Below are 163,148 nucleotides of genomic sequence, written 5' to 3' on the forward strand. Positions count from 1 at the left end.
CGAACAGGACCGTGAAACGACTCCACGCCGATGATAGTGCGGATTGCCCGTGTGAAAGTAGGTAATCGTCAGGCTCCCCCAAAAGCCAGAAACCCCACCGCCCAGCGGTGGGGTTTTTGCGTTTACGGAAAGCTAACAGCCAATCACTATATAAGTGAGAGCGTTGGGATCGGAACGGTCAAGCAGGTCTTGACAAAAGGATGTTGTTCCCCCATAATCGTCAGTTCTCTGCGGAGGGGTGCCCGAGTGGCTAAAGGGGGCAGACTGTAAATCTGTTGGCTTACGCCTACGTTGGTTCGAATCCAACCTCCTCCACCAGAATGCAAGTTGCAGCAGTTGTTGGGAATCCATGATCCTTGCGGGTGTAGCTCAATGGTAGAGCAGAAGCCTTCCAAGCTTACGACGAGGGTTCGATTCCCTTCACCCGCTCCAGCAGCACAGATGTAGCGCCCATGTGGCTCAGTGGTAGAGCACTCCCTTGGTAAGGGAGAGGTCGGCAGTTCGATCCTGCCCATGGGCACCACAAGTAATCGGTGATTGTTTGCGCCCGGCGCAACGTACGGAAAATCCTCTTAGGAGTCGAAAATGGCCAAGGGTAAGTTTGAGCGGACCAAGCCGCACGTGAACGTGGGCACGATCGGTCACGTTGACCACGGCAAGACCACGCTGACGGCAGCGATCACGACGGTTCTGACGCAGAAGTTTGGCGGCGAAGCGAAGGCGTACGACCAGATCGACGCGGCGCCGGAAGAAAAGGCGCGCGGCATTACCATCAACACCGCGCACGTCGAGTACGAAACGGCTAACCGCCACTACGCACACGTTGACTGCCCGGGCCATGCTGACTACGTGAAGAACATGATCACGGGTGCGGCGCAGATGGACGGCGCGATCCTGGTGTGCTCGGCTGCTGACGGCCCGATGCCGCAAACGCGTGAGCACATCCTGCTGGCGCGTCAGGTTGGCGTTCCGTACATCATCGTGTTCCTGAACAAGTGCGACATGGTGGACGACGCTGAGCTGCTGGAGCTCGTCGAGATGGAGGTTCGCGAACTTCTGTCGAAGTACGACTTCCCGGGCGACGACACGCCGATCATCAAGGGTTCGGCCAAGCTGGCGCTGGAAGGCGACAAGGGCGAGCTGGGCGAAGTGGCGATCATGAACCTGGCCGACGCGCTGGACACGTACATCCCGACGCCGGAGCGCGCGGTTGACGGTTCGTTCCTGATGCCGGTGGAAGACGTGTTCTCGATCTCGGGTCGTGGCACGGTGGTGACGGGCCGCGTCGAGCGTGGCGTGATCAAGGTCGGCGAGGAAATTGAGATCGTCGGTATCCGCGCAACGGCCAAGACGACCTGCACCGGCGTGGAAATGTTCCGCAAGCTGCTCGATCAGGGGCAGGCCGGCGACAACGTTGGTATCCTGCTGCGCGGCACGAAGCGTGAAGACGTGGAGCGTGGTCAGGTTCTGGCCAAGCCGGGTTCGATCAACCCGCACACGCACTTCACGGCTGAAGTGTACGTGCTGAGCAAGGACGAAGGCGGCCGTCACACGCCGTTCTTCAACAACTACCGTCCGCAGTTCTACTTCCGTACGACGGACGTGACGGGCTCGATCGAGTTGCCGAAGGACAAGGAAATGGTGATGCCGGGCGACAACGTGTCGATCACGGTGAAGCTGATCAACCCGATCGCGATGGAAGAAGGCCTCCGCTTCGCAATCCGCGAAGGTGGCCGTACGGTCGGCGCTGGTGTCGTCGCAAAGATCATCGAGTAACGCCAGACAGTTCTCGATAATCGGTTGTCTCGGGGTTGGCGGTGTCGTCAACCCCAAATGGTTTAGGGGTATAGCTCAACTGGCAGAGCGTCGGTCTCCAAAACCGAAGGTTGGGGGTTCGATTCCCTCTGCCCCTGCCAACTATCGCGTCGTAGTGGCGCTTCGTTAAGGTGTTATGGCGAATCCTTCCGTCGAAACTGTAAATACATCCGGCGACAAGATGATGTTAATCGCCGGTGTGTTGCTGGTCTTGGCCGGGTTCGTGGGGTTCTTCTGGCTTAGTGGCCAGGAATGGTACATCCGCGGAGCTGCCTTGGCTGTTGGTGCGATCGCGGGTGTCGCAGTCGGGCTTCTCTCGGCGCCGGGCAAGGGTTTCATCGCTTTCGCCAAAGACTCGTATAAAGAAGTCCGTAAGGTCGTTTGGCCGACTCGCAAAGAAGCCACGCAAACGACGCTTGTAGTGTTCGGCTTCGTAGTCGTGATGGCCATCTTTCTCTGGGTTTGTGATAAATCCATCGAGTGGGCGATTTTCTCGGCGATTCTGGGTTGGAAATGATATGAGTGATACTCCGGCATCCCCGAGTGGCAAGCGTTGGTACGTGGTGCACGCATACTCAGGTATGGAGAAGAGTGTGCAGCGAGCGCTTCAGGAGCGCATCGAGCGGGCTGGCATGCAGGATCAGTTCGGGCAGATCCTCGTTCCCACAGAAGAAGTTGTTGAGGTAAAGGGTGGTCACAAATCAGTGACGGAACGTCGTTTTTTCCCCGGCTACGTTTTAGTCGAGATGGAAATGACAGATGAAACGTGGCACCTCGTGAAGAACACGGCGAAGGTGACCGGTTTTGTAGGCGGGGCGCGCAACCGCCCGAGTCCGATTTCCCCTCGGGAAGTTGAAAAAATCATGTCGCAGATGCAGGAGGGCGTAGAGAAACCGCGTCCGAAGACCCTGTTCGAAGTAGGCGAGATGGTGCGGGTAAAAGAAGGCCCGTTCACAGATTTCAACGGCAGCGTCGAAGAAGTGAACTACGAAAAGTCGCGAGTCCGTGTTTCCGTTACGATCTTCGGCCGGGCAACGCCGGTCGAGTTGGAATTCGGTCAGGTCGAAAAGTTGTAGTCCAAGTTTTACGGAACGCATCGCTAGGTGCGTTCCGTATTTCGCGCTTACGGTCCGCGTAATGGCCGTTGAGGAGCGTAATTAGCCAACTGTCGGCGAACACGCGCTACTACTCACTGAGCGTCCGCACGTAGGTCGGCGTTCCAAAGAGGTTCTCGAAATGGCAAAGAAAATTATCGGCTTTATCAAGCTGCAGATTCCTGCAGGTAAAGCCAACCCGTCGCCGCCGGTTGGTCCGGCACTGGGTCAGCGCGGCCTGAACATCATGGAGTTCTGCAAGGCGTTCAACGCGCAGACTCAAGCAATGGAGCCGGGTCTGCCGATTCCTGTCGTGATTACGGCATTCGCAGACAAGAGCTTCACGTTCGTTCTGAAGACGCCGCCGGCAACGGTTCTGATCAAGAAGGCAGCGAAGCTCGACAAGGGTTCGAGCAAGCCGCATACCGACAAGGTCGGCAAGATCACCCGTGCTCAAGCCGAAGATATCGCCAAGACCAAGATGCCCGATCTGACAGCTGCTGATCTGGATGCAGCGGTTCGTACAATCGCTGGTAGCGCCCGCTCGATGGGCATCACCGTGGAGGGCGTGTAAATGGCTAAGCTTTCGAAGCGTCTGCAAGCATTTGCAGCCAAAGTGGATCGTCAGAAGCTGTATCCGATTGAGGATGCTCTGTCGCTCGTGAAGGAATGTGCAAGCGCGAAGTTTGACGAGTCGATCGACGTCGCCGTGCAACTCGGCATCGACGCAAAGAAGTCGGATCAAGTGGTTCGTGGGTCGGTCGTGTTGCCGGCTGGCACCGGTAAGTCGGTGCGCGTCGCTGTGTTCGCGCAGGGGGACAAGGCTGAGCAGGCTCGTGCCGCTGGTGCTGACGTCGTCGGTATGGAAGATCTGGCTGAACAGGTCAAGGCCGGCAACCTGAACTTCGACATCGTAATCGCTTCGCCGGACACGATGCGTATTGTCGGTACGCTCGGTCAGATCCTGGGGCCACGCGGCCTGATGCCGAACCCGAAGGTTGGCACGGTCACCCCGGACGTCGCGACTGCGGTCAAGAACGCCAAGGCGGGTCAGGTGCAATTCCGTGTCGACAAGGCCGGTATCATCCACGCAACGATCGGCCGTGCTTCGTTCGAACCGGTAGCCCTGCGCAACAACCTGAACGCGCTGATCGAAGCGCTGCAAAAGGCGAAGCCGGCAACGAGCAAGGGCGTGTACCTCCGCAAGGTCGCGCTGTCGAGCACGATGGGTGTGGGCGTTCGCGTCGACCAGACGTCGATCGCTGCACAGTAATGAATTTGGCCGCTCTGGTGCGAATCGGGGCGGTTTTTAAGGGCTTTGGGCGGTTGCGAGGTGGCAGTCTGCATTGCGCAACCGGTTGTCAAAGACCGTTGGCGGGCACGCAGCAGGTAGGCGGGTCCTTAATGTAAGGCCAACGCAGATGGCGAACCCGAAAAGGTTTTGTAGTGATGAAGCCGTCCGATGTCCGTAGGAATGCGGGCTTAGGACGGTCGAAATACTCCTGACTGGTCGGACGCCGTTATTGAACGCGGTACACAAGGCGCACGCTGCGTGTATCGAATCTGGAGGTTAACCGTGCCACTCAACAAAGAAAGCAAGCAGGCCGTCGTCGCTGAGGTTGCCGCGCAAGTCGCGAAAGCTCAGACCGTGGTTCTGGCTGAGTATCGTGGAATCGCGGTTGGCGATCTGACCAAGCTACGCGCGAAAGCGCGCGAGCAACAGGTTTACCTTCGCGTGTTGAAGAACACGCTGGCGCGTCGCGCCGTTGAGGGTACCCCGTTTGCTCCGCTGGCAGAGCAGATGACTGGCCCCCTGATCTACGGCATCTCGGAAGATGCAATTGCTGCTGCTAAGGTCGTCAATGACTTCAGCAAGGGCAATGACAAGTTGGTCATCAAGGCTGGTTCCTACGAAGGCAAGGTGATGGACAAGGCTGGCGTGCAAGCGCTGGCAAACATCCCGAGCCGCGAGGAACTGCTCTCCAAGCTGTTGTTCGTTATGCAGGCACCTGTTTCGGGCTTTGCGCGCGCCTTGGCCGCGCTGGCAGAAAAGAAACAAGGCGAAGAAACCGCTGCGTAATGCACTTCAGTCGAGCGTAATTGATCGCTGGCTGTATCCGAATTCAATTTAGGAGTATTTCAAATGGCAATCGCAAAAGAAGACATCCTCGAAGCCGTAGGCTCGATGTCGGTTCTGGAACTGAACGAGCTCGTCAAGGCGTTCGAAGAAAAGTTTGGCGTGTCGGCAGCTGCTGTTGCAGTGGCAGGCCCGGCAGGTGCGGCCGGCGGCGCAGCTGCTGCTGAAGAGCAGACCGAATTCACGGTCATCTTGGCTGAAACCGGTGCAAACAAGGTTTCGGTAATTAAGGCTGTTCGCGAACTGACGGGTCTCGGCCTGAAGGAAGCGAAGGATCTGGTCGATGGTGCACCGAAGCCCGTTAAGGAAGCGGTGCCCAAGGCTGCTGCTGAAGAAGCCAAGAAGAAGCTGGAAGAAGCCGGCGCGAAGGTTGAGATCAAGTAAACTTCAACGCGCTGTGCGAAGGCTGGCGGTTTTTCACCGCCGGCCTTTTTGTGCTTTGTGGAGGACGCGTTTTTGCAGGTGTACGCCAGCAGAAATGTGATTTCCAGAAGCCAAAGAAAAACGCCTTCCGTAATATTGACCGGTGTTTCTCTTTGTCTTCTGAAGCGACTGCAGAAGGCAAGTTTGGTCGGGTAGCGGGCAACACAGGCATCCGCTGCCGTCAGCCAGCGGTTGGTAGCGGCCAACCACCAAGCTTCTAGGCTCGTTCAAGCCATCGGACGGCCATCGGGTCTCAGTCGGTGAACACTCGGGTTGTCTCATCAAGGTATCCTGCCTCGACAACTATGCCCGCCGTGATTCGGAGATCGTATGCAATATTCCTTCACCGAGAAGAAGCGTATTCGCAAGAGTTTTGCGAAGCGCCCCATCGTTCACCAAGTACCTTTCCTGCTGGCTACCCAGCTTGAATCATTCAGCACGTTTCTGCAAGCAGATACGTCGTCTACGCAACGCAAGCCGGAAGGCCTGCAGGCCGCGTTTACTTCTGTTTTCCCGATCGTTTCGCACAACGGCTTCGCGCGTCTCGAGTTCGTCAGCTACATGCTGTCGCCGCCAGCATTCAACATCAAGGAATGCCAGCAGCGCGGTCTGACGTACTGCTCGGCGCTGCGCGCCAAGGTACGTCTGGTGCTGCTCGACAAGGAATCGCCGAGCAAGCCGGTCGTCAAGGAAGTGAAGGAACAGGAAGTGTACATGGGCGAAATCCCGCTCATGACACCGACCGGTTCGTTCGTCATCAACGGCACGGAACGTGTGATCGTTTCGCAGCTGCACCGTTCGCCGGGTGTGTTCTTCGAGCACGACAAGGGCAAGACGCACAGCTCGGGCAAGTTGTTGTTTTCGGCACGTATCATTCCTTACCGTGGCTCGTGGCTCGACTTCGAGTTCGACCCGAAGGACGTGCTTTACTTCCGCGTCGACCGCCGCCGTAAGATGCCGGTCACGATCCTGCTGAAGGCAATCGGCCTGACGCCGGAACAGATCCTCGCAAACTTCTTCGTGTTCGACAATTTCACGCTGATGCCGGAAGGCGCGCAGATGGAATTCGTGCCGGAGCGTCTGCGCGGTGAAGTCGCGCGCTTCGATATCACGGACCGCGACGGCAACGTGATCGTCCAGAAGGACAAGCGGATCAACGCCAAGCACATTCGCGATCTCGACAACGCGAAGACCAAGTTCATCTCGGTACCGGAAGATTATCTGCTCGGCCGCGTGCTCGCGAAGAACGTAATCGACGGCGATACGGGCGAAGTCATCGCGAACGCGAATGACGAAATCACGGAATCCGTGCTCGAGAAGCTGCGCGAAGCGAAGATCAAGGACATCCAGACGCTCTACACGAACGATCTGGACCAGGGGCCGTATATCTCGTCGACGCTGCGTATCGACGAAACGGCCGACAAGATGGCCGCGCGCATTGCAATCTATCGCATGATGCGTCCGGGCGAGCCGCCGACCGAAGAAGCGGTCGAGGCGTTGTTCAACCGCCTATTCTACAGCGAAGAAGCGTACGACCTGTCGAAGGTGGGTCGTATGAAGTTCAACCGCCGCGTCGGCCGTGACGAAATCGTCGGCCCGATGACGCTGCAGGACGACGACATCCTCGCGACGATCAAGATCCTCGTGGAACTGCGCAACGGCAAGGGCGAAGTGGACGACATCGACCACCTCGGCAACCGTCGTGTGCGTTGCGTCGGCGAACTCGCAGAGAACCAGTTCCGTGCTGGCCTCGTGCGTGTCGAACGTGCTGTGAAGGAACGCCTCGGCCAGGCCGAAAGCGAAAACCTGATGCCGCACGACCTGATCAACTCCAAGCCGATCTCGTCGGCGATTCGCGAGTTCTTCGGTTCGTCGCAGCTGTCGCAGTTCATGGACCAGACCAACCCGCTGTCGGAAATCACGCACAAGCGTCGTGTTTCCGCGCTGGGCCCGGGCGGTCTGACGCGTGAGCGCGCCGGCTTCGAAGTCCGCGACGTGCATCCGACCCACTACGGCCGCGTGTGCCCGATCGAAACGCCGGAAGGTCCCAACATCGGTCTGATCAACTCGCTCGCTCTGTATGCGCACCTGAACGAATACGGCTTCCTCGAAACGCCGTATCGCAAGGTCGCGGACGGCAAGGTGACCGACCAGATCGACTACCTGTCGGCGATCGAAGAAGGCCGTTACGTGATCGCTCAGGCGAACGCGGCGGTGGCCGACGACGGCACGCTGACCGACGAACTCGTGTCGTCGCGTGAAGCGGGCGAAACGCTGATGGTGACGCCGGACCGCATCCAGTACATGGACGTGGCACCGTCGCAGATCGTGTCGGTCGCTGCTTCGCTGATTCCGTTCCTCGAGCACGACGACGCGAACCGCGCATTGATGGGCTCGAACATGCAGCGTCAGGCTGTGCCGTGTCTGCGTCCGGAAAAGCCGGTCGTCGGTACGGGCATCGAGCGCACCGTGGCGGTCGACTCGGGCACGACGGTTCAGGCACTGCGTGGCGGTGTGGTCGATTACGTCGACGCGGGCCGTATCGTGATTCGCGTGAACGACGACGAAGCGGTCGCAGGTGAAGTCGGTGTCGACATTTACAACCTGATCAAGTACACGCGTTCGAACCAGAACACGAACATAAACCAGCGTCCCATCGTGAAGATGGGCGACAAGGTCGCGCGCGGTGACGTGCTGGCTGACGGTGCATCAACCGATCTGGGCGAGCTCGCGCTCGGCCAGAACATGCTGATCGCGTTCATGCCGTGGAACGGCTACAACTTCGAAGACTCGATCCTGATCTCGGAGAAGGTGGTGGCGGACGACCGTTACACGTCGATCCACATCGAAGAACTGAATGTCGTTGCTCGGGACACGAAGCTCGGACCGGAAGAAATCACGCGCGACATCTCGAACCTCGCGGAAGTGCAGCTTGGCCGTCTCGACGAGTCGGGCATCGTGTACATCGGCGCGGAAGTCGAAGCGGGCGACGTGCTGGTCGGCAAGGTCACGCCGAAGGGCGAAACCCAGCTGACGCCGGAAGAAAAGCTGCTGCGTGCGATCTTCGGTGAGAAGGCATCTGACGTGAAGGACACGTCGCTGCGTGTGCCGTCGGGCATGAGCGGTACCGTGATCGACGTTCAGGTGTTCACGCGTGAAGGCATCCAGCGCGACAAGCGCGCCCAACAGATCATCGACGATGAACTGAAGCGCTATCGTCTCGACCTGAACGACCAGCTGCGTATCGTGGAAGGCGATGCGTTCCAGCGTCTCGCGCGAATGCTCGAAGGCAAGGTTGCGAACGGCGGTCCGAAGAAGCTCGCGAAGGGCACGAAGATCGAGCGCGCTTACCTCGAAGATCTGGACCACTACCACTGGTTCGACATCCGCCTCGCGGATGAAGAAGCAGCGGCCCAGCTCGAAGCGATCAAGAACTCGATCGAAGAGAAGCGTCACCAGTTCGACCTCGCGTTCGAAGAGAAGCGCAAGAAGCTCACCCAGGGCGACGAACTGCCGCCGGGCGTGCTGAAGATGGTCAAGGTGTATCTGGCAGTGAAGCGCCGTCTGCAGCCTGGCGACAAGATGGCAGGCCGTCACGGTAACAAGGGTGTCGTGTCGAAGATCGTGCCGATCGAAGACATGCCGTACATGGCCGACGGCCGTCCGGCTGACGTCGTTCTGAACCCGCTCGGCGTGCCGTCGCGGATGAACGTGGGTCAGGTTCTCGAAGTGCATCTGGGTTGGGCCGCGAAGGGTCTCGGCTGGCGTATCGGCGAAATGCTGCAGCGTCAGGCGAAGATCGCTGAACTGCGCGAATTCCTGATCAAGATCTACAACGAATCGGGCCGCGCCGAAGAGCTGGACAGCTTTAGCGACGACGAAATCCTCGAACTGGCGAAGAATTTGCGCGAAGGTGTGCCGTTTGCAACGCCGGTGTTCGACGGTGCGACGGAAGAAGAAATGTCGCGCGCGCTGGATCTGGCGTTCCCGGACGAGATCGCTGAGAACCTCGGCATGACGCCGTCGAAGAACCAGGTGCGTCTGTTTGACGGCCGCACGGGCGAGATGTTCGAACGTACGGTGACGGTCGGCTACATGCACTACCTCAAGCTGCACCACCTGGTCGACGACAAGATGCACGCGCGCTCCACGGGTCCGTACTCGCTCGTGACGCAACAGCCGTTGGGCGGTAAGGCGCAGTTCGGTGGCCAGCGTTTCGGTGAAATGGAAGTGTGGGCGCTCGAAGCGTACGGCGCATCGTACGTGCTGCAGGAAATGCTGACGGTGAAGTCGGACGACGTGACGGGCCGGACCAAGGTTTACGAGAACCTGGTCAAGGGCGATCACGTGATCGATGCCGGCATGCCTGAGTCGTTCAACGTGTTGGTGAAGGAAATCCGGTCGCTGGGTATCGACATCGACCTGGACCGGAACTAATCGGACTACTGGAGAGAAGCGATGAAAGCTTTGCTCGATCTATTCAAGCAAGTCCAACAACCTGAAGTTTTTGACGCGATCAAGATCGGTCTGGCCTCGCCGGACAAGATCCGTTCGTGGTCGTTCGGTGAAGTCAAAAAGCCGGAAACCATCAACTACCGCACTTTCAAGCCGGAGCGCGATGGTCTGTTCTGCGCGAAGATTTTCGGTCCGATCAAGGACTACGAATGCCTTTGCGGCAAGTACAAGCGCCTGAAGCACCGCGGCGTGATCTGCGAGAAGTGCGGCGTCGAAGTGACGCTCGCGAAGGTGCGCCGCGAGCGCATGGGCCACATTGAACTGGCCTCGCCGGTTGCGCACATCTGGTTTCTGAAGTCGCTGCCGTCGCGTCTGGGCATGGTGCTCGACATGACGCTGCGCGACATCGAGCGCGTGCTGTACTTCGAAGCATACGTGGTGATCGATCCGGGCATGACGCCGCTCAAAGCGCGGCAGATCATGACCGAAGAGGATTACTACAACAAGGTCGAGGAATACGGCGACGAATTCCGTGCCGAAATGGGCGCGGAAGGTATTCGCGAGCTGCTGCGCGCGATCAACATCGACGAGCAGGTCGAAATGCTGCGCACGGAGCTGCGCAACACCGGCTCGGAAGCGAAGATCAAGAAGTACGCGAAGCGCCTGAAGGTGCTCGAGGCATTCCAGCGTTCGGGCATCAAGCCGGACTGGATGGTCCTCGAAGTGCTGCCGGTGCTGCCACCGGAACTGCGTCCGCTGGTGCCGCTCGACGGCGGCCGTTTCGCGACGTCGGACCTGAATGACCTGTATCGCCGCGTGATCAACCGTAACAACCGGTTGAAGCGTCTGCTCGAGCTGAAGGCGCCTGAGATCATCGTCCGCAACGAAAAGCGGATGCTGCAGGAAGCCGTCGACTCGCTGCTCGACAACGGCCGTCGCGGCAAGGCGATGACCGGCGCGAACAAGCGTCCGTTGAAGTCGCTCGCAGACATGATCAAGGGTAAGGGCGGTCGCTTCCGTCAAAACCTGCTCGGTAAGCGCGTCGACTACTCGGGCCGTTCGGTGATCGTGGTCGGCCCGACGCTGAAGCTGCATCAGTGCGGTCTGCCGAAGCTGATGGCGCTCGAACTGTTCAAGCCGTTCATCTTCAACAAGCTCGAAGTGATGGGTGTCGCCACCACCATCAAGGCTGCGAAGAAAGAAGTCGAGAACCAGACGCCGGTGGTGTGGGACATCCTCGAAGAGGTGATCCGCGAACATCCGGTCATGCTGAACCGCGCGCCGACGCTGCACCGTCTCGGCATCCAGGCTTTCGAGCCGGTGCTGATCGAAGGTAAGGCAATCCAGCTGCACCCGCTCGTCTGCGCGGCGTTCAACGCCGACTTCGACGGTGACCAGATGGCCGTTCACGTGCCGCTGTCGCTCGAAGCGCAGATGGAAGCGCGCACGCTGATGCTCGCGTCGAACAACGTGCTGTTCCCGGCCAACGGCGATCCGTCGATCGTGCCGTCGCAGGACATCGTGCTCGGCCTGTACTACGCGACGCGCGAAGCGGTGAACGGCAAGGGCGAAGGCCTGACGTTCACGGGCGTATCGGAAGTGCTGCGCGCGTACGAGAACAAGGAAGTCGAGCTTGCATCGCGCGTCAACGTGCGGATCACCGAAATGGTCCACAACGAAGACAAGTCGGAAGGCGCGCCGGCGTTCGTGCCGAAGATCACGCTCTACGCGACCACGGTTGGCCGCTCGATCCTGTCGGAAATCCTGCCGCCGGGTCTGCCGTTCTCGGTGCTGAACAAGCCGCTGAAGAAGAAGGAAATCTCGCGTCTGATCAACACCGCGTTCCGCAAGTGCGGTCTGCGTGAGACGGTGATTTTCGCCGACCAGCTGATGCAGTCGGGCTTCCGCCTGGCAACGCGCGCTGGTATTTCGATCTGCGTCGACGACATGCTCGTGCCGCCGCAGAAAGAAACCATCGTCGGCGATGCCGCGAAGAAGGTGAAGGAATACGACCGTCAGTACATGTCGGGTCTCGTCACCGCGCAGGAACGCTATAACAACGTGGTCGACATCTGGTCGGCAACGTCGGAAGCGGTCGGCAAGGCGATGATGGAGCAACTGTCGACGGAACCGGTCACCGACCGCGACGGCAACCAGACGCGTCAGGAGTCGTTCAACTCCATCTACATGATGGCGGACTCGGGCGCTCGTGGTTCCGCGGTTCAGATCCGTCAGCTGGCTGGTATGCGCGGCCTGATGGCGAAGCCGGACGGCTCGATCATCGAGACGCCGATTACGGCGAACTTCCGCGAAGGTCTGAACGTGTTGCAGTACTTCATCTCGACCCACGGCGCACGTAAGGGTCTGGCTGATACGGCACTGAAGACTGCGAACTCGGGTTACCTGACGCGTCGTCTCGTCGACGTGACGCAGGATCTGGTCGTCGTCGAAGAAGATTGCGGCACGTCGAACGGCGTGGCGATGAAGGCGCTCGTGGAAGGCGGTGAAGTGGTCGAAGCACTGCGTGACCGTATTCTCGGTCGCGTGGCGGTGGCTGACATCGTCAACCCGGAATCGCAGGAAACGCTGTTCGAAGCGGGCACGCTGCTCGACGAAGACGCGGTCGAAGATATCGAACGCCTCGGCATCGACGAAGTGCGCGTGCGCACGCCGCTCACCTGCGAAACCCGTTATGGTCTGTGCGCCGCCTGCTATGGTCGCGACCTTGGCCGCGGCTCGCTGGTGAACGTCGGCGAAGCGGTCGGCGTTATCGCAGCGCAGTCGATCGGTGAACCGGGCACGCAGCTCACGATGCGTACGTTCCACATCGGTGGCGCGGCGTCGCGTGCGGCGGTGGCTTCGTCGGTCGAAGCGAAGTCGAACGGTACGGTGCGTTTCACGTCGACGATGCGTTACGTTACGAATGCGAAGGGCGAGCAGATCGTCATCTCGCGTTCGGGCGAAGCGATGATCACCGACGATCACGGCCGCGAGCGCGAGCGTCACAAGGTGCCGTACGGCGCCACGCTGCTGCAGCTCGACGGCGCGCAGATCAAGGCCGGCACGCAACTGGCCACCTGGGATCCGATGACGCGTCCGATCATCACCGAGTACGGTGGTACGGTGAAGTTCGAGAACGTCGAGGAAGGCGTGACGGTCGCGAAGCAGATCGACGATGTGACGGGTCTGTCAACGCTCGTCGTGATCGACGTGAAGCGTCGTGGTTCGCAGGCGTCCAAGACGGTGCGTCCGCAGGTCAAACTGCTCGATGCGAACGGCGAGGAAGTGAAGATCCCGAACACCGAGCACTCGGTGCAGATCGGCTTCCAGGTCGGCGCGCTGATCACCGTGAAGGACGGTCAGCAGGTGCAGGTCGGTGAAGTGCTTGCACGTATCCCGACCGAATCGCAGAAGACGCGCGACATTACCGGTGGTCTGCCGCGCGTGGCGGAACTGTTCGAAGCACGTTCGCCGAAGGATGCAGGTATCCTGGCGGAAGTCACGGGTACGACGTCGTTCGGTAAGGACACGAAGGGCAAGCAGCGTCTCGTTATCACGGACCTCGAGGGCAACCAGCACGAGTTCCTGATCGCGAAGGAAAAGCAGGTTCTGGTGCACGATGGTCAGGTCGTCAACAAGGGCGAAATGATCGTCGACGGACCGGCGGATCCGCACGACATCCTGCGTCTGCAGGGCGTCGAGGCGCTGTCGCGCTACATCGTGGACGAAGTGCAGGACGTGTACCGTTTGCAAGGCGTGAAGATCAACGACAAGCACATTGAAGTGATCGTGCGTCAGATGCTGCGCCGCGTCCAGATCACGGACAACGGCGATACGCGTTTCATCCCGGGCGAACAGGTCGAGCGGTCGGACATGCTCGATGAGAACGACCGTATGATCGCGGAAGACAAGCGTCCGGCAACGTACGAAAACGTGCTGCTCGGTATCACGAAGGCGTCGCTGTCGACCGATTCGTTCATCTCCGCGGCGTCGTTCCAGGAAACGACCCGCGTGCTGACCGAAGCGGCGATCATGGGCAAGCGCGACGACCTGCGTGGCCTGAAGGAAAACGTGATCGTCGGCCGTCTGATTCCGGCCGGTACCGGTCTCGCGTTCCACAAGGCGCGCAAGAGCAAGGAACTGGCCGACCGCGAGCGTTTCGATCAGATCGCAGCGGAAGAGTCGTTCGAATTCGGTACGCCGGAAACCCCGGCTGCCGAACAGCAGCACTCGGGCGAGTAAGCGCTGGCGGCGCAAGCCGCCTTGCCTGACGAGCCACGAAAGCCGCTCAGTTTCGACTGAGCGGCTTTTTTTTGCTCATTTTTTGCGCGTGCATCGGTGCCATGCGCCGGCGCATCCCTAGGCCGGATGGCCAAGGTTGTCGCAAAGCGCGGGCGCGGCGCGAATGCGTTGGTAAAATTCGTCTCACCGCCTGCGTGCCGTTCCCTTCGCCGTCTCTGTCAAATACATGTCCCGTCCGCTCGAAATCCTCAACGAAGTCTTTGGTTATCCCGCGTTCAGAGGGCAGCAGGGCGAAATTGTCGAGCACGTCGCCGATGGCGGCGACTGCCTCGTGCTGATGCCGACGGGCGGCGGCAAATCGCTGTGCTATCAGATTCCGTCGCTGGTGCGGCGCGAACGCGGCTTTGGCACCGGCATCGTGGTGTCGCCGCTGATCGCGTTGATGCAGGATCAGGTGGCCGCGTTGACCGAAGTCGGCGTGCGGGCCGCGTACCTGAACTCGACGCTGTCGAGCGCGGAGGCGATGGCCACCGAGCGGGCGCTTCGCGACGGCGACATCGATCTGCTCTACGTCGCACCGGAGCGGCTGATGACGTCGCGCTTCCAGGAACTGCTCGAGCGCACGCGCATCGGTCTTTTCGCGATCGACGAAGCGCACTGTGTGTCGCAATGGGGACACGATTTCCGGCCCGAATATATCCAGCTGTCGGTGCTGCACGAGCGCTTTCCGAATGTGCCGCGCATTGCACTGACGGCGACCGCCGACGCGATCACGCGCGACGAAATCATCCACCGTCTCGCGCTCGAGAATGCGCGCGTGTTCGTGTCGAGTTTCGATCGACCGAACATTCGCTATCGCATTGCCGAAAAAGACAACGCACGTACGCAGCTGCTCGACTTCATCCGCGCAGAGCATACGAAGGCCGACGGCACGACCGACGCGGGCGTCGTCTATTGCCTGTCGCGCCGCAAGGTCGAGGAGACCGCCGAGTGGCTGAAGGAAAAGGGCATGCGCGCGCTGCCATACCACGCCGGCATGGAATTCGAAGTGCGCCAGAAGCATCAGGAAATGTTCCAGCGCGAGGAAGGCATCGTGATGTGCGCGACGATCGCGTTTGGCATGGGCATCGACAAACCCGACGTGCGGTTCGTCGCCCATCTGGATTTGCCGAAGAGCGTCGAAGGGTACTACCAGGAGACCGGCCGCGCGGGCCGGGACGGGCTGCCGTCGAATGCGTGGATGGCCTACGGGCTCGGTGACGTCGTGCAGCAGCGCAAGATGATCGACGAATCCGAAGCCGATGACGCCCACAAGCGCGTCCAGACCGGCAAGCTCGATGCGCTGCTCGGTTTGTGCGAAACCGCGACCTGCCGACGCGTGCGCCTGCTCGCGTACTTCGGCGAAACGAGCCAACCGTGCGGCAACTGCGACAACTGCCTCGAGCCGCCCCCGACCTGGGATGCGACGCGCGAGGCTCAGATGGCGCTGTCGTGCGTGTTTCGCGCGCAGCGCGCGAGCGGCTTTCATTTTGGCGCCGGACACCTGATCGATATTTTGCGCGGCAACCGCAGCGAGAAAATTTTGCAGCGCGGGCACGAGAAGCTGACCACGTTTGGTATCGGCGCAGCGCTCGGTGAGCCGGAATGGCGTGCGATCTTCCGTCAGCTAGTTGCATTCGGCTACCTGACGGTCGACCACGAGGGCTTCGGTTCGCTCGTGCTCACGGAGGCGAGCAAGCCGGTGCTAAAGGGCGAGCAGAAGGTGACGATGCGGCGCTACGTCAAGCCCACACGCACGCGTCAATCGGCGGGGCGTACGAGCGAACGCGCCGATCCGACCATCGGCATGGGCCCTCGCGAGCGCGCCCGCTGGGAGCGTCTACGCATGTGGCGCACCGATACCGCGAAGAGCGACGGCGTGCCGGCTTATGTGATTTTCCATGACGCGACGCTTGCGGAAATCGCCCGTCTCGGCCCGGATTCGATCGAGGATCTGCGTGGGATTCCTGGCATGGGCGCCCGTAAACTTGACCGTTTCGGTTACGAATTGCTAAACGTCGTAGCGGCCGACTGACTCATCTGGCTGTTTCGCCGGATTGACAGGGATGCGAAACATCGCAACCTGTTGACTCCCTTAGTATTTTCGGAATATTATGCTAGGTTCTGGTTCTTGGCATGCGTGCGCGCGGCTTCAGTTCGTGCGTAGGTAGGCCAACCGGAAGTTCGATGCGCAGGCGTTTCCGCTTTGCCCGGAAACAGATGCGTCGATTTTGTTCAATTTCAGGAATAAACAATGCCAACCATCAATCAACTGGTTCGCAAAGGCCGCACGTCGGAAACGACGAAGAGCAAGAGCCCGGCCTTGCAGGACTGCCCCCAGCGTCGCGGCGTGTGCACCCGTGTGTACACCACGACGCCGAAGAAGCCGAACTCGGCACTCCGTAAGGTCGCCAAAGTTCGCCTGACGAATGGCTTCGAAGTCATTTCGTATATCGGTGGTGAAGGCCACAACCTGCAGGAACACTCGGTCGTGCTGATTCGCGGCGGCCGTGTGAAGGACTTGCCGGGTGTGCGTTACCACATGGTTCGCGGCTCGCTGGATACCCAGGGCGTCAAGGATCGTAAGCAGGCTCGCTCGAAGTACGGTGCGAAGCGTGCCAAGGCTGGCAAGTAATTAGCCCGTCAATCGTAGTTTCAGGTCGCCTGCAAAGGCGGTAATAGCGATGGTGCCGGAATCGCCGGTGCTATCGAGTAAGTGGTCACCCGACCAGGCTGGTTAGTCTTACGGATGAATCGGGTTAGTTGGTGGCCGCGGGGCTGCAATCAGCTCCAACTGAAAAGGTAAAGGAAGAAACATGCCGCGTCGTCGCGAAGTCCCCAAGCGGGAAGTGTTGCCGGATCCGAAGTTCGGCAACGTTGATGTAGCAAAATTCATGAACGTCCTGATGCTCTCCGGCAAGAAGTCGGTTGCCGAGCGTATCGTGTACGGCGCTTTCGAACAGATCCAGACCAAGGGTGGCAAGGACCCGCTGGAGGTGTTCACGGTGGCGCTCAACAACGTCAAGCCGGTGGTCGAAGTGAAGAGCCGCCGCGTTGGTGGTGCGAACTATCAGGTTCCGGTCGAAGTGCGCCCGTCGCGTCGTATGGCATTGGCGATGCGTTGGCTGCGTGAAGCCGCGAAGAAGCGCAGCGAGAAGTCGATGGCCCTGCGTCTGGCAGGTGAACTCTCCGAAGCGGCCGAAGGCCGTGGCGGCGCGATGAAGAAGCGCGACGAAGTTCACCGGATGGCAGAAGCCAACAAGGCGTTCTCGCACTTCCGTTTCTAAGCTTTCCCGACCCCGGGTTTAGCGGAAACGGAAAGAAATTCCGGGCGGGTGCGCTTCAAGGGCGCCTCGCCCGTTTGTGTTACAGCGCGATGGGTATCTCTCGCATCGCGCCATCCCAATAGAGGATCAAAGTGGCTCGCAAGACTCCTATCGAGCGCTACCGTAACATCGGTATTAGCGCTCACATCGACGCCGGCAAAACGACGACGACCGAGCGCATTCTGTTCTACACGGGCGTGAACCACAAGATTGGTGAAGTTCACGACGGCGCTGCCACCATGGACTGGATGGAGCAGGAACAGGAACGCGGCATCACGATTACTTCCGCTGCTACCACGGCATTCTGGAAGGGCATGGCGGGCGACCGCGCCGAGCATCGCATCAACATCATCGACACCCCGGGTCACGTCGACTTCACGATCGAAGTCGAGCGCTCGATGCGCGTGCTCGATGGCGCGTGTATGGTGTACTGCGCTGTGGGCGGTGTGCAGCCCCAGTCGGAAACCGTGTGGCGTCAAGCTAACAAGTACAAGGTTCCCCGTCTCGCGTTCATCAACAAGATGGACCGTACCGGCGCGAATTTCTTCAAGGTCTACGACCAGCTCAAGCTGCGTCTTAAGGCGAACCCGGTTCCGGTCGTCGTGCCTATTGGCGCGGAAGAGAACTTCACGGGCGTCGTCGATCTGATGAAGATGAAGGCGATCATTTGGGACGACGCGTCCCAAGGTACCAAGTTCTCGTACGAAGACATCCCGGCAGAACTCGTCGACACGTGCAACGAATGGCGTGAAAAGATGGTCGAAGCCGCGGCTGAAGCGAACGAAGACATGATGAACAAGTACCTCGAGTCGGGCGAACTGACCGAAGAGGAAATCATCAAGGGTCTGCGCGACCGTACGATCGCTTGCGAAATCCAGCCGATGCTGTGCGGCACCGCGTTCAAGAACAAGGGTGTGCAGCGCATGCTGGACGCCGTGCTCGACTTCCTGCCGTCGCCGATCGACATTCCGCCGGTTACTGGCGAACTGGAAAACGGTGAAAAGGCGGAGCGCCGCGCGGCCGATGACGAAAAGTTCTCGGCACTGGCATTCAAGATCATGACCGACCCGTTCGTCGGCCAGCTGATCTTCTTCCGTGTGTACTCGGGCGTCGTCAATTCGGGCGACACGGTGCTGAACGCGACCAAAGACAAGAAGGAACGTCTGGGTCGTATTCTGCAGATGCACGCGAACCAGCGCGAAGAAATCAAGGAAGTGCGCGCGGGCGACATCGCTGCCGCGGTCGGCCTGAAAGAGGCGACCACGGGCGACACGCTGTGCGATCCGCAGAACCCGATCGTGCTCGAACGCATGATTTTCCCGGAGCCGGTGATTTCGCAGGCTGTCGAGCCGAAGACCAAGGCTGACCAGGAAAAGATGGGTCTGGCACTGAACCGCCTGGCCCAGGAAGATCCGTCGTTCCGCGTTCAGACGGACGAAGAATCGGGTCAAACGATCATTTCGGGTATGGGCGAACTGCACCTCGAAATTCTGGTCGACCGGATGAAGCGTGAATTCGGCGTGGAAGCGACCGTCGGCAAACCGCAGGTGGCTTACCGCGAAACGATCCGCAGCACGGCGGCTGACGTTGACGGCAAGTTCGTCAAGCAGTCGGGCGGCCGCGGTCAGTACGGTCACGCAGTCATCACGCTCGAGCCGAACGAACAAGGCAAGGGTTACGAGTTCCTCGACGAGATCAAGGGCGGCGTGATTCCGCGTGAATACATTCCGGCAGTCGACAAGGGTATCCAGGAAACGCTGAAGGCTGGTGTGCTGGCAGGCTTCCCGGTCGTTGACGTGAAGGTTCGCCTGACGTTCGGTTCGTACCACGACGTTGACTCGAACGAAAATGCGTTCCGCATGGCCGGTTCGATGGCGTTCAAGGAAGCAATGCGTAAGGCAAGCCCGGTCATCCTCGAACCGATGATGGCTGTGGAAGTCGAAACGCCGGAAGATTACATGGGCAACGTGATGGGCGACCTGTCGGGCCGTCGCGGTATCGTCCAGGGCATGGAAGACATGGTTGGTGGCGGCAAGATCGTTCGCGCCGAAGTACCGCTGTCGGAAATGTTCGGCTACTCGACGTCGCTGCGTTCGCTGACGCAGGGTCGTGCAACGTACACGATGGAGTTCAAGCACTACGCTGAAGCTCCGCGCAACGTGTCGGAAGCGATCATCAACGCGAAGTCGAAGTAATCGCGCGGCAAAGTCATTCAACGATTAACTTACTGAAAGAAGAGAAACATGGCTAAAGGTAAATTCGAACGGACCAAGCCGCACGTGAACGTGGGCACGATCGGTCACGTTGACCACGGCAAGACCACGCTGACGGCAGCGATCACGACGGTTCTGACGCAGAAGTTTGGCGGCGAAGCGAAGGCGTACGACCAGATCGACGCGGCGCCGGAAGAAAAGGCGCGCGGCATTACCATCAACACCGCGCACGTCGAGTACGAAACGGCTAACCGCCACTACGCACACGTTGACTGCCCGGGCCATGCTGACTACGTGAAGAACATGATCACGGGTGCGGCGCAGATGGACGGCGCGATCCTGGTGTGCTCGGCTGCTGACGGCCCGATGCCGCAAACGCGTGAGCACATCCTGCTGGCGCGTCAGGTTGGCGTTCCGTACATCATCGTGTTCCTGAACAAGTGCGACATGGTGGACGACGCTGAGCTGCTGGAGCTCGTCGAGATGGAGGTTCGCGAACTTCTGTCGAAGTACGACTTCCCGGGCGACGACACGCCGATCATCAAGGGTTCGGCCAAGCTGGCGCTGGAAGGCGACAAGGGCGAGCTGGGCGAAGTGGCGATCATGAACCTGGCCGACGCGCTGGACACGTACATCCCGACGCCGGAGCGCGCGGTTGACGGTTCGTTCCTGATGCCGGTGGAAGACGTGTTCTCGATCTCGGGTCGTGGCACGGTGGTGACGGGCCGCGTCGAGCGTGGCGTGATCAAGGTCGGCGAGGAAATCGAGATCGTCGGTATCCGCGCAACGGCCAAGACGACCTGCACCGGCGTGGAAATGTTCCGCAAGCTGCTCGATCAGGGGCAGGCCGGCGACAACGTTGGTATCCTGCTGCGCGGCACGAAGCGTGAAGACGTGGAGCGTGGTCAGGTTCTGGCCAAGCCGGGTTCGATCAACCCGCACACGCACTTCACGGCTGAAGTGTACGTGCTGAGCAAGGACGAAGGCGGCCGTCACACGCCGTTCTTCAACAACTACCGTCCGCAGTTCTACTTCCGTACGACGGACGTGACGGGCTCGATCGAGTTGCCGAAGGACAAGGAAATGGTGATGCCGGGCGACAACGTGTCGATCACGGTGAAGCTGATCAACCCGATCGCGATGGAAGAAGGCCTCCGCTTCGCAATCCGCGAAGGTGGCCGTACGGTCGGCGCTGGTGTCGTCGCAAAGATCATCGAGTAAAATCGCAGATTGGTTTAGCAGTATGTAGCGCCCGGGCTCGGGCGCTCGCTCTCCGCAAGCGCCCGAGCCTACGTTCTTTTTCTACTCGGCGGTGCAATATCGCCTCGCTCTTTCCAAGGAATTTGTCATGCAGAACCAGAAAATCCGCATCCGCCTGAAGGCTTTCGACTATCGCCTGATCGATCAATCGGCAGCTGAAATCGTCGACACGGCGAAGCGGACTGGCGCAATCGTTCGTGGCCCGGTGCCCCTGCCGACCCGCATTCAACGCTTCGACATTTTGCGTTCGCCGCACGTCAACAAGACGTCGCGCGATCAGCTCGAAATCCGCACGCACCAGCGTCTGATGGACATCGTCGACCCGACGGACAAGACCGTTGATGCGCTCATGAAGCTCGATTTGCCGGCTGGCGTCGACGTTGAAATCAAGCTGCAATAAGGCTTCAGCCCTTGTCCGGCGATCCGGGCAGCGCTAAGTCTTTGATTGCTTGCGGAAAACGAAAAGGCTCGCTATACTAGTGAGCTTTTCGCGCATTTGCGTAAAAAGTCGGTGTGCTGCAGCATGGTCTCATGCTCGAAACGGCGCCGACATTTTGTAAATTAGCCCCGACCAATCGCAGTCGGGAATGGAGAAAACGATGAGCCTTGGACTCGTAGGTCGCAAGGTTGGCATGACCCGTATCTTCACGGCTGAGGGGGATTCGATTCCCGTCACCGTGCTGGACGTGTCCGACAACCGCGTGACGCAGATCAAGACTGTTGAAACCGACGGCTACACGGCCGTGCAGGTTACCTTCGGTACGCGCCGCGCATCGCGCGTGACGAAGCCGTTGGCAGGTCATCTCGCCAAAGCCGGCGTTCAAGCCGGTGAAATCCTCAAAGAATTTCAGATCGACCCCGCTAAGGCTGCCGAGTTGTCGAACGGCACCGTAGTGGGTCCCGAGTTGTTCGAAGTGGGCCAGAAGGTCGACGTGCAAGGCGTGTCGATCGGTAAGGGCTACGCCGGTACCATCAAGCGTTACAACTTCTCGTCGGGACGTGCCTCGCACGGTAACTCGCGCTCGCACAACGTGCCGGGCTCGATCGGTATGGCGCAGGATCCGGGTCGTGTTTTCCCGGGTAAGCGCATGACTGGTCACATGGGTGACGAGAAGGTAACGGTGCAAAACCTCGAAATCGCTCGTATCGACGCTGACCGCAAGCTGCTGCTGGTCAAGGGCGCCGTTCCTGGTGCGAAGGGTGGCAAGGTATTCGTTACGCCGGCCGTGAAGACGCGTGCCGTGAAAGGAGCGAAATAATGGAACTTAAGCTCCTGAATGCCAATGGTCAGGAAGGTGCAGGCGTTAGCGCGTCGGACGTCGTGTTCGGCCGCGATTATAACGAAGCCCTGATTCACCAGGTGGTGGTTGCGTACCAAGCGAACGCCCGTAGCGGCAACCGCGCGCAGAAGGATCGTGAGCAGGTCAAGCACACGACCAAGAAGCCGTGGCGCCAGAAGGGTACAGGCCGCGCCCGCGCCGGTATGTCGTCGAGCCCGCTGTGGCGCGGCGGTGGCCGCATCTTCCCGAATTCGCCGGAAGAAAACTTTTCGCACAAGGTCAACAAGAAGATGCATCGCGCAGGTCTCTGCTCGATCTTCTCGCAGCTGGCCCGCGAAGGCCGCATCTCGGTGGTCGACGAGCTGACGCTCGAGGCGCCGAAGACGAAGCTGCTGGCCGAAAAATTCAAGGCGATGGGTCTCGACTCCGTGCTGGTGATTACCGACACGGTTGACGAAAACCTGTACCTCGCGTCGCGCAATCTCGCCCACGTGGCGGTTGTCGAGCCGCGTTACGCCGACCCGCTGTCGCTGATCTACTTCAAGAAAGTCCTGATCACGAAGGCTGCGGTCGCCCAGATCGAGGAGTTGCTGTCATGAGCGAGATTCGCAAGAACGATCATCGTTTGATGCAGGTCCTGCTCGCGCCGGTGGTCTCCGAAAAGGCGACGCTGGTTGCCGACAAGAACGAGCAGGTTGTGTTCGAAGTCGCGCCGGATGCTACGAAGCAGGAAGTGAAAGCTGCAGTCGAGCTGCTGTTCAAGGTGGAAGTCGACTCCGTCAACGTGCTGGTCGCGAAGGGCAAAGCCAAGCGCTTTGGCCGCTTCATGGGCAAGCGCAAAGACGTGAAGAAGGCGTACGTCTGCCTGAAGCCCGGCCAGGAAATCAACTTTGAAGCGGAGGCCAAGTAATCATGGCAATCGTGAAAGTTAAGCCGACTTCGCCGGGCCGCCGCGCGATGGTCAAGGTGGTCAACAAAGAACTGCACAAGGGCAAGCCGTTTGCGGCACTGCTCGACACGCAGTCGTCGACCGCCGGCCGTAACAACAACGGTCACATCACTACGCGTCACAAGGGCGGTGGTCACAAGCATCACTATCGTGTCGTCGACTTCCGTCGCACGAAGGACGGTATTCCGGCAAAGGTCGAACGTCTTGAGTACGACCCGAACCGTAGCGCGAACATCGCGCTGGTTCTGTACGCAGACGGCGAGCGCCGCTACATCATCGCTCCAAAGGGTGTCACCGTCGGTCAGCAACTGATGTCGGGTTCGGAAGCGCCGATCCGCGCAGGTAACACGCTGCCGATCCGCAACATTCCGGTCGGTACGACGATTCACTGCATCGAAATGCTGCCGGGCAAGGGCGCGCAAATGGCGCGTTCGGCTGGCACGTCGGCGATGCTGCTCGCTCGCGAAGGCGTCTACGCGCAGGTTCGTCTGCGTTCGGGCGAAATCCGCCGCGTGCACGTTGAATGTCGCGCGACGATCGGAGAAGTGGGCAACGAAGAGCACAGCCTCCGTCAAATCGGTAAGGCGGGCGCGAACCGCTGGCGCGGCATCCGCCCGACGGTGCGTGGCGTTGCAATGAACCCGGTCGACCACCCGCACGGTGGTGGCGAAGGCAAGACTGCGGCAGGCCGCGATCCGGTGAGCCCGTGGGGCACGCCGACGAAGGGCTATCGTACCCGCAGCAACAAGCGCACGACGAGCATGATCGTCCAGCGCCGTCACAAGCGTTAAGGAGTAGGCAATGGCACGTTCTATTAAGAAAGGTCCGTTCTGCGACGCCCATTTGCTGAAGAAGGTTGAGGCGGCTGCAGCATCGCGTGACAAGAAACCGATCAAGACCTGGTCGCGTCGCTCGACGATCCTGCCGGACTTCATCGGTCTGACGATCGCCGTTCACAACGGCCGTCAACACGTTCCGGTGTATGTCACGGAAAACATGGTCGGCCACAAGCTTGGCGAGTTCGCACTGACCCGTACGTTCAAGGGTCACGCGGCCGACAAGAAGGCCAAGAAATAAGGGGCAATCAAGATGGAAGTGAAAGCAATTCATCGCGGTGCCCGCATCTCGGCGCAAAAAACGCGCCTTGTGGCTGACCAGATCCGCGGTTTGCCGGTCGACAAGGCGCTGAACGTTCTGACGTTCTCGCCGAAGAAGGCTGCGGGAATCGTGAAAAAGGTCGTGCTGTCGGCGATCGCGAATGCGGAGCACAACGAAGGCGCCGATATCGACGAGCTCAAGATCACGAGCATCTACGTCGATAAGGCAGCGTCGCTGAAGCGTTTTACCGCGCGCGCCAAGGGCCGTGGTAACCGCATCGAGAAGCAATCCTGTCACATCACTGTGACGGTCGGGAATTAAGGGGTCATACGATGGGACAGAAAATTCATCCGACTGGCTTCCGTTTGGCCGTCAGCCGTAATTGGGCTTCGCGTTGGTACGCGAACAACAACAATTTCGCGGCGATGTTGCAGGAAGACATCGGTGTTCGTGAATACCTGAAGAAGAAGCTGAAGAACGCGTCCGTCGGCCGCGTCGTGATCGAGCGTCCTGCAAAGAACGCACGTATCACGATTTTCAGCTCGCGTCCGGGTGTCGTGATCGGTAAGAAGGGTGAAGACATCGAACTGCTGAAGTCCGAGCTGCAAAAGCGCATGGGCGTTCCGGTTCACGTCAACATCGAAGAAATTCGCAAGCCGGAAACCGACGCGCAACTGATCGCTGATTCGATCACGCAGCAGCTCGAGCGGCGGATCATGTTCCGTCGCGCGATGAAGCGTGCGATGCAGAACGCGATGCGTCTGGGTGCTCAAGGCATCAAGATCATGAGCGCAGGCCGTCTGAACGGTATCGAAATCGCTCGCACGGAATGGTACCGCGAAGGCCGCGTGCCGCTTCACACGCTGCGTGCAGATATCGACTACGCAACGTCGGAAGCAAAGACGACGTACGGCATCATCGGCGTGAAGGTGTGGGTCTATAAGGGCGATACGCTCGGCCGCAATGACGCACCGGTGGTCGAAGAAGTCGCCGAAGAAAAGCGTCCGCGCCGCAACGCACGTCCGGGTGGCGATCGCCGTCCGCGTCGTGATGGTGAAGGTGGTGGCCCGGCAGGTGCACGCCGTGGCGCTCCTCGTCGTGCTGGCGGTACCGGCGGCGACGGGAAGACTGGAGAATAACGATGCTGCAACCGAAACGCAGAAAGTATCGCAAAGAGCAGAAAGGTCGTAACACCGGCGTTGCTACCCGCGGCAACGCGGTGTCGTTCGGTGAGTTCGGCCTGAAGGCTGTCGGTCGTGGCCGTCTGACCGCGCGCCAGATTGAAGCGGCGCGTCGTGCAATGACGCGTCACATCAAGCGCGGTGGCCGCATCTGGATCCGGATCTTCCCGGACAAGCCGATCTCGACCAAGCCGGCGGAAGTTCGTATGGGTAACGGTAAAGGTAACCCAGAGTACTACGTCGCTGAGATTCAACCGGGCAAGATGCTGTACGAAATGGACGGCGTAACCGAAGAACTGGCGCGCGAAGCGTTCCGTCTGGCTGCAGCGAAGCTGCCGCTGAAGACGACGTTTATCGTGCGTCAGCTCGGCGCCTAAGGAGCAAATGATGAAGGCTTCCGAACTTCACCAGAAAGATCAGGCCGCGCTCAACAAGGAGCTGTCGGACCTGTTGAAGGCGCAATTCGGCCTGCGCATGCAACTCGCGACCCAGCAGCTCACGAACACGAGCCAGCTGAAGAAGGTTCGTCGCGACATCGCACGTGTGCGGACCGTCCTGACTGAGAAGGCGAACCAGAAATGAACGATAGCGTAAAAACCTCGCTCAAGCGGACGCTGGTCGGCAAGGTCGTCAGCAACAAGATGGACAAGACGGTTACCGTGCTGGTCGAGCACCGCGTGAAGCACCCGATCTACGGCAAGTACGTCGTGCGTTCGAAGAAGTACCACGCGCATGACGACGCGAACACGTACAACGAGGGCGACCTCGTTGAGATCCAGGAAACTCGTCCGATTTCGAAGACGAAGGCTTGGGTTGTGGCTCGCCTGGTCGAGGCTGCTCGCGTCATCTGATGTCGCAAAGCAGTAGAAGTAGTTGAAATCGCAGTAAGTTTCGCTTGCAAGACCGGGATTATTTGATATAATCTCGGTCTTCCCTCTTTATGGGAGCCCCGTCGCGGGCGAAGTTGGTGGGGGAAGCGGTCCGGGCGCCAGCCTGTGCCGAAGGATTCACCGGATTGCGATGGCGGGTTTCGTTTGCCGTCGCTGCTGTTCTAACCCAAGCAGCCGATCGGCTGACGGGACCAAGACTGACCGGGGAGCACCATGGTGGTGTGACCGGATTAAGTTGGGAAAGATAAACCATGATCCAGACCGAAACTCGGCTTGAAGTGGCCGACAACACGGGTGCACGTGAAGTCATGTGCATCAAGGTGCTCGGCGGCTCGAAGCGTCGTTATGCCAGCATTGGCGACATCATCAAGGTGACCGTCAAAGAGGCAACGCCGCGCGGGCGCGTGAAGAAAGGCGAAATCTACAACGCCGTGGTGGTTCGCACCGCCAAGGGCGTGCGCCGCCAGGACGGCTCGCTGATCAAGTTCGACGGCAACGCAGCTGTGTTGCTCAACACCAAGCTCGAACCGATCGGCACCCGTATTTTCGGGCCAGTCACGCGCGAGTTGCGTAGCGAACGATTCATGAAGATCGTTTCGCTGGCGCCTGAAGTGCTGTAAGGAGTCGCGATGAACAAGATTCGCAAGGGTGACGAAGTTATCGTCATCACCGGCAAAGATAAGGGCAAGCGTGGCGTTGTGCTGGCCGTCCACGGCGAGACCGTAACCGTCGAGGGCATCAATCTCGTCAAGAAGCACGTCAAGCCGAACCCGATGAAGGGTACGACGGGCGGCGTGGAAGCCAAGACGATGCCGCTGCAAATTTCGAACGTCGCATTGGTCGACGCGAATGGCAAGCCATCGCGTGTAGGCATCAAGGTCGAAGGAGACAAGAAGGTCCGTTTCCTGAAGACGACCGGTGCCGTGCTGAGCGCCTGACGCTGCGGAGTAAAAAATGGCTCGTTTGCAAGAGTTTTACAAAGAAAAGGTTGTACCCGGCCTCATCGAAAAGTTCGGTTACAAGTCCGTGATGGAAGTGCCGCGCATCACCAAGATCACCCTGAATATGGGTCTTGGCGAAGCCGTCGCTGACAAGAAGATCATCGAAAACGCGGTTGGCGATCTGACGAAGATCGCAGGTCAGAAGCCGGTGATCACGAAGGCGCGCAAGGCAATTGCTGGCTTCAAGATCCGTCAGGGCTATCCGATCGGCGCCATGGTCACGCTGCGTGGCCAGGCAATGTACGAATTCCTCGACCGTTTCGTGACGGTTGCGCTCCCCCGTGTGCGCGACTTCCGTGGCGTGTCGGGTAAGGCGTTTGATGGTCGCGGCAACTACAACATCGGTGTGAAAGAGCAGATCATTTTCCCCGAAATCGATTACGACAAGATCGACGCACTGCGTGGGCTGAACATCAGCATCACGACGACTGCGAAGACTGACGACGAAGCAAAGGCTCTGCTCGCCGGCTTCAAGTTCCCGTTCAGAAACTGAGGTTACCGTGGCTAAACTGGCACTGATCGAACGTGAAAAGAAGCGTGCTCGCCTCGCCGCCAAGTACGCTCCCAAGCGTGCTGCACTGAAGGCAATCATTGGCGACACGAGCAAGTCGGAAGAAGAGCATTACGCAGCACGTCTGGAACTGCAGCAACTGCCGCGCAACTCTAATCCGACCCGTAAGCGCAACCGTTGCGCAATTACCGGTCGTCCGCGCGGGACGTTCCGTAAATTCGGCCTGGCGCGTAACAAGATTCGTGAAATCGCGTTCCGCGGCGAGATCCCTGGCCTGACCAAGGCGAGCTGGTAATAGGAGAAACATAAATGAGCATGAGTGATCCTATCGCCGATATGCTGACTCGCATCCGCAATGCGCAGATGGTCGAGAAGGTTTCGGTGACTATGCCCTCGTCGAAAGTCAAGGTTGCGATTGCGCAGGTCCTGAAGGACGAAGGTTATATCGACGATTTCGCAGTGAAGTCCGAAGGTGCGAAGTCGGAATTGAACATCGTGTTGAAGTATTACGCTGGCCGCCCGGTCATCGAGCGCATCGAACGCGTCTCGAAGCCTGGTCTGCGTGTGTACCGCGGCCGTAACGACATCCCCGTGGTCATGAATGGCCTCGGCGTGGCAATCGTGTCGACGCCCAAGGGCGTGATGACGGACCGCAAGGCGCGTGCAACGGGCGTTGGCGGCGAAGTCATCTGCTACGTCGCTTAAGGCCGAAAGGAGAGAAACATGTCTCGAGTAGGTAAGAGCCCGATCGCGCTGCAAGGCGCGGAAGTGGCCCTGAGCGCCGACAGCATTACTGTCAAGGGTCCGCTGGGTACGATTTCGCAGGCTGCCAACAGTCTCGTGAAGGTGGTTAACGACAATGGCACGCTGAAGTTCGAGCCGGTCGACGGAAGCCGCGAAGCGAATGCGATGTCGGGCACCATGCGCGCACTGGTTGCGAATATGGTGTATGGCGTGACGAAGGGTTTCGAGCGCAAGCTGACGCTGGTTGGCGTCGGTTATCGCGCACAGGCGCAAGGCGACAAGCTGAACTTGTCGTTGGGTTTCTCGCACCCGGTGGTGCACCAGATGCCGGCTGGCGTCAAGGCAGAAACCCCGTCGCAAACCGAAATCGTGATCAAGGGGATCAACAAGCAACAAGTCGGTCAAGTCGCTGCAGAAGTGCGCGGCTACCGTCCGCCGGAGCCCTATAAGGGCAAGGGCGTGCGTTACGCCGATGAGGTTGTGATCCTCAAAGAAACGAAGAAGAAGTAAGGGTGCGCAATCATGGATAAGACTCAATCTCGCCTGCGCCGCGCTCGTCAGACGCGTATCAAGATCGCTGAGCTGCAGGTCGCGCGTCTCGCCGTGCATCGCACGAACACGCACATCTATGCGCAAGTGTTCTCGCCGTGCGGCACCAAGGTGCTCGCCAGCGCGTCGACGCTCGAAGCCGAAGTGCGTGCGCAACTGGCCGATCAATCGGGCAAGGGCGGCAACGTTGCTGCTGCAACCCTGATCGGCAAGCGCATCGCAGAAAAGGCTAAGGCTGCCGGCATCGAATCCGTCGCCTTCGACCGTTCGGGTTTCCGTTACCACGGCCGCGTGAAAGCGTTGGCTGATGCGGCGCGCGAAGCCGGACTCAAGTTCTAAGGGAAGAATTCGTCATGGCAAAGATGCAAGCTAAAGTTCAGGCTGACGAACGCGACGACGGCCTTCGTGAAAAGATGATCTCGGTCAACCGCGTGACCAAGGTCGTGAAGGGTGGCCGTATTCTCGGCTTCGCTGCACTGACCGTGGTTGGCGACGGTGATGGCCGCGTCGGTATGGGCAAGGGCAAGGCGAAGGAAGTGCCGGTCGCTGTCCAGAAGGCGATGGAACAGGCTCGCCGCAACATGTTCAAGGTGCCGCTGAAGAACGGTACCCTGCAACACGAAGTGCATGGTAAGCACGGCGCATCAACGGTTCTCCTCGCTCCGGCGAAGGACGGTACCGGCGTGATCGCTGGCGGTCCGATGCGCGCAGTGTTCGACGTGATGGGCGTGCAGAACGTCGTGGCCAAGAGCCACGGTTCGACGAACCCGTATAACCTCGTTCGTGCGACGCTCGACGGCCTGCGCAAGCAGTCCACGCCGGCCGACATCGCTGCGAAGCGCGGCAAGTCCGTCGAAGAAATTCTGGGCTAAAGGTGGACACCATGTCTGATAAAACTGTCAAGGTCCAGCTCGTCAAGAGCCTGATCGGCACCCGTGAATCGCACCGCGCAACGGTGCGTGGCTTGGGCCTGCGCCGACTCAACTCGGTTAGCGAGTTGCAGGATACGCCGGCTGTGCGCGGCATGATCAACAAGGTTTCGTACCTCGTTAAGGTCATCAGCTAAGCGGCTGATCAGGACTCAAGGAGTTGATAATGGAATTGAATAACCTGAAGCCGGCTGAAGGCGCGAAGCACGCAAAGCGTCGCGTTGGTCGCGGCATCGGCTCCGGCCTCGGCAAGACCGCTGGCCGTGGTCACAAGGGTCAGAAGTCGCGTTCGGGCGGCTTTCACAAGGTTGGCTTCGAAGGCGGTCAAATGCCGCTGCAACGTCGCCTGCCGAAGCGTGGCTTCACCTCGCTGACGAAGGAATTCGTCGGTGAAGTGCGTCTCTCCGATCTGGAGAAGCTGCCGGTTGACGAAATCGATCTGCTGGCTCTCAAACAAGCCGGCCTGGTCGGCGAGCTGATCCGTAGCGCCAAGATCATCGCGACCGGCGAGCTCAAGCGCAAGGTCGTTGTGAAGGGTCTGGGTGCGACGAAGAGCGCACGTGCTGCTATTGAAGCAGCCGGTGGCTCGTTTGCCGAGTAACGCGCAAGCTATTTGCCGTCACTAGCATTTGCATCGGAGAAGGTACTTGGCTAACAGCCCGAGTCTCGTAAAACCCGGTCGCAGCGCGGCGAAGTTTGGCGATCTGCGTCGGCGAGCAGTATTCCTGCTGCTGGCGCTGGTCGTCTACCGCATCGGCGCGCATATCCCGGTGCCGGGTATCGACCCGGACCAACTGGCGAAGTTGTTCCAAAGCCAGTCGGGCGGCATCCTTGGCATGTTTAACATGTTCTCGGGTGGCGCACTTTCGCGGTTCACCATTTTCGCGTTGGGGATCATGCCGTACATTTCGGCGTCGATCATCATGCAGTTGCTGGCGATTGTCTCGCCGCAACTCGAAGCGCTGAAAAAGGAAGGGCAGGCAGGTCAGCGGAAGATTACGCAGTACACGCGGATCTTTACGGTCGTGCTGGCGACATTTCAGGCGTTCGGCATTGCCGTGGCGCTCGAAAATCAGCCTGGCCTCGTGATTGATCCGGGGATGGTTTTCCGGTTGACGACGGTCGTGACGCTTGTGACCGGCACGATGTTCCTGATGTGGCTGGGGGAGCAAATCACGGAGCGCGGGCTCGGCAATGGTATCTCGATCATCATTTTCGGCGGTATTGCGGCGGGCTTCCCGAACGCAATCGGTGGTCTCTTTGAACTGGTGCGAACCGGCTCGATGAGTATCATCTCGGCGATTATCGTCGTCGCGCTGATTGCCGCTGTGACGTATCTGGTGGTGTTCATCGAACGCGGCCAGCGCAAGATTCTTGTGAACTACGCAAAGCGGCAGGTGGGCAACAAGATTTACGGCGGCCAGTCTTCGCATTTGCCGCTGAAGCTGAACATGTCGGGCGTGATTCCGCCGATCTTCGCATCGTCGATCATTCTCTTCCCGGCAACCATCCTGAACTGGTTCAGTTCGGGTTCGCGTACCAGCTGGTTCGCAGACACGTTGCACAACGTGGCCGAAGCCCTGAAGCCCGGTCAACCCGTGTACGTGTTGCTGTACGCGTTGGCGATCGTCTTCTTCTGCTTTTTCTACACCGCACTGGTGTTCAACAGCAGGGAAACGGCCGACAACCTGAAAAAGAGCGGCGCTTTCGTCCCAGGCATTCGCCCGGGCGATCAGACGGCGCGATATATCGACCGCATCCTCACGCGTTTGACGCTGGCCGGTGCGATCTACATCGTGTTCGTTTGCCTGCTGCCCGAATTTCTGGTGCTGCGCTGGAACGTGCCGTTTTATTTTGGTGGAACGTCGCTGCTGATCATTGTCGTCGTCACAATGGATTTCATGGCGCAGGTGCAGTCGTACGTTATGTCGCAACAGTATGAATCGCTGCTGAAGAAAGCTAATTTCAAAGGCGGCGGCGTCCCGATGCGTTGAAAGGACTTATGGCCAAAGACGATGTTATCCAGATGCAGGGCGAAGTAATCGAGAACCTGCCTAACGCTACCTTCAGGGTGAAGCTGGAAAACGGCCATGTCGTGTTGGGACACATATCCGGCAAGATGCGGATGCACTACATCCGGATTCTGCCGGGCGACAAGGTGACGGTTGAATTGACGCCTTACGATCTGTCGCGTGCGCGGATCGTGTTCCGGGCGAAGTGATTTGAAAAAAGGGTAATATCATGAAAGTGATGGCATCGGTTAAGCGCATTTGCCGCAATTGCAAGATCATCAAGCGCAAAGGCGTTGTGCGCGTGATTTGCAGCTCTGATCCGCGCCACAAACAGCGTCAAGGCTGAACGCCGCGCTTTTGCTTGCGCTTTTTGTTTGAGGAAAAACAATGGCTCGTATCGCAGGGGTTAACATCCCGAATCACCAGCATACTGAAATCGGCCTGACGGCTATTTACGGTATCGGTCGCACGCGCTCGCGCGACATTTGCGTCGCTGCTGGTGTGGCATTTTCGAAGAAGGTCAAAGACCTGACTGACGCAGACCTCGAAAAGCTGCGTGAAGAAGTCGGCAAGTTCATCGTTGAAGGCGATTTGCGCCGTGAAACGACGATGAACATTAAGCGCCTGATGGATCTCGGCTGCTATCGTGGCGTGCGGCATCGTAAGGGTCTGCCCCTGCGCGGCCAGCGTACGCGTACGAATGCCCGTACGCGCAAGGGTCCGCGTCGTGCAGCGCAATCGCTGAAGAAGTAAGCGGAACTGACAGTTACAGGAAAACGTAATGGCTAAGGCTTCGAACAACTCCGCGGCGCAACGCGTTCGCAAGAAGGTCAAGAAGAACGTCGCCGAGGGCGTGGTTCACGTTCACGCGTCGTTCAACAACACCATCATCACGATCACCGACCGTCAAGGCAACGCGCTTGCTTGGGCAACGTCGGGTGGTCAGGGCTTCAAGGGTTCGCGTAAGTCGACCCCGTTTGCAGCTCAGGTCGCAGCTGAATCGGCTGGTCGAGTGGCGATGGAATACGGCGTGAAGAACCTCGAAGTGCGGATCAAGGGCCCCGGTCCTGGCCGCGAATCGGCGGTGCGCGCGTTGCATGGTCTTGGCATCAAGATTACCGCGATCTCCGACGTGACGCCGGTCCCGCATAACGGCTGCCGTCCGCCGAAGCGTCGTCGTATCTAAGACGCTGGTTTTGCGAGCGCCTGTTGCCGCCTTGCGCGGCGGCGGGCTGCGCGCGTTATTGAATAGACTAAGCCCACCGTTCGACCCAAAGGGTTCGGACTAGCGCGAGTGGAAGCATTCGCGTGATTAATCACAGAAGGAATCAACGTGGCACGTTATATCGGCCCCAAGGCCAAGCTGTCCCGCCGTGAAGGCACTGACCTCTTCCTGAAGAGCGCGCGCCGCTCGCTCGCTGACAAGTGCAAGCTGGACAGCAAGCCCGGCCAGCACGGCCGTACTTCGGGCGCGCGTACGTCCGACTATGGCACGCAGTTGCGCGAGAAGCAAAAAGTAAAGCGTATCTACGGTGTCCTCGAGCGCCAGTTCCGTCGCTACTTCGCTGAAGCAGACCGCCTGAAGGGCAACACGGGTGAAAACCTGCTGCAACTGCTCGAATCGCGTCTGGACAACGTCGTGTATCGGATGGGCTTCGGCTCGACGCGTGCTGAAGCACGTCAGCTGGTTGGCCACAAGGCGATCACGGTGAACGGCGTCGTGACGAACATCCCGTCGATGCAAGTGAAGGCTGGCGACGTCGTTGCCGTGCGCGAACAGAAGCGCAAGCAGGCTCGCATCATCGAGGCGTTGTCGCTCGCCGAACAAGGCGGCATGCCGAGCTGGGTCGCGGTCGACGCGAAGAAGTTCGAAGGTACCTTCAAGCAGAAGCCGGAACGCAGCGACATCGCTGGCGACATCAACGAAAGCCTGATCGTCGAATTGTATTCGCGGTAATCGGATTGACGGCCGGGGCGTCCTGATTGCGTTGCGCAAAGGGGGGCGTCTCGGCTGTTTATTTTCAGGTTGTTACCGGTCAGCCTTATCGGTGTAACGAGCCGAGGGTATTGAAAAGGAAAACCTATGCAAACCAGTTTGTTGAAGCCCAAGATCATTGCAGTTGAATCGCTTGGCGAGAGCCACGCGAAAGTGGTCATGGAACCGTTTGAACGCGGTTACGGCCACACCTTGGGTAACGCGCTTCGGCGCGTGCTGTTGTCGTCGATGGTCGGCTATGCACCGACCGAGGTGACGATTGCAGGCGTCGTGCATGAGTATTCGACGCTCGACGGTGTGCAAGAGGACGTGGTCAACCTGTTGTTGAACCTGAAGGGCGTCGTCTTCAAGCTGCATAACCGTGACGAAGTGACGGTTACGCTGCGCAAGGAAGGCGAAGGCGTGGTCACAGCGGGCGATATCGAACTCGCACATGACTGCGAAGTCATCAATCCGGATCACGTGATTGCGCATCTGTCGAAGGGTGGCAAGCTCGACGTGCAGATCAAGGTGGAAAAGGGCCGCGGCTATGTGCCGGGCAATGTGCGTCGTTACGGGGAAGAGTCGGCCAAGATCATCGGCCGAATCGTGCTGGACGCGTCGTTTTCGCCGGTTCGTCGCGTGAGCTACGCGGTCGAAAGCGCCCGCGTCGAGCAGCGCACCGACCTCGACAAGCTCGTGATGAACATCGAAACCAACGGTGTGATTTCGCCGGAAGAAGCGATCCGCCAATCGGCGCGCATTCTGGTCGATCAGCTGTCGGTGTTCGCGGCGCTGGAAGGTACCGAAGCAGCGGCGGAAGCGCCGTCGCGCGCACCGCAGATCGATCCGATCCTGCTGCGCCCGGTCGACGATCTCGAACTGACGGTTCGTTCCGCGAACTGCCTGAAGGCCGAAAACATCTACTACATCGGCGACCTGATCCAACGTACCGAGAACGAGCTGCTCAAGACTCCGAATCTCGGTCGCAAGTCGCTGAACGAGATCAAGGAAGTTCTGGCATCGCGCGGTCTGACGCTCGGCATGAAGCTTGAGAACTGGCCGCCGGCTGGTCTCGACAAGTAAGCGGACAACTCGGTCGGGGGTAACCCGCGATTGCACTGCTGCACTAGCCTGGCAAGGACGCGGATTTTCCTTTAAAATCCGCGTCTTGTCTTTTTTAACTACCGGCCCGTGCGCTCACTGTTTGCTGCCGACGCTGCAGAACGAGTGCGATAGAAGAGCTGGACCAAAACTTTGAACTGAAGGAATTAACATGCGTCACCGTCATGGTCTGCGGAAACTGAACCGCACGAGCAGCCACCGTCTGGCAATGCTCCGTAACATGTCCAACTCGCTGATCGAGCACGAAGTCATCAAGACCACGCTGCCGAAGGCGAAGGAACTCCGTAAAGTCGTCGAGCCGCTGATCACGCTCGGCAAGAAGCCGTCGCTGGCAAACCGTCGTCTGGCGTTCAACCGCCTGCGCGACCGTGACTCGGTCACGAAGCTGTTCGACGTGCTCGGCCCGCGCTACGCAAACCGTCCAGGCGGCTACCTGCGCGTGCTGAAGTTCGGCTTCCGCGTTGGCGATAACGCGCCGATGGCACTGGTCGAACTCCTCGACCGTCCGGAAGTTGAAGAAACGGAAGTGCAAGAAGCTGAGTAAGCTTTTTGGTTTGAACGAAAAGCCAGGCGCATCGCCTGGCTTTTTTGTTTGTGCGCCCAGCAGGGGCGCACTCTTGCGGGTATAAGTCCCGCCATAAGCTGGTCATAGCGAATGAAGTGAAGCGCAACTGCATGAAGGCGACCGGGTGTGGGGAAGAAGCGAGGAGCGTAAATGGCGAGCCGATGAACAAGAACCGTATAGAAGGCGCTGTGGAGCAGGGCGAGTGGGCAAACAACCACAAAGCGCTCGTGACTAAGGCGAAGCGGCGTAGATACGGCGGTTGTGCGATGAAGGAATGCGTTCTTACCTGGGGAGATCTCGCCTCATGCCTGAAAGGGCGACGGCGTCGAGTCGGAGCGAGAAGTCAGCAGAGGCCGTAGTTGTCACAGGACAGGTCGATGAGACCGAAGCTGGTGACGAAGGGCCGAATGGGAAGGAGTGTCCAGCGACATGTCGATGCGACAGGAATTGCGTCAGATGCCCGCGCAAGCGGGGCGAGCGGGAGGCACACGCGGTGAAGCTGCGCCTATGCCCGCGAGCGACGAAGCTTGTTGCCCGCGCCATGAATCCAGGGAGACAGGGTCATCGCTGCTGAGGGCGGCGCTGACGAGAGCGAACCTAAAGCAGGCGTTCAAACGGGTACGGGCCAACAGGGGAGCCGCTGGCGTGGACGGTCTGGACATCGACCAGACGACGCGCCATCTTGTGACGGCATGGCCAGCGATCCGTAAACAGTTGCTGAAGGGGACGTACCGGCCCCAGTCCGCTACGGCGGGTGACGATCCCGAAACCGGACGGAGGCGAGCGGGGGCCTGGCATCACGACGGTCACGGACCGGCTGATCCAGCAGACGCTGCTGCAGGTGCTGCAAGCGGTTCCGGACCCCACGTTCAGCGAGCACAGCTATGGCTTCCGGCCCGGACGGCGTGCGCACGATGCGGTGTTGGCCGCGCAGTCGTACGTGCAGTCGGGCCGGCGAATCGTGGTGGATGTCGATCTGGAGAAGTTCTTCGACCGGGTCAACCACGACATCCTGATCGACCGTCTACAGAAACGTATCGGGGACGCCGGGTGATTCGGCTGATCCGGGCGTATCTGAACAGCGGCATCATGGATGGCGCCGTGGTTCAGCAGCGCGATCAGGGCACGCCGCAGGGCGGCCCGCTATCGCCGTTGCTGGCCAACGTGCTGCTCGATGAGGTGGACAAGGAGCTGGAACGGCGAGGCCACTGCTTCGTGCGTTATGCCGACGATGCGAATGTCTACGTTCGCAGCCGCCATACAGGCGAGCGGGTAATGGCGCTGCTGCGTCGTCTGTATGGGCGACTGCGGTTGAAGGTCAACGAGACCAAAAGCGCGGTGGCCAGTGTGTTCGGTCGCAAGTTCCTGGGCTACAGCCTGTGGGTAGCGTCCGGCGGTGTCATCAAGCGCAAGGTGGCGACCAAACCGCTGCTGGCGTTCAAACGCCGCATTCATGAACTGACCGGCCGTAACGGCGGGCGCAGCATGAAGGACGTGTTGGAACGGTTACGGCCCTATGTGCTGGGCTGGAAGGCGTACTTCCGGTTGGCGCAAACGCCACGAATCTGGCTGGATCTGGACAAGTGGATGCGTCACCGGTTGCGTGTCATCCAGCTTAAGCAATGGCGCCGCGGCCCGACCATCTACCGGGAACTGCGTGCGCTGGGGGCACCGCCCGCTGTGGCGCAACAGGTCGCGGCGAACAGTCGCCGCTGGTGGCGCAACAGCGACAAGCTCCTGAATAGCGTGCTGACTCTCGGATACTTCGATCGGCTGGCTGTGCCACGCCTCTCATAACCTCAACTTCCCGAACCGCCCGGCGCGGACGCGCACGCCGGGTAGTGTGGCAGTGGTACGGCCTCATGGCCGTCCCCTATGCCGATTTGGCGGCGAATTTTTCATCGATGCGGCAAGCCGTGCCGCGGTGACCAAATGCCGCGGCCGCGCTGCGGGGCGCTCTGCGAGGCGACATGGCCAGGTGATACGATATCGGCATCGAAATCCTGCGTCGCCGGAGCCTGTGTGAGTGTGAAAGTGACCTTGGTACTGACGACGGTGCCGGATGCGGCCGTCGCTGAAAAACTCGCCGCCAGCGCGCTCGCCGCGCGCCTTTGTGCATGCGTCACGCAGTTAGGCAGCGTGCATTCGAGCTATCACTGGCAGGGCGCGATCGAAACCGTGCAGGAAATCCAGCTGTTGTTCAAGACCAGCGCCGCTCGCGCGCTCGAACTTGAACAACACATTCAGGCTCACCATCCCTACGACACGCCGGAAATCCTCTCATGGCAAGCGACGGCCTCGGCCGCCTACGGCCAGTGGATCACTGCTGAAACCCAACGCCCTCTTCATGTTTAACGGTCTCGACCGGCGCGCGCTCGCTACGCTGCGCACCGCATTCTTTCTGCTCGGCTGCGTGTTCCTCGCGCAACTCGCCACCCTCGCGCGCGCCGCGGACGACTTCCTCGACCCGTCGGTCGCGTTCCGGTTCAGTGCGACCGAGCAGCCCGGGCAAGTCGTCGTCACCTACAAGATTGCGGATGGTTACTACATGTACCGCGAGCGCTTCGCTTTCGCGACCCGCAACGGCATAGCGACGCTTGGCGAGCCTCAACTGCCCGACGGTCACGTGAAGTTCGATCAGACATTCAACAAGAATGTCGAGACGTATCGCAACGAGGTGACGATTCATATTCCGGTGAAGCAGGCAGCCGGACCGTTCGATCTCGCGGTGACGTCGCAGGGCTGCGCCGACGCTGGCATCTGCTACCCCCCGATGGAGCGCGTTTATCACGTGAGCGGCGAGGCGCTGCAGCCGGCTGGCCCCGCAGCAGCGGGTCCAATTGCGCACCAATTCGCGCCCACTGATGACGAACCTTGGTACGAACGCGCAACCAGCGCCGACTACGCGCAGACGCTGCTACAGCGAGGCGGTTTCTTTGCGATCGTAGGGCTTTATTTTGTTGCGGGCGCAATTCTGAGCCTGCTGCCGTGCTCGTATCCGATGATTCCGATCCTGTCTGCGATCATCATCGGTGAGGGGGCGCGCGTCACGCGTGGGCGTGGTTTCGCGCTGTCGGTCGCGTATGTAATCGGGATGGCGCTCGTCTACACGGTGCTGGGCGTCGCGGCGGCACTCGTCGGGCAGAGTCTCGGCGCATGGCTGCAGAATCCGTGGGTGCTGGGCGCGTTCGGCGGCCTTCTGACGATTTTCGCGCTGTTGCTGATCGCCGGTGTGGATCTCGAACTGCCGCCGCGCTGGCGCGATCGCATGTCGAGCGTGTCAGCGGGACGCTCGGGCGGCAAATTTACCGCGGTCGCCGTGATGGGCGCGCTGTCGGCGCTGGTTGTCGGCGCGTGCATGACCGCACCGCTTTTTGCGGTGCTCGCGTTCATCGCGCACACCGGCAACGCCGTGCTCGGTGGCGCGGCGCTCTTCTCGATGGGTATCGGGCTCGGGCTGCCGCTGCTAATTATTGGCCTCGGCGCGGGCACGCTGCTGCCGCGCGCGGGCAAGTGGATGGACAGCGTAAAAGTGTTTTTCGGCGTGGTTCTGCTCGCCGCGGCGCTGTGGATCGTTTGGCCGGTGCTCGGCGGCCCGGCGACGATGCTATTGAGTGCGCTCTGGCTGCTGATCGCGGCGGTCACCCTTGGCCTGTTTTCAAGGTCGGTCGCAGGCGGCTCGATATGGCACCGGTTCGGGCGGGCGGTCGGAGTCGTGATGGCCGTCTGGGCGGCCGCGCTTCTAATTGGCCTCGCCGCGGGATCGTCGGACCCGCTGCGCCCGCTGGCGGTGCTCGCGGCTCGCGCCGGCAATCAGGCGGGCATCGCGAAAGATGGCTCCAGCGCGGTCGCAACGGCGTCGCAAAGCGATTTGAGGTTCGCACCGGTTCGTTCATCGGAGCAGCTTGACCAGGCCGTCAAAACGGCCGCACAGCCTGCCATGCTCGATTTTTACGCGGACTGGTGCGTGAGCTGCAGGGAAATGGAGAAATTCACCTTCAGCGACCCGCGCGTTCAGGCGAAGCTGAAGCAGATGAATCTGCTGCGCGCCGACGTCACTGCGAACAGTACCGACGATCAGGCGCTGCTCAAGCGCTTCAACCTGTTCGGGCCGCCGGGGATTATTTTCTTCGATCAGGAGGGCAAGGAAGTGCTGCGGGTGGTCGGCTACGAATCGGCGGATAAATTCCTGCGCACACTGGATCGGGCGAGTGCGTCGGGGGTGTAATCGAACGCCGCGGGGTGTCGAAAGGCCGCTCCGGCGCAAACGAGCAGCAAAAAAAGGAGGCGAAACCCAAGGTTCGTCTCCTTTTTGTTGTCTCGACAGTCGCGTGCTAAACCGCGCGTTGATTTACTTTTGCGATCGCAGGATCTTCGCGGCATCCAGCGCGAAATACGTCAGCACGCCGTCCGCGCCGGCACGCTTGAATGCCAGCAGCGATTCCATCATGACCTTGTCGTGATCGAGCCAGCCGTTCTGCGCGGCGGCCTTCAGCATCGCGTATTCGCCGCTCACCTGGTACACGTAGGTAGGAAACTGGAACTCGTCCTTCACGCGACGCACGATGTCCAGATACGGCATGCCCGGCTTGACCATCACCATGTCCGCGCCTTCGTTGATGTCTGCCTGCACTTCGCGCAGCGCCTCGTTCGAATTGGCCGGGTCCATCTGGTAGGTCATCTTGTTGCTCTTGCCGAGGTTCGTCGCGGAACCGACGGCATCGCGAAACGGGCCGTAGAACGCCGAAGCGTACTTCGCCGCGTACGCCATGATGCGGGTGTGGATGTGTTCCTCGCTCTCGAGCATTTCGCGGATCGCGCCGATGCGGCCGTCCATCATGTCTGACGGCGCGACGATGTCGACGCCGGCTTCCGCCTGCGCACGAGCCTGCTCGACGAGGATTTCGACGGTCTCGTCGTTCATCACGTAGCCGGCTTCGTCGAGCACGCCGTCCTGACCGTGGCTCGTGTACGGATCGAGCGCGACATCAGTGAGCACGCCGAGCTCCGGAAAATTCTTCTTCAATTCACGCACCGCGCGCGGGATCAGACCCGCTGGGTTGGCCGCTTCGCGGCCTTCGGGCGTCTTCAGCGAGGGCTCGATCGCGGGAAACAGCGACAGCACCGGCACGCCCAGTTCGACGCACTGCTCCGCGACGCCCATCAGCAGATCGACCGACACGCGCTCGACGCCCGGCATCGATGGCACCGCTTGTCGAACGTTGGTGCCCTCGACGATAAATACCGGGTAAATCAGGTCGTTCGTGGTGAGGATGTTTTCGCGCATCAAGCGGCGCGAGAAGTCGTCACGGCGCATGCGGCGCGGACGGTAGTGCGGGTAGAAGCTCATATCGAATCGAAGATCGTGGATAGGTGGAGTGGACAGATGGCACCTGGCTCCGCTCCCGGAAACTTTTCGAGACAATGGTATATCATACCGATCGAGCAAGGCGCCTAGCGCTGACCTCCCCGCTTCTCCTCCCTGAGCGGGTGCCTGTCGTTTTTCGATTAGGCTGTTTGACCCGCCGTTCAAGCGGCGGGTTTTTTTATGGGTGGCCGGAAATGCGCCCTCATACGGGTATTCAAGGCATATCACGCGTCACGCGCGCTGAGGGATTCCGGCATCGATAGTGATTCAGCCCGCAGCCGGCTTTTCACCTGCTTCGTCCACCGCGCCGGGGATCAGCCAGCTCTCGATCAGCTCATGCGCTTCGTCGAGGCCCGTTCGCTTGAGCGCCGAAAAGAGCTGTGCGGTCAACTCGCCGCGATAGCCGGCGGCTCGATATTCGGCCAATCCCTTCTGCGCGGTGCGCAACGCGTTCGTGCTTTCCTGGCGCGTCAATTTGTCGCATTTGGTGAGCAGCGTGTGGATCGGCTTGCCGGTCGGCGCGAACCACTCGATCATGCGTCGATCGAGCTCCGTCAGCGGGCGGCGCGAATCCATCATCAGGATCATGCCGCGCAGTTGCGAGCGCGATTGCAGGTACGTGGACAGCAGCGCTTCCCAGTGTGCCTTCGCCGCTCCCGGTACTTCCGCATAACCGTAGCCCGGCAGGTCGACCAGATAGGCGGTCGGCTCATCTGCCTTGCCAACCGAAAAATAATTGATGTGCTGCGTGCGGCCAGGCGTCTTACTCGCGAACGCAAGTCGCTTCTGATTGCAGAGCACGTTGATCGCCGTCGACTTGCCTGCGTTCGAGCGTCCTGCGAAAGCGATCTCGGGCTGCGCGGTGGCCGGCAGGTCACGCAGATGATTGACGGTGGTATAGAAGCGGGATTCGTGGAGCAGGAAGGGCATGGTGGAAGCCAGATTGGAGACGCCGCGGAGCCCGCAGCGGGAACGGGGTCAAGCCCGACTGGCGTCTAAGCGATTAGCGAGTTATTGTACAATACGATGGTTTACTGAAAACCTTGGGAGCCCGCCCCACGTGCCTTGGCGGCTCCTGGCGGTCACTCGGTCGCCGTCGTCGTACTTTGCAGAACCTCTAAAATCCCACAAGACGAGACAGGGTGTGCGAATGAATCGACTGTGCAAGACTCTGATGGTGCTTCATGTAACGGCAGGTCTTTCAGGTTTGGCAATTCAGGCACGAGCAGCAGATCCGGCAAAGCCGGACATCAATCGGGGGCAGGCAATCGCGGTACAAGTGTGCGCGTCTTGTCACGGGGCAGACGGCAACAGTGCCGGCGGTGCATATCCGAAGCTGGCGGGCCAGCATCCTGAGTATCTCGTCAAGCAGCTCCGAGATTTCAAGACGCAACCGGGCGCCAAACAGGCCGCGCGCAATAATGCGATCATGGCAGGCATGGCCGCCGCGCTCTCCGATCAGGACATGATCAACGTTGCGGCTTACTTCTCGACGCAGACGCCCAAGCCGGGCTATGCGCACAATAAGAACACGGTCGCGGTGGGGCAGCAGATCTATCGCGGTGGGATTGCCGACCGCGGCGTGCCGGCCTGCGCGGCCTGCCACGGCCCCACGGGACAGGGCATTCCGATCCAGTATCCGCGCCTGTCGGGACAGTGGGCCGAGTACTCGGTGACGCAGCTGACCGCGTTCACGCAAGGTCCGGGCGCTCGTAACAACAGCGACGCGATGCATGCGATAGCATCGCGTTTGTCGGACAACGAGATCAAGGCGGTTGCCGACTACATCGCGGGTCTGCATTAAGCGGTTCGCCCGCGCGAATCCAACCGGCCCGGCGAGGCCGGTGAAAAACAAGAAAAGGGTGAGGGTGTCGTAGCTACGACAGCCCTTCACCCTTTTTTGCTGTTCAGTCGGAGTTTGAATGAGCGTCACCACCTCGGGTCTGCAGTCGAAGTCGGGCAATCGCGTCATGCGCAGCTCCATCGAGCTCCTGAGCTCGATGCGTTTCGCCATTGCGCTGCTCGTGATTCTGTCGATCGCCAGCATCATCGGTACCGTCCTCACGCAGGACGATCCGTATCCCAACTACGTCAACCAGTTCGGTCCGTTCTGGGCGGACATATTCCGCGCGCTGAGCCTCTACACGGTGTACAGCTCGTGGTGGTTCATGCTGATTCTCGGCTTCCTGATGGTGTCGGTGTCGCTCTGCGTGATCCGCAATGCGCCGAAGATGCTCGCCGATGCGAAGAGCTGGAAGGACAAGGTTCGCGAAGGCAGCCTGCGTGCGTTCCATCACAAGGGCGAGTTCGCCGTGCACGGCACGCGCGCGCAGACCGCGGCAGTGCTCGCGAAACTGTCGGCGAAGCTCGGCTACAAGTTCGTCACGCGTGAGTCGGACGGCGCGACGCTGATCGCCGCAAAGCGTGGCGCGCTGACGAAGTTCGGCTACATCTCCGCGCACCTCGCGATCGTCGTGATCTGCCTCGGCGGCCTGCTCGACAGCAATCTGCCGATCAAGCTGCAAATGTGGCTGTTCGACAAGTCGCCGATCAACTCGAACACCGTTATCAGCGAGATTTCGCCCGAGCATCGGCTGTCGCAGTCGAACCCGACGTTCCGCGGCTACGCGTGGGTGCCCGAGGGGCAGCACGTGTCGACCGCGATCCTGAATCAGCCCAACGGTTCGCTGATCCAAGACCTGCCGTTTTCGATCGAACTGAACAAGTTCATCGTCGATTACTACACGACCGGCATGCCGAAGCTGTTCGCGAGCGACATCGTCGTGGTCGATCACAAGACCGGCGCGCGCGTGCCGGCGCGCGTCGAGGTCAACAAGCCGTTCGAATACGACGGCGTGTCGATTTATCAGTCGAGTTTCCAGGACGGCGGCTCGCAGATGCACATGACCGCCTTCCCGATGTCCGGCCCGAGCGCGAAGCCCGCGCCGTTTGGCGGCACGATCGGCGGCAGCGCGCCGTTGAGCTCGGCCGCGCCGCTCGCCGACGGCCAGACCGTCGAATTCACCGACTTCCGCGCGATCAATGTCGAAAACATCTCCAACGCCAATGGCCAGAACGATGCGCGCGGGGTCGCTGCGCAGCACTCGCTGAAGGAAGCGTTCGACGAACGTCTCGGCTCCGGCGCGAAATCCTCGAAGCCGCTCGACCTGCACAACGTCGGCCCGTCGGTGCAGTACAAGATTCGCGGCAAGGATGGACAGGCGCGCGAGTACAACAACTACATGCTGCCCGTCGACGTGAACGGCGAGAAGATGTTCCTCGCCGGCATGCGCCTGAATCCCGACGATCCGTTCCGCTACCTGCGCATTCCCGCCGACAGCGGCGGCACGCTCAAGGAATGGATGAACCTGCGCGCCACGCTCGAAGACCCGAACCAACGCGCCATCGCCGCTCATCAGTTTGCGCAGCGCTCGGTGCCGGGCTTGAATGCGGAGCTGCAGCAGCATCTGGAGGAAAGCGCATTGCGCGTGCTGACCCTTTTTGCGGGCGCCGACGCCAGCATGAAGATGCCGAACGGCGAAACGCTCGGCGGCTTCCAGGCAGTCGCTGGGTTTATCGACCGCTCGGTACCGAAAGGCGAGCAGGAAAAGGCCGCGGGCCTGCTGCTTCGGATGCTCGAAGGTGTCACGTGGGATCTATGGCAACTGTCGCGCCAGCGGCTCGGCGAGCCCGCCGCGCCGGCCAATGCGGACACGAGCCGCTTCATCCAGAGCTCGCTTAATGCGATATCCGACAGCTTTCTGTATGGATCGCCGGTCTATTTGCAGCTTGACTCGTTCAAGCAGGTGCAAGCTTCGGTATTTCAGTTGACGCGCGCGCCCGGCAAAAAAGTCGTGTATCTTGGCAGCCTGCTTCTCGTATTGGGCATCTTCTCGATGTTCTACGTTCGCGAACGGCGTCTGTGGTTCTGGCTCAAGGATACGGACCACGGCACGAACGTCGTGATGGCGATGTCGAGCGCGCGTAAGACGCTAGACTTCGAGAAGGAGTTCGTCCAGACGCGCGACGCCGTGAGCGCCGCACTGGGCGTGAAACTCATCGAAGCAGCCGATGCCCGTCCGGCCGCTCAGGCCGCCGGCCCGTCGGCAAGTTCACAGGATTCGACCCGGTAAGATCATGGACTTGACTCAGGTTTCCTCCTCTTCTTCTGCTTCACGCGCCGACAAGGCGTTTGCGAGCAGCACGCCCGAACTCCAGCAATTCGACGAACGGCCGTTCCTGAAACGCCTGGGCATCTTTGACTGGCTGTTCGCGCTGGCGCTGGTCGGGGGCGCCGGCTTTGCGCTGTCGCGCTACTACCCGTTCATGAACTACTACGACAAACTGGTGCTGGTGTGCTCGGTGCCGGTTTTCGTGGCGCTCGGCTGGCGCTGGAGGCCGGTGCGTCCGCTGATGGTGGGAATCGCCGCTCTTTCGCTGCTTGCGATCCAGATCTACCAAGGTGATCTGAGCCGCGCCGACAACGCGTTCTTCCTCAAGTATTTCCTGTCCAGCCAGTCCGCGATCCTGTGGATGAGCGCGCTGTTCGTCTTCGCAACCGTGTTCTACTGGATCGCGCTGCTGTCACGCTCGCCGACCGGCGCCGCGATCGGCTCAAAGATGACGTGGGTGGCGGTGCTGATGGGTTTCGTCGGCATGATGGTGCGCTGGTACGAGTCGTACCTGATCGGCTCGGACGTCGGCCATATTCCAATTTCGAATCTGTATGAAGTGTTCGTGCTGTTCAGCCTGATCACCGCGCTTTTCTATCTGTACTACGAGCAGCACTACAACACGCGCGCGCTCGGCGCGTTTGTGCTGCTCGTGATCAGCGCAGCCGTCGGCTTCCTGATGTGGTACTCGGTCTCGCGCGATGCGCAGCAGATCCAGCCGCTCGTGCCGGCGCTGCAAAGCTGGTGGATGAAGATTCACGTGCCGGCGAACTTTATCGGCTATGGCAGCTTCGCGCTGTCGGCGATGGTCGGCGTCGCATATCTGGCGAAGGAACGCGGCGTCCTTGCGGATCGTCTGCCGGCGCTCGACGTGCTCGACGACGTGATGTACAAGTCGATCGCGGTCGGCTTCGCGTTCTTCACGATCGCGACGATTCTCGGCGCGCTGTGGGCCGCCGAAGCGTGGGGCGGCTACTGGAGCTGGGACCCGAAGGAGACGTGGGCGCTGATCGTCTGGCTGAACTACGCGGCCTGGCTGCACATGCGTCTGATGAAGGGCCTACGCGGCGCTATCGCCGCATGGTGGGCGCTGACGGGCCTGCTGGTCACGAGCTTCGCGTTCCTTGGCGTGAACATGTTTCTGTCGGGCTTGCATAGCTACGGCAAGCTGTAAGATCCGCCGCGCTGAGCCGACTAAGAACCGCCGCGTGCTTTTGCACCGGCGGTTTTTTCATGGTGGACGGAATATTCGTCGCGCCCCGGTGTTTGCTAATCAAGCACCTGAGCAGGTACCCGTGGATGACAGGCGCCCCCAAACGGGCGATCATCAATATGGCACCGCAACGCGCATGACGCGGCGGGCCGGCAAGGAGCAGCACGATGTGGATCAAGCGAAGCGACAGAATTCAACTGGCCGGCGATGACATCGCGCGCAGCGAAATCGCGCCGCGGCACGTGTTCGAGAACCGCCGACGCATCCTGCAGGCAGCGGGCGCGATGGCGCTCGGCAGCCTGGTCGGCGTGAGCGGCGAGGCGCTCGCGACATACTCGTCGCCCGATCCGAAGGCGCAGAAGCTCGCGGCGAAAACCAACACCAGGTTCGTCGCGCTCGACAAGATCACGCCGTACAAGGACATCACCACCTACAACAATTTCTACGAGTTCGGCACCGACAAATCCGACCCCTCGCAGCACGCGGGCACGTTGCGGCCGCATCCGTGGAAGGTGAGCGTAGAGGGCGAGATCAAGAATTCGAAGGTCTACGACATCGACGACCTGCTGAAGCTCGCGCCGCTCGAGGAACGTGTGTACCGGCATCGCTGCGTCGAAGGCTGGTCGATCGTGGTGCCGTGGATCGGCGTCTCGCTTTCTGAGTTAATTAAACGCGTCGAGCCGACCGGCAATGCGAAGTACGTGCAATTCATCACGCTCGCCGATCCGTCGCAGATGCCCGGGCTGTCGCAGCCCATACTCGAGTGGCCGTACTCGGAAGGCCTGCGGATGGACGAAGCGATGCATCCACTGACGCTGCTGACGATGGGCCTCTACGGCCAGGTGCTGCCGAATCAGAACGGCGCGCCGGTGCGCGTGGTGGTGCCGTGGAAGTACGGCTTCAAGAGCGCGAAGTCGCTCGTGAAAATCCGTTTCGTCGAGAAGCAGCCGCCGACCAGCTGGAACACGTACGCATCGAACGAATATGGGTTTTATTCGAATGTGAATCCTAATGTCGATCATCCGCGCTGGAGCCAGGCTACGGAACGGCGTATCGGCGAAGACGGCTTTTTTACGCCGAAGCGCAAGACACTGATGTTCAACGGTTACGGCGATCAGGTCGCATCGCTCTATCAAGGCATGGACCTGAAGAAGAACTTCTAAGGCGAGCGCGATGGCAACCGACACGCAAACTGTCACGCGCAGCGAGCCTGCGACACGGCGCACGGCACCGATGTCGGCGGCCAAGCCGCGGGCCGCGGGCGGCGCGCGCTGGGTTGTCCCGGCGAAAGTCGCGGTCTTCGTCGCGGCGCTCTATCCGCTCGCACGCCTCGTGCTGTTTGGCCTGACCGACCGGCTCGGTTCGAATCCGATCGAATTCATCACCCGCTCGACGGGCCTGTGGACGCTCGTGTTCCTGTGCATCACGCTAGCGGTGACGCCGCTGCGCCGTCTGACCGGCGTCGCCGCGCTCGTGCGTTTCCGTCGGATGCTCGGACTCTATACGTTCTTCTATGCGACGCTGCATTTCACCACGTACCTGTGGTTCGACAAGTGGTTCGATGTGGCGGAGATACTGAAGGACATCGGCAAGCGGCCCTTCATCACGGTGGGCTTCGCCGCCTTCGTGCTGCTGATCGCGCTTGCGGTCACGTCGCCGCGCGCGATGGTGCGCAAGCTCGGACGTCGCTGGCAGACGCTGCATCGTACGATCTACGTGATCGGCGCGCTCGCCATCCTGCATTTCTGGTGGATGAAGGCGGGCAAGCACGATCTGCTGCTGCCGAAGATTTACGGCGCGGTGATGATCGCGCTGCTGGGATGGCGGCTGGTGGTGTGGATACGTGAGCGAAGGATGACAACGCGCCGACGGTGATTGCGCGAACCTTTCGCGTCACGCACGCTGCTGCAAGGAAAAATGGCGATGCCGAGGAGGCATCGCCATTTTTTGTTGCTGCGCTTCATTTAGCGTTGGCTCTGCAGCCAGCCCCGACGTTTACGCCGGCAGAATCGTTTCGCCCACAAACAGCTGGCTGATCTCTTCGCGCGCGCGAACTATGTGCGCTTGTGTACCATCCACCATCACTTCGGCGGCGCGCGCACGGGTGTTGTAGTTCGAGCTCATCACGAAGCCATACGCGCCGGCCGAACGGATCGCGAGCAGATCGCCGCGCTCGACCGCGAGCAGCCGTTCGCGGCCGAGCCAGTCGCCGCTTTCGCAGACCGGGCCGACCACGTCATAGACGTGCGCAGGGACGTCGCGCTTCACGACCGGCTCGATTGCGTGATACGCGTCGTACATCGCGGGGCGTGCGAGATCGGTCATCGCCGCGTCGACGATCGCGAAGTTCTTGTCCTCGCCCGGCTTCAGATACTCGAGACGCGTGAGCAGCACACCCGCGTTGCCGACCAGCGAGCGGCCAGGTTCGAAATAGACTTCGCGGTGACCGTGGCCGCGCGCTTCGATGCGGTCGAGCACCGTGCGCACGAACTCGCCGATTTCCGGCGGCGTTTCGTCGTCGTATGTGATGCCGAGGCCGCCGCCGACGTCGATATGGCGAATCGTCACGCCGTCCTGCTCGATCTGTTCGACCAGTTCCAGCACCTTGTCGATTGCGTCGAGGTAAGGCGCGACTTCGGTGATTTGCGAGCCGATATGGCAGTCGATGCCGACCACCTCGAGATTCGCCATCGCCGCGGCCGCCTGATAAGTGGCGCGTGCATCCTCGAACGCGACGCCGAACTTGTTCGTCTTCAGGCCGGTGGAAATGTACGGATGCGTTTTCGCGTCGACGTCGGGATTCACGCGCAGCGACACCGGCGCCTTCTTGCCCATCTCGCCCGCCACCGCGTTGAGTCGATCGAGCTCGGGAATCGATTCGACGTTGAAGCATTTGACGCCCGCCGCGAGCGCGTCGCGCATTTCGCTCGCCTGCTTGCCGACGCCCGAAAACACGGTGTTTTCCGCTTTGCCGCCGGCCGCGAGCACGCGCGCGAGTTCGCCGCCCGACACGATGTCGAAGCCCGCGCCGAGGCGCGCGAATACGTTCAGCACCGCCAGATTGCTATTGGCCTTGACGGCCACGTGTACGCTCGCGCGACGCCCGGCGCAGGCGCCGGCATAGGCGTTCCACGCCGCGGTGAGCGCGGCGCGCGAATAGACGTACAGCGGCGTGCCGAACTGCTCGGCGAGGGAAACGGCGGACACGCCTTCGGCGTGCAATACGCCGTCGACGTAGTCAAATGCGGATCGAGTCATGCGAAAGTCTTATTGAGCGGAAGGGACGGCAGAGGCGGGCAGCGGCACTGCGGGAGCCGATGCCGCCGAAGCGGGCGGCGTCTTGAGTTGGTCTTCGGGGGCGAGCGTGAGCGGCGTGCCCGAGGTGTCCGGGATCGAATCCGTGTCGGCCGTGTTGCCGTTAGCCGGCTGCGTTTGATCGGTCGACGGTGTTTGCGTGCGATGAGCCGGCGGGGCAGGCAGCGGCGGTACGGTTGGCAGATAGAGCGAGCCGCGTTGGCCGCAGCCGGTGAGCGCACAACCTGCGAGAATGGCTAAAACCGCTACAATCGCGCGGCCGGGCGCTGCCGCGCGCATCCGAGTTACGACTCGCATGACTGTCCCTGAATGAATAATCGATGGAGTTTAGCATGTCCGATAGTGATTACCTGACCCGTGCGGAAGCCGTACTGGCCGCCATCGAGAGCGCGCTCGACGACATCGACGCCGACATCGAGCTCGAGCGCAGCGGCAACGTTCTGACGCTCGAATTCGAGAACCGCACGAAGATCATCGTCAATCTTCAGCCGCCGATGAGCGAGATCTGGATCGCGGCGAAGGCCGGTGGTTTTCACTTCCGTTTCGTCGACGGCGAATGGCGCGACACGCGCAGCGGCTCGGAGTTTTTCGCGGCGCTGTCGCAGTATGCGACCGAACAGGCTGGCGAGCCGGTGCAGTTCGCCGCGCAATGAGCGTGGCGCAATTAGCGCGAAGCACGAGACGCTCTCAAAACAAAACCGCCGCGTAACGAACGCGGCGGTTTTTTCTGTCTAACGGGACGTCGACGCGGCCTCAGTGTCCGCGGAACAGATTCATGATGTCCTGCTTCTCCTGCTCGCCGACCTGTTCCGGCGCGGCTGCTGCGGCGCTCGCCTGGGCGTCGAGCGTCGCCTGACTGACGCCGACCGTTGCGATGAAACCGTGGCCCGGCGTGAAATCGTCGAAATAAAGCTCCGAGCCGATTTCGCTGACGTCGTCGGGGCGTGCCATCTTGTACTCGGGCACGCCCTTCAGCGCGCGTCCCATGTACTCGATCCACACCGGCAGCGCGAGGCCGCCGCCGGTTTCCTTGTCGCCGAGGCTGCGCGGATTGTCGTAGCCGATCCACGCGATCGCGGTGAGCGTGTGCTGATAGCCGGCGAACCACGCGTCGCGGGAATCGTTGGTCGTGCCGGTCTTGCCGGCGAGATCGGTGCGCTTGAGCACGTTGCTCTTCGCGCCGGTGCCGTGCTGCGCGACGCTTTGCAGCAGGCTGTTCATCACATAGGCGTTGCGCGGTTGGATCGCATACGGCGCGTTTCGGCCGGCCACGAGCGGCTGCGCTTGCGCGACGACGCCGCCGCGCTGATCGGTGACTTCCGCGATCAGGTAAGGATTGATCCGGTAGCCGCCGTTGGCGAACACCGAGAACGCGCCCGCCATCTGCAGCGGCGTCACGAGGCCCGCGCCGAGCGCCATCGGCAGATAGGCGGGATGGCGATCCGCGTCGAAGCCGAAGCGCGTGATGTATTGCTGCGCGTACTTCGGGCCGATCTGGTTCAGGATGCGGATCGACACGAGATTCTTCGACTTCTGCAGCGCGGTGCGCATCGTCATCGGACCGTCGAAGCCGCCGCCGTAGTTTTTCGGCTCCCACGCCTGGCCGCCGGTTTCGGCGGCGCTGAAAAAGAGCGGCGCGTCGTTGACGATCGTCGCGGGCCCGAGGCCTTTTTCGAGCGACGCCGAATAGATGAACGGCTTGAAGCTCGAGCCCGGCTGACGCCACGCCTGCGTCACGTGATTGAACTTGTTCTTGTTGAAGTCGAAGCCGCCGACCAGCGAACGGATCGCCCCGTCCTGCGGCACCACCGAGATGAACGCGCCTTCCACCTGCGGCAATTGCGTGATCGACCAGTCGCCCTCGTCATTCTTCACGAGCCGCACGATCGCGCCAGGCCGGATGCGCTGATTCGGCTGCGCGCGCGGGCCGAGCGCGAACTGCGCATAGCGCAGACCGTCGCCCTGAATCGTCGCGACGTTGCCGTCGATGAAGGCCGCCTGCACCTCCTTCGGGCTCGCCGCCGTGACGACGGCGGCGATGATTTCGCCGTTGTCCGGATGCTCGAGCAGCGCATCGTCGATGGCCTGCTCGCGCTCGTCGGCGTCGGCCGGCAGATCGATGAACGCCTCCGGGCCGCGATAGCCGTGACGGCGCTCGTAGTCCATCAAGCCTTTGCGCACCGCGTGATAGGCGACGTCCTGATCGGCCGAGTCGATCGTGGTTACGACGTTCAGGCCGCGCGTGTAGGCTTCCTCGCGATACTGCGCGTACATCATCTGCCGCACCATTTCCGCGACGTATTCCGCGTGCACGCTGTACTCCTTGCCCATGCCCTTCACGACGAGCCGCTGGCGGCTCGCCTCGTCGTACTGTTCCGGGGTGATGTAATGCAGTTCGTACATGCGCTGCAGGATGTATTCCTGGCGCACCTTCGCGCGCTTCGGATTGACGACCGGGTTATACGCGGACGGCGCCTTCGGCAGACCGGCGAGCATCGCCGATTCGGCGAGCGTCAGGTCCTTCAGATCCTTGCCGAAGTACACGCGCGCCGCACTCGCGAATCCGTACGCGCGCTGACCGAGATAGATCTGATTCATGTACACCTCGAGAATCTGATCCTTGCTCAGCTTCGACTCGATCTTGTACGCAAGCAGCATCTCGTAGATCTTGCGCGTGTAGGTTTTCTCGCTGGACAGAAAGAAGTTGCGCGCGACCTGCATCGTGATCGTGCTCGCGCCTTGAGTCGCATGGCCGTTGGTCAGCGCGACGATGCCGGCTCGCGCGATGCCGGTCAGGTCGACGCCGCCGTGTTCGTAGAAGCGCGCGTCCTCGATCGCGAGGATCGCTTTCTTCAGGCTGTCGGGCACGTCCTGGATGTGCACGATGTCGCGCCGCTCCTCGCCGAATTCGCCGATCAACACGTGGTCGGCCGTATAGATTCGCAGCGGCACCTTGGGTTGATAGTCGGTCAGCGCATCGAGTGACGGCAGGTTCGGCGTCGCGACGACGAGCGCATAGCCGAGCACCAGCGCCACGGACACGATGCCCGCCACGATCAACCCGACAAAGCCGAGGATCAGCTTCAGCCATAGCGGGCGTTTGTGCTTTTTCGGCGCGGGCGGCGGAGACGTAGGAGATGTGGCTTGCATAGGAGTACCGGAAAAACAGTCCCGCGATTATAGCCGTCAGGGTTTTTCTGCTTTCGGAAGGCTTACGAATGGCGTGCAATCGGCACTCGCCAGGCGGCGCGGGAACGACTTCGCTGTAGCCCCAACTGTAGTCGCTTTGATGCCGCTCGGGGCGGCTTCGCAGCCGCGTTAGCCATTCGGCTGAATGTCGTTAGGACGCGCGTCTGCCGACAATGATCCCTCGTTATTCGCGTTCAGAGGGAGGGCGGTATGGCTTATAGAAATTCATGGCTTCAGGCGGTGAGGGAGGGCCGGCAGCGTTTCGCCGCCGGCATCGACGTCGGCTCGCAAAACGTGCGTCTCGTGGTGGTGAGTCAACGCGCACGGGGCGCGCTGCATCTCGAACATATCAGCACGGTGCCGCTCGCGGCCGGCGTGATGGCGGGCGCCGAGATCGTCGATCGGCAGGCCGTTTCGCGGGCATTGCGCGATGCGTTCGCCGGCTTGCCGCGCGTATGCGCGACGCACGCGCTGCGCTGCGCGATGGCCGTGCCTGCGTCGGCCACGCTGACGACGACAGTGCCGCTCGCGCGGCTCGCCGCGCAGAGCGACTGCGAGGCGGAGGACGGCGGCGTCGCGCTCGCCGGACTCGCGCCCGGGGTGATGGGCGAAGCCGAGCGCATCGCCGGGCTCGAGCGTCATGCACTCGCGGTCGACTGGTACGTCGACGAGACGCCGTCTCCGCAGCGCTCGGTGAAGATCGCCGCGACCTCGCGTCAGCATCTGGAAACGCGGATCGAATGCGCGGCGACCGCGGGCATTTCACTGTCCGCTATCGATGGCGAACCGCACGCCGCATTGCGCGCACTGCGCCATGCGGCGAGTCGCGAACTCGACCCGAACGAACCGTACGCGGCGGTGTGGGTCGGTACGGACGGCGTGTACGGCTGGAGTGTCGTCGATGGCGCGAGCGTGGGCGAGATGCGCTATCCGGCGCCCGAGCATGCCGATCTCGCCGACGCGTTGCGCGATCTCACGCACGGGCCGGAGTTCGACTGCGCGCTGATCGGCGGCGAAATCGAACTGCTCGACGGCGTCGGCTTTTCGCTCGCCGATATCGGCGACGTGCTCGGCTGCTCGGCGCTGCCGTTCGAGTGTGCGCTGCTCGGCAGCCATGCACGGCCGCTCGACGACGCGTTGCTGCACGAGCCGGCTGGCGCGGTCGCGTTTGGGCTCGCGTTGCGTGGGGTGTTGGAATGAGGGGCGCTCTGTCGTTTTCATCTGGCGTGGCCGCGAATCCCGATCGGTGTGACCAGCGTGCCGCTGTGCCGTGGCTAGGCGGCTTCAATCTGCTGCCGTACCGCCAACGCAACGCGCGACTCGCACGGCGCCGCTGCATGCGCGACTGGGCCGTGGCGGCGTGCGTCGGTGCCGCGGGCGTGCTGCCCGTCGCCGCTTGGCAGAGCTTTGCCGCGGCGCGGTTGGATGCGCGGCGCGCAGCTGTCGAGCAGGCGCTGACCCCGCTCGCCGCGCCGCTCGCGGAGCACGCGAAGTTGTCGCGGGCCGAACAGGCGCAACGCGAAGCCGCGGGGCGCGCCGCGAGTCTCGCGAGGCCGCTCGCGCATCTGCGCGATCTGCTCGACGCGCTGAGCTTCGAGCCGGGCGAGCGCATCGTGTTGCGGCAGTTTCGACAGCGCGAGTACGAGACCGAATTGCTGGCGACTTCGAGCGGCCATATCGCGTCGGCTGAGTGGCTCAAGCGGCTCGGCGCGATTCACGGCGTGCAGGGCGCGGAGATGCGCGATTTACGTCGGCCGACGGGGAAGGGCGGCGCATCGACGGAACCGGCGATTGGCGGACCGGTGGAATTCGATGCGCGCCTGCGCTGGGGCGAACCGCCGCTCCAAGCGACGCACGCGTCGCGGGCCGCACGAAAGGGAGGTGCACGATGAGCACGACATTTTTCGAGCCGGGCGGTGCACCGCACGGCGCCTCGTTAGTTTCACGCTGGGTCAAGCGGGCGCGTATGCCGCTCGAGGCTTGGAGCTCGCACCGTCGCTGGCTCGTCGCGACGGCAATCGCCGCGCTGGTGTTCGCCTTCGGCGCGTACCGTTGGAACATGGCCGATCTCGCCGGACTGGAAGCGAGCCGCGCGGCGCTCGCGCTCGGCACGCAGCGTCTCGCGCAGGCGCGCCACGCGCTAGCGCAGCTGCCGTCGTTGCGCCGTGCAGCCGCGGCGATGCCGGCCACGGTGTCGAGCGCCGTGCCGTGGAATTCCGCCGACGACGTGCGAATCGTCTCCGAGCTGGCCACGCAGAGCGGCGTCCTGTTGCTCGCGGTCGAACCGGGCGCGGCGAGCGGTGAGGGCGTCGAGCGCAAGCGCGAGCTGCAGCTCACCGCGCGCACGGACTTCGTCCACCTGATGGCGTTTTTCCACGGGCTCGCGCAACTGCCGGTGCTGATCACTCCCGTCGATGTGACCGTCAAGCAGGACGGCAAAGGTCTCGCGGTGGCCGCGACGCTGCAGGTGTATGACGCGCTGCGACCGCCGTCCGCGACCCCGGCCGCGAGCGCCGGCGCAAGCGCTGACCCCGACGAGGCCGCCGACGATGACGACGAAGGTCTCGTATTCTTCGATCCGTTCGCGAAGCCGCAGATCTCCGCGAGCGGCGAGCCGGGCGATGTTTCCGAGTTGCGGCTTATCGGTTTGCTGCGCGATCGTACCCGCGGGCTTGCCCTGCTCGACACGCCAGACGGCACGACGACTGTCGCGGCCGGGCAGCAACTGGGCGTCGAGCGGGTCACGCAGCTCGACGCGCTCGGCATTACGCTCGCGAACGGCGGCGCGACGCGCACGCTGACGCTGATGCAGACGGAGGCGTCATGACGCGCACACTCAAGCGATTGAGAGTGGCGATGTTGCGGGGCGAACGCGAGGTCCGTGTCGTCTGCGGGCTGTGTTTCGGGCTCTACGTCGCTGCGACGCTGGGCGGTGGGGTCGCACAGGCAGCGACGTCACCGCTGCTACCGCCGTTGCCGACTTACGCCGCGCTCGACGACCCAGCCTTAACGGCCAATACCGCCCACGAGACAGCGCCGCTGCCGAGCGGCGGCATCGGCCAGGCGGCGAATCCGTTCGCCTATGTTTCTGCGCCAGGCGCGGCCCTGGACCCGGACACCGTCGAGCCGGCCCCGCGTGCCGCGATAGCGGCCGACGCTTCCCCGGACGACGCCGCCAACGGCCAGATCCTGCCACCGTCGCCAAAACAACCCGCCGTTACCGCCAGCGACGACGGCGCCGGCACGCCCAGTCTCGAGGGCCCGCCGGTTCCGCTGCCGCCGCGGCCGCGCCTCGCCGACGCAGCGGCCGGTGCCGACTCGGGTCTTCCCGCGGGCAACAAGCCGATTTCGCTGAACTTCCAGCATGCGCAGCTCGGCGCGGTCCTGAAAGCGTTCGCCGAGTTCACCGGCCTGAACATCGTCGCCAGCGACAAAGTGCGCGGCGCCGTGTCGATACGGCTCGATCAGGTGCCGTGGCGCACCGCGTTCGACACGCTGCTCGACGTCAACAATCTGGCGATGGAGCGCCACGGCAACGTCATCTGGGTCGCGCCCGCCGCCGAACTCGCCGCGCGCGAACGTCAGCGCTTCGAAGCTCACGCGCGCGCCGCGGACCTCGAACCGCTCGCGAGCCGCACGTTCGAGCTGCACTACGCGCACGCCGAGGACGTGCGGCGCCTGCTGACCGGTTCCGGCACCCAGCGCGTGCTGTCCAAACGCGGCGCCGTCACCGCCGATCCGCGCACCAACCTGCTGTTCGTCACCGATCTCGCTGGGCGGCTCGAACAGATCGCGGCGCTGATCGCCTCCGTCGACCGGCCGACTCGCCAGGTGCTGATCGAGGCGCAGATCGTCGAAGGCGACCAAGGCTTCTCGCGCAATCTCGGGGTGCGGCTGTCGCTGGCCGGCACGAGCGCGGATGGTACGTCGAGGGGGCTGACGGGAGGATCGGACGGCACCGTGTACGATCTGTCGGCCCGTCCGATTTCCGGATTCGATGCCGCGACCGCCGGCCTCACGCTATTCGCGGCGCACGCTACACGGCTGCTCAATATCGAACTCTCGGCGCTCGAATCAGAGGGACATGGGAAAATCGTGTCGAGCCCGCGGGTCGTGACGGCGGACCGGATGAAGGCGATCGTCGAGCAGGGCACCGAGCTGCCATATCAGGCGAAGGTCGGCCAGGGCGTATCTGGCGTGCAGTTTCGCCGCGCGACGCTCAAACTGGAGGTCGAGCCGCAGATCATGCCGGATGGCCGCGTGGTGCTCGATCTAGACGTCGCGAAGGACAGCGTCGGCGAGCAGACCGACGCCGGGCCCGCGATCAACACCAAGCACGTGCAAACGCGCGTCGAGGTCGAGGATGGTGGTACGGTGTCGATCGGCGGAATTTACGAGACTGACGACCGCGACGACGTCGAGCGGGTGCCCATCCTTGGCAAAATACCGGTTCTGGGCGCGTTGTTCCGCCATCGGACTCATCGCGACACGCGCAGTGAACTGGCGGTTTTCATCACGCCGCGTGTGGTGCGGGAAAATTAGGGCATATAGGGCACGCTTGCGCCGCCGTCCGTCGGCGGCGCGCAGGCTCGACAAGGCAGCCGCTTTGCCAGTAAGCTGCGGCACGAACTACACCGGATTAGCCAGAGGACACCGTTGCAAGCGCGGGACGCACACGCCAATGTTTTTTTCGTAGGGCTCATGGGGGCAGGAAAGACCACTGTGGGTCGGGCGGTTGCGCGCCGTCTCGAGCGCCCGTTCTTCGATTCCGACCATGAAATCGAGGCGCGCACGGGCGCGCGCATTCCCGTGATCTTCGAGCTCGAGGGCGAAGCGGGCTTTCGCGATCGCGAAGCCAGCGTGATCTCGGAGCTGACCGCGCGCGACAATATCGTGCTCGCGACCGGCGGCGGCGCGGTGCTGCGGCCGGAAAACCGCGAAGCGCTGAAAAGCCGCGGCCTCGTGATCTATCTGCGCGCCAATCCGCATGACCTGTGGCTGCGCACGCGGCGCGACAAGAATCGTCCGCTGCTGCAAACGGAAGACCCCAAGGCTCGCCTCGAAGCGCTCTATGAAGTGCGCGACCCGCTGTACCGCGAATGCGCGCACTTCGTGATCGAAACCGGCCGGCCCTCGGTCAACGGACTCGTCAACATGGTTCTGATGCAGCTCGAGATGGCCGGCGTCGCCAAACATCCTGCGTCATAATGGACCGTATGATTACCGTCAACGTCGAACTGGGCGAGCGCGCCTACCCCATTCATATCGGTGCCGACCTGATCGGCCAGACCGAGCTGTTCAAGCCGCATATCGCCGGCAACTCAGTCACGATCGTCACCAACAGCACCGTCGATCCGCTTTACGGCGACAAGCTGCGCGCGGCGCTCGCGCCGCTGAACAAGCAGGTGTCCACGGTCGTTCTGCCGGACGGCGAAGCGCACAAGAATCTGCAGACGCTGAACCTGATCTTCGACGCGCTGCTCGGCTCGCGCGCGGACCGTAAGACCACGCTAATCGCGCTCGGCGGCGGTGTGATCGGCGACATGACCGGGTTTGCCGCCGCCTGCTACATGCGCGGCGTGCCGTTCATCCAGGTGCCGACCACCTTGCTGTCGCAGGTGGATTCATCGGTCGGCGGCAAGACCGGCATCAATCATCCGCTCGGCAAGAACATGATCGGCGCGTTCTACCAGCCGCAGGCGGTGATCGCCGACATCGGCGTATTGCGGTCGCTGCCCGAGCGCGAACTCGCGGCGGGCATCGCCGAAGTCATCAAGACCGGCGCGATCGCCGATGCCGGTTTCTTCACCTGGATCGAGGCCAATATCGAGGCTTTGAACCGCTGCGAACCGGCGGCGTTGACCGAGGCGGTCAAACGTTCCTGCGAGATCAAGGCGTCGGTGGTGGCGCAGGACGAGCGCGAAGGCGGTCTGCGCGCGATCCTGAACTTCGGCCATACGTTCGGCCACGCGATCGAAGCCGGGCTCGGTTATGGCGAGTGGCTGCACGGCGAGGCGGTCGGCTGCGGAATGGTGATGGCGGCGGATCTGTCCGTGCGCCTCGGCCATCTGGACGAAGCGTCGCGCAAGCGACTCGTCGACGTGGTGCTTGCCGCGCATCTGCCCACGCGTGCTCCCGCTCTCGGCACGGATCGCTACATCGAGCTGATGCAGATCGACAAGAAAGCGGAAGGCGGCGCGATCAAGTTCATTCTGCTGAAGCGTTTCGGTGAGACGCTGATTACCCGCGCGCCCGACGCCGAAGTGCATGCGACGCTGGCCGCCGCCGTCTAGATTCAACACGGCCCTGCAGCCACGCTTCACGCACCCGCGTCACGAGGCGCCGCCCATGTTTCGGAGAACCCGGTGACTGACAGGCGCAGCGACGATATCCAGCATGACTCGACAAGCGCGCGCGCAGGCGCGGGGAACGGCGCGATCGGCGCCACGGCCATCGCCGCGAATGCCGCCGCCGCGGTCGCCGCACCCGCCGTCCCCGCGCCGACCCAGCAGGCGCTCGAAGCGCATCTCGCGCCGTACGCGGCGCATTCGAGCCAGTCGCGCGGGCGCCGCTATGCGGAAACCGCGCCGAGCGCGCGCACCGAGTTTCAGCGCGACCGCGACCGCATCGTCCACTCCACCGCGTTCCGGCGACTCGAGTACAAGACTCAGGTATTCGTCAATCACGAGGGCGACCTGTTTCGCACGCGCCTCACCCATAGCCTCGAAGTTGCGCAGATCGCGCGCTCGGTTGCGCGGAATTTACGCGTCAATGAAGATCTGGTCGAAGCGATTTCGCTGGCGCACGATCTCGGCCATACACCGTTCGGCCATGCCGGCCAGGACGCATTGAACGAATGCATGCGCGAGCACGGCGGCTTCGAGCACAACCTGCAGAGTCTCGCGGTCGTCGACGAACTTGAGGAGCACTACGGAGCATTCAACGGTCTGAACCTGTGCTTTGAGACGCGCGAGGGCATCCTCAAGCATTGCTCGCGCGACAACGCGCGCCGGCTCGGCGAATTGGGCGAGCGCTTTCTCGAAGGACGTCAACCGTCGCTCGAAGCGCAGATCGCCAACGTCGCCGATGAAATCGCGTACAACAATCACGACGTCGACGACGGCTTGCGCTCCGGTCTGCTGTCGCTCGAGCAGCTCGCCGAAGTGGAGCTCTGGCAGACGCATTGTGAGGCGGCGCGCGGCGACTACCCGCAGATCGAAGGACGTCGGCTGATTCACGAGACGGTGCGGCGCGTGATCAATACGCTGATCGTCGATCTGATCGAGACCACGCGGGCCAATCTCGCTCGCTACGCACCGGCGTCACTCGACGACGTGCGCGCGGCGCCCCCGCTCGTCGCGCACAGCGATGCAATCGCGGCTCAGGCCGCGGCGCTCAAACGCTTTCTGTTCAGAAACATGTACCGCCACTATCGCGTGATGCGCATGGCCAACAAGGCACGCCGCGTCGTGGTCGGCCTGTTCGACGCGTTCACCGACGATCCGCGGCTGCTGCCGCCGGACTATCAATCGAGCGATGCGACGCGCCAGCCGCGTCTGATCGCGCATTACATCGCGGGGATGACCGATCGCTACGCGCTGAAGGAGTATCGGCGGCTGTTCGTGATCGACGATAACTAGTCGTTAGCGGCGAGGCGCGGCAAGGGGGCAACGTTCGGCCTTGCCGCATCGAAGCGGCCGTCGCGTCTCCTTGCCAGCACCCTCAAGCCGCGCAAGCCAGCGTCATCGCGAACGCGACGCGAACAGCGCCCCCGCCACCAGTGCAAGCCCGCCGACGATCGCAATCGTCTGCCACGGATTTTCACGCACATAGTGATCGGCGTCCGAGATCGCGACGCCCGCGCGGTCGCGCATTGCATCGCGCGTGTCGTTCAGCCGCTCGCGCGCGGCGTCCAGCTGTTTGCGCAGCCTGCCGCGCAAGGCCACGGCGTCGGCCTGCGTGCCGTCGGCCAAGGTCGATTCGAGTTCCGACAGCAGGGTGCGCAACTCGACCGCGATATCTTCGGCCGCATGGCGGCTATGGCGAGCGATGCGCCGCGCACGGCGACTCGCGCTGGTCCAGGATTCGCCGAGGGCGTCTCGCGTATTTGGAAGTGCTGTCATGGTCGCTCCGTCGATGAGTTGAAAGGCCCCGCGCATCGTCGCGCGGACACGCTATGCGCAGACGCAGTATCACGTTGCAGCGTAGGAAACGCCATTTAACGCAACTTCGATGCCAAGCGTCGCATCGCCCGTAACGTGACAGCGCGCGGCTCGCGACACGCTGCGCGTGGCCGTAACATTGCCAGATATTGCACGCAGGTGCGCCGCATTCGCGTCAAATTTACAAACGCCGATGCGGGATGACACTGCCATGCCGATACGACCGGGACGCCAAACAAAAACGCCGTCATCTGCTCGATGACGGCGTTCCCCAGGGCGCGAAAATTCGACTACCCTAATTCAAGCCACCTGCTGTCGCGATGCGTTAGAAACGGTAACCGATGTTGACGTAGGTGACGATCGGGTTCAGCTTGATCTTGGTCTGCGATTGCACGGTCAGCGTGCCGACCGGCGTGGTGGCCGCCGAACTGAGCTTCGCGGTCGTGCTGAGCGGCAGGTACGAGATCGACACGCCGGCGAACCAGTGCTGATTGAAGGAGTAATGGAAGCCCGCATTAAACACGGGTTCCCACGAACTATCCGTCGAGACACTGGTCGGACCATGCAGAACGTTGGCTTGGAATGAACTGTTGGTGATGTGCTCGTCGGTGAACCAGATGCGGCTCACACCGACACCGAGATACGGCCGGAACGCAGCGGTCGGCGCGTTGAAGTAGTACTTGAACAGCAGAGTCGGGCTCCACTGTTTGGCCTGCCCGATCTTGCCGAACTGCGCGAGGCTACCCGTGCCCGACAGGTCGAAAGTAGGCGGGACGCCAATGACGAATTCGGTGGCGATGTGGTCAGTGACGAAGTATCCGGCGGTGAAGCCGATGGTGTCGGCCGAACCCAGCGAAGCGCCGGTGTTGGCTTCGGTGATGTTGGTTGGGCTACCGCCAATGCTGGTTACGGTCAGCGGGTCGCTGCTCGATTGGGGCGCCAGATGGAACCAGCCCGTCGTGACGTAAAAGCTGCCGGCCGATTGTGCGTGCGCCGCCGTGCTCATGCAGGCAAGCACTGCCATCCCCGTTACGGCCTGTTTTAATTTCATATGTGCTCCTCCAAAAAAGGCCCGCTCATTATGACTACAACGTTTGAAACAAACCATACGCGGCGGTTAGAGTTTTCTCCCTAAGCACCGCATGGTTTCTGGCTTGGCCGCATGGCGCCGAACCTTGCGCGCATGCGGATCTTCGGACCTTCGGGTATATACCAACGCGACTATTGGACACTCCAGCATGGCACGGCTTGCACGTCTTTATGTCCCCGACCAGCCGCAGCACGTCATCCTCCGCGGGCTCGATCAGCAGCCCGCCTTCGTCGACGACCAGGACTACGAGCTTTTCATCGACTGTCTGAAGGCGGCTTCCCGGGACCATCACCTTTCCATCCACGCTTATGCCTTGATGCCGGGCGCCGTGCAACTGCTCGTCACGCCCACCGAGGAGTCGAGTCTGCCCAAGGCGATGCAGGCTGTCGGGCGGCGCTACGTCGCGCACTTCAACCGGCGCTATGCGCGTCGCGGCACCTTGTGGGAGGGCCGTTACCGGGCCACGGTGATCGAAGGCGAGCGCTACTTCCTGCTGGCGAGCAGGGTGGTCGAGATGTGTCCGGTGCGCTTGCAACTGGTCAACGCGGCGGAGGATTATCGTTGGTCGAGCTATCGTCATCACATCGGCCTTACCCTCGACAGCCTGATCACGGATCACCCTCTCTACTGGTCTCTCGGCAATACGCCGTTCGAGCGACAGCGTGCTTATCGCGAACTGTGCGAGCAGCCGCTCGACGAGCGCGAAGCAAGTCAGCTCCAGCAAGCCACGTTGAAGGGTTGGGTACTCGGCAGCGACACTTACCGCGAATGGGCGGCGCGCGCCGCGAACCGACGTGTGTCCCCGCTACCGCGTGGCCGGCCCCGCAAGGTGCGCGAGACGCCGCATACGCAGTGACGCGGCGACACCCGCTACCCCAGCACCGCCGATAGAGTGGCTTTAAATTCGAATAAAGCGTTTTGCATCAAAGGACTGCATGAAGACGGCATTTCGTATGCCGTTTTCTTTTGCGTCGAATTGATGTGACACCAATAAAAGCTAGCCGCAGCGCACCAATTTGATAATCGGGGGCGGATCACTATGTTTTATTTGCTATTTCCTTGATTCGTCGCGTATATTCCGATTTCCGACGCTTTTCGTCCCGCGCAGTCTGGCTGCGAGAAGAGCGCCGTCGTGGTTGCGAAGCGCACTGCGGCAAAAAAACAATGGTTTAACGGCCTGTCCGGCCTCCTCACAGACGGTGTCCCCATGAACGACCACCAGCAACCGATTCACCCGGTTCCCGCCGCCCAAGGTCTGTACGACCCGCAAAACGAGCACGACGCTTGCGGCGTCGGCTTCGTCGCCCATATCAAGGGCCACAAGAGTCACGAAATCATCCAGCAGGGCTTGAAGATTCTCGAGAACCTCGACCACCGGGGCGCCGTCGGCGCCGATCCGCTGATGGGCGACGGCGCGGGCATCCTGATCCAGATTCCGGACGGCTTCTATCGCGAAGAGATGGCCCGCCAGGGCGTGACGCTGCCGCCGGCTGGCGAATACGGCGTCGGCATGATCTTCCTGCCGAAGGAGCATGCGTCGCGCATCGCCTGCGAGCAGGAGCTCGAGCGCACGGTGAAGGCCGAAGGTCAGGTCGTGCTCGGCTGGCGCGACGTGCCGGTCGACCACGCGATGCCGATCTCGCCGACCGTGAAGGCGAGCGAGCCGCTGATCCGCCAGATCTTCATCGGTCGCGGCAAGGACATCATGGTGACCGACGCGCTCGAGCGGAAGCTGTACATCATCCGCAAGACTGCGAGCCACCGCATCCAGGCGCTGAAGCTCAAGCACGGCAAGGAGTACTTCGTGCCGTCGTGCTCGGCGCGCACGGTCGTCTACAAGGGTCTGCTGCTCGCGGGTCAGGTCGGCGTCTACTACCGCGACCTGCAGGACGAGCGTGTCGTGTCGGCGCTCGCCCTTGTGCACCAGCGCTTCTCGACCAACACGTTCCCGGCGTGGGAACTGGCACACCCGTACCGCATGATCGCCCACAACGGCGAAATCAACACGGTGAAAGGCAACGTCAACTGGCTGAACGCGCGCACCGGCGCGATCGCCTCGCACGTCCTCGGCGACGATCTGCCGAAGCTGTGGCCGCTGATCTATCCGGGCCAATCGGACACCGCATCGTTCGACAACTGTCTCGAACTGCTGGTGATGGCCGGCTATCCGCTCGTCCACGCGATGATGATGATGATCCCGGAAGCCTGGGAACAGCACACGCTGATGGACGAAAACCGCAAGGCGTTCTACGAATACCACGCCGCGATGATGGAGCCGTGGGACGGCCCCGCCGCGATCGCGTTCACCGACGGCCGCCAGATCGGCGCGACGCTCGACCGTAACGGTCTGCGTCCGGCGCGCTACATCGTCACCGACGACGACCTCGTCATCATGGCGTCGGAAGCCGGCACGCTGCCTATTCCCGAATCGAAGATCGTCAAGAAGTGGCGTCTGCAGCCGGGCAAGATGTTCCTGATCGACATGGAGCACGGCCGCATCATCGACGACAAGGAACTGAAGGACAACCTCGCCAACGCCAAGCCGTACAAGAGCTGGATCGACGCCGTGCGCATCAAGCTCGACGAGATCGAGGCGAAGGCCGAAGACGTCGTCACGGAACGCCGCGAAGCTGCTGCGCTGCTGGATCGCCAGCAGGCGTTCGGCTACACCCAGGAAGACCTGAAGTTCCTGATGGCGCCGATGGCGCAAGCGGGTGAGGAAGCCGTCGGCTCGATGGGCAACGACTCGCCGCTGGCGGTCATGTCCAACAAGAACAAGACGCTCTACCACTACTTCAAGCAGCTATTCGCGCAGGTCACGAACCCGCCGATCGACCCGATCCGTGAAAACATGGTGATGTCGCTCGTGTCGTTCATCGGCCCGAAGCCGAACCTGCTAGACACGAACAACATCAACCCGCCGATGCGTCTAGAAGTGTCGCAGCCGGTGCTCGACTTCAAGGACATCGCGAAGATCCGCGCGATCGATCAGTACACCGGCGGCAAGTTCAGTTCCTACGAACTGAACATCTGCTATCCGGTCGCCTGGGGCAAGGAAGGCATCGAAGCGCGCCTCGCATCGCTGTGCGCGGAAGCAGTCGATGCGGTCAAGTCCGGCTACAACATGCTGATCGTGTCGGACCGCAAGACCGACCGCGACAACGTCGCGATTCCGGCACTGCTTGCCACCGCCGCGATCCACACGCACCTCGTGCAGCAAGGTCTGCGCACGAGCACGGGTCTCGTCGTCGAAACCGGTTCGGCGCGTGAAACGCACCACTTCGCGCTGCTCGCGGGCTATGGCGCGGAAGCCGTGCACCCGTACCTCGCGATGGAAACGCTGAGCCAGCTCGCGGCCGGCCTGAAGGGCGACCTGTCGGCGGAGAAGGCGGTCTACAACTTCACGAAGGCGGTCGGCAAGGGCCTGCAGAAGGTCATGTCGAAGATGGGCATTTCGACCTATATGTCGTACACCGGCGCGCAGATTTTCGAAGCGGTCGGTCTTGCGTCGGATCTGGTGGCGAAGTACTTCCACGGCACGTCGTCGAAGGTCGGCGGCATTGGTCTGTTCGACGTCGCGGAAGAAGCGATCCGTCTGCATCGCGAAGCCTTCGGCGACAACCCGGTCCTCGCGAACATGCTCGACGCGGGCGGCGAGTACGCATATCGCGTGCGCGGCGAAGAACACATGTGGACGCCGGATGCGATCGCCAAGCTGCAGCACTCGGCGCGCAGCAACTCGTACCAGACGTACAAGGAATACGCGCATCTGATCAACGATCAGACCAAGCGCCACATGACCTTCCGCGGCCTGTTCGAGTTCAAGTTCGATCCGACCAAGGCGATCCCCCTCGACGAAGTCGAACCGGCGAAGGAAATCGTCAAGCGTTTCGCGACCGGCGCAATGTCGATGGGCTCGATCAGCACAGAAGCGCACGCTACGCTCGCCGTCGCGATGAACCGCATAGGCGGCAAGTCGAACACTGGTGAAGGCGGTGAAGACGCGAACCGTTACCGCAACGAACTGCGCGGCATTCCGATCAAGAACGGCGACACGATGAAGTCCGTGATCGGCGACGAAGTGATCGTCGACATTCCGTTGAAGGAAGGCGATTCGCTGCGCTCGCGCATCAAGCAGGTCGCATCGGGCCGCTTTGGCGTGACGGCGGAGTATCTGGCGTCGGCCGACCAGATCCAGATCAAGATGGCGCAGGGCGCGAAGCCGGGCGAAGGCGGTCAGTTGCCGGGCCACAAGGTGTCGGACTACATCGGCAAGCTGCGTTACTCCGTGCCGGGCGTCGGCCTCATTTCGCCGCCGCCGCACCACGACATCTACTCGATCGAAGACCTGGCACAGCTGATTCACGATCTGAAGAACGTCAACGCGTCGTCGAGCATCTCGGTGAAGCTCGTGTCGGAGTCGGGCGTCGGTACGGTTGCCGCCGGTGTCGCCAAGGCGAAGGCCGATCACGTCGTGATCGCCGGTCATGACGGTGGGACGGGTGCGTCGCCGCTGTCGTCGATCAAGCATGCGGGCACACCGTGGGAACTGGGTCTCGCGGAAACGCAGCAGACGCTGGTGCTGAACCGGCTGCGCGGCCGTATCCGCGTGCAGGCCGACGGTCAGATGAAGACCGGCCGCGACGTCGTGATCGGCGCGCTGCTCGGCGCGGACGAATTCGGCTTCGCGACGGCGCCGCTCGTCGTCGAAGGCTGCATCATGATGCGCAAGTGCCATCTGAACACGTGCCCGGTCGGCGTCGCCACGCAAGATCCGGTACTACGTGCGAAGTTCCAAGGCCAGCCGGAACACGTCGTGAACTTCTTCTTCTTCGTTGCGGAAGAAGCGCGCGAAATCATGGCGCAACTCGGTATCCGCAAGTTCGACGACCTGATCGGCCGCGCGGAACTGCTCGACACGAAGAAGGGCATCGAGCACTGGAAGGCGAAGGGCCTCGACTTCTCGCGCGTGTTCTATCAGCCGCAAGTGCCGGCCGAAGTCGCGCGCAAGCACGTCGACGTGCAGGATCACGACCTCGACCGCGCACTCGACCACACGCTGATCGAGAAGGCGAAGGCCGCGATCGAGAAGGGCGAGCACGTGTCGTTCATCCAGCCGGTGCGCAACGTGAACCGCACGGTCGGCGCGATGCTGTCGGGCACGATCGCGAAGAAGTACGGCCACGAAGGCCTCGCGGACGACGCGATCCACATCCAGCTGAAGGGTACGGCGGGTCAGAGCTTCGGCGCGTTCCTCGCGAAGGGCATCACGCTGGATCTGGTCGGCGACGGCAACGACTACGTCGGCAAGGGCCTGTCGGGCGGCCGCATCATCATCCGTCCGACCAACGATTTCCGCGGCAAGTCGGAAGAGAACATCATCTGCGGTAACACGGTGATGTACGGCGCGATCGAAGGTGAAGCCTTCTTCCGCGGCGTCGCGGGCGAGCGTTTCTGCGTGCGTAATTCGGGCGCGACGGCGGTCGTCGAAGGCACGGGCGATCACGGCTGCGAATACATGACGGGCGGCACGGTGGTCGTGCTCGGCGAGACGGGCCGTAACTTCGCGGCCGGCATGTCGGGCGGTATCGCGTATGTGTTCGATCCGGACGGCACGTTCGCGAGCAAGTGCAACAAGTCGATGGTTTCGCTCGACCCGGTGCTGCAACAGGCCGAACAGGAGCGCACGGTCGACAAGGGCGTATGGCACCGCGACACGACCGACGAAGCGCTGCTCAAGGGGCTCATCGAGCGTCACTTCCAGTTCACGGGCTCCCCGCGCGCGAAGGCGCTGCTCGAAAACTGGGACGCGGCACGCCGTCAGTTCGTGAAGGTGTTCCCGACCGAATACAAGCGCGCTCTCGGCGAACTCGCCGCGAAGAAGGCGAACAGCGAAGTGCTCGCCGCCTGAGCTGCCGTCCGAAGTCACATTTAGACGTACCCGCCGCGTTCCGATCGATCGACGCGCGGCGGGTCCAGATTACCCCTAGATACAGATAGAGAAGAGAACCACATGGGCAAGGCAACCGGTTTTCTCGAGTTCGAACGTCGCCACGAGACGTACGAGGCTCCGCTCACGCGTGTGAAGCACTACAAGGAATTCGTCGCGGCACTGACCGACGACGAAGCGAAGATTCAAGGCGCGCGTTGCATGGACTGCGGCATTCCGTTCTGCAACAACGGCTGTCCGGTCAACAACATCATCCCGGACTTCAACGACCTGGTGTTCCGTCAGGACTGGAAGAACGCGATTGAAGTGCTGCATTCGACCAACAACTTCCCCGAGTTCACGGGCCGCATCTGCCCGGCGCCGTGCGAAGCGGCGTGCACGCTCGGCATCAACGACGACCCGGTCGGCATCAAGTCGATCGAGCACGCGATCATCGACAAGGCGTGGGCCGAAGGCTGGGTCGCGCCGCAAACGCCGAAGCACAAGACCGGCAAGAAGGTCGCCGTGGTCGGCTCGGGCCCCGCGGGTCTCGCGGCTGCGCAGCAGCTCGCGCGCGCCGGTCATGACGTGACCGTGTTCGAGAAGAACGACCGGATCGGCGGCCTGCTGCGCTATGGCATCCCCGACTTCAAGCTGGAGAAGTGGCAGATCGACCGCCGCATGCGCCAGATGGAAGCCGAAGGCGTGACATTCCGCACCAACGTGTTCATCGGCAAACCGGACTCGTTGCCGGCGCACATCGGCAACACCGCGAAGGAAACCATCACGCCGGCCGAGCTGAACGAGCAGTTCGACGCGGTCGTGATCGCCGGTGGTTCGGAAACGCCGCGCGATCTGCCGGTGCCGGGCCGCGAGCTCGAAGGCGTGTACTACGCGATGGAGTTCCTGCCGCAGCAGAACAAGGTCAATGCCGGCGACAAGGTGCCGAACCAGCTGGTCGCGAAGGGCAAACACGTCGTCGTGATCGGCGGTGGCGATACCGGTTCGGACTGCGTGGGTACGTCGAACCGTCATGGCGCGAAGAGCGTCACGCAGTTCGAACTGCTGCCGCAGCCGCCGGAAGAAGAGAACAAGCCGCTCGTGTGGCCGTACTGGCCGATCAAGCTGCGCACGTCGTCGTCGCACGAGGAAGGCTGCGAGCGCGATTGGGCGGTTGCGACCAAGCGCCTCGAAGGTAAGAACGGCAAGGTCGAGAAGCTGATCGCCGCGCGCGTCGAATGGAAGGACGGCAAGATGGTCGAAGTGCCGAACTCCGAATTCGAAATGAAGGCCGACCTCGTGCTGCTCGCGATGGGCTTTACGCAGCCGGTCTCGCCGGTGCTCGAAGCATTCGGCGTCGACAAGGATGCGCGCGGCAATGTGCGCGCCACGACCGAGGGCGACAAGGCGTACTACACGTCGGTGAACAAGGTGTTCACGGCGGGCGACATGCGTCGCGGCCAGTCGCTCGTGGTATGGGCGATCCGCGAAGGCCGTCAGTGCGCACGTTCGGTCGATGCGTTCCTGATGGGGCATACGGAACTGCCGCGTTAAGCGTCTTCAATTTGCAGGAAGACGTGGAGACGACAAGGTGCCCCATGAAGGACACCGGTAGCGGTAAAGCGATGCAGTAACAAAGAAACCGGGCTCGCCTGAAAGGGGGAGCCCGGTTTTCTTTTGCCTCGTCGCGGTGCGTTATGTCCGCCTCGTTTGCGACAGCGCGCAAGCGTCACGCGGCATTTATTGGCGCGCACCCGGCCCTCTTTTTTTCTTACTAACCCCTACGATGTAACGCAAAACTTATTGGTCAACGTTAAACTGCGTCTGCAGCCCGGCTGCCCACTCGATCCTCCTATAACCCGTCGCCTCCGATGCCCGTCACCGCGAAAAACCGTTCGCCTTTCCGCGCCCTTACGAGCACGACCGTGCCCGTGGAGCGCGGCATGCCGGGCGAAACGTCGGCGGCGCGGCGACGCTTTCTGAGGGGCTCGGCCGGGGCGATGCTGGCCGCGGGTTTCGGCAGCACGCTGCTATCCGCGTGCGGCGGCAGTCTCGAAGCCGAGCAGCCGGCCACGCCGCGACTCGTGTCGGTCAGCAATTTCCGCGATGTCGGCGGCGCGGGTGCCGGCTATCTGACCGTCGACGGCAAGCAGATGCGGCGCGGAGTGTTCTTTCGCGCGAATGCGCTGACGCTGAGCGGCATGGACGCGGCGACGCTCGACAAGCTCGGCATCGTGTCGGTCTACGACCTGCGCACGCCCGCGGAAATCGCGCGCACCGCCGACGTGCTGCCGGGCGGCGCGACATCCGCCGCGCTGAATGTGCTCGGTACGAACGACTTCGCCACACCCCCGGTCGATTCGCCCGTCGACGCCGTCGCGTTCATGCAGGCTCAGGCGCGCGCGTATGTGACGGGCGGCCCGCAGCGAGCCGCCTATGGCGCGTTGCTCGGCGCGCTCGCCAACGGCACGGGCGCGCAGCTATTCCATTCGAACGCGGGCAAGGATCGCGCGGGCTGGGTCGCGGCGCTGCTGCTCAGCATCGCCAACGTTCCGCTCGACGTGATCATGCAAGACTACCTGCTCAGCAACGTCTATCTCGCGCCATCGATCGCTGCCCAAACCACCGCGCTGCGCGCGCAGGAAGGCGCGGCCATCGCCGCGGCGAGAGCGCCGTTGTTCGACGTCGACGAGAATTATCTGCAGGCGGGCTTCGACCAGGTCCAGGCGAGCTACGGCACGATGGCGAGCTACCTGACGCAAGGCCTCGGTCTTTCAACGGCGACGGTCGACGCGCTGCGCAATCGGCTCGTGCATTGACGCACTTCGGCCGTCCGATAGCGAAAAAAAAGTCCGCCCCAGAGGAGCGGGCGGACGGAGAAGGGCGGCATCGAGGTTGCCGGGGGCGACTATAAGGCCGCGACCCGCGCGACGGCCGATGCGGTAAGGGCAGGTAAGTGCCCCGGTCCGCGTCCCCTTACCTGCGAGCATCCTCACGTCAGCGCCGGGTCCACCGGCAATTCGATCCGTACGTCGAGCCCGCCCCGCGCATGATTGCGCACGAGGCAGCGTCCGCCGCGATGGTGCGCGAGCCGCGCGACGATCGCGAGACCGAGCCCGCAATGGCCTTCGCCGCCGCGCGCGGCGTCGAGCCGCACGAACGGCTTCATCGCCGCGGCGATGCGGTCGTCGGGAATGCCAGGGCCGTGGTCGCGCACGCTGATGATCCAATGACCGTCGTTGCACGCGGTTGAGATTTCCACCGGCGGCATGCCGTGTTCGAGCGCGTTGTCGACGAGGTTCGTCACGAGCCGGTCGAGCAGCGTGCGCGGCAGCTTGAACGAGGGGCCAGCGCGCAAGTCGAGTGCGAAAAGCTGGGTTTCGGCGGGGTCCGCCGCTTCGGCGGTTTCAGCGGCCTCCGCGTAATCGCCCGAGGAAAACTGCTCGCGCAAGAACTCGTCGACTTCGACCGGCGGTCCGGCGTCCGCCGATTGGCCCGCGAATTCGAGGAACTGCTGGACGATGTTGGTCAGCGAATCGACGTCGCGGATCAGGCCGACACGCTCGTTTTCGTCGACCAGCACGCTCGCGCGCAGCTTCAGGCGCGTGAGCGGCGCCTTCAGATCATGCGCGACGCCGGCGAGCATCACCGCCTGGTCGTCGCCGGCTTCGTTCAGGCGGCGCATCATGTCGTTGAACGAGCCGATCAGATCGCGCAGTTCGCGCGGACCCTGCACCGGCACGGGTTCAGGGCGGCCGCCCGAGCCGAATGCGCGCGACGCATCGGCGACGCGCAGCAACGGCCGTTGCATCTGCCAAACCGCGAACAAGGACAGGATCAACCCGGCGGCCAGCATCGAGACCGATTCGATCAGAAAGCGCGGCGGCGGCGGGACATCGACCGGCACGACGACCCAGTTCGACTTGCCCGGAACCAGCACCCACAGTTGCGGCGGACGCAGATCGTCGACGGCGATCTGCGTGCCGGCCGGCAGGTTCTCGCGCAGATGCCGGCTCAACTCGACCAGCACATGCTCGTGCGGCTCGCGCAGATGCACGCTGGTCGGCATGTTCCAGGTGGGTACCAGATGCACGCGCATCGCCGGCGCGAGCGCGGCGCCCTTGATCGGCTCGCCGTTGATTGCCTGCAGCACCAGCAGAATGCCGCGCGCGAAGCCGTCGATTTCATGGCGCGGCGGCTGCATCGTCACCAGCACGAACCAGCTCGCCTGAATCGCGAACAGCACCGCCGCCGACAGCAACGCCATTCTGCCGAACAGCGTGTTCAGCGGATTTCTCATGCGCCCGGGGCCGCCCCGTCCTCGAAGGGGGTGCCATTGGCGTCGGGCACGAACACATAGCCCTTGCCGCGCACCGTTTGCACATAGCACGGGTTCGACGGGTCGTCCTCGATCACGCGGCGCAGGCGCCAGATCGGCACGTCGAGGCTGCGGTCGCGGAACGCGAGGTCGTCGCGATGCACGAGATCGTGAATCAGCACGCGCGACAGCACCTTGTACGGATTGTTGACGAAGATTTTCAGCAGCGCGAATTCGCTGTCGCGCAGCGGCAGCTTGGCGTCGTCGCGGGTCAGCGAGCGCGTCGCGAAGTCCAGTTCGAACGGACCGAAGCGATAGCGCTTGCGTGCTTCCGGCGCGCTCGTGGTGGACGGCCCGCGCCGGCGCAGCACGGTCTGGATGCGCACCAGCAGTTCGCGCGGATCGAACGGCTTGGTCAGATAGTCGTCCGCGCCGAGCGACAGACCGACGATGCGATCGGCCACCGTGCCGCGCGCGGTCACGAAGATCACCGGGATGTCGTCGCCGGCGGCGCGCAACGCGGTGAGCGCGCGCAGGCCGTCGGTGTTCGGCATCATGATGTCGAGCACGACGACCGACGGCCGCTCACGCTCGAGGCGACGCTGCAAATGAGTGCCGTCATGCAGCACGGACGCATCGAAGCCGTTCGACTGCAGAAACTTGCAAAGCAGATCGCGTACGACCGGATCGTCGTCGACGATAAGGACCTGTGGATTCATGGCGAAATTCTAGACTGGCGCGCCCGACGCGCGACCGCGCATTTCCTTACCAACGCTTACTGTGCGCCACGTGGCGCTGGCGGGCTTGCGCCGGGGCGGATCAGCGAAGGTTCTGCGCCTACTTTAGCACTGCCTGATCCTGCTCTCCGCAACGACCGCCACGCGATGACAACGCCTGGCAAGCACTCGAAAGCCCTCGCAAGACCACGGAACGCATCGTAACAACCGCGCGAAAGCATGCTTTGCTTCGCCCATCGTCGGCGCCTGCGCGGCGCGATGATTCGTTCCGCAGCAAGTCGCGCCGCACGCCGAACGAGGCCAGCTGCCTCGGATGACGGCTCGCGGCGCTCAACCGACACCCGCGCGCAATGCGCGCCTTTGCGAGGTCCATCATGACGATCCACAACACCCTCAGTTCCACGCCGTTCTCCACGCTGGCGAAGACGCCAGCCACGGAGAAGTCCGCCAGTTCCAGCACCACTGGTGCAGCGGCGAAATCGCAGCAAAGCAGCGCGCTCGCGCAGCCTGCACTGCCTGCGCCGGGGACGGGGCTCATCGGCCATCTGGTCAACACGACCGCGTGAACCGGCGAGGTCCGCGTGCCGTTATCCAGAACTACTGAGCATCGGCGTCGCATCGTGGCGTGGCTCGTTGCCGGCGCGCTGCTGTTGCCGCTCGGCGGCTGCGGCGCCGCGGCGCTGCCATGCCGGGTCACGGCGGCGACCTTGAAAGTGCTGCCGGTCGTCGGCCATGCGGCGGCGACGCCTTTCGACATGTGTGCTTCCGCGATCGATTGAATCATGATGCTCACCAGGATGGTTGGTGCATTGATGCTGCTCGGCGGTGTGCTGTCGTGCGCCGCGCATGCGCAGCCTGTCGCGCGCAGTCCGAAGGCGGCCAGCGCGGCATCGAATAGCGTCGTCACCGACACGCGGCGGCGCTCGCCGGATGCGCCGTTTTCATTTCGCGGCGTCGCGCTCGGCATCACGATCGACGAATTCCGCGCGGGCTCGGCCGTGCGCGCGACGCCGGTCGGGAGCGTGCCGATCTGCGAGACCGACGTGCAGGCAGGTGCGCTCGGCATGCGGCTGAAATCGCACGATAGCCTGAGCGTCGCGTGCCGCTGGGCGCATCGCGATGATCAGCGCTGGGCGGTCTCGCAGGCGGTGGTCGATGGCGCGCCGGCGCTCGAACACGTGATGCGCTTCACGCGCATCGACGGGCAAGGCGCATTGCGTCTCTACGAGATGTCGTTCGTGCTCGACGAGCTGACCGCGGAGGATCTGCGCGACGCGCTCGAGGATCGTTATGGGCCGCCGCGTCTCGCGACGCGCAACGCGGCGGCGCCGGCCGCGATGCCGATGTACGTATGGGAGAACGCGGTCAGTTCGATCACGCTGTGCTTTCTGCCGGGCAGCCGCAACGGTACGCTCACGTATCTGCTGAAGGGCTCGGATGCGTGGATGAAAGCGGTCGTGCGGCAGTGGCAGGCGAGCGGCGCCGACGCGGGCTGATGATTGCCTGCCAAGCCTGATTATCGGTGCGAACCCAACGCCGAAAGCGGATGGCGTCTGGCTAGCGCTGCCACGCTTTAACTCCTTTTCATCTTTCTCGCCACGGAGCCAGCATGACCGCACTACGACTCATCCTGGTGCTCGGCGCCGCGAGCTGTCTCGCGGCCTGTTCGAATACGCAGACCAGGTCGATCGTCGAAACGCCGATGGCGCCGCCGCTTGCGTCCGCGCCGTTGAACGTCAACACGCAAGGCGCGATCTATCAGGCCGGCGCGCCGCTGCTGCTGTATGAGACGCCGCGCGCGCAGCATATCGGCGACGTGCTGACGATCCGGCTGTCCGAATCGTATAGCGGCAACAACAGCGCGAGCGCATCGGCGAACCGCGCGAGCAGCATCACCGCGACCGCCGCGGACCAATCGACGAACGCCGCCGCGCGGCTCGCGAAACTGTTCAATATCGGCTCGGCCAGCACCGACTACAAGGGGCAAGGCAATCTGCGCGACATCAGCGATATGACGGGCACGCTCGCCGTGACTGTGATCGGCACGGTGTCGGGCGGCAATCTGGTCGTGTCGGGCGAGAAGGTGATCGCGATGAGCGGTACCCGCGACCGTCTTCGGTTGTCGGGCATCGTCAATCCCAAGGATATCGAAGCAGGCAATTACGTTGCGTCGAGCAAGGTCGCGAACGCGCGCATCGAACAGGCGGGCCTCGGCATGGTCAACGACGCGACGACGATGGGTTGGCTGCAGCGGATGTTTCTGAGTGTGCTGACGTTTTGACCGTCAGCCGCGTCAGCGCGCTGCGCGTTGTGCGCGACACGCAGGTCACATCAACCGGCTCGGATCAGATCGACTCGCGCCGCTAGCCGAGCGTCGGCGCGAGCCCGCGTTCGGCCGCGCCGAGCTCGCCATCCGGCACGAACACATAGCCGCGTCCCCACACCGTCTGCACGTAGCGCGGTTCCGATGGGTCCACTTCGATCAGCCGACGCAAGCGCCAGATCGATACGTCGAGACTGCGATTGCGATGCGCTTCGCTATTGCCGTGCAGTTTCTCGAGCAACTGCGCACGTGTGAGCACGGTCATCGCGTGCGTGACGAACACCTTCAGCATCGCGAATTCGCTCGAACGCAGCGTGATGCGTTCGCCGTCGCGGCGCAGTTCGCGCGCGGGGAAGTTCACTTCGAAGCGGCCGAAATGATAGGGCGCGCGGTGCTCGGGCGCGCCCGGCGCGATCGAGCCGCGACGACGCAGCACGGTGCGAATACGCGCGACGAGCTCGCTCGGTTCGAACGGCTTGCCGAGATAGTCGTCAGCGCCAAGTTCGAGGCCGATCACGCGATCGATCGGATCGGCGCGCGCGGTCAGCAGAATCACGGGAATGTCGTCGCCGGCGACGCGCAACGCGCGCAGCGCGCTGATGCCATCGAGCTCCGGCATCATGATGTCGAGCACGACGAGCGCGGGACGCTCCTGCTGCAATCTGCGCTGCAACGCCAAGCCATTTTCGAGCGTGGAGACGTTGAAGCCGCGCCCGTGCAGATATTCGCTGACGAGCTCGCGTACGATGGGATCGTCATCGACGATCAGGATGGTCTGGTTCATTCAGGTCATCTTAGTGATGCGCACGGGCCGCGCAAAGCGCATACCGCTTTCCAATCCTTTCCCGTGTAAGGCGCTGCAAGCGAACGCACAGCCGCGGGTCTTCAGCGGGTCGGCGGGAAGGCCTGCGAGGTTTGCAGGGTCTGCTGTTGATGCTCCTGGCGCGCGAAATCGGTCCGATCGACGACCATCCGCTCGATCAACCCGCCGAGCTTCACCGAGGCCGACGAGAAGCGGTCGGTGTTCAGGCCGCCGGTCTGATAGCGCGCGGTGACCAGAATGCGGCCGCTCTGGATCAGCGTCAGATCGATGATCGACAGGTACTGGATGGATTCGTCGCTGAACGAGCGGCGCCCATAGTCGATCGCGGCGTTGTAGACGAGCCGCGCTTCGCAGCCGGCCGGCGAGGTCCCCGGATTGTAGACGTCCGAACGAATGCCGCGCCGCTCGAGCGCGAGCTGCAGCGCCGGCACGAAATCGCCGACCGACACCGTCGGATTCACTTCGATGCACACGTGCTGCACATCGGCGGGCCGGCCGTTGACGAAGGTCGGCGACGAGTAGTTCGACGCGATCGCGTAGCCGGCCTGGATCACGGAACCGGTGGCGTCGGCGGCCTGGATCAGCGTCCATGCGCAGCCGTCGAGCGTGAGCGTCAGCGTCGCGGCGAAGGCGGCGAGGGCGCAGCGACGCCGGGATATCAGCGAGGCGATCGGACCGAGGCGCGAAGGCTTGGTTGCGGCTGGCGCGCGCACGGTTGGCGGCGAGGTCATGAGGCAGCGCCCGATCCCGGTCACGAGATTCGCTGGGTCATCGAAAGCAGCGACGGCCGCGCGCTCAGCGCGTCACGCGCACTCGCAGTTCGTTCTGGCCTTGCACGCTCGCGGTGACGTTCACGCGGCGCGCGTCGATGGTCACGACGAAATGCTGGCGCACCGGTGTGTTGACGTCGTGCACGACGCGCGGAAAGCAGGCGGCGATGTCGGCGCCGAGTTCTTCGAGCGGATCGTTGATGACGCCGTCGGCTTGCCAGTGCGCGCGCCAGTGGCAGTCGTACGCGTGCGCGGTAGCGCGGCAATCGTCGGAATGGGAGACGCCCGGCAGTTGCGCGGCGGTCTCGTTCGGCAGTTGCCGGAAATCGCTCGCATCGACGATGTGCGTGAGCGCCGCGCAGATATCCGCGGGCTGGTTCGGCTCGGCGGTTTGCGCGGCGTCGACGGCGTTCGTGAAGAGCAGCGCCGCGCCGCAGGCGAGCGCGAGGCGCGGGAGCAAAGTCGGGAGCAGAGGTGAAACACGGCGAGCGAATGACATGGGCGAGAAGTCCGGAGAGCGGTTGCGATCAAAGACGTGACTGACGTCAACGAAGGCCGACGCATGGCGCGGCCCGTACGACTATCGTCGCTGCTCGCGGGCATTTTCAAAGCGCGGAACAGCTTGCGCGCTTCGCAAATGCTTCCGAACTCTTCTCGTGTCTTTCCGGATGTTGCGCACGACGCGCGGGGGCGGCGTCGTGCGCTTAATTGAAGTGAGCGCTGTGCGCGTCGCTCACGCCGCTATCGCTTCGGCCGAACGCTCGACGTCGAGCGTTTCGTCATGGAACGCAGCAAGCGATTCGCGATGCGCGACGCTGACGATCGCCGCCTTCGGCAGCCGCTCGGTGAACAGTCGATAGAGCCGCGCCTCGTTTTCCGCGTCGAGCGCGCTGGTCGCTTCGTCGAGGAACAGGTAGTCGGGCTTGTGCAGCAGCACGCGCGCGGCGGCAAAGCGCTGCTGCTCACCCGGCGACAGCACGCGGGTCCAGTGCCCCGTTTCCTGCAGACGGTCCGCGTATTCCGACAGATGGCAGGTGATGAGCGCGTCGCGGCATTCGTCGTCCCCATAGGTGTCCGCCGCCGACGGATACGCGAGCGCCGCCTTCAGCGTGCCGATCGGCATGTAGCTGACCTGCGGAATGAACATCATGCGCGCGTTGACCGGCGCGTCGATCGAGCCGTCGCCGAACGGCCACAGGCCCGCGAGCGCGCGCATCAGCGTGCTCTTGCCGGCGCCCGACGGACCGCGCACGAGCCAGCGCGAGCCCGGCCGGATCGCGATATCGCGGATGCGCGACAGCGGGTTGCCATTGGGCAGCGCGAGCGTGAGGCTGTCGGTGGAAAGCGAGTTGCTGTCGACGAAATGCAGATTGATGCCGCCGTGTTCCGTGGCCGGCGACACCGATTCCTTCAGACGCGGCGAATGCACGACGCGCTTGAATTCGCGCAACCGGTTCACGGTCGCGCGCCATTCGACGAGGCTCGTATAACTGTTGATGAACCACGAGAACGAATCGCTGACGGTGCCGAACGCGCTCGAAATCTGCATCAGCACGCCGAACGTGAATGCGCCCGCGAAGTAGCGCGGCGCGGCGACGACGATCGGGAAAATGATCGCGATCTGGCCGTAGAAGCTCAGCACGAAGGTCAGGCGCTTCGTGTACTTCATCACCTGCCACCAGTTGTCGCGGATGCGGCCGAACAACGTGCGCGCGTTCGTCTTCTCGGTTTCCATGCCGTTGTAGAACGCGATCTGCTCGGCGTTCTCACGCAGCCGGATCAGACCGAAACGGAAATCCGCCTCGACTTTCTGCGCCTGATAGTTGATCGACACGAGCGGATGGCCGACCTTCTGCATAACGAGCGAACCGACCACCGCATACAGCGCGGCGGCCCAAACCATGTAGCCGGGGATATGCAGCGGCGTGCCGCCGAGCGAAATACTCAGCGCGCCCGCGAGCGTCCACAGGATTGTGATGAACGACACCAGCGTGACGACGGTCGACAGCAGATCGAGCGTCAGCGACAGCGTGGTGGTCGCGAACGACTGCAGGTCGTCGCTGATCCGCTGGTCGGGGTTGTCGGCGAGGCGGTCGCGCTCGATGCGGTAGAACGCGCTGTCGTTGAGCCACTCGTTCAGGTAGCGGGTGGTCAGCCACTGGCGCCAGCGGAAGCCGAGCATCTGACGCAGATAGCGTCCATACACGGCGAGGATGATGAAGCCGAACGCGAGTCCGGTAAAAATCATCAGCAGATGCGGGAAGTCGTGGACGTTCTTCTCCTGCAGCGCGTTGTAGAAGTCCCTGCTCCAGCTATTCAGGCGCACGTTGATCCAGACGACGAGCAGGTTCATCACGATGATCGTAATGAGCAGTCCCCATGCGATGCCTCGTTCCTCGGAAACCCAGTAAGGCTTGATCAGGCTCCAGGCGGAGACCTTTTCGTCGGACGGCAGCGCGGGGCTGGCGGAAGTATGTGGTGTCATGAGCGTCCTGATGAAGTGCTGACCCGAAGTGCATTCCGGCGGCGTACGGGTCCGATCTGGTTGACCCATGTCGGGCGATCCCGCTGACAGCCGGCCCTTTGCGAGGCCGTGGCTGAGGCGGGTCTGCGATACCTGGCCGGGCATCGCGCCCTCGCGCTCGATGCACGCGAGTCCGGACGGGCGCCCGATTCTGGCGTGACGCCCTTAAGCGAAAATTAATTTTTCGGGGCCGGCGTCCGCCGGGATGCCACTGCCACGCATGCGGCCACGAGGGTCGCGCGCGCCGCGTTTTTTCGGCACCGGTCACGGCATTGTGCCAGAGCGCCGGGCCGATTCGCATCGGCATCTCGCTAGACGGTGCCAGATCAAAATCGCGGCAGCGACGGCGGACCGCTGGTTTGCGGGCGCCGCGCCTTTTATGGTCTAATGACCTGCGACGAAACAGGGGTGCTTCGCCCACAGGCGGCATGATTTTCATGCCGGGGCGGCGAGGCTGAGAGAGACCCTTTGCACCCGATCCGGGTAATACCGGCGCGGGAAGTTTCCGGAAGCAACCGTCTTCCATTCCCCGCCGGGCGGCGAGCGCAGCTCACATGCACACGCCGTGACCGGCCGGCTTCACCCGCCGGTTTCGTCCTGGGTACGTGCGTTTTTGGCCGTACGGAAAGGACTCGATGACCGCCTATTCTTCAGACATGCATCTTTCTCTTCGTCACGCCGGCTCCGGCGTGCCGTGCCGCTTTGGTTTCGCCCGCGGCTGTCAAACGGAGCGGGTGCGATGAGCCATTCCGCTCGACCGGATTTCGCCGTGCTCGGCGGCGGTTTGTGCGGCCGGCTGGTCGCGTGGCACCTCGCGGGCGACGGACATCGCGTGTCGCTCTATGAGCGCGGCGATGCCGCCGGCTCGCAGGCTGCCGCGTGGGTCGCCGCGGCGATGCTCGCGCCGCTGGCAGAAGCCGCCAGCGCCGAGCTGCTGATCACACGGCTCGGTGCGAGTTCGCTCGAAAGCTGGCCGCGGGTGCTCGCCGAACTGCCGGAGCCGGTGTTTTTCCAGCGCAACGGCACGCTCGTCGTCTGGCATTACGCGGATCGCACGGAGGCGCCGCTGTTCGAGCGCCGCGTGCGCGCGAACGCGCCGGCCGAGTTGCTCGACGGCGGCTTCGTCGCGCTTTCCGGCGCGCAGCTCGGCGCCGCCGAACCCGCGTTGGCCGGCCGCTTCAATCAGGGCTGGCTACTGCCGCGCGAGGGCCAGCTCGACAACCGCCAGGTGCTGTCCGCGCTCGCCGCGGGGCTTGCCGAGCGCGGCGTCGACACGCACTGGAACACGCCGATCGACGACGCGTCGCTGCCCGACGCCGGTATCACGATCGATTGCCGCGGGCTCGGCGCAAAGCCTGTGCTGCCGACGCTGCGCGGCATCCGCGGTGAAGTTGCGCGCGTGCATGCACCTCACCTGCAGCTGACTCGCCCGGTGCGGCTGCTGCATCCGCGCTACCCGCTGTATATCGCGCCGAAGCAGAACGGCCTCTACGTGATCGGCGCGACCGAGGTGGAGGGCGAGGACATGTCGCCCGTCAGCGTGCGTTCGGCGCTCGAGTTGCTGAGCGCGGCGTTCTCGGTGCATCCGGGCTTCGGCGAGGCGCGCATCCTCGAGCTGAATTCGCAGTGCCGGCCGACCTTGCCCGATCACCGTCCCGCGCTGCTGTGGGACGGCGCGCGCACGTTGCGCGTGAACGGCCTGTATCGGCACGGCTTTATGATCGCGCCGGAAGTCGCCGACGAAGCCGTACGCTTCGCGAGCGCGCTGCTCGACGGCCGTGTCCGGGACGCCGACGCATTCGCCGGCTGGCGGCGCGACGCACGCTGGAGCGAGCTGTTCCAACAGCATTTCGCGCGTGAGCCGGCCTGAGCGTAGCGGCAAACGTGCCGCACGCGATGCCGCTTGCGCCATCGATTGAACCGTATTCGAACACCATGGACATTCATATCAATCAGAAGCCGTTGTCGCTGCCCGAGGGCGCGACTGTCGCCGATGCGCTTGCCGCCTTTGGCGCGCGTCCGCCGTTCGCGGTCGCGCTCAACGGCGATTTCGTCGCGCGTGCGCAGCATGCGGCGCGCGCGCTGCAAACGGGCGATCGGCTCGACGTCGTGCAGCCGGTCGCGGGCGGCTGAGCGCGCTCGCGCCAGCCTGCTGCTTACCGAATGCAACAACCGTCGCCGAAAACCCATTGCCGTCACGCGGTCGGTTCTAGCCGCGACGGCAAACCAGGATGATGCAAATGACTTCACACGAGAGCGCCGACGCGCTGACCCTATACGGTCAAACTTTCGCAAGCCGCGTGCTGCTCGGCACGTCGCGCTACCCGTCGCTGCAATCGCTGTCAGATTCGATCGACGCCGCGCGCCCCGGCATGGTCACCGTCGCGCTGCGCCGTCAGATGAACGAGGGCAACGCGGAAGCCGGCTTCTTCGATCTGCTCAAGCGCCACGGCGTGCCGCTGCTGCCGAATACGGCGGGCTGCCTGAGCGTCGGTGAAGCGGTGACGACCGCGCACATGGCGCGCGAAATCTTCGAGACCGAGTGGATCAAGCTCGAACTGATCGGCGACGACTACACGTTGCAGCCCGACCCGGTCGGGCTGATCGAGGCCGCCGCGCGGCTCGTCAAGGATGGCTTCAAGGTGCTGCCGTACTGCACCGAAGATCTGGTGATCGGCCGCCGTCTGCTCGACGCCGGCTGCGAGGCGCTGATGCCGTGGGGCGCGCCGATCGGCACCGGCAAGGGCGTGGTCAATCCGTACGGGCTGCGCGTATTGCGCGAGCGGTTGCCGGACGTGCCGCTGATCGTCGATGCCGGGCTCGGCGTGCCGTCGCATGCGGCCCAGGTGATGGAGTGGGGCTTCGACGGCGTGCTGCTGAATACGGCGGTGTCGCAGGCGACGCACCCCGACGCGATGGCGCGCGCGTTCGCGCTGGGCGTCGAGGCGGGCCGGCAGGCGTATCTCGCGGGCCCGATGGCCGAGCGCGAGAGTGCGCACGCGAGCACGCCGGTGGTCGGCATGCCGTTCTGGCATCAGGATGGAGGTGTGGCATGACGCAGTCGTTGACGCTGAAGGACCGCGATCTGTTCTGGCCGACGGCCGACGAACTCATCGAAGCCGCCGAGCGCATCCGCGCGCGGCTTGGCGACTGGCCGCCGACCCACGCGCCGTGGCGCATCTGCCTGATCGCGCCGGACGAACCGAACGGTGGCGACCTGATCGTGGTCGCCGACGCGCAGCAGCACGGCGAGCAGATCGCGCGCTGGCTGACGCGGGGCGCGGGCGTGATCGTCGCTGCGGAAAACCGCGCGACGCTGCATCTGGGCGGTGAGAAATACGGCCTCGAAGGCCATCTGGCGGAAGACTGGATTCCCGCGCTGGCCGCGTTCCTCGACTGCGGTTTCGATCCGCACGACGCGCTGGTGCTCGCGCTCGCGTGGCGCGACGGCGACGAGACCCGCGCCGACGACGCTTTCCCGTCCGACCTCGGCCGCTTTCCGCGCCTTACCGACCTGCCGCCGGCACCCGCTAGGGCGTTCCCGCGCTGCCCGGAAAAGCTCGGCTTGTATCCAGTGCTGCCGACCGCGGACTGGGTCGAGCGGGTGGTCGGGTTCGGCGTGAAGACGGTGCAGTTGCGCCGCAAGTCGGCCGAGCCCGCCGACGAACTGAAGCGCGAGATCGCCCGCTGTGTGGCGGCCGGCCGCGCGCACGACGCGCAGGTGTTCATCAACGATCACTGGCAGGCGGCGCTCGAGGCGGGCGCGTACGGCGTGCATCTCGGCCAGGAAGACGTTCATACTGCGGATCTGTCCGCGCTGGCCGACGCGGGCATCCGTCTGGGCCTGTCCACGCACGGCTTTTACGAGATGCTGAAGGCGCTGCATTTTCGTCCGAGTTACATTGCATTGGGCGCGGTGTTCCCGACCACGACCAAGGTCATGCCGACCGCGCCGCAGGGCTTGCGGCGCCTCGCACGCTATGTGCGGCTGCTCGACGGTGTGGTGCCGCTCGTCGCGATCGGCGGGATCGATCTGCAGGTGCTGCCGGAGGTGCTCGCGACCGGCGTCGGCTGCGCGGCGGTGGTGCGCGCGGTCACCGAAGCGGCAGACCCGGCCGCCGCCGTTTCTGCACTGCAACACACGTTTACGCAATAATCGTCAGGCATAGTCAAGGAACGGGGCACCTCAACGCAGCTTTTGCATGATGGCCCTATAATTCGGCCTTCCGTGTAAAAGGATTGTCAGTTTGGTGCCTTCCTCCCCCGAGACCATACTCGAGCTGCGCGACGTCGACTTCGGCTACGGCGACCGGCTCGTCCTGTCGAATCTGAATCTGCGCTTTCGCCGCGGTCAGGTCGTCGCGGTCATGGGCGGCTCGGGTTGCGGCAAGACCACGGTGCTGCGGTTGATCGGCGGCCTCGTGCGCGCTCAACGCGGCCAGGTGCTGTTCCATGGCCAGGACATCGGCGGGCAGACGCGCGAAGGCCTTTACGCGCTGCGCCGCAAGATGGGCATGCTGTTCCAGTTCGGCGCGCTATTCACCGACATGTCGGTGTTCGAGAACGTCGCCTTTTCGCTACGCGAGCACACCGATCTCCCCGAAGAACTGCTGCGTGACCTCGTGCTGATGAAGCTCAACGCGGTCGGCCTGCGCGGCGCCCGCGATTTGCTGCCGTCGGAGATTTCGGGCGGCATGGCGCGGCGCGTCGCGCTCGCGCGCGCGATCGCACTCGATCCCGAACTGATGATGTACGACGAACCGTTCGCCGGCCTCGACCCGATCTCGCTCGGCATCACCGCAAATCTGATCCGCACGCTGAACCAGGCGCTCGGCGCGACGTCGATTCTCGTCACGCACGATGTGCCGGAATCGTTCGCGATCGCCGATTACGTGTACTTCCTGTCCAGCGGCGGGGTGCTCGCCGAAGGCACGCCGGACGAGCTGCGCGCGTCGACCGACCCGACCGTGCGGCAGTTCATCGACGGCGCGCCGGACGGCCCGTTCAGATTCCACTATCCTGCGCAGACGCCGCTCGCGGCGGACTTCGGCATCGGCGGAGGCCAGTCATGATCAGTACGATCGGTCGCTCGGTCATCACCGGGCTCGGCACCGCCGGCTACGCGACGCGCTTCTTCCTGCGGCTCGTGCTCGAAATTTTCCCGCTGCTGCGCCGTCCGCGTCTTGTCACGAAGCAGATCCACTTCGTCGGTAATTATTCGCTCGTGATCATCGCGGTATCGGGGCTGTTCGTCGGCTTCGTGCTCGGGCTGCAGGGCTATTACACGCTGAACCGTTATGGCTCCGAGCAAGCGCTCGGGTTGCTCGTCGCGCTGTCGCTGGTGCGCGAGCTCGGGCCGGTCGTGACCGCGCTGCTGTTCGCCGGGCGCGCGGGCACGTCGCTGACCGCCGAAATTGGCCTGATGAAGGCCGGCGAGCAGCTCACCGCGATGGAAATGATGGCTGTCGATCCGGTCAAAGTCGTGATCGCGCCGCGCCTGTGGGCGGGCATTATCTCGATGCCGATCCTCGCGGCGATCTTCAGCGCGGTCGGTGTGCTGGGTGGTTACGTGGTGGGCGTGCTGCTGATCGGCGTCGATGCCGGCGCGTTCTGGTCGCAGATGCAAAGTGGCGTCGACGTTTGGCGCGATGTCGGCGCCGGGGTCGTCAAGAGCGTGGTGTTCGGTCTCGCGGTGACCTTCGTCGCGCTGTTTCAGGGCTACGAGGCAAAGCCGACGCCGGAAGGCGTGTCGCGCGCGACGACCCGCACGGTCGTGTACGCGTCGCTCGCGGTGCTCGGGCTCGACTTCCTGTTGACCGCACTGATGTTCAGCTAAGGCCGCGCAGCGTGCCGACTGCCGGCGGCGTACGATGCGCCGCGCACGGCGGGAAGCGGCGGCGGCGCGGCGGATTCACTTTGGGATGACGATGAAAAAGAATGTTCTCGACTTCTGGGTCGGCCTGTTCGTGGTGCTGGGTTTCGTGGCGTTGCTGTTTCTTGCGCTGAAGGCCGGCAATATGAGCTCGCTGTCGTTCCAGGCAACCTACCCGGTCAAGCTCAAGTTCGACAACATCGGCGGGCTGAAGCCGCGCGCGCCTGTAAAGAGCGCCGGCGTGACGGTCGGCCGGGTCGCGTCGATCGGCTTCGATAGCAACACCTACCAGGCGCTCGTCACGATCGATATCGACAAGCAATTCGAGTTTCCGAGAGACACTTCGGCGAAGATCCTGACCTCGGGTCTGCTCGGCGAACAATACATCGGGCTCGAGCCGGGCGGCGACTCGGAAATGCTGAAGGCGGGCGATACCATCGCGATGACGCAATCGGCGATCGTGCTGGAAAACCTGATCGGCCAGTTCCTGTATAGCAAGGCCGCGGATTCCGGCGCAGCGAAGCCCGCTGCATCCGCCCCCGCACCGGCGCCGGCAGCGCCGGCTTCCGGCGCTGCCGGCCAGTCAGGCCAATAAGGAGAACAACGATGCAGACGAAACTGCAGACCCCGCGCAGCGGCGCGCGCGTCCTACAGTTCGGCAAGGTCGCCGTGGCGGCTGCGCTACTCGCCGGTTGCACGACCGTGCAGACGCCGACCAAGGGCGACCCGTTCGAAGGGCTGAACCGCACGATCTTCACCATCAACGACAAGGTCGACCAGTACGCGATCAAGCCGGTCGCCCAGGGCTACGTATTTGTCACGCCGCAGCCGGTGCGCGACAGCGTGACGAACTTCTTCTCGAACATCGGCGACATCTATATCGCGGCGAACAATCTGCTGCAGTTGCGTATCGCGGACGGCGTGTCGGACATCATGCGGATCGTGATCAACACGTTGTTCGGCGTCGGTGGCCTGTTCGACGTCGCGACGCTCGCGAAGCTGCCCAAGCATGACAACGACCTCGGTCTGACGCTCGGCCACTACGGCGTGCCGGCGGGTCCTTACCTCGTGCTGCCGCTGTTCGGGCCGAGCACGGTGCGCGACGCGTTCGGCTCGCTCGGCAACTACTACGTGAACCCGATCAGCTACATCGATCCGCCGGGCTTGAGCTGGGGCTTGTGGGGCTTGAACATCGTCAATACGCGCGCGAACCTGCTCGGCGCGAGCAACCTGCTGGAAGGCGCGGCGCTCGACAAATACTCGTTCGTGCGCAATGCGTATCTGCAGCGCCGCCAGTATCTGCTGTCGGACAACCGCCGGCGTCCGCAGGACCTGCCGAGCTATGAAGAGGAAGCGCCGCTGCCGAAGTACGACGAAGGTGAGACGGGCGCGGCCGCAGGGGCGGCAGGTGCGCCGGCCGGCGCTGCAACCGGCGCGGCGGGCGCCGCTGCGGGCACGCAGGGTGCTGCGGCAAAGGCGGCTCCCGCATCCGGCGCGGCCGTGGCAACACCGCAAGGCGCGTCGGCACCGCAGGGCGCGTCGGCGCCGCAAGGCGCGTCGGCGCCGGAGGCCGCGTCGGGCACCGAAACCCCGCCGCTCGACCTGAAAGGCGGCCCTGAAACGCAGATTCCGGCCGGTCAGCTGGTGCCGCCCACGCGCTTCAACTTCCCGTCGTTCAGATTGCATTGAACGTGCAGCCGTAACAGATCGATACGACTCTCGCAGTTTGCGCATGGATTGCCGTCAAACTCGCGTGATAAGGTCCGTTCAACCTGTTGCACTATTTTTGAGGCAAAGCTCGATATGAAAAAATTCTTCCTGATTCCGTTGTTTGCCGTGTTGTTTTCATTCATCAGCGCGGGCGCATCGGCGCAAACCGTCGACACCAACTCCCCCGAGGCGCTGATCAAAACCGTCACCCAGCAGGTGATGGACGCAATTCGCGGCGACAAGTCGATCCAGCAGGGCGACATCACCCACATCACGGCGCTCGTCAACGAAAAGATCCTGCCGTACACGGACTTCCGCCGCACCACCCAGCTCGCGATGGGCCGCAACTGGCGCACCGCGACGCCCGAGCAGCAGAACCAGGTGGTCGAGCAGTTCAAGATGCTGCTGATCCGCACGTACTCGGGCGCGCTCGCGCAGGTGCGCGACCAGCAGATCCAGTTCAAGCCGTTCCGCATGAACCCGGACGACACCGACACGGTGGTGCGCTCGGTCGTGATGAACAATGGCCAGCCGATCGAACTCGACTATCGCCTGTACAAGACGACGCAAGGCTGGCGCGTGTATGACCTCAACGTGCTCGGCGCGTGGCTGATCCAGGCGTATCAGCAGCAGTTCAACGAGCAGATCCAGCAGAAGGGCGTGGACGGACTGATCCAGTTCCTCACGCAGCGCAATCAGCAACTCGCCGCGGGCAAGCAGTCGTGAGCGACGTGCTGAACCAGGTCGCGAACCGCTTCGACAGCGGCGCGACGCTGACCCACGAGAGCGCGAAGGCCGCGCTCGCGGCGGGTCTGCAACGTATTGCGGCCGGCGCGCGCGGCGTCGATTGCGCGCCGCTCACGCAATTCGATTCGTCGGCGCTCGCGGTCCTGCTCGCGTGGGTGCGGGCCGCGGCGGCGCGCGGCGACAAGTTCGAAATCATCAATCTGCCGGCCGGTCTCGCCAGTCTCGCGCAGGCCTACGGCGTCGATACGCTTCTCTCTCCTGTCGCCTCCAGCATGGTTGCGTCAGCGCGACATTGACGCTCCTCTAGCGTCGTCTCCCCCCTTCCGGCCAGGCCGGGGGTGTCAGTTTTTGCCCTATAATCAAACGTTTTTTTGGGGCGTTGAACTGGCCCCCTAATCGGCCCCGGTTCCGTTTCTTCCAGCATTTGCACGTCCCCAAGCTCCATCGGGGCTACTTCAGGCGCCGCGACGCGCGCGGCCCATAGTCATGTCAGCCATAGAAATTCGTAACGTCAAGAAGCGCTACAAGGACTTGCAGGCGCTCAAGGGCGTCAGCCTCACGGTCGAAGAAGGCGAGTTCTTCGGACTGCTCGGTCCGAACGGCGCGGGAAAGACGACGCTCATCAGCATACTCGCGGGTCTCGCCCGCGCCGACGAAGGCAGCATCGCGGTGCGCGGTCACGACGTGGTCGACGATTTCCGCAATGCGCGCCGCGCGCTCGGCGTGGTGCCGCAGGAACTCGTGTTCGATCCGTTCTTCACGGTGCGCGAAACGTTGCGCATCCAGTCGGGCTACTACGGTCTGCGCAACAACGACGCGTGGATCGACGAGATCATGGCCAATCTCGATCTCACCGAAAAAGCCGATGCCAACATGCGCGCGCTGTCGGGCGGCATGAAGCGCCGCGTGCTGGTCGCGCAGGCGCTCGTGCACCGTCCGCCGGTGATCGTGCTCGACGAGCCGACCGCGGGCGTCGATGTCGAACTACGCCAGACGCTGTGGAAGTTCATCTCGCGCCTGAATCGCGAAGGCCACACGATCGTGCTGACCACGCACTACCTGGAAGAAGCCGAATCGCTGTGCGACCGCATCGCGATGCTGCGCCGAGGCGAGGTCGTTGCGCTCGATCGCACCAGCACGCTGCTGCAGCGCTTCGCCGGCATGCAGCTGTTCGTGCGCTTCGCGCACGGCGTGCTGCCCGCCGATCTGCGTCCGCTCGAGGCGGAAAGCGGCGCCGGCAACGGCAATGGCCGCCAGCACCTGCTGCGCCTAACGAGCTACGACGACGTCGAGCGCATCCTCGCGCAATGCCGCGCGGCCGGTTGTACATTCGAAGAAATCGAGGTCCGCAAGGCCGACCTCGAAGACGTGTTCGTTCAGGTGATGAACGGTCCAGAAGTGATCGAGGGGCTCGCATGAGCGGCTACAGTGGATTCGGCACGCTGTTTTACAAAGAACTGCTGCGTTTCTGGAAGGTATCGTTCCAGACCGTGCTCGCGCCGGTCATCACCGCGCTTCTTTATCTGACCATCTTCGGCCACGCGCTGCGCGGCCACGTCGAGGTCTATCCGGGCGTCGAATACACGAGCTTCCTGATTCCGGGTCTCGTGATGATGAGCGTGCTGCAAAACGCGTTCGCGAACAGTTCTTCGTCGCTGATCCAATCGAAGATCACCGGCAACCTCGTGTTCGTGCTGCTGCCGCCGCTGTCGCACTACGAGATGTTCGCGGCCTACGTGCTCGCGGCCGTGGCGCGCGGGCTGTGCGTCGGCTTCGGTGTGTTCATCGTGACGATCTGGTTCGTGCCGCTCGCGTTCACCGCGCCGCTCTACATCATCGTGTTCGCGATGTTCGGCGCGGCGATTCTCGGCACGCTGGGTCTGATCGCCGGCATCTGGGCCGAAAAATTCGACCAGCTCGCCGCGTTCCAAAACTTTCTGATCATGCCGCTCACGTTCCTGTCGGGCGTGTTCTACTCGACGCATACGCTGCCGCCCGGGTGGCGCGAAGTATCGCGGCTCAATCCGTTTTTCTACATGATCGACGGCTTTCGCTATGGCTTTTTCGGCGTGTCGGATATCGACCCGCTGATGAGCCTCGCGATCGTCGCCGGTTTCTTCGTGGTGCTGGCTGTCGTGGCGATGCGCATGCTCGCCACCGGCTACAAGCTGCGCCACTGACGAGGAGCTTCTCTCATGTTGCCGACTCCCGAACAGGTCAAACAGTACATTGCAGCTGGACTCGCGTGCGAGCATCTCGCAGTCGAAGGCGACGGTCAGCATTTCTTTGCGACGATCGTCTCGCCGAGCTTCGAAGGCAAGCGCCTGATCCAGCGCCATCAACTCGTGTATGCGGCGCTCGGCGAGCGCATGCGCGAAGAAATCCACGCGCTCAGCATGAAGACGCTGACGCCCGCCGAATGGCAGAACGCGTAATCTGGAAATTTAGTGCGAGTTACTCACGAAGGGCGCGACGCAGCTAGCGGCGCGCCGAACACAGACAAAGCAGGTCCGGGCGCGACCCGGGCCGATCAGGAACCGACAGGCATGGATAAACTCATCATTGAAGGTGGCTACCCGCTCTCCGGTGAAGTTGTCGTCTCGGGTGCGAAGAACGCGGCATTGCCGATCCTGTGCGCGGGTCTGTTGACCGCCGATCCGGTGCATCTGGAGAACGTGCCCGATCTGCAGGACGTGCGCACGATGCTCAAGCTGCTCGGCCAGATGGGCGTGCGTATCGAGGCAGGCGAAGGGCGCGTCGCGCTCGACGCGTCGAAGGTCGACAACCTCGTCGCGCCGTACGAGATGGTGAAGACGATGCGCGCGTCGATTCTCGTGCTCGGTCCGCTCGTCGCGCGCTTCGGTCATGCGCGCGTGTCGCTGCCGGGCGGTTGCGCAATCGGCGCGCGTCCGGTCGATCAGCACATCAAGGGTCTGCAGGCGATGGGCGCCGAGATCACGATCGAGCACGGCTTCATCGAAGCGCGTGCGAAGCGTCTGAAGGGCGCGCGCATCGTCACCGACATGATCACCGTGACCGGTACCGAGAACCTGCTGATGGCGGCGGTGCTCGCGGAAGGCGAAACCATCATCGAGAACGCCGCGCGTGAACCCGAAGTGGTCGACCTCGCGCATCTGCTCGTCGCGATGGGCGCGAAGATCGAAGGCATCGGCACGGATCGCCTCGTGATCCAGGGCGTCGACAAGCTGCACGGTGCGAAGCACACGGTCATTCCGGACCGCATCGAAGCGGGCACCTTCCTGTGCGCGGTCGCGGCGGCAGGCGGCGACGTCACGCTGCGCAAGATGCGTCCGCTGCTGCTCGAAGCCGTCACCGAAAAGCTGCGCGATGCGGGCGTGACGGTCGAGGAAGGCGACGACTGGATGCGCGTGCGCATGGACAAGCGCCCGAGCGCGGTCACGTTCCGCACCTCCGAATACCCGGCGTTCCCGACCGACATGCAGGCGCAGTTCATGGCGCTCAACACGATCGCCGACGGTACGTCGCAGGTCGTCGAGACGATCTTCGAAAATCGCTTCATGCACGTGCAGGAACTGAACCGCCTCGGTGCGAGCATCACGATCGACGGCAACACCGCGCTCGTGACCGGTGTCGAGAAACTGTCCGGCGCGAAGGTGATGGCCACCGATCTGCGCGCGTCCGCGAGTCTCGTGATCGCCGCGCTGCGCGCCGAGGGCGAGACGCTGATCGACCGTATCTATCACCTCGATCGCGGCTACGACCGCATGGAAGCGAAGCTCAACGCGATCGGTGCGAAGGTGCGCCGCGTATCCGGGAGCCAGGCATGAGTTCGATGCCGCAAACGTCGTCGTCGCCGGCGGTGAGCGCGCCGCTCACGCTCGCGTTGTCGAAAGGGCGTATCTTCGAGGAAACGCTGCCGCTGCTCGCGGCGGCCGGCATCGAAGTCGCCGAAGATCCCGAGAGTTCGCGCAAGCTGATCCTGCCGACCACCGACCCGAACCTGCGCGTGATCATCGTGCGCGCGACCGACGTGCCGACCTATGTCGAGTACGGCGCGGCCGACTTCGGCGTGGCCGGCAAGGACGTGCTGCTCGAGCATGGCGGCAGCGGTCTGTATCAGCCGGTCGACCTGGACATCGCGCGTTGCCGGATGTCGGTCGCGGTCGCGGCGGGTTTCGATTATGCGAACGCGGTGCGCCAGGGCGCGCGTCTGCGTGTCGCGACCAAGTACGTTGAAACCGCACGTGAGCATTTTGCCGCCAAGGGCGTTCACGTCGATCTGATCAAGTTGTACGGTTCAATGGAACTGGCGCCGCTGGTCGGCCTCGCCGACGCGATCGTCGACCTGGTCAGCTCGGGCAATACGCTGCGCGCGAACAATCTCGTCGAGGTGGAGGAGATCATGCAGATTTCGTCGCGCCTCGTGGTGAACCAGGCGGCGCTAAAGCTCAAACGCGCCGCGTTGCGGCCAATTCTCGACGCGTTTGCCAATGCGTCGTCGAAAACCGGCGCCCCGGCGGCCTGACTGAACGATGGCACGCTGATCACGCTGCGACTCAGCGCCTTACCGAAACGGATACCTGTATGTCAACCAAGATTCGCAAACTCGATTCCACCGCTCCCGACTTTCAGAAGTCGCTGCATGCGGTGCTCGCGTTCGAGGCGAGCGAAGACGAAGCCATCGAGCGCGCGGTCGCGCAGATTCTGAACGACGTGAAGGCGCGGGGCGACGACGCAGTGCTCGAGTACACGAACCGCTTCGATCGCATCGATGCGAAAAGCGTGGCCGAGCTCGAACTGCCGATGGCGGAGCTCGAAGCGGCGCTCGAAAGTCTCGAGCCGAAGCAGCGTGCGTCGCTGGAAGCGGCGGCGGCGCGCGTGCGCGGTTATCACGAGAAGCAGAAGATCGAGTGCGGCAGCCATAGCTGGCAGTACACCGAAGCGGACGGCACCGTGCTCGGCCAGAAGGTCACGCCGCTCGATCGCGCGGGCATCTACGTGCCGGGCGGCAAGGCGGCGTATCCGTCGTCGGTGCTGATGAACGCGATTCCGGCGCGGGTGGCCGGCGTGCGCGAAATCGTGATGGTCGTGCCGACGCCGGACGGTGTGAAGAATCCGCTCGTGCTCGCGGCGGCACTGCTAGGCGGCGTCGATCGCGTGTTCACGATCGGCGGCGCGCAGGCGGTGGGCGCGCTCGCGTACGGCACGCAAACCGTGCCCGCGGTCGACAAGATCTGCGGCCCCGGCAATGCGTATGTCGCGTCGGCGAAGCGTCGCGTGTTCGGCACGGTCGGCATCGACATGATCGCCGGGCCGTCGGAAATTCTCGTGCTGTGCGACGGCACGACCGATCCGCGCTGGGTCGCGATGGACCTGTTCTCGCAGGCCGAGCACGACGAGCTCGCGCAGTCGATCCTGCTGTGCCCGGACGACGCGTTCATCGCGCGTGTGCAGGAAGCGATCGACGAACTGCTGCCCACGATGCCGCGCCACGAGGTAATCCGCACGTCGCTCGAAAATCGCGGCGCGCTGATCAAGGTGCGCGACATGGCCGAGGCCTGCGCGATCGCCAACGACATTGCGCCGGAGCACCTCGAAATTTCGGCGCTGGAGCCGCATCAGTGGGCGCAGCAAATCCGCCACGCGGGTGCGATCTTCCTTGGCCGCTACACCAGCGAGAGCCTCGGCGACTACTGCGCGGGCCCGAACCACGTGCTGCCGACGTCGCGTACCGCCCGGTTCTCGTCGCCTCTCGGCGTTTATGATTTCTTCAAGCGCTCGAGCCTGATCGAGGTCAGCGCGGAGGGCGCGCAGACGCTCGGCGAGATCGCCGCCGAACTTGCATATGGCGAAGGTCTGCAAGCGCACGCACGCAGCGCCGAATTCCGGATGCGGCAGAACAACAACGAACGCGGCTGAGACGGAAGCGGCGAGGGCGGAGACTGCCGCGCGAGCGACGCATCGAGCACCCGCCCCGTTCAATAACGACGACAGAGACCAACCCGAGCGCCCTGCACCGACGACGCCGACATGGCAGTCTTCGCCCGGCCGGGCCCCGAAGCTATGACGACACCTCAAGACATCATCCGCAGCGACGTGCTCGCAATGACGAGCTATCCGGTTCCGGACGCCACCGGTTTCATCAAGCTCGACGCGATGGAAAACCCGTTCCCGCTGCCGCCGGAACTTGCCGCCCATCTCGGCGAGCGTCTGGCCGGCGTCGCGTTGAACCGGTATCCGGCGCCGCGTCCCGAGCGACTGATCGAGCGCATCCGTCACGTGATGGGCGTGCCGGCGGGCTGCGACGTGCTGCTTGGCAATGGCTCGGATGAAATCATCAGCATTATGTCGGTCGCGTGCGCGAAGCCGGGCGCGAAGGTGCTCGCGCCGGTGCCGGGCTTCGTCATGTATCAGATGTCTGCCAAGCTGGCGCATCTCGAATTCGTCGGCGTGCCGCTGAAAGCCGACTTCACGCTCGATACCAACGCGATGCTCGCGGGCCTCGCCGAGCACGAACCGGCGCTGATCTATCTCGCGTATCCGAACAACCCGACCGGCACGCTGTTCGATGACGCCGCAATCGAGCGCATCATCGCCGCGGCGGGCAAGAGCCTCGTCGTGATCGACGAGGCGTATCAGCCGTTCGCGCAGAAGAGCTGGCTGCCGCGCGCCGACCAGTTCGACAACGTCGTCGTGATGCGCACGGTGTCGAAGTTGGGCCTCGCCGGGATCCGCCTCGGTTATCTGGTCGGCAAGCCTGCGTGGCTGACCGAATTCGACAAGGTGCGCCCGCCGTACAACACCAACGTGCTGACGCAGGCCGCCGCCGATTTCCTGCTCGACCACATCGGCGTGCTCGACGCGCAGGCCGCGCAATTGCGCGACGAACGCGAGAAGCTCGCGCAGGCGGTGGCCACGCTGCCGGGCGCCGAAGTGTTCGACAGCGCGGGCAACTTCCTGCTCGTGCGGGTGCCCGATGCGTCGGTATTGTTCGAAACCCTGCTAACGGCACGTATCCTGATCAAAAACGTGAGTAAAATGCACCCATTGCTGGACAACTGCGTGCGTTTGACCGTCGGTTCGCCGAACGAGAACGCGCAGTTGCTCGCCGGCCTGAAACTCGTGTTGCGGTAATCCGCCGCATCGAGCGGCGGCACCGAGCCGCTGCATGGAACGGCTGCACTGAGCAGCCCGCCATTAGTCCACCCCACATTACTAGCGCTTTTAAGCCAGATTCGAGGAATTGCCATGCGCCTTGCGGAAGTCGTTCGCAACACCAGCGAAACGCAGATCCGTGTGAAGATCAACCTGGACGGCACCGGCCAGCAGAAGCTGGCCACCGGTGTGCCGTTCCTGGACCACATGCTCGACCAGATCGCCCGCCACGGGCTGTTCGACCTCGAGATCGAAGCGCATGGCGACCTGCATATCGACGACCACCACACGGTCGAGGACACCGGTATCACGCTCGGCCAGGCTGTCGCGAAGGCGATCGGCGATCGCAAGGGCATCCGCCGCTACGGCCATTCCTATGTGCCGCTCGACGAAGCGCTGTCGCGCGTCGTGATCGATTTTTCCGGGCGTCCGGGCCTCGAATTCCACGTGCCGTTCACGCGCGCGCGCATCGGCACGTTCGACGTCGACCTGTCGATCGAATTCTTCCGCGGCTTCGTGAACCATGCCGGCGTGACGCTGCATGTCGACAATCTGCGCGGCATCAACGCTCACCACCAGCTCGAAACGGTGTTCAAGGCGTTCGGGCGCGCGCTGCGCATGGCCGTCGAACTCGACGAGCGTGCGGCCGGACAGATTCCGTCGACCAAGGGCAGTCTCTGACCGAACGGCCGTAGCAGGCTTTAACACAGGGTTTCACCGCCCCCAACGTCTTCAGGCCACTCACCTTCACGCGACTCGTCGGGCAGGACCGCATTTGCCGGCACGTCGTTCTACGCCGCGCGGCGGCATCGATGGATCGAGGGCAGAGCGGCCCAACTTGAAATGAAAACTTCGATAGCGATTGTGGATTACGGAATGGGCAACCTGCGCTCGGTTGCCCAGGCACTGCGCAAAGCGGCGCCGGAAGCGGACGTGGCGATCGTCGATCGTCCGGAAGCGATCCGTGCGGCCGACCGCGTGGTGCTGCCCGGCCAGGGCGCGATGCCCGACTGCATGCGCAGTCTCGGCGCGTCCGGTTTGCAGGAAGCGGTCGTCGAGGCGTCGCGCAGCAAGCCGCTGATGGGCGTGTGCGTCGGCGAGCAGATGCTGTTCGACTGGAGCGCAGAGGGCGACACGCCGGGGCTGGGTCTGTTGCCCGGCAAGGTGGTGCGCTTCGAGCTCGAAGGCCGCCTGCAGGACGACGGCTCGCGCTTCAAGGTCCCGCAGATGGGCTGGAACCGCGTGCGTCAGGCGCAGCCGCATCCGCTGTGGGACGGCGTCGCCGACAACGCGTTCTTCTACTTCGTGCACAGCTACTACGTGGTGCCGGACAACCCGACGCACACGTCGGGCGAGACGGTCTACGGCGTGCCCTTTACCTCGGCTGTAGCGCGGGATAACATTTTCGCCACCCAGTTCCACCCCGAAAAGAGCGCCGAGGCGGGTTTGCGCGTGTATCGCAACTTCGTGCACTGGAACCCGTGAACGCCTTTCTTTATCCCGTTGCCGCGCGTGCGTCGCGCGGTGCCGCGGTCCCGCATCCGACCGGCGCCCCACTGGAGCGCCGAAAGAGTTGTACTAAACTAGCGAGACGGTATTGCGGCGGGCTGATCCGCCAGCCGCTGCCGCCGACCTTCAATCCACTCCCAGATAACACCCGATTGCTATGCTGCTGATTCCCGCCATCGACCTGAAAGATGGTCAGTGTGTACGCCTCAAACAGGGCGATATGGACCAGGCGACGATTTTCTCCGAGGAACCGGCGGCAATGGCCCGACATTGGGTCGACCGCGGCGCGCGTCGTCTGCATCTCGTCGATCTGAATGGCGCGTTCGCCGGCAAGCCCAAGAACGGCGATGCAATCCGGGCGATCATCGACGAAGTGGGCGGTGAGATTCCGGTTCAGCTCGGCGGTGGCATCCGCGACCTGAACACGATCGAGCGCTATCTGGACGACGGTTTGTCGTACGTGATCATCGGCACCGCGGCGGTGAAGAACCCCGGCTTCCTGCAGGACGCGTGCACCGCGTTCGGCGGCCACATCATCGTCGGTCTCGACGCGAAAGACGGCAAGGTCGCGACCGACGGCTGGAGCAAGCTGACCGGTCACGAAGTGGCCGACCTCGCGCGCAAGTTCGAGGACTACGGCTGCGAGTCGATCATCTACACCGACATCGGCCGCGACGGCATGCTGCAGGGCATCAACATCGAAGCGACGGTGCGCCTTGCGCGCGCGGTCAAGATTCCGGTGATCGCGAGCGGCGGTCTGTCGAACCTCGCGGACATCGAATCGCTGTGCGAAGTCGAAGGCGAGGGCATCGAAGGCGTGATCTGCGGCCGCGCGATCTATTCGGGCGACCTCGACTTCGCGGCCGCGCAGACGCTCGCGGACAAGCTGCGCGAAGCGGACGACGCTTAAGCGCGGCGTCGGCCGCGCTTGCCGGGAAGCTCGCGCCGTGTGCCGGCGTGGCACTCACCTCGGCTTGCGGCACTCGCTCGACCGATGGCTTGCCGGGTAGCGCGCTTCGCACGATCACGCAACCGGAACCTCGGCGGCCTGCGGCCAGCACTTCACTCGCGGCGCGACGCAACCGCTCGCGCCGGCACCGTGCCGCTTGCCCGCAAGCGAGCGGCCTCATCAGCGGTATTGGCAGAATTGCACGATCATGGCTCTAGCTAAACGCATCATCCCTTGTCTCGACGTCACCGCGGGCCGCGTGGTCAAGGGCGTCAACTTCGTCGAACTGCGCGACGCCGGCGACCCTGTCGAAATCGCGCGCCGTTACGACGATCAGGGCGCCGACGAACTGACGTTTCTCGATATCACCGCGACCTCGGATCAGCGCGACCTGATCCTGCCGATCATCGAGGCGGTCGCTTCGCAGGTGTTCATTCCGCTGACGGTCGGCGGCGGCGTGCGTGCGGTCGAAGACGTGCGGCGCCTGCTGAACGCGGGCGCGGACAAGATCAGCATGAACTCGTCGGCGGTCGCGAATCCGCAGCTCGTGAAGGACGCGACCGACAAATACGGCTCGCAGTGCATCGTCGTCGCGATCGACGCGAAGCGCGTCTCTGCCGACGGCGAAACGCCGCGCTGGGAAGTGTTCACGCACGGCGGACGCAAGTCCACCGGTCTCGACGCGGTGGAATGGGCGCGCCAGATGGCCGAGCTCGGCGCGGGCGAAATCCTGCTGACCAGCATGGATCGCGACGGCACCAAGAGCGGCTTCGACCTTGCGCTGACGCGCGCGGTGTCGGACGCGGTGCCGGTTCCGGTGATCGCCTCGGGCGGCGTCGGCAATCTGCAGCATCTCGCCGACGGCATCAAAAGCGGTCACGCGGATGCGGTGCTGGCCGCGAGCATCTTCCACTATGGCGAACACACGGTCGGCGAGGCCAAGCGCTTCATGGCCGACCAAGGCATTTCGGTGAGGTTGTGACGTGACGAATCCTTCGGCAGTGAACTGGCTCGACAAGGTCAGGTGGGACGCGAACGGCCTCGTGCCGGTGATCGCGCAGGAAGCGTCGACGAACGACGTGCTGATGTTCGCGTGGATGAACCGCGAGGCTCTCGCGAAGACCGTCGAGACCGGCCGCGCGGTTTATTTCTCGCGCTCGCGCCAACGCCTGTGGTTCAAGGGCGAGGAATCCGGCCACGTGCAGCACGTGCATGAAGTGCGACTCGATTGCGACGAAGACGTCGTGCTGCTGAAGGTCGAGCAGGTCTCGGGCATCGCATGCCACACCGGCCGCCACTCGTGCTTTTTCCAGAAATTCGAAGGCTCGGTGGACGACGGCGACTGGCAGGCCGTCGATCCCGTGCTGAAAGACCCCGAACACATCTACAAATGACGCAATCCACGCAAAACCCGTCGCCCGCCGAGGCTTCCACGCTCGACACGCTGTTGCGCCTCGCGGCGTTGATCGATGGCCGCAAGGGCGGCGATCCAGACACCTCGTACGTCTCGCGCCTGTTCCACAAGGGCGACGACGCGATTCTGAAGAAGATCGGCGAAGAAGCCACCGAAGTCGTGCTGGCCGCAAAGGACACTCGCCACGGCGGCGTGCCGAAGGCGCTGGTCGGCGAGGTCGCGGACCTGTGGTTCCACTGCCTCGTGATGTTGTCGCATTTCAATCTGAGCCCCGCCGACGTGATCGCCGAACTCGAGCGTCGCGAAGGCCTGTCGGGCATCGAGGAAAAAGCGCTGCGCAAGAGCCGCGAGCGTGAGGCAAACGGCGACTGAGCAGCCGGAGCGGAAATCTGGCATTTCCGCTTGAACTCGCGCGCGCTGGCGCCTATATAGCGGTAACCGCACCTTCGTGAGGACGCAAGCATGGAACAGCCGCAAGGAAGCTACCCGCCGCCGGTCTACCGCCACGCGATGGAACCTGAGCGGGAGCGCAGCCTGCGCACGCTCACGCACGTGCTGTACGCGCTGTATGCGGTTCATTGGCTGACCGGTGGGCTCACCATTCTGGTCGCGATCATCATCAACTACGTGAAACGGGCCGACGTGGCCGGCACGCCGTACGAAGCGCACTTCGAATGGCAGATTCGCACGTTTTGGATGGGCCTCGTCGGTTATGCGATCGGCGCGTTGCTGTTGGTCGTCGTGATCGGCATCCCGGTGCTGTGGGCGGTCAGCATATGGATGTTGTACCGTATTATCAAAGGCTGGCTGTATCTGTACGATAACAAGCCATTCGCGAATCCGGCCGGCTGGGTCTGAACGCTAGCCGGTCCGCACGCGCGGACCGGCATTCGGGTCGAACCTCGTCGCGTGCGGCTTCGCTCGCCTAAGTCATACCGCGTCAGGAACACGATGAGTCACGATCCGAACTGTCTTTTCTGCAAGATCGCCGCTGGCGAAATCCCCTCGACCAGAGTCCACGAAGACGACGAGTTCGTCGCCTTCCGCGACATCCGTCCGGCGGCAGAAACGCATGTGCTGGTGATCCCTCGCAAGCACATTGCAACGCTGTCGAACTGCACGGAAAGCGACGCGCCTCTGCTTGGTAGAATGCTTGTCTTGGCCGCTCGACTGGCGGAGCAATTGGGGGTCGCGTATAGCGGCGGCGAAACGGGCTTTCGCACGGTAATCAATACCGGTCCGGGCGGTGGTCAGGAGGTGTATCACCTGCACGCGCATATTCTCGCGGGACCGCGCCCCTGGCATCGCATGGGCTGAGCGGGCGCACGGGTCATGCGCGCCGCGTGGCGAGAGCACACCGCCGCGAGTTTTGGTCGAGGACAATAGCGCCGTCGTTATTTTTACCGCTGTGTAATACCGTCGACGCGATCGCCTGACCACAATGACGGCGGTTCAGACTGCGGCGCACTTTGCGAGCGAGCTGGTGCGACCTGCGGTAACGTAGAGATAGAGGCAGACGAAGCGCACGCGCTTCAGGTTAGGCAAATTTGCCGCATCGAGATGCGGCGTTGGGGTTAAGGAGAGTAGTCATGGGTTCGTTGAGTATTTGGCATTGGTTGATCGTTCTGTTGATCGTCGCGCTCGTGTTCGGCACGAAGAAGCTGCGCAACATCGGCAGCGATCTGGGCGGCGCGGTGAAGGGCTTCAAGGAGGGCATGAAGGAAGCCGAATCGCCGTCGGCCGACGCGCAACAGCAGCAGCGCGAGTTGCCGCGCAACGGCGCGGTGGACGTCGAAGCGAAAGAAAAGACGCAGCAATCGGGCGATTACCGCTAAGCCGCGGCGTTTGCGCCGTTCCCGCATTTCTGACGGACATTTCACCTCATGCTGGACCTCGGTCTAACCAAGATGGCGCTGATCGGCGTCGTCGCGCTGGTCGTCCTCGGGCCTGAGCGCCTGCCGCGTGTCGCCCGCACGGCCGGCGCGCTGTTCGGCCGCGCCCAGCGGTACGTCAACGACGTGAAGGCCGAAGTCACGCGCGAAATCGAGCTCGACGAACTGCGGCGCATGAAGACCGAGTTCGAGAAGGCCGCCAGCAACGTCGAAACGACGGTTCAGGACAATCTGCGCAAGCACGAGAATGAACTGAACGAGGCATGGAAGAGCGGTACGTCGGTGTCGCCGAGTATCGCCGGCGGCGCGCTCGAAGACGCCGGCAGCGGCGTCAGCGGCAGCACCGGTGCCACCTCGTGGCCGGTCAGTACACCGGCCGCCGCGCCCAAACGCAAGAACTGGCGCGTCCAGCAAAGCGCCACCCCCACCTGGTACAAGCGAGCGAGCCTGCGCCGCACGCGCGTGCAGTCGGGCGCCGCGCGCGTTGCGCGGCACACACCTGCCAACCTGCGTCGTCCGACGCGGTTTTTCTGATGTTCAGATCGACAATCCCTAACCGAGGGCCGGTGTGAGCGACCCCCAGCAATCCCAGAACGAAGGCGCCGAAGAGACCTTCATTTCCCACCTCGTCGAACTGCGTGACCGCATCATCCGTGCGGGGCTCGCCGTCATCGTCGTGTTTATCGGGCTCGTGTACTGGGCGCCGGACATCTTCAAACTGCTCGCGCGGCCGCTGATGATGAATCTGCCGAAGGACGGCAAGATGATCGTCACCGACGTCACCGGCTCGTTCTTCGTGCCGATGAAGGTGACAATGCTGGTCGCTTTCGTGATCGCGCTGCCGGTCGTGCTGTACCAGATCTGGGCGTTCGTCGCGCCGGGACTCTATCAGCACGAGAAGAAGCTGGTCGCACCGCTGGTGGCGAGCAGCTATACGCTGTTCCTGTGCGGCATGGCGTTCGCGTATTTCGTCGTGTTTCCGACCATCTTCCGCGTGATGGCGCACTACAACGCGCCGCTCGGCGCGGAAATGACAACCGATATCGACAATTACCTGAGCTTCGTGCTCACGATGTTCATCGCGTTCGGTGTCACGTTCGAGGTGCCGATCGTCGTCGTCCTGTTGGTGCGGATGAACGTGGTGACCCTGAAGAAGCTGAAGGAGATCCGGCCGTATGTGATCGTCGGCGCGTTCGTGGTGTCGGCCGTCGTGACGCCGCCGGACGTGTTTTCGCAGCTGATCCTCGCGGTTCCGCTGATTCTGCTGTACGAAGCCGGCATCGTCGCGGCGCGGTTGATCGTCGGCAAGCAGCCGGTGGTCGTCGAGGATGCGAGTCCGCCGCCGTCTAATTGAGGTGCCGGGACTCGGTGCCCGGCGTCACATGAAAAGGGCAGTTCATCACGGACTGCCCTTTTTCGTTGCGTTCGTCGCGGCCTTGACCTCAACCACCTTCGTCGTCCGGCTGATCGCCGCCGTTTTCGTCTTCCGGCTGTTTCGGCGGCGGCGGGCGTTTGCCGATCATCACGTCGAGATCGATCTGATGGCCTTTGCGTACCAGATGCACTTTTGCCGCCGTGCCCGGCTTGATCTGCGCGATCACGTTCAACAGGCGCGTCGTATCGGTGATCACCTGGCCGTTCACGCTCGTCAGGATGTCGCCGGGCTTGATGCCCGCGCGGTCGGCCGGTCCGCTCTTCAGCACCCCGGCGACGATCGCGCCTGACTTCTGATCGAGCCCGAACGACTCGGCGATTTCCGGCGTCACGTCCTGCGGTTCGACACCGATCCAACCGCGCGTGACTGTACCGGTCGTGATGATGCTCTCGAGCACGCTGCGCGCGGTCGACACCGGAATCGCGAAGCCGATGCCGAGCGAGCCGCCCGAGCGCGAGTAGATCGCGGTGTTGATGCCGAGCAGATTGCCGTTCACGTCGACGAGCGCACCGCCCGAATTGCCGGGGTTGATCGGGGCGTCGGTCTGGATGAAGTTTTCGAACGTATTGATGCCAAGGTGGTTGCGGCCCAGTGCGCTGACGATGCCCATCGTCACGGTCTGCCCGACGCCGAACGGATTGCCGATCGCGAGCACGACGTCGCCGACGCGGGTCTGGTCCATCCGGCCGAGCGTGATGGTGGGCAGATTGCTCATGTTGACCTTGAGCACCGCCAGATCGGTCTCGGGGTCGATGCCGATGACCTTCGCGCTGGCGGTGCGGCCGTCGGCGAGCGCGACTTCGATCTGATCGGCGCCGTCGACGACGTGCTGGTTCGTTAGAATGTAACCTTCCGAACTCACTATCACGCCTGAGCCGAGATTCGAGGCAGGCTGCTCCTGCTGCTTGCGATTGTTCCTGTCGCCGAAGAAGTAGCGGAACAGCGGATCTTTGGCGCGCGGGTCGGGCGGCAGCGAGCCATCCTTGCTGGAGAACACGTTGACGACCGCGGGCATGGCCTTTTGCGCCGCTTCGGCATACGACGTTTCGGCATGCCCTTTGCTGATGCCCGGCGCCACTTCCCGCAGCGCCACGATTGGTTCGGCGAGTTGTCTGCCGAATTGTCCTTGACGCTGCAGCCACTGCGGTTTGAGGGTCGCAATGATGAACATCAGCGCCAACAGCACCGTCACCGCTTGGGCAAATAACAGCCAAAAGCGTCTAAGCATCTGAAGACAAGAGGTCTATATGGATCGGATTGAACTTGAATTGTACTTGAACAATCTCCTTGAAACCGCGCGCTTCAAGGACTATTGCCCGAACGGACTGCAGGTCGAAGGGCGCCGCCGGATCAACAAACTCGCGACCGGTGTGACCGCGTCGGTGGCCTTCCTGGAGGCCGCGCTCGACTGGGGCGCGGACGCCGTGCTGGTCCATCACGGCTACTTCTGGCGCAACGAGGCGCCGCAGATCACCGGCCGCAAGCACGCTCGACTGAAGCTGCTGCTCGCCAACGACCTGAACCTGTTTGCCTACCACCTGCCGCTCGACGATCATCGCGAATTCGGTAACAACGCGCAGATCGGCGAGAAGATGGGCTGGATCAGCGACGCGCGTTTCGGCGACAACGACCTCGGCTGGCTCGCCACGTTGCCAATGCCGATCTCGCTTTCGCACCTGAGCGCGGAAATCGCGCAAACGCTGGGCCGCACGCCGCTCGTGTTCGGCGATCCCGATATGCAGCTGCGCCGCGTCGGCTGGTGCACGGGCGCCGCGCAAGGGATGTTCGACGCGGCGATCAACGCGGGCGTCGACGTCTACGTGACCGGCGAAGTATCGGAGTCGGTAATGCATACGGCGGCCGAAAGCGGCGTCGCCTTTCTTGCGGCCGGCCACCACGCGACAGAACGTTTCGGCGTGCAGGCGGTGGGCAAGCATCTGTCCGAATCGTTCGATATCGAACACTTGTTTATCGACATTCCGAATCCCGTTTGAATTGCGAATTGCATTAACGAAGAAAAAGGCGCGAATACCGTAGAAGGCGCTTAAAAGGAGGTACAAAAAAGTTTGCGATCGGTACGGACAAACCCTGAGTTATCAAGGGCTTCGCACGGTTTTTGGCAATCGGCCCTTGTAAATGGCGACTCCATTCGAGCAAACTAGCGGCGGTAGAAGCGACGTGAAGGAAAAATCCAACTCAGAAGTGGGGCGTGTGATGCGAGACAAAGAAGAGGAACGCGTCGATGGCAGCCGCCGTAACTGGCTGGTAGCGACGACCGTAGCAGGCGGCATAGGAGGTGTTGCCGTTGTCGTACCCTTTGTTAGTTCGTTTGCACCATCCGAAAAGGCCAAGGCTGCAGGTGCCCCGGTCGAAGTCGATATCAGTGGTCTGAAGCCCGGCGACATGATGACGGTCGCCTGGCGTGGCAAGCCGGTGTGGATCATCAACCGCACCGACCGCATGCTCGCCGATGTTCAAAAAGCCGATAGCCAGGTAGCGGACCCCCACACGCAGAATCCCTTCTCGATGCCGCTGCCGGACTACTGCAACAACGAATTCCGTTCACGCGCCGAGAACAAGCATCTGCTGGTTGCCGTCGCCGTTTGCACGCATCTGGGCTGTACGCCGACGCCACGCTTCCAGGAAGGCCCGCAGCCCAATCTGCCCGACGACTGGCCCGGCGGCTTCCTGTGCCCGTGCCACGGCTCGACCTACGACATGGCCGGCCGCGTCTTCAAGAACAAACCCGCCCCGCAGAACCTCGACATCCCGCGCTTCATGTTCACGTCGGCGACGGCCCTTGTGATCGGGAAGGACGAAAAAGGAGAAGCGTAATGGCGAGCGAACACGAAGTAGAGACGACCGGGCTGGCTGGTTGGATCGACCAGCGCTTCCCGATGACTGCCACGTGGAAGAAGCACGTTTCCGAGTACTACGCGCCGAAGAACTTCAACTTCTGGTACTTCTTCGGTTCGCTTGCATTGCTGGTGCTGGTCAACCAGATCGTCACCGGCATTTGGCTGACGATGAACTACAAGCCCGATGCGACGCTTGCGTTCGCGTCGGTCGAGTACATCATGCGCGAGGTGCCGTGGGGTTGGCTGATCCGCTACATGCACTCGACGGGTGCGTCGATGTTCTTCGTCGTCGTGTATCTGCACATGTTCCGCGGGCTTTTGTACGGCTCGTACCGCAAGCCGCGCGAGCTCGTATGGATCTTCGGCTGCCTGATTTTCCTGAGCCTGATGGCCGAGGCGTTCTTCGGCTATCTGCTGCCGTGGGGCCAGATGTCGTTCTGGGGCGCCCAGGTGATCGTGAACCTGTTCTCGGCGATTCCGTTCATCGGGCCGGATCTGTCGCTGTGGATTCGCGGCGACTATGTCGTGTCCGACGTCACGCTGAACCGCTTCTTCGCGTTCCACGTGATCGCGATTCCACTGGTCCTGGTCGGCCTCGTGATCGCGCACCTCGTCGCGCTGCACGAAGTCGGCTCTAACAACCCGGACGGCATCGAAATCAAGGCGAAGAAGGGGCCGGATGGCGTGCCGCTCGACGGCATTCCGTTCCACCCGTACTACTCGGTGCACGATTTCATGGGCGTGGCGATCTTCCTGCTAATCTTCGCGGCGATCATCTTCTTCGGGCCGGAAATGGGCGGTTACTTCCTCGAAGCGAACAACTTCATTCCCGCGAATCCGCTGCAGACGCCTCCGGAAATTGCGCCGGTGTGGTACTTCACGGCGTTCTACGCGATGCTGCGCGCCACCACCGATCCCTTCAAGATCGTGCTGATGATCGTCATCGCGTTACTCGGGTTGCTCGCGCTGGTGCGCGCACGCGGCAAGTGGAAACTCGGTTTGCCGGTGCTCGCGGTGCTGGTGATCGTCGCGATGGTCTTCACCGAATCGAAGTTCTGGGGCGTCGTCGTGATGGGCAGCGCGGTTATTTCGCTGTTCTTCCTGCCGTGGCTGGACCGCTCGCCGGTCAGGTCGATTCGCTACCGGCCGTTTTTCCACAAGGTTTTCTTCGGGATCTTCGTGATCGCGTTCCTGACGCTCGGCTTCCTCGGCACGCGGCCGCCATCGCCCGCCGCAACGCTGATCGCCCAGATCTGCGCGCTGGTGTACTTCGCGTTTTTCCTCGGCATGCCCTTCTGGACGCGGCTTGGCAAGTTCAAGCAGCCGCCGGAACGGGTGCGGTTCAAGCCTCACTAATCGCGAGCCAGGAGAACACAAAGATGAAAAAACTGCTTTCGATATGCGCGCTGGTCGGCGCGACCGTGCTTGCGATGTTGGCCGCTCCGGCCCACGCGGACGAGAATTTCCCGCTCAGTCGCGGGCCGGACAACACGAACAATTTCGCTTCTTTGCAGCGCGGCGCGCAATTGTTTGTAAACTACTGCCTGAATTGCCACAGCGCGAACCTGATGCGCTACAACCGCCTGACCGATCTCGGCATCACGCCGAACGAAGTCCAGGCGAATCTGCTATTCACCACCGACAAGGTCGGCAACACGATGACCGTGGCGATGCGCCCGGACGACGCGAAATCGTGGTTCGGGGCGACGCCGCCGGATTTGTCGGTGGAGGCGCGGGCGCGCGGCACGGACTGGCTGTACACGTATCTGCGCAGTTTTTACCGCGACGATACGCGGCCGACTGGCTGGAACAATCTGGTGTACGAAAACGTGAGCATGCCTCACGTGCTGTGGCAGCTTCAGGGGCAGCGGGCGGCGAAATTCGGTGACGAAACCGACGAAAGAACCGGCGAAAAGGTACACAAATTCCTCGGCTTCCAGCAACTCACTCCGGGGACGATGTCGCCGGTAGATTATGATTCTGCTGTGGCCGACCTCGTGTCGTACCTGTCATGGATGTCCGAACCAACGCAGCAAATCCGCAAGCAACTTGGCGTGTGGGTGGTGTTGTTCCTCGGTATCCTGAGCTTTTTCGCCTGGCGACTGAACGCCGCGTACTGGAAACATATCAAATAATCACGCCGCTACACGGCGTGGCGCCGGCGCCAGGAAAGACCTGCTGAACGGTTTTTCCGTGCGCTGGCCCTTCAGCTTTTTGAGGAAACGTAAACATGATGGTTCTGTATTCCGGCACTACTTGCCCGTTCTCCCAGCGTTGCCGGCTGGTGTTGTTCGAAAAGGGCATGGACTTCGAGATCCGCGACGTCGACCTGTTCAACAAGCCGGAAGACATCGCCGTGATGAATCCGTATGGTCAGGTGCCGATTCTCGTCGAACGGGACCTGATTCTGTACGAATCGAACATCATCAACGAGTACATCGACGAGCGCTTCCCGCACCCGCAGCTGATGCCGGCCGATCCGGTGCAACGCGCGCGGGCACGCCTATTCCTGCTCAACTTCGAGAAAGAGCTGTTCGTCCACGTCGGCACACTCGAAAACGAGAAGGGCAAGGCAGCGGAGAAGAATCACGAGAAGGCGCGCCTCGCGATCCGCGATCGCCTGACGCAGCTCGCGCCGATCTTCCTGAAGAACAAGTACATGCTCGGCGAAGAGTTCTCGATGCTCGACGTCGCGATCGCACCGCTCTTGTGGCGCCTCGACCACTACGGTATCGAGCTGTCGAAGAACGCCGCGCCGCTGATGAAGTACGCCGAGCGCATTTTCAGCCGCCCGGCTTATATCGAAGCGCTGACGCCGTCGGAAAAGGTGATGCGTCGTTGAGTTTGGCTTTGGTGTGCGCGCGCCGCATTGCTTCGATGCGCGCCCGCGCCCGCAAGAGGACTGTTGATGCAAGAGATTTCCACGAAGCCTTATCTGCTGCGCGCGCTCTACGAGTGGTGCACGGATAACGGCTACACACCGCACATCGCGGTCCGCGTCGACAATCAGACGCGCGTGCCGCGTCAGTTCGTGCGAGACAACGAGATCGTGTTGAACATCAGCTTCGAGGCGACCAGCCAGTTGCAGATGGGCAACGAGTGGATCGAGTTCAACGCGCGCTTTTCCGGCAAGTCGCACAAGATCGAAGTGCCGGTCGCCAATATTCTGGCGATCTACGCGCGCGAGAACGGCCAAGGTATGGCGTTCCCGGTCGAATCGGCGGGCGGCGAGGCTCAGGATTCGGGCGCGGATGCCGCGGACGAAGCGGACACGCCGGCGGCGCCGCGCGCCGTCGAAACCGCGCCGGGCGACCCGGCCGCGGCCAGCGACGCCGACGACAAACCGCAACCCGACGACGATGGATCGAAAGGTGGCGGAAGGGCTCGCCTTAAGATCGTGAAATGAAGTAGAATCACGGCCTCATGCCGGCTTAGCTCATCAGGTAGAGCGCTTGACTTGTAATCATGAGGTGGCGGGTTCGAGTCCTGCAGCCGGCACCAGATTGCTTTATCAGCAGTAACTGGAAATGCTTGAAAACCCCGTCGAAGCACACGCTTCGGCGGGGTTTTTCTTTTTTCGTCAGTCGAGTCGCCGCGCTAGACCGATTTGACCTCGCCGCCGTCCATCTGCAGCGTCGAGCCTGTCCAGCGTGCTGCGTGCTGCCGGCGTTATGACGAAAGCCATCGGCTCCGCGATTTCCTCGGGTGTGCCATAGCGTGAGATGCCCGTAGCGGCATCCGGCTCAGACAGGTCAAGAACGGGTCGTTCTTGCCCCGCACCGCCAGCAGAGGCGGTCGGTAGGTGCGGAAGTACTCCTGAAACGCCGGGTACAGAGCGACATTGTGGCGATGGTCGCGGAACAGATCGAGCTGGACCTCGTCGGCGTTCGGGGGACGCAGTAGAAGTCGCCAATACGGGTCACCACGAGCGCCGTTGGAGTTCGACGGTGCTTTTTTCGTCTTTAGCCCATGCCGGAAAGACGTTGGATGCGGTGTGAAGTGAGCCGCTGGCTAGCTCACAAATCACGATATCTCTTTCACCTTGTCCATAGTAGACTTTTTAATCTGTAATCGGCGGGCCTAAATGCAGTGCGGGCCAAGGTGCGCCGTTCGATGGCTCAAACATCACGCAATCTCCTTCGCCTTGTCGATCGTGGACTTTTTAGTATTTGGTCGCCGAACTTCGGCCGCCCCGCCGTTTCAGGTGAGTCACTGAATGGCTCAAAAATCACAATATCTCTTTCACCTTGTCGATCGTAGACTTTTTGGTCTGCAATTGACCCGCTAAAGTGCGCCCATGCCTTGAGGTGCGCCGCCTCACGGCTCAAAAATCACGATAGCTCTTTCACCTTGTCGATTATGGACTTTATTGTCTACATTTGGCGCGTCTAAACTTACCTGATCATCGTCACCAATCCATGCGGCGCCGCGAAGCCGCACGGCGGCGGTACGGTACTATTCGGGCGTCGCCCGGGATGGCGGGCAGCCGCCAGACGTTCCGGTCCGCTGCCGCGGTCCACGTCGCCGGCGGCGTCACATCGACTCCATTGCACCATGACCAACCCCGCAACTCTCACCTGGCCCGAAGCCGACGGCCCGCGCACCGCACGCTGGCGCTCCGAAGCGGCCGTGCCGCCGCCGAAGCGCGTCGTCGTCGCCGACGACCGCACCACCGCCGATTCGGCCTACCGCCTCGCCTGCGAAGGCACCGCGCTGTTGTGGCACGGCGACTTCCAGAACGCGCGCCAACTGTTGCAGGCGGTCACGCGCCGACTCGAACGCAAGGCGCGCAAGCAGGGAGCGACACCGCTCGACGCGTTCAACCTGCATCGGCAGGCGCAGTCGCAACGCGCCCGCACGCTCGGCATGATTCTGATTCCGCTCGATGCCGACTACGGCATTTCCCTGCGCCGCGCGCCCGACGTGCGGCAGGCCTGCACCGAAGCGTACGGACCGGCGACCGGCGAGGCGTCGGTGGTGTCGTTGCGCGAGTTGCTCGGTTTGATCGGCGCGCACGAATGGCGCAAGAAGGGTGTCGAGATCGCGGCGCTCGGCGAGCGCATTCATCCGCACTACGGCGTGTTCTCACCGGTGCGTGGCGAGTACGTCGATCTGGTCGCGCGCGCCGCGCTGCCGTCGCTGGATCTCGCGTTCGATATCGGCACCGGCACTGGCGTGCTGGCCGCGCTGCTGGCCAAACGCGGCGTGCGCAAGATCGTCGCCACGGATCAGGATGAGCGCGCGCTGGCGTGTGCGCGCGAAAATCTCGCACGCCTGGGCTACGCCCGGCAGGTCGAGATCGTGCAGGCCGATCTGTTTTCGGACGGTCGGGCGCCGCTCGTCGTCTGCAATCCGCCGTGGGTGCCGGCGCGGCCCGCGTCGCCGCTCGAATACGCGGTCTATGATCCTGACAGCCGCATGCTGCTCGGCTTCCTGAACGGCCTCGCTGATCATCTGACACCGGGCGGCGAAGGCTGGCTGATCATTTCGGATTTCGCCGAGCATCTCGGGTTGCGCACGCGCGCATGGCTGCTGGCGGCGATCGAGCACGCGGGGCTCAGTGTGGTGGGACGCGAGGACATTCGTCCACGGCATCCGAAGGCCAGTGATCAGAACGATCCGCTGTATGTTGCGCGAGCGGCCGAGATCACGTCGTTGTGGCGGCTCAAGGTGCGGTGACGGCGAGTGCGTGCGTCACGCCGATGAGCGGCGCGCTTCGAGATACGCGCATGCGCCCCGGCCGGCCACGAGCCCGCTGGCAAAACAGGCCGTCAGCAGATAACCGCCGGTCGGTGCTTCCCAGTCGAGCATTTCGCCCGCGCAGAATGCGCCGGGCATCCGGTCGATCATCAGATGTGCGTCCAGCGCCTCGAATGGGATGCCGCCCGCCGTGCTGATCGCTTCGTCGATCGGTCGCGCGCGCAGCAGTCGCAACGGCAGCGCCTTGATCGCGTGGGCGAGACCGCGCGCATCGGCGAATGCTTCTTTCGACAGAATCTCGTGCAACAGCGCCAGCTTGACCCCGCCGATGCCAATCCGCCCATGCAGATGACTCGCAATCGAGCGTGAGCCGCGCGGCCGCGTCACTTCCTCGATGACCCGCTCGAGCGGCAAGCCTGGCGCGAGATCCAGCCCGACGATGAGCTCGCCGTCGGCCAGAATCCGCTCGCGGATCGGCGCCGACAGCGCGTAAATCAGACTCCCTTCGAGGCCTGTTTCGGTCAGAAGTATTTCACCTTGTCGATTGTGGACTTTTCCGTCTACATCGGTGAAGGAAATCGCGATCGTCTTGATCGGCTGACCAGCGAAACGCTCGCGCAGATACGGGCTCCAGTCCGCGTCGAAGCCGCAGTTCGCAGGGCGCAACGGCATCACCGGCACGCCGCGCGACATCATCAGCGGCACCCACGCGGCGTCGGAGCCGAGCCGCGGCCAACTGCCGCCGCCGAGCGCGAACACGACCGCGTCGTAGCTCACCGTCTGCTCACCGTCGGGCGTGGCGAAGCGCAGCGCGTGCGCAGCGTTGTCTTCTGACACTGAGACCCAGCCGTTCCACTTGTGACGCATGTGGAACTGCACGCCCGCTTCGCGCAGTCGATGCAGCCACGCGCGCAGCATTGGCGCGGCCTTCATGTCGGACGGAAACACGCGCCCCGAACTGCCGACGAACGTCTCGACACCCAATTCGCGCAACCAGGCGCGCAGCGCGTCGGGACCGAACGCGTCGAGCAGCGGCGCGATGCGGTCGCGGCGCGCGCCGTAGCGGTCGAGAAACGGCTCCAGCGCTTCCGAATGCGTGATGTTCATGCCGCCTTTGCCCGCCATCAGGAATTTGCGGCCGACCGACGGCATCGCGTCATGTACGTGGACTTGCACGCCGCGCCGGGCAAGCGTCTCGGCGGCCATCAGGCCGGCGGGGCCGCCGCCGATTACGGCGACGCGGGTGGAATCGAGCGAGGAGGGCATGCGGTTCGGCAGATCTGCGGGGGAAAAGGGCGCTGCGCCGCCAGCGATCGAACGGACGGGCGGCGCGAAGGGCGTTATTGTCACACCGCGCGCGGCGCGCGGCAAACGCCGTCGAACGCGGTCGAACTGCGTTCACCGCTTGGCTCGCGCCGCACGCGACCTATACTTTTCACACATCTTCCTCGATCGTCTGGTTCAAGGAGATTGTCATGACCCGCAAATACATCGACTGCCGCGAATTTCCGAGCGAAATGAACTGCACCGTCGCGATGTCCGCCGACAGCGACAGCGAACTGCTCGAAGCCGCGGTCCAGCATGCCGTCAGCGTTCACAAGCACGCGGATTCGCCGGAGCTGCGCGCGCAGCTGAAGACGCTATTTCATGAGGGAACGCCGCCCGCCGAGGCGCCGCGCGCTTGAGATACCCGTGCAAAGGGAGTGTGGAAGCCCGCGTCGCGAGCGGCATCTAGCCGCCCGCGCGCGGTCATGTTGCAGCAGTCTTTTGGTCACACGCGAAACGCGATACCAAGCCATCCTAACCAACATGCCGACGCGCTAACCCGGATACGCCTCATCGACCTTCAGCCCGGCGAGCTTGAAGATCACCCGCAACGTCTGCGGCTTGATGTCGCGTCGCGACGCGAGCGTCGTCATCACGAAGTCGAGCACCTTGGCGTACTTGAGCATCGTCAGGCAAGTTTCGAGGTCGACGTTGCCGTCGCGCATGACCTCGGCGAGCCGCAGCATTTCCGTGGAGATATCGCGAGCCATCTCCAGTTCGAGTTGCTGTTTCTCCGACCATGCCGGCGCGGTGGTGAGCTTCGCAAGCATTTCCTGAAACTTCTGTTCGACATTTCCGTTGGGTACCGTATCCATTGCCGCCTCTTCGGTGATCTTCCGAGCGCGCGACCGGTAGCAAAGCCGGCCGCTGCTGGTTACGTAACGTTCGGCCCGCGTTGCGGGACCGCTCTCCCCACATGCATCCGGTTCGCGTGTCCGGTCGCACGACCGGACAGCCTCCTGTTTTCGGCGACACGGCTTGCACCCGCGGGCTCAGCCGGCGCGCAAGCTGTTTTCAGCCATTCTCGAGACACCTCCGCGCAGCGCCTGTCGAGCAGGAAGTGTTCCCAGCAGAGCACCTATGTCGCGCGGTCCGCGCGGCGTGCTCGCTGGGAATGCCGCAGTTTGGGTAAACTGGCAGTAACTTTTCTCTTTTTCCGTCATCTGTCGCACGTTCGCGCTGCAATTGATGGCGACCCACACGATGTCCGGCAAAACCCACGAAATCCGTCCCAACCAGTCCGTCGAACTGCTCAAAGAACTCCACATCCTCACGCGCGACGGCAAGATGAATCAGGACAGCCGTCGCAAGCTGAAGCAGGTCTACCACCTGTTCCAGTTCATCGAGCCGCTGCTCAAGGACCTGAAGGACCAGCAGGGTTCGCTGACGCTCGTCGATCACGGCGCGGGCAAGTCATACCTCGGTTTTATCCTGTACGACCTGTTTTTCAAGGAGTTTCAGGACGCCGCTGGTGGGGCTTCGCACATTTATGGCATCGAAACGCGCGAGGAACTGGTGACGAAGTCCGAAGAGCTGGCGGCGCGGCTCGGCTTCAAGGGGATGTCATTTCTGAATCTGTCGGTGGCCGAGTCGATCACCTCGACGCAGCTGCCCGCCGAAATCGACATCGTGACCGCGCTGCACGCGTGCAATACCGCGACCGACGACGCAATCCGTTTCGCGCTCGAAAAGCACGCGAAGTACATCGTCGTCGTGCCGTGCTGCCAGGCCGAGGTGGCCGGCGTGCTGCGGCAGAACAAAGGCAAGGCTCTGAAGAACGCGCTCACGGAAATCTGGCGGCATCCGCTGCACACGCGCGAATTCGGCAGTCAGATCACGAACGTGCTGCGCTGCCTGCAGCTCGAAGCGCATGGCTATCAGGTCAGTGTGACCGAGCTGGTTGGCTGGGAACACTCGATGAAAAACGAGCTGATCATCGCGCAGTACAAGGATCTGCCGCGGCGCCGGCCGGCTGAGCGGCTCGGCGAAGTGCTGGACACGCTCGGACTCGATGCGCTTAAGGAGCGTTTTTTCGTGCCGGCCTGAGGCGCAGCCTGGCGCTTCACCTAGCGTTTCATCAACGCATCCCAGCCTTTGAGGCCAATGCGCCGCAGCGTTTCCTGATTGCGCTCGTAAATCTCTTCCGCGTTGGGAAAGGCCTGCACGGCTCGCTCGATGCTGTCTTCACGCAGCAGATGCAGGATCGGATACGGCGCCCGGTTCGTGTAGTTTTCGATGTCGTCGGGCTCGCTGCCTTCGAACTGGTAATGCGGATGAAAGCTCGCGATCTGAATCACGCCTTCGAGCCGCAGTTGCTGGATCAGGCGGTCGGCGAAGAACAGGCAGTCGTTGAAGTCGAGAAAGTCGCCGAACGCACGCGGCAGGATCAGCAGCGTCGTGTCGATGGCGGCGGGGTCGGCGGCGACGAGCGACTGCAGTTCGGCTTCCAGGTCGGTGAGTACAGCTTCGAGCGTGTCCGCTTCGCTGACCGCATAGCGAATCTGCTCCTTCACATGCACGGCCTTTGCGAACGGACACAGGTTCAAGCCGATCACGACCTCGGTCAGCCAGTGACGGGTCGTGGCGATAACGGCGTCGTGGGATTCGGCGGGCAACGGCATGGCGGAAGGATGAGACGGGGAAACGCGCAATTCTAAAGGACCCAGTCGACGGACTGACTCAGCGAGCCTGCTTCTTTGCGCAAGCGGCCGCAATCAACTGCGCGGCGACTCGCGGCGCGGCGAGGATCGGCCCGCAGCCCGGCCCGTAAGTCTGGCTCGCCGCGTACACGCCCTCGATCAGCAGGCCGAGCCCATCGGCGAGCGCTTGCGGATCGTCGGCGCCGGCCGCCGTCGACAGTTCGACGAGGCGCGCCATCAAGCGCTGCTTGTTGCGGAACACGAACTGCCGCGCCGGATGCGTGGTATCCGAAAACTCCACCGACACGTTCACGAACGGGCAGCCGCGGTAATGGTCGACCGAGGCGCGCACCGCGAGGTCGTCGAAGTACTGCTGAAGCTGCTTCGCCGGCTCGCCCGGATGTTTGGCGAAACTCTTCTCGACGTAGCCGAAGAACTGCTCGTCCTTCTGTTCCAGATACGCCATCACCAGCTCGTCCTTCGACGAAAACTGCCGATACAGGCTCATTTTGTTCACACCCGCGCGCTCGACCACCGCATCGACGCCGACCGTGCGTACGCCCTCGCGATAGAACAACTCGCTAGCCGCGCGCAGCAGATGCTGCTGCGCCTGCGGCCCCGCGGTCTGTGCGCCGCGCGCACGCCGCGAGCGAGTAGCGGCGGGCTTGAGAGTTTCGCTGTCGGACATGGCAAGTCACCCGAATGAAATTGACGCCTTGACATGTTACCGACCAGTAACTAACATCGCAACACCATTGTGACTGATCTGTCACAAATCATTTTCCGAAGCCGTAACAATACGAACGATGCCGCCACCCCGGCCGCGTCGATTGGAGAACCGATGAACTGGGCTGCGCGACTGATAGGCGGACGTTTCCACTATGGCTGGTTGACCGTCGCCGTGGTGTTCCTGGTGTTGCTCGCGGCGGCGGGTACGCGCGCGACGCCGAGCGTGATGATGGTGCCGCTCGAGCACCAATTCGGCTGGAGCCGCGCGACGATTTCGCTCGCGATCTCCGTGAACATCGCGCTATACGGGCTGATGGGGCCGTTCGCGGCCGCCGCGATGCAGCGCTTCGGTGTACGTCCGACGCTGCTGAGCGCGCTCGGCACGATGGCCGCGGGCGTCGCGCTGTCGTCGCTGATGACGCATCCGTGGCAGATGGTGCTGATCTGGGGTGTGATGGTCGGCGGATCGACCGGGGTCGCGGCGCTGTCGCTGTCGGCGACCGTCGTCACGCGCTGGTTCACGACGCGCCGCGGTCTCGTGATGGGTATCCTGACCGCCAGTTCGGCGACCGGCCAACTGGTGTTCCTGCCGCTGCTCGCGGCCGTCGCCGAGCATTACGGCTGGCGCCAGGTCGTGTGGGTGGTCGCGCTCGCGGCGGGCATCGTGATTCCGCTCGTCGCGTTCCTGCTGCCCGAGCATCCGGCCGACATGCAACTGCGCCCATACGGCGAACCACACGACGCGCCGATTACCACGAGCATCACCAGGCAGAACCCGCTTTCGATCGCGTTCGGCACGCTGGCGTCGGCGAGCAAAACGCGCGATTTCTGGCTGCTGTTCTTCAGCTTCTTCATTTGCGGCGCGAGCACCAATGGCTATGTCGGCACCCATCTGATCGCGATGTGCGGCGACTATGGCATGACCGAAGTGCAGGGCGCGTCGCTGCTCGCGGCGATGGGCGTGTTCGACCTGTTCGGCACCACGCTGTCGGGCTGGCTGTCGGATCGCTTCAATAGCCGCGTGCTGCTGTTCTGGTACTACGGGCTGCGCGGCCTGTCGCTGATGTATCTGCCGCATGCGTTCGGCATCGACTTTTTCGGGTTGCCGCTGTTCGCGGTGTTCTACGGTCTCGACTGGATCGCCACGGTGCCGCCGACCGTGCGTCTCGCCACCGACGTCTACGGCAAGGAATCGGCGCCGATCGTGTTCGGTTGGGTGGTCGCCGGCCACCAGCTCGGCGCGGCGTTCGCGGCGCTCGGCGCGGGCATGCTGCGCGCGAGCCTCGGCACTTATACGGTCGCGTCGATGATTTCCGGCGGCTTGTGCCTGATCGCCGCCGTGATCGTGCTGCGCATCAACCGCCCGGCCAAAGTGCCGGCGCCGCAGGCAATCTGAATCGCCTTCGCGGACCGCGCAGATTCGCCGTCAGTAATGCAACGACGCACGGCCCCATCACGGGCCGCGCGCGGTTTTTCAGCCAGCGCGCATAGCGCCGTGCTGCAAGTTGGAGCGCGCATCGAAAGCCCGTTATGCTATGTGGCCTCGGGCAACCGCCCGACGATCATGAATTTCTACCGAGAGAAGCGCATGGCCAAGAAACCCGCCTCAACTGAAGTTGCCATTCACGAGCTGATTGCAGGCCGCTGGAGCCCGCGCGCGTTTTCGAGCGAGCCGGTGAGCCACGATCAATTGCGCGCCGTGCTCGAAGCGGCGCGCTGGGCGCCGTCCTCGTATAACGCGCAGCCCTGGCGTTTTGTCGTATTCGATCGCAGCGTCGATGAAGTCGCGTTCAAGAAGGCTTTCGCCACGCTGGTGCCGTTCAACCAGGGCTGGAATGCGCCCGCGCCGGTGCTGATCGCCGTGACCGCGCACACCTTGACCAACAAGGGCGACGTCAATCGCTGCGCGCTCTATGACGCGGGCGCGGCAGCGATGGCGCTGGTGCTGCAGGCGCACGCGCTCGGCCTCGCCGCGCACCAGATGAGCGGCTTCGACGTGAACGCGTTCCGCACCACCTTCGAATTGCCGCAAGACGTCGAGCCGATCGCGATGATCTCGCTTGGCCATTACGGCGACGTCGACAAACTGGACCCGGTCCTGCGCGAACGCGAGAAGGCGCCGCGTCAGCGCGTGGCGCTCGCGGAAATCGCGTACGGCGGCGGCTGGAAGAAGGCGTTCTGAGCAACGGACTCGCGGCGCTTGCCGCGTGACTTCGCCAGGCAGTCAGGTACGCGCGGCACGGTCCGCGCGTTTTTCATCGGCGCGCTGCACGCCGTACTCTTCATCCGTCACGCTCGACAGCGGCGCCGCCACATGCTCGAGCGACTTGCGCTCCGCGTCGACACCCCAGATCGCCGCGACGAGCGCCGCCGCGAGCATCAACCCCGAGCCCACCAGATAGCCCGAAAACACTTCGCTGCGCTGATGCGTGTCGATCAGCCGACCGAAAAACGCCGGCCCGATGATGCCGCCGAGCGCGGTGCCGAATGCATAGAAAACGGCAATCGCGAGCGCGCGGATTTCGAGCGGAAACGATTCGCTGACGGTCAGATACGCGGAACTCGCGGCCGCCGACGCGAAGAAGAAAATCACCATCCAGGCGACCGTCTGCGTGACGACGGTCAGCAGTTGCTGCTCGAACAGATAACCCGACAGCGTCAGCAGGATCGCCGACATCGCGTACGTCGCGGCGATCATCTTGCGTCGGCCGATCACGTCGAATAGCCGCCCGAGCACGAGCGGCCCCAGGAAATTGCCGAGCGCGAAAGGCAGCAGATACCAGCCGATGTCGCCGCCCGGCACGTGATAGAAGTCGGTGAGGACCAGCGCGTAGGTGAAAAAGATCGCGTTGTAAAAGAATGCCTGCGCGGTCATCAACGTGAGACCGACCAGCGAGCGGCGCCGGTGCAAGTTGAACAGCGTATGGAACACCTCGCGCAACGGCGTATGGTCGCGAGCGCGCAGGCGCAGCCGCGTGAGGCCGTCGTCGGCGAGCGTATGGCCGTCGTCGCGAAAACGCGTTTCGATGCCCTCGACGATCGTCCGTGCATCGCGCTCGTCACCGTGCGTGAGCAGCCAGCGGGGGCTTTCGGGTATCCAGATGCGCATCGGCAGAATCCCGAGCGCGAGCACCGCGCCGATGAAAAAGCACGCGCGCCAGCCCCAGTCGGAAGGCAGCAGATGCGGGTCGAGCAGCACCAGCGAGCCCGCGGCGCCGAGCCCCGCGCCAACCCAGAAAGTGCCGTTGATACCGAGGTCGGTCCAGCCGCGCACGCGTGCCGGCGTGAATTCCTGGATCGTCGAGTTGATCGCCGTATATTCGCCGCCGATACCCGCACCGGTCAGGAAACGGAACAGCATGAAGCTCATCAGATTCCACGACAGCGCGGTTGCCGCGGTCGCGGCCAGATAAAGCGTCAGCGTGATGAAAAAGAGCTTGCGGCGGCCGAGTCGGTCGGTCAGCCAGCCGAAACCGAGCGCGCCGAGCACCGCGCCTGCAATGTACGCGCTGCCGGCGAGGCCGACGTCGGCATTCGAAAAGCGCAGCGCCGGGCTGGTTTTCAGCGCGCTCGCGACCGCACCGGCAAGCGTCACTTCGAGCCCGTCGAGCAACCACGTCACGCCGAGCGCGACTACGATCAGCGTGTGAAAGCGGCCCCACGGCAGGCGGTCTAGCCGCGACGGCAGGTCGGTTTCGATCAGCATGGCGTGGTGGTCATCGACGGCGGCGGCGGGCGGCACGCTCATGACGCGAAGTCTCCTCGATGGCGAAATGGAGCGGCGTATCCGGTCGGATGCAGCAAGATCCGTTCCGCGCCGGGATTTCACTCGATCTTTCCGCAGTCCCGTCAGCTTCAGTTGATGCTGCCGGAGTTTTCGTGATACAAAGCCGCTCCCCTTTCTGTGCGCGCCAGCCGTGAGCGGCCATTCCTGCCATGAACTATTGCGCGATTGACTTCGGTACTTCCAATTCGGCCGTTGCGATTCCGAGCGGCCCGCAGCTAAAGCTGGCGCCGGTCGAAGGCGCGTACACGACGCTGCCCACCGCGGTCTTCTTCAATACCGACGAAAACACCACCGAATTCGGGCGCGCGGCGCTTGCCGCCTACATCGACGGTTTCGACGGCCGGCTGATGCGTTCGATGAAAAGCATTCTCGGCTCGCCACTCGCCGAAAATACGACCGATCTCGGCGATGGCAGTGCGATCAAGTACACCGACGTGATCGCGACGTTCCTGACCCATCTGAAGCGCGCGGCCGAAGCGAGCGCCGGCGGCGCGATCGACCGCGCGGTGCTGGGCCGCCCGGTGTTCTTCGTCGACGACGATCCGCGCGCCGACCAGATGGCGCAGCAACAGCTCGAAGCCGCTGCGCGCACGGTCGGCTTGCGCGACATCCACTTTCAGTATGAACCGATCGCGGCTGCGTTCGATTATGAATCGCACCTGAGCGCCGAAGGACTCGTGCTTGTGGCGGACATCGGCGGCGGTACGTCGGACTTTTCGCTCGTGCGAGTGGGGCCGGAGCGGATGAAGCGCGTCGAGCGCAAGGACGACGTGCTCGCGCATCACGGTGTGCACGTCGCGGGCACGGACTTCGACCGCCGGGTCGAACTCGTGACGATCCTGCGCGAACTCGGTTATCAATCGCTCGATCCGCAAGGGCGCGAAATCCCGAACCGGATTTATTTCGATCTCGCGACCTGGCATCTGATCAACACCGTCTACACGCCGAAGCGCGTCAGCGAACTCGCGCTGATGCGGCACCTTTTCATCGAGACGAAGCACCACGACCGGCTGATGCGCGTGGTCGAACAGCGTTTGGGGCACGCGCTCGCGGCGCACGCGGAAGAGGCGAAGATCGGCGTTGCAGCGGGCGGCGAGACCGTGATCGATCTCGAGCAAGTGGAAGAGGATCTGCGCCTCGCCTTCGACGAAGCGCAACTCGTCAAAGCCGGCGAGGATGAAACGCGACGCATCGTGCAGGCTGCGCGCGATACGGTGCAGGCGGCGGGTGTCGCACCGCGCGAGCTCGACGCGATTTATTTCACCGGCGGCTCGACCGGTCTCGCGTTTCTGTCGGGCGCGCTGGCGGCCGCGTTTCCGGACGCGAAAGCGGTGTTCGGCGACCGTCTTGCGAGCGTGGCGACCGGCCTCGGTATTCACGCCCGACGCGTGTTCGGATAATCGCGAATAATCGGAAAATAATCCGCCGCGAATTGCGAATGCGGCAAATTTAATCCATTGATTTCGATTCGCCGCAGATAAATAAAAAAACCCCGCCAAGGCGGGGTTTTTTGCGTCCAGAAGGAAGCTAGAAGCTTACACCGGCTTGATGTTAGCTGCTTGCTTGCCCTTCGGGCCCGTCTTCACTTCAAACGTGACCTTCTGGTTTTCTTGCAGCGTCTTGAAGCCGTCGACGCGAATTTCCGAGAAATGCGCGAACAGATCTTCACCGCCGCCGTCCGGAGTGATGAAGCCAAAGCCCTTAGCGTCGTTGAACCACTTGACGGTACCGGTTTCCATATTACTTTTTCCTAAAAATGGTGAATAAGGCCGAAGCCCGGGGTGCATGAAAATCAAGGAAGGGGGTAATGGGACCAACCGGAGTACCGTTGATGGGCGAACTACGAAAGAACCACTTCACTCGCCACTTGAAATCCTGCTGGAACGTTATACGGCGAATTCGGACGAAGGTCAACAGTCTGCACGAAACTTTGCTGGATTGTTGCAAAGATTTCTTACAAAACTTGCGCGTGGGGCTGATTTTTTGCTAGGGAGAACCCTTAGTCGGCCGGCGGTTCCACTGCAGCAACCCGGTGCAACCGTTAAACTACGCGCCGCGCGTCGGTTGCACCTGTTCCGCATCTGGACGCGCTTGCATGCGCGTCACCCGTTGCCACCGCCACAAGCGATGTCGGGCGGTGCCGACATGGTTCTGATTTAGGAGAAGACGTGAAAAGTTCTATACAACGGAACATCGGGCCGTTCGCGCTGATGCTGACCGGTCTCGGTTCCATCATCGGGTCCGGCTGGCTGTTCGGCGCGTGGAAGGCTGCAAAGATTGCCGGTCCCGCTGCAATTTGCGCATGGATTATCGGCGCGGTCGTGATTCTCGCGATTGCACTGACCTACGCGGAACTCGGCGCGATGTTTCCGGAATCCGGCGGGATGGTGCGCTATGCGCGCTACTCGCACGGCGCGCTGGTCGGTTTCATCAGCGCCTGGGCCAACTGGATCGCGATCGTGTCGGTGATCCCGATCGAAGCCGAAGCATCGATTCAATACATGAGTACGTGGCCCTATCCTTGGGCGCATGCGCTCTTCGTCGACGGATCATTGACCACCAACGGTCTGTTGCTGTCCGCCGGCCTCGTGATCATCTACTTCCTGCTCAACTACTGGGGCGTCAAGCTGTTCGCGCGCGCCAATTCGGCGATAACGATCTTCAAGTTCCTGATTCCGGGCGCGACGATCGTCGGTCTGATGATGACCGGCGTCCACACCGAGAACTTCGGCCAGACGGGCACGTTCGCGCCGTACGGCTGGTCGGCGGTGCTGACTGCGGTCGCGACGAGCGGGATCGTGTTCGCGTTCAACGGTTTCCAGAGCCCGGTCAACCTGGCCGGTGAAGCGCGCAATCCGGCCAGGAGCGTGCCGTTTGCGGTGATCGGCTCGATCCTGCTCGCGCTCGTGATCTACGTGTTGCTGCAGATCGCGTACATCGGCGCCGTGAATCCGGCCGACGTGGTGAAGGGCTGGAGCCACTTCAACTTCGCTTCGCCGTTCGCGGAACTGGCGATTGCGCTGAACCTGAACTGGCTGGCGTTCCTGCTGTACGTCGACGCGTTCGTGAGCCCGAGCGGCACCGGTACGACCTATATGGCGACCACGACGCGGATGATCTACGCGATGGAGCGCAACAACACGATGCCGAAAATTTTCGGCCAGGTGCATCCGTTCTACGGCGTGCCGCGTCAGGCGATGTGGTTCAACCTGTTCGTGTCGTTCATCTTCCTGTTCTTCTTCCGCGGCTGGAGCTCGCTCGCGGCGGTGATCTCGGTCGCGACCGTGATCTCGTACCTGACCGGCCCGATCAGCCTGATGGCGCTGCGCCGCGCGGCAACCGATCTCGATCGTCCGCTGCACATCGCCGGCATGAAGGTGATTGCGCCGTTCGCGTTTGTCTGCGCGTCGCTGATCCTGTACTGGGCGAAGTGGCCGCTGACCGGCGAAATCATTCTGCTGATGGTCGTCGCGCTGCCGGTGTACTTTTATTTCCAGGCCAAGCAGGGCTTCGAGGGCTGGGGGCGTGACCTGAAGGCAGCCTGGTGGCTGGTCGCGTATCTTCCGATCATGGCGATCCTGTCGCTGATCGGCAGCAAGGAGTTCGGCGGCTTCGGCATCCTGCCGTACGGCTGGGACATGCTCGTCGTGATCGCCTTCTCGTTGGTGTTCTACTTCTGGGGCGTGAACAGCGGCTACCGTTCGGAATATCTGGACGAGCGGCTCGTGCACGACGAAGTGCTCGAAGGTATCGGCGCGCACTGAGCGTTCGCCACAACCGAAGGGGCCGCTCGAAGCGGGTCCTTCGCGGTAGAGAAAAAGCCCGCCTGATCGATGATCGGGCGGGCTTTTTCGTTGGTCGTTGCGGCTGGCTGGTTCCGCGGCGGATCAGGCGGTGGCGGTGCCGAACACGTAGTTGGTCATTGCGAGCGAACGCTGGTAGGTGCCGAGCGACTGGATCGCAAGCGAATAGTCGTCGTCGGCGGCGCCGAGGGCGGCGAACACCGGCAACAGATGCTCGTCGGTCGGATGCATCAGCACCGCGTGCGGCGCCTGGCGGCGATAGTCGAGCAGCGCGTCGATATCGCGCGCGACGAGCTTGTCTTCGAACCAGTCGGTGAATTCGCTCACGCGCGGATCGGCGTCTTCCGGGCGAGCGGAGAAATCGGCGGCGCGCAGGTTATGGGTGATCTGACCGGAGCCGACCACCATCACGCCTTCGTCTTTCAGCGCGCGCAGCGCCCGGCCGACGCGGAAATGATGCGCGGCGTCCTTGTGCGGCTGGATCGACAGTTGCGCGACCGGCACGTCCGCTTGCGGGAACATCAGCAGCATCGGCACCCATGCGCCGTGGTCGAGCCCGTGCGGCTGCACGTCCGCGACGATGCCGCTCGCGCCAAGCAGCGCGGCGGCGCTGCGCGCGACATCGGGTGCGCCCGGTGCCGGGTATTGGATTTCGTAAAGCTGACGCGGAAAGCCATAAAAATCGTGGATGGTTTCAGGCGCCGTCGCGATGCTGGCGAGTGGCTGGGCGGTGCCCCAGTGCGCGGACAACATCAGGATCGCCTCGGGACGCGGCAATTGCGTACCGAGCGCGCCGAACTCGGCGGACGGCATCGAAGGATCGATCGGCAACGTGGGCGAGCCGTGGGACAGGAAAAGCGAAGGTAAGCGGTTCATGACAGCAACGCGGCCGTGACAGCACGGCACTGAGAAATTGGGTTGCTACCAATATAGGTCCGCACGCCAGCTTGATAAATGGGCGCGCGGGGAATTGATTGTGTCGCAAATGTTGTTAATTCGCGTTGCCGCTGCTAATCCTGCGCGTCCCGCAGTCCTTGCCATGCCGGCGACAACGCCGGTCCCAGCGCAAACAGATCGAGCACGCGTGCGACCGTATGGTCGACCATCTCGTCGATCGAAGCAGGCTGGTTATAGAACGCGGGCAGAGGTGGGAAGATCACGCCGCCCATCTCGGTGACGGCAGTCATATTGCGCAGATGCGCGAGGTTCAACGGCGTTTCGCGCACCAGCAGCACTAGGCGGCGACGCTCCTTCAGTGTCACATCGGCGGCGCGGGTGATCAGATTGTCGGCGAAACCGTGCGCGATGCTCGCGAGCGTTTTCATCGAGCAGGGCGCGACGATCATGCCGTCAGTCGCGAACGAGCCGGACGCGATGCTCGCGCCGACGTCGCGCACCGAATGGACGACATCCGCGAGCGGATGCACGTCTTCTTTGCCCAACTGGAGTTCATGCTGGATGTTGAGCCAACCCGCGCTCGAAATCAGCAGGTGGCTCTCGACACCGCCGAGCCGCCGCAGCGTCTCGAGCAGCCGGATGCCGTAGATGGCGCCGGTGGCGCCGGTGATCGCGACGATCAGCCGGCGGGGCGCCGCGATGCGTGCTTGCTGCATGGCTTGCGGCGCCTGATAAAGCGAACGGAGCGCAGAGCGCTCAGGCCGCGGCGAACAGCTGCTGCAGTTCGCCCGATTCGTACATCTCCATCATGATGTCCGAGCCGCCGATGAATTCGCCCTTCACATACAGCTGCGGAATGGTCGGCCAGTTCGAGAACACCTTGATGCCCTGACGGATTTCGTCGTCTTCGAGCACGTTGACGGTCTTGATTTCACCGACGCCGCACGCTTTCAGGATCTGGATGGCGCGGCCGGAAAAACCGCACATCGGGAACTGGGCCGTGCCCTTCATGAAGAGAACGACGTTGTTGCCGTCGACGATTTGCTTGATGCGTTGTTGCGTATCCATGACTGACCTTGCGGTTCCGATAAAGGATGGGAATAGGCTGAAATGATAGCGGATTTCGCTACTTGCGGCCGTAGCCGCGTCGCGCCGGGGGTTTTAGCCTCGGCGACCGCCCTCAGGCCGCCGCGGCGCGCAGCACGCCCCCGCTGATGCGCTCGATACCGGCGAGATCGCGCTCCGAGCGGACCTCGGCAAAACCGCCCGCGCTCAGCAACGCGCGCACGGCTTCCGCCTGGTCGTAGCCATGTTCGATCCAAAGCGCGCCATCGGCGGCGAGACGCTCGGGGGCACCGGCGACGATCGCGCGGATCGCGCTGAGGCCGTCGGCCTCGTCGGTGAGCGCGCCGCGCGGCTCGAAGCGCAGATCGCCTTCGGCCAGATGCGGGTCGCCGCTCGCGATATACGGCGGATTGCTGACGATCGCGTCGAAGCGCGGCGCGGCGTCGAGCGAGGCGTACCAGTCGCTGTGCAGGAACGTCACGGCGCCGCCGGGGCGCTTCGCGTCGAGCAGGCGCGCGCCGTTGACCGCGGCGACGGCGAGCGCGTCGGCCGAGCGGTCGAGCGCCCAGACCTGGGCGTCGGGCCGCATCGACGCGATCGCCACCGCGATTGCGCCGGTTCCGGTACCGAGATCGAGCACACGTGGGCGCGGCCGGGTTTCGATCGCCGCGAGCGCGGTCTCCACCAGCAGCTCGGTTTCGGGACGCGGGATCAGCACGTGCGGCGTGACTTCGAATTCGAGCCCGAAGAACTCGCGCGCGCCGACGAGTTGCGCGACCGGCTCGCCGGCCATGCGCCGCGCCTCCAGCGCGCGATAACGCTCGACGCTCGCCCGCTCGAGCGGCTCCGCGCCGCGCGTGATCAGCTGCGTGCGCCGCCAGCCGAGTACATGGGTGAGCAGAATCCGCGCTTCGAGCGGCGGCAATGGCGATGCGCGCAATAGCGCGTCGGCCGTCGCGGGCGGAGCGGCGGGGTCTAGCGGGATTGGGGAAGCGTCGGTCATTGGCGGGGCGTCAGTCCGCGTCGCCGAGCGAGGCCAGCAGCTCGGCCTGATGCTCGCTGACGAGCGCCGCGATCAGTTCTTCGAGATCGCCGTCCATGATCGCGTCGAGGCGATACAGCGTCAGGTTGATGCGGTGATCGGTGAGGCGCCCCTGCGGGAAGTTGTAGGTGCGGATGCGCTCCGAGCGGTCGCCCGAGCCGATCAGGTTCTTGCGCGTCGCCGCTTCCTTCGTCTGCTGCTCGTGCGTTTGCTTATCCTTGATGCGCGCTGCGAGCACCTTCAGCGCGCGGTCCTTGTTCTTGTGCTGCGAACGGTCGTCCTGACATTCGACGACGATGCCGGTCGGCAAGTGCGTGACGCGCACCGCGGAATCGGTCTTGTTGATGTGCTGGCCGCCCGCGCCCGACGCGCGGAACGTGTCGATACGCAGATCGGCCGGATTGATCTCGACCTCGCCGATCTCGTCCGCTTCCGGCATCACCGCGACCGTGCAGGCCGAAGTATGGATGCGGCCTTGCGTTTCGGTGGCCGGCACGCGCTGCACGCGATGCCCGCCGGACTCGAATTTCAGCTTCGAATACGCGGCATCGCCGGCAATTCGCACGATGAGTTCGCGATAGCCGCCGAGATCCGATTCGCTCGCCGACATCATCTCGACCTGCCAGCGATTGCGCTCGGCATAGCGCAGATACATGCGCAGCAGATCGCCAGCGAACAGCGCGGATTCGTCGCCGCCGGTGCCGGCTCGGATTTCGAGGAAGATGTTGCGCTCGTCGTTGGGGTCCTTCGGCAGCAGCATTTTCTGAAGTTCGACGCCGAGCGTCTCCATACGATCGCGCGCCGCGCGGATTTCCTCTTCGGCGAAATCGCGCATCGACGCGTCGGCGAGCAATTCCTGCGCGGTGGCCGCGTCGTTTTGCGCCTGGCGCCATAGCCCGTAATGCTCGACGACCGGGCCGAGCTCCGCGTGTTCGCGCGTGAGCTTGCGGTATTGGTCGAGGTTGGCGGTGATGTCCTCGCGGCTCAACAGGTCGTTCAGTTCGGCCAGCCGGGTGGTCAGCTGGTCGAGCTTGCGTTGCATGCTCGTTTTCATCGGGCGGGTAGCGGAGCGGACTCCGGAAAGGATGCGGCCAGGGGAACGGGCGAATGCCCGGGGCGGAAGCACTTCGCGAGCCACGGCGGTGGCGCGCGGGGTGCGGCGAGCGTTGCGCCGCTAACGCTCGGAAGAGCCGGGGTGTTTGTAGAAGCCGCTCATCAGCTCGATCAGCTTGTCACGGTTGTCGCTGCTCGCGCGGTTCAACGCGTGAGTAGGACCATGGATCAGCTTGTTGGTGAGCGACTGCGACAGTGCTTCGAGCACTGCAGCCGGGTCGTCGCCGCGCGCGAGCATTTTCTGTGCGCGTTCGACTTCCGCGCGGCGCAGCGTGTCGGCCTGCGTGTGCATGTGGCGGATCACGGGCACGATGCTGCGCGCGTCGAGCCACTGCATGAAGTTCTGCACGCGCGTTTCGATGATCGCTTCGGCCTGCGCGACCGCAGCCTGGCGCGACGCATTGCCTTCGCGGACGATCGCGCCGAGGTCGTCGACGGTGTACAGGAACACGTCTTCGAGCTGGCCGGCTTCGGGTTCGATGTCGCGCGGCACCGCGAGGTCAACCATGAAAATCGGTCGGTGACGGCGCGCCTTGACCGCGCGCTCGACCGCGCCGAGACCGATGATCGGCAGCGTGGACGCCGTGCACGACACGATGATGTCGAACTCGTGCATCCGGGAGGGCAACTCGGAGAGCGGAATGGCGCGGCCGTTGAAGCGCTCGGCGAGCCGCATGCCGCGCTCAGCCGTGCGGTTCGCGACGACGAGTTCACGCGGATGCTGCGCGGCGAAATGCGTCGCGCAGAGCTCGATCATTTCGCCCGCACCGATGAACAGCACGCGCTGGTTCGCGATCTTGTCGAAAATGCGTTGGGCGAGGCGTACAGCGGCGGCGGCCATCGATACCGACTGCGCGCCGATTTCAGTGGTGCTGCGCACTTCCTTTGCGACGGCGAAGGTGCGCTGGAACAACTGGTTCAGGTAGGTGCCGAGTGCGCCGGCTTCGGAGGCGGTGCGGACCGCGTCCTTCATTTGCCCGACGATCTGCGTCTCGCCGAGCACCATCGAATCGAGCCCCGACGCGACGCGGAACGCATGCCGCACGGCTTCGGACTGCGGCAGCGCGTAGACGTGCGGCGCAAGTTCATCGATGGGGAGATTGTGGTACTTCGACAGCCACTGTACCGAGGCTTCGCGTGCGGCGAGGTCGTCGGTCGCGCAGTAGAGTTCAGTGCGGTTGCACGTGGAAAGAATTGCCGCTTCCGGCGCATTGGGGGCCATGCGGCCCAGCCAAATGCCTTTGAACGTATCCAGAGCAGGCTTGATCTGTTCGAGCGGAAACGCCACGCGTTCGCGCAAGGCGACAGGCGCAGTGTGATGGTTGATTCCGATCGTTAGAAGCTGCATTTGGGGGAGCTATCGTTCAGCCTCATATTATAGCGTTTTCACGATTCTCACATCCTGCACGCCGAATACCCAGCATGCGTCAGCTCTCGCCTGTCTGAGTCTCCGGCGGAATCGCGTCGAGCTGGTAACCGTAACCATAGACCGGTGTCAGCGCGTAGCCAAGTTCCGGACGCAGTTGCAGCTTGCCGCGCACGCGCGACGCGTGAGTGTCGATGGTGCGCGACTTGACGTCGCGCCGGCGCGACCACACGGTTTCGAGAATATGCGCGCGCGACACCGGTCGCGCCAGATTGTTGAACAGCAGCAGCGCGAGGCGAAATTCCTTTGGCGTCAGGATGACGGTCATCTCACGGAAGGTCACGGCGCAATTCGCCGCGTCGAAGGTATAGCCGCCGATCACGTCGCGCCGACGTTTGGGTGGCCGCCGCAGGCCCGCGCGGCGCTGCAGCGCCTCGACTCGCGCAAGCATTTCGGGGCCGCGCACCGGTTTGCTGAGGCAGTCGTCGGCGCCCGCGTGCAGCGCGGCGACGATCTGGCATTCGCTCGGTGCCGCAATCAGCATCATGATGGGCAGACCTGGCAGAATTGAGCGCGCGCGCGGGATCACGTCTTCGGCGCAATGGTCGCCGGCCCAGCTTTCGGTGATCAGCAGATCGAAAAATTCATCGGTGGCGTGCTGCAGGAAGGTGGCGCTGGTGGTGAAGTGAAGGCACACATGGCCGCCGGCGAAAATCAGCCGGTCGACCAGCTTGGCGTGTTGCAGGTCGGGTTCGATAAGTGCGATACGCATGGCGCGGCGTCAGCCTGGCAACGAGCGGAGCGTGAGGGGTTTTCGTCAGGCTTACAACTTGCCTAAGTACACCCCGACCCCTAAACTCAACCGCTATGCGGAAAGCGCCGTGCTGAACTTCTATAGTTAAAGAGGCCAAAATGCTAGCCTTGGCGGCTCCGTCGTCCTATGAGACGAATCCGAAATTGAACTTGTCCTGTTTCGGCACCCAATCCGGAGCCCACGCCTGATGGGGTGGCCAGGCATTCTCGTTCTCGGCGTCGTGATCGGCCTCGCGGGCTGGTGGTTGCACCCGCTGCGCAGGCTGAGCCGCGCGCGCTGGTGGGCCGCGCTGTTGGCCGGCGTGCTCGGCGCGAGCGTCGCGCGCATGGCCGGCAACGTGACGGGTCTTTTCCATGACGGCGACATGCTCGAATGGCCGGTATGCACCGCCGTCGCGCTGATCGCCGTCGCCGTGACGGTCGGTCTCTTTTCGCGCCGGTCAATCCGTCGATGAATCCTTGCAGGTAACTCCATGAACGCCCGACTCCCCGAAACCTCCTCCATTCCCGAGCGCCTCGCGAGCCTGCGCGCCGCGATGGCGCGCGAAGGCATCGCCGCTTACCTCGTGCCGTCGGCCGATCCGCATCTGTCCGAGTATCTGCCAGGGCGCTGGCAAGGCCGCCAGTGGCTGTCGGGCTTCACCGGCTCGGCCGGCACGTTGATCGTCACCGCCGATTTCGCCGGCGTCTGGACCGACAGCCGCTACTGGGAGCAGGCAACCGCGCAGCTCGCCGGCACCGGTGTCGAGCTGATGAAGATGACCGGCGGCCAGCTGACGACGCCGCATTTCGAATGGCTCGGGCAGAACGTCCTGAGCGGCGGCACGGTCGGGGTGGATGGCGCGGTGCTCGGCGTCGCGGCCGCGCGTGCGTTGAGCGCGGCGCTGAACGGGCGCGGCGTGCAACTGCGCACCGACATCGACCTGTTCGAGGCGATCTGGGCGCAGCGCCCGGCGCTTCCCGCCGACGCCGTCTTCGAGCACGCTGCGCCGCAAGCGGGCGTCGCGCGCGCGGACAAGCTCGCGCAGGTGCGTCGCGCGATGGCCGACAAAGGCGCGCAGTGGCACTTCATCTCGACGCTCGACGACCTCGCCTGGCTGCTGAACCTGCGCGGCGCCGACGTCAGTTACAACCCGGTGTTCGTCGCGCACGCGCTGATCGGCGTGGATCGCGTGTCCCTCTTTATCGCCGACGGCAAAGTGTCGCCGGCGCTCGCCGACGTGCTCGCGCGCGACGGCATCAGCGTCGAGCCATACGCGAAAGCCGCCGACGCGCTCGCCGCGCTACCAGCCGGCAGCACGCTGCTGATCGACCCGCGCCGCATCACGTACGGCTCGCTGCAGGCGGTGGCGTCGTCGGTCAAGGTGGTCGAGGCGGTCAATCCGTCCACGTTCCTCAAGTCGTGCAAAACCGCCGCCGATGCCGCGCACGTGCGCGACACGATGGAGCAGGACGGCGCGGCCCTCGCCGAATTCTTCGCCTGGTTCGAAAGCGCGCTGGGTCGCGAGCGCATCACCGAACTGACGATCGACGAGCGTCTGACTGCCGCTCGCGCGCGCCGTCCCGGCTTCGTGTCGCTGAGCTTCGCGACGATCGCGGGCTTCAACGCGAACGGCGCGATGCCGCACTATCGCGCGACCGAAGAGTCGCATGCGGTGATCGAAGGCAACGGCCTGCTGCTGATCGACTCGGGCGGCCAGTACCTGAGCGGCACGACTGACATCACGCGCGTCGTTCCGATCGGCACGCCGAGCAACGAACAGCGCCGCGATTTCACGGTCGTGCTGAAGGGCATGATCGCGCTGTCACGCGCGCAATTCCCGCGCGGCATCCGCTCGCCGATGCTCGACGCGATTGCGCGCGCGCCGATCTGGCAGGCCGGCGCGGACTATGGCCACGGCACCGGTCACGGGGTTGGCTACTTCCTGAATGTGCACGAAGGCCCGCAGGTGATCTCGCACTACGCGCCGGCCGAACCGTGGACCGCGATGGAAGAGGGCATGATCACGTCGAACGAGCCGGGTCTGTATCGGCCGGGGAAGTGGGGCGTGCGCATCGAAAACCTCGTGCTGAACGTGGCCGCGGAAAAAACCGAATTCGGCGACTTCCTGAAGTTTGAAACCCTGACGCTGTGCCCGATCGACACGCGCTGCATCGAGCTGGCGCTGCTGCGCGACGATGAACGCGCGTGGCTCAACGCCTATCACGAGACGGTGCGCGCGCGTCTCGCCCCGCATGTATCGGGCGACGCCAAGGCGTGGCTCGAACTGCGCACGCAACCGATCTGAGCGTAGCGGCGACCTTGCAAACGGAGCGTGGTGCATGGCGATCAAGGCAGTGGTGTTCGATTTCGGCGGCGTGCTGATCGACTGGAGTCCCGAGTACCTGTACCGCGAGCTGATTCCCGACGAATCGGAGCGCCGCTGGTTCCTCACGCACGTCTGCTCGATGGACTGGGTGATCCGCCAGGACGGCGGGCAGCCGATCGTCGAAGCCACCGACGAGCTGATCGCGCAGTTTCCCGATCACGAACCGCTGATCCGCGCGTTCTACGAGCGCTGGCATCAAATGGTCGCGGGCGTGCTCGACGACGGCATCGCGCTGATGGAGAAGCTCGAAGTGGCCGAGGTGCCGCTCTTCGGGCTCACCAACTGGTCGGCCGAGACCTTCCCGTATGCGTGGGAGCACTATCCGGTGCTGCGGCGCTTTCGCGACATCGTCGTGTCGGGGCGCGTGAAGCTCGTGAAGCCCGATCCGGCGATCTTCGCCGAGATGCGCCGGCGCATCGAGCTGCAGATGCCCGGCGTCGAGCCGGCCGAACTCGTCTTCATCGACGACAACGCGAAAAACGCCGAAGCTGCTACGGCGCTCGGCTGGCACGGCGTGCATCACACGAGCGCCGCGCAAACGGAAGCGAAGCTGCGCGAGTTGGGCTTGTCGGTTTGAGCTGAGCGCTACCGCTACTGTCCCAGCAGATTCTTCAACGCATTGCCGAGGCCTTTGACGGTCTCGCCCGCACCCTTCGCGACACCTTCGACGCTGACCCCCAGCGCCTTTGCAAACCCCTCGCCGATGCGCTTGAGGATCCCTTCGCGTACCGAGAACTTCGGATCGCGCAGATCGCCGTCGAGCACGAAATGCAGTGTGATGTTGCCGTCATGCGTCTTGAGCGCGGCGACGGCGGCGCGGGTCGGAATCGACATGAACGTCTCGAGCGGATTGTCGGTTTCGGCGAGTTGCAGATTGTGGACCGTCACCGTGCCGGGCGCGTGCAGATGATAGTTGCGCACTGTCGATTCGATCGACAGATCGACCGTACCGCCCGTCACCTGCGCGCGCGTGCCGGCCTTCTTCAGCAGATAGGGATCGAGCATCGCGACATCGACACCATGCAGCGTGGTCGTCGTCTGCGAATCGCGGCTGGCGATCTTGATCCAGCCGTCGAACGTCACGGTGCCGGTATGCGCCGGACCCTTCAGCGCGCCGCGAACGCTGACGTTGGTCGGCTCCGCAAGCGACGGCAGATGCAGATTGTCGACGCTCGCGTTCGCGTTGCTGACCGTGACCTTGAACGGCGGCGGCCCGACGCTCATGTCGTAGAAGTGGAAGTTGCCGTGTTCGAAGCGGATATGGTCGACCAGTTTTTCGCGTGGGATCGACGCCGCCGTGCCGGCGCCGCCCGGATGATCGCCGCGGTTCAGCGATTCGCGCAGGTTCGGCAGCAGAATCAGCGAGCCGTCCTTCGTGCGTAACACGGCCATGTCGAAGCCGCGCACGACGACCTCGCGGATATGCATGCGCCGCGCGATCAGATCGCGCACGTTGGGGGTGATCGTGATTTCGTCGGCGCGTAGCGGTTCGCCCGCCGGCCAGCCCGGCGGCGCTTTCAGCACGACATGGGTCAGGTGTACCGAAGTGAGGCCGACGTCGATACTGTCGGCGCTGCCGAGCGGGCCGAGCGCCGCGCTGACGCGATTCTTGACTTCCTGTTGCGCGAATTGCATCGCGCCGATCAAGATCAGAATCAACGCCAATAGCGTTCCGCCCACGACGACGATCCAGCGCCTGCCCTTCGACATCGCCATGCCTGTGTCTCCTCGTCAACGCGCTGCGCGTCGCGCGGCGCCGTGTTGACCGTCTGTCGTATGCGCGGGACTGTCACGCGCGCCTCCATCAAGTGACGAATAGCAACGCGCATGCCCCGGGACCCGTCCGGCATTGCGCCAGACGGGCCGGTGTGCCCCGCCTGTTAACGCGAGATCGGCTTGTAGCGCAGACGCTTCGGGCGCGCGCCTTCCTCGCCGAGACGCGCGCGCTTGTCCGCTTCATATTCCTGGTAGTTGCCGTCGAAGAACGTAACTTGCGAGTCGCCTTCGAACGCGAGGATATGCGTCGCGATACGGTCGAGGAACCAGCGATCGTGCGAGATCACGAGCACCGAACCCGCGAATTCGAGCAGCGCGTCTTCGAGCGCGCGCAGCGTTTCGACGTCGAGGTCGTTCGACGGTTCGTCGAGCAGAAGCACGTTGCCGCCCGCGATCAGCGTCTTCGCCAGATGCAGACGACCGCGCTCGCCGCCCGACAGATTGCCGACGATCTTCTGCTGGTCGCCGCCCTTGAAGTTGAAGCGGCCGATATACGCGCGCGACGGCGTTTCGTACTTGCCGACCGTCAGCACGTCGGCGCCGCCCGAGATTTCCTCGAACACCGTCTTGTTGGCTGCGAGCGCTTCACGGCTCTGGTCCACGTAAGCGAGCTTGACGGTCGGGCCCTGCACGATCTCGCCCGAATCCGGTTGTTCGCGGCCGGTCAGCATCCGGAACAGCGTCGACTTGCCGGCGCCGTTCGGACCGATGATGCCGACGATCGCGCCGGCCGGAATCTTGAAGCTGACGTTATCGAGCAGCAGACGATCGCCGTACGACTTGCTGACGTTCTTGAACTCGATCACTTCATTGCCGAGGCGGTCGCCGACCGGAATGAAGATTTCCTGCGTTTCGTTGCGCTTCTGGTAGTCCTGGCTGTTCAGTTCCTCGAAGCGGGCGATACGCGCCTTCGACTTCGCCTGACGGCCCTTCGGGTTCTGGCGCACCCACTCGAGTTCCTTCTTGATCGCCTTCTGGCGCGCCGACTCCGACGCTTCTTCCTGCTTCAGGCGCTCTTCCTTCTGATCGAGCCAGCTGCTGTAGTTGCCCTTCCACGGAATGCCGTGACCGCGGTCGAGTTCGAGAATCCACTCGGCGGCGTTGTCGAGGAAGTAGCGATCGTGCGTGACGGCGACCACAGTGCCGGGGAAGCGCGTCAGGAACTGCTCGAGCCATTCAACCGATTCCGCGTCGAGGTGGTTGGTCGGCTCGTCGAGCAATAGCATGTCGGGCTTTTGCAACAGCAGCTTGCACAGCGCAACGCGGCGCTTTTCGCCGCCCGACAGATGCTCGATCTTCGCGTCCCACGCCGGCAGGCGCAGTGCGTCGGCGGCGATTTCGATCTGCTGCTCGGCGCTGCCGTCGGTCGTCGCGAGGATCGCTTCGTACTTCGCCTGCTCGGCGGCGAGCGCGTCGAAGTCCGCGTCCGGCTCCGCGTAGGCCGCGTAGATCTCGTCGAGCTTTTTCTGGGCGTTGAACACGTCGCCGAGGCCTTCCTCGACCGCTTCACGCACGGTTTTCTGCGGATCGAGCTGCGGCTCCTGCGGCAGATAGCCGATGTTCAGATTCGGCATCGGCGTGGCTTCGCCTTCGATCTCGGTGTCCACACCGGCCATGATGCGAATCAACGTCGACTTGCCCGAGCCGTTCAGACCGAGCAGGCCGATCTTCGCGCCGGGAAAGAACGATAGCGAAATGTCTTTGAGGATCTGGCGCTTGGGCGGCACGATTTTGCCGACCCGGTTCATGGTGAAAACGTATTGGGCCATTTGCTTGCAGTAGACGTTGACGATGCCGGCCGCGTGCGGGCGGGCAGTCGGGGTTGAATGGGTAATCGGTGTGAGGGCCGGGCGGAGCACCCGGCGCCGGCCGGCGCGGCGTCGGATTCGACGACGCTGCCATGCGCGGCATGTGGTTCAGGTCGCATTGTACTTCGCCCGGCGGGGGCCGGGCGGCAGGGCGGACGCTGGCGGGCCGCTTCACGCACCGGGTGGTGCGCTATTTGCCCGCACCGTGTCGCCGATCTTCGAGCCGTTGCGCGACGCCGCCGTGCCGGAGCAGGCGGCGGCGTCCAGCCGCTGTGTCAGTTCGCGCGCCGTCCCGTCACGGGATCGAAGAAGTGCAGATGTCGTGCAGGCAGCGCGAGCTGCAGCGTCTCGCCCGCCGCCGGACGATGAGCGTGCGGCAGTCGCGCGGTCACGTCGTGCTTGCCCCAGCGGCCGTGGGCGAGATTGTCCGCGCCGAGAATCTCGCAGGAATCGACGGTGAGCGTCGCATCGGCCGTGCCGGGGCTCAGATGCTCGGGGCGAATGCCGAGCGTCCATTCGCGGCCCGTCGCGACTTCGCGGCCGATCGACGGCACGCCCGCGAGCGGCAGCTTCGGGCCGTTGCCGGCGACGTCGAAGGTCGAGCCGTCGTCCGAAACCCGGCCTTCGAGCAGGTTCATCCCCGGCGAACCGATGAAGCTCGCGACGAACACCGTCGCCGGCCGCTCGTAGACTTCGGTCGGCGCGCCGATCTGCTCGGCGTGGCCCTTGTTCATCACGATCACGCGTTGCGCCAGCGTCATCGCTTCGATCTGGTCGTGCGTGACGTACAGGCTCGTGGTCTTAAGGCGCGCATGCAGGCGCTGGATTTCGAGGCGCATCTGCACGCGCAGACGCGCGTCGAGATTCGACAGCGGTTCGTCGAACAGAAACACCGCCGGTTCGCGCACGATCGCGCGGCCCATCGCGACGCGCTGGCGCTGTCCGCCCGACAGTTCGCGCGGCTTGCGCTGCAGCAGCGCGCCGAGTTCGAGAATCTGCGCGGCGGCTTCGACGCGTTTCGCGATCTGCGCGCGATCGACGCCCGCGATCTTCAGCGCGTAACCCATGTTCTCGGCCACGCTCATATGCGGATACAGCGCGTAGTTCTGGAACACCATCGCGATGTTGCGATCCTTCGGCTCCAAGTCGTTGACGACCTTGCCGGCGATCGAGATGCTGCCGTCGGAGATGCGCTCGAGGCCGGCGACCATCCGCAGCAACGTCGATTTGCCGCAGCCGGACGGGCCGACCATCACGACGAATTCGCCGGCGGCGACGTCGACGTCGATGCCGTGCAATACGAACTGTTTGCCGTCGTAGGTTTTCTTAACGTTTTGCAGAGTCAGTGCAGCCATGCGGTTCTAGCCTTTGATTTTGAGTGCTTGTCGCAGTCCGCCATACCGGATCACTTTTCCGAGTCCACGAGGCCGCGCACGAACCAGCGCTGCATCGTCAGCACGACGGCGAGCGGCGGCAGCATCGCGAGCAGCGTGGCCGTCATCACCAGATGCCATTCGGTCGCGGTATCGCCTGAGGCGATCATCCCTCTGATGCCGATCACGGCGGTGGTCAGCGACTGCTGGCTCGTGATCAGGATCGGCCACAGATACTGGTTCCAGCCGTAGATGAACGTGATTACGAAGAGGGCGGCCATCGTGGTCCGCGACAGCGGCAGCACGACGTCCCAGAAGAAGCGCAGCGCGCCCGCGCCGTCGACGCGCGCGGCTTCCATCAGCTCGTCGGGCAGCGTCTTGAAGAACTGGCGGAACAGGAACGTCGCGGTCGCCGACGCGATTAGCGGCAGCGTCAAACCGGTGTACGTATTGCTCAGATGCATCGACGACACCACCTGCACGGTCGGAAAAATCCGCACTTCGACCGGCAGCATCAGCGTGATGAAAATCAGCCAGAACGCGGCCGTGCGAAACGGAAAGCGGAAGTAGACGATCGCGTACGCGGAGATCATCGACACGGCGATCTTGCCCACCGCGATCACGAGCGCCATCACGAGGCTGTTGAGCAGCATGCGGTTGAACGGCGCCGCCGCGTTGCCGGTACCCTGCGTCCAGATCGTGACGATGTTTTCGAACAGGTGCGTGCTGGGCACGAGCGACAGCGGCACTATGAACACCTCGTGATCGCTCATCGTCGCCGCGCAGAACGCGACGTACACCGGAAACACCACCAGCGCGACGCCGATGATCAGCACCGCGTGACAGAACAGGTCGAAACCGCGTCGGTTCTCGATCATGAGTATTGAACCCTGCGTTCGATGAAGCGGAATTGCACGACGGTCAGCGCGACGACGATGATCATCAGCACGACCGACTGCGCGCCGGAGCTGCCGATGTCGAGCCCCTGGAAGCCTTCGGCGAAGATCTTGTAGATCAGCGTGCGGGTCGCCTGGCCTGGTCCGCCGCCGGTCGCCGCGTCGATCACCGGGAAGGTGTCGAAGAACGCGTAGGTGATGTTGATCACCAGCAGAAAGAACGTGGTCGGCGACAGCAGCGGCAGCGCGATGCCGAAGAAGCGCCGCACCGGACCGGCGCCGTCGATCGCGGCCGCTTCGATCAGCGAGCGCGGAATCGCCTGCAGCCCCGCGTAGAAAAACAGGAAGTTATAGCTGATCTGCTGCCAGACCGATGCGAGCACGACGAGGAACATCGCCTGACCGGGGTTCAGCGCGTGATTCCACACGACGCCGTATTTCGCGAGCGCGTACGTGACGAGGCCGATGCTCGGGTTGAACAGGAACGACCACAGCACCGCGGCGATCGCGGGCGCGACCGCGTACGGCCAGATCAGCAGCGTTTGATAGGCCTTCGCGCCGCGCATCACGCGGTCCGCACAGACCGCCAGCAACAGCGAGATCACGAGGCCCGACACGGTGACGAGCGTGCAGAACACGATCGTCGTGTTGAACGACGCGAGATATAAAGGATCGGCGAACAGCTGCTTGAAGTTCGCGAGTCCGACGAACTCGCTCGACGTGCCGAACGCGTCCTGAGTTTGCGTCGATTGCCAGAGCGCGACGCCGGCCGGCCACAGGAAGAACACCAGCGTGATGATCAGCTGCGGCGCGACGAGCAGGTACGGCAGCGCGCTGGTGCCGAAGTAAGAGCGCTTATCCATCGGGATTCTCGAGATGTGTTGCAACGACTTCGGGTTCCGGCGCAAGCGCGCCGGAACCCTGCCAGCCGGCGATGCTTAGCTACCGGCCTTTTCGAAGCGGCGCAGCAGTTCGTCGCCGCGCGAGACGGACGAATCGAGCGCCTGTTGCGGCGTCTTCTTCTCCGCCCACACCTGCTCGAGTTCTTCGTCGATCACGGTGCGAATCTGCGGCATGTTGCCCAGACGCAGACCCTTCGTGTACGGCAGCGGCGGTTTGTTAAGCATCTGGCGGATCGCGGTGTCGCTGCCCGGGTTCTTGTCGTAGAACCCCTGTTGGCGCGTCAGATCATATGCGGCGGTCGTGATCGGCAGATAGCCGGTGTCCTGATGCCACTTCGCGGCGACCGGCGGCGTGGCCAGATACGCGAGGAACTTTGCGACGCCCTTGTAGACGGCCGGGTCCTTGCCCGACAGCACCCACAGGCTCGCTCCGCCGATGATCGCGTTCTGCGGCGCGCCCTTCACGCTGTCGTCGTACGGCATCATGCCGGTGGCGAAGCTGAACTTCGCGTATTTCTTGATCGTCGCGAGCGAGCCCGACGAGTTCGTGATGATGCCGCAGTCGCCGCTATAAAACTTCGACACCGGTTCGTCCTTGCGGCCGACATAGGTGAACGTGCCGTCCTTCGCCATGCTTTGCAGGAACTGGATGTGCGCGACCTGCTGCGGCTTGTTGAATTCGAGCTGGGCGTCCATGCCGTCGAAGCCGTTGTTACGCGACGCGAACGGCGCCGCGTGCCACGCGCTGTAGTTCTCGAGCTGAATCCAGCTCTGCCAGCCCGACGAGTAGCCGCACGACAGGCCCGCGGCCTTCAGCTTCTGCGCATCGGCGTGCAACTCGGCCCAGGTCTTCGGCGGCTGGTTCGGATCGAGGCCGGCCTTCTTGAACGCATCCTTGTTGTAGTACAGCACCGGCGTCGAGCTGTTGAACGGCATCGAAATCAGCTCACCGGTCTTCGAGTCGCTGTAATAGCTGGCGATGGTGGGCACGAAGGCCTTCTGATCGAGCGGCACGCCCGCGTCCTTGAAAACCTGCGTGACCGGGACGATGGCTTTCTTCGCCTGCATCATCGTTGCGGTGCCGACTTCGTAGACCTGCAGGATCGCCGGCGCGTTGCCGCTGCGATAGGCGGCGATGCCGGCGGCGAGGGTCTGGTCGTAGGTGCCCTTGAACACGGGCACGATCTTGTAGTCGCTCTGCGATTTGTTGAAGTCGTTCGCGATGTCGTTCAGACGTTCGCCCAGCGCGGCTTCCATCGCATGCCAGAACTGGATTTCGGTCGCGGCGTGAGCCGCCTGGCTGACGCCGATGCTCAATACAGCGGCGACGGAAAGTGAGCGGAACAGCGGCTTGTAATTCATCGATTTATCTCCTGTTCGTAAGGGCGCGGACGCGAATCGCGCGATTCTATTTGTGTTCGATGACATTCCGGCGTCGGTGGCCGGGTGGCGCGGACCATGGGTGGCGGCGCGCCGGAAGCCGAAATTTAGCATCGGCTGTCATGGAAAGGAAATATATGGGACTCTATTCGGGAAGATCGTCCGCGATCCAGCTCATTGCATGGGGCCGCATAGATGTGTTTGCGCGACCATTACCACTTTTGACATTCGCCAACCTTCGGCCGGAATGCCTTCTTCATGCATGGCGACAGCAAGAGTCATCCAGGTAGCGCGTCGAACGGATGCATCGTTATTTCGAACCGCGCCGTCCGCGAGCGAATCTGGTTAAGCGGTGACCACCAGCTTCGGGTAGAACGATGAAGAAACTCCTTGCACTCCTGATCTTGGTGTGTGCGTCAGCAGCGGTGGGGGCCGTGCAAAGCAACACGCCCGCCGAGGTATCAGCGGCGATCGGCCGGAAAGGGGCGAGCGCGTTTTTCAGGTCGTTGGACGAAGCGGCTGTCGATAGGCTTTTCGAGCAGATAGGGACAGGCCGCGCAGATTGGGTCGCACCTGCGCCCAAACTGGCTGTCGGGGCCGACGGTGCCAACGCGGAAGGGTTGGGAATCGCTCTTGCCTATGCGTTGCCGAGAAATCCCGCGGCCGTCTTGAAGGTCGTAGACCCGCTCGAAGGCGATGGCCACGTTCTGGCGATATCACGTGTGTGCGGCATTCCGTTTATTGACGATGCGCCGAAAAACTACAAGGCCAAAGCATTGCACGCTGTCTCGGCGATCACCACTGCAAATCCGCACATCAAGGCCCGTTGTCTCGACGCACTGCGCAAACCGTAGCGCGCAAACAAAAAAGCCCGCAACCCCTGAGGGTTCGCGGGCCTTACTCGGGCAGCGCAGTGTGCGCCGCTTCGCGCTTACACGTTGAACAAGAAGTTCATCACGTCGCCATCGTGCACGACGTACTCCTTGCCTTCCGCGCGCATCTTGCCGGCTTCCTTCGCGCCTTGTTCACCCTTGTAGGTGATGTAGTCGGCGAAGCTGATCGTCTGCGCGCGGATGAAGCCGCGCTCGAAGTCCGTGTGGATCGCGCCGGCCGCCTTCGGCGCCGTATCGCCGATGTGGATCGTCCACGCGCGCACTTCCTTCACGCCGGCCGTGAAGTAGGTGTGCAGGCCGAGCAGTTTGTAGCCCGCCCGGATCACGCGGTTCAGGCCCGGCTCTTCCATGCCCATGTCGGCGAGGAATACTTCCATGTCGGCTTCGTCGAGGTCGGCGATGTCCGCTTCGACCGCCGCGCACACGGCCACGACCGGCGAGCCTTCCGCGGCCGCGAACTTCGTGACCGCGTCGAGGTGCGGATTGTTCTCGAAGCCGTTTTCCTTCACGTTGGCGACGTACATCGTCGGCTTCGCGGTGATCAGGCAGAAAGGCTTGAGCGTGGCCTTTTCTTCATCGCTCAGATCGAGCGCGCGGACCGGCTTCGCCTGGTTGAGTTGCGCGCGGACCTTCTCCAGCACCGCCACGTTCTTCACGGCTTCCTTGTCGTTGCCAGACTTGGCCGCCTTGGAGTAGCGCGCGAGCGCCTTTTCGACGGTGCCGAGGTCGGCAAGCGCGAGTTCGGTGTTGATCACCTCGATGTCCGACAGCGGATCGACCTTGTTCGCGACGTGAATCACGTTGTCGTCCTCGAAGCAGCGCACGACGTGTGTGATCGCATCGGTTTCGCGGATGTTCGCGAGGAACTGGTTGCCGAGGCCTTCGCCCTTGCTCGCGCCGGCCACCAGACCCGCGATGTCGACGAACTCGACCACCGCCGGCAGGATGCGCTCCGGCTTGACGATCTCGGCAAGCGCCTTCAGACGGGCGTCCGGCACCTCGACGATGCCGACGTTCGGCTCGATCGTGCAGAACGGATAGTTCTCAGCGGAGATGCCCGCCTTCGTGAGTGCGTTGAACAGGGTGGACTTGCCGACGTTAGGCAGGCCGACGATGCCACATTGGAGGCTCATGGAAATCCTTCAGTGAATCAGTAGGTTGCGTGATGCGCTCGACGCTGCGCGCGGATTCGGAAAGCCTTCGCGTCAGGAGGGGCGCGGCAGGCTCAGCGGAGCGGACAAGTCACCGAATCGGGGCGTTGGCTCGACGATTGAGTGCGAGTTTTCACGGAAAGCGCAATTGTAACCCGTTCGCCCGCGCGGACCGGGCGGCGCATTTGCGCATCGCCACTGTAAAATTGTCAGTTCAAAGCCGGCAGAGCTCCATTTCCGGGGGACCAGCGTGCGAATGATGAGATGGGTCGGAATCGGCGTCGCCGCCGCGATCGTGGTGGGCGTGGTCGCGGCATGGGTCGCGCCGGATTTCGACGAAGCGCAGGCAACCACCGACCGTCAGACGATCGACTGTTTGTCGACCCACCTGTCGCACGCAGATCGCGCCGACATCGCACGGTTCGCTGACAAGAACGACTACGACTCGTTGTGGAGCGTGTTCGACCGCGTGTTCCCCGACTGCGCGGTGCGCAGCGATCAGCGCGATCGCAAGGCCGAGCTCGAGGCGGCGGCATGGCGCAACCTCTCGTCCGATCGCGATTTCATGCGCATGCGCGAGGCGAACGCGGCGCTCGCGGCGAGCGCATCGACGCGTTAGCACGACCCATCAGGGGACCGCGCATGGAGCCCCAAATGCCCGCGCCCGTCGATCCGTCCCCCGCACCCCCCGCGGCTATAATGCGCGCATGAACGCACACCACCAGACCTTTGATGCCGCCGTGATCGGCGGCGGGCTCGTCGGCAAGACCGCGGCGCTCGCGCTCACGCAAGCCGGACTGCGCGTCGCACTGCTCGCGCAGCCTTGCGCGGCGCTGCCGGCGGGTGCTGCCTTCGACTCGCGCGTCTATGCGTTGTCGTCGAGTTCGCAGGACTTGCTCGAACGGCTGCGGGTCTGGCAGGCGCTCGATCACTCACGGCTTGGTCCCGTCTACGACATGCGCGTCTACGGCGACGCGCACGCCGAACTGCATTTCTCCGCGTTTCAGGCATCGGTGCCGCAGCTTGCGTGGATCGTCGAGTCGTCGGTGATCGAGCGCGCGCTCGATGCCGCGCTGCGCTTCCAGCCGAACCTCACATGGATCGACACGCGCGCGCAGGCACTCGATTTCTCCGTCGACAGCGCGAGCATCGGCCTCGCGAACGGCAACGTGCTCGAAGCGGACCTGGTAGTCGGCGCGGACGGCGCGCACTCGTGGGTGCGCGCGCAGATCGGCTCGAAGATGGTGCGCCGCGACTACCGACAGATCGGCGTGGTCGCCAATTTCAAGGCAGCGAAACCGCACGGCGAAACCGCGTATCAGTGGTTCCGCGACGGCGAGATCATCGCGTTGCTGCCGATGCCGGACGGCCACCTGTCACTGGTCTGGTCGGCCCGCACCGAACACGCCGAGCAATTGCTCGCGCTCGATCCCGAGCGGCTCGCCGCCGAAGTCGAGCACGTGAGCGGTGAACAGTTCGGCGCGCTCGAGTGTGTCACGCCCGCGCAGGGCTTCCCGCTCGCGCTGCAAACTGTCGACCGGCTGGTCGCGCCGCGTGTCGCGCTGGTCGGTGATGCCGCGCATCTGATCCACCCGCTGGCGGGGCAGGGCATGAACCTCGGCTTGCGCGACGTCGCCGCGCTCGCGAGCACGATCGGTGGCAAGGAGTCGTTTCGCGATCTCGGCGACATGGTGCTGCTGCGTCGCTACGAACGCGCGCGCCGCGAAGACATCCGCGCGCTGATGATCGCCACCGACGGCCTGCAGAAACTGTTTGCGGTGCCCGGTCCACTCGCGCGCGCCGTGCGCAATACCGGCATGGCGTTCGTCGGCGCGCAGCCGTTCATCAAGCGCTGGCTCGTGTCGGCCGCGCTGGGGTAAACCGCAACGAAGCGTCGCGCGGATAGCCGATGGCCGGTCACGGGCGCCCGGGACAGGTATCATGACCGGATCGACGCGCTGCGATCCGCCCCTATCCGGCCCTTATCCGAACCCGATCGAACCTGATCGAACCGATAGGCGGCCAAAGCGCGCGGCCGGAACGTAACGAACGCGCAGGTGCGCGAATGACCCCCAGGACTCCAGCATGAAAAAGACTTTCCGCATCGCCGCCGCCGCCCTCGCGATCGCTGCCGTCACGCTCGGCTGCTCGGCGCAGGCCGACCAGACCACCGACAAGCTCAAAGCCACCCTGCAAAACCGTCTGTCCGACGTGACGATCAAGGGCGTGTCGAAGACACCGATCGCGGGCCTGTACGAAGTGAACCTCGGCACGCAGATCATTTACAGCGATGCGACCGGCGACTACCTGATGCTCGGCGACATGGTGGACTCGAAGACGCGCAAGAATCTGACCGAGGCACGCCTGTCGGAAACCAACCGCATCGACTTCGCGACCCTGCCGTTCGGCGACGCGGTGAAGGTCGTGCGCGGCAACGGCGCGCGCAAGATCGCGGTGTTCTCCGATCCGAACTGCCCGTACTGCAAGCAGCTCGAAAAAACGCTGCAGTCGATCGATAACGTGACGGTCTACACCTTCCTGTACCCGGTGCTGTCGCCGGATTCGACGGCCAAGTCGAAGTCGATCTGGTGCTCGGCCGATCGCGCGAAGGCGTGGGAATCGTGGATGCAGGACCGTCAGGCGCCGACCGCCGCCGCCACCTGCGACACCGCCGCGATCGACAAGAACCTCGCGCTCGGCCGTTCGATGAACGTCGAGGGCACGCCGACTGTGTTCCTCGCCGACGGCCGCCGACTGCCGGGCGCCGTGCCGGCCGACCGGCTCGACAAGGAACTGTCGGCGGTGCACTGAGCCGCGCGCTGCACGCAGCACCCCGCACGCCTCAGGCGCGCAACAGATGCAACGTTCAAACGAAAGGAGGCGCACGCAGCGCCTCCTTTCGCATCAAGCCCCGAACTTCTTCGCCTCACTCTCCTGACATTCCCAAACGCCGCCGATGAAGCCGATCCGCTACACCATCGTTCCGAGTAGCCCCGCCGCCCACCTGTTCGAAGTCACCGTGACCGTCGCCGATCCCGATCCGGCCGGCCAGCGTTTCATGCTGCCGGTGTGGATTCCGGGCAGCTACATGGTGCGCGAGTTCGCGCGCAACATCGTGACGCTGCGCGCGGTCAACGACGCGGGCCGCAAGGTGCGCGTCGAGAAGGTCGATAAGCACACGTGGCAGGCCGCGCCGGTCAAGGGAGCGTTGACACTGCGCTACGAGGTGTACGCATGGGACATGTCGGTGCGCGCCGCGCATCTGGACGACACCATCGGCTTTTTCAACGGCACGAGCGTGTTCCTGTCGCCGCTCGGCCATGAAGACGCGCAGTGCGTGGTCGATATCCAGAAGCCGCAGGGCGCCGCGTATCGCGACTGGCGCGTCGCGACCGCGCTGCCGGAAGCGCGCGGCACCCGGCGCTACGGCTTCGGCGAGTACCGCGCGCAGAACTACGACGAGCTGGTCGACCATCCGGTGACGCTCGGTGAGTTCGCGCTCGCGACGTTCAAGTCGCACGGTGTACCGCACGACGTCGTGATCGGCGGCCGTGTGATCGGGCTCGACATGGAGCGGTTGTGCCGTGACCTGAAGCGCATCTGCGAGGCGCAGATCGCACTGTTCGAACCGAAATCGAAGAAGGCGCCGGTCGAGCGCTACGTGTTCATGACGCAGGCCGTCACTGACGGTTACGGCGGTCTCGAGCATCGCGCATCGACCGCGCTGATCTGCAATCGCACCGATCTGCCCGTGCAGGGCCGCGATGCGATGAGCGAGGGCTACCGGACCTATCTCGGTCTGTGCAGCCACGAGTATTTCCACACGTGGAACGTGAAGCGGATCAAGCCGGCCGGGTTCGCGCCGTATGACCTCGGCGTCGAAAACTACACGTCGCTGCTGTGGCTGTTCGAGGGCTTCACGTCGTATTACGACGACCTGATTCTCGTGCGCAGCGGCGTGATCTCGCAGGACGACTATTTCGGCCTGCTCGGCAAGGTGATCGGCGGCGTGCAGCGCGGCAGCGGGCGCCTGAAGCAGAGCGTCGCCGAAAGCTCATTCGACGCATGGGTCAAGTACTACCGGCAGGACGAGAACGCGCCGAACGCGATCGTCAGCTATTACACGAAGGGCTCGCTGATCGCGCTCGCGTTCGATCTGACGATCCGCGCGCAAACCGGCAATCAGAAATCGCTCGACGACGTGATGCGTCTGCTCTGGAAGCGCTTTGGCCGTGATTTTTATCGCGGCAAGCCGGTCGGCGTCGATGAAAGCGAGATCGAGGCGATTTTTGCGGAAGCGAGCGGCGCGGAACTCGCCGAACTGTTCGCCGAGGGCGTGCGCGGCACGCGCGATCTGCCGCTCGACGCGTTGCTCGCGCCGTTCGGCGTGACGCTCGCGCCGGACGTCGACAAGAACGGCAAGCCGTCGCTCGGCGTGCGGCTGCGCGGCGGTGCGGACTGCGCGCTCGCGACGGTGCACGAGGGCAGTGCCGCGCAGAAAGCCGGCCTTTCCGCTGGCGACGTGCTGATCGCGCTCGATGGCCTGCGCGTGAGCGGCGGGAATATCGATGCGCTGCTGGCGCGCTATCAGCCGGGCGCGAAAGTCGAGGTGCACGCGTTCCGCCGCGATGAGCTGCGGGTCACGCAGGTGAAGCTCGACGATCCCGAAGTGGCGCGCTACAAGCTCACGGTCAGCGATCACCGTCCCGCCGCGCGCAAAGCCCTCGAGCGCTGGCTGACGAAGTGAACGGCGTGGCGGTGGGCCGCACTGGGCGGTCCACCGATCGTCGCCCGTCTTGTCATCAATCGGTGGAGGAGGGCGGTGGATTGTTCTACCCATGCAACAATCCGTCGCCGCTGGACGGCTTTTTCGCCGCTCGATAAAAAAACACAATGGCTCCACTCGCGCAACACTGCGCGCCCCTACTGGAGTCAACCATGACCACGATCCTGCAAATCAACTCGGCAGCCCGTTCGCAAGGCGCGAACTCGACACTTCTCGTCAACGAACTGACCGAAAAGCTGCAACAGTCGAATCCGGGCGCGCAAGTCGTCGTCCGTAACCTGCAAGCCGAACCGCTGCCGCACCTCGACGACGCCGTGCTCGGCGCGTTTTTCACGCCGGCCGAGCAGCGCACGCCGGAACAGGCCGCCATCGCCGCGCGCAGCGAAGCGCTGATCGCCGAACTGCAAGCCGCCGACGTCATCGTGATCGGCGCGCCGATGTACAACTTCGGCATCTCGTCGCAACTGAAGACGTACTTCGACTTCATCGCGCGTGCGGGCATCACGTTCCAATACACCGCGAACGGCCCGGAAGGCCTCGTGAAGGGCAAGAAGGTGTACGTCGTGTCGGCGCGCGGCGGCAAGTATCTCGGCACGCCGAACGACAGCCAGACGCCGTATCTGAAGAGCTTCCTCGGCTTCCTCGGCATGACCGACGTGAACTTCATCTACGCCGAAGGCCTGAACATGGGCCCGGACGCCGCGACCGCCGCGCTGAGCTCGGCACGCGAAGCGATCGCCGCGGTCTAAGCGGCTTCGTCGTGCCGCGTTGCGCCGCTTCGATGCGGCGCAAGCGGTGAAATAAAAAACGCCACGGATGGGTTCACCCTCCGTGGCGTTTTCGCTTGGCATCGACATCTTCCGACGACGACGCCGTCACGCAAGCATTTGCGCGTCGTCCGGCAGACGCCAGTCGATCGGCTCGCGGCCGTGCTGCATTAGATATTCGTTCGCCTTCGCGAAATGACCGCAACCGAGAAAGCCGCGATGCGCGGACAACGGCGACGGATGCGGCGCCTCCAGCACATAGTGCGATTTGCCGCCGAGCAGCGCGCGCTTGGCCTGCGCATGCGCGCCCCACAGCATGAACACGAGGTTCTGATGCCGTGTCGCCAGTTCGTGGATCAGCGTGTCCGTGCATTTTTCCCAGCCGCGTTTCGCGTGGCTCGCGGCGCTGTCGCGCTCGACGGTCAGCACCGTGTTCAGCAGCAGCACGCCCTGTCTGGCCCAGCTGTCGAGGCACCCGTGCTGCGGCGTTGCGTGACCGAGACTCGCGCCGATTTCCTTGAAGATGTTGCGCAACGACGGCGGCGGCCGCACGTGCGGCGCGACCGAAAACGCGAGACCGTGCGCCTGCGGTGTGCCGCGGTCTTCGCCGTGGTACGGGTCCTGGCCGAGGATCACGACTTTCACTTCGTCGGGACTCGTCAGGCGCAGCGCGCGGAACACGTCGGCGGGATAGATGGTTTTGCCGGCGGCACGCTCGCCGTCGACGAAGCGGCACAGCGGCGCGTAGGTGTCGCTGTCGATGAAGGGTTTCAAATGCGCACGCCAAGCCGCCGGCAGCGCGGCAAATTGGGCTTCGAGCGTGGGCGGGGCGGCGGAGGTGGTGTCGGCCGAGGCTGCGGCGGGAGCTGGCGCGGCATCGTCGAACAACGACGCCTGCGGCGAACTGGAGCGGGTACGGGTAGCGGAGGTCATGGCGGGGAAGTGTCGCAGCAAACGCTGGCTAGCTCAAGTTGCGGCGAGCGAGCGCATGAGGCGCCGCGGGTTTCGGCAACCCCCGCCCATCCCGCGCCCATCCCGCGCTTACCCCGCGCGCAACCGATAGCCGCGCTGCGCCTTGCTGATGTCATCCGGCGCGAGGCCGGCAATCCGTTTGCCGAGTTCGGCGGCGAGCGTGTGAAGCGCCGCTTCGTCGCCCGACTTCAGTTCGAGTTCGATCTCCGAGATCGGCGCGCGGCGCGCTTGATCGTCGACTTCGGCGAGCACGTCGCCCTGATCGATCGCTGCCTCGATCTGAGCGCCGTCGGTGTCGAGCAGCCAGAGCGTGCGGGTGAAATTGGTGTGGAACAGCTCGATCAGCGCAGGCGCGGCCTGTTTCAGAGCGTCCGCGGCGGCGGGTTCGTCGCAAGCGTTCAGCAACGAATCGATTTCGAGTTTCGCGCCGGCGACCGGCAATTCCCATTCGTGCCGGCTATGCAAGCCGTTGGTCGCCGTGCCGACCGTCTTGAAGGTCTGCAGCCAGCCGTCCGGCGTCTGACGCAGACGCAGCGCGCTCTTCGATGACGCCAGCGTCAACTGCGGCGTGTCGAAGTAAATGTTCACGAGCTTGATCGCGCGTCCTTTCTTGCCGGCGCGAGCGGCGAACCACTGCGTCGCCGCCTGCACCTGCGAAGCCGGCAGTGCCAGCTTGATTTCGCGTTCCATGCTCATGATGCGTGTCCTTGCTTATGCGAGCGCCGTGCTCAGAAAAACATCCGCGCAAGCTCCACGCCCGGCTCGTCCGCGCGCATGAACGCCTCGCCGACGAGGAACGTATGCACGTTGCGCGCGCGCATGCGCTCGACGTCATCGCGCGACAGGATGCCCGATTCGGTCACGACGATGCGGTCGTCGGGAATCGCGTCGAGCATGCCGAGCGTCGTGTCGAGCGAGGTCTCGAAGGTGCGCAGATTGCGGTTGTTGATGCCGATCAGCGGCGTCTTCAGCGTCAGCGCTTCCTTGAGTTCATCGCTGTCGTGCACTTCGACGAGCACCGCGAGACCGAGCGAATGCGCGAGCGCTTCGAGGTCCTGCATCTCGGCGGTTTCGAGCGCGGCGGCGATCAGCAGGATCGCGTCGGCGCCCATCGCGCGCGCTTCGACGACCTGATACGGATCGACGATGAAGTCCTTGCGGATCACCGGCACTTGGCACGCGGCGCGCGCTTGCTGCAGATAGGCGACGCTGCCCTGGAAGAACTGCACGTCGGTCAGCACGGACAGACACGCCGCGCCGTGCTTTTCATACGAACGCGCGATGTCGGCCGGCACGAAGTGCTCGCGCAGCACGCCCTTCGACGGGCTTGCCTTCTTCACTTCGGAGATCACCGCGGCGAGACCGGCCGCGTGCTTCGCGCGGATTGCGCCGACGAAGTCGCGCAGATCGCGCGACGACGCTTCGAGCCGCAATGCTTCGAGCGGCACGCTCTGCTCAGCCGCCCGGATTTCTTCGCGTTTGACCGCGATGATGCGGTCGAGGATGTCGCTCATAAATGTCTCGCTACGTGATTACTGCTTGAATTGCTGGGTGAAGCGCACCAGTTCGTCGACCTTCGCGCGAGCCTTGCCGCTCGCGATCGCTTCGCGCGCGAGCACGATGCCGTCCGCGATCGTGGCCGCGACGTTCGCCGAATAGAGCGCTGTGCCGGCATTCAGCGTGACGATCTCGCGCGCGACGCCGGGCTTGTTGTCGAGCGCGTCGAGCAGCATGACCTTCGACTCGTTCGCGTCGGCCACCTTCAACGTGCGATTCGACACCATCTGCATGCCGAAGTCCTCCGGATGGATTTCGTACTCGCGGATTTCGCCGTCGCGCAACTCGCCGACCAGCGTCGCGCCGCCGAGCGACACTTCGTCCATGCCGTCCATCCCGTACACGACGAGCACGTGCCTGGCGCCGAGGCGCTGCATCACGCGTACCTGAATGCCGACGAGGTCGGGGTGGAACACGCCCATCAGCTGATTCGGCGCGCCGGCTGGATTGGTGAGCGGCCCGAGGATATTGAAGATCGTGCGGATGCCAAGCTCGCGGCGTACCGGCGCGACGTTTTTCATCGCCGGATGATGGTTCGGCGCGAACATGAAGCCCATGCCCGTTTCCGCAATCGATTCGGCGACCTGCTCCGGCTGCAGATCGATATTGACGCCGAGCGCCTCGAGCACGTCCGCGCTGCCCGACTTGCTCGATACGCCGCGATTGCCGTGCTTCGCGACCTTCGCGCCGGCCGCGGCCGATACGAACATCGTCGCGGTGGAAATGTTGAACGTGTGCGCGCCGTCGCCGCCGGTGCCGACGATGTCGACGAAGTTCGAGTTGTCCTGCACGTCGACGTGCCGGGCAAATTCACGCATCACCGTGGCGGCCGCGGTGATTTCGCCGATGGTTTCTTTTTTGACGCGCAGGCCGGTGATGATCGCCGCCGACATCACCGGTGACAGCTCACCGCGCATGATGAGGCGCATCAGGTGCAGCATTTCGTCGTGGAAAATCTCGCGGTGCTCGATGGTCCGCTGCAAGGCTTCCTGGGGCGTAATGGACATGATCTCGTCTCTCTTCTGGTCAGGCATTGCGGGAAGCCGGATGATGCGCAGCCTTGCCGCCGACGGCCAGCTTCGACTGCTTGACGAAGTTTTCGAGCAGCGCGTGGCCGTGTTCGGAGAGGATCGATTCCGGGTGGAACTGCACGCCTTCGACGGCCAGTTCCTTGTGACGCACGCCCATGATTTCGCCGTCTTCGGTCCATGCCGAGACTTCGAGGCAGTCGGGCAGCGATTCGCGTTCGATCGCGAGCGAGTGATAGCGCGTCACCGTGAAATGCTTCGGCAGGTCCGCGAACACGCCCTTGCAGTCGGTTTCGATCGTACTGACCTTGCCGTGCATGATGGTTTGCGCGCGCACGACGCGGCCGCCGAATGCCTCGCCGATCGCCTGGTGGCCGAGGCACACGCCGAGAATCGGCGTCTTGCCGGAGAATTCGCGCAGCACGTCGAGCGTGATGCCCGCGTGTTGCGGATTGCTCGGACCCGGCGACAGGCAGATGCGCTCGGGGTTCAGCCTGGCGATTTCATCGAGTGTGATTTCGTCGTTGCGGTAGGTGCGCACGTCTTCGCCGAGTTCGCCGAAGTACTGCACCAGGTTGTAGGTGAACGAGTCGTAGTTGTCGATCATGAGCAGCATGGTGTGTCTCCGGTCAGAAGTCGCTATCGAGGCCGTCCTGGACCTGCTCGGCAGCGCGCAGCACCGCGCGCGCCTTGTTCTCGGTCTCTTGCCATTCGGATTCCGGCACCGAATCGGCGACCACGCCCGCGGCCGCCTGCACATACAGATTGCCGTTCGCGATCACGCCGGTGCGGATCGTGATGGCGAGATCCATCTCGCCGGTGAACGACAGATAACCGACCGCCCCGCCGTAGAGGCCGCGCTTGATGGGTTCGAGCTCGTCGATCAGCTCCATCGCGCGGACCTTCGGCGCGCCCGACAGCGTGCCGGCCGGGAAGGTGGCGCGCAGCACGTCGAAATTGGTCATGTCGTTCTTGAGCTTGCCTTCGACCGAGCTGACGATGTGCTGCACGTGCGAGTATTTTTCGATCACCATCTTGTCGGTCACGACGACCGAGCCGATCTGCGCGATGCGGCCGACGTCGTTGCGCGCGAGGTCGATCAGCATCACGTGTTCGGCGATTTCCTTCGGGTCGTTCAGCAGTTCGGTCGCGAGCGCGGCGTCGCGCTCGGGCGTGTTGCCGCGCGGACGCGTGCCAGCGAGCGGGCGGATCGTGACGATACGGTCCTCGCCGCGCTTTTCCTGGCGCACCAGGATTTCCGGCGACGCGCCGACCACGTGGAAGTCGCCAAAGTTGTAGTAATACATATACGGCGACGGATTCAGCGAGCGCAGCGCGCGATACAGCGACAGTGGATTGTCGCGGTACGGCTTGGTCAGGCGCTGGCCGACCTGCACCTGCATCAGTTCGCCGGCGGCGATGTATTCCTTGGCCTTGCGCACGGCGGCCAGGTAATCGTCTTTCGCGAACTCGCGGTAGATCTCGGTGCGCACACTAGCCGACACGACGGGCGGCTCGACGGTGACGCGCAGCCGCTGGCGCAGTTCGCGCAGACGGTGCTTCGCTTTCGTATAGGCCTCGGCCTGGGTCGGGTCCGCGTAGACCACCAGATAGAGCTTGCCCGCGAGGTTGTCGATGACGGCGACTTCCTCGGTCAGCAGCAACTGAATGTCGGGCAGGTTCAGATCGTCTTTCGGCGCGCTGTGCGCGAGCTTCTTCTCGATGTAGCGCACCGCGTCATAGCCGAAGTAGCCGGCGAGACCGCCCGTGAAGCGCGGCAGCCCCGGGCGTTGCGCGACCTTGAAGCGCGCCTGGAACTGCTGGATGAAGGCGAGCGGATCGCCGTCGTGCGTTTCGACGACCTTGCCGTCGCGCACCACTTCCGACACGCCGTTGCGCGTGCGCACGAGAGTGCGCGCCGGCAGCCCGATGAACGAATAACGCCCGAAGCGTTCGCCGCCGACCACAGATTCCAGCAGGAACGAGTTTGCGCCGTTGCGCTCGGTCTGCGCGAGCTTCAGGTAAAGCGACAGCGGCGTTTCGAGGTCGGCGAGCGCTTCGGCGATCAGCGGGATGCGGTTGAAACCCTCGTTGGCGAGGGACTGGAATTCGAGTTCGGTCATGTTCCGATCCTGTACGGTGGTCCGGCGGCAGCAAGCGTCGGGCAAAGCGGGGCAAGGCGCCTCCGGTCAGGGCATGGGTCGACATTCTCGACACGATAATACCGACCGGCGCGGGTCTTCCATCGGCGCGTGCGAGCGGTGCGGGTGAGCAACGGTACCTTGCGGGTACGCGCAGGCTCAATCAGCCGAAGCAGCAGCGCAAATATAAGACGATGGAAGAAGCGCGTAAGCGCAGCGAAGTAAAAAACGGTTGCCGAAGACGAGCTTCAGCGTACCTCAGGCGAGGTTAGCGCGACCAGCGACGCCAGGGCCAGGCTCCCCGGTCGATGCTAATCAGACTCCGTTTTTTATTCAGAAACATGAAGATGAAGGACTGTTAAGTCGTGGATTGGTGCGCTGCGATCGCCCTGGCGGCGTCGAGCAGCGAGGCAACTATACCATCGGATTTTATTGTTTGTATAGCTTGGCCGTGGTTGTAGCCGTAGGGCACGGTCAGCGTCGCCATGCCGGCCGCTCGGCCCGCCAGCGCGTCGTTTTCCGAGTCGCCGATGGCGACCGTGGCGCTCGGTTCGACGCCGAGTTGAGCGGCGGCGGTCAGCATCGGCAGCGGGTCCGGTTTCTTTTTCGCGAGACTGTCGCCGCCGAGCACGACGCTGAAATACTGCGCGAGTCCGTATTGCTGCAGCAATTCGAGCGCGAAGCGGTGCGGCTTGTTGGTCACGCAGGCGAGCTTCAGGCCCGCGTCGCGCAGCGCGCGCAGACCGGCTTCGACGTCCGGATAAAGCCGCGTGTGCACACCGTTGATCTTCGCGTACTCGGCCTGATAGATCGCGAGCGCTTCGTCGAAGCGCTCTTGCGCGTGTTCGGTTTCGAAGCGCGGGGCGAGCACGCTGCGGATCAGATGCTCCGAACCTTTGCCGACATAGCCGACCACTTCCTCGCGCGTCGTTTCCTCCGCGTCGAGCTGAGCGAGCATGCCGTTCAGGCCGGCGGTGAAGTCGTCGGCGGTGTCGATCATCGTGCCGTCGAGGTCGATGATCGCGGCTTCGAGGCGAGGGCCGGCAAAGGACGGGGCGGGGTACGGAGCAGTCATCGTCAGGTCAGCGCTGGACGGTGGCGAGGGCGGCGCGCATCTTGTCGATCACGACCTTGTGATCGGGCTGGCCGAAGATCGCCGAGCCGGCCACGAACGTGTCCGCGCCGGCCGCCGCGATTTGCGCGATGTTGTCGACCTTCACGCCGCCGTCCACTTCGAGATGGATCTCTCGGCCGGTGCGCTCGCTGTACGCGTCGATGCGCTTGCGCGCTTCGCGCAGCTTGTTGAGCGCCTCGGGGATGAACGACTGGCCGCCAAAGCCCGGATTCACCGACATGATCAGCACGAGGTCGACCTTGTCCATCACATGATCGAGATAGTTCAGCGACGTCGCCGGATTGAACACGAGGCCGGCCTTGCAGCCGTGATCGCGGATCAGCGACAGCGTGCGGTCGATGTGATCCGACGCTTCCGGGTGAAAACTGATCAGGTTCGCGCCGGCTTTGGCGAAGTCCGGCACGATGCGGTCGACCGGGTGCACCATCAGGTGCACGTCGATCGGCACGTCGACGTGCGGGCGGATCGCTTCGCAAACGAGTGGGCCGATAGTCAGGTTCGGCACGTAGTGGTTGTCCATCACGTCGAAGTGGATCCAGTCGGCGCCGGCAGCGACGACGTTGCGGACCTCTTCACCCAGACGGGCGAAATCGGCGGAGAGAATGCTGGGGGCGATGCGAAATTGCGTCATGACGGGGGCGGATGCAAGCGGGAAAGCGCCATTTTACCGTTTTTGCGCGTGCGGACCGGCGTGCAGGCCGCGGTTGGCGTGGCGGAATCGCGCGATGAAACGGCGCAGAGTGTCGGCGCAATAGTGGCATCGAAAGGCGGCGCGGCAAGCAGCCGTGTCCCAACGTCTTAGACACTCCTGGTCGAAAGGCTTGTCTGGTTGCGGCCATGCCGCGCATCAAGCAGAATGCCACTCCATGAGCGCCGCATCGCCGTTGCACCTGCAGACCATTGGCGTTCGGGGCCTTCCACGATTTTTCACAGCCGTTTGATCAGATCGGAATCAGGATGAGCCAGTACGAATTCAGCGTGTCGGCGCAGGTGCAATACCTGCCCGAAGAATCGGACCCGGAGCGTCGCCAGTACGCCTTTGCCTACACGCTGACCATCCGTAACACCGGCCAGGTGCCTGCACAGTTGATCGCGCGTCACTGGATCATCACCGACAGCGAAAACACCGTGCAGGAAGTCAAAGGCTTGGGCGTGGTCGGTCATCAGCCGCTGCTCAAACCGGGCGAGCATTTCGAATACACGAGTTGGGCAGTGATCGCGACGCCGGTCGGCACGATGCGCGGCGATTATTTCTGCGTGGCGGAGGATGGCGAGCGCTTCGAGGCGCCGGTGCCGGAGTTCGTATTGCGCATGCCGCGAACGTTGCATTGAACCGGCGCGGTCCTGCGCGGTCATTAATGAGTTCGTGTGGGCGCGCGAAGCAGCGGGCAGTTGAGTGGCAGGTTGGATGAGCGCTCGGGCGAGCACTCGATGCACGAGGGGTTGCGCGGTTCTGCGTGCAGCCCGCAGGTCAAGGTCAATGCGGCTTTTGCTGTTGGGACCGTTCCGCCGAGCTGGCACGTCGCACTTTCTTCTTGCCGGACGACGTCCACACAACGATAAAGACGAGCAGGAATAGCGCGACCAGCGATTCCAGCGCAAAGATGAGCATCGGGTATTCGTCGAACAGATCAGACATGGCGGTTTCCATCAAGAACGAACATTGTATGTGTTTTGTCCGCAGGGCCGGTGCGTGGCTCGGAGCGTTGTCGGTTGCAGTGTTGCTTGCCTCCTGCGGTGGCGGCGGCGCGATCCGGCCTTCACCGCCGAGCGGTGCGGCGATCATCCCCGGCCAGATCGCGTCGGCGCGCCTGACCGCGGTTGCATGGCAACAGGTGCCGGGCTGGCAGGACGACTCGCTGATCGGCGCGACCGCCGCATTGCGGCAAAACTGCACGAGGCTTTCGCGTCAGCCGAACTGGTCGCGTGCCTGCGCGGCGGCCGCGCAAATCGACGATCTCGACGTCACCAGCACGCGCGCCTTCTTCGAAGCCTACTTCACGCCCTTCCAACTCGCGAATAGCGACGGCACGCTCGACGGTCTGGTCACCGGTTACTATGAGCCCCTGCTGCGGGGCTCGCGCACGCGGCACGGCGTGTATCAGACCGCGCTGTACCGCTGGCCCGCCGGCTATCGCGCGGGGGCGCCGTTGCCGGCGCGCGCCCAGCTCGAACGCTCGGGCGCGCTCAGCGGCAACGAACTCGTGTGGGTCGACGATCCGATCGAAGCGTTCTTTCTGCAGGTGCAAGGCTCCGGGCGCATCGTGATGGAAGACGGCAGTGTGATGCGCGTCGGCTTTGGCGGGACCAACAATCAGCCGTACAAGTCGATCGGGCGCTGGCTCCTCGATCATGGCGAGATCACGCCGGCGCAGGCGACGATGCAGGGCATCAAGGCATGGGCCCGCGCGAATCCGACGCGCGTCGATGGCCTGCTCGACACCAATCCGCGCTTCGTGTTTTTCCGCGAGATGCCGTCGGCCGAAAGTGTGCCGAGCGGCGGCGCGGACGGTCCGATCGGCGCGCTCGGCGTGCCGTTGACGCCGGAGCGCTCGATTGCGGTCGATCCGAGCGCGATTCCGCTCGGCACGCCGGTTTTCCTGCAGACCACGCGGCCGCTGACGAATTCGCCAATGAACCGTCTCGTGTTCGCGCAGGATACTGGTACCGCGATCAAAGGCGGCGTGCGCGCCGACTACTTCTGGGGCCTCGGCGACGATGCCGGCGATCTGGCTGGCAAGATGAAGCAGGGCGGCCGGATGTGGTTGCTGCTGCCGAATTCGTGAGGCGGTGGGGCGGAGAGGGAAGCGTGACTGCCGTTTGAGTAGCAGCAGTTTTCGCAAGGCGGGTTTGAGGCTACCGCGAAGCCTTAAATAGATGTCGTTGAAATCGGCGTCGCGTGTGGATCAGAATCCGTGCGTGACGCCGTTTTTCGTTGGGCTCGTACGCTGCGCGTCGTTGCCCGTTGCATCTTGCCCGACTTAGAGGCCCGACTTGCGCTTGTCTATCACGCGCCGCGCCTTGCCCACCGAGCGCTCGATTCCATTCACCGGCAGCACGTTCACCACCGCGCTCACGCCAATCAGCGCCTTGATGTCGTAGGCCAGCGCGTTTTTCGCGGTGGTTAGCGCCACGGTATCCGGCGCGCTTTCGGGGCACGGTTCGACGTTCAGCGTCAACACATCGAGCGGCCCTTCCTTCGTCAGGACTATCTGATAGTGCGGCGCCAGCGCGCGCTGCTTGAGCAATAGTTCTTCGATCTGGGTCGGGAACACGTTGACACCGCGCACGATCATCATGTCGTCCGAGCGGCCCGTGATCTTTTCCATACGCCGCATCGTGCGGGCGGTGCCCGGCAGCAGGCGCGTGAGATCGCGCGTGCGGTAGCGGATGATCGGCAGCGCTTCTTTCGTCAGCGACGTGAACACGAGTTCGCCGAGTTCGCCATCGGGGAGTACCTCGCCCGTTTCGGGGTTGATGATCTCGGGATAGAAATGGTCTTCCCAGATCGTCGGACCGTCTTTGGTTTCGACGCACTCCGAGGCGACGCCCGGGCCCATCACTTCGGAAAGACCGTAGATGTCGACCGCGTCGATGCCCATACGTTTTTCGATCGCCTCGCGCATGTCGTTGGTCCACGGCTCAGCGCCAAAGATGCCGATGCGCAATGAGCAGCTGGCCGGGTCGATACTTTGGCGTTCGAATTCGTCGGCGATCGACAGCATGTAGCTCGGCGTCACCATGATGATGTCCGGCCGGAAATCCTGGATCAGCTGCACCTGCTTTTCGGTCTGGCCACCGCCGAACGGAATCACGGTGAGCCCCGCGCGCTCGGCGCCGTAATGCGCGCCGAGGCCGCCCGTGAAGAGGCCGTAGCCGTAGCTCACGTGCACCTTGTCGCCGCGCTTCGCGCCGGCGGCGCGTACCGAACGGGCGACGAGATTCGCCCACGTGTCGATGTCGCGCGCCGTATAGCCGACGACAGTCGGCTTGCCGGTCGTTCCAGACGACGCATGGATTCGCGAAATCTGCTCTTGGGGCACGGCGAACATTCCGAACGGGTAGTTGTCGCGCAAATCCTTTTTCGTCGTGAACGGAAACCGAGCGAGATCCGCGAGCGACCTAACGTCGCCCGGATGGACGCCGGCTTCGTCGAACTTGCGCCGATACACCGGCGAATTTTCATACGCATGGGTGAGCGACCATTTGAGCCGTTCAAGTTGGAGCGCGGCGAGCTCGTCGCGGCTGGCGGTCTCGATCGGATCGAGCGGAAGAGCGGTGCTCATCGAATGTCTCCTTGCTGCCTCAGTATCTGGGTCTGATATGTGACGCATTGGCGCCAGAGCGCCACGCGGACAATTGCCCGCGTGGGCGGTTCTGGCTGGCCGCCGCCAATCGTTAGTCGCCGGTGGGAATCAGGTTACCCTTGATTTGCGCCGACTTGCCGCGAAACATTGCGACAGTCTCGCCGGCGCGATTCGTCACGCGAATATCGTAGATTCCAGTGCGCCCGCTCAATGTCTGTTCGACCGCTTCGGCGCTCAGCACGTCGCCGCCGTGGACCGGCCGCAGATACTCTATCGAGCAGCCGGCGGCGACTGTGTTGATGTTGTAGGTGTTACAGGCGAACGCGAAGGTCGAATCGGCGAGTGTGAAGATCAGGCCGCCGTGGCAGATCTGATGCCCGTTCAGGAAGTCGTCGCGCACCGCCATGCGCAGCCGCGCATAGCCGGGGCGCACTTCGAGAATCTCGAGCCCGAGCGCGCGACTGCAGGCGTCGTTTTCGTACATCGCGGCGGCCGTCGCGCGGGCGAGTTCGTCTCCCGTCATTTGGTCGGGCCGGGTGGTTTGTGTGGGCATCTCAACGTCCCTCGAAGCGCGGCGCGCGTTTTTCGATAAATGCCTGCACGCCTTCCGCATAATCGTGCGAGGCGCCTAGTTCGCGCTGCAGATCGCGCTCGAGATCGAGTTGCTGGTCGAGCGTTTGCGTCGTGCCGGCACGCATCGCCTGCTTGATCGCGGCGATCGCGCGCGTCGGTTGCCGGGCGAGCTGGGCCGCGAGTTTTGTCGCTGCCGGCGCCAGTTCGGCGTCGTCGAGCACTTGCCAGATCAAGCCCCAGCTTTCGGCTTTTTCGGCGCTGAGCTTGTCGCCGGTGATTGCGAGGCCGAGCGCGCGGGCCATGCCAACGCGCTGCGGCAAGAACCACGTGCCGCCCGAATCCGGCACGAGGCCGATCTTCACGAATGCCTGGATGAAACTCGCGGAGCGAGCCGCGAGCGCCATGTCGCACGCGAACGCCAGATTGGCGCCCGCACCGGCGGCCGTGCCATTGACCGCCGCGATCACCGGAAACGGCAGCGCCTGCAGACGGCGGATCAGCGGATTGAAGTATTCATCGATCACGGCGCCGAGGTCGGTCATCGCGCCGGGCGTGAAATCGAGGTCGGCGAGATCCTGGCCGGCGCAGAAGCCGCGCCCGGCGCCAGTGAACACGAGCGCACGGGCGCCGGAGTTTTCGACCTGGTCCAGCGCCGCGCCGAGTTCGTGATGCATCGCGCGCGTGAAGCTGTTGAGCTTGTCCGGGCGGTTCAGCGTGATGGTGGCGACGTGGCTCGATGAGTCGATGTCCAGCCGGATCGCTTCGTATGACATGGGGTGTCTCCTCAAACTCTCTTTGGACGATGGCACGGTGGCTCGGCCAAGGTCGGCGCGTGATGCCGACCCGATGTCTGATGTTAGTCGGAGCGCACGACCCGGTCCATCTGCCGAACGGCATAGGACGGAGTCGTGCGTAGCGTTGAAGCCGTGTCTTATGCCGTTCAGCCAGCTACCGCCGGCGCCGCTTTCGGTTCAACATGAATACGGCTTTGAACGACACGGAAGCGGTTCGCGACGAAAGCGGCATCGGCCAGCGCGGCATTGGCGGCCGGGTTTGCGCCGGTGCCGTGGAAGTCCGAAAATGCCGCGGACTGGTTGACGAACACACCGCCGGTCAGGTTGATCGACAGCGCGACACCGCCGCGAATCGACGCTTCGTGCGCCGCTTCGAGCACCGCGTCGTCCGTGCTGTAGACCGCCAGCGTCAGCGCACCGTGGTCGGCGGCAATGTCGCCAGCGAGGTCGAGCGACTGTGCGGTCGAATCCGTAGCGATGACGAACGAGATCGGCCCGAACCATTCTTTCGTGAACTGGGCGTGATCGGTCGCGGCGTCGAGTTGCAGTACGAGCGGCGTGCGCACGCGAGCGCCCGAAAAGGCCGGATGCTCGAGCGTCTGGCTCGCGACGAGGACGCGGCCAAGTTTGGCGGCTTCGTCGATGCGGTGCACGACACCTTCGTTCTGAATCGCGCCGAGCAGTTCGACTGCGCGGGCCGGATCGGCGACGAGCTTTTGCACCGCACCGGCAAGCGCGTGGGCGACCTCGTCGAAGCTGAGCGTGCCTTCTGCGGTGCGAATGCCGCCGCGCGGCACATAGATGTTTTGCGGCGCGGTACACATCTGGCCCGAGTACAGCGCCAGCGAGAACGCGATGTTGCGGGCGGCCGCCTTGATGTCGTCGACCGAGTCGATAACGATCTGGTTGACGCCGGCTTTCTCCGTGTAGACCTGCGCCTGGTGTGCATTGCGCTCGAGCCAGGTGCCGTTCTGGGTGCTGCCCGTGAAGTCGATCAGCTTGATCTCAGGGCGCTGTGCCAGTTGCTGGACGAGGGCGCCGTCGTTCGGGTCGGTGGCCAGCAGCGTGACGACGTTCGGATCGAAACCCGCTTCGCGCAACACGTCTCGCGCGATGCGCACGGTCAGCGCGAGCGGAAGGATTGCGCCCGGATGCGGTTTGACGATTACCGTGTTCCCGGTGGCCAGATCGGCGAACAGGCCGGGATAGCCGTTCCACGTCGGGAACGTGCAGCAGCCGAGCACGAGGCCGATGCCGCGCGGCACGACGGTGTAGCGCTTGTGCATCGCGAGCGGCGGGTTTTTGCCTTGCGGTTTTTCCCAATGCGCGTCGGCGGGAATGCGGCGCAGTTGATCCCAGGCATACGCGACCGCTTCGAGCGCGCGATCCTGTGCGTGCGGACCGCCTGCCTGGAAGGCCATCATGAACGCCTGGCCGGTCGTGTGCATCACGCTGTAGCCGAGTTCGAAACTGGCGCGATTCAGACGCGCGAGGATTTGGAGGCTCACGCCGATCCATGCCTGCGGGCCGGCCGCGCGCCACTCGCGTTGCGCCGCCGTGGATGCGGCGATAAGCGCGCTCGGATCGGCTTTCGGGTAACGCACGCCGAGCGGGAAGCCGAATGGCGAGACTTCGGCGCCGACGGTCTCTCCCGTCGACGGTTGGTCTAGTTCGAACGTCTTGTCCAGGTGCGCCTTGAACGCGGCTTCGCCGTCCGCGTTGGCTGTTTCCCCGTACACTTTCGGACTGGGCATCTCGGAGAATGGGCTCCAGTAGCCGCGCGTTTCGAGCGCGGCGAGCGCTTTGTGCAGCGTGTCTTCGTGCTTGGTGAATAGCGGATGTGTCATGGCAAAGGGGCTCGGCTGTACGTTGGGAGAAAACCTGTCAAATAATTGACCGACCGGTTGGTTGGGGAATGGTAGCATCACTACGAACGATGCGCGAAGCGTTTTTCGCGTGCGATTAACCCTTATGGAGGCGGCATGGCTTACGAAAACATTCTGGTTGAAACGCGGGGACGGGTTGGACTGATTACTCTCAATCGTCCGAAGACTTTGAACGCACTGAACGACGCGTTGATGGACGAGCTGGGCGCCGCGTTGCGCGAGTTCGACGGCGACGAGTCGATTGGCGCAATCGTCGTAACGGGCAGCGAGAAGGCGTTCGCGGCCGGCGCGGATATCGGCATGATGGCGTCTTACACTTATATGGATGTCTACAAGGGTGACTACATCACGCGCAACTGGGAAACGGTTCGCTCGATCCGCAAGCCGATCATTGCCGCGGTGGCGGGCTTCGCGCTCGGCGGCGGCTGCGAACTCGCGATGATGTGTGACATCATTTTCGCCGCCGACACGGCGAAGTTCGGTCAGCCGGAAATCAAGCTCGGGATCATGCCGGGCGCGGGCGGCACGCAGCGTTTGCCGCGGGCGGTGTCAAAAGCGAAGGCGATGGACCTTTGTTTGACCGCCCGTTTCATGGATGCCGCCGAAGCGGAGCGCGCCGGACTGGTTTCGCGCGTGATCCCGGCGGCATCGCTGCTTGACGAAGCGGTTGGCGCGGCTGTCACCATTGCGGAATTCCCGCTGCCGGCGGTGCTGATGGTCAAGGAATCGGTCAATCGAGCCTATGAAACGACGCTGGCGGAGGGTGTGCATTTCGAGCGCCGGCTATTCCATTCGCTCTTCGCTACCGAAGACCAGAAGGAGGGCATGGCCGCGTTCGTAGAGAAGCGCAAACCGGTTTTCAAGCACCGTTAATACGCTTGTCAAAATATCGCTTGCAAGTCGCGATGGCGGCGACTAGAATTCCGCTCTTTCGTGCTCCGGACGCCGGGGCGCGGAGAGGCGGGAAGCCTCTGTTGGCGAGGGCTTCAGCGGCGTGGGCAGGTTAAGCAAGTGATAAAAACCTGTTGACGATCCGGTGAAAGTTCTCCATAATCTCGCTTCTCTGCTGCAGACGCAGCGACGCAAACGAAGCAGTGCCGGGTGG

At 63.2% G+C, this 163,148-nt stretch carries 167 protein-coding genes, 5 tRNA genes, 2 pseudogenes and 1 riboswitch; of the genes and pseudogenes, 126 read left to right on the forward strand and 48 right to left on the reverse strand.

All coding sequences use genetic code 11. The annotated features are described in order from the left end of the window. The first annotated feature begins 232 nt into the window (after nt 1-232). The 50 genes and pseudogenes from AB4Y34_RS21700 (at nt 233) to dsbD (ending at nt 40,041) form a co-directional block, all read left to right on the forward strand. A tRNA-Tyr gene (locus AB4Y34_RS21700) sits at nt 233-318 on the forward strand. A gap of 40 nt (nt 319-358) precedes the next feature. After that, nucleotides 359-432: transfer RNA gene (locus AB4Y34_RS21705), tRNA-Gly, on the forward strand. 16 nt (nt 433-448) lie between these two features. Continuing rightward, nucleotides 449-523, forward strand: a tRNA-Thr gene (locus AB4Y34_RS21710). A gap of 62 nt (nt 524-585) precedes the next feature. Next, on the forward strand, nt 586-1,776 hold the full coding sequence (tuf, locus tag AB4Y34_RS21715) for an elongation factor Tu (protein WP_013090760.1): 1,191 nt from the start codon (nt 586-588) through the stop codon (nt 1,774-1,776). A gap of 64 nt (nt 1,777-1,840) precedes the next feature. Next, a tRNA-Trp gene (locus AB4Y34_RS21720) sits at nt 1,841-1,916 on the forward strand. Between the two features lie 35 nt (nt 1,917-1,951). After that, the gene (secE, locus tag AB4Y34_RS21725) at nt 1,952-2,332 is read left to right on the forward strand and encodes a preprotein translocase subunit SecE (RefSeq protein ID WP_176124234.1); all 381 of its coding nucleotides are present in this window, start codon (nt 1,952-1,954) and stop codon (nt 2,330-2,332) included. Nucleotide 2,333: 1 nt separating this feature from the next. Continuing rightward, nucleotides 2,334-2,891 (forward strand): transcription termination/antitermination protein NusG, encoded by a 558-nt coding sequence (gene nusG / locus AB4Y34_RS21730; RefSeq protein WP_075303275.1) that lies wholly within the window; start codon nt 2,334-2,336, stop codon nt 2,889-2,891. Between the two features lie 160 nt (nt 2,892-3,051). After that, on the forward strand, nt 3,052-3,483 hold the full coding sequence (gene rplK, locus AB4Y34_RS21735) for a 50S ribosomal protein L11 (RefSeq protein ID WP_008922976.1): 432 nt from the start codon (nt 3,052-3,054) through the stop codon (nt 3,481-3,483). Next, entirely contained in the window at nt 3,484-4,182 is a 699-nt protein-coding gene (gene rplA / locus AB4Y34_RS21740) for a 50S ribosomal protein L1 (protein WP_176381087.1), read from the forward strand. It abuts the gene before it with no gap. A 303-nt stretch (nt 4,183-4,485) separates the two neighbouring features. Further along, the gene (gene rplJ, locus AB4Y34_RS21745) at nt 4,486-4,989 is read left to right on the forward strand and encodes a 50S ribosomal protein L10 (RefSeq protein ID WP_176110093.1); all 504 of its coding nucleotides are present in this window, start codon (nt 4,486-4,488) and stop codon (nt 4,987-4,989) included. Nucleotides 4,990-5,052: 63 nt separating this feature from the next. Continuing rightward, entirely contained in the window at nt 5,053-5,430 is a 378-nt protein-coding gene (gene rplL / locus AB4Y34_RS21750) for a 50S ribosomal protein L7/L12 (RefSeq protein ID WP_018420143.1), read from the forward strand. Between the two features lie 369 nt (nt 5,431-5,799). Beyond that, complete coding sequence (rpoB, locus tag AB4Y34_RS21755) at nt 5,800-9,906, forward strand: DNA-directed RNA polymerase subunit beta (RefSeq protein WP_176124236.1); 4,107 nt, start codon at nt 5,800-5,802, stop codon at nt 9,904-9,906. Between the two features lie 21 nt (nt 9,907-9,927). Continuing rightward, nucleotides 9,928-14,166 carry a DNA-directed RNA polymerase subunit beta' gene (rpoC, locus tag AB4Y34_RS21760; RefSeq protein ID WP_176381088.1) on the forward strand — a complete coding sequence of 1,413 codons (4,239 nt, stop codon included), beginning with the start codon at nt 9,928-9,930 and terminating at the stop codon, nt 14,164-14,166. Between the two features lie 226 nt (nt 14,167-14,392). Continuing rightward, on the forward strand, nt 14,393-16,240 hold the full coding sequence (recQ, locus tag AB4Y34_RS21765) for a DNA helicase RecQ (protein WP_368717187.1): 1,848 nt from the start codon (nt 14,393-14,395) through the stop codon (nt 16,238-16,240). Nucleotides 16,241-16,459: 219 nt separating this feature from the next. After that, a complete protein-coding gene (rpsL, locus tag AB4Y34_RS21770) occupies nt 16,460-16,840 on the forward strand; it encodes a 30S ribosomal protein S12 (protein ID WP_006053290.1) in 381 nt (126 codons plus the stop codon). A 181-nt stretch (nt 16,841-17,021) separates the two neighbouring features. Next, nucleotides 17,022-17,492 carry a 30S ribosomal protein S7 gene (gene rpsG, locus AB4Y34_RS21775; protein ID WP_006053291.1) on the forward strand — a complete coding sequence of 157 codons (471 nt, stop codon included), beginning with the start codon at nt 17,022-17,024 and terminating at the stop codon, nt 17,490-17,492. Nucleotides 17,493-17,623: 131 nt separating this feature from the next. After that, nucleotides 17,624-19,726 (forward strand): elongation factor G, encoded by a 2,103-nt coding sequence (gene fusA / locus AB4Y34_RS21780; RefSeq protein ID WP_368717188.1) that lies wholly within the window; start codon nt 17,624-17,626, stop codon nt 19,724-19,726. Nucleotides 19,727-19,774: 48 nt separating this feature from the next. After that, nucleotides 19,775-20,965, forward strand: a complete 1,191-nt coding sequence (gene tuf, locus AB4Y34_RS21785; RefSeq protein ID WP_013090760.1) for an elongation factor Tu — start codon at nt 19,775-19,777, stop codon at nt 20,963-20,965. A 127-nt stretch (nt 20,966-21,092) separates the two neighbouring features. Next, nucleotides 21,093-21,404 carry a 30S ribosomal protein S10 gene (rpsJ, locus tag AB4Y34_RS21790; protein ID WP_006998489.1) on the forward strand — a complete coding sequence of 104 codons (312 nt, stop codon included), beginning with the start codon at nt 21,093-21,095 and terminating at the stop codon, nt 21,402-21,404. A gap of 199 nt (nt 21,405-21,603) precedes the next feature. Beyond that, nucleotides 21,604-22,263 (forward strand): 50S ribosomal protein L3, encoded by a 660-nt coding sequence (rplC, locus tag AB4Y34_RS21795; RefSeq protein WP_176110097.1) that lies wholly within the window; start codon nt 21,604-21,606, stop codon nt 22,261-22,263. Then, nucleotides 22,263-22,883, forward strand: coding sequence for a 50S ribosomal protein L4 (gene rplD, locus AB4Y34_RS21800; protein ID WP_008923346.1), 621 nt, complete (start codon nt 22,263-22,265; stop codon nt 22,881-22,883). Before rplC ends, rplD begins: the two co-directional genes overlap by 1 nt. Next, nucleotides 22,880-23,194 (forward strand): 50S ribosomal protein L23, encoded by a 315-nt coding sequence (gene rplW / locus AB4Y34_RS21805; protein ID WP_008923345.1) that lies wholly within the window; start codon nt 22,880-22,882, stop codon nt 23,192-23,194. The genes rplD and rplW overlap by 4 nt, the downstream gene beginning before the upstream one ends. Nucleotides 23,195-23,196: 2 nt before the next feature. Then, nucleotides 23,197-24,024, forward strand: coding sequence for a 50S ribosomal protein L2 (gene rplB, locus AB4Y34_RS21810; protein ID WP_008923344.1), 828 nt, complete (start codon nt 23,197-23,199; stop codon nt 24,022-24,024). A 10-nt stretch (nt 24,025-24,034) separates the two neighbouring features. Then, nucleotides 24,035-24,310, forward strand: a complete 276-nt coding sequence (gene rpsS / locus AB4Y34_RS21815; RefSeq protein ID WP_006998484.1) for a 30S ribosomal protein S19 — start codon at nt 24,035-24,037, stop codon at nt 24,308-24,310. Between the two features lie 12 nt (nt 24,311-24,322). Further along, nucleotides 24,323-24,652: a 50S ribosomal protein L22 gene (gene rplV / locus AB4Y34_RS21820; RefSeq protein WP_007730533.1), complete on the forward strand. Its 330-nt coding sequence runs from the start codon at nt 24,323-24,325 to the stop codon at nt 24,650-24,652. 11 nt (nt 24,653-24,663) lie between these two features. Next, nucleotides 24,664-25,470: a 30S ribosomal protein S3 gene (gene rpsC / locus AB4Y34_RS21825; RefSeq protein WP_176110098.1), complete on the forward strand. Its 807-nt coding sequence runs from the start codon at nt 24,664-24,666 to the stop codon at nt 25,468-25,470. A 2-nt stretch (nt 25,471-25,472) separates the two neighbouring features. Next, complete coding sequence (rplP, locus tag AB4Y34_RS21830) at nt 25,473-25,889, forward strand: 50S ribosomal protein L16 (RefSeq protein WP_008923342.1); 417 nt, start codon at nt 25,473-25,475, stop codon at nt 25,887-25,889. 10 nt (nt 25,890-25,899) lie between these two features. Further along, a complete protein-coding gene (gene rpmC, locus AB4Y34_RS21835; RefSeq protein WP_007180130.1) occupies nt 25,900-26,094 on the forward strand; it encodes a 50S ribosomal protein L29 in 195 nt (64 codons plus the stop codon). Further along, nucleotides 26,091-26,363 (forward strand): 30S ribosomal protein S17, encoded by a 273-nt coding sequence (gene rpsQ, locus AB4Y34_RS21840; RefSeq protein WP_007180129.1) that lies wholly within the window; start codon nt 26,091-26,093, stop codon nt 26,361-26,363. The genes rpmC and rpsQ overlap by 4 nt, the downstream gene beginning before the upstream one ends. A 290-nt stretch (nt 26,364-26,653) precedes the next feature. Then, complete coding sequence (gene rplN / locus AB4Y34_RS21845; RefSeq protein ID WP_006998478.1) at nt 26,654-27,022, forward strand: 50S ribosomal protein L14; 369 nt, start codon at nt 26,654-26,656, stop codon at nt 27,020-27,022. 9 nt (nt 27,023-27,031) lie between these two features. After that, nucleotides 27,032-27,340, forward strand: a complete 309-nt coding sequence (rplX, locus tag AB4Y34_RS21850; protein ID WP_008923340.1) for a 50S ribosomal protein L24 — start codon at nt 27,032-27,034, stop codon at nt 27,338-27,340. A gap of 16 nt (nt 27,341-27,356) precedes the next feature. Further along, the gene (gene rplE / locus AB4Y34_RS21855; RefSeq protein WP_176110099.1) at nt 27,357-27,896 is read left to right on the forward strand and encodes a 50S ribosomal protein L5; all 540 of its coding nucleotides are present in this window, start codon (nt 27,357-27,359) and stop codon (nt 27,894-27,896) included. A gap of 7 nt (nt 27,897-27,903) precedes the next feature. After that, the gene (gene rpsN, locus AB4Y34_RS21860; protein WP_090802162.1) at nt 27,904-28,209 is read left to right on the forward strand and encodes a 30S ribosomal protein S14; all 306 of its coding nucleotides are present in this window, start codon (nt 27,904-27,906) and stop codon (nt 28,207-28,209) included. Nucleotides 28,210-28,223: 14 nt separating this feature from the next. Next, nucleotides 28,224-28,619 carry a 30S ribosomal protein S8 gene (gene rpsH, locus AB4Y34_RS21865; RefSeq protein WP_006052216.1) on the forward strand — a complete coding sequence of 132 codons (396 nt, stop codon included), beginning with the start codon at nt 28,224-28,226 and terminating at the stop codon, nt 28,617-28,619. Between the two features lie 18 nt (nt 28,620-28,637). After that, on the forward strand, nt 28,638-29,168 hold the full coding sequence (gene rplF, locus AB4Y34_RS21870) for a 50S ribosomal protein L6 (RefSeq protein WP_176110100.1): 531 nt from the start codon (nt 28,638-28,640) through the stop codon (nt 29,166-29,168). Nucleotides 29,169-29,180: 12 nt separating this feature from the next. After that, nucleotides 29,181-29,546, forward strand: coding sequence for a 50S ribosomal protein L18 (gene rplR, locus AB4Y34_RS21875; protein WP_008923336.1), 366 nt, complete (start codon nt 29,181-29,183; stop codon nt 29,544-29,546). Between the two features lie 14 nt (nt 29,547-29,560). Next, the gene (rpsE, locus tag AB4Y34_RS21880) at nt 29,561-30,079 is read left to right on the forward strand and encodes a 30S ribosomal protein S5 (RefSeq protein ID WP_004197945.1); all 519 of its coding nucleotides are present in this window, start codon (nt 29,561-29,563) and stop codon (nt 30,077-30,079) included. Between the two features lie 11 nt (nt 30,080-30,090). Continuing rightward, a complete protein-coding gene (gene rpmD / locus AB4Y34_RS21885) occupies nt 30,091-30,273 on the forward strand; it encodes a 50S ribosomal protein L30 (protein ID WP_008923335.1) in 183 nt (60 codons plus the stop codon). Nucleotides 30,274-30,302: 29 nt separating this feature from the next. Then, nucleotides 30,303-30,737 (forward strand): 50S ribosomal protein L15, encoded by a 435-nt coding sequence (gene rplO, locus AB4Y34_RS21890; protein ID WP_018420156.1) that lies wholly within the window; start codon nt 30,303-30,305, stop codon nt 30,735-30,737. Between the two features lie 46 nt (nt 30,738-30,783). Further along, nucleotides 30,784-32,130 carry a preprotein translocase subunit SecY gene (gene secY, locus AB4Y34_RS21895; RefSeq protein WP_368717189.1) on the forward strand — a complete coding sequence of 449 codons (1,347 nt, stop codon included), beginning with the start codon at nt 30,784-30,786 and terminating at the stop codon, nt 32,128-32,130. A gap of 8 nt (nt 32,131-32,138) precedes the next feature. Then, complete coding sequence (infA, locus tag AB4Y34_RS21900) at nt 32,139-32,357, forward strand: translation initiation factor IF-1 (protein WP_004521905.1); 219 nt, start codon at nt 32,139-32,141, stop codon at nt 32,355-32,357. Nucleotides 32,358-32,377: 20 nt separating this feature from the next. Further along, nucleotides 32,378-32,494 carry a 50S ribosomal protein L36 gene (rpmJ, locus tag AB4Y34_RS21905; RefSeq protein ID WP_004199844.1) on the forward strand — a complete coding sequence of 39 codons (117 nt, stop codon included), beginning with the start codon at nt 32,378-32,380 and terminating at the stop codon, nt 32,492-32,494. A gap of 41 nt (nt 32,495-32,535) precedes the next feature. Beyond that, nucleotides 32,536-32,901: a 30S ribosomal protein S13 gene (rpsM, locus tag AB4Y34_RS21910; protein ID WP_008923332.1), complete on the forward strand. Its 366-nt coding sequence runs from the start codon at nt 32,536-32,538 to the stop codon at nt 32,899-32,901. A gap of 28 nt (nt 32,902-32,929) precedes the next feature. Further along, nucleotides 32,930-33,334, forward strand: a complete 405-nt coding sequence (gene rpsK / locus AB4Y34_RS21915) for a 30S ribosomal protein S11 (protein ID WP_006052224.1) — start codon at nt 32,930-32,932, stop codon at nt 33,332-33,334. Between the two features lie 147 nt (nt 33,335-33,481). Next, the gene (gene rpsD / locus AB4Y34_RS21920) at nt 33,482-34,105 is read left to right on the forward strand and encodes a 30S ribosomal protein S4 (protein WP_013090752.1); all 624 of its coding nucleotides are present in this window, start codon (nt 33,482-33,484) and stop codon (nt 34,103-34,105) included. Nucleotides 34,106-34,231: 126 nt separating this feature from the next. Beyond that, entirely contained in the window at nt 34,232-35,209 is a 978-nt protein-coding gene (gene rpoA / locus AB4Y34_RS21925; protein WP_007730697.1) for a DNA-directed RNA polymerase subunit alpha, read from the forward strand. A 190-nt stretch (nt 35,210-35,399) separates the two neighbouring features. Then, the gene (gene rplQ / locus AB4Y34_RS21930) at nt 35,400-35,792 is read left to right on the forward strand and encodes a 50S ribosomal protein L17 (protein WP_013090750.1); all 393 of its coding nucleotides are present in this window, start codon (nt 35,400-35,402) and stop codon (nt 35,790-35,792) included. Nucleotides 35,793-36,242: 450 nt separating this feature from the next. Beyond that, nucleotides 36,243-37,610: pseudogene (ltrA, locus tag AB4Y34_RS21935) on the forward strand (group II intron reverse transcriptase/maturase). 231 nt (nt 37,611-37,841) lie between these two features. Then, nucleotides 37,842-38,168: a divalent-cation tolerance protein CutA gene (gene cutA / locus AB4Y34_RS21940; RefSeq protein WP_368717243.1), complete on the forward strand. Its 327-nt coding sequence runs from the start codon at nt 37,842-37,844 to the stop codon at nt 38,166-38,168. Then, nucleotides 38,161-40,041: a protein-disulfide reductase DsbD gene (gene dsbD / locus AB4Y34_RS21945; protein WP_368717190.1), complete on the forward strand. Its 1,881-nt coding sequence runs from the start codon at nt 38,161-38,163 to the stop codon at nt 40,039-40,041. The genes cutA and dsbD overlap by 8 nt, the downstream gene beginning before the upstream one ends. Before the next feature lie 123 nt (nt 40,042-40,164). On the opposite strand, the gene hemB is transcribed toward dsbD, so the two are convergent. Then, nucleotides 40,165-41,163, reverse strand: a complete 999-nt coding sequence (gene hemB / locus AB4Y34_RS21950; protein WP_176381095.1) for a porphobilinogen synthase — start codon at nt 41,161-41,163, stop codon at nt 40,165-40,167. A 285-nt stretch (nt 41,164-41,448) separates the two neighbouring features. Then, complete coding sequence (gene yihA / locus AB4Y34_RS21955; protein ID WP_368717191.1) at nt 41,449-42,111, reverse strand: ribosome biogenesis GTP-binding protein YihA/YsxC; 663 nt, start codon at nt 42,109-42,111, stop codon at nt 41,449-41,451. 220 nt (nt 42,112-42,331) lie between these two features. On the opposite strand from yihA, the gene AB4Y34_RS21960 reads away from it, so the two are divergent. The 5 genes from AB4Y34_RS21960 to msrQ all read left to right on the forward strand — a co-directional run bounded on the left by AB4Y34_RS21960 (nt 42,332) and on the right by msrQ (nt 48,441). After that, nucleotides 42,332-42,985, forward strand: coding sequence for a cytochrome c (locus AB4Y34_RS21960; RefSeq protein ID WP_026228372.1), 654 nt, complete (start codon nt 42,332-42,334; stop codon nt 42,983-42,985). A gap of 118 nt (nt 42,986-43,103) precedes the next feature. Beyond that, nucleotides 43,104-45,314 (forward strand): cytochrome c biogenesis protein ResB, encoded by a 2,211-nt coding sequence (locus tag AB4Y34_RS21965; RefSeq protein WP_176381097.1) that lies wholly within the window; start codon nt 43,104-43,106, stop codon nt 45,312-45,314. A gap of 4 nt (nt 45,315-45,318) precedes the next feature. After that, a complete protein-coding gene (gene ccsB, locus AB4Y34_RS21970) occupies nt 45,319-46,527 on the forward strand; it encodes a c-type cytochrome biogenesis protein CcsB (RefSeq protein ID WP_368717192.1) in 1,209 nt (402 codons plus the stop codon). 206 nt (nt 46,528-46,733) lie between these two features. Then, the gene (gene msrP / locus AB4Y34_RS21975) at nt 46,734-47,729 is read left to right on the forward strand and encodes a protein-methionine-sulfoxide reductase catalytic subunit MsrP (protein ID WP_368717193.1); all 996 of its coding nucleotides are present in this window, start codon (nt 46,734-46,736) and stop codon (nt 47,727-47,729) included. Nucleotides 47,730-47,739: 10 nt separating this feature from the next. Beyond that, nucleotides 47,740-48,441, forward strand: coding sequence for a protein-methionine-sulfoxide reductase heme-binding subunit MsrQ (msrQ, locus tag AB4Y34_RS21980; protein WP_176381100.1), 702 nt, complete (start codon nt 47,740-47,742; stop codon nt 48,439-48,441). A 120-nt stretch (nt 48,442-48,561) separates the two neighbouring features. Here the strand turns inward: msrQ and lysA are convergent, their stop codons facing one another. Both lysA and AB4Y34_RS21990 read right to left on the reverse strand, forming a co-directional pair. Beyond that, nucleotides 48,562-49,824, reverse strand: coding sequence for a diaminopimelate decarboxylase (gene lysA, locus AB4Y34_RS21985; protein WP_368717194.1), 1,263 nt, complete (start codon nt 49,822-49,824; stop codon nt 48,562-48,564). A 9-nt stretch (nt 49,825-49,833) separates the two neighbouring features. Next, the gene (locus AB4Y34_RS21990; RefSeq protein ID WP_176381102.1) at nt 49,834-50,178 is read right to left on the reverse strand and encodes a lipoprotein; all 345 of its coding nucleotides are present in this window, start codon (nt 50,176-50,178) and stop codon (nt 49,834-49,836) included. 35 nt (nt 50,179-50,213) lie between these two features. Between AB4Y34_RS21990 and cyaY the strand changes: the two genes are divergently transcribed. Then, nucleotides 50,214-50,534 carry an iron donor protein CyaY gene (gene cyaY / locus AB4Y34_RS21995; RefSeq protein ID WP_176110110.1) on the forward strand — a complete coding sequence of 107 codons (321 nt, stop codon included), beginning with the start codon at nt 50,214-50,216 and terminating at the stop codon, nt 50,532-50,534. A gap of 100 nt (nt 50,535-50,634) precedes the next feature. Here cyaY and AB4Y34_RS22000 read toward each other — a convergent pair whose 3' ends face one another. After that, nucleotides 50,635-53,031 (reverse strand): penicillin-binding protein 1A, encoded by a 2,397-nt coding sequence (locus tag AB4Y34_RS22000; RefSeq protein ID WP_368717195.1) that lies wholly within the window; start codon nt 53,029-53,031, stop codon nt 50,635-50,637. A gap of 249 nt (nt 53,032-53,280) precedes the next feature. Here AB4Y34_RS22000 and pilM point away from each other — a divergent pair, with 249 nt between their 5' ends. From pilM to AB4Y34_RS22035, 7 genes are all read left to right on the forward strand, one after another. After that, nucleotides 53,281-54,270 (forward strand): pilus assembly protein PilM, encoded by a 990-nt coding sequence (gene pilM, locus AB4Y34_RS22005; protein WP_368717196.1) that lies wholly within the window; start codon nt 53,281-53,283, stop codon nt 54,268-54,270. Next, nucleotides 54,267-54,962 (forward strand): fimbrial assembly protein, encoded by a 696-nt coding sequence (locus AB4Y34_RS22010; protein WP_368717197.1) that lies wholly within the window; start codon nt 54,267-54,269, stop codon nt 54,960-54,962. The genes pilM and AB4Y34_RS22010 overlap by 4 nt, the downstream gene beginning before the upstream one ends. Continuing rightward, nucleotides 54,959-55,897, forward strand: coding sequence for a hypothetical protein (locus AB4Y34_RS22015; protein WP_368717198.1), 939 nt, complete (start codon nt 54,959-54,961; stop codon nt 55,895-55,897). The genes AB4Y34_RS22010 and AB4Y34_RS22015 overlap by 4 nt, the downstream gene beginning before the upstream one ends. Next, nucleotides 55,894-57,612 carry a type IV pilus secretin PilQ gene (locus tag AB4Y34_RS22020; RefSeq protein ID WP_368717199.1) on the forward strand — a complete coding sequence of 573 codons (1,719 nt, stop codon included), beginning with the start codon at nt 55,894-55,896 and terminating at the stop codon, nt 57,610-57,612. The genes AB4Y34_RS22015 and AB4Y34_RS22020 overlap by 4 nt, the downstream gene beginning before the upstream one ends. A 114-nt stretch (nt 57,613-57,726) precedes the next feature. Further along, complete coding sequence (locus tag AB4Y34_RS22025; protein ID WP_026228368.1) at nt 57,727-58,278, forward strand: shikimate kinase; 552 nt, start codon at nt 57,727-57,729, stop codon at nt 58,276-58,278. Further along, nucleotides 58,278-59,363, forward strand: a complete 1,086-nt coding sequence (gene aroB / locus AB4Y34_RS22030; RefSeq protein ID WP_176381107.1) for a 3-dehydroquinate synthase — start codon at nt 58,278-58,280, stop codon at nt 59,361-59,363. The genes AB4Y34_RS22025 and aroB overlap by 1 nt, the downstream gene beginning before the upstream one ends. Nucleotides 59,364-59,522: 159 nt before the next feature. Beyond that, nucleotides 59,523-60,710: a deoxyguanosinetriphosphate triphosphohydrolase gene (locus tag AB4Y34_RS22035; protein WP_368717244.1), complete on the forward strand. Its 1,188-nt coding sequence runs from the start codon at nt 59,523-59,525 to the stop codon at nt 60,708-60,710. 102 nt (nt 60,711-60,812) lie between these two features. On the opposite strand, the gene AB4Y34_RS22040 is transcribed toward AB4Y34_RS22035, so the two are convergent. After that, complete coding sequence (locus tag AB4Y34_RS22040; RefSeq protein WP_184070650.1) at nt 60,813-61,193, reverse strand: YqjD family protein; 381 nt, start codon at nt 61,191-61,193, stop codon at nt 60,813-60,815. Between the two features lie 364 nt (nt 61,194-61,557). Beyond that, the gene (locus AB4Y34_RS22045; RefSeq protein ID WP_176381108.1) at nt 61,558-62,283 is read right to left on the reverse strand and encodes an OmpW family protein; all 726 of its coding nucleotides are present in this window, start codon (nt 62,281-62,283) and stop codon (nt 61,558-61,560) included. Between the two features lie 187 nt (nt 62,284-62,470). Between AB4Y34_RS22045 and AB4Y34_RS22050 the strand changes: the two genes are divergently transcribed. The 4 genes from AB4Y34_RS22050 to AB4Y34_RS22065 all read left to right on the forward strand — a co-directional run bounded on the left by AB4Y34_RS22050 (nt 62,471) and on the right by AB4Y34_RS22065 (nt 71,070). Next, nucleotides 62,471-63,178 (forward strand): transposase, encoded by a 708-nt coding sequence (locus AB4Y34_RS22050; RefSeq protein WP_013090727.1) that lies wholly within the window; start codon nt 62,471-62,473, stop codon nt 63,176-63,178. 351 nt (nt 63,179-63,529) lie between these two features. Further along, nucleotides 63,530-68,233, forward strand: coding sequence for a glutamate synthase-related protein (locus AB4Y34_RS22055; protein ID WP_368717200.1), 4,704 nt, complete (start codon nt 63,530-63,532; stop codon nt 68,231-68,233). 102 nt (nt 68,234-68,335) lie between these two features. Next, a complete protein-coding gene (locus AB4Y34_RS22060) occupies nt 68,336-69,805 on the forward strand; it encodes a glutamate synthase subunit beta (RefSeq protein ID WP_176381110.1) in 1,470 nt (489 codons plus the stop codon). 389 nt (nt 69,806-70,194) lie between these two features. Beyond that, nucleotides 70,195-71,070, forward strand: coding sequence for a tyrosine-protein phosphatase (locus tag AB4Y34_RS22065; protein WP_368717201.1), 876 nt, complete (start codon nt 70,195-70,197; stop codon nt 71,068-71,070). 173 nt (nt 71,071-71,243) lie between these two features. Here the strand turns inward: AB4Y34_RS22065 and AB4Y34_RS22070 are convergent, their stop codons facing one another. Together AB4Y34_RS22070 and AB4Y34_RS22075 are read right to left on the reverse strand one after the other, a co-directional pair. After that, entirely contained in the window at nt 71,244-72,551 is a 1,308-nt protein-coding gene (locus AB4Y34_RS22070) for an ATP-binding protein (RefSeq protein WP_368717202.1), read from the reverse strand. After that, on the reverse strand, nt 72,548-73,288 hold the full coding sequence (locus AB4Y34_RS22075) for a response regulator (protein ID WP_368717203.1): 741 nt from the start codon (nt 73,286-73,288) through the stop codon (nt 72,548-72,550). Before AB4Y34_RS22075 ends, AB4Y34_RS22070 begins: the two co-directional genes overlap by 4 nt. Nucleotides 73,289-73,680: 392 nt before the next feature. On the opposite strand from AB4Y34_RS22075, the gene AB4Y34_RS22080 reads away from it, so the two are divergent. The 4 genes from AB4Y34_RS22080 to AB4Y34_RS22095 all read left to right on the forward strand — a co-directional run bounded on the left by AB4Y34_RS22080 (nt 73,681) and on the right by AB4Y34_RS22095 (nt 75,587). Continuing rightward, a complete protein-coding gene (locus AB4Y34_RS22080) occupies nt 73,681-73,872 on the forward strand; it encodes a hypothetical protein (RefSeq protein WP_368717204.1) in 192 nt (63 codons plus the stop codon). Between the two features lie 54 nt (nt 73,873-73,926). After that, nucleotides 73,927-74,085, forward strand: a complete 159-nt coding sequence (locus tag AB4Y34_RS22085; protein ID WP_041734448.1) for a DUF6726 family protein — start codon at nt 73,927-73,929, stop codon at nt 74,083-74,085. Nucleotides 74,086-74,088: 3 nt separating this feature from the next. Then, nucleotides 74,089-74,802, forward strand: a complete 714-nt coding sequence (locus AB4Y34_RS22090; protein ID WP_368717205.1) for a hypothetical protein — start codon at nt 74,089-74,091, stop codon at nt 74,800-74,802. Between the two features lie 113 nt (nt 74,803-74,915). Next, nucleotides 74,916-75,587: a flagellar basal body L-ring protein FlgH gene (locus AB4Y34_RS22095; protein WP_176381115.1), complete on the forward strand. Its 672-nt coding sequence runs from the start codon at nt 74,916-74,918 to the stop codon at nt 75,585-75,587. 82 nt (nt 75,588-75,669) lie between these two features. On the opposite strand, the gene AB4Y34_RS22100 is transcribed toward AB4Y34_RS22095, so the two are convergent. The 4 genes from AB4Y34_RS22100 to AB4Y34_RS22115 all read right to left on the reverse strand — a co-directional run bounded on the left by AB4Y34_RS22100 (nt 75,670) and on the right by AB4Y34_RS22115 (nt 79,707). After that, nucleotides 75,670-76,413, reverse strand: a complete 744-nt coding sequence (locus AB4Y34_RS22100; protein ID WP_176381116.1) for a response regulator — start codon at nt 76,411-76,413, stop codon at nt 75,670-75,672. A gap of 101 nt (nt 76,414-76,514) precedes the next feature. Then, on the reverse strand, nt 76,515-77,183 hold the full coding sequence (locus AB4Y34_RS22105; RefSeq protein WP_176381117.1) for a hypothetical protein: 669 nt from the start codon (nt 77,181-77,183) through the stop codon (nt 76,515-76,517). A 64-nt stretch (nt 77,184-77,247) separates the two neighbouring features. Continuing rightward, nucleotides 77,248-77,721 carry a hypothetical protein gene (locus AB4Y34_RS22110; RefSeq protein WP_176381118.1) on the reverse strand — a complete coding sequence of 158 codons (474 nt, stop codon included), beginning with the start codon at nt 77,719-77,721 and terminating at the stop codon, nt 77,248-77,250. Nucleotides 77,722-77,955: 234 nt separating this feature from the next. Continuing rightward, nucleotides 77,956-79,707, reverse strand: coding sequence for an ABC transporter ATP-binding protein/permease (locus AB4Y34_RS22115; protein WP_368717206.1), 1,752 nt, complete (start codon nt 79,705-79,707; stop codon nt 77,956-77,958). A gap of 433 nt (nt 79,708-80,140) precedes the next feature. Then, a riboswitch (TPP riboswitch) is annotated at nt 80,141-80,264 on the forward strand. A gap of 221 nt (nt 80,265-80,485) precedes the next feature. Between AB4Y34_RS22115 and AB4Y34_RS22120 the strand changes: the two genes are divergently transcribed. The 28 genes from AB4Y34_RS22120 (at nt 80,486) to tatC (ending at nt 102,330) form a co-directional block, all read left to right on the forward strand. Beyond that, nucleotides 80,486-81,616 carry an FAD-dependent oxidoreductase gene (locus tag AB4Y34_RS22120; protein WP_368717207.1) on the forward strand — a complete coding sequence of 377 codons (1,131 nt, stop codon included), beginning with the start codon at nt 80,486-80,488 and terminating at the stop codon, nt 81,614-81,616. 65 nt (nt 81,617-81,681) lie between these two features. Next, nucleotides 81,682-81,879: a sulfur carrier protein ThiS gene (thiS, locus tag AB4Y34_RS22125; protein WP_026225709.1), complete on the forward strand. Its 198-nt coding sequence runs from the start codon at nt 81,682-81,684 to the stop codon at nt 81,877-81,879. 107 nt (nt 81,880-81,986) lie between these two features. After that, nucleotides 81,987-82,802: a thiazole synthase gene (locus AB4Y34_RS22130; protein WP_368717208.1), complete on the forward strand. Its 816-nt coding sequence runs from the start codon at nt 81,987-81,989 to the stop codon at nt 82,800-82,802. Next, on the forward strand, nt 82,799-83,902 hold the full coding sequence (thiE, locus tag AB4Y34_RS22135; RefSeq protein WP_368717209.1) for a thiamine phosphate synthase: 1,104 nt from the start codon (nt 82,799-82,801) through the stop codon (nt 83,900-83,902). The genes AB4Y34_RS22130 and thiE overlap by 4 nt, the downstream gene beginning before the upstream one ends. 94 nt (nt 83,903-83,996) lie before the next feature. Then, the gene (locus AB4Y34_RS22140; RefSeq protein ID WP_176110133.1) at nt 83,997-84,818 is read left to right on the forward strand and encodes an ABC transporter ATP-binding protein; all 822 of its coding nucleotides are present in this window, start codon (nt 83,997-83,999) and stop codon (nt 84,816-84,818) included. Continuing rightward, a complete protein-coding gene (gene mlaE / locus AB4Y34_RS22145) occupies nt 84,815-85,582 on the forward strand; it encodes a lipid asymmetry maintenance ABC transporter permease subunit MlaE (protein WP_013090708.1) in 768 nt (255 codons plus the stop codon). The genes AB4Y34_RS22140 and mlaE overlap by 4 nt, the downstream gene beginning before the upstream one ends. A gap of 91 nt (nt 85,583-85,673) precedes the next feature. Continuing rightward, nucleotides 85,674-86,213 (forward strand): outer membrane lipid asymmetry maintenance protein MlaD, encoded by a 540-nt coding sequence (gene mlaD, locus AB4Y34_RS22150; protein WP_176381124.1) that lies wholly within the window; start codon nt 85,674-85,676, stop codon nt 86,211-86,213. Nucleotides 86,214-86,224: 11 nt separating this feature from the next. Then, a complete protein-coding gene (locus AB4Y34_RS22155; protein ID WP_368623328.1) occupies nt 86,225-87,307 on the forward strand; it encodes a VacJ family lipoprotein in 1,083 nt (360 codons plus the stop codon). A 114-nt stretch (nt 87,308-87,421) separates the two neighbouring features. After that, nucleotides 87,422-88,054: a phospholipid-binding protein MlaC gene (locus AB4Y34_RS22160; protein ID WP_368717210.1), complete on the forward strand. Its 633-nt coding sequence runs from the start codon at nt 87,422-87,424 to the stop codon at nt 88,052-88,054. Next, on the forward strand, nt 88,051-88,371 hold the full coding sequence (locus AB4Y34_RS22165; RefSeq protein ID WP_176124275.1) for an STAS domain-containing protein: 321 nt from the start codon (nt 88,051-88,053) through the stop codon (nt 88,369-88,371). Before AB4Y34_RS22160 ends, AB4Y34_RS22165 begins: the two co-directional genes overlap by 4 nt. A 190-nt stretch (nt 88,372-88,561) precedes the next feature. Next, nucleotides 88,562-89,494: an ABC transporter ATP-binding protein gene (locus tag AB4Y34_RS22170; RefSeq protein ID WP_013090703.1), complete on the forward strand. Its 933-nt coding sequence runs from the start codon at nt 88,562-88,564 to the stop codon at nt 89,492-89,494. After that, nucleotides 89,491-90,255, forward strand: a complete 765-nt coding sequence (locus tag AB4Y34_RS22175) for an ABC transporter permease (RefSeq protein ID WP_176124276.1) — start codon at nt 89,491-89,493, stop codon at nt 90,253-90,255. Before AB4Y34_RS22170 ends, AB4Y34_RS22175 begins: the two co-directional genes overlap by 4 nt. Nucleotides 90,256-90,270: 15 nt before the next feature. Then, nucleotides 90,271-90,510, forward strand: a complete 240-nt coding sequence (locus tag AB4Y34_RS22180; RefSeq protein ID WP_176381127.1) for a BolA family protein — start codon at nt 90,271-90,273, stop codon at nt 90,508-90,510. Nucleotides 90,511-90,621: 111 nt separating this feature from the next. Further along, on the forward strand, nt 90,622-91,884 hold the full coding sequence (murA, locus tag AB4Y34_RS22185) for a UDP-N-acetylglucosamine 1-carboxyvinyltransferase (RefSeq protein WP_176381128.1): 1,263 nt from the start codon (nt 90,622-90,624) through the stop codon (nt 91,882-91,884). Then, the gene (hisG, locus tag AB4Y34_RS22190) at nt 91,881-92,582 is read left to right on the forward strand and encodes an ATP phosphoribosyltransferase (protein WP_176124279.1); all 702 of its coding nucleotides are present in this window, start codon (nt 91,881-91,883) and stop codon (nt 92,580-92,582) included. The genes murA and hisG overlap by 4 nt, the downstream gene beginning before the upstream one ends. A 59-nt stretch (nt 92,583-92,641) precedes the next feature. Continuing rightward, entirely contained in the window at nt 92,642-93,976 is a 1,335-nt protein-coding gene (gene hisD, locus AB4Y34_RS22195) for a histidinol dehydrogenase (RefSeq protein ID WP_368717211.1), read from the forward strand. A 144-nt stretch (nt 93,977-94,120) separates the two neighbouring features. Further along, the gene (gene hisC, locus AB4Y34_RS22200; RefSeq protein WP_368717245.1) at nt 94,121-95,191 is read left to right on the forward strand and encodes a histidinol-phosphate transaminase; all 1,071 of its coding nucleotides are present in this window, start codon (nt 94,121-94,123) and stop codon (nt 95,189-95,191) included. A 114-nt stretch (nt 95,192-95,305) separates the two neighbouring features. Next, the gene (gene hisB, locus AB4Y34_RS22205; RefSeq protein WP_176110143.1) at nt 95,306-95,893 is read left to right on the forward strand and encodes an imidazoleglycerol-phosphate dehydratase HisB; all 588 of its coding nucleotides are present in this window, start codon (nt 95,306-95,308) and stop codon (nt 95,891-95,893) included. A 162-nt stretch (nt 95,894-96,055) separates the two neighbouring features. After that, on the forward strand, nt 96,056-96,697 hold the full coding sequence (gene hisH, locus AB4Y34_RS22210) for an imidazole glycerol phosphate synthase subunit HisH (protein WP_176110144.1): 642 nt from the start codon (nt 96,056-96,058) through the stop codon (nt 96,695-96,697). Nucleotides 96,698-96,878: 181 nt separating this feature from the next. Next, nucleotides 96,879-97,631 carry a 1-(5-phosphoribosyl)-5-[(5-phosphoribosylamino)methylideneamino]imidazole-4-carboxamide isomerase gene (hisA, locus tag AB4Y34_RS22215; protein ID WP_169500003.1) on the forward strand — a complete coding sequence of 251 codons (753 nt, stop codon included), beginning with the start codon at nt 96,879-96,881 and terminating at the stop codon, nt 97,629-97,631. A 247-nt stretch (nt 97,632-97,878) separates the two neighbouring features. Next, complete coding sequence (gene hisF / locus AB4Y34_RS22220) at nt 97,879-98,652, forward strand: imidazole glycerol phosphate synthase subunit HisF (protein ID WP_176381130.1); 774 nt, start codon at nt 97,879-97,881, stop codon at nt 98,650-98,652. A 1-nt stretch (nt 98,653) separates the two neighbouring features. Beyond that, nucleotides 98,654-99,064, forward strand: coding sequence for a phosphoribosyl-AMP cyclohydrolase (gene hisI / locus AB4Y34_RS22225; RefSeq protein ID WP_176381131.1), 411 nt, complete (start codon nt 98,654-98,656; stop codon nt 99,062-99,064). Beyond that, entirely contained in the window at nt 99,061-99,456 is a 396-nt protein-coding gene (locus AB4Y34_RS22230; RefSeq protein WP_176381132.1) for a phosphoribosyl-ATP diphosphatase, read from the forward strand. The genes hisI and AB4Y34_RS22230 overlap by 4 nt, the downstream gene beginning before the upstream one ends. Before the next feature lie 90 nt (nt 99,457-99,546). After that, nucleotides 99,547-99,942, forward strand: a complete 396-nt coding sequence (locus tag AB4Y34_RS22235) for a hypothetical protein (protein WP_152853628.1) — start codon at nt 99,547-99,549, stop codon at nt 99,940-99,942. Nucleotides 99,943-100,035: 93 nt separating this feature from the next. Then, on the forward strand, nt 100,036-100,401 hold the full coding sequence (locus AB4Y34_RS22240) for a histidine triad nucleotide-binding protein (RefSeq protein ID WP_013090689.1): 366 nt from the start codon (nt 100,036-100,038) through the stop codon (nt 100,399-100,401). Between the two features lie 272 nt (nt 100,402-100,673). Further along, nucleotides 100,674-100,919 carry a Sec-independent protein translocase subunit TatA gene (tatA, locus tag AB4Y34_RS22245; protein ID WP_176110148.1) on the forward strand — a complete coding sequence of 82 codons (246 nt, stop codon included), beginning with the start codon at nt 100,674-100,676 and terminating at the stop codon, nt 100,917-100,919. Between the two features lie 48 nt (nt 100,920-100,967). Continuing rightward, entirely contained in the window at nt 100,968-101,510 is a 543-nt protein-coding gene (gene tatB / locus AB4Y34_RS22250) for a Sec-independent protein translocase protein TatB (RefSeq protein ID WP_176381133.1), read from the forward strand. 34 nt (nt 101,511-101,544) lie between these two features. Next, nucleotides 101,545-102,330, forward strand: a complete 786-nt coding sequence (tatC, locus tag AB4Y34_RS22255; RefSeq protein WP_176124285.1) for a twin-arginine translocase subunit TatC — start codon at nt 101,545-101,547, stop codon at nt 102,328-102,330. Between the two features lie 88 nt (nt 102,331-102,418). On the opposite strand, the gene AB4Y34_RS22260 is transcribed toward tatC, so the two are convergent. Continuing rightward, on the reverse strand, nt 102,419-103,639 hold the full coding sequence (locus AB4Y34_RS22260; protein ID WP_176110151.1) for a Do family serine endopeptidase: 1,221 nt from the start codon (nt 103,637-103,639) through the stop codon (nt 102,419-102,421). 19 nt (nt 103,640-103,658) lie between these two features. Between AB4Y34_RS22260 and AB4Y34_RS22265 the strand changes: the two genes are divergently transcribed. The 7 genes from AB4Y34_RS22265 (at nt 103,659) to AB4Y34_RS22295 (ending at nt 108,770) form a co-directional block, all read left to right on the forward strand. Continuing rightward, complete coding sequence (locus AB4Y34_RS22265) at nt 103,659-104,405, forward strand: Nif3-like dinuclear metal center hexameric protein (RefSeq protein ID WP_368717212.1); 747 nt, start codon at nt 103,659-103,661, stop codon at nt 104,403-104,405. A 220-nt stretch (nt 104,406-104,625) separates the two neighbouring features. After that, nucleotides 104,626-105,246: a ubiquinol-cytochrome c reductase iron-sulfur subunit gene (gene petA / locus AB4Y34_RS22270; RefSeq protein ID WP_026228357.1), complete on the forward strand. Its 621-nt coding sequence runs from the start codon at nt 104,626-104,628 to the stop codon at nt 105,244-105,246. Beyond that, nucleotides 105,246-106,625 carry a cytochrome bc complex cytochrome b subunit gene (locus AB4Y34_RS22275; RefSeq protein ID WP_368717213.1) on the forward strand — a complete coding sequence of 460 codons (1,380 nt, stop codon included), beginning with the start codon at nt 105,246-105,248 and terminating at the stop codon, nt 106,623-106,625. Before petA ends, AB4Y34_RS22275 begins: the two co-directional genes overlap by 1 nt. Before the next feature lie 23 nt (nt 106,626-106,648). Further along, entirely contained in the window at nt 106,649-107,404 is a 756-nt protein-coding gene (locus AB4Y34_RS22280) for a cytochrome c1 (RefSeq protein ID WP_368717214.1), read from the forward strand. A gap of 95 nt (nt 107,405-107,499) precedes the next feature. Beyond that, a complete protein-coding gene (locus AB4Y34_RS22285; RefSeq protein ID WP_006052302.1) occupies nt 107,500-108,111 on the forward strand; it encodes a glutathione S-transferase N-terminal domain-containing protein in 612 nt (203 codons plus the stop codon). Nucleotides 108,112-108,177: 66 nt separating this feature from the next. Beyond that, a complete protein-coding gene (locus tag AB4Y34_RS22290) occupies nt 108,178-108,675 on the forward strand; it encodes a ClpXP protease specificity-enhancing factor (protein WP_368717215.1) in 498 nt (165 codons plus the stop codon). A gap of 19 nt (nt 108,676-108,694) precedes the next feature. Then, nucleotides 108,695-108,770, forward strand: a tRNA-Thr gene (locus tag AB4Y34_RS22295). Between the two features lie 255 nt (nt 108,771-109,025). Here AB4Y34_RS22295 and AB4Y34_RS22300 read toward each other — a convergent pair. Then, a pseudogene (locus AB4Y34_RS22300) lies at nt 109,026-109,160 on the reverse strand (alpha/beta hydrolase); the annotation flags it as partial. A gap of 663 nt (nt 109,161-109,823) precedes the next feature. On the opposite strand from AB4Y34_RS22300, the gene AB4Y34_RS22305 reads away from it, so the two are divergent. Continuing rightward, on the forward strand, nt 109,824-110,948 hold the full coding sequence (locus AB4Y34_RS22305; RefSeq protein WP_368717216.1) for a methyltransferase: 1,125 nt from the start codon (nt 109,824-109,826) through the stop codon (nt 110,946-110,948). A gap of 15 nt (nt 110,949-110,963) precedes the next feature. On the opposite strand, the gene AB4Y34_RS22310 is transcribed toward AB4Y34_RS22305, so the two are convergent. Further along, a complete protein-coding gene (locus AB4Y34_RS22310) occupies nt 110,964-112,235 on the reverse strand; it encodes a TIGR03862 family flavoprotein (protein WP_368717218.1) in 1,272 nt (423 codons plus the stop codon). 209 nt (nt 112,236-112,444) lie between these two features. Between AB4Y34_RS22310 and AB4Y34_RS22315 the strand changes: the two genes are divergently transcribed. Beyond that, nucleotides 112,445-112,654, forward strand: a complete 210-nt coding sequence (locus AB4Y34_RS22315) for a DUF1059 domain-containing protein (protein WP_176124292.1) — start codon at nt 112,445-112,447, stop codon at nt 112,652-112,654. Nucleotides 112,655-112,789: 135 nt separating this feature from the next. Here the strand turns inward: AB4Y34_RS22315 and AB4Y34_RS22320 are convergent, their stop codons facing one another. Continuing rightward, complete coding sequence (locus tag AB4Y34_RS22320) at nt 112,790-113,110, reverse strand: hypothetical protein (RefSeq protein ID WP_013090673.1); 321 nt, start codon at nt 113,108-113,110, stop codon at nt 112,790-112,792. A 388-nt stretch (nt 113,111-113,498) separates the two neighbouring features. Here AB4Y34_RS22320 and AB4Y34_RS22325 point away from each other — a divergent pair, with 388 nt between their 5' ends. Then, complete coding sequence (locus AB4Y34_RS22325) at nt 113,499-114,341, forward strand: SAM-dependent methyltransferase (RefSeq protein WP_176381139.1); 843 nt, start codon at nt 113,499-113,501, stop codon at nt 114,339-114,341. 20 nt (nt 114,342-114,361) lie between these two features. Here the strand turns inward: AB4Y34_RS22325 and AB4Y34_RS22330 are convergent, their stop codons facing one another. Continuing rightward, entirely contained in the window at nt 114,362-114,916 is a 555-nt protein-coding gene (locus tag AB4Y34_RS22330) for a DUF1415 domain-containing protein (protein WP_368717219.1), read from the reverse strand. Nucleotides 114,917-114,974: 58 nt separating this feature from the next. Continuing rightward, the gene (locus AB4Y34_RS22335) at nt 114,975-115,622 is read right to left on the reverse strand and encodes a TetR/AcrR family transcriptional regulator (protein WP_368717220.1); all 648 of its coding nucleotides are present in this window, start codon (nt 115,620-115,622) and stop codon (nt 114,975-114,977) included. 153 nt (nt 115,623-115,775) lie between these two features. On the opposite strand from AB4Y34_RS22335, the gene AB4Y34_RS22340 reads away from it, so the two are divergent. Next, nucleotides 115,776-117,059, forward strand: a complete 1,284-nt coding sequence (locus AB4Y34_RS22340; RefSeq protein WP_176381142.1) for an MFS transporter — start codon at nt 115,776-115,778, stop codon at nt 117,057-117,059. A gap of 192 nt (nt 117,060-117,251) precedes the next feature. Next, nucleotides 117,252-117,845 (forward strand): nitroreductase family protein, encoded by a 594-nt coding sequence (locus AB4Y34_RS22345; RefSeq protein WP_176381143.1) that lies wholly within the window; start codon nt 117,252-117,254, stop codon nt 117,843-117,845. Between the two features lie 42 nt (nt 117,846-117,887). Here AB4Y34_RS22345 and AB4Y34_RS22350 read toward each other — a convergent pair whose 3' ends face one another. After that, nucleotides 117,888-119,411: an MFS transporter gene (locus AB4Y34_RS22350; protein ID WP_368717221.1), complete on the reverse strand. Its 1,524-nt coding sequence runs from the start codon at nt 119,409-119,411 to the stop codon at nt 117,888-117,890. A 188-nt stretch (nt 119,412-119,599) separates the two neighbouring features. On the opposite strand from AB4Y34_RS22350, the gene AB4Y34_RS22355 reads away from it, so the two are divergent. Then, a complete protein-coding gene (locus AB4Y34_RS22355) occupies nt 119,600-120,850 on the forward strand; it encodes an Hsp70 family protein (RefSeq protein WP_368717222.1) in 1,251 nt (416 codons plus the stop codon). A 135-nt stretch (nt 120,851-120,985) separates the two neighbouring features. Here AB4Y34_RS22355 and AB4Y34_RS22360 read toward each other — a convergent pair whose 3' ends face one another. After that, the gene (locus tag AB4Y34_RS22360; RefSeq protein ID WP_013090665.1) at nt 120,986-121,189 is read right to left on the reverse strand and encodes a cold-shock protein; all 204 of its coding nucleotides are present in this window, start codon (nt 121,187-121,189) and stop codon (nt 120,986-120,988) included. Between the two features lie 46 nt (nt 121,190-121,235). On the opposite strand from AB4Y34_RS22360, the gene AB4Y34_RS22365 reads away from it, so the two are divergent. Both AB4Y34_RS22365 and AB4Y34_RS22370 read left to right on the forward strand, forming a co-directional pair. After that, on the forward strand, nt 121,236-121,610 hold the full coding sequence (locus AB4Y34_RS22365) for a hypothetical protein (RefSeq protein ID WP_368717223.1): 375 nt from the start codon (nt 121,236-121,238) through the stop codon (nt 121,608-121,610). An 8-nt stretch (nt 121,611-121,618) separates the two neighbouring features. Then, nucleotides 121,619-123,214 (forward strand): APC family permease, encoded by a 1,596-nt coding sequence (locus AB4Y34_RS22370; protein ID WP_368717224.1) that lies wholly within the window; start codon nt 121,619-121,621, stop codon nt 123,212-123,214. Between the two features lie 123 nt (nt 123,215-123,337). Here the strand turns inward: AB4Y34_RS22370 and AB4Y34_RS22375 are convergent, their stop codons facing one another. The 7 genes from AB4Y34_RS22375 to AB4Y34_RS22405 all read right to left on the reverse strand — a co-directional run bounded on the left by AB4Y34_RS22375 (nt 123,338) and on the right by AB4Y34_RS22405 (nt 129,508). Continuing rightward, nucleotides 123,338-124,129, reverse strand: coding sequence for a class III extradiol ring-cleavage dioxygenase (locus tag AB4Y34_RS22375; RefSeq protein ID WP_176124301.1), 792 nt, complete (start codon nt 124,127-124,129; stop codon nt 123,338-123,340). Between the two features lie 134 nt (nt 124,130-124,263). Beyond that, nucleotides 124,264-124,866: a UbiX family flavin prenyltransferase gene (locus AB4Y34_RS22380; RefSeq protein ID WP_368717225.1), complete on the reverse strand. Its 603-nt coding sequence runs from the start codon at nt 124,864-124,866 to the stop codon at nt 124,264-124,266. A gap of 40 nt (nt 124,867-124,906) precedes the next feature. Beyond that, a complete protein-coding gene (gene grxD / locus AB4Y34_RS22385) occupies nt 124,907-125,218 on the reverse strand; it encodes a Grx4 family monothiol glutaredoxin (RefSeq protein WP_008918687.1) in 312 nt (103 codons plus the stop codon). A gap of 112 nt (nt 125,219-125,330) precedes the next feature. Continuing rightward, nucleotides 125,331-126,218, reverse strand: coding sequence for a peptide chain release factor N(5)-glutamine methyltransferase (prmC, locus tag AB4Y34_RS22390; RefSeq protein ID WP_368717227.1), 888 nt, complete (start codon nt 126,216-126,218; stop codon nt 125,331-125,333). A gap of 10 nt (nt 126,219-126,228) precedes the next feature. Further along, a complete protein-coding gene (gene prfA / locus AB4Y34_RS22395; RefSeq protein ID WP_368717228.1) occupies nt 126,229-127,311 on the reverse strand; it encodes a peptide chain release factor 1 in 1,083 nt (360 codons plus the stop codon). Between the two features lie 120 nt (nt 127,312-127,431). Further along, complete coding sequence (gene hemA / locus AB4Y34_RS22400) at nt 127,432-128,718, reverse strand: glutamyl-tRNA reductase (RefSeq protein ID WP_176367436.1); 1,287 nt, start codon at nt 128,716-128,718, stop codon at nt 127,432-127,434. Between the two features lie 79 nt (nt 128,719-128,797). Further along, complete coding sequence (locus AB4Y34_RS22405; RefSeq protein WP_176124305.1) at nt 128,798-129,508, reverse strand: response regulator transcription factor; 711 nt, start codon at nt 129,506-129,508, stop codon at nt 128,798-128,800. A gap of 229 nt (nt 129,509-129,737) precedes the next feature. On the opposite strand from AB4Y34_RS22405, the gene AB4Y34_RS22410 reads away from it, so the two are divergent. From AB4Y34_RS22410 to AB4Y34_RS22420, 3 genes are read left to right on the forward strand one after another with little or no spacing between them, the layout of a single operon-like run. Then, nucleotides 129,738-130,004: a hypothetical protein gene (locus tag AB4Y34_RS22410; protein ID WP_176381150.1), complete on the forward strand. Its 267-nt coding sequence runs from the start codon at nt 129,738-129,740 to the stop codon at nt 130,002-130,004. A gap of 18 nt (nt 130,005-130,022) precedes the next feature. Further along, nucleotides 130,023-131,837, forward strand: coding sequence for an aminopeptidase P family protein (locus AB4Y34_RS22415; protein WP_368717229.1), 1,815 nt, complete (start codon nt 130,023-130,025; stop codon nt 131,835-131,837). A gap of 34 nt (nt 131,838-131,871) precedes the next feature. Beyond that, nucleotides 131,872-132,495, forward strand: coding sequence for an HAD family hydrolase (locus AB4Y34_RS22420; protein WP_368717230.1), 624 nt, complete (start codon nt 131,872-131,874; stop codon nt 132,493-132,495). Nucleotides 132,496-132,509: 14 nt separating this feature from the next. On the opposite strand, the gene AB4Y34_RS22425 is transcribed toward AB4Y34_RS22420, so the two are convergent. From AB4Y34_RS22425 to ugpB, 6 genes are all read right to left on the reverse strand, one after another. After that, nucleotides 132,510-133,634, reverse strand: a complete 1,125-nt coding sequence (locus AB4Y34_RS22425; RefSeq protein WP_368717231.1) for a DUF748 domain-containing protein — start codon at nt 133,632-133,634, stop codon at nt 132,510-132,512. A gap of 164 nt (nt 133,635-133,798) precedes the next feature. After that, nucleotides 133,799-135,463 (reverse strand): energy-dependent translational throttle protein EttA, encoded by a 1,665-nt coding sequence (ettA, locus tag AB4Y34_RS22430; protein WP_152853645.1) that lies wholly within the window; start codon nt 135,461-135,463, stop codon nt 133,799-133,801. A 314-nt stretch (nt 135,464-135,777) separates the two neighbouring features. Continuing rightward, on the reverse strand, nt 135,778-136,857 hold the full coding sequence (locus AB4Y34_RS22435; RefSeq protein WP_176381154.1) for a sn-glycerol-3-phosphate import ATP-binding protein UgpC: 1,080 nt from the start codon (nt 136,855-136,857) through the stop codon (nt 135,778-135,780). 50 nt (nt 136,858-136,907) lie between these two features. Then, nucleotides 136,908-137,753 carry a sn-glycerol-3-phosphate ABC transporter permease UgpE gene (ugpE, locus tag AB4Y34_RS22440; protein WP_368717232.1) on the reverse strand — a complete coding sequence of 282 codons (846 nt, stop codon included), beginning with the start codon at nt 137,751-137,753 and terminating at the stop codon, nt 136,908-136,910. Continuing rightward, nucleotides 137,750-138,634 (reverse strand): sn-glycerol-3-phosphate ABC transporter permease UgpA, encoded by an 885-nt coding sequence (ugpA, locus tag AB4Y34_RS22445; RefSeq protein WP_176381155.1) that lies wholly within the window; start codon nt 138,632-138,634, stop codon nt 137,750-137,752. Before ugpA ends, ugpE begins: the two co-directional genes overlap by 4 nt. Before the next feature lie 75 nt (nt 138,635-138,709). Further along, entirely contained in the window at nt 138,710-140,035 is a 1,326-nt protein-coding gene (gene ugpB / locus AB4Y34_RS22450) for a sn-glycerol-3-phosphate ABC transporter substrate-binding protein UgpB (protein WP_176381156.1), read from the reverse strand. Between the two features lie 395 nt (nt 140,036-140,430). On the opposite strand from ugpB, the gene AB4Y34_RS22455 reads away from it, so the two are divergent. Next, nucleotides 140,431-140,907, forward strand: a complete 477-nt coding sequence (locus AB4Y34_RS22455) for a hypothetical protein (protein ID WP_368717233.1) — start codon at nt 140,431-140,433, stop codon at nt 140,905-140,907. Nucleotides 140,908-140,984: 77 nt separating this feature from the next. Here the strand turns inward: AB4Y34_RS22455 and ychF are convergent, their stop codons facing one another. Further along, entirely contained in the window at nt 140,985-142,079 is a 1,095-nt protein-coding gene (ychF, locus tag AB4Y34_RS22460; RefSeq protein WP_368717234.1) for a redox-regulated ATPase YchF, read from the reverse strand. A gap of 274 nt (nt 142,080-142,353) precedes the next feature. Here ychF and AB4Y34_RS22465 point away from each other — a divergent pair, with 274 nt between their 5' ends. From AB4Y34_RS22465 to AB4Y34_RS22485, 5 genes are all read left to right on the forward strand, one after another. Next, entirely contained in the window at nt 142,354-142,716 is a 363-nt protein-coding gene (locus AB4Y34_RS22465) for a hypothetical protein (RefSeq protein WP_255208902.1), read from the forward strand. 88 nt (nt 142,717-142,804) lie between these two features. Beyond that, the gene (locus AB4Y34_RS22470; protein ID WP_176381159.1) at nt 142,805-143,977 is read left to right on the forward strand and encodes a UbiH/UbiF family hydroxylase; all 1,173 of its coding nucleotides are present in this window, start codon (nt 142,805-142,807) and stop codon (nt 143,975-143,977) included. A gap of 205 nt (nt 143,978-144,182) precedes the next feature. Next, nucleotides 144,183-144,908 (forward strand): DsbC family protein, encoded by a 726-nt coding sequence (locus AB4Y34_RS22475; protein WP_176381160.1) that lies wholly within the window; start codon nt 144,183-144,185, stop codon nt 144,906-144,908. 145 nt (nt 144,909-145,053) lie between these two features. Further along, complete coding sequence (locus AB4Y34_RS22480; RefSeq protein WP_368717235.1) at nt 145,054-146,844, forward strand: M61 family metallopeptidase; 1,791 nt, start codon at nt 145,054-145,056, stop codon at nt 146,842-146,844. 191 nt (nt 146,845-147,035) lie between these two features. Next, nucleotides 147,036-147,632 carry an FMN-dependent NADH-azoreductase gene (locus AB4Y34_RS22485; protein ID WP_176110216.1) on the forward strand — a complete coding sequence of 199 codons (597 nt, stop codon included), beginning with the start codon at nt 147,036-147,038 and terminating at the stop codon, nt 147,630-147,632. Nucleotides 147,633-147,758: 126 nt separating this feature from the next. Here AB4Y34_RS22485 and AB4Y34_RS22490 read toward each other — a convergent pair whose 3' ends face one another. The 8 genes from AB4Y34_RS22490 to rpe all read right to left on the reverse strand — a co-directional run bounded on the left by AB4Y34_RS22490 (nt 147,759) and on the right by rpe (nt 155,114). Then, on the reverse strand, nt 147,759-148,583 hold the full coding sequence (locus tag AB4Y34_RS22490) for a uracil-DNA glycosylase (RefSeq protein ID WP_176381162.1): 825 nt from the start codon (nt 148,581-148,583) through the stop codon (nt 147,759-147,761). Nucleotides 148,584-148,691: 108 nt separating this feature from the next. Further along, the gene (locus tag AB4Y34_RS22495; protein WP_368717236.1) at nt 148,692-149,318 is read right to left on the reverse strand and encodes a CYTH domain-containing protein; all 627 of its coding nucleotides are present in this window, start codon (nt 149,316-149,318) and stop codon (nt 148,692-148,694) included. 32 nt (nt 149,319-149,350) lie between these two features. After that, complete coding sequence (gene trpC / locus AB4Y34_RS22500) at nt 149,351-150,136, reverse strand: indole-3-glycerol phosphate synthase TrpC (RefSeq protein ID WP_368717237.1); 786 nt, start codon at nt 150,134-150,136, stop codon at nt 149,351-149,353. An 18-nt stretch (nt 150,137-150,154) separates the two neighbouring features. Beyond that, nucleotides 150,155-151,186, reverse strand: a complete 1,032-nt coding sequence (trpD, locus tag AB4Y34_RS22505) for an anthranilate phosphoribosyltransferase (protein WP_176110223.1) — start codon at nt 151,184-151,186, stop codon at nt 150,155-150,157. A 19-nt stretch (nt 151,187-151,205) separates the two neighbouring features. Beyond that, complete coding sequence (locus AB4Y34_RS22510; protein WP_176110225.1) at nt 151,206-151,823, reverse strand: aminodeoxychorismate/anthranilate synthase component II; 618 nt, start codon at nt 151,821-151,823, stop codon at nt 151,206-151,208. Between the two features lie 13 nt (nt 151,824-151,836). Next, nucleotides 151,837-153,330 carry an anthranilate synthase component I gene (gene trpE, locus AB4Y34_RS22515; RefSeq protein WP_176367423.1) on the reverse strand — a complete coding sequence of 498 codons (1,494 nt, stop codon included), beginning with the start codon at nt 153,328-153,330 and terminating at the stop codon, nt 151,837-151,839. Between the two features lie 376 nt (nt 153,331-153,706). After that, nucleotides 153,707-154,423, reverse strand: a complete 717-nt coding sequence (locus AB4Y34_RS22520; protein WP_176110228.1) for a phosphoglycolate phosphatase — start codon at nt 154,421-154,423, stop codon at nt 153,707-153,709. Nucleotides 154,424-154,430: 7 nt separating this feature from the next. Further along, the gene (gene rpe, locus AB4Y34_RS22525; RefSeq protein WP_368717238.1) at nt 154,431-155,114 is read right to left on the reverse strand and encodes a ribulose-phosphate 3-epimerase; all 684 of its coding nucleotides are present in this window, start codon (nt 155,112-155,114) and stop codon (nt 154,431-154,433) included. A gap of 326 nt (nt 155,115-155,440) precedes the next feature. Here rpe and apaG point away from each other — a divergent pair, with 326 nt between their 5' ends. Next, complete coding sequence (apaG, locus tag AB4Y34_RS22530) at nt 155,441-155,815, forward strand: Co2+/Mg2+ efflux protein ApaG (protein ID WP_176110233.1); 375 nt, start codon at nt 155,441-155,443, stop codon at nt 155,813-155,815. 145 nt (nt 155,816-155,960) lie between these two features. Here apaG and AB4Y34_RS22535 read toward each other — a convergent pair whose 3' ends face one another. Beyond that, nucleotides 155,961-156,122 carry a hypothetical protein gene (locus AB4Y34_RS22535; protein WP_176381165.1) on the reverse strand — a complete coding sequence of 54 codons (162 nt, stop codon included), beginning with the start codon at nt 156,120-156,122 and terminating at the stop codon, nt 155,961-155,963. Nucleotides 156,123-156,150: 28 nt separating this feature from the next. Between AB4Y34_RS22535 and AB4Y34_RS22540 the strand changes: the two genes are divergently transcribed. Continuing rightward, on the forward strand, nt 156,151-157,269 hold the full coding sequence (locus AB4Y34_RS22540) for a murein transglycosylase A (RefSeq protein WP_368717240.1): 1,119 nt from the start codon (nt 156,151-156,153) through the stop codon (nt 157,267-157,269). A 195-nt stretch (nt 157,270-157,464) separates the two neighbouring features. Here the strand turns inward: AB4Y34_RS22540 and paaK are convergent, their stop codons facing one another. From paaK to paaN, 4 genes are all read right to left on the reverse strand, one after another. Continuing rightward, nucleotides 157,465-158,769, reverse strand: coding sequence for a phenylacetate--CoA ligase PaaK (gene paaK / locus AB4Y34_RS22545; protein ID WP_368717241.1), 1,305 nt, complete (start codon nt 158,767-158,769; stop codon nt 157,465-157,467). A gap of 112 nt (nt 158,770-158,881) precedes the next feature. Next, nucleotides 158,882-159,343 (reverse strand): hydroxyphenylacetyl-CoA thioesterase PaaI, encoded by a 462-nt coding sequence (gene paaI, locus AB4Y34_RS22550; protein WP_176381167.1) that lies wholly within the window; start codon nt 159,341-159,343, stop codon nt 158,882-158,884. Nucleotide 159,344: 1 nt separating this feature from the next. Then, nucleotides 159,345-160,136, reverse strand: coding sequence for a 2-(1,2-epoxy-1,2-dihydrophenyl)acetyl-CoA isomerase PaaG (gene paaG, locus AB4Y34_RS22555; protein ID WP_176381168.1), 792 nt, complete (start codon nt 160,134-160,136; stop codon nt 159,345-159,347). A 167-nt stretch (nt 160,137-160,303) separates the two neighbouring features. Continuing rightward, nucleotides 160,304-162,004, reverse strand: coding sequence for a phenylacetic acid degradation protein PaaN (gene paaN, locus AB4Y34_RS22560; RefSeq protein ID WP_368717242.1), 1,701 nt, complete (start codon nt 162,002-162,004; stop codon nt 160,304-160,306). A 135-nt stretch (nt 162,005-162,139) separates the two neighbouring features. On the opposite strand from paaN, the gene AB4Y34_RS22565 reads away from it, so the two are divergent. After that, a complete protein-coding gene (locus AB4Y34_RS22565; RefSeq protein ID WP_176381170.1) occupies nt 162,140-162,916 on the forward strand; it encodes an enoyl-CoA hydratase in 777 nt (258 codons plus the stop codon). Nucleotides 162,917-163,148: the final 232 nt, after the last annotated feature.

It is taken from the genome of Paraburkholderia sp. BR10954 (assembly GCF_040965775.1).
GTDB lineage: Bacteria > Pseudomonadota > Gammaproteobacteria > Burkholderiales > Burkholderiaceae > Paraburkholderia > Paraburkholderia youngii.

Coding starts and splice junctions, on each gene's coding strand:
- tuf (WP_013090760.1), top strand. CDS start 586: ATGGCCAAGGGTAAGTTTGAGCGGACCAAGCCGCACGTGAACGTGGGC.
- secE (WP_176124234.1), top strand. CDS start 1,952: ATGGCGAATCCTTCCGTCGAAACTGTAAATACATCCGGCGACAAGATG.
- nusG (WP_075303275.1), top strand. CDS start 2,334: ATGAGTGATACTCCGGCATCCCCGAGTGGCAAGCGTTGGTACGTGGTG.
- rplK (WP_008922976.1), top strand. CDS start 3,052: ATGGCAAAGAAAATTATCGGCTTTATCAAGCTGCAGATTCCTGCAGGT.
- rplA (WP_176381087.1), top strand. CDS start 3,484: ATGGCTAAGCTTTCGAAGCGTCTGCAAGCATTTGCAGCCAAAGTGGAT.
- rplL (WP_018420143.1), top strand. CDS start 5,053: ATGGCAATCGCAAAAGAAGACATCCTCGAAGCCGTAGGCTCGATGTCG.
- rpoB (WP_176124236.1), top strand. CDS start 5,800: ATGCAATATTCCTTCACCGAGAAGAAGCGTATTCGCAAGAGTTTTGCG.
- rpoC (WP_176381088.1), top strand. CDS start 9,928: ATGAAAGCTTTGCTCGATCTATTCAAGCAAGTCCAACAACCTGAAGTT.
- recQ (WP_368717187.1), top strand. CDS start 14,393: ATGTCCCGTCCGCTCGAAATCCTCAACGAAGTCTTTGGTTATCCCGCG.
- rpsL (WP_006053290.1), top strand. CDS start 16,460: ATGCCAACCATCAATCAACTGGTTCGCAAAGGCCGCACGTCGGAAACG.
- rpsG (WP_006053291.1), top strand. CDS start 17,022: ATGCCGCGTCGTCGCGAAGTCCCCAAGCGGGAAGTGTTGCCGGATCCG.
- tuf (WP_013090760.1), top strand. CDS start 19,775: ATGGCTAAAGGTAAATTCGAACGGACCAAGCCGCACGTGAACGTGGGC.
- rpsJ (WP_006998489.1), top strand. CDS start 21,093: ATGCAGAACCAGAAAATCCGCATCCGCCTGAAGGCTTTCGACTATCGC.
- rplC (WP_176110097.1), top strand. CDS start 21,604: ATGAGCCTTGGACTCGTAGGTCGCAAGGTTGGCATGACCCGTATCTTC.
- rplD (WP_008923346.1), top strand. CDS start 22,263: ATGGAACTTAAGCTCCTGAATGCCAATGGTCAGGAAGGTGCAGGCGTT.
- rplW (WP_008923345.1), top strand. CDS start 22,880: ATGAGCGAGATTCGCAAGAACGATCATCGTTTGATGCAGGTCCTGCTC.
- rplB (WP_008923344.1), top strand. CDS start 23,197: ATGGCAATCGTGAAAGTTAAGCCGACTTCGCCGGGCCGCCGCGCGATG.
- rpsS (WP_006998484.1), top strand. CDS start 24,035: ATGGCACGTTCTATTAAGAAAGGTCCGTTCTGCGACGCCCATTTGCTG.
- rplV (WP_007730533.1), top strand. CDS start 24,323: ATGGAAGTGAAAGCAATTCATCGCGGTGCCCGCATCTCGGCGCAAAAA.
- rpsC (WP_176110098.1), top strand. CDS start 24,664: ATGGGACAGAAAATTCATCCGACTGGCTTCCGTTTGGCCGTCAGCCGT.
- rplP (WP_008923342.1), top strand. CDS start 25,473: ATGCTGCAACCGAAACGCAGAAAGTATCGCAAAGAGCAGAAAGGTCGT.
- rpmC (WP_007180130.1), top strand. CDS start 25,900: ATGAAGGCTTCCGAACTTCACCAGAAAGATCAGGCCGCGCTCAACAAG.
- rpsQ (WP_007180129.1), top strand. CDS start 26,091: ATGAACGATAGCGTAAAAACCTCGCTCAAGCGGACGCTGGTCGGCAAG.
- rplN (WP_006998478.1), top strand. CDS start 26,654: ATGATCCAGACCGAAACTCGGCTTGAAGTGGCCGACAACACGGGTGCA.
- rplX (WP_008923340.1), top strand. CDS start 27,032: ATGAACAAGATTCGCAAGGGTGACGAAGTTATCGTCATCACCGGCAAA.
- rplE (WP_176110099.1), top strand. CDS start 27,357: ATGGCTCGTTTGCAAGAGTTTTACAAAGAAAAGGTTGTACCCGGCCTC.
- rpsH (WP_006052216.1), top strand. CDS start 28,224: ATGAGCATGAGTGATCCTATCGCCGATATGCTGACTCGCATCCGCAAT.
- rplF (WP_176110100.1), top strand. CDS start 28,638: ATGTCTCGAGTAGGTAAGAGCCCGATCGCGCTGCAAGGCGCGGAAGTG.
- rplR (WP_008923336.1), top strand. CDS start 29,181: ATGGATAAGACTCAATCTCGCCTGCGCCGCGCTCGTCAGACGCGTATC.
- rpsE (WP_004197945.1), top strand. CDS start 29,561: ATGGCAAAGATGCAAGCTAAAGTTCAGGCTGACGAACGCGACGACGGC.
- rpmD (WP_008923335.1), top strand. CDS start 30,091: ATGTCTGATAAAACTGTCAAGGTCCAGCTCGTCAAGAGCCTGATCGGC.
- rplO (WP_018420156.1), top strand. CDS start 30,303: ATGGAATTGAATAACCTGAAGCCGGCTGAAGGCGCGAAGCACGCAAAG.
- infA (WP_004521905.1), top strand. CDS start 32,139: ATGGCCAAAGACGATGTTATCCAGATGCAGGGCGAAGTAATCGAGAAC.
- rpmJ (WP_004199844.1), top strand. CDS start 32,378: ATGAAAGTGATGGCATCGGTTAAGCGCATTTGCCGCAATTGCAAGATC.
- rpsM (WP_008923332.1), top strand. CDS start 32,536: ATGGCTCGTATCGCAGGGGTTAACATCCCGAATCACCAGCATACTGAA.
- rpsK (WP_006052224.1), top strand. CDS start 32,930: ATGGCTAAGGCTTCGAACAACTCCGCGGCGCAACGCGTTCGCAAGAAG.
- rpoA (WP_007730697.1), top strand. CDS start 34,232: ATGCAAACCAGTTTGTTGAAGCCCAAGATCATTGCAGTTGAATCGCTT.
- rplQ (WP_013090750.1), top strand. CDS start 35,400: ATGCGTCACCGTCATGGTCTGCGGAAACTGAACCGCACGAGCAGCCAC.
- dsbD (WP_368717190.1), top strand. CDS start 38,161: ATGTTTAACGGTCTCGACCGGCGCGCGCTCGCTACGCTGCGCACCGCA.
- hemB (WP_176381095.1), bottom strand. CDS start 41,163: ATGAGCTTCTACCCGCACTACCGTCCGCGCCGCATGCGCCGTGACGAC.
- yihA (WP_368717191.1), bottom strand. CDS start 42,111: ATGCCCTTCCTGCTCCACGAATCCCGCTTCTATACCACCGTCAATCAT.
- AB4Y34_RS21960 (WP_026228372.1), top strand. CDS start 42,332: ATGAATCGACTGTGCAAGACTCTGATGGTGCTTCATGTAACGGCAGGT.
- AB4Y34_RS21965 (WP_176381097.1), top strand. CDS start 43,104: ATGAGCGTCACCACCTCGGGTCTGCAGTCGAAGTCGGGCAATCGCGTC.
- ccsB (WP_368717192.1), top strand. CDS start 45,319: ATGGACTTGACTCAGGTTTCCTCCTCTTCTTCTGCTTCACGCGCCGAC.
- msrP (WP_368717193.1), top strand. CDS start 46,734: ATGTGGATCAAGCGAAGCGACAGAATTCAACTGGCCGGCGATGACATC.
- msrQ (WP_176381100.1), top strand. CDS start 47,740: ATGGCAACCGACACGCAAACTGTCACGCGCAGCGAGCCTGCGACACGG.
- lysA (WP_368717194.1), bottom strand. CDS start 49,824: ATGACTCGATCCGCATTTGACTACGTCGACGGCGTATTGCACGCCGAA.
- AB4Y34_RS21990 (WP_176381102.1), bottom strand. CDS start 50,178: ATGCGAGTCGTAACTCGGATGCGCGCGGCAGCGCCCGGCCGCGCGATT.
- cyaY (WP_176110110.1), top strand. CDS start 50,214: ATGTCCGATAGTGATTACCTGACCCGTGCGGAAGCCGTACTGGCCGCC.
- AB4Y34_RS22000 (WP_368717195.1), bottom strand. CDS start 53,031: ATGCAAGCCACATCTCCTACGTCTCCGCCGCCCGCGCCGAAAAAGCAC.
- pilM (WP_368717196.1), top strand. CDS start 53,281: ATGGCTTATAGAAATTCATGGCTTCAGGCGGTGAGGGAGGGCCGGCAG.
- AB4Y34_RS22010 (WP_368717197.1), top strand. CDS start 54,267: ATGAGGGGCGCTCTGTCGTTTTCATCTGGCGTGGCCGCGAATCCCGAT.
- AB4Y34_RS22015 (WP_368717198.1), top strand. CDS start 54,959: ATGAGCACGACATTTTTCGAGCCGGGCGGTGCACCGCACGGCGCCTCG.
- AB4Y34_RS22020 (WP_368717199.1), top strand. CDS start 55,894: ATGACGCGCACACTCAAGCGATTGAGAGTGGCGATGTTGCGGGGCGAA.
- aroB (WP_176381107.1), top strand. CDS start 58,278: ATGGACCGTATGATTACCGTCAACGTCGAACTGGGCGAGCGCGCCTAC.
- AB4Y34_RS22040 (WP_184070650.1), bottom strand. CDS start 61,193: ATGACAGCACTTCCAAATACGCGAGACGCCCTCGGCGAATCCTGGACC.
- AB4Y34_RS22045 (WP_176381108.1), bottom strand. CDS start 62,283: ATGAAATTAAAACAGGCCGTAACGGGGATGGCAGTGCTTGCCTGCATG.
- AB4Y34_RS22050 (WP_013090727.1), top strand. CDS start 62,471: ATGGCACGGCTTGCACGTCTTTATGTCCCCGACCAGCCGCAGCACGTC.
- AB4Y34_RS22055 (WP_368717200.1), top strand. CDS start 63,530: ATGAACGACCACCAGCAACCGATTCACCCGGTTCCCGCCGCCCAAGGT.
- AB4Y34_RS22060 (WP_176381110.1), top strand. CDS start 68,336: ATGGGCAAGGCAACCGGTTTTCTCGAGTTCGAACGTCGCCACGAGACG.
- AB4Y34_RS22065 (WP_368717201.1), top strand. CDS start 70,195: ATGCCGGGCGAAACGTCGGCGGCGCGGCGACGCTTTCTGAGGGGCTCG.
- AB4Y34_RS22070 (WP_368717202.1), bottom strand. CDS start 72,551: ATGAGAAATCCGCTGAACACGCTGTTCGGCAGAATGGCGTTGCTGTCG.
- AB4Y34_RS22075 (WP_368717203.1), bottom strand. CDS start 73,288: ATGAATCCACAGGTCCTTATCGTCGACGACGATCCGGTCGTACGCGAT.
- AB4Y34_RS22080 (WP_368717204.1), top strand. CDS start 73,681: ATGACGATCCACAACACCCTCAGTTCCACGCCGTTCTCCACGCTGGCG.
- AB4Y34_RS22090 (WP_368717205.1), top strand. CDS start 74,089: ATGATGCTCACCAGGATGGTTGGTGCATTGATGCTGCTCGGCGGTGTG.
- AB4Y34_RS22095 (WP_176381115.1), top strand. CDS start 74,916: ATGACCGCACTACGACTCATCCTGGTGCTCGGCGCCGCGAGCTGTCTC.
- AB4Y34_RS22100 (WP_176381116.1), bottom strand. CDS start 76,413: ATGAACCAGACCATCCTGATCGTCGATGACGATCCCATCGTACGCGAG.
- AB4Y34_RS22105 (WP_176381117.1), bottom strand. CDS start 77,183: ATGACCTCGCCGCCAACCGTGCGCGCGCCAGCCGCAACCAAGCCTTCG.
- AB4Y34_RS22110 (WP_176381118.1), bottom strand. CDS start 77,721: ATGTCATTCGCTCGCCGTGTTTCACCTCTGCTCCCGACTTTGCTCCCG.
- AB4Y34_RS22115 (WP_368717206.1), bottom strand. CDS start 79,707: ATGACACCACATACTTCCGCCAGCCCCGCGCTGCCGTCCGACGAAAAG.
- AB4Y34_RS22120 (WP_368717207.1), top strand. CDS start 80,486: ATGAGCCATTCCGCTCGACCGGATTTCGCCGTGCTCGGCGGCGGTTTG.
- thiS (WP_026225709.1), top strand. CDS start 81,682: ATGGACATTCATATCAATCAGAAGCCGTTGTCGCTGCCCGAGGGCGCG.
- AB4Y34_RS22130 (WP_368717208.1), top strand. CDS start 81,987: ATGACTTCACACGAGAGCGCCGACGCGCTGACCCTATACGGTCAAACT.
- thiE (WP_368717209.1), top strand. CDS start 82,799: ATGACGCAGTCGTTGACGCTGAAGGACCGCGATCTGTTCTGGCCGACG.
- mlaE (WP_013090708.1), top strand. CDS start 84,815: ATGATCAGTACGATCGGTCGCTCGGTCATCACCGGGCTCGGCACCGCC.
- mlaD (WP_176381124.1), top strand. CDS start 85,674: ATGAAAAAGAATGTTCTCGACTTCTGGGTCGGCCTGTTCGTGGTGCTG.
- AB4Y34_RS22155 (WP_368623328.1), top strand. CDS start 86,225: ATGCAGACGAAACTGCAGACCCCGCGCAGCGGCGCGCGCGTCCTACAG.
- AB4Y34_RS22160 (WP_368717210.1), top strand. CDS start 87,422: ATGAAAAAATTCTTCCTGATTCCGTTGTTTGCCGTGTTGTTTTCATTC.
- AB4Y34_RS22170 (WP_013090703.1), top strand. CDS start 88,562: ATGTCAGCCATAGAAATTCGTAACGTCAAGAAGCGCTACAAGGACTTG.
- AB4Y34_RS22175 (WP_176124276.1), top strand. CDS start 89,491: ATGAGCGGCTACAGTGGATTCGGCACGCTGTTTTACAAAGAACTGCTG.
- AB4Y34_RS22180 (WP_176381127.1), top strand. CDS start 90,271: ATGTTGCCGACTCCCGAACAGGTCAAACAGTACATTGCAGCTGGACTC.
- murA (WP_176381128.1), top strand. CDS start 90,622: ATGGATAAACTCATCATTGAAGGTGGCTACCCGCTCTCCGGTGAAGTT.
- hisG (WP_176124279.1), top strand. CDS start 91,881: ATGAGTTCGATGCCGCAAACGTCGTCGTCGCCGGCGGTGAGCGCGCCG.
- hisD (WP_368717211.1), top strand. CDS start 92,642: ATGTCAACCAAGATTCGCAAACTCGATTCCACCGCTCCCGACTTTCAG.
- hisC (WP_368717245.1), top strand. CDS start 94,121: ATGACGACACCTCAAGACATCATCCGCAGCGACGTGCTCGCAATGACG.
- hisB (WP_176110143.1), top strand. CDS start 95,306: ATGCGCCTTGCGGAAGTCGTTCGCAACACCAGCGAAACGCAGATCCGT.
- hisH (WP_176110144.1), top strand. CDS start 96,056: ATGAAAACTTCGATAGCGATTGTGGATTACGGAATGGGCAACCTGCGC.
- hisA (WP_169500003.1), top strand. CDS start 96,879: ATGCTGCTGATTCCCGCCATCGACCTGAAAGATGGTCAGTGTGTACGC.
- hisF (WP_176381130.1), top strand. CDS start 97,879: ATGGCTCTAGCTAAACGCATCATCCCTTGTCTCGACGTCACCGCGGGC.
- AB4Y34_RS22230 (WP_176381132.1), top strand. CDS start 99,061: ATGACGCAATCCACGCAAAACCCGTCGCCCGCCGAGGCTTCCACGCTC.
- AB4Y34_RS22235 (WP_152853628.1), top strand. CDS start 99,547: ATGGAACAGCCGCAAGGAAGCTACCCGCCGCCGGTCTACCGCCACGCG.
- AB4Y34_RS22240 (WP_013090689.1), top strand. CDS start 100,036: ATGAGTCACGATCCGAACTGTCTTTTCTGCAAGATCGCCGCTGGCGAA.
- tatA (WP_176110148.1), top strand. CDS start 100,674: ATGGGTTCGTTGAGTATTTGGCATTGGTTGATCGTTCTGTTGATCGTC.
- tatB (WP_176381133.1), top strand. CDS start 100,968: ATGCTGGACCTCGGTCTAACCAAGATGGCGCTGATCGGCGTCGTCGCG.
- AB4Y34_RS22260 (WP_176110151.1), bottom strand. CDS start 103,639: ATGCTTAGACGCTTTTGGCTGTTATTTGCCCAAGCGGTGACGGTGCTG.
- AB4Y34_RS22265 (WP_368717212.1), top strand. CDS start 103,659: ATGGATCGGATTGAACTTGAATTGTACTTGAACAATCTCCTTGAAACC.
- petA (WP_026228357.1), top strand. CDS start 104,626: ATGCGAGACAAAGAAGAGGAACGCGTCGATGGCAGCCGCCGTAACTGG.
- AB4Y34_RS22275 (WP_368717213.1), top strand. CDS start 105,246: ATGGCGAGCGAACACGAAGTAGAGACGACCGGGCTGGCTGGTTGGATC.
- AB4Y34_RS22280 (WP_368717214.1), top strand. CDS start 106,649: ATGAAAAAACTGCTTTCGATATGCGCGCTGGTCGGCGCGACCGTGCTT.
- AB4Y34_RS22285 (WP_006052302.1), top strand. CDS start 107,500: ATGATGGTTCTGTATTCCGGCACTACTTGCCCGTTCTCCCAGCGTTGC.
- AB4Y34_RS22290 (WP_368717215.1), top strand. CDS start 108,178: ATGCAAGAGATTTCCACGAAGCCTTATCTGCTGCGCGCGCTCTACGAG.
- AB4Y34_RS22305 (WP_368717216.1), top strand. CDS start 109,824: ATGACCAACCCCGCAACTCTCACCTGGCCCGAAGCCGACGGCCCGCGC.
- AB4Y34_RS22310 (WP_368717218.1), bottom strand. CDS start 112,235: ATGCCCTCCTCGCTCGATTCCACCCGCGTCGCCGTAATCGGCGGCGGC.
- AB4Y34_RS22315 (WP_176124292.1), top strand. CDS start 112,445: ATGACCCGCAAATACATCGACTGCCGCGAATTTCCGAGCGAAATGAAC.
- AB4Y34_RS22320 (WP_013090673.1), bottom strand. CDS start 113,110: ATGGATACGGTACCCAACGGAAATGTCGAACAGAAGTTTCAGGAAATG.
- AB4Y34_RS22325 (WP_176381139.1), top strand. CDS start 113,499: ATGTCCGGCAAAACCCACGAAATCCGTCCCAACCAGTCCGTCGAACTG.
- AB4Y34_RS22330 (WP_368717219.1), bottom strand. CDS start 114,916: ATGCCGTTGCCCGCCGAATCCCACGACGCCGTTATCGCCACGACCCGT.
- AB4Y34_RS22335 (WP_368717220.1), bottom strand. CDS start 115,622: ATGTCCGACAGCGAAACTCTCAAGCCCGCCGCTACTCGCTCGCGGCGT.
- AB4Y34_RS22340 (WP_176381142.1), top strand. CDS start 115,776: ATGAACTGGGCTGCGCGACTGATAGGCGGACGTTTCCACTATGGCTGG.
- AB4Y34_RS22345 (WP_176381143.1), top strand. CDS start 117,252: ATGGCCAAGAAACCCGCCTCAACTGAAGTTGCCATTCACGAGCTGATT.
- AB4Y34_RS22350 (WP_368717221.1), bottom strand. CDS start 119,411: ATGAGCGTGCCGCCCGCCGCCGCCGTCGATGACCACCACGCCATGCTG.
- AB4Y34_RS22355 (WP_368717222.1), top strand. CDS start 119,600: ATGAACTATTGCGCGATTGACTTCGGTACTTCCAATTCGGCCGTTGCG.
- AB4Y34_RS22360 (WP_013090665.1), bottom strand. CDS start 121,189: ATGGAAACCGGTACCGTCAAGTGGTTCAACGACGCTAAGGGCTTTGGC.
- AB4Y34_RS22365 (WP_368717223.1), top strand. CDS start 121,236: ATGAAAATCAAGGAAGGGGGTAATGGGACCAACCGGAGTACCGTTGAT.
- AB4Y34_RS22375 (WP_176124301.1), bottom strand. CDS start 124,129: ATGAACCGCTTACCTTCGCTTTTCCTGTCCCACGGCTCGCCCACGTTG.
- AB4Y34_RS22380 (WP_368717225.1), bottom strand. CDS start 124,866: ATGCAGCAAGCACGCATCGCGGCGCCCCGCCGGCTGATCGTCGCGATC.
- grxD (WP_008918687.1), bottom strand. CDS start 125,218: ATGGATACGCAACAACGCATCAAGCAAATCGTCGACGGCAACAACGTC.
- prmC (WP_368717227.1), bottom strand. CDS start 126,218: ATGACCGACGCTTCCCCAATCCCGCTAGACCCCGCCGCTCCGCCCGCG.
- prfA (WP_368717228.1), bottom strand. CDS start 127,311: ATGAAAACGAGCATGCAACGCAAGCTCGACCAGCTGACCACCCGGCTG.
- hemA (WP_176367436.1), bottom strand. CDS start 128,718: ATGCAGCTTCTAACGATCGGAATCAACCATCACACTGCGCCTGTCGCC.
- AB4Y34_RS22405 (WP_176124305.1), bottom strand. CDS start 129,508: ATGCGTATCGCACTTATCGAACCCGACCTGCAACACGCCAAGCTGGTC.
- AB4Y34_RS22410 (WP_176381150.1), top strand. CDS start 129,738: ATGGGGTGGCCAGGCATTCTCGTTCTCGGCGTCGTGATCGGCCTCGCG.
- AB4Y34_RS22415 (WP_368717229.1), top strand. CDS start 130,023: ATGAACGCCCGACTCCCCGAAACCTCCTCCATTCCCGAGCGCCTCGCG.
- AB4Y34_RS22420 (WP_368717230.1), top strand. CDS start 131,872: ATGGCGATCAAGGCAGTGGTGTTCGATTTCGGCGGCGTGCTGATCGAC.
- AB4Y34_RS22425 (WP_368717231.1), bottom strand. CDS start 133,634: ATGGCGATGTCGAAGGGCAGGCGCTGGATCGTCGTCGTGGGCGGAACG.
- ettA (WP_152853645.1), bottom strand. CDS start 135,463: ATGGCCCAATACGTTTTCACCATGAACCGGGTCGGCAAAATCGTGCCG.
- AB4Y34_RS22435 (WP_176381154.1), bottom strand. CDS start 136,857: ATGGCTGCACTGACTCTGCAAAACGTTAAGAAAACCTACGACGGCAAA.
- ugpE (WP_368717232.1), bottom strand. CDS start 137,753: ATGATCGAGAACCGACGCGGTTTCGACCTGTTCTGTCACGCGGTGCTG.
- ugpA (WP_176381155.1), bottom strand. CDS start 138,634: ATGGATAAGCGCTCTTACTTCGGCACCAGCGCGCTGCCGTACCTGCTC.
- ugpB (WP_176381156.1), bottom strand. CDS start 140,035: ATGAATTACAAGCCGCTGTTCCGCTCACTTTCCGTCGCCGCTGTATTG.
- AB4Y34_RS22455 (WP_368717233.1), top strand. CDS start 140,431: ATGAAGAAACTCCTTGCACTCCTGATCTTGGTGTGTGCGTCAGCAGCG.
- ychF (WP_368717234.1), bottom strand. CDS start 142,079: ATGAGCCTCCAATGTGGCATCGTCGGCCTGCCTAACGTCGGCAAGTCC.
- AB4Y34_RS22465 (WP_255208902.1), top strand. CDS start 142,354: ATGATGAGATGGGTCGGAATCGGCGTCGCCGCCGCGATCGTGGTGGGC.
- AB4Y34_RS22470 (WP_176381159.1), top strand. CDS start 142,805: ATGAACGCACACCACCAGACCTTTGATGCCGCCGTGATCGGCGGCGGG.
- AB4Y34_RS22475 (WP_176381160.1), top strand. CDS start 144,183: ATGAAAAAGACTTTCCGCATCGCCGCCGCCGCCCTCGCGATCGCTGCC.
- AB4Y34_RS22480 (WP_368717235.1), top strand. CDS start 145,054: ATGAAGCCGATCCGCTACACCATCGTTCCGAGTAGCCCCGCCGCCCAC.
- AB4Y34_RS22485 (WP_176110216.1), top strand. CDS start 147,036: ATGACCACGATCCTGCAAATCAACTCGGCAGCCCGTTCGCAAGGCGCG.
- AB4Y34_RS22490 (WP_176381162.1), bottom strand. CDS start 148,583: ATGACCTCCGCTACCCGTACCCGCTCCAGTTCGCCGCAGGCGTCGTTG.
- AB4Y34_RS22495 (WP_368717236.1), bottom strand. CDS start 149,318: ATGAGCATGGAACGCGAAATCAAGCTGGCACTGCCGGCTTCGCAGGTG.
- trpC (WP_368717237.1), bottom strand. CDS start 150,136: ATGAGCGACATCCTCGACCGCATCATCGCGGTCAAACGCGAAGAAATC.
- trpD (WP_176110223.1), bottom strand. CDS start 151,186: ATGTCCATTACGCCCCAGGAAGCCTTGCAGCGGACCATCGAGCACCGC.
- AB4Y34_RS22510 (WP_176110225.1), bottom strand. CDS start 151,823: ATGCTGCTCATGATCGACAACTACGACTCGTTCACCTACAACCTGGTG.
- trpE (WP_176367423.1), bottom strand. CDS start 153,330: ATGACCGAACTCGAATTCCAGTCCCTCGCCAACGAGGGTTTCAACCGC.
- AB4Y34_RS22520 (WP_176110228.1), bottom strand. CDS start 154,423: ATGACTGCTCCGTACCCCGCCCCGTCCTTTGCCGGCCCTCGCCTCGAA.
- rpe (WP_368717238.1), bottom strand. CDS start 155,114: ATGACGCAATTTCGCATCGCCCCCAGCATTCTCTCCGCCGATTTCGCC.
- apaG (WP_176110233.1), top strand. CDS start 155,441: ATGAGCCAGTACGAATTCAGCGTGTCGGCGCAGGTGCAATACCTGCCC.
- AB4Y34_RS22535 (WP_176381165.1), bottom strand. CDS start 156,122: ATGTCTGATCTGTTCGACGAATACCCGATGCTCATCTTTGCGCTGGAA.
- AB4Y34_RS22540 (WP_368717240.1), top strand. CDS start 156,151: ATGTGTTTTGTCCGCAGGGCCGGTGCGTGGCTCGGAGCGTTGTCGGTT.
- paaK (WP_368717241.1), bottom strand. CDS start 158,769: ATGAGCACCGCTCTTCCGCTCGATCCGATCGAGACCGCCAGCCGCGAC.
- paaI (WP_176381167.1), bottom strand. CDS start 159,343: ATGCCCACACAAACCACCCGGCCCGACCAAATGACGGGAGACGAACTC.
- paaG (WP_176381168.1), bottom strand. CDS start 160,136: ATGTCATACGAAGCGATCCGGCTGGACATCGACTCATCGAGCCACGTC.
- paaN (WP_368717242.1), bottom strand. CDS start 162,004: ATGACACATCCGCTATTCACCAAGCACGAAGACACGCTGCACAAAGCG.
- AB4Y34_RS22565 (WP_176381170.1), top strand. CDS start 162,140: ATGGCTTACGAAAACATTCTGGTTGAAACGCGGGGACGGGTTGGACTG.